Genomic DNA, 230,686 nt, shown 5'->3' on the forward strand with positions numbered 1-230,686 from the left:
TGTGTTGATCACTGCCACCCAAGCAAATGACGCCTAGTCCTAGGACAGCAATACCCATCCCCACCCACTGATACAGTGCGAGGCGGATATTAAAGACAAAGCGACCGATGAGACCTGTAATAATTGGTGCAAGTCCAAACATCAATGCAATAATGCCTGAGCTTAAATAATAAGTAGACCAATAAATAAAAATCTGTGACCCAATAAAGCTGCTTGCACCTGCAACATAACTTTTTAAAGAGAGTTTATCCCGTGGAAATTGAACTTTAAAAAACCATAGCAAACTCAACGCAAACGGCAGTGCCAAAATAAAGCGCAGTGAAAGCGCCCACATGGGATGTAGATCTTCCACACTCCACACGATCGCAAGTGGTGTTGTCGACCAAATTAAGACCAATAACGCATAGGTCAGGACAATATTTTTTTGTGTAAGCATCAACCTTACAACCCAGCCGTTTTGCGTTTTTGCTTTTGAATCGTTTGATCTAGACTACTCGAAAATTCGCGCTTATCACGTTCAGAAATTGGTGGTGGCCCGCCTGTTTGTACCCCTGCGCCACGCAGCGTATCCATAAAATCACGTAAATGCAGACGCGCTTTGACATTGGCTTCAGTAAATATTTCACCACGTGGATGAATCGCGATACCGCCCTTTTCAATCACTTGTGCTGCAAGTGGAATATCCTGTGTCATGATAATGTCATGTGGTTTCATGCGATGAATAATTTCTTGATCGGCTGCATCTGCCCCACTCATCACTTGAATCGAGTTAATCCGTACCGATGGGGTAATCCCCACAGACTGATTGGCAACAAAAGTAACTTCAAGTTGATAACGATCTGATGCTCGAATAATCACATCACGTAAAATACGTGGTAATGCATCAGCATCTACCCATAATTTAAAAGGCAGCACTTGCTTTCCCATGGTCGAATAATATGGGCTTATTTTAGCAAAATTAGTTCTGCCTGACTTTTTTATAATTGTGAGTGATCTAAACCTAGACCAAAACCGTTGAGCCGAAATTTCACCCATCGATAAAATTTAAAAGATGCAGATTGACAGGCTTTGAAAAGCTGTTTAGCTTTTAATTCAGCTGATTGACTTGAAAAATCAGAATAACCCTCGATTAACTATAAATAAGTAACCTAAGATCGCTTGTGCATATGAAAAATCAAAATAGCCCAGAGATCATCACCATCGATGATCAAAACTTTGGTAGTCATGTTGAACATTGGAATTTGCTCACAGAAAATCCAAGTACAGACGTACCCAAGTGGTTGGGACTAGCACTGAATAGCCCTGTCATGCCAATGGGTTTATGTACACAAGAATGCGATATGGACGCATCGACATGGTTGATTCAAGGTCCCAAACAAGCCGCTGTACAACTGTCTCAAGTGATTGCTGTTGAAAACAATAAGCCCAAAGCGGTTAAAACTGCATTTCCAACCTTTGATAGTCCCTATAAAGTTAAAGCACAAATTGAACGTATTATTACCTGTAAAACCAATACTCAAGCCGTTTTACGTTTAAATTTAGGCTTAAATAATATTGTGTATGCATTTGACAGCTTATATAGCGTCAACGCGGCACACTATGACAAAGATCAAAAATATGATGTTAATTTAAATGCTTGGGCTTATGAACTCGAAGCGGTTGCCGAACACGAACATTTAGTTGTGGATGATCCTGCATCAATTAAACATCACCGTGCATTGAATGATATTCTGGCAGCCAATAATGGTGTTGCACCAGATAACTTACAAGAACAGATTGATGCATGGGAGCCGAAAACAGAAGATGACAAAGCTCCTGTGACCGTGGATTTCTCTAAGATGGTGGCTTATTTATATGGTGAAACCATTGGTCAAGAAGATGAAGCGTGGTTCCAAGGCAACATTGTCGGCAAAACCTCAATGCAATTTATGGATCAAGAATACTGTCTCTATGATGTCGCTCTAATTCACGATGAAGGTCGTGAAGCAACCTTAATTCGTATTGCAACCCGTGATGAAAAATACAAAGATTTTGCCATTGGTCAGTACATTCGCGGCAATATCTGGATTCAGGCGAATATCTACCGCACCGCCTCTTAAAAAGTCGTTCTTTTAAATTCAAAAAATAGCCGATATTAACCTTAGGTAATATTGGCTATTTTTTTTAAGTAAATCATTTTATTGGTGATTTATTTTTAATTGGTTATTTTATCCACAGTTTTATTTATTTTAAATTCAATTTCTGCCTATTTATCCACATATTTAAATTCAATCCTGCATATTATTTAAAATAACTTAAGTCATTATTGAGTCTTGTGAGCCATTGAAAACAGTGACTTAGCCACTTTTCAGGATAATATTCGCCATGATTAATCAATCTTTTAAATAAAATAAAAAGTTTGTGAAGTTTAATTAAGAATGTACTTTATTTAATCAATTTTTTATGCTAAAAATGCTTTTAACAAATAGGAACTAACGATAAATAGATCGGATAATAAATATCTATGAAAATCGTGCAAGAAGAAAACTTACCCCAAATCGAGCATCATTTAAGCTCGCGCTATCACATCGATACGATGTCATGCCTGTTTTTTGTTTTAGGGATGATTATGTGCGGCTTTATTTTGCATAACTTTGTTTTTTAAGCGAATTTAAATACAAAAAACCCAGCCGAAGCTGGGTTTTTTACGCTTAAGACTTAAGCATTGCGTTTAGCAAAGTCGTCCATAAAGTCAACCAATGCTTGTACGCCTTCTAGTGGTACGGCATTGTAGATACTTGCACGCATACCACCCACTGAACGGTGACCTGCAAGATTCAATAAATGGTGTTCTTCAGCTTCTTTCAAGAACTGTTTTTCAAGCTCTGGTTTTGCCAAAGTAAATGGTACGTTCATAATTGAGCGGTATTCTTTAGCAATTGGGTTCGCATAGAAATCGCTCGAATCGATGTAACCGTAAAGTAGTTCTGCTTTTTGTAGATTTACTTTATGAATCGCTTCGACACCACCTTGCTCAAGTAACCATTCAAATACTAAACCTGACAAGTACCATGCATAAGTTGATGGTGTATTCACCATAGAATCATTTTTTGCTTGAGCAGAATATTTCAAGATACTTGGGATTTCGTCTTTGGCTTGATCAAGCAAGTCTTCGCGAACGATCACAAGGGTTAAACCTGCAGGACCAATATTTTTTTGCGCACCCGCGTAAATCACGCCAAATTTAGATACATCAATCGGTGCAGACAAAATACTTGATGACAAATCCGCTACAAGTGGTTTATCTATAGTTGGGATATTTTTAAACTGAATACCACCGATGGTTTCGTTATCTGCATAATGCACATAAGCAGCATCATCAGATAAGTTCCATGTGCTTTCATCTGAAATTGCGAGTTTGCCGTCAGCATCTTTAATGCCCGCTTCAATGACGTTGATGTCACCGTAGCGTTTTGCTTCTTTGAGTGCTTTTTCAGACCAAATACCAGTATGGATATAATCGGCTTTATTGTTTTTTCCCAATAAGTTCAATGGAATTGCAGAGAACTGTAGCGATGCCCCACCTTGTAAGAACAACACTTTATAGTTGTCAGGAATATCCATGAGTTTGCGTAGATCAGCTTCTGCTTTTGCAGCAACCGCGACATAGTCTGCACTACGGTGGCTCATTTCCATGATCGAAACGCCCTTGCCTTGCCAATTTAACAATTCAGCTTGAGCTTTTTCGAGTACGGCAGTCGGTAATGCAGCAGGACCAGCACAGAAGTTGTACGCGCGCATGAGTTTTCCTTATCTATGTGAAACACAATAAAATGATGGCATTTAACCATATATGGCGCAGTCTTGCACAAAATTATTTCAATCTTGGACTAAAGATACAGTCAAAAAATCAATGTAGATGAGTGGGATAAATTGAACGTCATGGGGTTATTCTTAAAAACTGTGTAATTTCTTGAAGATATATCAGTTTAAAAACTACTCACCGTTTTGCAGCTTTAAATTAGATACTTTAATGTGTATAAGAAACAATACTACAACTTTCAATTTGGAGTTTATTTCAAGCGCTTGATTTATAATAAATGAAAATCTGTAGCTCTTTAGAAAGCACATCTTACTCTATGACAATTTATGATAAAAAACGGCGTTTTGGGTTTCAGCTCACTTTACTAAGCACCCTGCTCATGACAAATGCGTTGTGTCATGCGCAAAGTCTCAGTTTTCAAGAAGCAGAAACGCAACTTTTACAAAGTTCTTATAGCTCACAAGCCTTTAATAGTCTGCAACAAGCTGCTGCATTAGAAGCTGAAGCCGTAAAAGGCTTAGGGCTGCCCCGTGTCGATCTGAATGTTCGTGCTTATGCGTTCCATAGCGAAGTAGATGTCCCCCTCAAACAATTTAAAAATAATTTAGAGAGTACCCTTTCACAAGGGATTAACGGACAGATTAATCAATGGGAAAGTAATGCAGGTTTACCGAGTGGTATAACCGATCCCTTACAAACAGGTGTCAACAATACTATTCATAGCGGTATCGGTTTAATTCCGGATACATCAAATGTTATTTTGGAAGATCAAGTGATTCGCCCTACGGTGTCAGTCATGATGCCGCTCTATACCGGTGGACTCACCAACAGCGTCAAAGAAATTGCCAAGATTGAATCAGGTCGTAGCCAACTCAGCAACCAACAACAGCAAGACACTCAGCGTTTTGAATTAATTCAGTCTTATTTTAATGTGCAACTCCAAAAAGAGCTTCAAGCTGCGGCACAATTTAATTTAAATGCGATGCAGCAACATTACCGTAATGCCCTAAAACTTGAGCAACAAGGCTTTATCAGCAAAGGGCAACGGATGCAATTTGAAGTCGCACGCAATAATGCAGAGCGTGGTTATCAAAATACCCAAGCCAATCTGAATGCTGCCCTATTTCAACTCAATAATTTGCTGCAACAAAGTCAGATTACTGAGCTGACCACGCCTTTATTTGTGAATCGTGCTGAACCCAATAATGTCAATACATTGCTGAACACGTTTAAAGAAAGTTCGCCTCTTGTAAAAAAAATGCAGATGGATACCGAACTTGCAAAAGCCAATGTCAAAGCCCAACAAGCAACAAAAAAGCCCAATGTATTTGCCTTTGGTGAATATAGCTTAGATGAAAAAGAAAATTGGATTGTCGGTGTGGCTGCACGTTATAACTTATTTTCAGGTTTGGATAAAAATAAAAACATTCAAGCCGCAGAGCTAAAACGTTATGCCTCTGAGCTCATGACAGCGCGCACCCAACAAGAAATAGAAAGTCTGATTTATAAAGCCTATAGCGAAGCGATCAGCGCGCAACAGAGTGATGTATTGCTGCAACAAAACCTAAAAGCTGCTCAGGAAAATCTGCGCATTCAAGAAATTTCTTTTAAGGAAGATGTCGGGACTGCCAGCCAAGTCATCGATGCGCAAAATATTTTAAGTGGTCTTAAAGCCGAAACGGCTTTAAATGCCTACAAATATGTCATGTCATTGGCGACACTGTTACAAAGTCATGGCACGATTCGTGACTTCCCGCGTTATATCCACCAAATCAATACCCGCTATATTGGAGCCGCTCATGACTGATGATCACACACCTGAACCATCTGTAAATGAATCGGTGACAGAAGCGCAAGCTGAAAAACCTGAGACCAACACTCAGCACACCGCATCGCAAAAAAAGAAATATCTTTTGCTTGCGCTGATTCCCATTATTTTAGCGCTCATTGCATTTGGTTTATGGAAAAACTATCAGCCTCAAGAAATCGAATTACAAGGACGCGTTGAAGCCGAGACTGTACAAGTGGCAACCAAAGTGCCAAGTCGTATTGAAGCCATTTATGTCCATGAGGGTGATGTAGTACGTCAAGGTCAGGCGCTCGTTAAACTGCATAGCCCTGAAATTGAAGCCAAGAAGCAGCAAGCACTTGCGGCTTTAGCATCTGCCAAAGCGCTACAGTCGACTGCGGAACGTGGCTCACAAGATGAAAATATCGCAAGCCTGTATGCCAATTGGCAAGCACTGAAAGCGCAGCAAAATCTCGCACAGGTGTCTTATCAACGTGCAGCCAATCTCTATAAAGAAGGTGTGATTTCACGGCAACGTCGTGATGAATTGGCGGCAGCGTCACAGTCTGCGGTGCAAATGACCGAGGCAGCGTATCAACAATACAAACGTGCAGAGCGTGGTAGTACCCCGCAACAAAAAACCTCTGCCGATGCACAAGTTCAAATTGCACAAGCCGCCTTAGATGAAGCCAATGCACTCGAAACAGAAACTGAGCTCCTTGCCCCTATCGATGGTGTGGTGTCTAAAACCTATGGCAATTTGTCTGAATTGGTGGCAACTGCTGTCCCTGTAGTGAGTTTATTGTCAAGTGAACGTTGGGTCAGTCTCAATATCCGTGAAGACCAATATAGCGCAATCAAAGAAGGTTCAACCCTGCAAGGCTTTATTCCTGCCCTGAATCAAACGGCAAACTTTAAAATTAAATCGATCAGTGCTGAGGGAGAATTTGCCACCATCAAAACTACACGTCAAACGGGTGGCTATGATGTACGTAGTTTTAAAGTTCAGCTCGTACCGCCACCTGAAATCTCGGAACTTAAAGTCGGTATGAGCGTGTTATTTAAACTCAAAGAGCCCAAATAATGTCGCAGTTTTGGTCAGGAATTCAACGCGAGCTGAATTATCTCATACGTGAAAAATGGGATTTAGCTTTAGTGTTATTGGCACCTTTATGCATTTTAGTACTGTTAGGCAGTATGTTTGCCCAAGGTAAGCCTGAGCATTTACCTATTGCGATTATTGATCAAGATCAGAGTCGGTTAAGCCATGCGGTGTATGAAAAAATGGCGTTAAACCATACTCTGCATATTAAAACGGTGTCCGATCAAAGTACGGAAGTCGAACACTTACTCAATCAAAATAAGATTTGGGGTTATATTCATATTCCTTATGGTGCTGAGCAGCGTTTTGTTGCTGCGCAAGATGCCGAGATCAGCATTGCCTATAACCAAAGTTATTTTAGTATTGGCAATACCATTTCATCCGCGATGTTAGTCAGTACTTTAGGTGGATTGGCTGAATTTAGTGGAAAACAATATTTGGGTACGGCACTTCCCTCTGTTGATGCTCCCACGCCCAATATCAAGATTTCACCTTTATATAATCCACAGCTGAATTATGAGTTCTATTTAGAACCTTATATGGTGCCTGCAATTTTGCATCTTTTGCTCTGCTGCTGTGTTGCTTTTGCCGTCGGGCAAGAAATTAAACGGCAGACTTTAATCACTTGGTTAGATAAACAAAGCTTATGGACTGCTTTACTGTCTAAAAATTTAGTTTACATCGCAATATTCTGCTGTTGGACGTGGGCTTGGATGTTTTGGCTTGTTGAAATTCGAGGATGGTTTGTTGCAGGCTCACTATGGATCATTGTGCTAGGACAGATTTTCTTTTATAGCGCCTATGCCTTTTTAAGTTCAGCGGTGGTTCTAGCTACGCAAGACTTAACTAAGTCCTTTGGCTTTTTGGCCGTGTACGGTGGCTCATCCTTAAGTTTTGCAGGGGTGACTTTACCTTTAAATAACGCCCCGCTCTTTACGCAATTTTGGGCCAATATTATCCCGTTTACGCCTTATGCAAAACTTCAGACTGAACAATGGGTGATGGGCAGCCCCATCTCAATTTCATTACAGCCACTTTTAGTCTTGGTCATCTATACAGTTATTTATGCACTTCTTGCTTATCTATTCCTTAAAAAAACGGCACATGGAGTCACCAAATGAAGACTGTTTGGCTCGCTTATGTAAAGACGTTTAAGGACATAGTTTCAAATACGAGTATTTTTACCACCTTAATTCTTTCCGTCATTTTTTATAGCTTTTTCTATCCCACCGCTTATGAAGCTCAGCAGGCAGAAGCCCTCCCGATTATTATTGTCGATGAAGAACAGAGCGCGCTAACAGCCACCATTATCCAGCATGTGAGCCAAAGTCCGAATGTTGATATTAAAACTGTGACGGGAAATTTTAGTGAAGCGAAAGCGCTGATCGAATCGCAGCAAGCCGATGGCATTTTATTATTACCATCCAATCTTTCTCAGTCGATTCGTCATGGGGAAAATGGGGGTATAGGCTTATATTTAAGTGCTGCAAACTTCTTGGTCACCAAACAAATTGGCTTAGGTCTAGTTGCCTCGATTGAAAATACCTTAAGCAATTATGCGGAACGTTTTAGTCAAATTTCGACGTTTTCACCTGCCATCTCAATTCATCAAATTCCCCTGTTTAATACGCTTTCGGGTTATGGCAGCTATGTTTTCCCTGCAGTTGCACCTTTAATTATTCATCAAACCATACTCCTCGGTTTAAGCATGTTGCTTGCGCTATATATGGAGCAGCAGCATAGAATCACTTTTCAACGTCTTGTTGGCATCTGTTTGGCTATTTTCACCATCGGTTGCTTAGGCTGTTTTTATTTATTTGGTTTTACTTTTTGGTGGTACGACTATCCACGAGGTGGAAATTTTATTGGTATGCTGATGGCTGTCCCAATTTCAATGTTTTGTATTATCGGACTGACGACCTTATTGGCTAGTTTCTTAGATCTACCTGAGCGTGCAGGTCATGTCATCGTGTTTACCTCTATTCCATTGTTTATGCTGTCAGGCGTTGCTTGGCCGCATGCTGCCATGCCGATTTGGATGCAATCTTTTGCCAATGTGCTTCCATCGACACAAATTATTCAGATGTTTATACAGCTCAATCAAATGGGCGTGCCGACTTCTATCGTGCTACCAAAATTAGTTTATCTTTTTAGCTTCGGTGCTCTATGCATGGCTATTGGATATTGGCGATTAACGAAAAAAAGCAAAGCTCAAGTGGTTCTATAAATTACGAACCACCAAAGACTTGGATATTAAAATTACGAATTTTAGTGCTGCCATTTGGCTTATCAAAGCTGACATCGTATTGAACCAAATTTTTTGGATAGGCAATTTCATAGCTCACACGATACTGAACTGGTGACGAGGTACTTTTGGTAATTTCCTTGACCATTAAAGCTTTAGACTTGTACGCACCTTTTGGAATTTGATGTGAAAACTTTTTCATGATTTTTTCATTATCTTGCAAATATGCCTGTAACTCAGGTTCAAGATGTTGCAAAAACTCAACAAATTTACCGTCGCGTAGATCGTTATACGCTACCTCAGCAGCTTTTTCTTGTGCTGAACTTGGGTTAGGAATATCTTTCATTGGATTACACGCTGCTAATGCCAATCCTGCCGCATAGATCCCGATTGTCTTATACATCATCATTCCTCAAAGCCTTATAAAAATATAAAAAAGGACGCCTAAGCGCCCTTCTTATCTGCTTTAAATATTACTCTTCAGTCGTATCATCCGCAGGTTGCGCATCAGTTTCAACTGCATCTTGTGGCAATGTTTCATTTGTTGTCACTTCAGTGTCAACTTCTTCAACAAAGTCATCTTCTTCTACTGCTTCAATCGAAACCACACCCACAAGTAGCTCATCATTGCCTAAACGGATTAGACGAACACCTTGTGCATTACGACCGGTTTGCGCTACTTCTGCTGCACGAGTACGAACCAAAGTACCGCCATCAGAAATCAACATCAATTCTTTAGTCGCATCAATCGCAACAGCACCAACTAACTGACCATTACGTTCAGAAGTCTTAATGGCAATAACACCTTTACCGCCACGTTTCTTGGTCGGGAAGTCATCCACAGGGGTACGTTTACCGTAACCATTTTCAGAAGCACACAGTACTTCACCAGTTTCAGGTACAACAACCAACGACACGATACGGCTCACGATTGCTGAATCTGAACCATCTTCATCATCAGAATCTACATCGGTATCATCTTGATCTTCAGCTTGTGATGCACCAATGGTTACACGCATACCGCGTACACCTTTGGCAGAACGACCCATTGAACGAACGTCAGTTTCTGCGAAACGAATCGCTTTACCTTCGTTCGAGAACAACATAATTTGCTGTTCGCCATCGGTAATCGCCACACCAATTAAGGTATCGCCTTCAACCAATTCAAGTGCACGTAAACCATTTGAACGAACATTCGAGAATTGTTCAAGTTCTACACGTTTGATCGTACCGTATTCGGTTGCCATAAACACATAGAAGTTTTTACGCACGGCTTCTGCTTGTTGCGCAAATTCATTGATGATGTCGTCATCTAAATCTGTTGCATTAAGCGCCAAGCCAAGTTCTTTTAACTGAGCACGTAAAGCATCAGAAATATCATCTGCACCATCTTCAAGTTCAGCAAGCGCAGCTTGTAACTTGTCGAAATGCGAGCGGATCACTTCATTATTTTGTAGCGCTTCAGCATTGGCTTTCACAAATGCTTTGAAATCTGCCAAACGTTCAGTGAATTTCTTCGGTGCATCAATCACCGGTAAGATTGCTGTAATCGTTTCATTGTCTTCTAATGGCAATAAGTTCACCATCGGACGACCTTTAGCACCACGAGATGCTTGTGGAACCTCATATACTTTCAGACGGTAAACCTTACCGACATTGGTAAAGCACAGCACGGTCGCATGATTCGATGTTACAACCATATGTTGGATGTAATCATCTTCTTTCATGCTTGTTGCGGATTTACCACGACCACCACGGCGCTGAGCGGCATAATCAGACAACGGTTGAGTTTTCGCATAACCTGTTTTCGAAACGGTCAAGACCATTTGCTCTTCAGGGATCAAGTCTTCACGAGAGAAGTCAATGCGTGACTCAACGATTTCTGTTTTACGGGCATCGCCATATTGCTGCAAGATTAAAGCAAGTTCTTCTTTAATCACGTTCATCAATAAATTAAAGTCATTTAAGATGGCAGTATATTCAGCAATTTGACCTAAAATTTCAGAATATTCAGCTTGTAGCTTATCTTGTTCTAAACCGGTTAATCGGTGCAAACGAAGCTCAAGAATCGCACCCACTTGTGTCGGTGATAAACGATAGATGTCACCATCAATACCGAATGGACGGCTTGGGTCTTCACCTTCAATCTCATCAGGGCGTACAGACACTGCACCCGCAGCTTCAAGCAATGCAGCCACACCACCTGCAGCCCATTCACCTGCCTGTAAACGCTCACGTGCTTCTGCAGGGTTTGCCGAAGTTTTGATAGTCTCGATAATACGGTCGATGTTGGCAAGCGCAACGGTTAAACCTTCTAAGATGTGACCACGTTCACGCGCTTTGCGTAATTCGAACATGGTACGGCGTGTCACGACTTCTTGGCGGTGACGGATAAATGCCGCAATGATGTCTTTCAAGTTCATCAATTTTGGTTGACCATTGTCTAGGCAAACCATGTTGATGCTGAATGAGTTTTCAAGCTGTGTATTTAAGAACAGGTTGTTCACAATGACTTCCGCGTTTTCACCACGCTTCAAGTCAATCGCAATACGCATCCCTTCTTTATCTGATTCATCACGAAGTTCAGAAATCCCTTCGAGTTTTTTCTCTTTAACCAATTCAGCAATACGCTCAATGGTTTTTGCTTTATTGACTTGATAAGGAATTTCGGTGAAGACAATCGTGCTGCGACCTGATTTTTGATCTTCTTCGATATGATATTTACCGCGTAAATGAATACGGCCTTTACCAGTACGGTACGCATCGACGATGCCTGATTTACCGTAAATAATACCGCCAGTCGGGAAATCTGGACCAGAGATATGTTCCATCAAGCCTTCAATACTGATATTCGGGTTGTTGGCATAGGCTAAACACGCATTAATGACCTCAGTCATATTATGTGGTGCCATATTGGTTGCCATACCTACTGCAATACCGGTCACACCGTTAATCAATAAGTTTGGAACACGAGTTGGCATGACTTGAGGGATACGCTCAGAGCCGTCGTAGTTGTCTTCCCATTCCACGGTGTCTTTTTCAAGATCGGCAAGTAGCTCATGAGTTAACTTACGCATACGAACTTCGGTATAACGCATTGCTGCTGCACTGTCGCCATCGACAGAACCGAAGTTACCTTGACCGTCAACTAATTGATAACGCAAACTGAAATCTTGCGCCATACGAACAATGGTTTCGTAAACAGCAGAGTCACCATGTGGGTGATATTTACCGATCACGTCACCGACTACACGAGCAGATTTTTTATATGCTTTGTTATAGTCATTGCCTAATTCGTGCATTGCGAAAAGCACACGACGATGAACTGGTTTTAAACCATCTCGCACATCGGGCAATGCACGTGACACGATCACGCTCATTGCATAATCAAGATATGAGCTTTTAAGTTCATCCTCAATGGCAATCGGTCTAATTTCCGATACGCTCATGCATACTCCTTATTCTACAAACCACATCTGTTTGCATTTATATGTCGTAAAATTTGCTAAAAAATTTAACTCAAACGATGAGCTAAAAACTTAAAAAATAGATGGCAAAATTATAGCACAAACAGCGTTTTAACGCAGTTTTTTTATTAAAAAAAGGTGCTTTTCATCCAAAAAAAAAGTTCATAAAATTCATAGAGTTATTTTGATTTTTAAACATCATTTATCATTGATTTCTATACTTTGAATTTTTCGCACAAAATATCCACTTTTTTGATGTGTTAACTTATTTTTGTATGAATAAAATATCACTTAGCATTTTATATTTAGATAGGTTCATCATTCTTAAGACATAAAAAAGCCTCTTTAAAAGAGGCTGTAAAAAATTTTATTCTTAATCCTGCTGAGATCGGTCTTGCTGCATAAAGTGATACGCCACCAAGAACAAACCCACAATCAATGGAAATTCATAGAGTTCTTCAAGTAAATCTTTGTAGTGGGTATCTAAAACAAAGAACATACTTAACATGCGCGTATGCTCAATGCTGTCCGAGATCACTAAACCAATTAGCGTTAATGCCATCGCCCATACAGGAACAGTCATGTGACGCGCTTTCTTCGCAATTTCCTGACGTAAAGCTTTAGAACCAAGCATAAACACCACAGGTGCTATCAAACAGACTGAAATGGCACGGAAATAAGGTTTAGGCACCTCAGGGAAATAATCACGTCCCCAACTAGTGCTGCGACCAAACAATAATACCCACCACAGTACCGCCCATAACCAAAACTGTTTTTGACCTGATACACGCTGTAATGGTTGCATATACAAGTACGTAAATATTGCAAAAGCCAATAACATCAGTGCTTGTATCGCTTCCACACCTTTCACTAAATAACCATCAAACAGTGGAATGGTCATATAATTAAAGACAGGGAATAAAAAACACAATATCAACAAAATCAAGGCTGCACTTGGCATCCGGAGATCAAATGACAATTTGGGAGCTCCACCCAGTTAAATTTGGGAATCAACAAAAGTGGAATATTAACATATTTTATACAATTTATTAAATTTGAAGATAAGTCTGCTTATCGATAATGCACAGGATTTTTCTTTCTCACACTATACATCATGAGTGCAATAATAAAGATTGCTGGCAGCAACATTTCGGTACTTTCTTCCAATGCACGGATGATCAACTGTGTTTGCATCGGCAAATGATAGTGAAATAGCTCAATCATCTGCGATGAAGCCCGATCCAAAATTTTGCTCAGTACCAGTAAAACAAAAGCAAGGTTTAAATAACGAAATGCACTATTTACTTCTTTAGTATGTACACGTAATGCTTTGAAATATTGAACTAACAAATAGATCGCCAGATAGGCAATAACCAACAGGATTAGACCACCTACCACTTTATAGCTAATGGCAATATTTGGATCGGTATAAAACCGGGTTTTAATAAAACTGACACCAAAGAGCTGCTTATGCATATCCCATTCACGTAATGCGAATAAAACAGCAGAGATAGCCATAACCAAACGTGTGGAGAGCTGAAAGTCGCAATGTATTAAGCTTAAAATAGCCAAAATCATCCATAATAACGGACTTAGAGATTCGTAAGGACCAGCCTCACTAAACATAAAATTTTGAATAGAATTCGGTGTAAATAACACTAAATGTAAAGCAAATCCATAAAACATCAGAAGCAATACTGTTGTTATCATAGCGCTTTTATTATTGTCTTTAATCCACATAAGCTCCCCCTAAGTGTTTAAATTTTAACACCAATCAAGTTATTTTTTATACAAATTCAGACCATTTTTTATTAGTAATAAAAAAAACGCCCTTGTACAAGCCATTAAGTTGAACTTAACAGCCTGCGCAAGAGCGCTTTTTTTAACTGAGTCTAGATATTAGATTTTAGATACTAATTCTGGAACAACAGTATTTAAGTCACCTACTAACCAGTAGTCAGCTACTGAGTTAATTGGTGCTTCTTCATCTTTGTTGATCGCAACGATCACTTTAGATTCTTTCATACCTGCCAAGTGCTGAATCGCACCAGAGATACCCACAGCGATGTATAGGTCAGGTGCAACGATTTTACCAGTTTGACCAACTTGCATATCGTTAGGAACGAAACCAGCATCAACTGCAGCACGTGATGCACCTTGTGCAGCACCCAATTTGTCAGCAAGTGGATCAAGTACAGTGTGGTAGTTTTCACCTGAACCAACACCACGACCACCAGATACAACGATACGAGCAGCTGTTAACTCAGGACGTTCAGATTTAACGATTTCTTCGTTAATGAACTTAGAAATACCAGCATCACCAGCAGAAGCAGCAGCTTCAACAGTTGCAGAACCACCCTCAGCAGCAACAGCATCAAATGCAGTACCACGAACAGTTGCAACAACAACAGATTCAGAAGATTCTACAGTTGCAATTGCGTTACCTGCATAGATTGGACGCTTGAATGTATTTGCAGAATCTACTGCAATCACGTCAGTAATCATGCTGACATCAAGAAGTGCAGCAGCACGAGGTAAAATGTTTTTACCAGTTGTTGTAGAAGCAGCAAGGATATGTGAATAGCCTTTGCCTAGTTCAGCAACGAGTTTTGCTACGTTCTCAGCCAATTGGTTTGCATAAGCTGCATCATCAGCAAGTAAAACTTTGCTTACGCCAGCAACTTTAGCAGCTTGATCAGCAACTGCTTGAGCGCCTGAACCTGCAACTAATACAGTGATATCACCACCGATTTTTTGCGCCGCAGCAACAACGTTTAAAGTAGCAGCGTTTAATGCTTTGTTGTCGTGCTCAGCGATAACTAAAATACTCATGATTTTTATCCTTCTGTATTAGATCACTTTCGCTTCGTTTTTCAATTTTTCAACAAGCTCGTCTACAGACTTCACTTGTACGCCAGCTTTACGTTCTGCAGGAGCTTCAACTTTAACTGTTTTAAGTTTAGTTGCAGGAGAAACGCCATAGTCAGCAGGTGACTTAGTTTCAAGCGGTTTTTTACGCGCTTTCATGATGTTTGGAAGTGCAGCATAACGCGGCTCATTCAAACGTAAGTCAGTTGTAATGATTGCTGGAAGTGCAAGTTCAACAGTTTGTAAACCACCGTCGATTTCACGAGTTACTTGTACTTTATCGCCTTCTACTTTCACTTCAGACGCGAAAGTACCTTGGCCTGCACCAAGAAGCGCACCTAACATTTGACCCACTTGGTTAGAGTCATCGTCAATTGCTTGTTTACCAAGAAGGATCAATTGAGGCTGTTCAGCTTCAACCACACCTTTTAGAATTTTAGCAACTTCTAATGCACCTAGTTGGCTGTCATCAGCTTCAACTAAGATACCGCGGTCAGCACCAAGCGCCATAGAAGAACGAATTTGTTCTTGAGCTTCTTTAGGGCCAATAGAAACAACAACGATTTCTGAAACAGTTCCTTTCTCTTTTAAACGAACCGCTTCTTCCACTGCGATTTCACAGAATGGGTTGATTGACATTTTAACGTTAGTTAAGTCAACACCACTATTGTCCGGCTTAACGCGAACCTTAACGTTGGCATCAACCACACGTTTTACAGCAACAAGAGCCTTCATGTAATCCTCGGCTGTTTTAGCAAAGTAAATATGATGAAAAGTGAGTGTAACTCTTCACTTAAATTTTTTTAGGTGCCCTATCTTGCAATGTGTACGGCATTTCGGTCAAGTCACAATTGCGCTTAGAGCTGTAAAAAAGCGTAATTTTCCTTGAACGACCAGTTCACAAAAGGTGTTTTGACATTTTTAAAGTTTTTTTACCTAAAAATTATTTAAAAATTAACCATTGATTTTTATTATATTTTTATCTTATTTAGCACATCAAAAGTTCTGATTGATCAAAATTAAATATATTTTTTGACACCTATTTTTGCTTACTATTAAGTCAATTTTTTTTGATCACTCATGTCAATTTAGGCGAATTCGGTCGCATTTTAAAGAATAAAAAACCGACGAAATTCAGCCTTAAATTTGTGTCAGTGATCTTTGGTTTAAATTGTATAAATCATGTACCAAAATAAAAGCGCATACCATCAAGATATACGCTTCAATTTCACATTTAATTAGCAAATAACCAAACTGCTGCAGCAGCAAGTAATCCGCCTGATGTACCATCAATCCACTTTTGTTTTTGCTCATCAATATGGGTCTTTTGACTAATTTTGGCAAAGACTAAACTTAATGTGCAATAAACCATAAATATGAGGCTAATGAAGATCGCCGATAAAATCAGACCCTGTGTCACAGTATTTTGGGTTTTATCAATAAATTGCGGCAATATTGCAAAATAAATCAACATGCCTTTCGGATTTAATAAGGCAGTCAAAAAACCTTTACGAATGGGATGTCGATCTGACTGACGCTCAACTTTAATTTGACTAGAATTAAATACCGAGCGCAGTAAATGAAACGCTAAGTAAAGCAGATAGGCTATACCCAAATAGCGAATCGCATCAAACAGGAGCGGAAATGAAACAATAATCGCAGCAATCCCGAGCGCAACTAAAATAGAATGCACCAAATAGCCCGAGCAAATCCCTACAGTTGCCATCATGCCTGCTTTTGCATCTTTACCCATCACTTGTGACAGGATAAATAACATATCTGGTCCAGGTGTAAAAATTAGGGGAAGAACGGTCAGTGCAAAGAGTACAAATACAGACATTTTCTTATCCTTGTCTTATTTGAAAAGGTAAAAATATTATCTGCGTTTTTTTAACAAATAGGCTTTCAATTTATTTTATAATATACCTAATATTTCGAATTTAATTCTAATATATGAAAGTATCTTCAAAGCCTATACGCATAAAACTTGACCGCATTGATAAAAATATCATTCGTCAATTACAAACCAATGGCCGTATCCAAAACAATGATCTCGCTCGTGAAATCGGCTTATCCCCTTCATCTTGTTTACGCCGCGTCAAACTATTAGAAGATGCTGGAATTATTCAAAGTTATACTACCGTTGTCGATCAACAAAAAATCGGCTTTCAACTCATTTTATTTTCACGTATTTGGTTAGTCGGTCAAGATGCTGAAACCATTGATACTTTTATTGAGGCAATGAAAGAGCTTCCTCAAGTGATGGAGTGCTATATTATTTTAGGCGAGTGTGATGCGATGCTTAAAGTGGTTGTGCCCGATTTAGAGAGCTATCGTCAATTCCAATCGACTCATTTAACCAAAAAGAATGGCATTACCAGTGTCAAAACAGATTTGCCGAGTCAAATTATTAAACAGAGCTTTGTATTACCGCTTGATGATCTCTAATAAAAACATAAAAAAGGACGATTGATTTCGTCCTTTTTACTTTTATCGTTGCTCTAATTGTTCTAAAAAGTCACGATGCACATGGCTTAAATCAATTAATTCATACTGACTGAGCTCAAAAATCTCCCACACCGCAATCGCATCATCTTTTAAGTCAACAGCATCTTGCACTTTTGCACTTTCTTGCCACTGTAAGTCTGAAATCCAAATATAGTATTGCTGCGTATTTGAGTTAAATGCCTGAACTTTTCCATCAGCATTAATCCCTTGTACCTGTGCTCCTGCCGGCAAAGCTGCTTCAATTTTTGGCAAACTAATTTCAACAAAATGTTTGATTTGACGTAAACCATAGCCCGCAAAGATTTCTTGCTGAGCACTCGTCAATTGCGCATATTTTTGTTCTATATCGGGAATAATTACGGTGTCCATATCACTTCCAATTTATGTTGCCGAAACCTTGCTTAGCAACGTCATATGTTTATTTCTATATCAGTATTCTATTGTTATAACTTAATTTTCTCTAAAAACGTAGTGATACTTTAGTATTTCAGATCACTTAAAATTAAGTTTCGCCACTATCATAAACATAAATAAATGAAACTTTTATGCCATAAAAAACTTTATTTGTATTTTATATGTCAATCTAGGATTTACTTTGCGCTCGCGGATGCGCCTGATCATATATTTCAGCTAAGTGATCAAAGTCAACATGGGTATAAATTTGCGTTGTCGTTAAATTACTATGACCCAGCATTTCTTGTACGGCACGTAAATCACGACTGTTGGATAACATATGGCTAGCAAAACAATGTCTAAGTAAATGCGGATGCAAATCGACATTTACCCCTGCGCGTTGGGCTTGTAATTTCACTCGATTTTCGATTTGTCGCGCACCTAAAGGATTACCCTTTTGCGTAATAAATACATTCGCTTCAGGTACAAAATCCCCATGCCAAAGTGGATACACCTGTAACCATGCCATCACACTCTCTTTGGCTATTGAACCAAAAGGTACAATTCGGGTTTTATTGCCCTTACCAGTAATTCGGAGTAACTGACGATTAAAGTCGAGATCTTTAATTCTCAGACTTTGTACTTCCGCCAAACGTAAACCACTCGAGTACAGCAATTCTAAAATAGCTTTATCACGCAACCACATTTGCTGCTGCACTTCACCCTCAGGTGCAGGCTGATCAAGGATTTGATTGACTGTTTCAATGTCAATCATGCCTGGCAAAGGACGTGACTGTCTTTTGAGTTGAAAATCATCCGCTGGATTGAATGCCATCACATTTGACTGCTCAGCCCATTTCATAAACTGACGCACTGCAGATAACATACGTTGTAGACTACTTGGACTAAGCCCCTGTTGTTCTACTTTTTCAGTCATAAACTGACGCAAGTCTGTTGCTTCAACATCATTGAGTTGCATTTGCTGGCGATCACAGAAACTTAAAAAATCTGATACATCACGTTCATATGCTTGTAAGGTATGCGGTGATTGATTTTGAATTTCACGTTCTTTCAACCAAGTTTTTAAAAGTTCGTGTGTACTCATTAAGCTTCCGTTTTGCCTATCGTGATACTGATTATGAAATGAGGTCTAGTCTCATACTAACAAAAAAAGCCCTGATCAATCAGGGCTTTTTCAACAAAGTCTTAAACTTGGAAATATCGTAGATCCAATCGACCTTCGTAAACGGTTGCAGTTGGACCTGTCATCCAAACCACTTCACCTTCTTTCCATTCGATTTGTAATTTACCACCTGCCAATTCAATTTCGACATTATTGGATAATAAACCACGACGCATGCCTGAAACTGCAGCAGCACACGCACCTGTACCACATGCCAGTGTTTCACCTACACCACGTTCAAATACGCGTAAACGTGCATGCTTTTCATCAATGATTTGCATAAAACCAGCATTAACGCGTTGCGGGAAACGCTCATGTGATTCAACTTGCGGACCTAAACGAGCCACATCTGCAGTAATGACATTCGGTACAATCGTGACCGCATGGGGATTGCCCATATTCACTACATCAATAGTGAGCTTTTCATCATCGGCAAGGTCAATATCGTATAAGTTTTCAGGTTCATCTGCCAAGAATGGGATTTCTTGTGGCAAGAACTTTGGATAACCCATATTGACACGAACCCAACCATTCGCACCAAGTTCAGGCTCAACAATGCCTGCTTTGGTTTGTACTTTTATTTTAGTTTTCGTGGTCAATTGACGTTCATGTACAAAGCGAGCGAAACAGCGCACCCCATTGCCACACTGCTCAACCTCAGAACCGTCTGCATTAAAAATACGATATTTAAAATCTGCATTTGGTACATCAGGTGGTTCAACAATCAAAAGCTGATCAAAACCAATACCGAAATTACGGTTTGCCAAACGCTGAATGGTCATGGTATCGAGATAAGCACGCTGGCTGATCATATCAACCACCATAAAGTCATTGCCTAGACCATGCATTTTGGTAAATTCTAATAACATCTTCATTTACTCCTTAAGGCAATAGACGCTCACGTTCCCATAAAGATTCGATTGTTTCACGCTCACGAATAAGATGCGCCTGATCACCAGCAACCATCACTTCAGCAGCACGCCCACGACTGTTGTAATTTGAGCTCATCACAAATCCATAAGCACCTGCACCAAGCACAGCAAGGACATCATTTTCCTGAATCGCAAGCTCACGTTGCTTACCAAGGAAATCACCTGTTTCACAAATTGCACCAACGACATCCCATGCTTTTGTTTCAGCAGTTGGATTTGGTGTTACTTCCTGAATGTCCATCCAAGCTTCATATAAAGCCGGACGAATCAAATCATTCATTGCTGCGTCAATAATGGCAAAGTTACGGTGATTGGTTGGTTTAAGTAAATCCACTTTAGTCAGTAACACGCCTGCATTGGCTGAAATACTACGACCTGGTTCCATATACACTTTTAGACCGAGCTTTTCTAAAGCTGGACGCATGGCATTAGCATATTCTTCAACTGAAGGTGGTGTTTCATCTTTATAAGTTACGCCTAAACCACCACCGATATCGATGTGTTTAAGCTGGATTCCCATTTCTTTAAGTTTCTCGATCATGACAATGACACGATCTAAAGCATCAACAAATGGTTGAGTTTCAGTGAGCTGTGAACCGATATGACAATCAATTCCCACCACATCTAAATTAGCTAACGATGCAGCATAGGCATAAGTTTCAAATACGGTATCTGAAGGAATACCAAATTTGTTTTCTTTTAAGCCTGTCGAAATATAAGGATGGGTTTTTGCATCTACATCTGGATTTACACGCAAAGAAATTGGTGCTTGAACACCGAGTTCAGCAGCGACTTTTTGAATACGATCCAATTCGGCATAAGATTCGACATTAAAACATGCAATGCCAACTTCCAATGCCTTTTTGATATCTGCTTCAGATTTGCCTAAACCTGAAAACACAATTTTAGAAGGTTCACCACCCGCTTTGAGTACACGTGCAAGTTCTCCACCTGTGACGATATCAAAACCTGCACCTTGTTTCGCCAATACATTCAATACCGCAAGATTTGAGTTTGACTTGACCGCAAAACAGATTTGATGATCGATAAAACTAAATGCGCGATCCATATCTGAATAATGCTTTTCAAAAGTAGCTTTTGAATAAACATAAAGCGGTGTGCCAAATTGCTGTGCAAGCTGTTGTAATGAACATTGCTCTGCATGCAAAACCCCATCAATACGGGTGAAACTCATGAATGTATCCTTCGTTTAAAGCGTAACGTGTGAATTAATTAGTATTGGTCGGTGTTACAAACTGTTGTTTCACCGGTGCATCCTGTGCTTCATCGACATTCGGCTTAGCTTGCTCAGTATTTTTATAGAGCAAATATTTCGCACGCTTGTCGTAATTCGGATCATTTGGCATGTGTAATGCGCCAGATTGACCACAACCGATCAACGTCATACCTGTAGCGAAGAGACTGATGTAGCAAATGGCTTTTAGCATCTGATCACCTATGGACTATTTTCGATGAAGTATAGCGCGATCAACAACATGACCAAAGCACTAAACGCTAGAGAGTATCTTTAGCAAAAAAAAAACGCCAGCAGATTGCTGACGTTTTTTTTGATATGGGTTATTTATGTTTCTGTTTATAAAAACCAAAATACCCAGCAATCAGAATTAAGAACCAAATTGGACTGACCATTAACGCGCGGCGTGTATCTTCTTCTAGCGCTAAAACGCCAATCATTGCGACAAAGAAAATAATCACGATCCAGCACGTAATAAGTCCACCTGGAAGTTTAAATACTGACTTAGCATGTAACTCAGGACGAGTTTTGTAGTAAATGATATAGCTCCAAATAATCATGAGCCATACACAGATAAACAAAATCGTAGACAGCGTTGTTGCCAAAGTAAATGCTTCAACGGCATTCGGTACAAAGTATTGCAAGGCTGCACCTAAAATCAGGCAAACCGCAGAGAAATACAATGCATTCGCAGGAACAGCACGTGCATTTAAGCGACCAAAGGCTTGTGGTGCTTGTTCTTCACGAGATAGACCAAAAAGCATACGCGATGTCGAGAATACACCGCTGTTCATTGATGACATCACCGATGAAAGCACAACTAAGTTCATAATAATCGCTGCTGCTGCAATACCTGCTTGACTAAACAAGTTTACGAATGGCGAAACATGCGGATCAATCTGATCCCAAGGTGTCACTGACATTACAATTAAGAGTGCCAATACATAAAAAATAATAATACGCACTGGAATTGAGTTGACTGCTTTCGGTAGATTCTTTTCAGGATCTTTAGTTTCAGCCGCGGTGGTACCGACAAGCTCGACGCCGACAAAAGCAAAGATCGCAATTTGGAAGCCAGCTAAGAAGCCCATTGCACCTGTCGGGAAGATCCCACCATGATCCCAAATATGACTAAAGGATGCGACCGTACCTGCATCTGATGTAAAACCAGTAAATACCATCCATAAACCGACTGAAATCAGTACAACAATGGCAATAATTTTGACCAGTGCAAACCAAAATTCCATTTCACCAAACAGTTTGACCGTCACAAGGTTCAAACCAATGATGAAAATAATGGCGGCGACACTGATCATCACCCCTTCTTCAGGTGTAAATGGAAGACCATTATTAAAGAACTGTAAGTAGTAGATAATTGCGGATAAATCGGCAATCCCTATAGTGATCCAACACAACCAATAGGTCCAACCAACAAAATAACCCGCCCATGGGCCAATCAGGTCCGTGGCAAAGTCAATAAATGATTTATAACGTAAATTCGAAAGTAAAAGTTCTCCCAAAGCACGCATGACCAAAAAGACCATAAAACCAATGATCATATAAATCACTAAAATTGAAGGTCCAGCCAAACTAATGGTTTTACCTGACCCCATAAACAGCCCTGTACCAATCGCACCACCAATGGCAATTAATTGCAGATGACGATTGGATAAACTGCGCTGTAAATCACCACTTTCTTGTGATGAATTTAAATGCTGCTCTGACATTATAAAAATCAACTTCGATGTCTAATCGCGACAAATTAACGTAAAAATCAGTGAATACAAAAAGAAAACTGTCATTATTTGTATTTCCTCACTTATCGGCAATGTTAATTTATTTTTCTTATATAAAAAATCAGTTCTGTTTTAGGACATTTTAAAAGTGCAAGTTTTAAACAAATGCATTGTAAAAAACTAAAATATATGTAAAAAATGAAGCGGTATAGAACACCTCAATTATTGAACAATTGATAAAATGGCACATGAATTGCTTAAGGATGAATAAGCAATCGAAATTTTAGACTTAGGACGAACAAGAAGAACGACTCATGCAGAATTTACAAAGTATTATGGAAACACTCAGTGGCTGGGTATGGGGACCTTATATGTTGGTCCTCATCGTCGGCACAGGTATTTTCCTCACCTTCCGCTTACTGTTTTGGCAATTTAGAATGTTGCCTTTGGCCTTTAAACAGGTTTTCGGCAAACACCCCAATCATGCAGACTCAGGCGATATTTCTCAATTTGCCTCATTAATGACGGCACTTTCTGCCACCATTGGTACTGGTAACATTGCAGGCGTAGCAACCGCATGTGTACTCGGCGGTCCAGGTGCCGTGTTCTGGATGTGGATGACTGCATTATTTGGTATGGCGACGAAATACGGCGAAGGTGTATTAGCAGTCAAATATCGTGTTAAAAATGCCAAAGGTGAAATGTCGGGCGGTCCGATGTATTACATCGAACGTGGTCTTAAGCTCAAATGGCTTGCACTGATCTTCGCATTATTAGGTACCTTGGCTTCTTTCGGGATCGGCAGCTCTGTTCAATCCAACACAGTTGCACTTGCAGTAGAAAATAGCTTAGGTCTGAGCACATGGATCACAGCGATTATTATTACTGCTTTTTCTGCACTGGTCATTTTAGGTGGGATTAAGTCTATCTCTAAAGCATCATCTGTGATTGTACCGATTATGGCGATCTGCTATATCGCAGGCGGTTTAGTAATTATTTTAAATAACCTGAATCTAGTACTGCCTGCACTTAAGATGATCATTAGCTATGCATTTACAGGTGAGGCTGCGGTCGGTGGTGCAATCGGTGCTGCGATCCGTTACGGTGTGGCGCGTGGTGTATTCTCAAACGAAGCCGGTATGGGTTCTGCCCCAATTGCTGCTGCTGCTGCAAAAACAGATCATCCTGCACGTCAAGGTTTGGTTTCTATGACAGGTACGTTTATTGACACTATTATTGTGTGTTCAATTACAGGTATCGTATTGGTCATGGGCTATATTATGGCGGGTAACAATTTCGGCGACCAAACAGGTGCGGTATTAACCATCAGCGTGTTTGATAAGTTATTACCAGGTGTTGGTGGTTGGGTCGTGACTTTCGGTATTATTTTCTTCGCCTACTCTACTATTCTAGGTTGGAGTTATTATGGCGAGAAATGCGCAACTTACCTACTCGGTGAAAAGTTCATCTTGCCTTACCGCATTATTTATATCGCAACCGTATTTATTGGCTGTGTGGCAACGCTAGATATGGTGTGGCTGTTCGCGGACACATTCAATGGCTTAATGGCTGTACCAAACTTAATCGCGCTGTTGTTATTATCGGGTGTGATTGCGAAGGAATCGAAAGATTTTATTACTCGTCGTAAGTCAGGTGAACTGTATTAAGTAGCCAATTTATTTAATAAAAAAGCCACATTAATGTGGCTTTTTTATTTTAGGACACTAATGTCATCATATTATGACGGAACGCCATTCCATTGATCATCATCAGTATTATTTAAGTCGTCACGATCATCACTATCGTCATATTCTTCATCATCGCCAAAACCATGTTCAAATTCAGCCTGACGATCTGCTTCAAGCTCAAGTGCCAACTCATGTGACAAGGTAAAGAAAAGAACGCCTGGGATTTTCATTTCCCCATCTTCATCTTCCAAATGTTCACTGAGTTTTACAAATAATGGATTTGCGATATCGAACGGAACATCGATATATAAATCGCCCATATAGCTTTCTATCACGCTTTCTTCTTCAAGCCCCATACATTCTTTGTATGGAATACCATGCTGATCAAGCCAATTGATTAAGTCTTTTCGATTTGAACATTCAGCACCCTGTTCATAATCTTCAAAATGAACAAATAACACATCACGTTCTTTTTCACGTGCAATCGCATCGATATGTTGAATGACTTGTGGCATGGTGAAATGTTCCATTTTGAAATAATCAGAAGTGCATTATAGAGCCTAAATCTACAAAGTCTAAAAACCCGCTTCATAAAGCGACATAGATTGACATCGAAAATCATTTTTTGGCTTGCATGTCATAGATTTGAACACAAATCATAGTTATGCTGTTGAACGATTTTGAGCAAGATTCAAGTGACTATGGCAAAGGCAAAAAGTGTTTATCGTTGCGAACAATGTGGTGCAGATCATCCCAAATGGTCAGGTCAATGTGCTGAATGTGGGGAATGGAACAGCTTATTAGAAGTCACTGTTGCCCCTGCTGTGACGCATCGTGCACAGCCTAAAGTTGGCGGTTATGCGGGTCAAGCCTCAGCAATCACTACATTGAATCAGGTTTCGATTTCACAAGAATCACGCTTACCAACGGGTATCAGTGAATTTGACCGTGTGCTGGGCGGTGGCTTAGTCACAGGTTCAGTGGTACTTATTGGCGGTGACCCGGGTATTGGTAAATCGACAATCCTGCTACAGACTGCCACCTATATGGCCTCACAGCACAGTCCAGCGCTGTACATTACAGGTGAAGAATCACTTTCTCAAGTGGCTTTACGTGCGCAGCGTTTAGAGTTACCCACTGACCAACTAAAAGTCATGGCAGAAACCTGCGTTGAACGAATTTGTGAAGTGCTGGCACAACAGCGTCCTGCCGTTGCGATTCTTGATTCCATTCAAACGCTTTATACTGAAACACTGCAATCTGCACCAGGTGGTGTGTCTCAAATTCGTGAGTCTGCTGCACTCTTAACACGCTTTGCTAAAAATAGCGGTACATCACTGTTCATCGTGGGTCATGTCACCAAAGAAGGTGCTTTGGCAGGTCCACGTGTTTTAGAACATATGGTCGATTGTGTCCTGTATTTTGAAGGTCAGTCAGATTCACGTTACCGCATGATTCGGGCGGTGAAAAACCGTTTTGGCGCAGTAAATGAGTTGGGTGTCTTTGGCATGACCGATAAAGGTTTACGCGAAGTTGCTAACCCATCTGCAATTTTCCTTAGTCGTTATGATGAAGCGATTCCGGGTTCAATTGTCATGATCAGCCGTGAAGGCACACGTCCGTTGTTGGTTGAAGTCCAAGCGCTGGTCGATGATGCTCATGGACAGCCGCGCCGAGTGGCATTAGGTCTTGAACAAAACCGTCTTAATATGCTGCTTGCTGTCATGCACCGTCATGGTGGCGTACAAACATCTGGACAAGATGTATATGTCAATATTGTTGGTGGTTTAAAAATTACCGAAACGGGTTCAGATTTAGCCGTACTACTTGCCTGTGCTTCAAGTATCCGTGGTAAAGCACTGCCACAACAATTGGCTGTTTTTGGTGAAGTAGGCCTTTCGGGTGAAATTCGCCCTGTGCCGAACGGTCAAGAGCGTCTTAAAGAAGCCATTAAACATGGATTTAAATACATCATCGTGCCGCGCGGCAATGCGCCTCAAAAGAAAATACCCGGTGTAGAAATTATTGCGGTCGCTCGCCTACATGAAGCATTAACAGAAGCCATGAATCTCGATGATTAATCAGTCAATACCATTTAATTATGGCTAAACTATTGATGAACTATGAAGAAAAAAATACAGATTTTTAATTGAAATTCTGTGTAAAGGCTATATAACTATAAGGTCTAAATAGATTTTATTTACATAGGAAAATTGAATGGAAGTTCGACAGCGTGGTCTGATTGCAGGTTTTCTAACAGCAGCACTTTTGGTTGCACCGTTAGCTGCTGAAGCAAAACGTGCAGGTGGCGGTAAAAGCCATGGTATGCAACGTTCTGCTGCACCAACCCAATCTTATCAACAACCTCGTCAAACAGCGCCTGTTCAGCAAGCTCCAGCTGCTGGTGCACCTGCTAAATCAGGTCCAGGTGTTGGCGGTATGGTTGCTGCGGGTGTTGCTGGTGCCGCAATTGGTGCTGTTGCAGCAAATGCGCTTGCAGATGATAACAACGCAGCTGCTTCTCAAGCTCAAGCTGAACAAGCTCAGCAGCAAGAAGAGAAAGGCGGTATTCCGGGCTGGATCTGGATTTTGCTTGCAGCAGCTGTTGCCTTCTTCATTTTCCGTAAGATGGGCGCAAAAAAAAAAGTAGCACCTAATCCATACGCACCAAATAGCGGTGCTGCTTCATCAGCACCGTTTGGTCAAACTCCTGCACCTAGCCGTGGTGGTGATAACACCAATATCTTTGGTCAAAATGTAGGTGGTCAATCTGCAGCGTCGAATGCGCCTTTCGGTGCAGCATATACGCAAAGTGGCAATCAACTTCCTGATGGTACTGAACCTGCTGCTTTCTTACGTGTTGCACGTCAGCGTTTTAACCATATTCAATCGATGAATACGGCGAGCAATATTTCTGAGATTCAACGTTACTTAACGCCTGACCTTTACCAATCGATGTATAACGACATCATGGCAAATCAGGATCAAGACGTTGCTGAATTCTCTAACTTAAATGCTATGGTCGTTGATTCAACCAATGAAAATGGTCAATACGTTGTCAGTGTACGTTTCACAGGTACTGTTAGCGAAGACTTAAACAGCTTGCCACAGCCTTTTGCAGAAGTTTGGCATTTCGTTAAACCTGCAGGTTCAAGCCAAGATTGGGTAGTTGCTGGCATTCAACAGGAACAGTAAACCTTTCTTTTAAAAAATAGCGGCTCTATGCCGCTGTTTTTTTGTCTTCACTTTTTTATCTTGCAATGATTTTCCCCATTCATTCGCTTTTCTGCTTGAAAGCTTTAAACTATATCTATTGATTTTTGAGATCTTGATATGACCAAGCGTATTTCTCCCCCTGCTGCTCTTTCGAATCGTGCACTTGCTGGCAATGCAGAAGCACAATTTGAACTTGCTGAACTGTATATGCAAAGCGAGCATGATGATGACATCATTTTGGCAGAAGAATGGGCTCTAAAAGCTGCCAACGGCGGTTTGGTTGATGCCATGTATTGGTTGGGTGAAGGCTACACCGTTTATGCCAAAGAACTGGCTGAAGAAGATCCTGAAGAATCTAAAGCTCACTTTGAGTTAGCCTATTACTGGTTAAGCAAAGCCAATATCGAAAAGCATCCTGCTGCAACTTTAGAATTGGCTGGTTTCTACCGCCGTGGTGACGTAATTGAAAAAGATGTCGAAAAATCTATTTCCCTCGTCAAACAAGCTGCTGAATGGGGTGAATATCAAGCGATGCGTGATCTTGCCTTTATTTATGAAAATGGTTTAGGTATAGACGCTAATGAAGAAAAAGCTGCATATTGGACTGAAAAAGCCGATGCACTAGAACAAGAAAATAGTTAAAAAAGAAAAGCCCATCCTTTGATGGGCTTTTACTTAAAGCACTATCTATATATTTGCGCTAACCAAATTTAGTTTGATCATCCTGTTTATCAATACGTTCTGCATTATCACTCAGCCCCCATACAGTATATTTTTTATCAGATTTAATACGTTGCAATATAGGTTTTAGTTTCCATGTAATTACGATCAACACAAAAAGACCAAAAGCATTTGAAAACATTTCAGATGTAAAGCCGCCCCCGCCACTTTGTAAAATACTAAAACTATCAATAGCCAAATAAAGACCTAAAATCATAAAGGGTATGCTCAATCCAAAGCAAATCAGCATGATTAAACTACGTCCGTGAATATCAAACTCCGCACAGACCATGCTTGGACGTAGAGGATTAAAAATCATGGTGCAAAATGAACCAATTTGCTGTCTATTAATATGCAGATCATATTCTGCTTCGTGCTGCCACGTTTGCCCCTGAAACATATATTCAATTACAGGTCTATGAACAGTCGAATTTTTATAACGACGTTTGCGTATTTCTACTACTCTACCCTGAACTTTAATAACATCATTTGTAAAATACTGACTTTGCTTAAGAAGTGCATAAGCCAAAAAGAATGCACCTAACCCTGTGAAAAAAAATACCAAGCCAAACATGATGTCTTCCTTGTTTTTATAATTTCATTTTTAATCTTTTCTACACTAATGTATCTGTTTAAAAATCCCTAAAATTCGATTCTATTTTAAAAACTACAGATCATATTAATACAGAATATTTCTATTGCTACATATATGAGAAAAATCACTTATTTTTAGAATGAATTAAAAAAAATTCTGATTCAGATGTAGATTTTCTAATTAATCATCAGTTTTATTTATAAAAAATATAATTTATTCAGTGCGTCATACAGGTAAGTTCACTCAAAACTTAAACAATTTCGGATTGGAACAAAGGTTAAATCCAAGTAGAATGATTCGCTAGTCGAGGGATGCTGCGACTTTTTCACAAACTCATGTATGTGAAACAAGCCAGGCTCGACGATCGGTTGTACTTATTCAAGTCTAACCAACAACGGCATCCGCGAACTGAATGATCAATTTTTGTTTTTTATAAGGAGATCGTGATGAGCGCGGTTAATGCATCATTTACGGATTACAAAGTAGCAGATATCACTTTAGCGGACTTCGGTCGCAAAGAAATCAAACTTGCTGAAGCTGAAATGCCAGCCCTTATCGGTCTGCGTAAACGCTATGCTGCTGCGAAACCACTTGCTGGCGCAAAAATTTTGGGTTGTATCCACATGACAATCCAGACAGCTGTTCTTATCGAAACTTTGGTAGAGCTTGGCGCAGAAGTTCGCTGGACATCTTGCAACATCTTCTCAACTCAAGACCATGCTGCTGCTGCCATTGCTGCTCGCGGTATTCCTGTATTTGCTTGGAAAGGCGAAACTGAAGAAGAATATAACTGGTGTTTAGAACAACAAATTAATGTCAATGGCACACCTTGGGATGCCAACATGATTCTGGATGATGGCGGTGACTTAACTGCACTTGTTCACCAAAAATATCCAGAAGTACTTGCAAAAATCCACGGTATTACTGAAGAAACTACGACTGGTGTCGCACGTCTTCTTGAAATGTGGAAAGACGGCTCATTAAAAGTGCCTGCGATCAACGTTAACGATTCAGTGACTAAGTCCAAAAACGACAACAAATACGGTTGCCGTCACTCTCTAAACGATGCTATCAAACGTGCAACAGATATGTTGTTATCTGGTCGTCGTGCACTTGTGATTGGTTACGGTGACGTAGGTAAAGGTTCTGCACAATCACTTCGTCAAGAAGGCATGATCGTACGTGTTTCTGAAATCGACCCAATCTGTGCAATGCAAGCCTGCATGGATGGTTACGAAGTCGTATCTCCATACAAAAATGGCGTACAAACTGGTAAAAAAGAAGACGTAAATGCTGACCTTCTTTTAAACACTGACTTAATCGTTACTACAACAGGTAACTACCATGTATGTGACGCTGCAATGCTTGATACCTTAAAAGCAGGTGCTGTAGTTTGTAACATCGGTCACTTCGATACAGAAATCGATACCAACTACTTACGTGGTTACAAGTGGGTTGAAGTGAAACCTCAAGTACACCAAGTGTATCGTTCAGAAAACGAAAACGATTACCTGATTCTTCTTTCTGAAGGTCGCCTTGTAAACCTTGGTAACGCAACAGGTCACCCATCACGCGTGATGGATGGTTCATTCGCCAACCAAGTTTTAGGTCAAATGCATTTATTCGCTGAGAAATTTGCGGATCTTCCTGAAGACCAAAAACAAGCCGCAATTCGCGTTGAACTTCTTCCTAAAAAATTAGATGAAGAAGTCGCAGCAGCAATGGTTGCTGGTTTTGGTGGTGTTCTGACTCAATTGACTCAAGAACAAGCCGACTACCTTGGCGTAGCTGTTGAAGGTCCATTTAAATCGGATGCTTATAAATACTAAGTTTTAGTTTTATCCTCATCCCAACCTTCTCCCTGAGCCATATATGGCGCAAGAGAAGGGGCTTCGCACTTAAATAATTTTAGGAGGAAGTTCCCTCTCCTGAGCAAACTTTAAGCACTGCTTTAAAGTGAAGCGCAAGAGAGGGTTGGGGGAGAGGTCAAATCATACAAGTATTTATAACTAGGATTTAAAATGTCAAAACAGATTCCCATTTCATTCGAGTTTTTCCCCACCAAAACAGATGTTGGTGCAGAAAAACTGATTACCGTTCATCAAGAACTACAGAAACTTAATCCTGAGTTTTTCTCCGTGACTTATGGCGCAGGTGGTTCAACACGCGAACGTACGCTGAAAACCTTAGATGACTTTAATGGTAAAGGCACACCAGTTGCCCCTCACCTATCGTGTATCGGTGACAGCAAAGCGCGTATTGCTGAATTGCTTGATTTGTACAAATCACAAGGCATCAACCGTATTGTTGCACTGCGCGGAGATTTACCATCAGGTCAGGTGGGTCTTGGTGAACTGCCTTATGCAACCGATTTAGTACGTTTCATTCGTGAGCATTCAGGCGATCATTTCCATATTGAAGTCGCAGCTTATCCTGAAATGCATCCACAAGCTGAAAGCTTTGATAAAGACATTCAACGTTTTTGCGACAAAGCCAATGCTGGTGCCAATGCTGCACTGACACAATTCTTCTTTAATCCAGATGCCTACTTTTATTTTGTAGAACGCATTCAAAAAGAAGGTGTGAATATTCCTGTTGCCCCAGGCATTATGCCGATTACCAATGCAAGTAACTTAATTCGCTTTGCTGATGGTACAGGTGCGGAAATTCCACGTTGGATTCGCAAGCAATTGGCAGATTATGGTGATGACACCGCTTCAATCAAAGCTTTTGGTCATGAAGTAGTCGTTAAGCTATGTGAACGTCTGATTGCGGGTGGTGCACCTAGCTTGCATTTCTATACAATGAACACCACAGATCCTACCCGTCAACTTGTGCTTGATTTGGGTTTAGCATAAGTTCGATTTGCCTATTTGAGAGTAAGCCCTATGCCACGTTTTTATATGGAAACTGATTTAGCAGTAAATCAGACTGTTGAATTGACGGAAACCGTATTTCATCATTGGGTTAAGGTCTTACGCGCTCAAGTAGGTGAAACAGCCACATTGTTTAATGGACAAGGTGGTGAATATCAAGCTGAACTTGTAGAAGTCAATAAAAAATCAGCTTCTGTTCGAATTGATCATTTTAACCCGAGCAATCGAACGCCAAAATTTAAAGCCTTACTCGGTCAAGTGATGAGTAAAGGCGATCGTATGGATTATGCGATTCAAAAGGCTGTAGAGCTTGGTGTATCCGAGATTCAGCTTTTGACCTCAGAACGCTGTGAAATGCGCTTAAAGTACGATCGAGATCAAAAGAAACTCGACCATTGGCAAGGTGTCGCGATTGCTGCATGTGAGCAATGTGGTTTAAATATTGTCCCTAAAATTCTCAATCCCCTTCCCCTTGAAAAATGGTTAGATACATCTTTACCTGCAACAAAACTTGTATTGGCACCAAATAAAGATGAAACCGATGTTTTAAATCAGGCCAATTCAGAACTAGCGCTACTCATTGGCCCTGAAGGTGGTTTAAGCGAAGAAGAAATTAACCTCGCAAATACCAAAGGTTTTGCCAATTGGTGTATCGGTGAACGCGTTTTAAGAACTGAAACTGCACCTGTGGTTGCGCTTTCAATTTTGAACTATAAATTTATGTAATCCGATTATTGGTAAAATTTGTAACATTTTTGATTGATTTTTACACTTAAGCAATTTAGTCTTAACCTAATAAAAATTAATGATTATTTTCTAAATAACGCTTGTGTAAGGACAACCAAAATAACAATGCAATATAAGACTATAATCCATTTAGGACGCAGATAAGGCATTCAGGCATGGTTCATCATCAGGATGATTTTATTCAGCACCATCTTAATAGTGCTCAAATAGCGAATACGCTTCGTCATAGTCGCTATTTCTTGATTAGTATTTTAATCATTTGCCTCTATATTTTTTGCCTGTATTTGTTGCAATACGGATCTTCAGATCTTTATTTTAATTTATGGTTTCTCCTGACTGAAATTATTGTCAGTAGCTGTTTACTCATTAATTCAATTTACTTCAAACCTAATCACTACCAACCGCAAAATGCGGATCGTTGGCTCAATATTCAGTGTTTGATTGTTGGTATCTGTATTTCTATTGGTATTTATACCATCTATACCTATTTACCTCAGGTCAATGCGAACTTTTCAAATATTGAAGCACTGACTTTATCTGCATTACTTCTCATTGTGACCCAAGCCTTTGGATTGACCTTTTTAACGCAAAAATTAGCTTATTTTTGTTTGGTCTTTATTCCGGCTTTAGTGCCCTTTTTTCTATCGCAATTAATTAATCAAAACCACAACAACGCATTTTTAGGATTATCACTAAATTTTGCGATTATTGTGATTTTACTCTGCGCATCAAGTACCTACAGAATTCATAAACGAACTTCTCGTTTATACGCACAAAATAGCCTTTTAGTATCTGAAGCAAAGCAACAAATTGCATGGACAGATGAACTCTGCCAACAGCTGAAAAATGAAGTCGATAAATCCAAAGATATTGAATTACAACTACAACTGAATAATCAGCTTTTAGAACAAAAAGTCCGTGAACGTACTTATGACATCAACCAAATTAATAACGATCTACAAAAGCAGCATCAAAACTTAGAACTTGCTCATGAGATTGCCGGCATTCGACCGTGGGATTGGAATATTAAAGATCGTGTCATCACGCTTACCACCAATAATCATGAAAAAGTGGTTCGTCATTCCAAAGAACATCATGCACAGCTGCAACATATCATCCACCCCGATGATGTCGATTATTTTAAAACCAATATGAAACAGCACTTGCGTGGACAAGCTGAGCGCTACGAAGCGACCTATCGTATTCAGCAATCCAAAGGTGTATGGAGTTGGGTGCATGATATTGGGCGTGTCATTAGCCGTGATCCAAAAACCAATAAACCACTGCGCATGGTAGGTATTCGGCGTGATATACAAAATGAACGTATGTCAGAAGAACGGCTAAAACTGGCTGCCAGCGTTCTGGAGCAAGCGGCTGAAGGCATCTTTATCCTTAATGAAGATTTACGTTATATCGATGCCAATCCGTTCTTTGAGCAGTTGTCTGGTTTCGCACGCGGAGAGATCATTGGGAAACACCTATTTGATATCACTGCCAACTATCGTTCTCAACAGCGTAGCGCTCATTCGAAAATCATTAAGCATGTGATGAAGAATGGCTCTTATGATGGCGAACTAAATGAAAAGTTCCTTTCCGGCAAAGAATTAGCACTTTGGCTGCACATTAATGCCATTACCGATGATGAAGGTCGTGTCACTCACTATATTGGTATAGTTTCGGACTTAACCGAACGCAAACACAATGAACAACGCCTCAATTATTTGGAAAATTACGATACACTGACCGATCTGCCAAACCGTTTTTATTACAACTATCAATTACACCAGTACTTAGTCACACAAAAAGATTCTATTAAACAAATGGCCGTGATTCGACTCAATATCGACCGTTTCCGTCCATTAAATGAATATTTAAGTAATAACGGCGGTGATGAACTACTTCGTCAAGTCGCACAGCGTTTACGTATTACCAATGCTGAAGCACTTTTTGTTGCGCATTTAAATGGTGATGATTTCGCTATTTTGTACGAGATTTCACATATCCGCCCTTCTGTTCAGGAACAATGTGATCGTATTTCGAAAGCATTTGCACAGCCATTTAATATTGTTGGTCAAGACTATGTGATCACTATTTCGATGGGTGTCGCGTTCTATCCTGACCATGGGCGTCAATTGGATTACCTGAATAACTGTGCTGAACAAGCCCTATCTGAAGCTAAAGCCTTGGGCGGAAACACGACACGTTTCTATTCAAATGAAAATACGGCATTGCTTGAACAAGGGATTTTCATTGAACGTGACTTACGTAAAGCCATTCAAAATGGTGAATTGGTAGTGTATTACCAACCTAAAATCAACTTTGTTGATCAAAGTATTTACGGTTTTGAAGCCTTAATTCGTTGGGATCACCCTGAAAAAGGCATTATTCCACCCGGTATGTTTATTCCACTTGCTGAACAAACCAGTTTGATTTCTGAAATTGGTCGCTTAGTCATTCAACAAACTGCGAAACAAATACGTCAATGGAATGATCGCGGTTTTAACGATATCTGTGTGTCGGTGAATATCGTGGCGCAGCAACTCCGTCGTGGACAATTACTCAATGATCTTGACGAAGCAATCGAAATTAACCGAATTTCTGGTTCAAGTTTAGAACTCGAAATTACCGAATCTTCATTGGTTGAAAACTCAGATTCAGTCAAAAATTTGTTAAATCAAATTAAAGAACGCGATATCTGTATTTCATTAGATGACTTCGGTACAGGATATTCTTCGCTGTCTTATCTTGCTGACTTCCCGATTGATATTTTAAAAATTGACCGCAGTTTCGTGTCTAAAATTGGTGAAGAAAAACAAGATGCCATTGTCAGTGCAATGGTGGCAATGGGTAAAGCCATGGGCATGATCGTGGTTGCAGAAGGGATTGAGAATAAATTACAGCTCGATTATTTACGTGATTTGAAATGTGATATTGCTCAAGGCTACATTTTCTCCAAACCGTTACCCGTTCAGGAAGCCACACAATATCTAGAACAAAACCGAGAAAATGTCTCATATAGCTATCAAGTCTAAGTTAATTATTCTTATCGATAAGATTGTTTGAAAATCGAGCTTCTTTGTCTGTGATATCACGACAACAAGTGTTATATTCGGGTATACAAATTAAACTGTTACCCATGTAAAGGGTAATCTCTGCAACGATCGAGATACAGATGGACGAACAATCTTTAAAGCAACAAGCACTTTATTATCATGAATTTCCAACTCCCGGCAAAATCAGCGTTACTCCTAGTAAACAACTCGTAAACCAACGTGATTTAGCACTGGCATACTCACCTGGTGTTGCTGCACCATGTTTAGAAATCGAACGTGACCCATCGACTGCTGCACTTTATACAGCACGTGGCAACTTGGTTGCGGTGGTCAGTAACGGTACTGCTGTATTGGGTTTAGGGAATATCGGTCCATTGGCATCTAAGCCAGTTATGGAAGGTAAAGGTGTTCTGTTCAAAAAGTTTGCTGGCGTTGACGTATTCGATATCGAAATCGCAGAAAATGATCCAGATAAAATCGTTGATATCGTTGCTGCATTAGAACCAACTTTTGGTGGTATTAACCTTGAAGATATCAAGGCACCAGAATGTTTCTATATTGAGCAGAAACTTCGAGAACGCATGAACATTCCTGTGTTCCATGATGACCAACACGGTACTTCAATTATTGTGGGTTCAGCATTACTCAATGCACTTAAACTAAACGGCAAAAAAATCGAAGAGATTAAAATTGTCGCTTCAGGTGCGGGTGCTGCTGCCCTTTCTTGCCTCAATCTGCTTTGTGCATTGGGTGCGAAAAAAGAAAATATCATCGTTGCTGACTCACGCGGTCTACTCACAACCAAACGTGAAGGTTTGGACGAATCTAAGAAAGCATATGTACAAGACATCGAAGGCACACAGCTTGCTGACGTGATGGACGGTGCAGATATGTTCCTTGGTCTATCTGCTGCAGGTATTCTGACTCAGGATATGGTGAAACAGATGGCCAAAGATCCGATCATCTTTGCTTTAGCAAACCCGGATCCTGAAATTCTGCCTGAACTTGCACATACGGCACGTCCTGACGTGATTATGGCGACTGGTCGTTCTGACTATCCAAACCAAGTGAATAACGCTCTTTGCTTCCCTTATATCTTCCGTGGTGCACTTGATGTTGGCGCAACAACGATTAATGAAGAGATGAAGATTGCCTGTGTGCATGCGATTGCGCGTATGGCTCACGTTGAAGCAGATGCAGCATCATATGGTGAAAAATCTGCATCATTTGGTCGTGACTACTTAATTCCACGTCCACTTGATCAACGTTTAATTCTTGAAATTGCGCCTGCAATTGCACAAGCAGCGATGGATTCAGGTGTTGCGACTCGTCCAATTAAAGACTTCTCGCATTACCGTCAACGTTTGTCTGAGTTTGTGTATAACTCAGCATTCATCATGAAGCCAATTTTCGCTCAAGCGAAAACGGATCCTAAGCGTATTGCATATGCTGAAGGTGAAGATTTACGCGTACTTCGTGCGGTTCAGATTGCAGTAGATGAAGGTTTAGCTAAACCTATTCTTGTAGGTCGCCCTGCGGTGATTGAAGCAAACATTAAAAAACTCGGTCTTCGTCTTCAAGACGGCGTGAATATCACTATCGTTGACCAAGAGAAGAACCCGAACTACGAAATGTTTGCTGATGATTACTACAGCATCATGCAACGTAAAGGCGTGACACCTGAATATGCACAACGTGAAACACGTCGTCGTTCTACCCTGATTGCTTCTATGTTGGTAAAACATGGTTTGGCTGACGGTATGCTTTGTGGTACTTACTCAAGCTATGACATCCACTTAGACTTCGTAAGTAATATCATTGGTAAGCAAGAAGGTCACAATACATTCTTCACGCTCAATGCATTGATGCTTGAAGATCGTAATATTTTCATTGCAGATACTTACATCAACCGTAACCCTACTGCTGAACAGCTTGCGGAAATGACCATTTTGGCTGCTGAAGAAGTACGTCGTTTCGGCATGACACCACGTGTTGCATTATTGTCGCATTCTAGCTTCGGTTCAGATCAAACAGATCCATCAGCACAAAAAATGCGTAAAGTGTTTGATATCTTGACTGAAATTGCACCCGAACTTGAAGTTGAAGGTGAAATGCATGCCGATGCTGCACTTGATGAAAATATCCGTGGTTTCGCATTCCCGAACTCACGCTTCAAAGGTTCTGCAAATCTCTTGATTATGCCTAACCTTGATGCAGCGAATATTTCATTCAACTTGTTGAAATCAACTTCTGGTAATAATGTGACTATTGGCCCTATCCTTTTAGGTGCGGCTAAACCGGTTCACATCTTGACACCTACTGCAACTACACGTCGTCTTGTCAACATGACTGCGTTAACGGTTGCTGAAATTCAAGAAGCTGAGAAAAACGCGCTCTAATAGGCATGTAAGGTCACATTTTGTGACTTGAGAAAACCTCTATTCTGTAGCATGATGCTTGTAAGAATAGAGGTTTTTTCATGCAAGTTTATTTAGTAGGCGGTGCAGTTCGGGATCACTTACTCGGACACCCCTATCACGAAAGAGATTATGTCGTGGTCGGTGCTACACCCGACCAATTACTTTCCGCTGGCTATCAACCTGTTGGAAAAGATTTCCCCGTATTTCTACACCCTGAAACAAAAGAAGAATATGCATTAGCACGTACCGAACGTAAGTCTGGTACGGGTTATCATGGGTTTGCGTTCTATACCGATGTCAGTGTGACCTTGGAAGAAGATCTGATTCGTCGCGATCTCACCATCAATGCCATGGCAATGGATGATGACGGCAACATTTATGACCCTTACGGCGGGCAACGAGATTTACAAGATCGTATGTTGCGCCATGTATCTGAAGCCTTCATTGAAGATCCTTTACGTGTTTTGCGTATCGCACGCTTTGCAGCGCGCTATCATCAGTTAGGTTTTAAAGTTGCTCCTGAAACTTTGCAGCTGATGCAACAACTCACTGAATCAGGTGAACTCCACGCCCTCACCCCTGAACGGGTTTGGAAAGAAACCTCACGTGCACTGATGGAACGTGATGCGGATGTGTATTTTGAAGTCCTTCGTTCATGCGGTGCACTAAAAGTATTATTCCCTGAAATTGATGCACTGTTTGGTATTCCGCAACGTCCTGAATATCATCCTGAAATTGACTGCGGTATTCATACACTCATGTCCTTACAGCAAGCATGTCGCCAAAATTACAGTTTGGATGTTCGTTTTGCAGTGTTATTGCATGACTTAGGTAAAGCACTGACACCTAAAGAAGAATTGCCACGTCATATTATGCATGAGGAACGTGGTGTTCAGCCTGTGACTGAAGTGTGTGACCGTTTAAAAGTACCGACCAATACCAAACAATTGGCCATTGCGGTATGTAAAGAACATTTAAAATGTCATCAGGCGTTTAACCTCAAGCCTGGTACATTGTGGCGTCTATTACAACGTTTAGATGTATTACGTCGTCCTGAGCGCGTGGAAGCCTTTGTTCAGGCTTGTGAATGTGATTCCCGTGGTCGTTTAGGACTTGAGGATCGAGAATATCCGCAATCACAATATGTTCTCGATGCGATGCAAGTTGTACGTGGCATTAAAGCACAAGATTTACCACCTGATGTTAAAGGCGCGGACATTGGTGAAATGTTGATTGAACGGCGTATTCTTGCCCTCGGTGCACTGAAAGAACAGCATCAGCGTGAAATTGCTTAAAAATAGCGATTATAGAAAGCACCTTCGGGTGCTTTTTTTATCAGTATCTATTGGCTATATCTCAGCTATCGCTATCGATTGCAGAAAGACATCGAAGTAATGATTCCAAAACAATATTTGTCATCAAGATATTTGATTAAAATTCTTAAAAATTAATCGTTTTGAATCCTCTATGTCTTTTATTATTCGCCCATTAAATTTAGACACCGATTTACTTGAGATCCATCAACTGACAACGCAACTCGGTTATCCAACTTCTATTGCAAATATAAAAAACCGTTTACAACGCATCCATCAACATGATCATTATCAAACCTTAGTGATTGAAGCACAGCATAAAGTAGTTGGTTATGCGGGGTATATTGAGCAATATACATGGGAATTTGATGAGGGCTATTTTCGTATTCAAGCCTTGGTCATTAATGATCAATATCGGGGTCAAGGTTTAGGAAAAGCACTCATTCAAGCCATTCAAAACTTAGCCCAACAACGTGGCTTAAAAAGATTGTTAGTCAACAGTGGAAATCGACCTGAGCGTTACCCTGCACATGCCTTTTATAAAAATCTAGGATTTGAAGAATACAGTCTGGGCTTCACTAAATATCTGAATGATCAGCCTGAATAGCACCAAGCTGATCATTTCTATTTTTCGTGTAATTAAGAAATATCTGCAGGGAACGTAATCACTTTCTCAAGCTTCATTTGGTTAGTTGCAACCATTAATAAACGATCAATCCCTAGTGCAATGCCTGAACATTCACTCATATGGGGTAATGCTGCTAGTAAATATTCATCAATCGGCATGATGTGTAGACCTTGCTCGGCACGTTCAGCATTATCCGCTTCAAAACGTGAACGCAGCACGTCTGCATCAATTAATTCATCATATGCATTGGCAAGCTCTAAACCTTCAATATACAGTTCAAAACGCGCTGCGACGAGTTCACCATCTTCATCCAATTTAGTTTTAGCAAGCGATGCCATTTCTGGTGGAAAATCGGTTAAGAATACTGGCGTATCAAAACCTAGGCTTGGTTCAACCATATGTGAGAACAATAAATCGATATAAGCTAAACGGTCATCGCCCAAATCGAGACTTAAACCGACACGGCGACAGCAATCTTTTAAATCTTTTAAGCTAGCCTGTAGAGGATTGAGCTCCAAACGATCCATAAACGCATGTTTATAGCTGAGTATGGTCGGACGAATTTCACCAAAACGTGCTTTTAACGTCACATTGAGTAAATCTGTCACTTCAAACATCAAATTTTTTAAACTGAAATCTGGACGATACCATTCCAACATAGTGAATTCACTGTTGTGTTTGCGTCCATGTTCATCATCACGAAAGACTTTACAAATTTGATAGATTGGACCACTGCCGCTCGCAAGTAAGCGCTTCATGGCAAATTCAGGCGAGGTTTGCAAATAATGGGTTTGCTTTTGTCCGAGTACATGACGCTGTGCCTGTATCGATGCTAAATGAACATCGGTTACACCAGCTTGTGACAAAATTGGCGTTTCAACTTCTAAAACCTCACGTTCAGCAAAAAAAGTGCGTAATTGAGCATATAAACGTGCCCGTGCTTGTATAGCGGCAAGATCACAGGTCGGTTGGTAATGGATACTCACGCTTTAGGCCCTCCGTGTGCTGCCCATTCACGGCGTAATGGATAGGTTTTACGTAAATAATCAAAAGCCTTTTGATCCACGATGCCCTCTTTTACACAGGCACGTAGATTCGCATCATCACGCTCAATATCGTAAATCGAATGTAAATGCTTTTTTAATGCAGTTTTTAAATCTTGCTCTGCAAAATATTGTTTACACGCTGGCAATTGAGTTTCAAACTGTTTATTCGCGCTAAAGCCAAAATGCTGGCAAAACGCGTTGTAGATCATTTGCGTGCCACGAGCCTTACCTTCCAAGCTATAGCCTGCAATATGTGGTGTCACCAATGCCATTAAATTAAGAACTTCTTCTTTGATCACCGGTTCATGTTCAAACACATCAAGTACTACTTGGCGCTTCGTTTTTTGAATATCTTCAACTAAGGCCTGTTCTTCAACCACTGGACCACGAGCCGAGTTAATTAATATTGCTTTTGGTTTCATCTCAGCCAAGGCATCGGCATTGAGTAAATGATAGGTCGGATGTTCACCCGTTTTGGTTAATGGTACATGGATACTGATGGCATCCGCATTTTGTAATAGTGCTGCAAATTCGACTTGCTCAATCTGTTCACGTTGTACAAAAGGATCACAGCCAATCACGTTCCAACCGAGCAATTTTGCCATATACGCTAAACGAGAACCGACATTCCCCAATCCCACAATACCTAAGGTAAATGTCTCATTGGCATCAAGCAGCTCAGGACGTAGCTTTAATAATGCAGTAATTACATATTCTGCTACCGCTTGCGCATTACAACCTGCAGCATTACTCCATGTGATGTTGAGTTTTTCAAGTGCTGGGATATCGAGGTGATCGGTTCCAATCGTTGCACTTCCAACAAATTCAACTTGGCTATCCTGAATTAAGGCCTCATTAACCTTTGTAACTGAACGAACCAAAAGTGCTTGAGCATCTTGAACATCTTCAGCTTTCAGCGTTCGACCCGCACGTGAATCAATCTCGCCAAATTCAGCAAAAAAATAATCGGTAAAAGCCAGATTTTCATCTGCGATAATTTTCATTTCATGGTCCATTCAATACGAAACAGTATTTTAACCTGTTGTAGCCATCGACTCTATTGTTGTCATCAGCATTTGCTTTACAGAGTGCAAAGACAGAAAATAAAAAACCCCAATCATTGATTGGGGTTTTTTGAATTTGGCGGAAGCGGTGAGATTCGAACTCACGGAGGGGTATAAGCCCTCGTCGGTTTTCAAGACCGGTGCATTAAACCGCTCTGCCACGCTTCCATGGGCGTCATCATATAAATATTTATTCAACTTGGCAATCAAAAAAATTAAAACACTGCAAAAAAACAGTTCAATCAGTCAAAAAATATTCTAAGTATTTCAATATTGATGACTTTTTCAACGACCTTAAGTTTTTAAACTTTTCAAGATTTCGATGCCAAAATAAAAACCAACTTTAAAACATAAAAAAAGCCCCAATCTCATGATCAGGGCTTTTTGAATTTGGCGGAAGCGGTGAGATTCGAACTCACGGAGGGGTATAAGCCCTCGTCGGTTTTCAAGACCGGTGCATTAAACCGCTCTGCCACGCTTCCATGGGCGCCATCATATAAATATTTATGCGACTTGGCAAATCATTTTGTAAATTTACCGCATCAATTGAACAAAATAGAATCAATTGGTTGAATCTAATGAATTTCCATGAGTTTCATAGCGAATTGCATTGATATACCAAGTTTTCTTTCCTGATGGCGTAAAAACTTCGGCTTCATCATCTACTTGTTTACCAAGTAATGCTTTGGCCATGGGTGAGTCAATCGAAATATGCTGCGGATGATGGTCGTAAATTTCATCGACGCCAACGATACGTATAGTTTTTTGTTCACCATCATCATTTTCAATATCCACCCATGCGCCAAAGTAAACTTTTCCGGCTTGTTCTGGTGAATAGTCGATAATACGAAGTTCTTCGAGTCGTTTACCGAGGTAGCGAACCCGTCGATCAATCTTACGTAATAGTTGCTTGTTGTATTGATAATCTGCATTTTCCGAGCGATCACCGAGACTCGCAGCCCAGTTTACTTTTTTGGTAATTTCAGGTCGTTCATCATGCCAAAGGTGCTTGAGTTCAGCCACCAATTTGTCATGTCCACCCCGTGTAATTAAGTTTGATTTCATGGTTACAGCTTAGCGAATACACTAAATTTTCCTTATAGATTTCGGTATTTTATGCTGAAAAAGTACACTTAGATAGTATTTCAAAATATTTCATTAAATATTTTAAATACTTACGTTACATTTCAGAAATATTTTATGTACAAAATTTGACAATCTTTTTTTTGATCTTTAATATGCGCTCATCTTTTAGTCTTGTTTATTTTTTAACCTATGTAGATTTTCTACATTTTTTCTTTTAATCCCATGTCATTTTGAATGACGTCATGACTGCCCAACCCTTATTGAATTTATCAAACTTTTTGAAAGTTTAAGGTCGAATTTTGCCATAACTTTCTGGGGCATAAATTACTTGTAGCGGAGACAACATGCACAGTAGTTCAACGTCTGGGTCGAGGCTTTGCCTTCACTCTTTTTTCTCTTCTCTCACCATCAAAGCCCTTGCACTAAGCACCGTATTTATTCCCTTCCATAGTATTAATGCGAGTAAGGCAATTCACCAATTTGACCGCGTTGTAAACAGTAATAAATTGGTTGTGGTATCGGTAAAAAATCCGAGCACAGTATTTCAGGAAGGAACACATCAACACGGGTTTGGTTATGACTTGGTACGTAACTATGCCAACAGTTTAAATGTACAACTCGAATTTAAAACCGTGAAAGACAATGCAACTGCACTGAAGTGGGTTGCTGATGGTAAAGCCAGTTTTGCAATGACGACTGCCGACCTAAAAATGGTCGAAGCCAAACATTTGACCACCTTTTCAGCAAGCTGTGGTGCAGATCATATCTTACAAAGCAATGGATTAAATCCTAATTTGAATTGGGTATTTAAATCTGCAGATGATCCATTAAGTCAAACCGCGAGCAATTTTATCTGTGGTGGCAAGCAAAGTGGCTCGCTTAAGCAATTGGCCTCTTTTTATAATCGTAATGTGGTCAAGCAGGAATCTTGGGATAGCATTCAGCGTGATTTAAGCACTCGCCTTCCAATTTACCAAGCGAGTTTTAAACGAACTGCAAAGCAGTACGATTTGGATTGGCATCTATTGGCAGCCATTGGTTATCAGGAATCCTATTTAAAACCCAATTCGGTTTCACCAACGGGTGTGCGTGGTTTAATGATGTTGACCAATTCAACTGCGAAAGCAATGGGTGTTAATAATCGCACTGATCCTAATCAAAGCATTCAAGGCGGTGCGAAGTATTATGACCAGATGCTGAATCGTTATGCCCATATTCCACTCCCCGACCGCAATTGGTATGCCTTGGTGGCTTATAACATGGGACCCAATGCGGTAGAGCAAGTGCAGAAGCGTATTCGTGCGCAAGGGAAAAACCCAAACAACTGGGTGAATCTATATAGCTATTTAGAGCGTAATAAAGCCTCTAATTCACGCTATGGTCAAGCGGTAAAATATGTCACTCGTATTCGTTCTTATTTAGAACATATTAAATCTTCACCGGATTTAGTGAATATTTAATCTGAAAGCAAATTTCAGGTATAAAAAAGGCTAACCAAAGGTTAGCCTTTTTTAATTCAAAAAATTTAAGCAGTTTGCTCAAGTACTTTTTTGAATAAATCTTTTTGTTCTTGGCTTGGTTTCGCAGTTTGCAATGCCATCAACTGAGACATATCCCCTTGAACTTTGATTTTGCCTGTCATGAAAGCTTGCATTGCAGCAGCCATATCAAACTCTAGGAATACTTTACGTAGAGTTTCCGCATCCATATTCAAAGTTGTTTTAGCATTCGAAGACAAGCCTTTTTTGATTGCTCCGCCATCTAAAGACAACTCAGTATTACCTGCAGCATCAGCAACAACCAAGTTAATCGCAAGATTTGCCAAAGCAGGTGGCAAGTTCAAATCACCAGCTTGCGCTGTTAAAGTTTCTACAGTTGAAAACCAATCATCAGTTAAAAAAGCAGGCATGATCTTTCCTCAATTATTTGTTCATTCGTGTCGTCAATCCTGACCACATCATGGTGAAGCTATTTTGCTTGAAGGTTGTTATAGCATGTTCATTTAGCCATTGGCTAACGAATTTTGTACGCGGCGTTCAATTTTTGACAGACTAAAGATATTGTACCGACATAAAAAAACAGGCAAGACGCTCCGCCCTGCCTGTTTTATCAAACTTAATTGATCGGCTTAGTCTGCAGCAAAACCAAGGTTGACCATGTTAATGCGCTTACTTTCACCTTCTACAGCTTCTTCTGTTGAGCAGCTTTGACCTTTAAAATCAAAAATACGTTCACTGTCTAAAGCTTCAAAATCGAATAATTCACGGTCAGCCAATTGTGACGGCGATACATTTTGAATCGCACCGAAAATACTGTGTAAACGTTTTGGATGTGCTTTATCCCAATCACGTAACATGTCATTAATAATGGCACGTTGTAAGTTTTCCTGAGAACCACACAGGTTACATGGAATAATTGGGAATTTACGCATTTCAGCATATTTGATGATGTCTTTTTCTTCCACGTAAGCGAGTGGACGAATCAACATATTCTTTTTGTCAGATGACAACAGTTTTGGTGGCATCGCTTTTAAGCTACCGCCATGGAACAAGTTCAGGAAGAACGTTGCCAAAATATCATCACGATGGTGACCTAAAGCCACTTTTGTCGCGCCAATTTCTTGCGCAAAGCCATAGAGCGAACCACGACGTAAACGCGAACACACAGCACAGTAAGTTTTACCTTCAGGCGTTAAACGTTTGGTAATGCTGTAGGTATCTTTTTCAAGGATGTAATACGGGATGTTATTTTCTTCCAAATAACGCGGTAACACATCTTCAGGGAAACCTGGTTGTTTTTGGTCCAAGTTCACTGCCACAACATCGAAGTTGATAGGGGCAATGCGTTTGAACTGCAACATGATATCAAGCAAGGTATAACTGTCTTTACCACCAGAAATACAGACCATGACTTTATCGCCCTCTTCAAGCATTTTAAAGTCACGAATTGCGTGCCCGACTTGACGGCGAAGCTTTTTCAACAAACGATAATAAGCAGAGCTTGTTGGTAATTCTGGTTTGAAATTAAATCCTTGCTCGGATTCAACTGGTGAGTACATAGACGAGAATAACCCATAAATAAAAATACCGCGCAATTTTAGCCGATTCGCAGTTTTCTCGCATCAAAAGATTTTACTTTCCTGTAATCGATTCAATCGTTCTGAATATTCATGACTTATACCTAAAAAAATGAACGTTAAAGTTCACTTTTTAGCCAACATGCTTATCTTTTGGACTTTTCCACAGTTTTCCACAAAACCTGTGGATAACTTTGTGGATTTAAAAGCACTTGACAAGCCTATTGCCCCAAACTTTAAGGCTTTAGTTTAAATTGATCATTTTTTGATCAATTTATTTATTATTTAAAATCAATACCTTATATGTGTCAAGCAATGCGAAATAAAAAAAAATAAATATTTTTTTTGGTTAGTTCATCAGCATTTAGGGCTTGCATTTACAAACTTGTTTATAAATCCAACGACCAATGCTTTTCATTCAGTTATTTTTTGTTAAACTCGTACTCACAAGCGAATAGCTCTACTTTTTTTAAATTATAAACAATGAAAATAATGTCACATTTTCTGGGGTCTCATTTCATCAGTGCTGTCCTATTTTTCAGCTGCTGTAACCCCACTTATGCTGGACAAACCATTTATCAACTCCGTGATAGCAATGGCAGTACCCTACTGACCAACAAACAAAGTCGTTATAGCCATTTAAAGGTCGAAAAGAAAACTTATTATCCTGACAGTAATATTCACAGCTATAGCAACTGGGGTTCGAATGAATCTGCAGTTTTGCCAAGTTACAGTAAGAACAAAAATGCATTTGACAGTATCATCCGACAAGCATCTCAGCAACATGGTGTTCCCGAAGGTTTAATCAAAGCAGTGATGCATACCGAATCTGGTTTTAATGTGCATGCCCGATCACCTGTTGGTGCACAAGGTCTCATGCAGCTAATGCCTGCAACGGCACGTCGCTTTAATGTGTTAAATGCTTATGATCCATATCAAAACATCATGGCAGGGGCTAAATATTTGGCATGGTTGATGAATCGTTTCAATGGAAATTTAAGATTTGCTTTGGCTGGATATAATGCTGGCGAAGGAAATGTTGCAAAATATGGAGATGTGCCCCCTTTTCGTGAAACAAAAGACTATGTTGAACGTGTATTGAATCGCTACAAAAATCTTTATGCCAATGGTTTAGGACATACAGCCTCAACAAGTAATCTTGTGACGCATCAAGCTTCGTCAAACTCAAACGCACGAATTATTGCGAGTTCGGAGTCTTATCCTGCCGATAGCACCCCAACACTAACTGCAAGTCAACCAAAACCACAGCGCAAAATTATTATGACTGCAGATGGTCACTTTACCGATGCCCCGATGGGTTCTTACGCTACAGCCAATGCATCCGCTTCGGCAAAAATTTATTTCAACGAATAAAACTTTATGGGCTAAATGTGAATTTGGCTTTACATTTTTATTTATAAATATTCCGGTTGAAATCGCAATTCATGCTTGAATTTTTAGGATTTTCACCGCATATTGATTTCAATGATTCTAATTTTCAAATCAGATTAATTTTATATTTTAAGAGGATTTCTCAATGATGCGGATTGGTTTGTTCTTGCTAACCAACCTCGCGGTACTGGTGGTTGCAGGTATTATCCTGTCGATCTTCGGTGTCGGTAGTTACCATGGTGCAGGCGGCCTAAATATTGGCAACCTTCTCGTGATCTGTTTTGTGTTTGGTATGGTAGGTTCGTTGATCTCTCTATTCATGTCAAAATGGATGGCGAAAAAAACCACGGGTACTGAACTGATTGACCCAAATGCACCGCGTAATCAAGCTGAAGCATGGTTACTTCAAGAGGTTGCTCAATTAGCGCAACGCTCTGGTATCAAAATGCCTGAAGTTGGTATTTTCCCATCATACCAATCAAATGCTTTCGCGACTGGCTGGAACAAAAACGATGCTTTAGTGGCTGTTTCTACAGGTTTGCTTGAGCGTATGAATAAAGATGAACTCCGCGCTGTACTTGCTCATGAAATTGGTCACGTGGCCAATGGCGATATGGTGACATTAGCGCTGGTACAAGGTGTCGTCAACGCCTTTGTAATGTTCTTTGCGCGTATTGTCGGTGATTTTATCGATCGTAACGTATTTGGTCGTGAAGAAGGTGAAGCCCCAGGTATAGGTTACTTCTTGATCACCATCGTGCTTGATATTGTGTTCGGTATTTTAGCTTCTGCTATCGTAATGTGGTTCTCTCGCTACCGTGAATACCGCGCGGATGAAGCAGGCGCACGTCTTGCAGGCAAACAAGCCATGATTTCTGCGCTGCTACGTTTGCAACAAGAATCTCAAATGCCAGATGCAATGCCTAAAGAAATGAAAGCATTCGCCATTTCAGCGGGTCAAGAGCAAGGTTTTAGCTTAGCTGCTTTGTTCCAAACGCATCCGACCATTGAACAACGTGTTGCTGCATTACAACAGCTTGATTGCCCATAATTGAGTCCAGTACTCAATCAAAAAAGCCTCCAATAGGAGTAATGCCAGTCAGTTAAGCAAAAAAAGTTAAAATACTGTAAAAAGAGCGTATGTAAATACGCTCTTTTTTTATGAATTTATCTCAGAATTTAGATTTAACATTAAAACAAACCCTACCTTCACTTTCACAATTCAGTGAATTGATTGATTTAAACTGGATTGAAGATTGCTTAAACCAAACAGGTAAAGCATCAATTCGAAAAAGAAAACTGCCTGCTGAACATGTTGTTTGGCTGGTAATCGGACTTGCTCTATTTCGAAATCAACCGATTTGGTATGTGGTTCAACAATTGCAACTTGTTTTCGGTACGGCAGAATACTGTGTACCGAGTGCATCCGTACAAGCAAGACAGCGCTTAGGCTTAGAGCCCATGAGTGCTTTATTTTCGACATTAAGTCAGGCATGGTTTAAAGACTCACAACAACAATATAGCAACTTTCACGGTCTATGCGTTTGTGCTGTAGATGGTGTGGTTTGGTCTATGCCTCATACAGAAGAAAACTTTAAGCACTTTGGTTCATCCAAAGGCAAAACAGCAGCTGCCCCTTACCCACAAGTCAGAGCGACTTGCCTGGTGAATACCAATACACATGAAATGATTGATGCCCAAATTGGCAGTATGGATCAAGGTGAATTAACCTTAGCCAGTCAATTAAAAGCACCAGTTCGCAGTATTACCCTATTTGATCGTGCTTACTTCTCTGCTGATTTTTTAGTGAGTTGGCAATCTCAGGCAGAAGAGAGTCATTGGTTGATGCGAGCAAAGGACAACCTGCGTTATGAAGTGATTCATCATAATGCGGCCCATGACTTTCAGATCAAAATGCCTGTTTCAGCAAGAGCAAAAAAGATAAATCCGTCATTGGGTGACTATTGGGAAGCACGTTTAATTGAAGTTGAATATGCAGGAAAAATAAGACGTTACATTACATCATTAACAGATTCTGAAGTTTATCCATTCAAAGACCTTGCAATGCTTTATATCCAGCGTTGGGAAATAGAAATGTGTTATCGGGAAATTAAAAGTGATTTACAGGATGCAAGAATTTTAAGAAGCAAACAACCTGATTTGGTCTATCAAGAATTGTGGGGGGTATTTATTGCTTATAATATCTTAAGAAGACAGATGAGGTTTATCGCTGAACATGCAAAGGTGAGTCCTTTAAGGATCAGTTTCCATATTGCATCTATGAGTATTATCAATATCTTAAGGCACACACCTTTAGAATCAGCAGGAAATCTACCCAAACATTTAGCACAATTATTTGAACAATCTAAAATATTTGTATTACCTGAAAAAAGGCAAAGGCAATGTCCGCGAGTAGTGAAAATTAAAGCACAAAAATATCCAAGAAAATGCCAGTCAATTTCTTAACTGACTGGCATTACTCCAATAGGAGGCTTTTTATTTATGACTTAAATGTCGTTTGTTCGGTCTCTATAAGTATGCTTACAAATTTGTGTAAGATCACGATGAAGTGCATAGCTTGAAGTGATCTCATCGAATTCATCGTAATTACTAAAGAAACCTTTAGTAAATTCTTCATTACGATAGAACTCATTTTTTAAATTATTATTTTTAGTAAAATCCTTCTGACATTTTAAATAATAATGCTCATATTCAACTGTTCCCTTTTTAATTACAGATCTTGCTAATTGTATATTTTTAAGATATTTCGTCATGTACATTACGCCAAGATTACCATTTGGCTCAACACTATCAATAACATAAGCACCTATTATGTCATTATTTTTTCTGACTACCCGATATTTATCTGCAGACCATACATGATCATGATAGTTATAGGATTTTCCATTAATATATTCAATTGTATTTAATTGTATTATTTTTTCGTTATTACGGCTTTGTTGCACAAACCTATCTGTAAAGGCTTTTTCAGCGATATAATTTTCAAATGAATAAGCCTACACAGAAAATCTACCGCACAACCAATTGGCCCGCATATAACCGAGCACTCATGAGTCGCGGAAATATTGCCATTTGGTTTGATCCTGCTACGCAATGGTATGCGCCATCAAAAGGCAAACAAGGGCGAAATCAAACCTACTCCGACGCAGCCATCCAATGCTGCTTAATGATTAAATCCTTATTCCGTCTATCTTTACGTATGGTCACTGGCTTTGTGCAAAGTCTGATTAAACTTTGCGGATTAAATTGGACCGCACCAGATTACAGTACGCTTTGTAGAAGACAAAAGCATATTGATATTGCAATCAGCTACCAAAAAAGTAGCGATGGGCTGCATCTACTCGTAGACTCTACAGGCATGAAGTTTCTAGGTGAGGGCGAATGGAAACGCAAGAAACATGGAGCTGAATATCGTCGCCAATGGCGTAAACTACATATTGGTATAGATGCCAAAACCCTACAAATACGCGCTATTCAGCTCACAACCAATAATGTCAGTGATTCACAGGTGCTTGGTGATTTACTTAATCAGATTCCACAAGATGAGCAGATTGACTCTGTTTATACCGATGGAGCTTATGACACCAAGCAATGCCGTCAGGTTATTGCAGATCGGCAAGCACATGCGGTGATTCCACCTAGAAAAAATGCGAAACCATGGAAAGATACAAAAAGTAGCTCGCTAGAGCGAAATGAATTACTTCGAACAGTTAAACGTTTAGGCAGGACATTATGGAAAAAATGGTCAGGCTATCATCGCCGCAGTTTGGTGGAAACCAAGATGCATTGCATCAAATTATTAGGCGATAAATTAATGGCAAGAAGCTTTCCTAGTCAGGTGAATGAAATTCATGCACGTGTAGCAGTCCTCAACAGATTTACGGAATTAGGTCGACCACTTACCCAAGTTACGCCTTAAATTTGGCTCAATTAGGGGCGCTTTGCATTTCAAATCTTTGTGCAACAAAGCCCGTTATTACCAATAATACTATTTTTCTGATTTGCAGCTTTAGCGCCTGTTCCCGCAACAAGAAATAAAAACATACTTAAAAAAATAGTTTTTTTCATTTTAATAAATTAACCCTATAAGATAAAAAAATAAATTATCAATTATTTTATATATTTACAATTAATACCTAAGTCTTATTTAAAGTTAAATACGTTGATAAATTTCTATAAATCCCCAACATATCGCAAGTACAAAAAGTACTAAGAAAATTGTCCCTAAAATATCTGGTATATGTAGCCAAATCCATGCGACGACTGGATTACGCCAAAAAGCGGATTGTTGCTGCTTACGTTCTAACTGTTCATGCAAAAATGGATGGACAACATGATCATCCGTCCGAATCTGATATTCCTCTCGAATATGCTGATGAACGACATCCAATGCTTTACGACTTGGGCGCATAAATACATCAAAAACCGTTCCCACTACAGGCACAAAACCAACGACGGCATCCATAGCAGCCAGTTTTAAAACAGGTTTGAGTTTTTCTGTTGGCACACCAATCTGGCGTGCTTTATAAATTGCAAAACACGTTAGGACAAAACCTGCGACATCACCGGCAACTGGCACTGTGCTCAGTGCTGCATCTGCGCCTACCCCTTGCTTGGTAAAAGGAATTCGTACCACCGAATCCATCATATTGGCAAATTTGGCAAGATCTCTTTCCAAACGTACCACTTCGTCTTGGCTAAGTTTTTGTTTTTGCTCAAGCATATGTGAACGATTTCATTTAAAAATAATATGCAGCATAACTGATTCTTAGATTAAAAATCTGTCGTCATTTGATTAACTTAGCATTCTCAAAAATTAAAATATTAACTGTGATGCCACAAACAAATAGACCACTACTCCTGTCGCATCACAAATTGAAGTGACTAAAGGTGATGAAGCACTGGCAGGATCCAGCTTAAGCTGATTTAAGATGAACGGTAGACTCATCCCAATCAGACACCCCAACAGTACAATACTAGTCATACTGATCGCGAGCACTAAAGCCACCATTTCATCGCCACGGATATAACCTAGAATAGATACGGCAACCGCCATGGTGATCCCTAAACAGAGCGCAACCAACGTTTCACGACCAATTAAGCGAAACCAGTCTTTTAGCTCAACATCCCCAGTTGCTAAAGCACGTACCATTAAAGTTGCCGATTGTGAACCCGCATTACCACCACTGCCCACCAAGAGTGGTAAAAAGAATACCAAGACAATATTCTGCTCGATAATATCTTCATACTTGGCAATGCCAAAACTTGATAAAAGACTGCCAAAGACCAAGATCACTAGCCAAAAAACGCGGTTACGATAGAGAGAGAAAATCGGTACGGTTTTAATACTTTGTTTTTCAAAAGGTGCAATTGCCCCAGCTTTTAAAAAGTCCTCAGTCCCTTCTTGTTCGAAAATATCCATCGCATCATCATAGGTAACTATCCCTAAAAGGCGTTTATGCTGGTCGGTAATCGGTAATGCAATAAAATCATAATGTGCCAGCAATCGTGCGACATCTTCCTGATCATCCTCTACACATGCGTGAATCACATCAGTAGTCATCACATCTCGAATACGTGCATTTGGTTCTGCTTGTATGATTTGGCGCAGGGAAATCACACCCATTAACTGCTCTGCTGCATCTACGATATAAATCAAATACAAAGTATCTTGGTGATGTGCCAGTTGTCTTAACGCTTCAATCGCTTCATTCATATTCAGCTCAGGTGACAAAGTCACATAATCTGAACTCATCAAGCTCCCTGCTGTACTTTCAGGATAAATAGACAGTAGTTCTAATTTTTTCCTTGAAGCCAGTGACAATTGTGCTAACAGCGCCTGCTGTAAAGTCATGCTAAATGTATTAAATAAATCAATCAGATCATCTGAATGCATGGCGTCCAAAATCTGAGCAATTTCGTACTCGTGTAATCGCGTAATTAAGTCGTGTTGCTGATCTAAAGGCATAAATTCCAAAACATCAGCAGGATGAATAAGCAAACGAAATAAGGTGAGTTGCTCATCCGGATGAAATTGCTGAATCAGACTGGCCTGATCGGCCATATTCATTTGCCCAAGTAAAACTGCAATGTCTTCGAGTTCATTGCATTTGAGATGTTTTTGAATATATTGAATCTGTTGATTTAAATTAAGCATGCTTCATCTCTAGCAAGCAAGTCAGCACCAATTGTGGCACTGACTCATATTTCATTGTTCTTAGTGATCAGCTTTCGGATTTTACTGATTTATTAAAGATTCCTCGTATCATTACATACATAAATGGGATAAAGATCAGTACGAGAACTGTACCAAAGATCACGCCACCCAAAACGCTGACACCAATTTCCTGTCGACTAACCGCCCCGGCACCAAATGCGAAGACTAAGGGCAACACACCTGCACCAAACGCTAATGATGTCATTAAAATAGGACGTAAACGTAGAGCAGCGCCTTCTAATGCAGCAGCTAAAACCGCTTTACCTTTTTGCTCTGCCATTGCCGCAAATTCAACAATCAAAATCGCATTTTTACATGACAAACCAATGGTGGTTAATAATGCAATTTGGAAATAGATATCGTTTGGGAACCCTGCAATATAACTAAATAAAATATTGCCTCCGATACCCAACGGAATCGCGGTCATCACAGCGGTTGGAATGCTCCAACTTTCATACAAAGCAGCTAAACACAGGAAAATAAAACCAATTGAGACCAAATATAATAGTAAAGTCTGACTTGAGTTCTTTTGTTCTTCATAAGCCAATCCGCTCCACGCAACATCTACACCTGAGGTTTGATCGACTAAATTAGTCAAATCTTGCATGGCTTGACCAGAACTCACTGACTCACTTTTGTCTGCATCTAATTGAATCGCACTGTAACCATTAAAGCGATTGACCATTTCAGGCCCGCCTGACCATTTCACTTGAGAGAAAGTACTAAATGGCACCATTTCATTATTGCGATTACGTACCGACCAATATTGTAAGTCTTCAGGTTTTGCGCGGTATTCAGCATCACCTTGCATCATGACGCGTTTAATTTTTCCACGATCTATAAAGTCATTGATATATTTACCGCCAAGTGCCGCAGAGAGCGTTGAATTAATATCAGTTAATGCCAAGTTTGAGGCTAAAGCCGCTTGTTGATTAATCTCCACTTCAATATTAGCCTTAGACGGCGCTGTACGTTTTTCTAAAGACTCAAAAGAATTGTATTGATCAGCATTGGCTTTAATTTCATCAAAGCGCTGCGATAAAACATCACGGCCCATGCCATCAATATCACGTAGCCATAAGCTGATGCCATTGGTATCCCCAAGTCCATTGACCACAGGTGGCATAGACAACATGATTTTGGCATTTTTATCTTTGCTAAAATAACGTGTTGCACGTTCCTTAATGGCATCGGCGGTATTTTCCTTGCCTGAGCGCTCATCCCAATGTTTGAGTTTGACAAAACCTTGTGCCACATGTTGCCCACTACCGGTACGGTTTTGTCCATAACGCAACATGACTAAATCGACATTATCCGCTTCATGCTTAAGGAAATATTCACGAATCGACTCACCTACTTTTATGGTTTGAGTCATCGGTGCATTATCTTGCAGCGTCACTTGCACGCTGAGCGTTCCCTGATCTTCATTTGGCAAATAACTGGTCGGCAATGCTCGATAATATAAACCAAAGACAATGAGTAAGGCTGCTGCAATAATTAAAGTCACAGACTTATTTTGAATGGTTGCTTGTGACAGCTTTAAATATCGCTGTTTGATATTTTCAATAAAATGATTAAATCGGTTTGCCCAACCGTAACGCTTTTGCTGCGGTTTTAAAATAATGGCACAAAGTGCGGGGGTTAGAATTAACGCCACCAATAATGAAATTGCCATAGCAGTGACCAATGTCAGCGAAAACTGGCGATAAATCACACCTGTTGATCCACCAAAGAAAGCCATTGGAATAAATACTGCGGTCAGAACTAGCGTAATCCCGACCAATGCTCCACTGATTTCCTGCATCGATTCAATAGAGGCTTGCTTGGCTGACATCTGCTGTTCATGCATCAGACGTTCAACGTTTTCCACCACAACAATTGCATCATCCACCAATAGGCCAATCGCCAAGACTAGGGCAAACAGGGTCAATGTGTTGATACTTAATCCCAAGACATACAGCACCGCCATCGTACCCAAAATAACGACAGGGACTGTAATGGTTGGAATTAAGGTCGCTCGCCAATTTTGCAAGAAGATAAACATTACGATAATCACAAGAATGATCGCTTCAAATAATGTTTTCACCACTTCTTGAATCGAGGCCTGTACAAATGGCGTGTTATCTCGTGGATAAACCAGTTTATAGCCTTCAGGTAAACGCTTACTTAAATGCGTGACCATTTCATCAATATTGGCTGATGTGGAAATGGCATTCGCACCAGACGCCAATGAAATCGCCATACCTGAAGATGGATAACCATTAATGGTGTTGTAAGCTTGATAATTTTCAGCACCGAGTTCTACGCGCGCAACATCTTTTAAGTAGATGTAACTGCCATCCGGTGCAGATTTGACAATAATATTTTGGAATTGCTCAACGGTACGTAATTTACTGCCTGAAGTGACTTTGGCATTTAAATATTGCTCTTGTGCAACCGGTAACTCACCCACGGCACCTGCAGCAACTTGTGTATTTTGTGACTCAACCGCCTGCTGAATATCACTTGGCATCAATTTATATTGTTTGAGCTTATTCGGATCAAGCCAAATACGCATGGCAAATTTTGAACCAAAGACATCAACTTCACCCACGCCATCCACACGGGCAATTTCACTTTCTAAATGGGTAAGTAAGTAATCCGCCAATTCAATATTGCTGCTTTTCCCCGATTCATCATACAGTCCAATGACCATATGCGTATCACCCAACGACTTATTAACATTCACACCTTGGCGTTGAACATCTTGAGGTAAACGGCTAATCACGCCGTTAATGGCATTTTGTACTTGGACTTGTGCGGTATCAGGATCTGTACCATTTTCAAAACTAATATTAATACGGCTACGACCTGAGGAATCACTGCTGGAACTAAAATACAGTAAGCGATCAATGCCTTTAATTTGCTGTTCTAAAATTTGCGTTACGCTTTCTTCAACCGTTTCTGCTGATGCGCCTGAATAACTGGTCGACACACTAATTCTCGGTGGTGCAATGTCAGGATAGCGTTCTACGGGTAAGTTCAATATTGCGAACATCCCGACCACCATCACGACAATTGCCAATACACCTGCAAATATAGGTCGCTCAATGAAAAATTTAGACAGCATAAGCTCTGTTCACTTTGTATTTAATAATGATGAGTTCAGGTTATAACGATATTTCAGTTGCTAAAAATAATCGATGACTGACGCTGAGAATGCAAGTCATTATCACATAAAGCAAAGCTAAAGTGCTCATTATGAAGGAAATATGAAGGACTTACTGTCGTTCAGCTTGACAGGATTTCTGCACTATTTATGCATATTTTTCATATGAAACGTGTTGTCATTTTTTGATAGCGTCTAGTACTTTTAATAAGCCATAAAAAAACCCTGCTTACGCAGGGTTTTTTCGAATCAGTTCGGGACTTAGTGAGCCGCGAATTGGTTCATTGTGTTTTTCGCATCGTCACCCGCTTTAAGCGCGTTGTCACCAGCGAAGATTTCTTTGTGGTCATCACCGATGTCAGAACCCGCCATTGCTTGGTGTTTCACGCAAGCGATACCGCCACGGATTTCTTTACGTTGTACGCCAGCAACATAAGCCAACATACCTTCTTCACCGAAGTAACCTTGAGCAAGTTCGTGAGTAGAAAGTGCTGCAGTGTGGTAAGTCGGAAGTGTGATCAAGTGGTGGAATACACCTGCTTCACGAGAAGCATCTGCTTGGAATGTACGGATCTTCGCATCAGCATCAGCTGCAAGCTCAGTGTTGTCGTACTCAGCGCTCATTAATTTAGCGCGGTCGTATGCAGATACGTCTTTACCTTCAGCAACCCAACGGTCGTATGCTTGTTGACGGAAGTTTAATGTCCAGTTGAATGATGGAGAGTTGTTGTAAACAAGTTTCGCATTTGGCACAACTTCACGTACACGGTTGACCATGTGAGCGATTTCTTCAACGTTTGGCGTTGCAGTTTCGATCCAAAGAAGGTCAGCACCGTTTTGAAGGCTAGTAATACAGTCAAGTACAACACGGTCAATTTGAGTACCTTCACGGAATTGGTACAAGCCAGAAGCAAGACGTTTTGGACGGTGAAGTTTACCATCACGTTTGATTAGGATTTCGTCTTCAGTTGCTTCAGAGATGTCAATTTCTTGAGTGTCTAAGTAGCTGATGTATTGAGAAGCAATGTCGCCTGGCTCTTTAACCACTGGGATTTTTTGAGTCAAGTCAGCGCCTTCAGAGTCAGTACGTGCAACGATGATACCGTCGTCAAGACCCATTTCTAAGAATGCATAGCGAAGTGCGTGGATTTTCGCGATGAAGTCTTCATGCGGAACAGTTACTTTACCTGCTTGGTGACCACATTGTTTCGCATCAGATACTTGGTTTTCGATTTGAAGTGCACAAGCACCCGCTTCGATCATTTTCTTAGCTAGTAAGTAAGTTGCTTCTTCGTTACCGAAACCAGCGTCGATGTCCGCAATAATTGGCACAACGTGAGTTTGGAAGTTGTCGATTTGTGAAGTGATTTCAGTAACTTTCGCAGAATCACCCGCTTCTTGTGCTTTTTTAAGTGCGCGGAAAAGATCGTTTAATTCTTTTGCGTCAGCTTGACGTAAGAATGTGTAGATTTCTTCAATCAATGCAGGAACAGATGTTTTTTCGTGCATAGATTGGTCAGGAAGTGGACCGAACTCAGAACGAAGTGCTGCAACCATCCAGCCAGAAAGGTAGATGTAGCGACGTTCAGTTGTACCGAAGTACTTTTTGTTCGCAATCATTTTTTGTTGTGCGATGAAACCGTGCCAGCAACCCAAAGATTGAGTGTATTTGCTAGAGTCAGCATCATAAGCAGCCATATCACGACGCATAATAGCAGCTGTGTATTTCGCGATGTCTAAACCAGTTTTGAAACGGTTTTGCAGTTGCATACGCGCAGCATCTTCAGGAGAGATGTCTGCCCATGTGTTGCCGAATTTTGCTTTTAATTCGCGGATTGCATCAATCGCTGTTTGGTATGTAGTCATGATATTTTCCTGTAATAATAATAGGATTTTATTCAACGAAATCTTAAAATCTTACCCTCGGAGTTTTGCTTAGATTTTAGACGCTTCGTTGCGATGAATAGAGATTAGATGCAATAAAAAAATTAATCCAATATTATGAGAGAATCTTCATTATTTATTTAAAAAATATGTAGATTAAAGTCTTATGATATAGAAATTAATATTAACCATATTATTGATTTTATTAAATAAAATAAATTTTAAAAATTAAAAATATGCATAATTTTTAAACAAATTTTTTAAAAATTCGATCTTATACTTAAGTCTTTTAGACTTTGGTCTTTGACTAAAATGCCCTATTTTTTGAACAAAAATGCCAATCCAAAAATAATTAAAAATTTCAAAAAATAGATTATTCACGTGTTTAGTCTTGTATTTTTCTCGCTTAGAACTTACCCCTTATATTTTACGTTTTAATTCTACATTTGGGGTTGAAATTAACCAAATTAAAAAACTAGCAAATGCTTTAAAAATCTAGGATGTTCTCGATCTTTAATCCGAGTAATTGTAGGCATAACCCGGTTGCATTTATACTAAAAATTAGCGAGTTTTTTTTCATCATTTTCTTACCCATCCCCACATGGATATGGCATAATCACTATAATTTCATGGTTTTATTTTCGGTATTTTCTTTATGAATTTGGAGCGGGTCGATCTCAATCTATTAATTTATCTAGATGTACTCCTTCGCGAAAAAAACGTCACACGTGCTGCTGAACAACTCGGTGTCACCCAACCCGCGATGAGTAACATTTTACGTCGTCTACGTAATTTATTTAATGATCCCCTCCTGATTCGTTCTTCTGAAGGCATGACACCGACTGAGCGTGCTTTAGAATTGCAGCCACGTATTCGTGATGCCCTTTCTGATCTTTCCATGATTTTGGAACCACGTACTGAGTTTCGACCATATACCTCAAATCGTGTTTTCCGCATTATGACTTCAGACTATGCAGAAGCGACTTTAGTGCCACGTTTAGTCAAAGCGTTACGCTCTGAAGCACCCAATGTGGTTCTCGACTTTTTAACGCCAAGTGATGTGTCATACCGAGACATGGAACAAGGTAAAGTCGACCTTGCGATTAACCGCTTTAATGAAATTCCACAAAGTTTTCACCAAGTCTTGGTTTGGCGTGACAGTTTCTCTTGTCTACTGAATCAAAAACACCCTGCATCAACCAACTTAAACCTAAAAAGCTACCTCGATGCACAGCATATTTGGGTGTCTAAAACAGGTATGGGTGTAGGCTTTGGTGTGAATCCTGAAAAACAAGCTGGACTCGGCTGGATTGATCAGGCTCTAGAGCGTATTGGTCAAAAACGTAAGATTTCAGTATTTACTCGTCATTATCAAATGCCAGGTTTATTGGCATCTAATGTTGACTTGATTGCGACATTGCCTACACGTATTGCACGTTTACAGGCTAAAAATCAAAATCTACTGATTAAAGATCCACCGTTTTATATTCCTGAGTTCGAACTTAAAATGGCTTGGTGTCCTTTATTGCATCATCATCCAGCACATCGCTGGTTACGTCAGTTGATTTTGTATGTTGCACGTCAAATGATTGAAGAAGAGAACCGTGAATTTTTAAACAATAATTCACAGTTTTCACATTATTAATTTGTAATTTTTGCTAAATTCTTATTTTCTAAGCTTATAATCTAAGGACTTAAGATGCATTTTTTGCACTCAAGTCCTTTTTTTATGTTAAAAATATCAATAGATCATCTTTATCCACAGGTGGATTCGTGAGCCTCTTTCAAAATATCGTGATTATTTTAATACTCATCGCGGGGGCTGGTTTTTTATCCTTAACAGAAATCGCGCTTGCCGGTGCTCGTAAAGTCAAACTGAAAATTTTGGCAGAATCTGGCGATGCACGCGCGCAGAAAGTATTAGATCTACAAGCCAATTCTGCTGACTTCTTTGCAGCATCTCAAATTGGCTTAAATGCTGTCGCTATTCTAGGCGGTATCTTGGGTGAAGGTGCTTTTCGCCCGTATTTCATTAACTTTGTAAATCAGTTCTATCATGGGCCTTGGGCAGAAACCATTGGTTTTACCCTATCCTTTACCATGGTCACCTCCCTGTTTATTTTATTTGCCGATCTTATGCCTAAACGCTTGGCCATGATCGCGCCAGAAAAAATTGCAGTTTCTGTGATTGATCCTATTCAGGTTTTTATCACTGTTTGTAAACCATTGGCCTGGTTTATTAATGCCATTGCGAACTTGCTGTTCCGTCTATTTAAAGTGAATACCACACGTGATGACAATATCACCTTTGATGATATTTCAGCGGTGATGGATGCAGGTGCACAAGCAGGCGTACTACAAAAGCAAGAACACCACTTTATTGAAAACGTGTTCGAGCTTGAAGAACGTAACGTACCTTCAAGTATGACCACGCGTGAAAACGTCGTATATTTCACACTAAAAGAATCAGAAGAAAGTATTCGTCAGAAATTGGCTGAATTCCCCTACTCTAAATTTTTGGTGTGTAGCGAAAATATTGATGACGTGATTGGTTATGTCGACTCTAAAGATATTTTGGTGCGTATTCTGAATAATCAGTCTTTATTGCAACTCAATGAAAATACCATTCGTAATGTACTGACCATCCCAGATACATTAACTTTGTCTGAATTGCTCGATCGCTTCCGCTCAACTAAAGAAAAGTTTGCTGTCGTAATTAACGAGTATGCGTTGGTGGTTGGGGTTATTACCCTCTCTGACATTATGATTACCGTGATGGGCGATTGGGTGACACCGATTGAAGCCGATCAGCAAATCATTAAACGTGACTCTAATTCATGGCTGATTGATGGGAGTACACCGATTGAAGATCTTAAACATGCGCTTGAAATCGATGCAATGCCCGATGAAGAAAACTATGAAACCTTGGCAGGTTTTATGATGTTCAAGCTGCGTAAAATTCCTCGCCCTGCCGATACGGTTTTACACGCGGGATATAAATTTGAAGTCGTCGATGTCGATCATTTTAAAATTGACCAATTATTGGTAACGCGCATCGATTTACCGCCTGAAAACAAAATCTTGGAAGAATCCTAAAAATAGATGATTTAAGGCAGAATAAAGATGTCAGTCTCAGCGCTTCTTGCATGTACGAGTTTTTATTCTGCACTTTATCTTGTTTATTATTTCTTTATTAAAGTCCAAAACCCACTGTTTTTATTTTTAGCAGTGGGTTTGTTAATTTTTGCCTGCATCATTACCCCTTATGGTTATGAGCGACAACGTTCAAGTTACGACCGCACCATGAGTTTTGGTCAATATCTTGCTGTTCCATTGATCTTGTGGGGAAGACTGTTCATCCTTCCCATTAGCCTGATTCTAAGTTGGCTATATTCCAATTAAAAAAAGCACCCAAAGGTGCTTTTTTCATGCTCGAAATTTAGTGTACTTTAGTCAGTAAAGTATCTAATACAGCCTGATAGTGAATGCGAATATCATCTTCTAAGATTTTATAGGCATTATCAAACTGAACCATTGGCCAGCCTTCTTTCCAGAATGGGAAGATATTGTGTAAGTCGTGGGTCACGATAGCATCTTCACGTACAATTGCTTGTGCAATTTGCGCAAGAACCTGCGCTGTTTCAGCACCATCAATGGCTAAGTAATCAATACCGCGTGCTTTTAGAATACGGATACGGTCTTTTTTATAACGAATTTTTTTAATTTGCGCTTCATTTAAACCTAAAGCCAAAGACACCGCTTCAACAAATTTACTTTCAAATGACTGATTCAACTCAACAAGCGCTTGTTTATAGCCTTCCTGACGACCTGCTTTACCCGCACTACGAATCGCAAGCTCAGCTTCAGTGTTCAGCACATCGTTTTTCATACTTTGAAGAATGTCGATAATTTCGATGTCGCTTAATGTCGTAGGAGATTGATCAGTCATGAACTGTCCTTAAAAAATATTCAATGTGCTATTTTCGCATAATTTACTCTGAAATACCCATAATCTTCATCAACAACTGTGCGTCTATTCTGATAGAGAGCAGCCTTTTATTGCTAAATCCTCTATAGTAAAGATGATATTTTTTGCTGCTGTCACATCTTACATGGAAAAAATCAACGTCCCATTACTGCTACAAGCATTAGAAAAGCAATATCCAGCAGCATTTAAACAAAATTATTTGTTTTACGGACAAATTAAAACCAAAGGTATTTGGGACGATCGTCGTGAGTTTATTCCGTGGGTTTTAGGCTTGATGATTTTTGTTCCGAGCGCACTTGCGTTACGTGACTTGCTCTTGCATACGCTGTTATCGAATACATTTCTCGCGCAAGCCTATGCAATTTTGGCAGTCATGTTATTTTTAATGTTGGTCAATCCCCTGATTATTAAACAGATTCGACATTCATCTCATTCACTTTATCAATTACTGCAGCATAGCCCTGTCAAACTCACCATCATTATTGTGCTGGAAGCAATCAATCTGATATTTCTACAAAATACTTTCGTCATGTGGGTCGGCTTATTACTAGCCATTAATTTTGGTTTTGTGCGCTTCTATAAAGAAAATTTATTTCGTGAACAGGCCCAAGATCAGGATTACTATCAATTACAACAGTTAAGATGCGCCTGTTTTTGGACATATAAACAAACTCTTAAACTCCGTATGCAACTTATTTTTATGTCCAAGGAAAGTTTGAAATACCGTAATGCGAAACAACAGTTAAACCGCTTTGCGGATCTATACCGTCAACTGTTCGCAACTGAACATCAATATTGTAAAAAGATTAAGCATATCAATATCGACACCTATTTGGATGAAATGCTCTAAGACAAAGATAGTTTGCATTTTTTAAACATAAACGACTGAATTGATTGAAAAGAAAGCAATTAGTACGAAATAAACTTGCCAAGATAAATTTCCTACTCTATTATTGCGCACATGCCCGAGTGGTGAAATCGGTAGACACAGGGGATTTAAAATCCCCCGCCCACAAAGCGTGCCAGTTCGAGTCTGGCCTCGGGCACCATTTTCAATTTAGAAGATGGTGCAATAAAAGAACCCAGCGATAAGCTGGTTTTTTTATGCCTATAATTTATAAAATGCGAACCTCACTCATGTCCGCTGAACCCGAATTTAATCTGCAACAATTACAACGCCAGTACCCTGAAGCTTTTTTCTGTCGTCTTGGTTATAGCCGTTATAAATTGCCTGTCTTTTACAAAAGTTTTGCTTTTATCACACCACTCATCAGTTTTATTTTAATTACGTATTTATGTTCGGTACTCATCGCCCTTCCTTTGCATCAATTTTATTTTGCATCTATTTCTGATGCACTCGATGTCAGCACAATTATTTTAATGGGTATGGGTTACCCCTATCTTATTTACATACATTATCAAGCCAAATATAGCTCTTATCATTTTGCTCAGCGTATACAGCATGCACTCTATGCGTTGACGATTTTATGTCTTGTTTTACTCATCAACTTTTTATTTATTCATATCGAATTGATCAGTCTAATGGGTTTAATTACCTTTGCCAGTTTAAGCCTAGGCACGGTATTCATTGAAGTTAATTTTAAGCCTCATTGCCGTGCGCTTGACCACATCAAATTACAAAAAATCAGGCAATTGGCGTATTGGACATTTCGCCAAAGTCAACGTCATAAAAATCGTCAGCAGGAATATCTTGACGTACATCATTTATGTCTAAAACAAGAACATAAACTGTTATTAGAAATTAAATATATCAACTTAAAAGATAGTTTTGCTGAGCATTAAAAAAGCCCTGACAGACAGTAATGCCAGTCAGTTAAGCAAAAAAAGTTAAAATACTGTAAAAAGAGCGTATGTAAATACGCTCTTTTTTTATGAATTTATCTCAGAATTTAGATTTAACATTAAAACAAACCCTACCTTCACTTTCACAATTCAGTGAATTGATTGATTTAAACTGGATTGAAGATTGCTTAAACCAAACAGGTAAAGCATCAATTCGAAAAAGAAAACTGCCTGCTGAACATGTTGTTTGGCTGGTAATCGGACTTGCTCTATTTCGAAATCAACCGATTTGGTATGTGGTTCAACAATTGCAACTTGTTTTCGGTACGGCAGAATACTGTGTACCGAGTGCATCCGTACAAGCAAGACAGCGCTTAGGCTTAGAGCCCATGAGTGCTTTATTTTCGACATTAAGTCAGGCATGGTTTAAAGACTCACAACAACAATATAGCAACTTTCACGGTCTATGCGTTTGTGCTGTAGATGGTGTGGTTTGGTCTATGCCTCATACAGAAGAAAACTTTAAGCACTTTGGTTCATCCAAAGGCAAAACAGCAGCTACCCCTTACCCACAAGTCAGAGCGACTTGCCTGGTGAATACCAATACACATGAAATGATTGATGCCCAAATTGGCAGTATGGATCAAGGTGAATTAACCTTAGCCAGTCAATTAAAAGCACCAGTTCGCAGTATTACCCTATTTGATCGTGCTTACTTCTCTGCTGATTTTTTAGTGAGTTGGCAATCTCAGGCAGAAGAGAGTCATTGGTTGATGCGAGCAAAGGACAACCTGCGTTATGAAGTGATTCATCATAATGCGGCCCATGACTTTCAGATCAAAATGCCTGTTTCAGCAAGAGCAAAAAAGATAAATCCGTCATTGGGTGACTATTGGGAAGCACGTTTAATTGAAGTTGAATATGCAGGAAAAATAAGACGTTACATTACATCATTAACAGATTCTGAAGTTTATCCATTCAAAGACCTTGCAATGCTTTATATCCAGCGTTGGGAAATAGAAATGTGTTATCGGGAAATTAAAAGTGATTTACAGGATGCAAGAATTTTAAGAAGCAAACAACCTGATTTGGTCTATCAAGAATTGTGGGGGGTATTTATTGCTTATAATATCTTAAGAAGACAGATGAGGTTTATCGCTGAACATGCAAAGGTGAGTCCTTTAAGGATCAGTTTCCATATTGCATCTATGAGTATTATCAATATCTTAAGGCACACACCTTTAGAATCAGCAGGAAATCTACCCAAACATTTAGCACAATTATTTGAACAATCTAAAATATTTGTATTACCTGAAAAAAGGCAAAGGCAATGTCCGCGAGTAGTGAAAATTAAAGCACAAAAATATCCAAGAAAATGCCAGTCAATTTCTTAACTGACTGGCATTACTGACAGACAGGGCTTTTTGTTTACCACTCACGTGTGGTAATTAATTCTTCCATTTCGATATCGAAGTAACCGTGTTCTTGCACCACCATCATCATGGCTTCAGCAATATAGTCGGCTGCAGTATCATCCAAAGAAGAATCTAAGTCTTCAAACTGTGGCTTCATTTCATTAATGTCAGCAACAGTGAGTTGAGCAAACTGATAAATATCCTGTTCAGATAAACCTGCTTTTTCAACTTTTTTAGCAAAGCGTTCGATATGCTGCTTTACTTCAGCAACTAGAATATCTGGATAATATTCATCATCGAACATCGGGAGAAGTAAATCTGCAAACATACAGGTACTCTATAAATCACAAAACAATTTAAGCGTGCCTATATAACATATTGCTGATTAAAAGCCAAACAATGCGGTATCGAAGCTGAAAAATTAAGCCTGAGACATCGCTTTCCAAACTTTGATTGCATCCGCTGTCGCTTTAACATCATGTGCACGTACCATACACGCGCCTTGCTGAATACTGATTAAATGCGCAGCCACCGAACCCACTGCACGTTCTAAGGCATCTGCACCGCCTAATGCTTCACCAATAAAACGTTTACGTGACAATGCCGATAAAATCGGATAACCCAGTTCATTGAGCTTATAAAACTCATTCAACAATTTTAGATTTTGCTGAGCGTTTTTCGCGAATCCAAAGCCTGGATCAATCATGATATGTTCTGGTTTTACTCCAGTATTCAAAGCATCTTGAACACGTTGAGATAACTCAGTCATGACATCTAGGGTGACATCATCATATTGATCCAAATGATTCATTGTGGTTGGCTCACCACGCATATGCATAATAATTACAGGAATATCAAGTACTGCTGCAGTTTCTAGCGCATTGGGACGTGTTAAAGCACGAACGTCATTCCAAATGTGTGCTCCTGCTTTGACTGCTGCACGAATGACTTCAGGTTGTGATGTATCAATAGAAATAATCACATCATGCTTGGCAAGTTCTTCAACAACTGGGATTACACGTCGTATTTCTTCTTCAACGTCTACCGCTGACGCACTAGGACGAGTCGACTCGCCACCGACATCAATAACTGTAGCACCTTCAGCCATCATTTCGAGCGCACGTGCAATTGCAGCATCTTTACCATTATGACGACCACCATCACTAAATGAATCTGGTGTCACATTTAAGATTCCCATCACATGCGGCTGCGATAAATCCAAAGATAATCGACCAAAGCGCCAGATTTTTTGTGGCAATGGCATTAACTGCATGTGTACTCACTCCTTTATGATCATGGTTGCATTGTCCATGATCTCGCAGCTAAAGCAAGTCAGATGACTAATCAAACAAAGGTTGTAACCTATGTTAAATAACCCGAATCCTGCTTAAGCCGATGATTCCTTAATTTGAATTGTTGGCTTATTTCGATGGGTTAATTGATATGCACATAGTGAGGCGTAAATTCCACTCAGAAATCCATGAAGACTACGTGCTTTACTCGTCACTAAATTGTATTGCCCCTTCAATAAGCTGAATAATGTTTCTATTTTATTGCGTTGTCTTAGGTGATATTCATCTGATGCACAGAGTTAAATAGCCTGCATATTCTTCCGATGATAAGTAATTAAATCAATACCTTGATCTTTCAATCTAATTTTTAATTCTTGGCTGATGTAGCCCCGATCCCCGTAAAGTTTTGCTTCTATACCAGCAACCAATTGCTCAACCATTTTTATGTCAGCAACATGTCCATTCGATAAAGCAGAACAGGCAATTTCACCAAATTGATTCATTGCAATATGTAATTTACAGCCATAAAACCAGCCCATTGAGCTTCTACCACGTGATGCAATTTGGATTAATGATTTATGACGCTGAATACGTTGATTTTTACAAACTGGCAGAGTTGTTGAATCAATCCATAAATATTGTGTACCTTGGCCTTTCATCAGTGCCACATGTAAAGCGTGTAGGGCTAATTCATGCATATTGATCAGATGAATCATCCTTTGATAGCAAGGCAAGTACTTAAATAAATGGCTTTTATCTTCTTTTAACCAGCTGAAAAAGGCTTTGAAATTATTGAAATGAGAGCATTTGTACCAAATGGCAATAAAGCAGATTTCTGAAATTGTAAGTTGAGCAGTTCTGATTCTTAAGGAACCACGGTTTTGTTTGAGAAACTCCCAATAAGTTGATTCAAATTTAAGAAAAAAATCATCAATTAAGCAAAATAATTCGGTACTATTAAACATCGGGACTAGAGTTTTAAGTTTTGTGTGGTAACTCAACTGATGGCTCTAGTCCTCTTATTTTTCAAGTCAATTTCTTATCCGCGATTCGGGTTAAATATTTTATGTCATCCCTTAATCTATATTTAACTGTCTTTCAGCAAACAAAGCTCTACTGATATTCAGAATTTAAAATAAGCTCAAGTTTGCTTATCTATTAGTTGTAGATTGACCTTGATAACGCCCCGGACGATGGTTGAGTGCCAAGAACACACCCATGATCACAGCCGCCAAGATTGACCATAAGACTTGTTGATAAGGCATGATACTAAACGCCAATGCGACTACAACGCAGTCAATCAACATCTGCACTTTACCTGCGCTCATCCCCACCTTTTCTTGTAGATATAGCGAGATGATCGTAGCACCGCCCAAACTTGATTGATGTCTGGCCAAAAACAGTACTCCTGTGCCCAACATCAAACCACCCGCAATGGCTGCAAACATCGGATGTAAATAACTTATCTTTAAATAATGCGGCACCACATAGGTTAGCAAAGACAATAAGGCGACTGAAATAAAGGTTTTGATGGTAAAAGCTCGACCGAGTTGAGTCCAAGCAAACCAATAGAAAGGTAAGTTAATGACAAAATAAACCAGACTAAATGACCAACCTGTTGCATAGTGAATGACGAATGCAATCCCCGCTGTACTGCCCGTCAGTAAACCTGCTTGTTCATACAAAATCAGGGTAATTCCGACAAATAAAGTGCCAGAAAATAAGGCAAGACTGTCATCCATATAACTATGTCGAAGTGGATGTACCCGATCTACATGCTGTGCTTTGACCATCATTTGAAATAGATTCTTCATGTATTGAATCCTATATTCACCCTTTTACTTGTGGTATGTGGTGAAATTGCAATTCGACGCTTTTGACGTCATGTATGATTTGTTAATAGCATTTAATATGCCAAATGCTGGATTTTTCCACAATCTTTTATAATTTTATTAAGTGTCTTTAGTGGACTAAATACAGATTTAAATAGCAACATTTGATAGAAGCATAAAAAAACCGCCCGAAGGCGGTCTTTTTTAAATACGCTTTAGTTTGCTGGCAATGGCGGCGGAGTCATTGGACCATCAGTTGGTGTTACATCAACCACAGGGTTTTCAGCAACATAAACTTTTGGTGGTTGTGGTTCACGACCTTCCATAATGTCACGGATTTGATCACGATCAATGGTTTCCCATTCAAGTAACGCTTTCACCATGGCATGCGCAATATCTTTGTTATTTTCCAAGATATCACGCGCAACTTTGTATTGTTCGTCCAAAATACGGCGTACTTCACGGTCTACTTCAAGCTGAGTCGTTTCAGAAATTGTACGACTACCTAGGCTACCCATGAATGATTGCTGTGAATCATCTTCATAGACCATCACGCCCATTTTGTCGGACATACCGTATTTGGTTACCATTGCACGTGCCATTTTAGTTGCACGTTCAAAGTCGTTTGAAGCACCAGTCGACATTTGGTTAATGAAGACTTCTTCTGCGATACGACCACCGAACAAAATTGAAAGTTCATTCAACATTTTGTCTTTGTAATGGCTGGTTTGGTCGTGTTCAGGTAACTGCCATGTCACACCCAATGCCCAACCACGTGGCATGATGGTAACTTTATGCACAGGGTCAGTACCTGGGAGCATTTCAGCGACAATCGCATGGCCTGCTTCATGGTAAGCCGTTGCACGACGCTCTTCTTCACGAATCACCATCGATTTACGTTCAGGACCCATGTAAAGCTTATCTTTTGCATCTTCAAAGTCGTGCATGTCGACCGTATTTTTATTACGACGTGCAGCGAACAATGCAGCTTCGTTTACAAGATTCGCAAGCTGTGCACCTGAGAAACCTGGTGTACCACGTGCAAGGACTTTCACGTCCACACCTGTTACAGAAGGCAATTTCTTCAAGTGAACATTCAAGATTTGCTCACGACCTTTAATATCAGGCAAGCTTACAACCACTTGGCGGTCGAAACGGCCTGGACGAAGTAATGCTTTATCAAGAACATCAGCACGGTTAGTTGCAGCAATAACGATAATGCCTTCATTACCTTCAAAGCCATCCATCTCAACCAACATTTGGTTCAATGTTTGCTCGCGCTCGTCATTACCACCGCCTGTACCTGAACCACGGTGACGACCCACTGCATCAATCTCATCGATAAAGATAATACATGGGGCATGACGTTTCGCTTGTTCAAACATGTCACGCACACGAGATGCACCGACACCAACAAACATTTCAACGAAGTCAGAACCTGAAATACTGAAGAATGGAACTTTTGCTTCACCTGCGATCGCTTTGGCAAGGAGTGTTTTACCTGTACCTGGAGGACCAACCATTAACACGCCTTTTGGAATGGTTGCACCAAGACGTTTGAATTTAGATGGGTCTTTTAAGAAATCGACTATCTCAACCACTTCTTGTTTTGCTTCATCACAGCCAGCAACATCAGTAAATGTTACTTTGATTTGGTCTTCAGACAGCATTTTCGCTTTTGATTTACCAAAACTCATTGGGCCATTTTTACCGCCTGCACCACCACCCATGTTACGCATGAAGAACATGAACAACAGAATAATTAAAAGTACAGGGAAGCTCGCAATCAATAATTGCATCAATAGACCTTGACGCTGTGGTGCCTCACCTTCAACAACAACATTGTTTTTGATTAGGTTAGGCATCAGTTCAGGGTCTTGAACTGCAGGACGGATACTTTCAAACTCTGAACCGTTTGATTTTTCACCACGAATTCGCTCACCGTCAATTGTTACTTGCTTGATTTGTCCTGCATTGACTGCAGCCACAAATTCAGAGTAGTTCATTGATGTCGGCTGATTGCGGTCGCTGACGTTACTGAATATCAGGACCAGTACGCCTAATATCACGAGCCACAATACGGCATTCTTAAAAAGATCGCTCAAAGCTTTATTCCCATTCCAATCTAATTTGATCAACCCTATGCAGGGCGACCTTCATCACTAAGCTGTAATAACTTGCAATTATATGAAAACGTACAAAATGCACAATTTTTAACGACTTGGCAAGTAGACTTATTTAAAAGCCTTCTTACGACCCTGCCCAATCAAGAATACTTCTTTCGAGCGAGCACGTGATGCCAACGGTTTAGATGTTTTAAGAACATCAAAACTATCAACAACTTGCTTACGAAATTCATCAAAACCAGTACCTTGGAAAACTTTTACCACAAATTGACCTTTAGGGCCTAAAACCTTGTTGGCAAAATCCAAAGCCAGTTCGCATAAGTAAATCTGACGCGGTTGATCTACAGCCTTGTTACCTGATGTATTGGGGGCCATATCTGAAATTACAACGTCTACAGTGCGTCCATTTAAAATTTCTAACAATTTTTCGAACACTTCCTCTTCACGGAAGTCACCTTGCAAGAAGGTTACATCGGGTAAAGCATCCATCGGCAAAATATCAGACGCAATCAATAGACCTTTATCACCGACCAATTTACCGGCGATTTGTGACCAACTTCCTGGTGCAGCGCCCAAATCAACCACGGTCATACCTGGTTTAATAATTTTGTACTTTTCTTGCATTTCTAGGAGCTTGTAAGCAGCACGCGCACGATAGCCTTCTTTCTGTGCTTTTTTCACATAAGGATCGTCAAGATGTTCTCTCATCCAATCACGACTACTTTTTGATAACTTTTGGTTGGTAATGCGCGTCGCCATAACTCTCTAAATAAAAAAACTTCCAATGTTTCATTGTACGTTAAAAAGCATGGTTTTGCAGTATACATCTGTATCTAAATCACACGGTTTAAAGCGCAACATGTTCACTTGAAAATGATTATTTCCTGAGAATTTACAGCGTTTGTTTTTTGCTTTTGCTATACTAAGCCGTTTTAAAAATTAGGTTATCTCTCATGGCGTCTTTATCTATTCAAGAACGTAAACGTTTACGTCAAATCGGACATGCATTAAACCCAGTTGTAATGCTTGGTGACAAAGGCCTGACTGAAGCTGTTGTCGAAGAATTGAATCGTGCTTTAAATGATCACGAACTGATTAAAGTTAAAATCATTGCTGAAGATCGTGAAGAACGCGCACAATTGATAGAACAACTTTCTGAGCAAACTGGCGCAGAAGTGGTACAAAAGATTGGTAAAATTGCGTTGATCTATAAAAAAGCACCGAAACAAAACCAAAAACTTTCGAACCTTGTTCGTCACGCTCATTTATCTAACTAAGTTCAGACACTATGGCAAGTTACGAGCTCAGTGCTTTTGATCGTCGTTTTCAATCTATTTCACTGGTTGGTGCAATCGAACAACATAGTTTGGCAACGCTAAACGTTGGTTTTTGGATTCGTGATCCAAACCTGTTGGTCAGCTGGCCTGAAATGGTGACCGATCATCCGCGAACTGATTTTCTTTGGGAACAGACCTGCTTTGAGATTTTTCTTGGGGTGCATGGTGAAGATTTTTATCGTGAGATCAATCTCTCACCTTCTCAAGCATGGCAAGCATATGCCTTTGAAGAATATCGCTATCCTGAAGATATGCCACCACCCGAAGCGGATGACATTGAACTAAATTCACTTAAACGTACACACTACGGCTTAAACGTGAGTTTAGATTTGGCTGAGTTTATGGCAAAACATAAACTGAAATGGGCTGATATGTATTTGGGGCTTTCTGCAGTTCTGAAAACTTCTCAAGGTGATCAGTTCTATGCAATGCAACACAGCAGTCTACAAGCCGATTTCCACAACAAACGCGATTGGCTACATATTTTCTAAGTCAGTACGGTTTGTTTGGATCAATAACGAGTGAGGCAATGACCTCACTTTTTATTTGCCTATGGTTTTTTCTTGACGATTTTTAAGCACTCTGCTGATCAAATTATTTAACAACAAAAAAGGAGAGCCATGCCCTCCTTTTATGTGCTTTGAATAAGATCAACTCTTTAAATTGCTCTCTTTCTCCGCAGATTCAGCTTTCACCACTGGATTCACCTTTTTCAACACTTCAATAGTGCTGTCTTTTGAGCGTTTTAAAGTATCAGTTAAATGCTCTTTATGTTTGCTCGAAATTTGGGATACATCTTCTTTAAGTTCTTTTCTGAGTTTTGATAAATCATCAATCACAGCTGTAAATTCAGTTTTAATAAAGCTTTTAAGTTCAACCAAGTCTTTTTGCGAACCCAATAATTGCTCTTTTAAACTCTCAATACGTTGCAACACATCTTGCTTAAACTGACGCAATTGATCTTGTACAGTGTCGTTAAGTTGCTTCGCTTCAGCTTCTAGCTTTTCTTTGCTTTCCTCAATATTTTCGACTGCCTGAACTTTCGCCTCGACAGCTGCTTTTTCAAGCTTTTCAGCAGTTTCATTAACAACAGCATTGAGTGATTTTTTAGCGGGAGTAGATTTGGCTTCGGTAGTCATGTCTTTATTCCTATAGTTATATTACGACATAGCCATATTAGCGAATCTGATAAAAATTAACTTTTGATTTGTCTGACAATTATTAAATGGTTACATTTTTTAACATTGGTCACGAAACAGACTTTTGACCAAAAAGCAAGGCATTTATCTTACAGTTTTACTTTAAAGCTGTTGGACTTCATAGGGCTTACTGCGTATAATGCCGTGTTAAGTTCAAGCGAGCAGACATAGGAGGGTAGGTTTAATTATTAGCCTTCCTTTTTTTTCGTCTTCTCGCTTTTTTACAGCCTAAATTTCAGGAGCTTTGGTTTGAGCACCCCAGCAATTTTAGCCCTTGCCGACGGAACTATCTTTAAAGGTACTTCGATTGGCGCATCGGGTAGTACGACTGGCGAAGTCGTCTTCAACACTGCCATGACTGGCTATCAAGAAATTTTGACTGATCCAAGTTATGCACAACAACTTGTAACTTTAACTTACCCACATATCGGTAACACAGGTTGTAACGAAGAAGACGCTGAATCAGGTCGTATTCATAAAGTATGGGCCAACGGTTTAATTATCCGTGACCTTCCTTTACTACACAGCAACTTCCGTGCTAGTCAATCACTTGGTGAGTATCTAGAACAGCACAATGTTGTTGCTATTGCTGACATTGACACGCGACGATTAACTCGAATTTTGCGTGACAAAGGTGCACAAAACGGTTGTATCCTTGCAGGTGAAAATATCACTGAAGAAGAAGCACTAGAAAAAGCACGTGCATTCGGTGGTTTAAATGGTTTAGACCTTGCAAAAGAATGCTGCGACCCAGAAGGCTTCGAATGGACTGAAGGTTCATGGAAACTTGGTCAAGGCTTTACTCAACCAGAACTTAAATTCCACGTTGTTGCATACGATTACGGTGTCAAAACCAACATCCTACGTATGCTCGCAGACCGCGGTTGTAAATTGACTGTCGTGCCTGCGCAAACTCCTGCTGCTGACGTACTTGCATTGAATCCAGATGGCGTTTTCTTATCAAACGGCCCCGGCGATCCAGCTGCATGTGACTACGCAATTGAAGCTGTAAAAACAATTGTAGAAGACGCTCGCAATATTCCTGTATTCGGTATTTGCTTGGGTCACCAAATTCTTGCACTTGCAAGCGGTGCTAAGACTGTGAAAATGCCTCACGGTCACCACGGTGCCAACCATCCTGTACAAAACATTGAAAATGGTACAGTGATGATTACTTCACAAAACCACGGCTTCGCAGTAGACGCTGAAACGCTTCCTGCAAACTTGAAAGCAACGCATAAGTCTTTGTTCGACCAAACCCTTCAAGGGATTCATCGTACAGACAAACCTGCGTTCAGTTTCCAAGGTCACCCAGAAGCAAGCCCTGGTCCACATGACTGCGCACCATTGTTCGATCATTTCATCGAACTTATCGAAGCATCTAAGAAGTAATTAAGGAAGCATCATGGCTAAACGTACAGACATTAAAAGCATCTTAATTATTGGTGCTGGTCCGATTGTGATTGGTCAGGCGTGTGAGTTTGACTATTCAGGCGCGCAAGCGTGTAAAGCGCTTCGTGAAGAAGGTTACCGAGTTATTCTTGTAAACTCTAACCCTGCAACGATTATGACTGACCCTGCAATGGCAGATGCAACGTATATCGAACCGATTACGTGGCAAACTGTTGCAGCAATCATTGAGAAAGAACGCCCAGATGCAGTTCTTCCAACCATGGGTGGTCAAACTGCATTGAACTGTGCCCTTGCCCTTGATGAGCATGGCATTTTAGAAAAATACAATGTTGAATTGATCGGTGCGACCAAAGAAGCAATTGAAAAAGCCGAAGACCGTAAACTCTTCGACCAAGCAATGCGTAAAATTGGTCTTGAATGTCCAAAAGCGGACATCGCTGAATCAATGGAAGAAGCGTTAGAAATTCAAGCACGCTTCGGTTTCCCTGTGATTATCCGTCCATCATTCACCATGGGTGGTTCAGGCGGTGGTATCGCATACAACAAAGAAGAATTTATCGAGATCTGTGAACGCGGTTTCGACCTTTCTCCTACTCACCAATTGCTGATCGATGAATCATTGATTGGTTGGAAAGAGTACGAAATGGAAGTTGTTCGTGACAAAAACGACAACTGTATCATTGTATGTACCATTGAAAACTTTGACCCAATGGGCGTTCACACTGGTGACTCAATCACGGTTGCTCCTGCACAAACATTGACAGACAAAGAATTCCAACTTTTACGTAATGCGTCTTTAGCAGTACTTCGTGAAATTGGTGTAGAAACTGGTGGTTCGAACGTTCAGTTCGGTATTAACCCGAAAGATGGCCGTATGGTTGTGATCGAGATGAACCCACGTGTTTCTCGTTCATCTGCTTTGGCATCTAAAGCAACTGGTTTCCCAATTGCAAAAATCGCAGCGAAATTGGCAGTCGGTTACACCCTTGATGAATTGAAAAATGACATCACTGGCGGTACAACTCCTGCATCATTCGAACCTGCGATTGACTACGTTGTTACTAAGATTCCTCGTTTCAACTTCGAGAAATTCCCACAAGCTGACGCAACTTTGACGACTCAGATGAAGTCTGTGGGTGAAGTCATGGCGATTGGCCGTAACTTCCAAGAATCTGTACAAAAAGCACTTCGTGGTCTTGAAGTGGGTGCTGCTGGCTTTGATGAAAAAATCGAAGTGGGGACTGAAGGCGCGAAAGAAAAAATCCTTCAAGAACTTAAAGTACCTGGTCCTGAGCGTATTTGGTACGTGGGCGATGCATTCCGTCATGGCTTCACGTTAGACGAAGTCTTTGCTGCGACGAACATCGACCGTTGGTTCTTGATCCAAATCGAAGACATCATCAAAACTGAAGAGAAAATCAAATCTTTAGGTTTTGGTGACTTAAACGCTGACAACATCCGTTCGTTCAAACGCAAAGGTTTATCTGACCTTCGTATTGCGAAATTGATGGGTATTTCACAAAAACAATTCCGTAAACACCGTTGGAACTTGGGCGTGACCCCTGTTTACAAACGTGTAGATACATGTGCGGCTGAATTCGAATCTGATACAGCTTACATGTACTCAACTTACGATGAAGAATGTGAAGCGAATCCATCTACTCGCGACAAGATCATGGTTATCGGTGGCGGTCCTAACCGTATTGGTCAAGGTATCGAATTCGATTACTGCTGTGTACACGCTGCCCTTGCAATGCGTGAAGACGGCTATGAAACTATCATGGTGAACTGCAACCCTGAAACAGTTTCTACTGACTACGACACATCAGATCGTTTGTACTTCGAACCGATTACGTTGGAAGATGTGCTTGAAATCGTACGTATCGAGAAGCCTAAAGGCATTATCGTTCAGTACGGCGGTCAAACTCCGCTTAAATTGGCTCGTGCTTTAGAAGAAGCTGGTGCGCCAATTATCGGTACATCACCTGATGCGATTGACCGTGCAGAAGACCGTGAACGTTTCCAACAAATGATTCAACGTCTACAACTTCGTCAACCAAACAACAGCATCGTAAAATCTGCTGAAGAAGGTATGGCAGAAGCTGCGAAAGTTGGCTACCCACTTGTGGTACGTCCTTCTTACGTTCTTGGTGGTCGTGCGATGGAAATCGTATATAACGACGAAGAACTCAAACGCTACTTACGTGATGCAGTTCAAGCGTCAAACGAAGCGCCTGTTCTTCTTGACCACTTCTTAGATGATGCCATCGAAGTTGACGTAGACTGCGTATCTGACGGTAAAGACGTTGTGATTGGCGGTATCATGCAGCACATCGAACAAGCCGGTATTCACTCAGGTGACTCTGCATGTTCTATTCCTCCTTACTCTTTATCTAAAGAGATTCAGGACGAAATGCGTCGTCAAACCATCGCAATGGCGAAAGAACTTGGCGTTGTTGGTTTGATGAACGTACAGTTTGCTGTTAAAGGTAATGACATTTACATCCTAGAAGTGAACCCACGTGCATCTCGTACTGTGCCGTTCGTTTCTAAGTGTATTGGTGAATCTTTAGCGAAAGTCGCTGCACGTTGTATGGCGGGTCAATCTCTAGAATCTCAAGGATTCACTTCAGAGATTATCCCTGAACACTTCTCTGTAAAAGAAGCTGTGTTCCCATTCAACAAATTCCCTGGTGTTGACCCAATCCTTGGCCCTGAAATGAAATCTACAGGCGAAGTGATGGGTGTTGGTAAAACATTTGGTGAAGCGTTCTATAAAGCTGTTTTAGGCTCGAACGATCGTTTACCCGGTCTACCAACTGAAGGTGAAGTAAAACGTGCATTCATCTCTGTTCGTCACTCTGACAAGCCTCGTGCAGTTGGTATTGCGAAACAGTTGACTGAGCTTGGCTTCAAAGTCATCGCGACTGGCGGTACTTATGATGTGATCAAAGCTGCAGGTATTGAATGTGAACGTGTGAACAAAGTCACAGAAGGTCGTCCTAATATTGTCGATCGCTTGAAAAATGGCGAAGTTCAGCTCATTATCAATACAACTGAAGGCAAACAAGCTCAAGAAGATTCATTCTCGATCCGCCGCTCTGCACTTCAAGGCAAAGTGTATTACACAACTACCTTGAATGGTGCTGATGCAGTATGCCAAGCTTTAGCGATTAAATTGCCAATGGATGTATACCGTCTACAAGACCTTTCTAAAGGTTAATTAGCTTCCAAGAAGTCCCGTCACCTTCTTGGTGGCGGGCTTTTTTTTATTTAAAGACTTATACATTTTTACTTACTTTTTTGAGGGACAACTATGCAACGTTATCCTATGACTCCTGAAGGCAAAGTAGCCTTAGAGAAAGAATTACATCAACTGAAAACTGTTGAACGTCCACGTATTACTGCAGCGATTGCTGAAGCACGTGAACATGGTGATTTAAAAGAAAACGCGGAATATCATGCTGCTCGTGAGCAACAAGGTTTTTGTGAAGGTCGTATTCAAGACATCGAAGGCAAACTCGGCGCTTGCCAAGTGATCGATGTTAAAGAGCTTGAACAAAACGGTCGTGTTGTTTTCGGTGTAACTGTAACGATTGAAAACTTAGACACTGAAGAGCAAAAAACTTACCGTATTGTGGGTGATGACGAAGCAGATTTTAAAATTAATAAAATCTCGGTGAACTCACCAATCGCACGTGGCTTATTGGGTAAAAACGAAGGCGACGATGTGAAAATCAATACACCAAACGGTGAAGTTGAATACGAAATCGTGAAAGTTGAATACATTTCTTAATTGAATGTTTTCATTGCAAAGCCCCTCTTTTGAGGGGTTTTTTGTTTTTGGAATCCCTCACACTAACCCTCTCCCCGAGGGAGAGGGAGTATCACCTCATTCATTTGATATACATGATCCCCTCTCATTTTAGGAGAGAGCTAGGGAGAGGTTAAAAATATCAGCTATAATCCCTTCACCCCATCAACATCTTTTTCCCATGTCTGAAAAGCTGATCAACTCGCCTGTCAACCATTGGTGTGAATTCGAATTTATCTCTAAAACGGTAAAGAACCCGAATATTCATATTAAAGGTAATTACAGTTATTACTCAGCCTATTGGGATCAAGGTTTTGAGCGTTGTGTGGTGCGTTATTTACATGACAAGCCCTCTACCCCAGAGCGTCCGATTGATCAGCTCTATATCGGCAATTTCGTCTGTTTTGGCGCAGAATGCGTGATTATGATGGGTGGCAACCAATTGCACCGCACCGATTGGATTTCAGCATTTCCGTTCGATACACGCAGTTTTGTGCCTGCTGGCGATACTGTGATTGGTGATGGTTGCTGGATTGGTTCTCGCGCCATGATTATGCAAGGGGTAAGACTTGGTGAAGGTGCGGTCGTGGCAACAGGTGCGGTCGTGACTAAAGATGTACCGCCTTATGCTGTGGTGGGTGGCGTACCTGCGAAAATCATTAAATACCGCTTTCCTGAAAAAGATATAAAAAAACTGCTTTCTCTTAAGCTCTATGACTTAGATGAAAAGCAGTTTTTAAAAATGCGTGAGCAATTGCAAACGGATGATGTTAATTCATTAGTAAATTATATTAAAAGCTAAACCACCACGAATATATGTAAGCCACTCTTTGTTAAAGTCACACATCTCATCAATTCTATTTGAAGGTAAATAATTTATACCCAATGCCATATCACCTGATTGATCAGAATCATAGTATTTCAATCTATTAGCTAATAAATTAATCACACTTATTTTTTGAAAAGATGCATAATACAACACAATATCACTATCTGTGTGTGCTATTACATTTTCTTCAACCCCATTAATAACCCTATTAGATTCTCTAAATTTTTGAATAAAATAATCTACTATATACCGAAAAACATCTGATGTTTTTTTCATAACTTTGATTTGTTTTAAAAGCACCAAATATATTAAGAGAATTTGATTTTTTTCATTGCTATCAAAACTTAAAAAGCTAAATTGATTTGCAATTTTTTTCGCCCTTCGCGTAGTTATATTTTCAGAATTAATCAAGAAGGCAAATAGATTATCTAAACCATAATATTCAGATGACAAACAGTCTATTCCAATACTTTCCAATAAAAAGCTACTAGACTTTACACCATCATTATAAGGATACTGCAGCGGATTTAACGCGATTTCGAAATCTATGAATTTATCTAGATATTCCTCCCCTAAAGCCTCGTCATACCCATAGTTATGACATACGACTTTTGAAAATTGAACCTTATCCATTACTAAAATAAAAACAATTTTTGGAATATCAAAAAAATGTTTAATTCTCTCAATTAATCGGATTGCAAAATCAGGACGACAACGATCAAGTTCATCAATAATAAAAACTAAAGGTTTTTCTAAACTTGCAGCCAAATCAGATAAGGCAACTTTGAAAGCCTGTAACGAACTCTTTTCGTCTTCATAACTATCAATTTTATCTTGGATCGCTTCGGTGACTTTCTCTCCAATATTCTCCGTCACCTTATCAATCGCATCATCAATTTTATCTTTGATGTTTTCATTGTTGATTTTAATCAGAGGAATTATTCCCCCTGTTAATGCACAACTAATCATTGAAGCAATAAGAGTTGGAGTAAGTGTCAGGAATCCTTGCTGCATCACTGCAGCAGCTTTCTTGAACTTATGAACTAAAGGCTTATTTTGAGCAGTTTGATCTAACTTCGCAGCGATTTCAGAAGCTATAATTAGAAATGGATCATCTAAATAATCGTTCACAAAAGCATCTAAATAAATGACATCATGCTTGTGTGGTTGTGTCGTTTCTAAATGCCTTTTCCAATGCCTTACAAACCATGTTTTGCCTTCACCCCAACGCGCATCTAAAGCTAAAACAGCACCACATTCCAAACGATCAACATAATTAGTCAGCTGTTCACCTAAACGACGGCGATCCCATAAATCGCCCTCCCAAGCAGTTTGAATATTTTCTAAATTATCTTTTTGCCAATTTAGTTGATCTGTTGTCATTGTTAGTTATTAAAATTCAGCCGCTTATTTAATAGTCATAATATCATTATCATTCTTAAAGACATAAAAAAACCCACTCAATCGGAGTGGGTTTTTCAGAATATGGTGGCTATGACGAGACTTGAACTTGTGACCCCCGCATTATGAGTGCGGTGCTCTAACCAACTGAGCTACATAGCCTTAAACTGTGCGCGCATTATGGGATTTTCTGTTTTAAACGTCAAGCCCATAATGTGCTGTTTGATCAAAATTTGTTGAAGTGAGCCGATAAGCCGGGTTCTGTCGTGAACGATCATTCCTCTAGGCGCACAATCACTCATGCGCTCAAGCGACCTACCCGAATCCAGCATGGGCCATGCCTAATGGATTCCTATTTGGTCTTGCTTCCGGTGGGGTTTACCTCGCCATGAACTGTTACCAGCCATGCGGTGCGCTCTTACCGCACCCTTTCACCCTTACCTCACGAATGAGGCGGTCTACTCTCTGCTGCACTTGCCGTCGGTTTACACCGCCCAGGCGTTACCTGGCACCTTGCCCTATGAAGCCCGGACTTTCCTCCCCTGCTTCAATCACGGAGATTTCCACAGCAGCGATCGTCTGGCTCACTTCGAGAGGCATCTTAACAAAATTAGCGATTAATTGCTTGATGTTTTTTGAGCAGTTAGCTTTTCGTACTTGGCTTGAAGCTCTTCACGCGTTTCAGCATGATTCGGATCAAGCGGGATACAGTCCACAGGACAGAAGAGCTGACACTGCGGTTTATCGTGATGTCCGACGCATTCGGTACACAAATTCGGGTTAATTTCATAGATGACGTCACCCATGAAAATCGCCTCATTTGGACATACAGGCTCACAGACATCACAGTTAATACATTCATCGGTGATAATTAAAGACACGCTACCAACCTTGTTGTTGTTTACGTTTAAAGGCCTCGACCACAGATTGATGCACAAACTGAGTCACATCACCATTTAAACGTGCAATTTCACGTACCAATGTAGATGAAATAAATGAATTTTGTTCGGATGGTGTTAGAAATACCGCTTCAAATTGTGAGTCAAGACGGCGGTTCATGTTCGCCAATTGAAACTCATACTCAAAGTCAGACACAGCGCGTAAACCACGCAGTACTGCCGTTGCTTTTTGCTCTTTAAAGAAGTTCACTAACAAGCCATCAAAGCCTACAAACTCAACATTCGACAAATGACTTAAAGATGCCTTAGCCAATGCCACTCGTTCTTCTAAACTGAAGACCGGATTCTTATGATGTCCAACTGCAATTGCCACCACAACTTCATCAAACATACGTGAAGCGCGCGTAACCAAATCAATATGACCATTGGTAATTGGATCGAACGTCCCCGGATAAATAACACGAGTTTTAGACATCCATTTGTACTCTGTTTGTTATGTAGAAGCCTATTTTAACAAAAACTTGTTTTTTTGGTGAATAATCCGCATAAATTTAAAAAACTTCATCTTAGGTCGAGTTGCGGTACAATAGCGGTAGGATTGGAAGTATCAGATTATGGCGAAAGCAAGTATTGTAGTTAAAAAAAATAATAGCGGAACGATTGCACTCAACAAGCGTGCACGTCACGATTATTTTATTGAAGAAAAATTTGAAGCAGGACTTTCTCTACAAGGTTGGGAAGTCAAATCAATGCGTGCTGGTCGCATGACCATTGTCGAAAGTTATATTACTTTTAAAAATGGTGAAGCATTCCTGTTTGGCGCGCAAGTACAGCCTTTACTCAGCGCATCGACTCACGTTGTGCCTGAAGCAACGCGTACACGTAAGCTTTTGCTTAATCGTCGTGAGATTGAAAAGCTACAAGGGGCAATTAACCAAAAAGGTTATTCGTGTGTGCCGCTTGCCTGCTATTGGAAAGGTCCACACGCCAAGCTTGAAATTGCGTTGGTGAAAGGTAAGCAATTACACGACAAACGTGCCTCTGAAAAAGACCGCGATTGGCAACGTGATAAAGCGCGTATCTTCCACAGATAATGACATGCATAAATTAAAAAACCTCCCCATCGGGAGGTTTTTTTATAAAAATCTTTTAGTTTAATCGCTGAACGGTATGTGCAATATGCTGACCAAATTGTACTGCGGTACGTAAATCGCCTTCAGGTGGTGTGACATCCACAGGTGCATTATCTGACTGCGTCATCAGTCCCAAAAAGCTCGACATACGGTTTAAATCAGCATTACTCCGCCCTGTCGGCATGAGTGGTAAACCTGTCCATAACATGCCGTGCTGCATGGCAAATAAATTGATTTGCTGTAACACTGCAAGTTTATCACCGCTTAATCCACCACCATTGGTAAAGGCTGCAGCAAGTTTACCTTGCCAAGAGCGCGCCAACCAACGTTTCGAAGACTGTTCCATAAACAGTTTCATGGCTGCACTGATGCTGCCCATATAAGTCGGGCAACCCATTACAATTGCTTCTGCCTGATCCAATACATCCCAATCAATATGTTCAACATCCATCAGTTGCACATTGAGCTCGGATTGCTTTGCACCCTCGGCAATATAATGTGCCACTTTTGCAGTGTGACCATAGGGACTGTGATACACCACCACAATCAGTTTGGAAGATAAAGACATAACAATTAACAGCCAATCATTTGATAAAAGTGTAGCATTCTCAAGCCATAAACACGAATGTTGCCATACGCCCAGTTTTGGCTTCACAGCGGTAAGAGAAATATTCATCCTGTTGTTGGTATGAACATTGGTCACCACCCAGCACATGCGTTACACCATGTTGCTGCAAGATATAACGGGCAATCGCATACAAATCGGCATAATGTTTCCCTGCTTTTTCACCTGCTTTAAAAGCCGTGTCCAATTCAGGATATTTTGAACAAAATGCGTCTTTGACTTCCTGTCCAATTTCAAAACAGTCTTGGCTAATGGCAGCACCTAACCATGCATACACAGGCTCAGACTGCATTTCTGCAATAGTATTTTCAATAATACCATTAGCAAGTCCACGCCAGCCTGCGTGTAAGTTTGCAACTTCTGTACCTTCAGCATTAACCAAGACCACTGGCAAGCAGTCTGCAGTCATCATCATCAAGGCATGATGTTTACGCTGCGTAACCAAACCATCTCCCACCAAAGCATTAAAGGTGATTTGTTCATTCACCGTGTGGCAGATGGTGCTATGTGTTTGGGTCATCCAAGTGATTTTATCGACCGCATAAGGCTTAAAGTCATTGAGCAATGCAATACGGTGGGTCTGTACACGCGCGGCTGAATCATTGACATGCAATGCCAAATTAAACCCCTGTAATTCAGGTTGTTTGGATGGCTGAGTCTGTTCGTGATGAACACGAGTTTGCCCTACATATACACCTTGAGGGAAACCCTGTACAAATTGCATGTCTATTCCTTTATATGATCGATTAAATACTTAGTAGGCTTTGTTTTCGCTGCGTAGCACTTCAACAAGATTGTTAAAGTCTTCAGGCCATGGCGCATGGAACGTCATTTCTTCTTTGGTACGCGGATGTTTTAAGCCCAAAGTTGCTGCATGCAGTGCCTGACGTTTAAAGCTGCGTAGCGTGTCATCAAGTAATTGTGAAGCACCTGCTGGCATACGCACACGTGGCATATACACTTGGTCACCGACCAAACCGAAACCTAAGTAGCTAAAATGCACACGAATCTGATGGGTACGACCTGTTTCAAGACGCGCTTGAACACGGGTAAAGTGTTGGAAACGTTCTTTCACGTTATAGTGAGTAACTGCATCTTTACCGCCCGGTAATACTGCCATTTTTACGCGATCGACAGGATGGCGTTTGATCGGTTCATCAATTGTGCCACCTGCGATGATGTTGCCATACACCACTAAATCATAGACACGATACACCGATTTTTTCTCAAGCTGACGGCTTAAAGAGAACTGTGCTTCAAGGTTTTTAGCCACAACTAAAAGACCTGATGTGTCTTTATCAATACGGTGTACCAAACCTGCACGTGCGAGTTCCACTGACTTTGGATAGTGATGCAATAAGGCATTCACCAATGTTCCAGTCATGTTCCCTGCACCCGGATGAACCACCATACCGACCGGCTTATTGATCACGATAATATCGTCATCTTCATACACAATGTCTAATGGAATATCTTCAGGAAGGCTGCGTGTTTGGGCTTCAAGCTCTACTTCAAGAGTTAGAGTTTCAAAGCCATCGCATTTATATTTAGGTTTAACGGGCTGGCCATTGACCAGCAAATTACCGTCTTTGATCCACTGTTTCAGCTTTTCGCGGGAAAAATCGCTCCACACCAATGCTGCAACTTGGTCAATACGTTGCCCGAGGTAAGTTTCATCCACTTGAAATTGCAACGATAAACGGGTTGCAGTTGCGTCTGAAGTATGGTTATCTGCATCCTCAGAATCTTCAAGTAAATTGAAATCAGTTTCAGGGATATTAGAATTGGAAGATTGTGCTTGACTCATTTGCTCATTCAGACAAAAGTGGTTTAATAGTGCAATTGTAGCTCATTGCCCGTATTAACAGAGGAATTTTTATGTCGCTACCACATTATAAGATGACAATGCTTGCGCTAACAATCGGTGTAGCATCGGCAATGGTAGGCTGTAGCAGTAATCCAAAAAAAGAAGTCGTGGATAAAGGTCCACAAGCTAGTGAACAAGTTTATATTCAAAAAGCACAAAAAGCGCTTGATAAAAAACAATATTCAGATGCTGCGCAACAGTTACAAGCGTTGGAAACATATTTCCCAACCAGTCAATATGCACAGCAAGCACAACTTGAATTGCTCTATGTAAAATTCCAACAAAAAGATTATGAAGGTGCTGTAGCACTCGCAGATCGTTTTATTCGCTTGAATCCACAGCATCCAAATGTGGACTATGCTTACTACGTGCGTGGCGTAGCGAATATGGAACAAAACTACAACGGTTTACTACGTTATACATCGCTTAAACAAGCACACCGTGATGTGAGCTATATCAAAGTTGCTTACCAAAACTTTGTCGACTTTATCCGTCGCTTCCCTTCAAGTGAATATGCGGTTGATGCTGCACAGCGTATGAAGTTTATCGGTCAGGAACTAGCTGAACATGAAATGAATGCAGCACGTTTTAATATTAAACGTAAAGCATGGCTAGCTGCTGTTGAACGCTCACAATGGGTCATTGAACACTACCCACAAACACCACAAACACCAGAAGCATTGGCAACCATTGCTTATGGTTATGACAAACTCGGTGATAAAGCAACAGCACAACAATATGTCGACATTTTAAAACTGAACTACCCGAATCTAGTTAAAGCAGATGGCAGTGTCGACTTCCGTGCAGCACGCAGTGAAGCAAGCTTCTTTAACCGTGCGACATTGGGTATTTTAGGTTCAGGTGCAAAAACCACTGCTGAAGATGATGTGAAATCTGAAACAAACCAAGCAGAGAAGCGTAGTTTGACCAATCGCATGACTTTTGGTTTGTTAGATCGACCAAAATCTGCTGAGTAAGCCGCGGACAATTGCTGCAACTGATCACTGTTTCAGGTGCAATTTTACAAAGGGCAAGGTATGATACTTGCCCTTTTGTTTTATCCAAGCTGTGCTTGAACAATTCGTGCAAAAGGTATACAAAGGAATGCATAAAGAATCGACACATTCGGTCGTATTCCTCATTATTCAATAGTTTATAGCTTAAAGAAGCAGCACGAGAAGCTCACAATATTATGGCCATTCCTCAACATACGATTGATCAGATTCTCGATCGCACCGATATTGTCGATGTGATTGGTCAATTCGTGAAATTAAAAAAGACGGGGCGTACCTATTCGGGCTGTTGTCCATTTCACCAAGAAAAATCACCGTCTTTCCACGTCTATCGTGACAAACAATATTTTCACTGTTTTGGTTGTCAGGCCAACGGGAATGCCATCCGTTTTTTAATGGATATTGGCAGCCGTAATTTCATCGATGTGATGAAAGATTTATCGAGTCAAACAGGCATCGAACTACCAAAAGATAATTTTGATTCGAATAAACTCAAATATAAGCGTGAAGCAGCAAAACCTAAAGCGCCTGCACCTACCCCAACTACTCCAAAAACCGAACTAAAATCAGCGGTTGAATCTGATGCTGCATCTGCAAATTTTGACCCATTTGCAGAATTTAATGACGCACAACCCTTTTACGATGATCCTTTCGCAGTATTTGAACATATGCCTGCGGCAGAGGTTGAGCAAGATGGCAACCTATACGATTTACTGGAAAATATTGCACAGTTCTATGAACGTCAATTACCGCGCAGCCCAAGCGCGCAGCAATATTTTAAACAGCGTGGTCTAAGCCCTGAAACAATTGCCTATTGGCGCTTAGGCTATGCACCTGAAGATTGGCAACATCTTGAAAAAGCCTTCCCTCAAGATATAGAAGGCTTAAAACTTCTTGGATTGATTCGTACCAGTGACAATGGTCGCGAATTCGATTTACTGCGTGATCGTGTGATTTTCCCAATTCGGGACAATAAAGGCCGCGTTGTAGGTTTTGGTGGTCGTGCGCTAAATGACGAGATCAAGCCTAAATATATCAACTCGCCTGATTCTGAAGTCTTTCATAAGAACCAACTACTCTATGGTTTATACGAAGGACGTAAGCAAAAAGCGCAAGATTGGCTAATGGTTGAAGGTTATATGGATGTTATTGCTTTACAGCAATATGGCATTCATGGCGCAGTCGCAACCTTAGGTACAGCAAGTAATACAGAACACTTAAATATTCTATTTAAGCAAAATAACCGTATTACCATTGCCTTCGATGGCGACGCTGCGGGACAAAAAGCTGCACGACGTACTTTAGAAATAGCCCTTCCCTTACTCAATGACGGACGTGAGCTTAAATTTTTCGTTCTTCCTAATGATCATGACCCTGACTCATTGATCCGTCGTGAAGGGATTGAAAATTTTAGGCGTTTGCTTGATCAAGCACCGCTCATGTCAGATTTCGTCTTTGCTTTACTGACCCAAAACCAAGACATCACTACACCTGAAGGCAAAAGTCAGGTCATGGGTGAACTTAAACAACTGACTGAACTGTTACCTAAAACCGGTTCTTTCCGTTATTTGTTACAGCAGTTCTTCCGTGAGAAGTTAGGCTTTAATCGTAAATGGCAACCTAAAGTCAACAATGATGCATCTTTAAGTTTTAGTACCAAGATTGATGCTGAAGAATATGTGATTGCGATTTTGATGAATCATCCATATTTATACATTCATTTTGAGCCGCTTCGCGCATTAGTTGCAGAAGATCAATTGCTGTATAAAATTTTAAATATCTTAAATGTGATTTTTGATGATTTGCCTGATGATCCTGAACTTTCCAGCTATTATGTTTTAGGAGCATGTGCATCTTATCATCATGAATTGCAGCATATTTTACAACATGCCAATGTCAGCGATTACACGTCTTCACCTGAACAGGCAGATAAACTGGCTGCAGATTTCTCGACGAAGCTACAATATCAATGCTTAAAAAATAAAATTAAATCGAAGAAGTTTAGAAGTATTGAGGAAATGAAAAACCTCAAATTGCAGATTTATGAGATTGATAAAAAGCGCTCGATGACGCTTTTAGAAGATTAATTCCTGCTAAATTAAATTACTTTTATTTTTTTGACTTTCGACGCGTGTGCATCACATGCTGCAAGTGTTCCTGCATCTTTTCAAATAGACTCGGATCATCGTCTTTGGCAGCTTCACGTAGCACGATTGAAGTAGGATGTAATAACTTTTGTGTCAGACGGTGAGAAAACTCTGCCATCACGTGTTCAGCGTTTTCACCCTGCTTAATTCTTTCTAGTGCCAGCGTTAATTCTTCCTGACGTAATTGCTCACCATGTTCACGATAGGCATGAATAGTTTCCCCTGCCTGCGAAACTTTTTGCTGCGTCATCAGCTCAGTAGCGAGTTGATTCACCATCACTTCAGCTTCAACGGCTGCTTGACGACGCTGAGCTAAGTTTTCATCGATGACACTTTGTAAGTCATCTACCCCATAGAGATAAACCCCATCAAGGTTTTCAACTTTTGGCTCAATATCACGTGGCACAGCCAAATCTACAAGCAACATTTGCTGATAACGGCGTTTTTTCAGCGCCGCTTTGACATCGGCATAATGAATCACTTGATGCAAACTGCCCGTACAACTTGAAATCACATCGGCACGATGCAAATTCGCTGCCAAATCTGTAAATTCAACAATTTCAACTTCAACACGATGGGCAATTTCCTGTGCCAAGGCTTCCGCACGTGCACGGGTACGGTTACAAATCATAATCTTCGCCACACCCATTTCAGCAAGGTGTTTTGCCACAAGGCTGTTCATTTCCCCTGCTGCAACCACCATTACGGTGAGTTTTTCAGGTTTTGAAAAGACTTGTAATGCAAGCTGCGCCACGGCATAGCCCATGGAAACTGCATGACTACCGACTGCTGTTTCAGAACGCACGCGTTTTGCTGCATAAAATGCATATTCAAAAATATGATTGAGATTTTGGGAAACCGTATTCGATGCTTTTGCAAGGGACAATGCTGTCTTCACTTGCCCTAAAATTTGTGGTTCACCCAGCATGAGTGAATCTAAACCACTTGCCACACGCATTAAATGGGTAATGGCCTGAGCATTTTCATAACGATAAACGTGATTTTGTAGTTGTTTGATATCAATATTGTTTTTTTGAGCGAGCCAATTTAGCACCATGTCGACATTTTCCGACATAGCGTACACTTCAGTTCGGTTACATGTAGAAACCACCACCATGTCATTCAATTCAGGGTGTTGGCTTTGCTCAAGCAATAAAGCACTTAATTTTTCAGGATTAAATGCAACTTGCTCACGCAATTCTACAGAGGCAGTTTGATGGTTGACACCCAATGCAAAGAAAGACATATCAGGTCATCAATTCGCTAAATTTATGCTATTGTGCAACATTGGTGTCATAAAAAGCATTACTTGGATCAAGAAAAAATTGCGTCAAACAATGAGCCGAATGAACGGCAGTACAATTAAGCAATATTCTACCACATTCTTACTGGTCGGTAGCATGGCTTCGACTGTTCAAATTCGGGCAGCAGAAGCAGTTTACCATGCAAACTCAAATTATGAAGCGATAAAACAAAGTATGCTGGCTGAGTTTGCCCTTACAGCGCGCGATATTCCAACAGCTTTACATAATTACACCGTACTCGCGATTAAAAGTAATTCAACTGCCGTCAAACAACGTGCTTTAAATGTGGCGCTTGAACATGAGGACTTACGTGCTGCTTTAGATATTTCAACGCACTGGGTTGTACAAGAACCGCAAGATGTACCTGCTCTGTTTTACCTTTCACACATTGCATTGAAAGCCCATGAATATGAACTGGCAGCAGAAACGCTCGATAAAATTTTAAAAATTGATGAAACCGCGGACTTAGAAGAAATTTTAGCGGGAATTGCACCTGATAATACTGAAGATCGTGATTATCTGATCCAAGCTTTGAGTACCAGTAAAACCAAAGACAATCCTTCTATTTTGGTGCTTATTGCGGGCTTAGAAGCTCAAAATGGACAACTCGAGCAAGCGCTTGAAACGATCAATCGTGCACTTAAGAAACGCCCAAAAACAACGGGCTATATCTTAATGAAAGCCAATCTGCTTAATAGCTTAGGCAATGAACAAGAAACCTTAGCATGGTATGAAAAAGCCAGTCGCAAGAATAAAAACAATTTAGAGATTCGACTCGCTGAAGCTAAATATCTCATTAAGTTAAATTATTCCAAGCAAGCCCTTGCTAAGTTGGAAGAAACCATCAAAAAGTGGCCTAAATCCGAAGAGGCTTTATTCATTGCAGGTTTAACCAGTATTGATTTAGAAGAGTATGAAAAAGCAGAAAAATATTTGGTTGAACTGCGTTATTCGCTCAAATATCAAAACGAGGCCTACTATTACCTCGCAGTGAATGCTGAGCGTAAACAGCATTATGAAACGGCAAAAGCCTATTATCGTCTAGTAGATGGCAGCCTTTACACCGTATCGCGTCGCAATATGATTGCTATTTTTAGCGAGCAAGATAAATTGCATGATGCATTGCGTTTTTTAACGCAAGAACGGGTAAATTATCCGCAACATGCCAGCTTTTTGTATTTAGCTCAGGCTGATATTTTAAAACGCATGAACAACAAACATGCAGCCCTTCGTTTGCTTGAAGAAGCGAGCCAAAACTTACCCGAAGATCCTGAACTGATTTACGCACAAGTACTGTTACTCGATCCTTTTGAAGATCGTGAAATTTTAGATGAACGATTAAAAACCTTGCTGCATATTGAACCCAATAGTCCAACGTATTTAAATGCCTATGCATATACCCTAGCGATGCAAAATCACCGTTTAGATGATGCACGTAAATATGTTGAAAAGGCTCTCGAGCTTGCACCTGAGCAAGCATCCATTCTCGATACTTACGGCTATATTTGTTATTTGCAAAATGATTATGCCACCTCAGTATCCGTTTTAGAAAAAGCCTATCTGTTGAACCCAACCGTGAAGATTGGCGTACGCTATGCCCGTTCGCTGTATATGAACGGTGACATGTCACGTTTCAATCAAATGTTAAATCAACTACAACAAAACTACCCAAATGATCCTGAATTAAAACAACTTCATTCATTATTGTTAATTCCATCCTTTCAAACGAGTTAATTCAACCTATGCCAAAATTAAATTCAATGACTTGTGCAGTCTTTGCATCAAGCATTCTATTTTTAACAGGGTGTCAGCAGATCGCAAAACCACAGGCTCAAGCCAATACACCTGTGCTTGAACATCCATCTGAAGAAACTGCGCAAGATGTCAAAGCAACTAACCAATTTCAACTTCAAGGTAAAATTGGGGTGAAAACTACGGCACAAAGCGGCAGTGCATTTTTTACATGGGTACAAGATGATCAAGATTTTGACATTGAGCTCACAGGTATCTTAGGCATTGGAAAAACTCAAATTTCAGGACAACCGGGTAACGTCAGTCTAAACAGTGCGAAAACTGGACTGATTCAGGCTGCAACCCCTGAAGAACTGCTTCAACGTGCAACAGGTTGGCAAGCCCCTATCACCCATTTAGTCGATTGGGTACAAGCTCAACCTGCAACTACGTCTGCACAAACACAGCAAGATCAACAAAATCGTTTAGTGCAAATTATTGAAGATGGCTGGACGGTAGATTTGAGTTATAACGAACAAGCTCAACTGCCAAACCGTTTGATTTTGAAGCAAGCGCTTGAGTCGGGTAAAGAAAATCGTATTACAATGGTCATTCAAAACCGCTAAACCATAGATTGATATTTTTATGATTCGTGCACCCTCTCCTTCAAAATTAAATTTGTTTTTGCACATTACAGGTCGCCGTGAAAATGGCTATCACGAGCTACAGAGCATTTTTCAGTTAATTGACTTATGCGATTGGCTCGAATTTGAGCAAACAGATGATGGGCAAATTAAAATTGAAGGATTGGATACGGTCAATTTAGAAAATAATCTGATTTATCGTGCAGCGATGATGCTAAAACCGCATGCAAGCGCATATACAGGTCTAAATATTCGCATTGAAAAAAATATTCCGATGGGTGCAGGACTTGGCGGTGGTTCATCTAATGCTGCAACAACCCTGATTATTTTGAATCAACTTTGGCAATGTGGCTTGAATACTGAACAACTGGCTGAACTGGGGGTGAAGTTAGGTGCAGATGTCCCTATTTTTGTACATGGTAAAAATGCATGGGCTGAAGGTATTGGTGAACACTTAACATTCATAGACTTAGATCAAAAACAATACATTGTGCTCAAACCTGACTGTTTTATCAGCACTCAATTGCTTTTTTCACAAAAAACGTTGACAAGAGACACGAAGAGCACTAAATTTTGCGCCTATCAGGAAACGCCATCTGATTTTGGAAATAACTTTGAGCCACTGGCAAGACGTTTATATCCCGAAGTCGATGAAGCAATGCAATATCTCGACCAGTTCGGTGTTGCAAAACTTACAGGTACAGGTGCTTGTGTGTTTGTTGAAGTAACTGATAAATTGAATATCGAAGATGTTCTGGCAAACTCACCATGTAAATCTTACTTGGTCAACAGTTTAAAAGAATCACCTTTAGTTCAGTTTAAAGTTCGTTAGGGGCGTCGCCAAGTGGTAAGGCACCGGGTTTTGATCTCGGCATCCGTTGGTTCGAATCCAGCCGCCCCTGCCAATTTCATCTGTAGATGTTTGTATTAGGGGTATCGCCAAGTGGTAAGGCACCGGGTTTTGATCTCGGCATCCGTTGGTTCGAATCCAGCTACCCCTGCCATCTTACATTCATCAATTTAGGGGCGTCGCCAAGTGGTAAGGCACCGGGTTTTGATCTCGGCATCCGTTGGTTCGAATCCAGCCGCCCCTGCCAATTTCTCGAAAAAGACAGAGCATAGTTTTACAGTAACACTGTTAATTTACCTTGACACTTTACCGTAAAAATATTAAAGTTCTGCCGCATTAGGGGCGTCGCCAAGTGGTAAGGCACCGGGTTTTGATCTCGGCATCCGTTGGTTCGAATCCAGCCGCCCCTGCCATCTATTCCCATATATTCTAACCGCCAAGGGTGCTTCATGCCCAATCTTGTCGTTTTTAGTGGAACCGCACATCCACAATTCGCTCAAAAAGTCGTAAGCCACTTACATATTCCTCTAGGCGCTGCCTCTGTAGGTCAGTTCTCTGATGGTGAAATCGCTGTAGAGATTACTGAAAACGTTCGTGGTAAAGACGTATTTATCGTGCAACCTACTTGCGCCCCAACTAACGATAACCTGATGGAAATCTTAGTCATGGCTGACGCATTACGTCGCGCGAGTGCTGGTCGTATCACTGCTGTGATTCCTTACTTTGGTTATGCTCGTCAAGACCGTCGTCCGCGTTCAAGCCGTGTGCCAATTACTGCTAAAGTTGTTGCAGATATGCTAACAACTGTAGGTATTGACCGCGTTGTGATGATTGACCTTCACGCCGACCAAATCCAAGGTTTCTTCGATATTCCTGTAGACAACATCTACGGTACTCCTGCGCTTTTAGCTGATCTTCGTCAACAGTCTCATCACAACCTAATGGTGGTTTCACCTGACGTTGGTGGTGTTGTACGTGCACGTGCAGTGGCTAAGCAAATGGGTGATATCGATCTTGCAATTATCGATAAACGTCGTCAAAAAGCGAATGAATCACAAGTGATGCATTTAATTGGTGATGTTAAAGACCGTGACTGTGTCATCGTTGATGACATGGTAGATACTGCTGGTACACTTTGCAAAGCAGCTGATGCATTGAAAAACTTCGGTGCACGTAAAGTTATTGCTTATGCAACTCACCCAGTATTGTCTGGTAAAGCACTCGAAAATCTTAAAAATTCTGTAATTGATGAATTGGTTGTAACAGATACCATTCCTCTTTCAGAAGAAGCTTTAGCACTTGGTAAGATTCGCCAAGTTTCAGTAGCAAGTATGGTTGCTGAAACAATTCGTCGTATTAACAACGAAGAATCTATTAGCGCAATGTTCGATTCTTATCTATAATAGTGCGCTGAATTTCCAAAGCCCTGCCATTTGGCGGGGCTTTTACTCACTAGACTGGTCGCAAGTCTAGTTACTTAAACTTAAAATAGGATGTCTATCATGGCAAACTTCGTATTAAATGCAGTAGCACGTGATGAAGCAGTTCAAGGGAAAGGTGCGAGCCGCCGCCTTCGTCTTCAAAACAAAGTACCTGCTATCATTTATGGTGGTGAAGCTGCTCCTGTAGCTGTATCTCTTGAGCTTCGTCAACTTGTTAAATTCCTAGAAAGCAACGCTTTCTTCGAAGAAGTAATCGAAATTGATGTTGATGGTAAAGTTGAAAGCGTTAAAATCCAAGCTTTACAACGTCACCCAGCTAAAAACACTCCAATGCACGCTGACTTCAAACGCGCATAAGTGTTAATGGTGTAAATTAGTGTCAAATCTTTCACTGATTGTTGGTTTGGGCAACCCAGGTTCTGAGTATGCCCAAACCCGCCATAATGCAGGCTTCTGGTTTGTTGAACGCCTTGCAGAACAATATGGCATCTCACTTAAAAATGACCCAAAGTTCTTCGGAATCAGCGGTCGAGGCAAAATTGAAGGTCAAGACGTTCGTCTACTTCTTCCAACGACCTTTATGAATCTTTCTGGTAAAAGTGTTGTTCCTTTCGCCAAATTCTACAATATTCAGCCTGAAGCAATTTTAATTGCACATGATGAACTCGATATGAACCCTGGGGTAATCCGCCTAAAAACAGGTGGTGGTCACGGTGGTCACAATGGCTTACGTGATATCGTTCCTCATATTGGTCCAAATTTCCATCGTTTACGTATTGGTATTGGTCATCCTGGTTCCAAAGATCGTGTTTCAGGTCATGTTCTTGGTAAAGCACCAAGCAGTGAACAGAATTTAATGGACGATGCAATTCACCATGCCCTTGCCCGCACTAAATTGCTGGTAAATGGTGAAATACAACAAGCCATGAATCAAATCAACGCCTATAAACCGAACTAATCATTCAAAAATCGTTGGACAATTACGCTTGCCTTCAAGATTGTTTAAGCGCAAAATGCGCAGGCCTACCCACTCAAAAAGTGTAGTAGTAATTGATTCAACCATAAGATCAATATCTTAGGTCAACTAAGGAGACGCTAGCCATGCTATCTCGATTATTAAAAGCAAAAATCCACCGTTGTGTCGTAACACAAGCAGAATTACATTATGAAGGTTCTTGTGCCATTGACGGTATTCTTTTGGATTTAGCAGGCATTCGCGAATATGAAGAAATTCATATGTGGAACGTGACCAATGGTAAACGTTTTACCACTTATGCAATTCGTGGCGAAGAAGGTTCAGGCATCATTTCTGTAAATGGTGGTGCTGCCCTTCAAGCAGATGTAGGCGATATTATGATTATTGCGACTTTCGGTGATTTCACTGAAGCTGAAGCTGATGCACATAAACCACGTCTTGTTTATGCAAACCCAGATAATACAGTTAACCACACAGCAAACTGCATTCCAGTTCAAGTGGCTTAAGTCTGACTGAATCATGGTTGAAGAGCTCGCATTATGCGGGCTTTTTTATTGCCATGATTTTCTTTTAAATATTCAAATCGCGACTAAATATATGAATGATTTAGATATAAAAACTGTCATTTTCAAGTAAAAACAGGCATATAATAGTTTTAATCGCTTCAGGGCGGGGTGTAATTCCCCACCGGTGGTAAATGCAACGTATATAGGTATACGATTGAATCAGCCCACGAGCCTATCATGTTGTATATATGATTCGCAGATTTGGTGAAATCCCAAAGCCGACGGTATAGTCCGGATGAAAGAAGACGAAAGCAGTACATGTTGTTTCATATTTTTCTATGAAACCATTTTGCGATAAGCCTATTTTCAATATGTCCTGAAATGTTCAATCGTACTTTAACTTTACGTGAGCGTTTCAATGTCTAGTTTGATTCAACCCGAAATTTTCTTTTCCGCTCTAGCCCCTGCTGAGCAACGTATCCAACAAGCTTTAGAAGATATCCGCCAAGGCAAACCTGTGTTGGTGATGGATGACTTCGACCGTGAAAACGAAGCAGACTTAATTGTTGCAGCCGAAACACTTACAGTCGAAACCATGGCACGTATGATTCGTGATGGTTCAGGCATTGTATGTTTATGCTTAACCAATGAACTTGCAGATCATCTTAAACTTCCACCGATGGTCGAGTCTAATTCAAGTCACTTCAAAACAGCATTTACTGTCACTATTGAAGCTGCAGAAGGTGTGACTACAGGTGTATCTGCAAAAGACCGTACAACGACGATTAAAGCCGCAATTAAAGACGGTGCAGTCGCGAGTGATTTGAATCGCCCAGGACATGTATTCCCACTTCGTGCCCGTGAAGGCGGTGTACTGACTCGTCGTGGTCATACAGAAGGCACGATTGACCTTGCCCGCTTGGCAGGTCTTAAACCTGCTGGGGTATTGTGTGAATTGACCAATCCAGACGGTACGATGGCCTCTGGTATTCAAGTCTTATCTTATGCGCAAACGCATCACTTAACTGTTTTGACTATTGATGAACTTGTACATTATCGTCAAAGTCATAACATCTAAGCTTAAGTTTTAAGCTTAAAATTAAAATCCCAGTCTTATTTTGATTGGGATTTTTTTATGCTCAAATAAGGTTGTATGCTTAGGAAAAAACGGAATAGATACCATATAGAGCAACCATGATTAAGATCGTTCCGCATAAACCCAATAAATGCGGATAAACCCGAGAACGTGAGAGTCGTTTAAAGCCCAAATATACCAAGGATAAAGTCAAAAAATCTAATACTATCCAAGACAGCGTTAAAACCATTAAACTCAGATTGATCTGCGGTGTAACCCCAATAAATTGCGGAAAAAATGCAGCAAAGAAGATAATATCTTTCGGATTGGAAATTCCGACTAAAAAGCCTTTCTGAAAGCCGCCTTGGATGGGTTGAATGATTGCATTTTGCTTTTGTGTACTACATCGGACTTCTTTTAAAATACTCAAACCGAGATAACCGATATATAAACAACCCAAGACTTGAATCACATTTAAGGCTTGCGCATTGATTTGCAGAATCCCTTTCAGACTCAGTACCGAACACAGAATTAGAATCAGCGAGGCAAAGTTAGTACCAAAAATGGTCTTGAGTGCTGCTGAATAGCCACCTTTTAATCCAACACTCGCCACTAGCAGCATGACAGGCCCCGGTGTTGCGATCATCACCACGACAGCAAAGCAATACAGCAACCATTCTGACACATTCACTCAAATCACCTCATAAAAAAAGAGGACTTAATCGTCCTCATCTTCTTCTAAGTTTAATAAATGCTGACTGATACCATCGGCACGCAAAAAAGCAAAATCATAGCTGGCTTTTGCCAAGGCTAAAACTCGGCGTTCAAACTCATCCCAAATTGGACGGACTTGTTTGTAACTAATACCAAGCCCACTATCATCAGTAAAATGTCGGTTCTTTTCACACAGCTTTAACGCATAGTAAAGTTTACGACCTTGAGTTGCATCGTCACGAACCCGAATCCGTTTTGAAGCAATAAACTGTTCGACCTGTACCATATTGGCATTTGGCAGCATCGGCACCAAAATCTGATTCAACTGTGCATCTAAACGTTGCCAAACCGCAGCATGCTGTTCTGGTGTATAAGTATTCCACTGAATCACTTCATGATTAAAACGACGACAACCTCGACAAACGGCATCACCAAACACTGTTGAGCAACGTCCCGCGCATGGGGTTAATGAAGAAGTACGGTGCTCTGAACTCAAAATTTACTCCATAAAACAAGTGGGTCACATCCGTGATGCGGGTTTCGCATCGGCATGACTATACACGCTCAGCGTCATGATTTGAAGCGTATTAAAACTCCCCTGTTCTACTCGCTTATTCACGCAAAAACCGTTAAAATATGCGCCTTTCAAATTATCATGCTACGTTGGAGTATTCCATGAACGCTACTGTAGAACAGCTTGCACCTGTAGAACAGCAAGCGACCACTGACTGGGTTGTTGCCGCACTTTACCAATTTAAAGAAGTTCAAGATCCTGCCGATCTTCAACAACGTCTTTTAGACTTGGTAAACTCCATCAACTTATGCGGTACTCTCATCGTGGCAGGTGAAGGCATTAACGGTACAGTTGCCGGTGACCGTCAATCTATTGACCAAGTACATCAATTCCTTCTGAATGAAGGCTTTAACGAAATGGAATATAAAGAGTCTCATAGCTCGGATAAACCATTCCGTAAAATGAAAGTTAAACTCAAAAAAGAGATTGTGACTTTAGGTGTACCAGTTAAACCACGCGATTTAGTTGGTCATTATCTTGATCCTAAAGAGTGGAATGAACTCTTGGCACAAGATGACGTGATTGTCGTCGATACGCGTAATGATTATGAATACAAAGCGGGTACGTTCAAGGGTGCGATCGACCCTAAAACTGAAACTTTCCGCGAATTCCCTGAATACGTGAAGAAAAACCTTGAACAGCATAAAGATAAAAAAATTGCGATGTTCTGTACCGGTGGTATTCGTTGTGAAAAATCGACATCTTTATTGCTCCAAGAAGGCTTTAAAGAGGTCTATCACCTCAAAGGCGGTATTCTAAAATACTTAGAAGAAACTCCTGCTGAAGAAAGTCTTTGGGAAGGTGAATGCTTCGTATTCGATGGTCGTACAGCTGTCACTCACGGTGTTGAAGAAGGTCAAAATATAAAATGTCACGCATGTGGCTGGCCTCTTACACCTGAAGAAGTTGCACTTCCTAGCTATGAACATGGTGTATCTTGCGTTTACTGCATTGATAAAACCACTGAGAAACAAAAAGAAGGTTTCCGTATGCGCCAATCACAAATTTTGGCTGCTAAACGTAAACGTCTCTAATGCTTGTTTTGTAAATTGCTATACAAAAGCCCTCTACTGAGGGCTTTTTTTTTACATTGTGGTGACATGCTTAATAAAAAATAAACTGGGTTTTACCAAGACTATCATTTTTTTTAGACAAGCATTGTTAAGCTTCTTAAAAGGCACTAAGTCTTTCATTCTTATTTGAAAAATTTAAGTGAAAAGGAGCGTAATAATGAGCAGACCACTGGCCAAATTTGAAGATAACATCGTTCCATTTCAGCCTCGTGTCAATTTAAAGCTACAGCGCTTAAATCAACTCAGTGCCGAAGTTGAGCAAGAATCACATTTATTTATTGTGATATTAGGAACGGTGATTGGTGCAATACTCGCGCTCTTTATTGGTTATCATTTGAATAACAGCGCCATTCACTTTTTGCTCCTGATTACAATTCCTGTCGTTCTCGCCTATACCCTACGTCGCGTTTATATTTATACCTTATTACAAAATTATCATTAATAAAATTCAACTATTACATACGTTACACATTCGATATGCTGCATTCAGTGAAGTAAGTTGAGAACAATGAAATGACAGAATGGATCATTTCCATTATGCAGCAATTGAGCTATTGGGGCATTGCATTCTTAATGTTCCTTGATAATGTCTTTCCGCCTATTCCCTCTGAAATTATTATGCCGAGTGCGGGTTATACCGCTTCTCAAGGACAATTAATTTTAATCGGTGTGATTATTGCAGGGTCATTCGGTTCTTTATTGGCAGCAGCCTTGTTATATTGGATTGGTTCCAAATTCAGCCATGATGCCATTTTTCGTTTTGTTGACCGTTATGGCAAATACTTATTTATTAAAACTGAAGACGTTAAAACATCGCTCACTTGGTTTGAACAATACGGACATCGAATTGTGTTCTTTGGACGCATGATTCCTGCAGTACGCTCACTGATTAGCATCCCTGCAGGCATGAGTCATATGCCCTTTTGGAAATTCATGTTATTTAGTGGATTAGGCACGATTATATGGACAACTTTTTTAGCCTGTGTGGGTTTTTATTTAGGTGAAAATCAAGCCTTAATGAAACAGGTCTTAAGCCAAGTGGGCTATGTCATGCTTTTCATTGCCCTTTTATTTGTTGCTTGGCTGTTCTACCGAAAATATAGAAAGAAAAGCTCAAACTAAATTGCACTCAATAAAAAAGCACCCGAAGGTGCTTTTTATCAATGAACGTATTATTCAGGAGAATGATACATTAAATACAATTCATTTAAATTTTCTGGAATTTCTTCCGCAAGTTCATCCATAAGCTGACCATTGCGACGGAACGTTTCCATTTGTGGATCTTCTTCATCGATGCCACTGAAGACCATAATTGGAAGTGTTAAATCTACCAATTGCTCTTCATATTCTTCAGCAAACCAAGCATCTTCGTTAAGGAACATGGCATCTACGAAACCCACACTCCAGTCACCAAGACTTGATTCTGTATCTGCTTCTTCAATTTCGAATGGGAATGTAATCCCTTCTTCATTGGCAAGACTTTGACGAATTGACTCTAACCATGCCTGAATTTGAGCAATGATTTCAGCAGGTGCTTTTTTTTGATTCCCTTCGAAAAGTTCATCTAACCATTTGTCAAACTTAGGTCCAACTGCAATCGCACATAAGAAACCATGAGTTGCCGCAAAATCTAGACCATACTCATTTTGGTCACCATCTAGATATTCACTCAACTGGTCTAAATCAAAAGCACTCATTTAATATCCAAACTTCGAAATACCGAAAGCATAAGCATAGCATTTATTCAGCCGATGCTAAATCTGTATTGATTAATCTTCGTCGTCGAAGTCGTCATCATCGTCGAAGTCGTAATCAAAATCTTTAAGTTCACGCTCCAAGCGACGTTGTGTGAGTAGGTCGTCAATTAGACGGCGTTTTTCCAACGATTCTTTAGCACTCAGCTTGCTTGAAGCTTCGTCGAAATTAACATCATCCTCACCGAAGTTATCATCTAGTTCAAAATCTGTCGAAGACACTAAAACTTCCTCATAGTGAAAAAATGTAAATGGTTTTAAGCGCTATTTATCGTGCCTAAAAAAACAAGTCAAGTTTTATTTTGTTTTTTAACCATTTTATTTTTTAAACAGGGCTTTTTTTCTGCCTTACAGGTGTGGCATGATATAATCCACCCTGCGTCCTTCTGTTTTGAAGACTTAATTTTGAGTTTTCAAACATCGATACGCATGGGCTGAACTTGAAAACAACAAATTCATCCCCATCTTAAATTACTGAATTTCCTTTTTTTATATTTTATCAGGCGGCGCTTTACGTTGTATAAACTGATGAAATGACTAAGCTATTCATAAAATTTAATGAGATGAATCGTGCAACTTATGTACGGTTTTTACTGCAACAGATTCAACGAAGAGTAAGCAAAGATGAGCGATATGACTTCCCCTACTTCTCAAGTAGCGGCTCTGATTAGCCGAGGCAAAGAACAAGGTTACTTAACCTTCGCTGAGGTTAACGATCATCTCCCGGACTCAATCACAGAAAGCGAGCAGATTGAAGACATCATTCAAATGTTGAATGACGTTGGTATTCCTGTACATGATCGCGCACCAGAATCTGATGATACGATGTTCGAGGACACTGCAGAAGCTGCCGATGAAGTTGCAGAAGAAGAAGCTGCAGCAGTACTTGCATCGGTAGAGAATGAGCCAGGTCGTACCACTGACCCAGTACGCATGTATATGCGTGAAATGGGTACGGTTGAACTTTTGACTCGTGAAGGCGAAATCAGTATTGCAAAACGTATCGAAGAAGGTATTCGTGACGTTTTAAACTCTATTGCTTACTGGCCAAACGCAGTTGAAGTTGTTCTCCAAGAATATAAAGATTACGAAGCAGGTGAACGCCGCCTAGCTGATATTTTATCAGGTTATCTTGACCCTGAATCTGACGAAGAAATTCCTGAAGTTCCTGAAGAAGAAGCAGAGCTTGCAGATGATGATGCGTCTACAACTAAATCTACCAAAGACGTTAAATTGGATGATGATGAAGACGAAGAAGAATCTGATTCTGATGATGACTCAGAAGCGGATTCTGGTCCTGATCCTGAAATTGCCAAAGCACGTTTCACTGAACTTGCTGAAGCATGGACGAATACTAAAACTGTTTTAGAAAAACACGGTCGTAATAGTGCTGAAGGCGAAGAAGCGCTTCAAGCGCTTGCTGCTGTGTTCATGATGTTTAAATTTACACCGCGTTTATTTGACATTATTTCTGAAATGATTCGCGGTACACACGATCAAATTCGTACCTCTGAACGTGAAATTATGCGTTATGCAGTACGTCGTGGTCGTATGGACCGTACGCAATTCCGTACTTCATTCCCAGGTCAAGAATCAAATCCAGCTTGGTTAGAAGAACAAATTGCTAAAGCAACACCAGATCAAAAAGGCTATTTAGAAAAAGTTCGTCCAGATATTTTGGCATTCCAACAAAAGATTGCTGATATTGAAAAAGAACTTGGTCTAAAAGTTCGCGATATTAAAGATATTGCAAAACGTATGGCTGTCGGTGAAGCGAAAGCACGTCGTGCGAAAAAAGAAATGGTTGAAGCAAACTTACGCTTGGTAATTTCGATTGCGAAAAAATATACCAACCGTGGTCTGCAATTCCTTGACTTGATTCAAGAAGGTAACATCGGTTTGATGAAAGCCGTGGATAAGTTCGAATACCGTCGTGGTTATAAATTCTCGACTTATGCAACATGGTGGATTCGTCAGGCAATCACGCGTTCGATTGCCGATCAAGCACGTACGATTCGTATTCCGGTACACATGATCGAAACTATTAACAAGATCAACCGTGTATCGCGTCAATTACTTCAAGAAATGGGTCGTGAACCAACTCCTGAAGAATTGGGTGAACGTCTAGAAATGGACGAAGTTAAAGTTCGTAAAGTACTTAAAATCGCGAAAGAACCAATTTCGATGGAAACTCCAATTGGTGATGATGAAGATTCGCATCTTGGTGACTTCATTGAAGATGGCAACATCACATCTCCAATTGATGCTGCAACATCTGAAGGCTTAAAAGAAGCAACTCGTGAAGTACTTGAAAACTTGACTGAACGTGAAGCAAAAGTCTTGAAAATGCGTTTCGGTATCGACATGCCAACTGACCATACTTTGGAAGAAGTCGGTAAACAATTTGATGTAACACGTGAACGTATTCGTCAGATTGAAGCAAAAGCGTTACGTAAACTACGTCATCCTTCTCGTTCAGAACACTTACGTTCTTTCCTTGAGAATGACTAACCTATCCATAGGATAATACTGGCTTGAATATGGGGGGAACTCCCCCATAATATGAGCATGTAGCAAATAAAACAAAATACCTGCACATAGCAGGTATTTTTAATGAAGAGGTGTCCTATGACTGACATGACTAATCGCATGCCATCACGCGAACTACAAGAACATCTTTGGGTGTTCCCGATGGACTATCCAATTAAATTGATTGGTCTTGCTGGTGAAGAACTTCGTCAAGCTGTGAATGATATTTTTCTTAAACATTTCCCTGACTTTGATGGCAGCAAAATGACTGTGACTCCATCACGTACAGGTAAATACCATTCAGTAACTGCGCAGCTTCGCTTCCTTGAACTTGAACAGGTTCATGCCGTATATGCTGATCTCGCTGCTTGCCCATTAATTAAAACTGCACTTTAATTTTCGGCTTGCCATAAAAAACACGCTTTCGAGCGTGTTTTTTATTTTATATCAGCTCAAGATAAATCCGATCTTTCCTGCCCGATCGTGAACGTACGTTATATAATGCCAAACAGCATTAATTTTGTTAGGACGTACACTGTGACTGATGTGGTTCAAAAACCATCTTTGATTATTCGTCAATATAACGCGCTTACTCCCTACGAAGACCGTTTCCTGGAAATGAAACAGTTTACGGAAAACCGTGATGAGCAAACCCCTGACGAACTATGGATTTTGCAACATCATGATGTTTTAACACAGGGACAGGCAGGTAAACCTGAACACATTCTAATTCCAACAAGCATTCCAGTTGTGCAAACCGATCGTGGTGGTCAAGTCACTTGGCATGGTCCGGGTCAACTCGTGGCTTACTTTATGTTTGACTTAAATCGCTTGGGTTGGAACGTGCGCACACTGGTGTCCTATGCTGAAAACTTAATGATTGATTTACTCAAACAATACGGTATTGAAGCCTACGCTAAACCAGATGCACCTGGCGTCTACGTTGATGAACGTAAAATTGGTTCTCTCGGTTTTAAAATCCGTAAAGGTCGTAGCTATCATGGTTTGTCGCTCAACATTAATTGTGATTTGACAGGCTTCCATACCATTAATCCATGCGGCTATGCCGGTCTTGAAATGGTTCGTATCCACGACCTGATTCAACCTGCGCCAAATTTTGCTGATTTATGTTCACGGATTATTGAAACTTTAAGCAACAGCGGTTACTTTAAGGACGTGACTGTAGAGCAAAAATAAAGACTTTGCTTTTTAATAATAAATAAATTAGAGTATTTACTCTAAAATCATAATACTTAATAGATAGGGATTATCACGTGATTGCCACTAAATCCGTAAAACCCGCATTGCAACTCACCTATGTCAAACTCATGATGGATGTCATAGGTCGAGGCTTAGCAATGGCCAGTCAAGTTGATGACGAAATTCAACGTGAAGTTGCAGCCTTCCCTGTCGGCTTCACGCTTTCTATGAATGTTTTCCCGAATGGTCCTGCTTTTGTCGCACGTGTGACGACTGACAAGCAACTAGCGCTTGTAAAGCAGCTTGATCAGAAACCCGACCTTACGATTACCTTTAAACATTTGCATCATGCCTTTTTGGTGTTTTCATTTCAGGAAAGTACCTCTCAAGCCTTTGCAAATGACCGCATGATTGCCAATGGCGATATTTCTTATGCGATTCGTTTAGTACGTTGCTTAAATAAGATGGAAGCACTGATTTTACCCAAAGTGGTCGCAGAGCTTGCTGTAAAGGAATATCCAAGCAATTTAAGCTTAAAAGAAAAATTATTTGGTGCGAGCAACATTTATTTAAAAGTCGCACAATCCTATTTAAAACGGAGCGTTTAACATGGCTAAGCCTTATTATGAATTTTTTTGCCCAGTTAAAGTCATTGCTGGTCATGCAGCGCTTGAACATATTCCATTCGAACTTTCAACATTAGGTGCAAAACGCCCGCTCATCATTACAGATAAAGGCGTTCGAGCAAATAACTTACTTGCACCTATTGAAGCTGCATTTGAAAGTACAGATGTAGAAGTCGGTTTTATTTTTGATGATGTTCCACCTGACTCAAGTTTAGAAACGGTGCGTAAAGCGGCTCAAGTATATCGTGACAATAACTGCGACGCGATTTTGGCAGTCGGCGGTGGTTCTGTCATCGACACTTCTAAAGCGACTAATATTTTAGTGACTGAAGGTGGAGATGACTTACTCAAATATTCAGGTGCGCATAATCTACCAAAACCACTGAAACCATTTTTTGTGATTCCGACTACTTCTGGGACAGGTTCTGAAGTAACCATGGTTGCTGTGGTATCAGATACTGAAAAGAACCTAAAAATGCCATTTGCATCGTATTACTTGATGCCACATGCCGCGATTTTAGATCCACGTATGACGCAGACTTTGCCACCTCACTTGACTGCAATGACTGCAATGGATGCCATGACACATGCTGTAGAAGCCTATACCTGTATGGCAGCCAATCCGATTTCAGATGCTTATGCAACAGCAGCAGTAAAAAAAGTTAGTGACAATCTCTTTACCGTGCTAGATAACCCAACCGATGCGCAAGGACGCTTAGAACTTGCTCAAGCGTCTACTATGGCGGGTATTGCATTCTCAAATTCAATGGTCGGTTTAGTCCATTCATTAGGTCATGCTTTAGGTGCGGTTGCACATCTGCCGCATGGCTTATGTATGAATCTATTCCTGCCATATGTGCTGGAATACAACAAAGAAGTGAATGGCAATAAAATTGCTGACTTACTGCTTCCTTTGGCCGGTCCTGATATTTATGCGCAAACCCCTGCTCATTTGCGTGCAGAGAAAGCCATTTCGACAATTTTAGCCATGCGTGATCGCATTTATACATTGACCAAATTGCCACGCACATTAAGTGAAACTGGTAAGATCACAGAAGCTCAATTGGATGAAGTTGCTGAAAAAGCGCTCAATGATGGTTCCATCATTTACAACCCAAAAGAAGCAACTTTAGATGATTTAAAATCTATCTTAAAAAAAGCTTGGTAATTATTGAAAAATAAGCCAATATAGCGAAAATTTCAGCCTGATGTTTTTTTAAACATCGGGCTTTTATCTTGCATAAAATAAAAAACCAAGGTTGGCATATTTTATGCAGGTGCAAAATCAAAAATCTTGCTGGTAAAAGTTGTGTTTTTCGAGTAAATTGGCGCGCTTTTACTTAAAACTCTAGGGGGGATCGTTCGTCTCAAACGATCCTTATTTGATATGACTGATCCTTGATCAACGATTAAGAGGATAACGCCGTTGACTAATATTACTGGGACTCAATCGGCAGCTAAACTGCAAAAAACGCTAGGACTCTGGCACATTATCATTATTGGTTTAGCTTACATTCAACCAATGACTTTGTTTGATACTTTTGGTTTGGTATCAGAAGAAAGCCATTTTCATGTTCCGACTTCGTACATTATTGCCCTGATTGCAATTTTGTTCACTTCTATTAGTTATGGTCATATGATCCGTCGCTATCCTTCATCGGGATCGGCGTATACGTATGCACAAAAATCCATCCACCCTAATGTTGGCTTTATGGTGGGATGGTCATCTTGGTTGGATTATTTACTGTCTCCGATGGTAAATATTATTCTCGCGGTTATTTACCTAGAAGCGTTATTCCCTTCTGTAAACCATTGGGTTTGGGTCATTGTACTGACCGCCTTTATGACAGGTATTAACTTACGCGGCGCGCGCTTTGTTGCAAACTTCAACAGTCTGATTGTACTTGTACAGTTGATCGTGATCGGTGTATTCACGTGGTTGGTATATAGCAAACTTCAAGCGGGCTATAATGCAGACGGCCCAATTAGCCCAAAAGCTGCTTCTCAGCTTTGGAGCCTAGAGCCTTTCTGGAACAGCTTAACTGAGCTTGGACCTTTAATTACTGGTGCAACTTTACTGTGCTTCTCGTTTACAGGTTTTGACTCACTCAGTTCTCTTGCAGAAGAAACTAAAGACACTGAAAAAACACTACCTAAAGCAATTTTCTTAACAGCATTAATTGCCGGTGTAATTTTCATTATCAGTACTTACTTCATGCAGTTGTACTTCCCTTCTGCACCAGGCAACTACTTCGAAAATATTGCTGAAACACAACCTGAAATTCTACTTTTAGTGGGTGGTTCATTATTCCAAGCCTATGTTCTTGGTTTCGCAATCGTGACGGTAATGGCATCTGGTATTTCTGCACACGCTGGCGTATCACGCTTGATGTATGTGATGGGTCGTGATGGCGTGATTAACAAGAAGATCTTTGGTCATATTAGCCCTAAAAACTTCACACCGTCATACAACATTATGATTGTTGGTGCTGTTGCTTTAACTGCTGGTTTCATGGACCTTGATATTGTTATTTCAATGATCAGTTTCGGTGCATTAACTGCCTTCACTTTCGTAAACTTATCTGTGATTTCACGTTATGCATTACGTGATGGTCGTACTAAGACAGCGAAAGATATCTTTAACTATATCGTGATTCCATTATTGGGCTTTATCAGTATTTTCGCGATGTGGGTTGAGATTGAAGACACTGCATTGAAATACGGTTTATGGTGGGCAATGTTCGGTATTATGTACCTCGGTTATAAAACCAAAGGTTTCAAACTACCTGCTCCACAACATAACGAATTTGACGATAAATAATCTTCAAATTAAAAAAGGCGCTGAATGCGCCTTTTTTTTATATCTATACGTTTATTTCAAACGACAATCAAAGCCCATTTTGGTATCAACAATATTATTTTCATATCCCAATGCTTCAATAAATGCACTGCGACTTTGTAAGACTTGCTGATTTTCAGCACTTAAACGTGCTTTATTCTTTTGCGCCATCGCCCATGTTTCATTCACAATACCTTGGAAGATACCGCAAACTTCCTGACGCTTCGGCTGTTTTAACTGTCGCCCACGCCATGTCCATTCAAAATCATCGCGTTTAAGTTCTGCACCCCATGCCTCAATACGACTATTCAATCGTTGTTGCATTTCCTGCATCCCTTGCTGGATTTCTGCCTTTGTAAATGGCTGCTGCATTTGTGTATTCACTTGATCCGCATCGATCGGTGTATTGGCTGATTCTGCATAAGCACCCAAACTTGCCAAAACCAGTGAACCCATCAGCATTATTTTTCTCATATGTCGATCCTATATCTCCTCTATTTTATTTATACCGAATAAGTGCTTAGAAGAAAATTAATCCAGCTTAATCGTTACATAAATAAAAAAACCACCCGAAGGTGGCTTTTCATTCAATGCAGCTTATTTCAATTCTTGGAAGTCTTGTTGACGCCAAGCTTCATATAAGATCACAGCCGTAGCATTCGATAAATTCAAGCTGCGTGAATTTGCCGCCATCGGGAGTCGAATCCAATGTTCTTTCGGGAACATCATCCGCACATCTTCAGGTAAACCACGAGTTTCAGGCCCCATCAGCAATGCCACAGGACGGTTTAGATTCGACGTATGCGGTGTTTCAAAACCTTTGGTAGTCAATGGATAAATTGCATCATTGCTAATGCCTTGCTCTTCTAAATGAGCCACACATTCTGCAAAGTTTTCCCAAACTTTCATATGTGCCCATTCATGATAATCTAAACCTGCTCGACGCAATTTTTTATCATCCAGTTCAAAACCTAAAGGTTTTACAAGATGTAATTGCGCTCCTGTATTTGCACACAGACGAATGATATTCCCTGTATTTGCAGGAATTTCAGGCTCGTATAAGACAACATGGATCACAGGATTTCTCAACTTTTAACTTAGCAGCGTTATCGCCACTGTAATTGTTCACGTAATTGTACCACCTCACCAATAATGGTTAAGGTTGGTGCATGAATTTGATGTTCACTGACTTTCGATGCAATATCTGCCAGTGTACCCACCACAACTTTTTGTTCAGGTGTTGTTCCTTTAGAGATCAAGGCCACAGGCATGGTTTCGCGTTGACCATGCGCAATCAGCTTTTGACAAATCTTTTCGAGCCCCACCAAGCCCATATACAGCACAAGGGTCTGATTTTCATAAACCAGTTCATGCCACGGCAACTCTGGTGAACCTTCTTTTAAATGTCCTGTTAGGAAACGTACACTTTGCGCATAATCACGATGGGTCAATGGAATGCCCGCATAAGCGGCGCAACCTGATGCAGCGGTAATCCCTGGCACTACTTGGAAAGATACACCTGCTGCAAATAATTCTTGAATCTCTTCACCGCCACGCCCAAAGATAAATGGATCACCACCTTTTAAGCGGCAGACGCGCTTACCTTCTTGCGCATATTTCACCAGTAATGCATTAATCCCTTCTTGTGGTACCGCATGATTAGATCGCGCTTTACCGACATAGATCTTTTCTGCATCACGGCGGCATAAATCCATAATCAGTTCAGACACCAAACGATCATAAATCACCACATCTGCTTGTTGCATTAAACGCAGCGCTTTAAGCGTGAGCAATTCAGGATCGCCAGGACCTGCCCCAACCAAATAAACTTCACCTTGAGGTTTCTGCCACTCAATTAAGGCTTGTTCAATAAGACGGTCAGCTTCAGCCACATTATCATTGAAAACCTGTTCTTTTAGCGGACTCTCATACAAGTCTTCCCAAAAAATACGGCGCTGATCAGGATTCTCAATCTTCGCTTTGACTTCTTGACGCCATTTACCCGAAAATGCAGCAAGTTTCCCCATACCTTGCGGAATAGTCGCTTCAAGCTGAGTGCGGATTTGGCGCGCCAATACGGGTGAAGCCCCATTTGTTGCAATCGATACCACCAACGGTGAACGATCTACAATTGCAGGCACCATGAATCGACAATGTGGCGGATCATCGACACTATTGACCAAGACATTTTCAGCTTCACAAACTTCAAAGACTTTGCGATTGGTTTCGGCATCATCTGTTGCTGCAATCACTAAGCGATATTGGCGTACATTGAGTTCAGCATGAAAAGCCGCAGCAATATACTTCCCTTCTGTTGCTTCAACAATAGCAAGTAGTTCAGGATTTATTTCTGGTGATATAACATCAATCACTGCGCCAGCTTTTTGCAAAAGCACTGCTTTTCGATAGGCAATATGTCCGCCGCCCACAATCAAACATGCTTGCTGTTGCAACTTTAAAGAGATTGGAAAAATATCCACAAATAACCTCAAATCATCCGCTGACCATATAAATTTAAGGGCCTATTGCCGACTCAGTCATGGCTAATACATCGACTGAAAGCAATAGACCCTCGTATGTGCTTAACTTAACTGCTTAATCGATGTAAGTTGCACCGCCCATATATGGACGTAATACTTCTGGAATTTCAATTGAACCGTCAGCACGTTGATAGTTTTCCATCACCGCAAGCAAAGTACGACCAACTGCCAAACCTGAACCATTTAATGTATGCACAAATTCAGTTTTCTTTTGATCCGCACGGTAGCGTGCTTTCATACGACGTGCTTGGAAGTCCCACATATTTGAACATGAAGAGATTTCACGGTAAGTATTTTGACTAGGTACCCACACTTCTAAGTCATAAGTTTTGCATGCACCAAAGCCCATATCACCGCCACAAAGTACGATTTTACGGTATGGAAGACCTAAAGCTTGCAAAATACCTTCAGCATGACCTGTTAACTCTTCTAATGCTTGCATTGAGTTTTCAGGTTTTACAATTTGAACCATTTCAACTTTGTCGAATTGGTGCTGACGGATCAAACCACGGGTATCACGGCCATAAGAACCTGCTTCACTACGGAAACATGGGGTATGCGCTGCGTATTTTAGTGGTAAGCGATCTGCGTCAATGATTTCATCACGCACGAAGTTGGTTACAGGCACTTCTGCGGTTGGAATTAAGTAGAACTCTTTTTCGCCTTGCAGTTTGAATAAATCTTCTTCAAATTTAGGCAACTGACCTGTACCGCGTAAAGAGTCAGCATTGACTAAATAAGGCACATACGCTTCGGTATAGCCATTTTTAGTGGTATGCGTATCCAACATAAATTGCGTAATCGCACGTTGTAAACGTGCCAATGGACCTTTCAATACGCTGAAACGTGAACCTGTCAATTTAGTTGCAGTTTCAAATTCCAAACCACCCATCATCTCGCCTAAATCAGTATGGTCTTTGATTTCAAAATCAAAAGTACGTGGTGTACCCCATTTTAAAACTTCAACGTTGTCTGATTCGTCTTTACCGGCAGGTACAGATTCATGTGGCAAGTTTGGAATCGTTAATGACTTTTCTTCAAGTTCAGTTTGAAGCTCAGCCAATGCAGCTTCTGCCGCTTTGATTTCATCACCAATCGCAGACATACGCGCCATGATTTCTGATGCATCGCCGCCTGCTTTTTTGATTTGACCGACTTGTTTCGCACCCGCATTACGCTCAGCCTGTAAGGATTCAGTTTTCGATTGAATTTCTTTACGGCGAGCTTCAAGTGATGCCCATTCTTCTACATTAAGTTGAACACCACGTTTTGCTAAGGCTAAATTTACAGCCTCAATATTATTTCTGAGTAATTTAGGGTCGATCATAGCCAATCTTTGGTTAAGAAAAAAACTGGCTATAGTGTATGCTTTTCATGCCCAAAAATACAGTGTTGGCACACATAGCTGTGCCTTATTAGAACAATAAATACCGAATTCAATTTATGGCTTTGGCATTTCCTGTTGTGCCAAATTTGGTAGATATTCGGGTTTAAGCAATGCGGCTAATTGATCATGCGGAATTTTAAGCTCAGGCATCCCTGTTGTGTAATCTGCCATTTCATAAAGTGGGTACACAAGGACCAGACCTTGCGCATTAATGTAAAAGTTATCACTCAATTTAAGCTGCGCTTTTTCAATATCATGTGCTTGTAACCACAACATATTGGCATCATACAATTGATCAAGCAGTTTTGCATCAACACCTTTTTTTAAGATATCTTCCAACGCTAAGCGTTTCTTCTGAGTAAGATCAAAATTTACATATTCATGATGATACATGCCAAATTCGCTACCGGTTTTAAACTGATAACTCTTCATCACAAATGTGGCTAAATTGGCTTGTTGCCCTAAGTAACCTACCCGTATATTGCGTTGATCTAGGCTATTTACATCAACTTCACTTTCTTGTTTTGCTTGATTGACCTTAAAAGCGACGGGCTCTGCGCGCTTGATTCGATCATAAAAATATTGATCAATCCAATCCACATTGGTTTTTACACTTTGTAAATCATAACGGGTACAGCCTTCTTTCTCACAGCTTAAGCTTTGCACACCCGTAACCTTTTCGGTGTGCGCTTGAATGAGCGGCAGCACAGCCTCGTTTTGCACAGACTCAGTACTTGGTTCAGATTCTTGCTGACACCCCATCAGCGTCACGCTACCTAAACCCAAAGTACTCATCATGAGTATGATTTTTAATGCCTGTGCGTTCATCCCTCTATCCTGCTTTGATCTATGATTTACGAGAATATTCACACTATACAAATTCTCTTTAAGTTTAGATAGAACTAATCCAATTTGAAGACACGATATGACATAAAAAAGGCAGTGCTGTATTGCACTGCCTTCTTATTCAGCTGAACGAAATATTATTGATCAATAATATCTGTGCCTTTAGGTGGTGTGAAGTTAAATGTCGATGCAGGGATCGTTGGATTTACTTTCACATTGCTAAAGTTGATATATGTGGTCTGACCTAATGAGTCTTGTAGAATCATTAAGGTTGGTGCTTTGTTTGCGCCAAAGCTAATGGTTAAGCTTTCAAATACCCCATCCGATTTTTTCGGATACAGGGTGTAATAAGTTTTTGCCTTATTCGGCTGAGTCACACGATATGACTTCATAATTTGACTGGTATTGCCCGATAACAATAACGCAGGTGTATTTGCTACTTGCTCATCTAAACTTTGACGTACGGCTTGTTGCAGATCTGGATCATAAATCCAGACTGTTTTACCTGTAGTGGCAATCACTTGTTTAGAAGGACTTGTTATTTCCCAATAGAATTTACCAGGACGGGCAACTTTCATAGTCCCTTTGAACGTTTGGTTCATGTGCTGTGCACTTAGGCCCTTTTTCTGAACCTTTTTAGGATTAGTAATTTTTGTCGTTTGTTGGAAATTCGCTGTTAAGCTACGAACATGGCTAAGTTGATTAACCAAGTTGGCCGTTGCTTGTTGCTCCGACGCTGCAGTCGTCGCAGCAAATACAGTTGTACTCATGACTGGCGCTAGCGTTGCTGCACCCAATGCCATAGCACATACAGTTTTACGAAGCATATTCATAAGTTCACCTTTTATATTTGCATGATCGCAATGTCTTGATGTCCCCATCTTAAACCAAAACAATTTTTAAATATGAGAGAAAACAAGGAGTTTTGTATTGTTATTAATGCGAAATGAGCCATTTTATTCATCATGATGAAGAAATTTGTTTCGAATTTAAGCAATTATTCCAAACTTTTTCTTACACCACTTTCTTCGGACATAAAAAAACCCACAGCAACTGTGGGTCTTTTTTCTATATCAGCAAATTATGCGTCAACAGATACGTAGCGACGACCGAATTGGCCTTTCACTTCGAATTTTACTACGCCATCAGCAGTAGCAAATAATGTATGGTCACGACCCATACCTACGTTAGCACCAGCGTGGAATTCAGTACCACGTTGACGAACGATGATGTTACCTGCAGTTACAGTTTGACCACCGTAAACTTTAACACCTAACATCTTAGGATTCGAATCACGACCGTTCTTAGTCGAACCACCGGCTTTTTTAGTTGCCATGTCTCATTACTCCTAGTAATTAGCCTGAAATAGCTGTAATTTTCAACTCAGTGAACCATTGACGGTGACCTTGTTGTTTACGGTAGTGTTTACGACGACGCATTTTGATGATGCGGATTTTGTCGTGACGACCATGGCTAACTACTTCAGCAGTTACTTTAGCGCCAGCTACTACTGGAGCACCGATTTGAATGTTGTCGCCATTTACAAGCATCAACACGTCATCAAAAGTAACAGTTGAGCCAGTTTCAGCTTTTAACAATTCAACTTTAAGGGTTTCACCCTCAACTACACGGTGTTGTTTACCACCGCTTTGGATTACTGCGTACATAATGTACTCCAAACAAGCCCGTGTCGTCGTGCCGATAAAGAAAGATATCGATCTTAAAACGTACGCCACTGGGGGATATATCTAAGGGCGAGGATTTTAAGGGATAATCAAAAAAACAACAAGCCATTTTAGCTAAATATTGACTTTGTGTTTTGCATACACGATAAACAGTAAAATTTATCAAATAAAATCAAACATCCAGGCTTAAAAATGCTACAAAAAACAACAGTGCAATGTACGTGGTCTATTTTAAGATGCCGATGCCGAATCTAGAGCTTTATATGTAGCACTTTATTGTCTAATCTATTTGAGCCAAGAAAATGACACGATATATTTGATAAAAATCTAATTTTTCGTAGAGTTTGAGCATTTCTTATCTCTCATAGATGTTATAAATTGTTAAACTTAGTTCTGAGATTTACCGATATTAGAGGCTTCCTTTCACATGACCATCGATTTTAAGCAAGATATTCTCGCTCCTGTGGCACACGACTTTGCTGCGATGGACACATTTATTAATGAAGGAATTACCTCAAAAGTTGCCCTCGTGATGGCCGTGAGTAAACACGTAGTGGAAGCTGGCGGTAAACGTATGCGCCCGATCATGTGTTTACTTGCAGCAAAAGCATGTGGTGCAACAGATCTTGAGAAACACCGCAAACTTGCAGCGATTATTGAAATGTTGCACACAGCGACATTGGTTCATGATGATGTAGTTGATGAATCAGGCTTACGTCGTGGTCGTCCAACTGCAAACGCAACATGGAATAACCAAACAGCTGTTTTGGTCGGTGACTTCCTGATTTCTCGTGCTTTTGATTTATTGGTCGATTTAGACAGCAAAGTTTTACTCAAAGATTTCTCTACAGGCACCTGTGAGATTGCTGAAGGTGAAGTTTTACAACTTCAATCACAGCATCAGCCAGAAACCACTGAAGAAACCTATCTCAGTATTATTCATGGTAAAACGTCACGTTTGTTTGAACTTGCAACCGAAGGTGCCGCGATTTTGACAGGCACAGAACAATATCGTGAACCACTGCGTTTATTTGCGGGTCACTTCGGTAATGCCTTCCAAATTATTGACGATATTTTAGATTACACCTCAGATGCTGAGACCTTAGGTAAGAACATCGGTGATGACTTAATGGAAGGTAAACCAACCTTGCCATTGATCGCAGCACTGAAAAATACCTCAGGTGAAGATTTCGAGATTGTGCGTAAAAGTATTGCAACAGGTGGTACAGATCATTTGCAACAAGTGATCCGTATTGTGCATGAATCAGGGGCATTAGATTACTGTCGCCAACGTGCAACGGAAGAAACCCAAGCCGCCCTGCAAGCATTAGACCAGTTACCTGAGTCAGAATATCGTCAGGCATTAATCAACTTGGCAAACTTAGCACTTAACCGTATCCAATAAAGACACTCATTTGCCTATGCATATATATTTGCTCGATCTTCTCCAACAAATGCGCCAACAGCTCGAACAACCACGAGCTGTTTTAGATGAAAAGCTCCTCATCGAACTCATTAATCGAATTCGACCAGAAGACACCAAAGACGGCGCCGAAATCGAAGCAAAGTTTTATGCATTTATACAAAGCCTATTAAGAACGCCAGATGCAGTGTCAACACTGCAATCTTTTGTTCTGCGTTTAATCACACCGTATAAACATACCAGTCTTTTTTCAGATACCGGTATTTTGTCCTTAGATGGCTTTTGGAATCAGCTTAATCAACGCATTGGCGCACATATCTTGCCTTTGATTCCTGATAATCAAAACTTACAGGAACTCTTTCGCAAGGTGTTTCATCAACCAACAGATAAGTTTTGGTTAGATGCTCTAGAAGATGAAGACTGGTTTAACTTATTCAGTGTAATGAATCAAGGCCATTCCAATCAGGCTGAAAAAACCCGAATTAAGAATGAACTGATTAAAGCCATGACTATCCTGTCTTATCGGATCAGTGGAATTGGCTTGCATCCCGAATTTATTAATGCCCAACCTGAACTCATGGAATATGAATCACCTTTCTTGATTCAAAACCGTGAAATTAACGAGTTCATTCAGGAATATAGAAAACGCTATCAGGACAGTAATGTCATTGATGGCGTTATGCCACCCGACGCGGCTCAAGCTTTGGTAATGCTGGAACAATGTCATGATGTGGTGGCTAAGATTCGTCGTTCAACCAAGCGCATTGGGGTGAGTGTCAGTTTGACCTATATGTTGGCGCTACTCGAGCAATGTTTAGAACGTATTGAAATTCTCATTAATATGATGATGGACAACGATAAATTACGCTATCAATCTATTGGGCATTTTATTGTTGATATCAGTGAAGCCATTTATAGCGAACGCAGTGTACGTTCATTACTGGCTACCAACAGTGAATTACTTGCCCTACAAGTGACTGAGAATGCTAGTAAAACCGGTGAACATTATGTAAGTACCGATAAAGCTGGCTTCTTGGCAATGTATAAGTCTGCCGCAGGTGCAGGTGTGATTATTGCCTTTATGGCAACACTTAAAACCTTAATGGCACGCGTCAGTATGGCGCCGCTTATGCAAGCGTTCAGTTATAGCATGAATTATTCATTAGGCTTTATGCTGATTCATGTGCTGCACTTTACCGTTGCTACCAAACAACCTGCGATGACCGCAGCCGCACTTGCCGCGACTGTACAACAGCGTAAAGGTTCCAAGATGGCACAAATTGCCGAACTTGCAGCCCTGATTGTTAATATTATCCGAACCCAGTTTATTGCGATTTTGGGCAATATTTCGATTGCCATCCCAACCGCTGCATTCATTGCTTTTCTTTGGGACAGTGCATTGCATGAACCCTTGATGTCACATCTCAAGGCCAGTAAAACTCTGCACGATTTAAATCCTTTTACCTCTTTAGCCATTCCTCATGCTGCGATTGCAGGTGTCTGCCTATTCTTATCAGGTTTACTTGCAGGTTACTTTGACAATATGGCGGTGTATCGCAAAGTCGGTCCACGAATTAAAGCCCATGTTCAACTGAGTAAACTGATGGGACAGGAACGATTAAATCGTTTTGCTGACTATATTGAACGTAATTTGGGGGCATTGGGCGGTAACTTTATTTTTGGCGTCATGCTTGGCAGTATGGGGACAATTGGCTTTATCTTAGGCTTACCACTTGATATCCGTCATATTGCCTTTGCATCTGCTAATTTCATACAAGGCTTAATGTATATCAATGGGCCAGATATTGGCTTAGTGGTCGTTTCATTCTTAGGCGTGTTACTGATTGGCTTAACCAACTTATTCGTCAGTTTTACCCTCACAATTATTGTGGCACTTCGTGCACGTCGCGTTCGTTTTGAGCAATGGAAACCACTGGCAAAATTGGTAATGACACATTTCCTCACCCGTCCAAGTGATTTCTTTTGGCCACCTCAACCTGTCACGGATGTTGACGAAAATAATACATCGACCAAAACACAAAATTGAGATAATACGGTGTAATTTTAAGCATTATTCCTTAAAAAACATATGGATTTAGCATAAATTACAAGCGCTTGAAAAAAAGTGTACTGACAAGTACACTTCCAAACAGACAGCTAATCGACTCAAGATCGATTAACACGAGCAAGGAATTTTGTATGCCCTACTTGTTGCTTGGTGTTGGTTTTTTATTATTTATAATCAGTCTATTGATGCTTTTTTTCACGCCATTCCAGCACATTGATATGATGTCAGTGGAGTGGATGAGCCTGCATCGTACTTCTGTATTCAATCAATTCACTAAGACATTATCAGCATTAGGTGGCATGCCGTTTGTATTACTTTTCACCACACTATGGAGTATTTATTTAGTGTGGTATAAAAAGTATGCAAACATAATTTTTATATGTATCGGAATTTTTGGAGGAATATCCCTCAGTTGGCTGCTGAAATTTGTATTTTCAAGACCTCGACCTGCTGAACAATTTCATTTAGTTGAGAGTTTTGGGAGTTCTTTTCCCAGTGCACATAGTGCCTATGCTGCATGTTTTGCTGCGCTTATGTTTTTGATTTTTCAACAACATAAATGGCGAAACCTGATTTTTGTCTGCGCACTCATGTGGTTGTTGATCATGGGAATTTCACGTGTCTATTTAGGGGTACATTTTCCTTCGGATGTAATATCCGGCTGGAGTATTAGTTTTATTTGGATTTCTGCACTGTATTTGCTCATGGCAAAGCACAGACTGATGCACAAATAAAAAATTTAGATAAAAATCTAACTGAGGTGGAACAATGATGTCTGCAAAGCTTTGGGCACCTGCCCTGACTGCTTGCGCATTAGCAACAAGTATCGCACTTGTTGGTTGTAGCAAAGATCCTAAAGAGGGCCAGGAAGCTGGCGCTCAACAACAAATGCCACCGACTGAAGTCGGTATCATTGTTGCACAACCGCAAAGTGTCGAGCAGTCCGTAGAACTCTCTGGACGCACAACAGCATTTGAGATTTCAGAAGTACGCCCACAGACTAGTGGTGTTGTCTTGAAACGTTTATTTAGTGAAGGTAGCTATGTCCGTGAAGGTCAAGCACTTTATGAAATTGACTCAAGTACAAACCGCGCAACTGTAGACAACGCAAATGCCTCAATCGCACGTGCAGAAGCAAACCTTGGTGTGCTTCGTGTTAAAGAAGGTCGTTACCGTCAATTGGTTGGTACAAACGCGATCTCTAAACAAGAATACGATGACATCGTTGCACAAGTAAAACTGGCTGAAGCTGAACTGAATGCTAGCCGTGCAACCTTGAAAAATGCGCAAATTAACTTAGGTTACTCAACTGTTCGTGCACCAATTTCAGGTCAAACTAACCGCTCAACTGTAACCGCTGGCGCTTTAGTGACTGCAAACCAAGCTGAACCACTTGTAACGATTCAACGTTTAGATCCAATTTATGTGGATATCAACCAATCAAGTGCTGAATTGCTTCGTTTACGTCAACAATTAAATAAAGGTAGCTTGAACAGTTCAAACAACACACGTGTGAAGTTAAAACTTGAAGATGGCAGCATCTACCCTGTTGAAGGCCGTTTAGCATTCTCTGATGCAAGCGTAAATCCAGAAACAGGTACCGTAACTTTACGTGCCGTGTTCCCAAATAAAGACCATTTATTACTGCCTGGTATGTTTGCAACTGCGCAAATCGTACAAGGTGAAGTACCAAATGCTTACCTCATTCCACAAGTGGCTTTAACTCGTACCCCAACAGGTCAAGCGATGGCAATGCTTGTAAATGCGAAAGGTCTAGTTGAATCACGCCCTGTTGTGACTTCTGGTACACAAGGCAGCAACTGGATTGTGACTGAAGGTCTAAAACCAGGTGATAAAGTGATTGTGGATGGCATTGCGAAAGTAAAACCTGATCAACAAGTGGTTGCTAAGCCATATCAAGCTCAACCTGCTGCTCCGCAAGCAAATGCAAAACCTGCAAATGCAGCGGCTTCAGAAGCGCAATCTGAACAAAAAGCTACTTCAAAATCATAAGGGGTAGACTGAATGGCTCAATTCTTTATCCATCGCCCAATCTTTGCTTGGGTGATTGCATTGGTCATTATGCTGGCGGGTGTGATTACGCTAACAAAAATGCCAATTGCGCAGTACCCAACGATTGCACCACCGACTGTTACAGTGTCTGCAACTTATCCTGGTGCATCTGCAGCGACTGTTGAAAACACTGTTACTCAGATCATTGAACAACAGATGAATGGTCTAGATGGCTTGCGCTATATTTCTTCAACAAGTGCAGGTAACGGTCAAGCATCTATTGCTTTGAACTTCGAACAAGGCATCGACCCTGATATCGCGCAAGTTCAAGTGCAAAATAAACTTCAATCAGCAACTGCACTTTTACCTGAAGATGTACAACGTCAAGGTATTAAAGTCACAAAGTCTGGTGCGAGCTTCTTACAAGTATTGGCTTTCTATTCAACAGATGACAGCCTGACTGCAGAAGACATTAAAGACTATGTAAACTCGAATATTTCTGAACCACTGAGCCGTGTTGCAGGTGTGGGTGAAGTTCAAGTCTTTGGTGGTTCATATGCAATGCGTATTTGGATGGATCCTGCCAAAATGGCAAGCCTCCAAGTCACTCCAAGTGATATTGCCAATGCGTTACGTACGCAGAACGCTCAGGTTGCGGTTGGTCAGTTAGGTGGTGCGCCTTCTGTAGAAGGTCAAATGCTAAATGCCACTGTAAATGCACAAAGTTTGCTGACGACACCTGAAGAATTTAAGAATATCTTCTTAAAGAATGCGGCAAATGGTGCACAAGTTCGTTTAGGCGATGTGGCACGTGTGGAACTTGGTGCTGATAACTACCAATTTGACTCTAAGTTCAATGGTAAGCCTGCTGGCGGTGTTGCAATTAAACTGGCAACTGGTGCGAACGCATTGGATACAGCAAAAGCTGTTGAAGCACGTTTGAAAGAACTTCGTCCGAACTACCCTGCGGGTATGAAAGACCAACTTGCTTTCGATACAACACCGTTTATTAAGCTTTCAATTGAAAGTGTTGTACACACCTTAATCGAAGCAGTCATTCTTGTATTCTTCGTCATGTTCTTGTTCTTACAGAACTGGCGTGCAACATTAATTCCAACGATGGCTGTACCTGTTGTTGTATTGGGTACATTTGCCATCATCAACGTGTTTGGCTTCTCAATTAACACCTTAACCATGTTCGCCATGGTACTCGCGATTGGTCTGTTGGTGGATGACGCGATTGTTGTGGTCGAAAACGTCGAACGTGTCATGGCCGAGGAACATTTAGATCCTGTCACGGCCACTGAAAAATCAATGCGTCAGATTTCAGGTGCTTTGGTGGGTATTACTTCGGTATTAACCGCAGTATTCGTGCCAATGGCATTTATGAGTGGTACGACTGGGGTTATTTACCGTCAGTTCTCGATCACACTGGTTACTGCAATGATCCTTTCATTGATCGTGGCATTGACCTTTACCCCTGCTCTGTGTGCGACTATCTTGAAACAACATGATCCAGATAAAGCACCAAGCAATAATATTTTTGCACGTTTCTTCCGTTGGTTTAACAGCAGTTTCGATAAGCTTTCGGGTAAATATCAAAACGGCGTTAGCCGTATGACGCACCATAAATTGTTCTCTGGACTTCTTTATGGCGCAGTGATTGTTGTTCTTGGTTTCTTGTTCACCAAACTACCATCTTCGTTCTTACCAAACGAAGACCAAGGCGTGGTGATGACTTTGGTTCAATTACCACCAAATGCGACCTTGGAACGTACGGACAAAACCATTGATGCGATGACAGGCTATTTCCTTGAAAAAGAGAAAGACTACGTCGACTCTGTGTTCAGTGTTGCTGGCTTCTCATTCACAGGTGTTGGTCAAAACGCTGGTCTTGCCTTCATTAAATTGAAAGATTGGGAAGAACGTACATCACCCGAATCGCAAATTGGTGCAATTATTGGTCGTGGTATGGCATTGAATATGATCGTGAAAGATGCGTCATATATCATGCCATTACAGCTTCCTGCAATGCCTGAATTGGGTGTGAGTGCGGGCTTTAACTTGCAGCTTAAAGATGCAGGTGGTTTAGGTCACGAACAACTCTTAAATGCACGTAATGCCATTTTAGGTATGGCTGCACAAGACAAACGTCTTGTAGGTGTTCGTCCAAATGGTCAAGAAGATACACCACAGTACAAGATCATTGTCGACCAAGCACAAGCTGGTGCTGCAGGTGTGAGTATCTCTGAGATCAATACAACCATGGGCATGGCTTGGGGTGGTTCGTACATCAATGACTTCGTTGACCGTGGACGTGTGAAAAAAGTTTACGTTCAAGGCGAAGCTGATGCGCGTATGATGCCTGAAGACTTGAACAAGTGGTATGTTCGTAATAACCAAGGTGCGATGGTTCCATTCTCTTCATTCGCAACTGGCGAATGGACCTATGGTTCACCACGTCTAGAGCGTTATAACGGTATTTCATCACTTAATATTCAAGGTACGCCAGCACCGGGTGTAAGTTCTGGTGAAGCAATGGCAGCGATGGAAGAAATCGTTGCGAAACTTCCATCCATGGGCTTACAAGGCTTTGACTACGAATGGACAGGTTTATCTCTAGAAGAGCGTGAGTCTGGTGCACAAGCGCCATTCCTATACGGTCTTTCATTGTTAATCGTATTCTTATGTCTTGCTGCGCTTTATGAAAGCTGGTCAATCCCATTCTCTGTACTTTTGGTTGTACCATTGGGTATCGTAGGTGCTGTTACCTTAACCTTCCTTGGTATGCTTGTATTTAAAGACCCGAACCTTTCAAATAACATCTACTTCCAAGTGGCGATGGTTGCCGTAATCGGTCTGGCAGCTAAAAATGCCATCTTGATTGTAGAGTTTGCGAAAGAACTCCAAGAACAGGGTGAAGAATTGATGGACGCAACTATGCATGCTGCAAAAATGCGTTTACGTCCAATCGTTATGACGACCCTTGCCTTCGGTTTTGGTGTACTTCCGCTTGCCCTTGCCTCTGGTGCAGGTGCCGGTAGTCAGCACTCAGTCGGTTATGGTGTTCTTGGTGGTGTAATCAGTTCTACATTACTCGGGATCTTCTTTATTCCTGTATTCTACGTATGGGTACGAAGTATCTTTAAATACAAACCAAAACAACAAAATAAACAGGAGCAAACCTCGTGATGCAAAAAGTATGGTCTGTTTCAGGTCGTAGCATTGCGGTATCTGCAATTGCGCTTGCTTTGACTGCATGTCAAAGCATGCGTGGTCCAGAACCCACTGTCCAAGCCAATATCCCGCAAGGTTATTTAGCGGGTCCTGCGGGGACTTCAGTTGCTGAACAAGGTTATAAAGATTTTTTCGCAGATCAACGCTTAATCCAAGTCATTGATTTAGCCTTAAACAATAACCGTGATTTACGCACAGCTGCGTTAAATATTGAACGTGCGCAACAAGCCTATCAAATTACCCAAAACAACCAGCTTCCAAGTATTGGTGTAACAGGTAGTGTTTTGCGTCAAGATACTGCCAACACCCGTGGTGCAACCAGTTCTTATAATGTCGGACTTGGTATAACTGCTTATGAGCTTGATTTTTGGGGCCGTGTACGTAGCTTGAAAGACAATGCCTTAGATACTTATTTGGCAACTGCAAGCGCACGTGATGCAACGCAAATTGCTTTGATTGGTCAAGTGGCTCAAGCTTGGGTGGCATATTCGTATGCCAATGCAAACTTAAAACTTGCAGATCAAACGCTTAAAACTCAGCTTGAATCTTATAATCTAAACAAAAAACGTTTTGATGTTGGTATCGACAGTGAAGTTCCTGTACGTCAAGCACAAATCTCTGTTGAAACTGCACGTAGTGACGTTGCTGAATATAAGACTCAACTTGCACAAGCAAAGAACTTACTGAATCTTTTGGTGGGTGAACAAGTTCCTGCAAGCTTATTGCCATCTCAACGTGTAACAAAAGTGACTTCAAATTCTGCGTTCGCTGCTGGTTTGCCAAGTGACTTATTGAACAATCGTCCGGATATCCGTGCTGCTGAATATCGTCTTTCTGCGGCTGGTGCAAACATCGGTGCTGCCAAAGCGGCATTGTTCCCTAGCATTCGCTTAACAGGTAGTGCAGGTTACGGTTCAACTGAACTTTCTGATTTATTCAAATCAGGTTCATTTGCATGGTCAATTGGCCCAAGTCTAGATTTACCAATTTGGGATTGGGGCACACGTAAAGCAAATATCAAAATTTCAGAAACAGACCAAAAAATTGCATTGTCTGAATATGAAAAAGCGATTCAATCTGCTTTCCGTGAAGCAAATGATGCTTTAGCTGTACGTCAGAATATTGCTGATCGTGTTGCTGCACAGCGTCGTCTTGTCGATGCAACCAATACCACTTATAAATTATCGAATGCACGCTTCCGTGCGGGTATTGATAGTTACTTAACTGTATTGGATGCTCAGCGTACATCATATGCTGCAGAGCAAGGTTTATTGTTACTTGAACAAGCAAATTTAAATAACCAAATTGAAGTGTATAAAACTTTAGGTGGTGGTTTAAAAGCAACAACAAGTCAACAAGTGGTTAACCCTGCATCTAGTGCAGAACGCGCAAATGCACAATAAGCATTTCTTTTAAAAATAAAAAAGCTCACTTCGGTGGGCTTTTTTATTGCTTTTCTAAACATAGTTTTCTATCTTGATGGAAATTTAAACTAGAATAGAAAAGCATGCTATTAAGTAATTTAGAAACTGTTCCGGGTCATACCATCACTCAGCAGATCGATGTTGTCTACGGCAGCACCGTACGTAGTAAACACGTAGGTCGTGATCTTTTGGCAAGTCTGAAAAATATTGTCGGCGGTGAACTGACTGCCTACACTGAACTTTTAGAAGAATCGCGTCAAGAAGCCATGAATCGTATGATTCAGAAAGCCAAAAACTTGGGCGCAAATGCCATTGTGGGTATTCGTTTCTCAACTTCAAATATTGCTCAAGGTGCTTCAGAACTCTTTGTTTATGGCACAGCTGTTATTGTTACTCCAACTTCACTCAAGCTTCCTGATCCTTTCCCATCAGAGGGTTAAGCCATGGATGCGGTGTTCTTTAAAATTGGTTTGTTCGTCGTTTTGTTCCTGATCGGTTTTGCATTTGGACGTTATAACGAGCAGAAACATTTAAAACAACTTGATGAAGCAGAAGCGCGCTTGGCTTATATTCAAATCGACACCAATCGTTTTGCAAGTTCGACCTATGATGGTCAAATGATTAGCAGCAATGTGGTTATTTCTCATGACTACTTTAAATATGTCATTGCCAATATTCAGAATTTTTTCGGTGGACGTTTGACCAGCTATGAAAGTATTGTTGAACGTGCACGGCGTGAAGCTGTGGTTCGCTTGAAACAGCAAGCTGAAAAAGTTGGTGCAACACACATCATGGGGCTTCGACTCAGTACCACAGAGTTAGGTATGCAAGGCGGTATGGTCGAAGTCTTTGCTCTAGGTACTGCTATTTTTAAAAGCTAAAGTCGCTCTACAAATAAAATTCCATCTAAATGGTCAATTTCATGTTGTACGATTCGTGCAGGAAAGCCTGAAAATTCTTGCACGATCTCATGCCCTTGCAAATTCAAATACCGTACTTTGATCTGTTCAGCCCGAGCAACATCACCACGTTGTTCAGGCACGCTGAGACACCCTTCCTGCCCGATCACTTTTGCTTGTGACGCTTCAATAATTTTGGGATTCAGCATAATGATCGGCTGCATGTTTGGTGCATCGGGATAACGTGGATTGGCACGCGATGCCACAATGATGATCCTTTTTGAAACATAGACTTGTGGTGCAGCAATCCCTACACCTTGTCGTGCGAGCATGGTTGCCATCATGGCTTCTGTCAAATGGTTGAGCCATTCACTTTTCAGTTCTACTTCCATTACCGGTGCAGCGATCAAATTTAAAATCGGCTCACCTTGCTGTGCCACAGCCAAAATATTATTCATTGAGCTTCATCTGCCCTAAACATTCAAATACTCTCTATGATCTTAAACTAATCAACGTCATCCACTTTATCATTTATTTTCATAAAAGCTTTATCACTCCCAAATAGTTCAATTGATTTCTACAGTCATCCTTTTATTTTTTGAAACGATATTATTTAAGTTATAAATCAAGTTGACTACGAAGCTATTATTAATAACTTAAAAGCATAACTTATTTATGTTTAATAACTTTTTATTTTAACCAATAAAAGAAAGATTGATTATTCAATAAAACAAGCTTCTTTTAGAATCATGCACATCTTGACCATTCAAAAGGAATTGAAACATGGCTGCACCTCCACGTCTGAGTACAGCAGATAAACGTACACTTGGTCTATCATCACTCGGTGGTGCATTAGAATTTTATGATTTTGTCATTTATGTCTTTTATGCCAAGCTGATTTCAGAGTTATTTTTCCCAAGTACACTGAGTCCATTTTGGGCGATGCTAAACACCTATGGTATTTTTGCTGCAGGTTATTTTTTCCGTCCATTGGGCGGTGTGGTGATGGCTCATTTTGGTGACTTGATTGGACGTAAACGTCTATTCAGTTTATCCATTTTACTCATGGCTTTACCTACGCTCATTATTGGTATTTTGCCAACCTTCGAACAAATTGGTTATGCAGCACCACTTCTGTTGCTCCTCATGCGTATGGTTCAAGGCATTGCAATTGGTGGTGAAATTCCAGCCGCGTGGACTTTTGTATCAGAGCATGTCCCTGAAAAACGTATCGGGATTGCCAATGGTGTTCTCACCGCAGGCTTATCTCTAGGGATTCTGCTTGGCGCTTTAATGTCATTGTTCATCTCACTACAGTTTAGCGAAGCTGAAATTAAAGACTGGGCATGGCGTATTCCATTTATACTCGGTGGTGTCTTTGGTTTTGTTGCGCTGTATTTGCGTAGCTATTTAAAAGAAACACCTGTATTTAAAGCCATGCAGGCGAAAAAGGAATTGGCGCAAGGCTTGCCTGTGAAATATGTTTTGGCTGAACATAAAACCGCAACTGTCATCGGCATGCTGTTTACATGGTTCTTAACTGGCTGTGTCGTGGTATTAATTTTAGCGATGCCAAATCTACTTGTAGGCGCTTTCGGTTTTGAACGTGCTGACGCATTTAAAATGCAAAGTGCTGCAATTTTGATGCAAATGCTTGGCTGTGTGCTTGCTGGTGTGTTTGCTGACCGTTTTGGTGCAGGCAAAGTCATGCTGTTTGGCTCAATTTTGGTTGCCGCAATGGCCGGTATTTTCTACAACAGCCTAGGACATGTCGCACCATCTACTGTGTTTATTCTATACATGCTGTTAGGCTTAAGCTCAGGCACTGTCGGCATGGTTTCATACAGTATGGTGAAAATGTTCCCAGCCAAAATTCGTTTTACTGGTATTTCTTTCTCGTACAATGTCGCGTATGCCATCGCAGGTGGTATCACTTTACCACTCGTACAATGGTTAAGTTTATACAGCAATATCGGTGCTTTATATTATATTTGGACTGTTTGTTTAGTAACACTCTTTACAGCAGTGCTCTACAAAGCCAAATTCGAAAAGTAACCTAAAAAAAGAGCTTCCATATGGAAGCTCTTTTTGACTTAAGCCACTAAAGCTTTACGCAATTCGTCTTCAATAATTTCGATTTCAATTTGGCTAAATTTACGGATTTCGCCTTCTGCATGTTTTTCTAGCATCCCCCCAATCAATGGCACTTTAACTTTTACCATCCATTCCAAATGAAATGCCACATGCTCATCATTGCCTGTCACGTGACGTTGGCAATTGGCCTGAATAGGTAAGTTGGCACCTAGCTCTACCGTTGAAGTCAGCTTTTCTAAATTACTAATATCGGTACGTTTCAATCGAAACGCATCTTTCAACATTTTTTTCGCAATGTCTGGAATGTTCACATCCAAATTATAGGCACGCTTCATGGTAAAAATGTCTCCATCAACTTCTGAGACTAAAATTTCCATGTTTTGTGCAGGTAAATGATGACAAACCACTTCATGCATTTTGGTGTCTTTGGCAATACGTTTAAAATCGCTTAATGAAATTCCATCGATTTGTGCTTGAACGGTAAATTGATGCGCCATGGCAACTTCCTATTTTATTTTTATCAGCGTTTTTTCATTAGACCATGAGGTCCATTAGATCAATATATTTAAAAGGTTTTAAATCCGTAATACATTCATTGTGATAAGAATTTTATCGGTCATTTGAGTCAATCTATGGCAATTAGACTTACTGAACAAGTTTCTCCGCAATCTATATTTAAACGGTAATGTGTATACTGAATGCTGATATAGAACACTTCTGCTCCATCATCTAACCCTGAAACATGCCAGATGGTGCCCTGAGGGAAATCCTCAAGCCAAGATGCCTTATAAAAATCTGATACATGGTCAAAATTGAGATAAAGCTCAGGCTGATTTTGAATTTTTTTGGCAATGGCGAGAAATTTTGCTAACTGGGCTTGTTTAAAATCAATAATCATATCGATGTGGTCATTTCAAATAAAAGTGCAAAAGGTCTAGCTTACAGGATCAATCTCTATTTTGATTTTTTGTTCATTCCCATTTCGATCGATATGGGTACAAAAAATTCCATAACGACTCACATAATATTCAAATGACTGCTGATAAAAAGCCCAATAAATCGACCACTCACCAAGATCTAGACGACGAATCTCACTTTCAGTGTGCATTGGCATTTTATTTAACCATTCAAGTTGTAAATCACGTGCCTGTTGGATATCCGTCAGCTTTATCTTTTGTTCCAAAAATTGATTGATCACATCGTCAAAATATTGTGGTTCAAAAGCATCAATCGTACGTTCGTGTTGAATCGTTTTTTGGCTTTCCGATGGTTTAGTCTCAGTTTGAGATGCAGAAACTTTACTGTGCCCTCGTTGATTCAAATGTCGTCGTTTATATTTTTGCGTGATCCATACCTTTTTTATGCACATACTCAAGCTATAGATCAGAATAAAAAAGATCAGAAATATAAGGACTTTGAGCATCATGTATTCTCATCTATCAATGGTATTGCACTCTGACAACAGCTTTGCCGTATAGTGTTATTTTTAGCCTGTGCCTAACACTTTACAACGAAATTAACTTCGCTCCCAAGTACTCATCACAATTTCAAAAATTGGTTATTTTCCAATTCAAGTGAAATATTAAAAAATAAACTACCCATTTTCACATCCTCACGATCTCGATACATTTGTAACAAAAGCCCAATCGAAATAGTGAATAACCGCACAGTTATAGGTAAAAAAACACAATTCATGCCTATAATTTTTGCGCCAACTAGCCTCAAATGTAAATGAGATAAAGTTAGTGATATATGTTAAATAGCCATGATCCGTGAAGGAAAAGTTCAAGATATTCCCCAAATAATCGACGTTATTCAGGATAGTATTCGCTCCTGTGTCGAGGATCACCATCGTCATGAAAATATTATTCAGCCTTGGCTGGAGCGCTACACCGATGCACAGCTTATTAGTGAAATGCTCTATAACGATTGTTGGGTGTATCTAATTCATGACAAAGTCGTTGGTTTCATTATGGTCACAGACCAAGGTGAAATTAAGATGCATTTCGTTGCCACACATGCTCAAAAAATGGGAATCGGTAGCGCGCTTTATGATTATATGCTGCAGCAAATGAGCAATAAGAACGTGCATAAAATTGAAGTTAAAAGTACCCTATCTTCCTTAGATTATTATCTGCATTTGGGCTTTCAAAATTATGGACCTTCAGGTCTTGAAGAAAGTCAGAAATTATATAAATATTTATTTTAAAAAGTTATTTTTGAATCTAAGAATGAATAGGCAAGGTTTGCCTATTCATTCTTTTACTATATAAAAATCGCAATTAATCGCGAGTTTTTACATCATATAATTCAATTTCAAAGATTAAGTTTGAATTGGCAGGGATAATATTCCCCATTTTACGCTCACCGTAGGCTAAATGAGATGGCACGATTAATTTACGTTTACCACCAACTTTCATCCCAATAATACCTTGATCCCAACCTTTGATCACACGACCAGTACCAATCACGGTTTCAAAGTAGTTACCACGGTCTAATGATGAGTCAAATTTAGTCCCATCTTCTAACCAGCCTGTGTAATGTGTGGTAATTAACGCACCTTTAACCGCTTCTTTACCTTCACCTACCACTAGATCGATGATTTCTAATTCTTTGGTCATGACGTATTTCCTGATATAAACAAACCCCAGCATTATAAACAGGAATTATGCGGTCTGCTGTTGTCATGCTGAAAATTCAAGCATTCATAAAAAAAGATGCCCTAGGGCATCTTTAAATATCAGCGAAGTTCACACTTACTGTAGTTGTTCCCATTCAATAACTGCTTGAGCTTGATCACCAATTAATGTCCACTCACCATCCATAACATTAAGTTGTAGTTGCATTGTACGCTCACAAAGTTGCTGAACAGCTTCAGTACTTGCTGTTGAGATTTTCCACACTTGGACATTAGATAAAGTCTTTAACTTAGAATTGCGTTTGTACCAATCATCAACTGAAGATCCATAAGTCACGACTGCGACATTTTTACAACGTGCGCTGGCTTTTTTGACTTTATCTTCATCAGGGCTGCCTACTTCAATCCACTGAAGCAATTGACCCGTCAAATCTTTTTGCCACAAAGCAGGTTCATCTGTTTCAAACAAGTCTTTGGTAAATTCAAGCCCTTCTGCAGCAAAACGCGCATAAGCCAAAATACGTACCATTAAACGTTCAATGGTTTCAGAAGGATGTAAAGCCATCGTCAGTTGATAATCTTCATAACGGTGGACATCCATATCCGCAATATTTAGATCTGCCTTATAGATTGTTGCTTTAAGCGCCATATGTGATTCCTCAAATTTGCGCATAGCATATAAGATTTATCTGTCTTTTGCAGAGCTGATTGTATCTGATGATTCTAAACGACATGCCATGAGCTGTTCTTCAAATACCGCCCAATCACGTGCTTGCTGATAAATCACCTCAATCCGATTATCAATGCTTTCTTCACTGGATTGGTAGTTAAACTGCTCAGGGTTAAAGTTAAAGCTTTTCCAGCCTTGATCAGTATGGAAAATTCCTTTAATACGCAGCCAATCTTGTTGTTCACAAAGCAGATCCAGCAGATCCAGAAAATTAAATGTCCAGCGTTTTGGAAACTTCCACCCTGCGACAGAATAACCTTGAGCAGATTCCACATAATGATACGGTAATTGCTGAATGACCGTTTGTGTCTGATCTACTGACATCCGCTTCTGCAATTTAAGTAAAGGCTGTATTTTGCGTGCTGTCCCGACATAGTTTTGTTTAAGCAGGTCTAAACTGATTTTTCCCTGCTCAGCTTCAAGCCAAGTTTGTTGATACGCAGCATATTCTTTTTTAAGTGCATTCAATGCATCTATGTCATGCGCGGTCATGACATCAGCATGAGAAACAATCACAATTTGTGCGGCTTTGAGTTGATCTTGATATAGATTTTGCTGTGTCCAATCTTGATCGTGTAATTGTGATCCATTCACGACTGTGACCAAAGCCTGCATAGACAAGAGACTCTGCCAATGTGGCTCAGTCAGTTGTTCAAGTAACTGGCTTGGGTGACCGAGTCCTGTGGGTTCTATAAACAAACGATCAGGTTTTGACTCACTAAGTAACCGTGAAAGTGCGATTTGCATCGGTAGTTGGCTACTGCAACACAGGCAACCACCTAAAAGCTCTTTGACCGCATAGCCCTGTTCTTGTGGTAGTAATTGTTGATCGACCCCAATTTGCCCAAACTCATTCATGAGCACTGCCCATGTTTCATCTTCAGGCTTTTGGGCAAGTAAATGCTGTAAAAGTGTTGTTTTACCCGCACCTAAAAATCCAGAAATAATATGAACAGGTATGGCTGGTGTCGGGCTAAGGACGTTCAAATTAGACTCACTTTTCGATCAGGTGTTGATTCATCACAGTATATCCAATCTTAACGAATTTAGAGCTTAATACATGGTACTGAACTTTCGAATCAGTAAAAAATGAAGGGGATTTACGGAACTACTTAAGGTTTTGGAGGCACTTTTGACATGTTTTGAAATATTTTAAGCAAAGTGAATGGTGTATATGTAACACAATTGAAACAACTTTCCTGCGTTTGTATAAGGACAGTTTAAGCTTTAGTTTCTGTTCTGTTACATCCGTTGCCCATCTTATTTTCAGCACCTAGGATTAACCTCAGCCAAAATGATGTGATGGTCATTGCGGTTGAAATTTAAAAACATATGAAGGATGCTTTAAGATGAAATTATCTCAATTATTGTGTGCAACAACACTTTCTATTGCTGCTGTAAGTGCATTTGCTGCTAAACCAACTACCCCACCTGTCACAGTTTCTGACCAAGAAGAAGCTGTTGTGAACACTCAAGAATCACCAAATACTCAACCTGCTGCTCAGCCATCTGATGAACAACCTGCTTCAGAACCACGTGTCGAAGCAGCACCCGCAGAATAATTTTTTCCTAGATGTTCTCAGAACATAATGTGATAGATATCTTGTTCAACATCTCCAGTGGGCTATGCTCAAGTTGACTCGATATCTTTTCGAGCTGGATCAATTCATGATTGATTCAGCTTTTTTATATTTAATATGTATGAATCGCTTTTAACCATAGCCATATCTAATCATGAGATTAAATCAAATTATGACTATTCTTTATTTAATTAATATATTTCAATAACTTAATAAATTTTAATTTTCCCATACATCTATTATTAATCCATTTCACCTACTATCGCATAGCTTGCGACACAGTCATTTTAAGCCCTTAATAGTCCTCAATGTGAATTGATTGTATGGACATTCGCGATGAGTAACAAAGCAAATTACACAACGGACGTAGCGATTTTAGGTGCTGGCCCTGTCGGTCTCACGATTGCCAATTATCTTAGCAAGCAAGGTGTCAGTGTCACTGTTGTTGAACAACTTGATTCTTTAATTGACTATCCTCGTGCCATTGGTATTGATGATGAATCATTGCGTACCATTCAATCATTGGGTTTAGTCGATCAAGTACTCCCACATACCACACCAAATCATGCAATGCGCTTTTTAACACCAAAAGGTCACTGCTTTGCCGATATTCAGCCTTTAACACGTGAATTTGGTTTTTCACGTCGTAACGCATTTATTCAGCCACAAGTGGATAATGTGTTATTGCAAGGTTTGAAAGCTTATAAAGACACGCAAGTGCTCTTTTCACGTCAATTGACCAGCTTTAATCAAGATGCCAATGGCGTAACACTGAATATTCAAAACAAAGATCAAACTGAAGAAACAGTGCAAGCAAAATACTTGATTGCTTGCGATGGTGGTAACTCTATTGTTCGTCGCACTTTAAATATTGGTTTTGATGGTAAAACTGCACCGAACCAATGGATCGTGATTGATATCGAAAATGATCCTCTAGCGACACCACATATTTACTTATGCTGTGACCCTGTACGTCCTTATGTTTCAGCAGCTTTACCACACGGTATTCGTCGTTTCGAATTCATGGTGATGCCAGGTGAAACGCAAGAAGAACTCAGCAAACCTGAAAATATTGCCAAACTTTTATCAAAAGTATTACCTACGACTGATGGTATCGAAGTGATTCGTCAGCGTGTCTATACCCATAATGCCCGTATTGCCGATAAATTCCGTGTAGATCGTATTTTACTTGCAGGTGATGCAGCTCACATCATGCCAGTATGGCAAGGTCAAGGCTATAACAGCGGTATGCGTGATGCCTTCAACCTTGCATGGAAAGTGGCATTGGTAGTGCAAGGCAAAGCTAGCCCTGAGCTCTTAGATTCTTATCAAATTGAACGTAAAGACCATGCCAAAGCAATGATTGATCTTTCCGTAATGGCAGGTCATGTGCTTGCGCCACCGAAAAAATGGCATGGTGTAGTACGTGATGGTATTGCCTATGCATTGAACTACATCAAGCCAATTAAGCAATATTTACTTGAAATGCGCTTTAAACCAATGCCGAAATATCATGAAGGTGCATTGGTGAAAGACAATAATAAAGAATCACCTGTCGGCAAAATGTTTATTCAGCCACAAGTTCAGCTTGAATCAGGCGCAACAGTTTTATTAGACGAAGTGATTGGTAATGACTTTGCAGTGATTGCTTGGGGTGTTGATCCACAATGGGGTCTCTCTGAAGCAAGCATGAAACAATGGCAAAAATTAGGCGTGAAGTTTATTCAAGTGATTCCAGCCGTTCAGCTCAGCAATGAAAAACGTGTCAAATATGACAACGTGATCACGATTGGTGATATCGGCACTGAAATCCGTACTTGGTTCGGTAAAACAACATCTTCTGTTGTTCTGCTCCGCCCTGACCGTTTCGTGGCTGCACTTGCAATTCCTCAAACACTTGATAGTACAAGCCAACAGTTCTTTGCAAAACTGCATGCAAAATAATTGAACCTTATAAAAAAACCACGCTACGGCGTGGTTTTTTTATGGGACTTTAAATCAGAATAAATCGATACTGAATTTATCTTTTAAAACTTTAAAAATCAGCTCAATCACATGATGATGAGACTGCTTACGGCAGCTGGCGTACAAACCAATCATCGGTAAAGGCTCAACGGTTTTTTTCATCACCACATTTTCACCAAGCAATGGAATCACATAAGCTGGTACTAAGCTCCAGCCTACCCCCATGCCCACCAAATTCACATTGAGTAGAATATTAGTTGAATGCTGAACCACATTAACATTCAGCTTTGATTTTTCAAAAAAAGCATTCACAATTTTGTGAAGTTCAGGCGAAGCCTTTTCATCACTCATAATAAAATCTTGGTGATGTAGTTCATTTAGACTGACCGTTGGTGAATCCGCGATTGGTGATTTTTTGGGAACAATCAATGTAAGCGGTTCATCAAATACACGTATGGCATCAAAAACGTCACTGTCCATAGAATAACGCGTAAACGCGATATCAATCTCACCATTTTTTAAAGCTTCAAATTGTTCGACGTCTGTCATGCTATAGAACTGAATTTTGAGTTCCGGAAACTGAGCACGAATACTTGGCATGATATATGGAAATACTTTCATTTCCGCGACAGGAACAAAACCAATATTCAGGTGTTCTTTTTGTAATTGCGCAATATGTCGTGCCGACTGAATCGCCCGCTCTGCGTGTTCTAGACTTAATAAAGCTTCTTTTAAAAATGCATGTCCTGCCTCTGTCAAAGCTACTCGTCGATTGGTCCGTTCAATCAACTGTACGCCAACTTCACGTTCCAAATCCTTCATTTGTTGGCTTAATGAAGGTTGCACTGTGTTCAGCTTTTCTGCAGCACGAGTGAAATTCAATTCGTTTGCAATCGTGGTGAAGTAGCGTAAATGTCTTAATTCCATAGTTAAACTTTTTACTGGGAAATTTTAATCCCTTATCTTCGCTGCATGATTCAGTCCGATATGGCTTACTTAAGTCTCAAACTGAAAAATAGAGCCTTGCTCAAATGTAATAAACAGACTAAACATTGCTACGAGTCAAGTAGCTTGTTCAGACCATGGTCTAAAAAAAAGATCCTCGAAAGGATCTTTTTCAGTTTTCCGCTTATGCGTGGCGAGATTTTTTATAAATGCTGCAAGATGGATGATGATTTTCTTGTAAACGAGCAATTTTACGATGTTCTGCTGCTTCAAAACGGCAACGTTTCCAATCATTATCTAAATTGAGCGGTGGAATTTGCTTAGGTTTACCTTGGTCATCTACTGCAACCATAGTGAAGTAACAACTGTTCGTATGGCGAACTGTACGTTTTTGAATATTTTGAGCTTCTACACGAATCCCAATTTCCATCGAAGTACGACCAACATGGTTCACAGACGCAAGGAATGTCACCAATTCACCCACATGAATAGGTTCTTTGAAGTTCACTTTATCAACCGATAAAGTCACTACATAACTGCCTGAATAGCGGCTTGCACATGCATAAGCAACCTGATCCAGCAATTTCAAAATGGTACCACCATGCACATTTCCCGAAAAGTTAGCCATGTCGGGAGTCATGAGAACAGTCATTGTTAATTCGGACTGTTCGTCAGTCGCTGGTGCAATTTGATCTAAAGGAGCCATCGCTTTCTCTGAACTCTTTGAATGCTAATGATATGTGTGATTATTATATCGTTTTTATGACGATTAAAATGTTCATTTTGGCAATTTACCCATCACAATTATTTATAAAAAAATATATTTCATACAAATATTCGCATATAGGTCACATCTAAATGTATGAGTCATAAATAGATTTAAGACCGAGATTGAAGGATTAAGACCATATTTGCAGGTCACTCATCTTACAAAATATCAACATGTTAATTTACATTGAAGACACGATCATAAACCTCGAAAGTCCATTTACTCAATGAGTTGTAGCATCTCTTGAGCAACATTTTGGTAGGTGAGAATTTGTTCTTCACTGAGCTTTGTTTGTACGGTAAACGATCCGTCATTATGTTGCGCAGTGACTGTAAAAATATAGTCCGTGAACTGAGCCAGTCTGACTTGGCAACCGATGTAAATGTTTTGCATAATGGGTCAAGCCATAATAAATATACATTTCATTCTGTCAGCTTTTTCTCTTTTTTCAACCACTTGATAAACTTAAGTCTATGAAAAAACTTATTTTATATATTTAAATGAACAATAATGTATTTAATATTTATTAATATAATATATTTTTCAAAGATTTAGCATGAGCAAGATTTTACTTTAAGGTGAGAAAACTTCCTATAAAGAGCTTTCTATACTTAATTAATCGTTTTAAACGCTAAAGACCTATCCATTCATTTTGAATGATAAGCCAATAAATCTCAGCAAATTTATTGCTTCAACAATTTAGAAATCTGTAAGCCTTGAGCATAATCATGCATCTCAAAGACCTGTTCAATATTTTTTAATTTTGCCAATGCAGCATCTGCACCCGCTTGCATGGTCATTTCCCGACCTTTGACATCAAATATATGTCCTTTTTCACGTAAATCTGGCTGAATCACTACATCGGCGTGCTGCAGTTCCTGTGCAGCCAAACGATTTTGCATGATATTAATATTTTGATTAAACAAGCCCCATACATTCGTGGTTTCCGTATGTTCAGGCTGCGCGAGAATATCCACTGCAATCACAATATCCGCCCCTAATTCACGTGCAATATCCACAGGTACGGGACTCACTAAGCCACCATCTACATATTCTTTATCTTCAATTTTTGTAGGAATAAACATACTCGGAATTGAAACAGAAGCACGTACGGCCTGTCCTGTATCTCCATAGTTAAAGACGACTTTTTTGCCTTCTTTTAGCTCTGTCGCGACCACAAACATCGGGATTTTCATATCTTGTAATGGTGTATGATCGACTTGAGTATTTACATAATCTTCGACTTTCTTCCCATCAAAAAAGCCTTTCATATCGAGTTTAATTTCACGCACATCATTTGCTTTCATACTAAATGCAATGTTGCGTAATTCAATCGCAGGTTTACCACTGGCATAGATTGAACCAACAATACTGCCTGCACTCGTACCAACAATAAAATCAGGATGTATGCCTGCTTGTTCCAATATTTCGATCACACCAATATGTGCGTAACCACGTGCACCACCACTACCAAGCACTAAAGCCACCACTGGACGATTTTCAGTTTCTTTAATCTTTTGGAACTGGATTTGATTCGGACGTGCTTGAGCTTCCACTCGACTAGAAATTTGCGAGGTCAAGGTTTGCTGCGGCTGTGTCACACCTGTCGGTACAGTTTGACATCCTACAATGAGGCTTGTTGACAATACCATTGAGCTGAACAGCAATTTCTGCATAAACCTTTGATCCCTATGATTTAAATGAATTAATAAATAGCGGCATATTTAGATGCAAGGCTATTATAACCTTGGATTGTTTATAAATAATGGAGAAAACACCTACATTGTTACAACCAATTTTTTACTGTGGCTTACCAAATATCCGAATCGACTTTATCTTTAAACTTCGGATGATTATCCAGTTTAAACACAGGCTCTTTAATGCCTTGTTTAAGCTGCTGCGTATAATCTTTGGTGAGCATCATAATAAACGGGAACAATAAAAGAATCGCCACAAGGTTGATACTTGCCATCACACCCATGAACAAATCTGCCATGTTCCAAATCAGAGGTACACTCGCAACCGAACCGAAGTACACCATGATTAACACCAATATACGGAAGATCGTCATCATACGTGGATTATTATTAATGAACTGGACGTTCCCTTCAGCATAGGCATAGTTACCAATAATTGATGAATAGGCAAACAAGAATAGAATGATCGCCAAGAAGTCATCACCCCATGAACCAATCTGCGATTCAAGCGCCATTTGAGTCAAGGTTACGCCCTCAAAGCCAGCATTTTCATAAATACCTGAGACCAAAATAATAATGGCAGTACATGAACACACTACAAAGGTATCCACAAATACACCCAGCATTTGTACCAAACCTTGGTTTACAGGATGTTTTACATCGGAAGCTGCTGCTGCATTCGGTGCTGACCCCATACCCGCTTCGTTAGAGAACAAACCGCGTTTAATCCCCATCATCATCGCCATAGAGATCATACTACCAAAGAAGCCACCAGCTGCAGCATCAAAAGTAAATGCTTTAGTGACAATGAGCTGGAAGATTGACGGGAGGACATCAATATTGACGACCGCAATGTACAGTGCAACGGCAAGGTAAAGCACGGCCATAAACGGTACAAAACGTTCTGCAACTTTTGCAATACGCTTAATGCCACCAAAGATAATTAAACCTGTAATAATGACAAGGAATAGACCAATCCAAGAGATTTCAAGATTGAGACCTCCTAAGCCAAGTATCACATTCGCTTGATCCCAACCCCATGCATGTGAAGTGGCATCTGAAATTGCATTGGCTTGAACGGCATTAAACACAAAACCGTAAGTTAAAACCAAAGCCACAGCAAATAATGCCGCGAGCCATTTTTGTTTTAATCCTTGGGTAATATAATACGCAGGACCACCACGGAACTGTTTATTTTGTACATCACGTACTTTAAATAACTGCGCCAGTGATGATTCTACAAATGCCGAGCTCATCCCTAAGAATGCAGTAAACCACATCCAAAACACAGCACCGGGTCCACCAACGGCTATCGCAAGCGCAACACCGGCAACGTTACCGACACCTACACGACTTGCTAAACCTGTAACAAATGCTTGGAACGGTGTAATGCCGTGATGATCTTGAACTTGGGTGCGACTGCCCTTCATCACTTTAATACTGTGAAAGAACAAACGAACTTGAACTGCCCCAGTCATTACCGTGTAAAACACACCGACCGCAACTAAAAACACAACCAAAAAGTCCCATAAGGGACCATTGGCAGCATTGACCCAAGATAGGAGCGTTTCACTGATTTGGTCGTTCATCTCATTTTGCTCCTGAGTCAAATTTCCGACTTGTATTAAGCTGCATTAATTATGCAAAAAACTTAAGAATCATTTGAATAACTGTGGCATTAATTAAATCCACAAAGAATGCACCACAAAGCGGTACAATCAAAAATGCTTTATGCGAAGGCCCGTACATGTTGGTAATCGCCTGCATGTTCGCAACCGCTGTTGGCGTTGCGCCCATACCAAAACCACAGTGACCTGCTGCCAATACTGCCGCATCATAGTTTTTGCCCATAACACGGAATGTCACAAATGCTGCATATAAACCCATAGTGATGGTTTGTGCACCGAGAATCACCATTAACGGACCTGCAAGATCTGCCAATTGCCATAATTTGAGCGATAACAATGCCATCGCAAGGTATAACGATAATGAAGCATTACCAAAGACATCAATCGCACGATCAAAAATTTGGATTTTGAAAATACCTTCGAGGATATTTCGAATAATCACACCACCAGCGAGTGCCCAAACGAATGTTGGTAATTCAAACATGGTGCCTTTGCTAAAGCCTGTCATAAATTCAGCAAATGCCAAACAAGCTGCAAATAGACCTAATGTTGTAATCGCATTGTCTGCAGTGATTAAACGAACACGATGTGGATATTCAAATGGCACATATTCAGTTGAATTGATATCTACAGGTGCATTATCACGTGTTTCAATCTGTTTACCTGAACGTGGCGTTGCAAGCTGATGACGATTAATCAACATTTTTGCAAGTGGACCACCAATAATGCCGCCAATGATCAAGCCAAAGGTCGCACTCGCCATACCCAAAGCTAAAGCACCTTGAATACCGTGTTCAACTTCAAAGATTTCACCCCAGGCACCAGCAGTACCATGACCACCGGTCAATGTAATTGAACCTGCGATTAGACCAATCAAAGGATCAATCCCTAAAAGCGATGCGAGTGTCATACCAACACCGTTTTGCACCACAATAAATACTGAAATCGCGATTAGGAAGATCACAAGACCAATACCGCCTTCACGCAACTTGGCAAAGTTTGCACTTAAACCAATGGATGCAAAGAAGATCAACATAAAGCTGGTTTGTAGTTCACTACTGGTCGTAATGCTATAACCCCAAATGTTATGCACAACGAGGGAGAGAATTGCTGCAACCAAGCCCCCTGCAACAGGTTCTGGAATGTTGTAACGTTTTAAAAAATCAATCTTGTTTACCAAGAATCGACCTAGCAGTAAAACGATGACTGCAGCAATCAAGGTATAAAATGCGTTAAAAGTAAAATCCATAATTATTTGCCCAAGATGATTTTGGACTTTCGCTATTCTAAAAATATGTGATTAGCACATGACTGGATCGAACACGATCTTTAGAAAAACAAAACAATCCAACATCTAATTCAAATTCGTCAAAATCATGCAAATGATGATATTCAACCCAACGATGATCTGTTTCTAATTCATTTATACACGATTTAGAAAACAGATATCGACTCAGCAACAGGCTCTGCACGGCGAAACTGGACAAAGCATATTCATAAGACACCTTTATCTAGATCCACGGACGTAAATGTTAGTATTCTTATGAAAAGTCGAACATTATGCTGTCTTTAAATGAATTTATTCATTGTTTTTTCTTAACAATAAAATATTAATTCATAATATAAAGTTATAAATAAGCTATTATTTTGGTTATATATCCCTCAAAGCTTCCCTTATATGCATCATAAATAACGCATTTTTCAACCGAATTCCTTTCAGATTCAGTCAAATTATTTAGGAAATTTGTATTTCGATTAGCTTAAGTGATCTTTATTCTTGAATTAATTATTCATAAATTTATGATTTCATTATATTTTTATATAAAAATGATTATTTCACCATTTTTATTCATCACCGTGTACACTTCATTTTAAAACGCTTCCAATGACTTCATATCTAAAGTACATGACTTAAAATTTTGTTTTCACAAGATTTATTGATCCGGATGTCGCTATGCTTTCAAATGTTTAAAAAGCACTCAATACTTTCAACTTTCTCATTAAATTCTTTAATTCAACTTAAATTTGCGTGGCTTTAAGCCGATAAATGGTGGTTGAAGCAACCCCAACAAATAAGCACATCACGATTGCCATATTGGATAGCGCATTCCATAGCATAAAGTTCAATAACAACCCGCCCAATAAACCACAGCCGAATTGAACACTCCCCATGACAGCACTAGCTGTTCCTGCACGTGCCCCCTGTTTAGCCATAGCCAATGCCATTGCATTAGGTCCTGTAAAGCCAATCGCTGCAACTACAACAAACATCGCGATCAAAACAGGAATAACGGATTTAATATCCATAACGCCCAAAATAAATAAACTAATCACGCCAATGAGTTGCAGTGTTGTCCCAATTTTTAAACGTTGGAAAACATTCAAACGTGTGGCTAAACGTTTATTCAAAGTGGAAAGCAGCATAATCCCTAAGGCATTAAATCCAAAGGTATAAGCAAATTGTTGCTGATTTAAATGATAATGATCCATCAAGATGGCTGAAGAGGCACTAATATAACAAAACAGGACTGCACTAGAAAAGCTGCCCGCCATCATCGGTTTACGGAAACTTTTATCTTGTAAAATTGCACTATATAAACTAAATACTTGCTTAAAGCTGAGTTGAAGACGGCGCTCGGGAATCAAAGTTTCTTTAAAGAAAAAATGCACGCAAATCAGATTAATCAGCCCACACAGCATCAGCACTACAAAAATCACATGCCAATTAAAAAACATCAGCACCCACGCCCCTAAACTCGGTGCAATAATCGGCGCTAATGTTGTCACGATCATCATACTCGCAAAGGCTTGTGCAGACGCTTGCATATCAAGTCGATCACGGATTGCAGCACGTGCCACAACCACACCGACACATCCACCTAATGCTTGCAGTACGCGTGCGGCAATTAATTGCCATTCATTGTCAGCAAAGGCACAAAGTAACCCTGCGACCACATACAAGATCAGACCAAAATATAATGGCGGTTTACGTCCAATTCGATCACTTATAGGACCATAAATAAGTTGCCCTACGGCCAGCCCTAAGAAGTAAGCTGGCAGACTATTTGCAACCATTTGTGTGCTGACCCCGAAATCATTGGCGATTGCAGGCAAAGCGGACAAATACATATCGATTGATAAAGGACCTAATGCGGTCAAGGATGCCAATAAAATAATCCATGACATGGCATAAGGCTTTTCAACTCGAGTATTTGGCATATTTAATCATGTTTTTTTAGCGGTATTGTGAAGACAATTTTACACAGTGCGTAGTATGATTTGTAACTTAAATAACCCTTTAATTTGCTGAATTTTACCTAGGTTATTTAAATTTTTTCTAAAGCCCCTGAACGTAAGGACATATTTTGAAATCTTGGCTTTCCCATCTAAGACAAACCACCTACAACACCAGTTTGATGTACAACTTACGTATGGTGATTGCCTTCGCTGGTACTGCATTTATTCCCTATTTGCTTGATCAACAATTGATGACCATTCCATTAACTTTAGGGGTGGTTGCAGCCGGATTAAGCGATATTGATGACCGTTTCTCAGTACGCATTCTCAATCTGTTTTATACCTACATTGGCTTTTTTGTCACTGCCGTCACCGTCTTTGTTCTATTCCCCTACCCGATCTTATTTGCCATTACTTTAATTGCATCGTGTATTGCCCTGATTTTATTAGGTTCACTCGGTCGCCGTTATGCCACCATTTCCTATGGTTGTTTGGTTATTTCGGTTTATTCTATGCTGGGCGTACCACTATTTGATGAATGGTATACGCAAGCGGGCTTATTGGTGATTGGGGCAATGTGGTATGGCGTACTGTCGACCATCAGTTTCTTATTATTCCCTGCACGTAAAGCACAAGATAATCTTTCAAAATGCTATGCCTCTTTAGGCGATTTTCTCTATGCCAAATCAAATCTTTTTGATGTCGATATGACACCTAAAAGCTATCAACAAAGCATGATTGATTTGTCTTTGGAAAATGGCAAACTCATTGCCATCTTTAATGAGATGCGGACCATTTTATTGACGCGCTTAAAAGGTGACCGTGGACAAAAAGATACTCGTCGTAGTCTGCAATATTATTTTGTGGCACAAGATATTCACGAGCGTGCCGATTCAGCGCATATTGACTATCAAGTTTTAGCAAAGGTCTTTCAGCACAGTGATATTTTGTTCCGCTTTCAACGGGTTTTATCGATTCAAGCCAAAGCCTGTAAAGACTTGAGTGACAGTATTCAGCAACGTAAAACCTATCATCATAATAAACGCTTTAAGCATGCTTTCGAGAACCTAAGAAAGTCTTTAAACACCCTACGTGATGAACAAAAATATGACATGGTCTGGGTCAATGCATTATTTGCCCTGTACCAAAACTTAAAATCAATTGATGCTCAATTACGCAACGTGGAAACCGAGCGTCATATTAAGTTTGACCGAAGTAAAGATAAAGAAAACCAACTCAAAGATGATGATCTAAAAGGTTGGTCAGATATCGTTGTACGTTTTAAACAGCACCTGACTCCTGAATCTGTGTTATTCCGCCATGCTGTACGACTTTCTGTGGTTCAGCTTATTGGCTATATATTTGTACAATTAACCAATATCGAATACGGTTACTGGATTCTATTAACCGCTCTATTTGTCAGCCAACCGAACTTTAACGCGACAAAACGTCGTTTAAGATTACGTATTGTGGGGACACTAATCGGGATTATTCTTGGATTCTCCATCCTCTACTTTATTCCATCGGTCGAAGGGCAATTATTACTCTTGATCCTCAGCGGCGTATTGTTCTTTGAATTACGTAGTAAGCAATATGCGCAGGCTACCGCATTTATTACCATCTTGGCATTAATTAACTTTAACTTAGATGGTATGGGCTTTGAAGCTGCCCTCCCTCGTATGATTGACACTGTGATTGGCTGTGCGATTGCTTGGTTCGGTGTAAGCTTCATTTTCCCTGACTGGAAGTTCCGCCGCTTACCTCGCAGTATTAAACGTTCAATGCAAGCGCAATGCGATTACTTGGCTGAGGTGATTGAACAGTATAAATACGGCCGTAATAATGGTTTAAATTACCGAATTGTCCGTCGCGCTGCACATAATACTGATGCTGAAGTAGCTTCTCTCATCTCGACTTTAGCCACAGAACCCGATTTCGATCCAAATCAAAAATCATTGGCATTCGAGTTTTTGTGTTTGAATCATACCCTGCTCAGTTATATTGCCGCTCTAGGCGCACATCGTAATACGATTCAAAATCAACAGGTTCTCGATTTACTAGATCAATCCTTTGTCGCGATTCAAAGTGCACTCTTAGATGATCAAATGGTCGATTTAAGTGCTCAAACCACGATTCAGGATATTCGTCAAAATTTATCGCCAACCAATGATGAAGATCAAAAAGCTTTAATTGTGTTACAGCAACTGTCATTGATGTTTAACATCCTGAAACAGCTCAGCCAATTGAAGCAAAGTTTAAGTCATGAACGTGATGAACACGCTACTGAATTGGCCTCTTTATAATTTGGATGATTTTGAAACAATATCTTCACTGAATGGGCACAATTAATGCTAAACTTTTTACAGTTTTAAATCTGCTAACTGACTATGACCGCGAAAAATTTATACGCTTATACCCTACAGCCTGTGAACTACGAAATTTCTGAAGAAGAGCAACGTCACGCTCAACTGATGATTTGGCGTAGCACCAACAAAATTGGTATGAAAGCTTGGTTGATTATGGGTGCAGTAACTGTACTCTCAATCCTAGGCATTATTTTATTAAAGCACTATTCAACAATTTTCTGTTGGGTGGCTTTAGTGTGTGTGGTTTTATATTACCTGATCCGTACTTTCGGTCTTGAGTGGTATGTAAAACGTAAAATGAATGAATTCCCTGTTCAAGAAATTAAGGGTGTTCGTTTAGGGGTTCAACCACACGGTATCGTAATGCGCCAAAAAATGGGCATCCAAGAAGGTGTTGGTGCAATTGGCTGGAAAGATATTTACGAATGGTACAACAGCCCTGACTTTATGCTTTTAAACTTCAAAGTAAAAGGTCAACAAGGTGCATATATTCTGCCTAAACGCCTAGACAGCAAAAACTTCTCATTTGAAACAATTCGCAAGCATTTAAATGAAGAAGTGGGTGCACCAAAACAACTGTAATTCGTTTTCGTTTAAAAAACCTCCAGTTTCGACTTGGAGGTTTTTTTTTGGCTTAAATGCAAATGAGAATGAAAATTATTTGTAAAATTCATTACAGCTCATAAATGTTCCGTTATACTTCGCACATCTCTTGATATTTATTCGTTACATTCACGATTATGTTCAAAAAAACCTTCTTTCAAATCCACTGGTTCCTCGGTATCACTGCAGGTTTAATTCTGTCACTGATGGGTGTCACCGGTGCCATCTATTCTTACGAACAACAAATTCTAAAATGGATGAATCCAGACAGTTATGTCGTTGAAGTGCAAAATCAAAACAAGTTAAGCCCTGCCGAGCTTTATCAACACTTCACAAAACAAGATCCAGAAATCAAAATTAATAGTGTCACCATTGCAGCACTGCCTGAACAAGCCAGCACGGTAAATATTGCCAAAGAAGGTGAACGTCGTGGCTATAACATGCTGGTTAACCCCTACACTGCTGAAGTATTGCCTGAAATTAAAGGAAAAAAATTCTTCAAATTTGTCGAGCAACTGCATCGTAATTTAACAGTTGGTCCTGTCGGCAAGCAGATTACGGGTGCTTGTACCTTAATGCTGCTGTTCTTTGTGTTGTCAGGTTTGTATTTACGCTGGCCGAAACGTCACACCATTAAACAGTGGTTGATGCTTAAACCACAGTTAAAAGGTCGTAATTTCATTTGGGACCTGCATGCGGTTGTCGGCACTTGGGTGGCCATTTTCTATTTGATTATCGCAACGACAGGTTTAACTTGGTCGTATAGCTGGTGGAAAAATGGTTTATACGCTGTACTTGGTGTAGAGCCTCCGAAAGCCCAAATGCAGGGAGAAAAAGGCGGTAAAGGTGAAAAATCAGGTCCTGGCGATAAGTCTGGTCATTCTGAAAAATCGCATGATAAAGAACATGCGGGTGCTAAATCACATGATGGACAAAAAGGTCATGGTGAGGAAAAAGGACTGCCTGCCCAACAAATTGATTATGCTTTGAATCAATCATGGACTGCATTTAATCAAAAGTTTGCAACTCACTATTCGTCAGTCACTTTCAATATCCCTAAGAAACCTGACCATCAAATTGAACTCAGCTTTGTTGATGCCAAAATTCAACACGAACGCGCACGTAATAATGCAAAATTTGATTATCAAACTGCAGAATTCAAAGACGTAAAACTATACGAGGATAAAAAGCTCAATGAAAAAATCATGAGCAGCTTATTACCTGTGCATCGCGGTAGCTTCTTTGGTCCTGTTTACCAATTCTTTGCCATGCTTGCAGCACTTGCAATGCCACTGTTCTTTGTGACAGGTTGGTTATTGTATTTAAAACGTCGTAAGCAAAAGAAATTAACAGCTGCTGCACGTCAAAATAATGTGGCTGTGACCGTCGATCCAAATGCGAAACCTTGGCTAATTACATATGCTTCACAAACTGGTGTTTCTGAACAACTTGCTTGGCGCACAGCAACATCTCTTCAAGAAGCAAGACAACCCGTTACAGTAAAATCCGTACAGCATTTAACTGTTGATGATTTAAAGAAATTTGAACAAGTTCTATTTATTGCAAGTACCTATGGGACAGGTGAAGCACCTGATCTAGCATCAAGTTTTGCTAAAAAAGTATTAACAACTCAAGTCGATTTAAGCCATTTAAGCTATGCCGTACTTGCTTTGGGTTCTAAAGAATATCCAGACACGTTCTGTAGCTTCGGTCATCGTATTGATCAATGGTTAGCTCAAAATTCAGCTCAAGCGATGTTCAATACCATTGAAGTGGACAATGCGAATCCTGAACAGATTCAAGCTTGGAATACTGCTCTGACACAAGCAACACAGTTAGAGCTTAGCACCATGCATATTGATAAAACTTTTGATCAATGGACACTTACTAAACGCGAATTACTAAATGCCAATAGCTTAGGTGCGCCAGCATTTAATATTGAGTTTAAACTGCCTGAAGGTGCACATTGGCAAGCTGGTGATATTGCTGAAATTCAACCTGCAAATAGCCGTGAGCGAATCGAAGCATTCTTAGCGAAATATGAGCTGAATCCAGATACACAGGTTTTAGGTCAAAGCATTGAAAACTATGTATGGAATCGAGATCTTACGGTTGATGTGCCTAAAACTGCAATTTTAGATCAATGGCTTGAACAGTTCCCTGTTCTACCGACACGTGAATATTCAATTGCCAGCGTTCCTGCACAACAAGTTTTACGTTTAGTGGTACGCCAACAATCGGATGCTCAAGGTCAATTGGGACTCGGTTCAGGCTGGTTAACTGCGCATGCTGAGATTAATGCCGAAGTTGCTTTACGTATTCGCACCAATGAATCGTTCCATTTAATTGCAGATAATCGTCCAATTATTTGTATCGGTAATGGTACGGGCATAGCAGGCTTAATGAGTCTATTAAATGCACGTCATCGTTTAGAATATACTGACAATTGGCTGATCTTTGGTGAGCGCCAGCGTGAACATGATTTCTTCTATGAAGAAACATTACAAACGTGGCTGCAAATGGGCACCTTAAAACGTCTAGATCTTGCCTTCTCACGTGATCAGGCTGAAAAAGTCTATGTGCATCATAAACTGCAAGAAAATGCCGAAGAGTTAAAAACATGGATCAATCAAGGTGCTGTGATCTATGTTTGCGGTAGTATCAATGGTATGGCGAGTGATGTTGACCATGCTCTACGTCAAATTCTTGGCGAAGCACAGCTTGATCAGCTTCGTTTAGATGGACGTTATCGCCGTGATGTCTATTAATCCATAAAAATCAAAACCTAAAAACCGAGCCATCGTGCTCGGTTTTTTTATTTATAATGATTCTAGAAAAAGGTTCAAGGTTAAAAAATGCTTTATCATCTTAAAAGAATATTCAGTTTAGTAATTGGCTTTGTCTTAGTGACATACAGCCTATGGCTGATGAGTCTTGAAAAAATGCATTTCGGCATTTTCGTGACATTATTCTTCGGTGTTCTTCTGAGCCTTTATTCTATCTTTTTTAAGAAAATTCAGCTTTGGCACAATTCTTCTATTTTAAGAAAAAGAATATGGCAGATCCTTTGGACAGGTATTTGGCTATGGCTGTTTACAGTGGCTGTATTTTTTAGCTACATTCAGTTCAATGCCAAATTTCAAACTGATCAACAACCACCGCATGCAATTATTGTCTTAGGTGGCGGTGTTGAACGTGCTGAGCCCACTCCAAGCCTAAGAAAACGTTTAGATGCTGCTGCATATTATGCAAAAAATTATCCATCAACCCTTATGATTGTATCGGGTGGCTTAGTTTCAGGAGAAAGTTATAGTGAAGCATCTGTCATGCATCGATATTTATTACAGCAACATTCAAATCTAAAAAATAACATTGAGCAAGAAGATCGCAGTACCAGTACTGCATTAAATTTAAGTTATTCAAAAGACATTTTGAATGCAAATAGTATTTCGCTCGCGCAACCTATTGCCATTGTAACCAGCGACTTCCACTTATTACGTGCTCAAGCTATTGCAAAACATCAAGGTTACCAACAAATTAGCTCTGTCAGTGCAGATACCCCACTATATATTCGCTATCATTCATGGTTACGTGAATATTTTGCTTATATGAGTGGTTGGCTACTGAATGAATATTAATGGTTAAAGCGCATTAAGAATTCAGACGAATCTGGCGTGGCAGTGGTATGGCAGCATTTTTAAATAGCTCAGGTTTTTGAACATAAATCTGATAAAGATAATTTTTGATATCTAAGAGAAATTTTTCTGGTGCAACCAAGATATTCTGCCCTTCAGGCGTCAAGTCTAAAGACAATGTGGTGTTCTCTTGACGTAAAAAGGGAATCACTTTTTCCACAAAATCTTTTAAGGTAATTTCCTGAACTTCGTATTTTTCCCAGTTATCTTTTATCAGTAACTTTGCAAGCCCCTTACTTTGCCACGTTGCAAATGCTTTTTGGCCAGTAGGTGTTGCACAAAGTGCCCATCCATCTTGATATAAGGCATAAATACTGGCTTGAGCCACGATAGTTTCAATAAACGATTTGTAGACTTGGAGTGGATCGTAAGCGGAATTTTGAGTTTTAGACGCAGCCTTGCGTTGATATGGATTTCTCATGACCATGAAATCTTAAAATTATTATAGTGATTGGATTCTATGGAATATTGAGATTTTAAGCAAGAAGAGAATATGGTGGGCGCTGACGGGATCGAACCGCCGACATTCTGCTTGTAAGGCAGACGCTCTACCAACTGAGCTAAGCGCCCTGAGTAATAAAAACAACGCTGTTGTTTTTATGACGCAAGAAAGAAATCTTGCTTGAAACACATTTTTCATATCAGGGAATGAAAAATGGCGCAGCGGACGGGACTCGAACCCGCGACCCCCGGCGTGACAGGCCGGTATTCTAACCAACTGAACTACCGCTGCATCGCTGATATATCTATAAAAGATATGGTGGGCGCTGACGGGATCGAACCGCCGACATTCTGCTTGTAAGGCAGACGCTCTACCAACTGAGCTAAGCGCCCTTAAAGGGTCAAACTGTTTTGATTCTTAGGATGGCGCAGCGGACGGGACTCGAACCCGCGACCCCCGGCGTGACAGGCCGGTATTCTAACCAACTGAACTACCGCTGCATCACAAAAAATCTGGTGGGCGCTGACGGGATCGAACCGCCGACATTCTGCTTGTAAGGCAGACGCTCTACCAACTGAGCTAAGCGCCCTCAAAAGGTCTACTATGTAAATGGCGCAGCGGACGGGACTCGAACCCGCGACCCCCGGCGTGACAGGCCGGTATTCTAACCAACTGAACTACCGCTGCATCTACACAATGTCGCTATTGTGGCAAACGATTTATTAAGAACTTAAAGTGGCGCAGCGGACGGGACTCGAACCCGCGACCCCCGGCGTGACAGGCCGGTATTCTAACCAACTGAACTACCGCTGCACTATAAGTGTCTCAACTTTGAAAGAAGCTTGGTGGGCGCTGACGGGATCGAACCGCCGACATTCTGCTTGTAAGGCAGACGCTCTACCAACTGAGCTAAGCGCCCTTTCAAATCGACTTCATCGCTTGATGAGGTGCATTATAGAGAATCCTGACCGAGTGTCAAACGCTTTTCTAACTGTTTTCCACATTTTAAGTTCGAGTGATTAAAAAATAAGTCGATTGTTAAAAAAAACAACACTTTTTGTATATTTTTTAAGTTTATACCTTAAAATAAATGAAAATATTCTATATTTATTTTCATAAAAAACTTGCATGATCCATTAAACAAATCATTAGCATATTGATTTTGCTTAAATAATATACATATTTAATTTTCCACAGAGATTTTGATGCTATAGATCTTCCATCTGTGCGCTTTTAAATAACATCCATCACTTACAACGCTGCGTTTTAACTTTAATAGCAAATCACAAAAGTTGAAAAAGATCAGAAAGGCGATCTGTCTTCCCTTTATTCGAAGTTTTTAATACTCAATTGCATGTTCTGAAATATAAACCAAGGCTTTTTCAGGAATCATGTCGAATAGCTCAACAATGTCTGTATTACGCATGCGGATACAGCCATGCGACATCGGCTCGCCCATGGGTTCAGAATCTGGTGTGCCATGTATATAGATATAACGGTTATAACTGTCACATCCTTCACCTTGATTAAAACCTGGTTCTAAACCGCCAAGGCGTAAGATCCGGGTCAAAATCCAATCGCGATCAGGAAATTCAGATGCTAAATCTTGATCATAAATTTCACCTGTTGCTTGTCTGGCAATAAAAACGCTATTGATTGGCGCATTTTCGCCAAACTTTTCAGCAATTTCATGAAAACCACGTGGTGTTTTGCCACTATTCTCTATTTCACCAATGCCGTTTTTACCTGTAGAAATGGCATAGACTTTTTTAAGTTTGGGTAAGATCAATTGTTGTTGGGCTAAATCAATCCAAATCTCGGCTTGATGAATATCGTATTGGCTCATGATTCTATTCTTTGTTTTCCTGTGCGGATTCAGGCTGAATAACAGGTATTTGAGGTTCAGGTCGGCGCCATAACCATATAGCTACGATCAGCATGGTGAGATCAGTAAAGATTTTTACAGCAAGCGGTGCATTGGTAAACAGCATGATAATGCCACTGATGAACATCATGCTTGAGGCAATGACCTTTGCTTTACGCGGTACTGTGCCGTTTTCACGCCATGCACGTAAAGTTGGTCCGTATTTAGGGTGATTGAGTAACCACGCATCCATCTGTGGCCATCCTTTTGATGCCGCCCATGCAGCAAGAATAAGAAATACCGTTGTTGGCATACCTGGCAGCAAGGCACCGATAAAGCCAAGTAATACAAAAAGTACTACTAAACTTCGCCAAAACAACGTTTTCATACAAACACCCCAAATTTCGAATGAATGTAGTATAAAGTGTTTTGCAATCTTGCGTTGTATATAAACCAATTCTATACAGGATGCCTTATGCCCTTTTCACCGTTAAATACCAACCTATATGAAAAGTGGCAAAACTATCAGCATCCTTTGGTTCGACAACTTGCTTTTGCTGTCGGCAGTCCGAATATCCTGTCTCAGCTCCCTGACGAGCTTGAAATTATTCATCCTTTCCAACTTCATGATGATCAAACATGGCAAAAGCATTTAGAAAATTATCACCCTCGCCTGATTGAATTAGACCAAAACCCAACCGAATTGATTGAATTCGTCAGTCGGCTTAAAAGTACCCGCTTAGGACTTCGTTTTGAAATGCTGGTGTGGTTTTGGTTATTAGATGCTAAATATCACCCCTATCAGCTACTTGGTCACAGTATTCAAAAAATTGATGGACCAAAAACTTTGGGCGAACTCGATTTTGTTTTATTAAATGCCGAAACTCATCAGATTGAACATTGGGAAGTGGCGCTTAAATATTATTTAGCTGAAGCGGATTTGAGCTTAGCCAATTGGTATGGCTTAAATCGTAGCGATACACTCAATCGAAAATTAAAACACTTTACCCAAAAGCAATTCCAATTTCAGGAAGCTTTAGGTCATCATATTCAACAACGTTATTGCATGATTAAAGGACAGTTATACCTTCCCCAGCATCAAGTTTTAGATAACATTCCGAATTGGATCAACCCAAATAGACGAATTGGATGCTGGGGTAAGCAAATCTTTAAGCCTGAGCAAGGCTATTATCGCTTACAGCGCCATGAATGGATTTATCCTGAAGCACAGCCAAGTAGTCAGCCTGCCACTTGGTGGACAGATGGTTTGTACAAACACCAAGATCACAATGACTTTTATATGTTCCGTCAACCGCATTTAATTCATATTTAAGCAACAACGATTAGATGAATATTACATTTATTAACCGAAGCACAATGAAAACCACATATTTTTTATGACGTATATTTTTTAATCTAAGTCCACATCATAATAATTTTATTATTGATAACACGGAGATGATGATGACAAAAATTCTAGCTGCTTCTTTAGCATTGGCTTTCGTATTAACTGGATGTAACACTGTAAAAGGTGTTGGTAAAGACGTTTCTAAAGCAGGTGAAGCTGTCACAGGTACTGCTGAAAAAACTTCTGAAGAAATTCGCCGCAATTAATTTGATTGTTGCAAATTAAAAGAGCCCTATTTTAAATAGGGTTTTTTTACGTTTAATGCTCACATCTTGCTGAAGATTCGCCTATTATAGTGCCGATAATATTATCGATTTACGAATGAATCTCTATGACATCTTCCGCAACTCTCGATTTAAGCCTACAACTCCTACGCCAACCTTCAGTGACTCCTGTCGACCATGACTGCCAGCACATCATGGCTGAACGTTTAAAGAAAGTTGGATTTAACGTTGAATCTATGCGATTTGAGGATGTCGATAATATTTGGGCGCGCAAAGGCACAGAAGGTCCTGTGTTCTGTTTTGCAGGCCATACCGATGTTGTTCCTACAGGTAATTTAGACGCTTGGAATTCAGATCCGTTCAAACCTGAAATTCGCGATGGCAAGCTCTACGGTCGTGGTAGTGCAGACATGAAAACGGCGTTGGCTGCTATGGTTGTAGCTACTGAACGTTTTGTAGAAAAACATCCTGACCATAAAGGCTCAATTGCCTACCTGATTACTTCAGATGAAGAAGGTCCTTCAATCAATGGTACGGTTAAAGTGATTGAAGCCCTTGAAGCACGTCAGGAAAAAATTACTTGGTGTTTAGTGGGTGAACCATCAAGTACCAACAAATTGGGTGATATTGTAAAAAATGGTCGACGTGGTTCTTTAAATGCCAATCTCACTGTAAAAGGCAAACAAGGTCATGTGGCTTACCCACATTTAGCGATTAACCCGATCCATACCGCTTCAAAAGCCATTGCTGAACTTTGCGAAACTGTTTGGGATCAAGGCAATGAGTATTTTCCTGCGACTTCATTCCAAATTTCGAATATTAATGCAGGTACAGGTGCAACCAATGTTGTACCTGGCACCATGAATATTTTGATGAACTGGCGTTATTCGACTGAAGTGACGGCAGAACAACTGCAAGCGCGTACACTCGAAATTTTAGACCGTCATGGTGTCGATTATGATATTTCTTGGACATTATCCGGTTTACCTTTCCTCACCCCTGTTGGTGAACTCGTCAATGCTGCGACACATGCCATTCGTAAAGTCACAGGCATTGAGACAGAACTTTCAACATCAGGTGGTACTTCAGATGGTCGCTTCATTGCACCAACAGGTGCCCAAGTCCTTGAGTTAGGCGTGTTAAATGCCACAATTCATCAAATTAATGAACACGTTAATATTGATGATTTGGAGCCACTTGCTGAAATTTACGAACAAATCCTTGTTGATCTATTGGCTTAGTCACAGTACAAAAGAAAAAAGGAACGCAATGTGTTCCTTTTTTACGTCAATTATCGCTGTTTAGGCGCGTAGTGTAGATTCAATATAATCCATATTTGGAATATGGTAGACCTGATCTGCCATACGTACATATTGGAACACAGCAGAATCCTTAATTTCTAAATCAGCATCTACTACTTCAGAAATACGGATACGAATTGTTTTCGGCATTTCATTACACATCAAAGCGAAACGCTGTGAACTTTCATCCCCTTCAATCACCAACGCTACACCATTTTTCTGATCAGGTGCACTGACAGAATACACAGGCAGCATCGCTTCATGCCATTCCACTGTTTTTACCTGCGTTTCACTATCGAGTGCAGACAAGACAATATTTTGGGGCAGCAACATGGGTTCTTTGTCATGGCATTCAATAATATAAGCATCAATGAATCCAGTAGAAACCGTAATTAGATGCTGTAGTTCTTGCTGACTAATTTTGTCTTTAGCGGCTGTAGATACGATATTTTGACTCATACATTACCCCTGTTTTTCAGCAATCAAATCTTGGATATTGGCAAGCAATTCTGCTTCCTGGAATGGTTTACCCATGTAGTGAGTCACACCTAAACTGAATGCACGTTCACGATGTTTCTCGCCTGTACGTGAGGTAATCATAATAATTGGTAAGTCACGATGAATATCATGGCGACGTACCAAGTTCGTCACCTCAAAACCATCCATACGTGGCATTTCAATATCTAGCAACATTAAGTCAGGGCGTACGTTTTCAAGTTGCTCCATCGCATCAACACCATCTTTCGCAGTCACGATGTCATAGCCCTGACGTTCAAGTAAACGCGATGTCACTTTACGTACGGTCACAGAATCATCGACAATCATGACTAAGCGGCGTGTGCTACTTGTTCGGATATCGCGATGTTCAGTCGTATGTTTAATACGTTGTGTTGCCTGAATTTGACGTGCAACATTTTGACCATCAAGAATCAGACACACTTGACCATCCCCGAGAATCGTTGCCCCTGCGACAACACCGACATTGGCAAACTGTTGACCAATCGGTTTCACCACGATCTGTGAACGTGAACCGACTAATTGATCGACAAGAAGCGCAATGGTCTGTCCACTGTTCCCTTTAATTAACAACACAGGTAACGAGTGACCAACATTGTTAAGGCGTGGAATTGGTTGATTAGCAACAAACTCAGAGAGATAACGTAGCTTGTAGTCCGTGCCATCAATCTTGAAGTAGTCTTCTTTACTGTTGAAATAAGTCTCAAGTGTTGCAGGTGCAATACGTACAATTCGATCAATTTGCGCCAAGGCAATTGCGAATTGTTGATCGCCAACTTTCACCATCAATGCATCACTTACCGCTACCGTTGTCGGTACGCGAATGGTAAAGGTTGTACCCTTACCGAGTGTAGATTGAATTGAGACATGACCACCAAGCGCTTTAATTTCACTTTGTACGACATCCAGTCCGACACCACGACCAGAAATCTGTGTGACTGCTTTTGCAGTACTGAAACCTGGGTGGAAAATAAACTGTAATAGTTCTTCTTGCTCAATGATCTGATCAGGTTTTACCAAACCTAAACTGATGGCTTTCTCACGGATACGCTCCGCATCGATCCCTTTACCATCATCACTAAATGAAACGAGAACATCGGTACCCTGACGGCTGATATCCAGCACGATTGAACCCACTTCAGGTTTATTTAGTGCAATACGTTGATCGGTATCTTCTAAACCATGGTCAATCGCATTACGTAGCATGTGCTCGAAAGGTGTCACCAAACGTTCAAGAATGGTACGGTCTAATTCACCTTCTGAGTTTTGCACAATGAGTTCAGCAGGTCGGTTTAATGTCGTCGATGTTTGACGCACAATACGTTGCAAACGCGGCAACATACGGTCAAAAGGCACCAAGCGAGTACGCATCAAACTTTCTTGAATTTCTGCTTGAATGCGCGATTGTTGTAGTAATAAACCTTCAGTATCACGAATTTTGTCAGAAAGCGTGGTTTTGAAATCGACTAAATCCGATGCTGACTCTGTCAATGATTTAGACAGTTGATTTAAAGATGAATATTGGTCCATTTCTAATGGGTCAAAATCGGCATAGCGTGAGTTTTCAGATCCATGTTTGGCAATAATTTGAGATTCCAGCTCTCCTTCCATTCGACGTAACTGATCCGCCAAACGTTTAATCGCAAGCTCCATCTCGTTCAAGGTATTGCCAAGCTGACCTAAGTCCATCTCAATTCGTGAACGGTTAATCGAGTTCTCACCCGATAAGTCAATCATCTTCTCAACAAGATCTGCCGAGATACGAATCATCTCGTTACTTGTATCGTGAGTCATCGATTCTTGCCATTCACCCAACATACTTGGTGGCTCTGTACCGTCACCTTGAATAAATTCAAAGCCTGTAGCCGTAGACAACGTTTCCGTTTTGGTTAGTCGTTCAGGTAATTGAGCCGTAACATCAACATATTCAATCGCTTCTAAAGCAGTTCGAATTTGCTCGAAGTTATTGTATTCACGTTTAAAGATTGCTGTGCGTAGCCAATCGAGCGTTTTTAACAGCAATGCATCATACGCATTCGAGTTAAAGTGATGTACCGCAAATTGCTCGAATGTGGTTTCTAACTCATAGGCAATGCTTGCAATGGTCTCATTGGCAATCATACGTGCACCACCTTTGATACTGTGGGCAGCACGTTGCAATTGGAGTAATAAACTTCGGTCACTACGCTGATCAAACCATTGATTTAACAGTTTCTCAGTATTATTGAGAATTTCCTCAGATTCTTCTAAGAAAGTTTCTTCAACAATTGATTTTAGCTCATCTTCTTCGCTGAGAGGTGTCGAAGCTTCAATATTAGTAAGTTCAGGTTCTGCTTCACTTTGCGATGTAGTATCAAACGATGAGGTTTCAGCAGATGAAAGTGTTACTTCATCACTTTCTGCTGTAATAGTTTCCTGCTCTTCTACAGATGGATCAATAAAGTCCATTGCAAAGCTGGTTTCTGTTTCTAATACAGGCGCATTTTCAATAGCTAGCTCTGCAACAAAATTGACAACTTCAGCTTCAAGTGTTGCATCAGATTCAGGGGTCACTACAACTTGTGCAGCATCACCTGAAAGCAAGCTTTGGATATTTTGTAAAATTGAAATTGCAGCAGTCGCAGGATAATCAACCGATTGGTCTCGAATCGTTTGAATACGATCAGACACATTATCCTGTACTAGACGAATAATCTGAATCAAGTTTGTAGATACATGAATTTGATGGCGAATTACTCGCTCATAAATACTTTCAAGCTCATGGGCAATTGAGCCGATATTTGATGCAGCAATCATATTTGCGCTACCTTTTAAGGTATGCAAATAACGCATCAAATTCTTTAAGGAATGGGTATCATCATGATTTTTAGACCATGTATTCAGGTCTTCATCAATACCGACAAGTAATTCATCTGCTTCTTCAAGGAAAATATCAACCAAATCAGGATCAAAGTCTGAATTTGATTCAGAAGAATCAATCAGCTGACGGTCAGAAGCAATTTGTTGACTTAACGTTGCAAAATCAATATGACCTGCATTGGTCGTTGCCGCAGTCGTAGTAAGCTCAACGACAGCAGCACCTTCCACCACTTCTTCCGCAACTTCAGCAACTTCGTCAATGTCTTGCTGTACATAAGCAGACAAATCTGCCAAGCGTTTGGTTGTATCTTCACTCAAGATGACACGCTGCCCCGCAGCCAAAGTATCAAACAAATGAATGAACTCTTGGTGTACGTGGGCAAACAATTCAAATGCATAATCATTTTGTAGCAATGCTGGCTTATCAATTAATGCATCGTAGGCATTTTTCAGTTCTGAGGTAAAATCATAAATACCCTGTGCAGCACGATTTTCCGTATGCATTAACAATTCAGTCGCTTGTTTGCTCAGCGACTCTACATAGTCTGGATATTCATCCTTCACTCGAGTATCGAACTCAAATTCAGCATCCAAAAGTAGATCAATATCAAGCTCAACCAATTGAGAGACAATCCCTTTGGTTTCTATGACATTGTCATCTGCAGAGAAGCCATAATCGTCCCATGCACGATCAAAAGTTTGGTGTATTTTGCTTAATTGATCTGTATTGCCTGTCGGCAAGATGTGCAAGTAATCACTGACAAATTCCGCATATTGCTGTAACAGCCCAATTGCTTTTGAACTTGTGCTGATTTCATCTTGCACGAGGGTTTTAAATAGATTTTCAACTTTAGAGCTGGCATCAAAAATTTCATCAATATGTGCCATTGATGAACTACCACGCAGGGTATGAAGTGCGCGAATTAAGCCATTATAATCTTGATTTTTTTCATCACTATTGGTTAAGAAACGAGTAATTGTTTCTAAGTGTTCCTCTGCTTCTTCGAGGAAAATACCCAGTGTCACTTCAATATCAGTCGGTTCTGAAGAATCTACTAGCTCTAATACCACAGTTGACTCAGGAGTCGCTTCCACATGAGCTAGATCTGCGACAGCCATGGATCCATCAGCCATGACACTTTCAATTACATCAAAGTCATTCGATATAATTTCAAGGCCTGTCGATTGACCTTCTGCGGTTAATTGATCTGCCAAGACCAATAACTCTTCTAATGCAGGTTCAGGGCTTTGCTGTTGTTGTAATTGTTGCCCTAATAACACCAATGGACGTAGATCAACATCCAAAGCTTCTACATTTTTAAATTTTGGATACAAGGTATATTGATAAACATTAAAAGCAGCTTTTGCAAATTGTTGAATTACAGGCGTTAATGGAATTGAACCTGATTTAACACGGTTCAGTGTATCTTCTACAGCCCATGCCAATTCACCCGCTGCTTTTGCTCCCACCATCCGGCCAGAGCCTTTTAATGTATGAAAATGGCGACGTACAGTTGCAAGAATTTCTTGGTCATTCGGTTGAGATAACCAATCTGGAAATAAAGCATTTAGCTCAACGAAAATTTCCTCTATCTCTTCTACAAAAATCTCTAAGATTTCTGCATCTTGATCTAGATATTCATCTTCAGGAAGCGTTGTTGTTTCAACTAAATTTTTTAATATTTCTTTCATAGCTAAGGCTTCTTACGTCTTGCAACTTAGGCAGTTGCTCAAACTCAATCACGACCAGCAAGCGAAACCCAACAAAATTGTTAAGTAGATTTGCACGACGTTTTATCTGGATTTCAATGTGCCTTGACCGCAGTCAAGACACGTTGTTCACGGTTGATCACTTACTCTGGAAGTTTAAAGTCAGATACAGATTCACGTAATGCATCAGCCATGTTTGCCAATTCAGATACTGAACGTGCAGTATCGAATGTTGCAGTCGTTGTTTGCGCTGTAATTTCTTGTACGACATTCATCGTTGTTGCAATATGACCTGCAGATGCCGATTGTAGTTTTGCAGCATCAGAAATGTTCGCAATCAATTTCGCAAGGTTATTTGATACCGTTTGAATCTCATCCAGTGCAACACCCGCATCCTTAGATAAGTTCGCACCGCGGACAACCTCAGCTGTGGTTTGTTCCATCGAAATTACCGCTTCGTTGGTATCGGTCTGAATCGTTTTTACCAAGCCTTCAATCTGTTTAGTTGCAGATGCAGAACGCTCCGCAAGACGTTGGACTTCGTCGGCTACGACTGCGAAACCACGACCCGCTTCACCCGCCATCGATGCCTGAATTGCAGCGTTCAATGCCAAGATGTTGGTTTGATCTGCAATATCGTTAATTAAGGCAACGATGTTACCAATTTCTTGAGACGACTCACCCAAACGCTTAATACGCTTAGAGGTTTCCTGAATCTGTTCACGAATCGTGTCCATACCCTCAATCGAGCGGTTTACAACGTCCGCACCGTTGGCAGCAATTTGTACTGAACGCTCCGCAACCACAGCAGACTCTTCCGCATTGGCAGATACTTGGTCAATCGACATCGCCATTTCATTAATCGCTGCAGATGCACCCGCAATTTCTTGCGCCTGATGTTCTGATGCTTCTGCAAGCTGGTTGGTAATGCTTTGCGTAGTCGCAGTATATTGCGCGACTTCTTGTGAAGTTTCAGTAATACGCGATACCAAGTCACGAAGTTGGTCGATTGCGAAGTTAATCGAATCGGCAATCGCACCGGTAAAGTCTTCAGATACCGTCGCATGGGAACGCAAGTCACCATCTGCAAGATCGGCAATCTCGTCAAGTAAACGTAAAATCGCGTTTTGGTTACGGTCATATTCTTCTTGTAGACGACCTACACGTTGTTTATCTGACAAACCACGAAGTGATAACAGTTTAAATACGCAGTATAAGAAACCAATCAAGAATAGAATCAACAGGATTGCAGGAATAATTGTTTTAAGACCTGTACTACTTGATAGCTTGTTTAAGTTTTGAAGCAATTCATCTGATTGCGCAAAAATAGATGCTGATGCTTGGTGTACTTTTACAATCTGCGCTGAGTTTTTCAGAATCGTTGCTGAAGCTGATTTTAATACGTCATCGTATTCAGATTTAATGCCTTCTAGAGATTCACGCAAAGTTGGATCATTAATACGTTCTACACCAAGCTGTGCTGAACCTGTTAATTGTGCATTTAAATATGAACCGAAAGTTTCAGTATCTGAACTGAAGTCATCTGCTGATTCACGAGAACCATCTGTGCCCGTCAATACCAAAGAGATCGAACGTAAAATACGTTCTGCAATAAATACTTGGTTCTTCGCAATAACCACCTGACTTGATGGCATATCTTGACGTGCCATTTGGTCGACCATCAAGTTATATTCTGCCTGAATACCCGGAATTGCTTCACCAATCGCGATGTTGGTATCGTAAAGCTGATTAATGATTTTTTGTTGTGAAGAAATCAAATCAATATTCGAAGACACTTGTGCCCATTGTTTATCTACTGTTTGTAAAGCTTCATTATTTGAGTGAATGCTTTTTACTGTTTCTAAATTTTCAGCGAACTGTTTTTGTGAATCTGTCAGTTTTTTCATCGCCTCTGGCGTTCCTGAAGCTGTCGCTTCAGTCGCTTGACGAGAAATCGTCTGTGATAAAAGACGTAAATCACCCAGACTACGTGTTAATTCATTGGCACGCGGAACGATATAGAAAAGAGACAATAGAATAATTGTCGCTGCCAATAGACACCCAACGGCACCATAGATCAGCGGCTTAGATTTTTCACTATCCCCAAATACACGTGACAACTGATCCGCTTGTGACTGGATCTTCGTCAAAAAAGCATTGCCGCCTTTGCGACCTCCGCTTTCCCCTGCATTTTTCTTTTTAAGCTTAAAGCCCATACAGCCTCTCCCCGATTACGCCCTTTTTTTCTTTCGCGCGACAATTAATTTATAAATTTTATAGATGCATTCATGTATTTTGGATTTTGCAACAAACGGCTGAATAAGAATACATGCCATTGCTGGTTATGCTGATGAAAGAACCCCTGACAATATTCTTTTAGGTTCTCATCCAATTCAGCATTTTTAGAAAAGAAACTTTTCTTATTAAAGTGTTGAATCCCCAAAACTTGATCGACGACCAATCCCACATATTGATCATTATGGTTAATGCATAAAACTTTTTGAGTTGGTGTAAATTGGCTTTTATGACCTGATATATATTGTGCTAAGTCTGAAACAGATAAAAGCCTACCCCGAATATTGGCCAGTCCCACAACCCAAGGCTGTGTATTTGGAACTGGCGTATATTTTGGCGGATAGATCACTTCTGATACTTCCCCAAGTGGGGCAACGAAATACTGCCCCATCATCTCAAAAGCAATGCCTGACCATCGGTTTGCTTCATTTTCATTGGAAACGTAGTTTTTATTACCCCGTTTAGCAATGCGAAGCAGTTCGATAAATCCATTTGCTGCCATAGAGCTTATCCTGCATTGAGGTGTTGTTTTATCACATCAATTAATTGTTGTTCATCAACAGGTTTAGTCAGATAATCCGCTGCACCTTGACGTTTACCCCATACACGGTCAGTCGCCTGATCTTTGGTACTGACGATGACAATCGGAATATGTTTTGTTGTCGCGCCACGTGCAATTTGTCGTGTTGCTTGAAATCCATTTACGCCTGGCATTACCACATCCATGAGAACAAGATCTGGTAATTCAGCTTGTGCCACGGTGACACCATCCGCGCCATTTGCCGCTTCTAAAACTTCAAACCCATGTTTGGTTAAAATTTCACGAAAACGGAAAGTTTCTGTCGGTGAGTCATCTACTACAAGGATACGTGACATGCTTATTCCCCCAAAAAATCTAATTTAAGCACGGATATGGTTACGGATTGCATTAAGCAATTCATCTTTACTGAACGGTTTAGTCAAATATTCATCCGAACCAACAACACGACCTTTCGCCTGATCGAATAGACCGTCTTTACTTGACAGCATAATCACAGGGATATTTTGGTAATTTTGAGAGTTTTTGATTAATGCACAAGTTTGGTAACCGTCTAAACGTGGCATCATAATATCGACAAAAACGATGTCTGGTGTTGTTTCTGCAATTTTTGACAGTGCTTCAAAACCATCAACTGCAGTCACCACTTCACATCCTTCTCGTTGTAGAAGAGTTTCTGCTGTACGACGAATGGTTTTTGAGTCATCAATCACCATAACTTTTAAATTTTGAAATGTATCGTCCATTTTTGCCCCTTCTATTCTAGAAACGATTTTGCAATTGCGCTTATAGCATTATTTTAGTGCGATTGATCAATATTTTTAACATACCTGTTATAAGATTATCAACGAACATTTTCCACCCAAGTAGACATAAAATATTTTTTTTAACAACAACTTCACACTTTATAATATTCATTGTTTTATTTTTGACTTACACTAGTTTTTAATTGGTTCTTTTACGTCTAAGATAGCACTATTATTACTTTTTTTTAATTGGTTCTTTTACGTCTAAGATAGCACTATTATTACTTTAAAATAAGTAATTTAGTCAACTTTAATTTGGGGTGACAATGATGAGTCAGTTTGCAGAAAAACTTGCTTGCATTGATAAAAATAAGTTTATAAAAAATACTGTGATTCTGCTGACACTGAGTTTAACCTCAGCGTGGATCTATGCCAACACGCAAAAGCCGAAATGGTATCGTTACTATGACAGTAAAGGTGTTGCCAATATCAGTACCAATGTTACGCCAAATCATATCCGTTATGGCTATGAAGCACTGGATCAAAATATGCAAGTGATTCAGCGTGCGCGTCCATATAATGTGGAAGCCGATATTAAGCAGGCACCGCAACGTGCGATTCAGCAACAATGTAAAGCTGAAGATGCCAAGCTCAAGCGTGCATATACCAATAGTCATATTGCCACTCAGAAAAAGAAAGAAGCATTGACTCAACTGAAAAAGCAAATTGCGTTTCAACAAGAACAGCTTAAACAGTTGCAAACTGATCGTATTACTTTTGTACGTCAGGAACGTGAAATTGCCCGTAAAGGCAAAAACATTCCTGAACATTTAAAACTGACACTCGATACAAATCAAAAAAACATCATCAATCAAAAAGAAAATATTCAATCTTTACAAAGTCGCTATCGAAACATGGAAGCTGAATACGACAGAATTATCAGTCGCTTGAAAGCCCTTGAGTAATCGATTCAGGTAGGCTGTTAAAGATAGCGCTATAAAGGACGCTTATGCTATTTACATCTGATGCTTATACAACTCGCATACCATTTCAGCGTAGCCTAATTGTGGCTGGAATGTTTGGCCTAGCCATTACTTTATCTGCATGTGATCGAAACGAGAAAACAGAAACTCCCCCTACCCCTCAAGCAATTGAGCTCATCCAAGATGATCTAGTTGCTGTCAAAAGCGGAGAATCTGTACAAACGACTGCATTTACGGGAACCATCCGTGCCATTAATCAAAGTAGTTTGCAAGCTCAGGTGTCAGCAACAGCCACAACTGTCACTGCACAAGTGGGTGATCGTGTTCAAAAAGGTCAAATACTCGTCCGCTTAAATAATCAGGATAATGCCGCACGTTTAGCCCAAGCCCAAGCCAATAAAGCATCTGCTCAAGCACAAGCCAATCAGGCGAAATTGATGATGGAACGTAAGCAGCGCTTACTCAATCAAGGTTTTATTTCCAAAGTAGAATATGAGCAAAGTCGTGTTGATTATCAGGCACAACTCGAAAATGTTCGTGCGCAACAAGCCAATGTCGATATTTCCTTAAAGGCCGATCAAGATGGCATTATTAAAAGTCCCATTGATGGTGTCATCACCAAACGTGAAGTCGAGCCGGGTCAAACCGTTGCTATTGGGCAAACCCTGTTTGAAATTGTCGATCCACAAAAATTAGAAATTCAAGCCAAACTACCAAGCGATCTACAAAGTAGTCTACGTGTCGGCAATGCCATTGAATACCAAATCCAAGGCAATCCAAATCGTTTAACTGCACACATCAGTCGTATTTCTCCAATTGCGGATCAAGCCAGCCGTCAAATTGAATTCTTTGCCACACCCAAAGAAACCATTAGCTCTTTGAGTATTGGCTCCTTTGTTGAAGGCAAAATTCTGAGTTCACAAAAACTGAGTGGTCAGATCATTCCTTTAGACGTGGTGCGTAATGCCGAGTCCAAACCTTATTTGTGGGTAGTACGTCAAAATAAACTGATCAAAGTTCAAGTTGAGTTACTCGAACAACGCTATCAAGACAATACGGCGGTCATTAAAGGGTTGATCGCAGGAGATCAAGTCAGCCGAATTGAATTTACGGATGCTGATATTCAAAAGACCGTATCCATTGATGCAAAACAAAAATAAATAGGACTGAACTATGTGGTTAACTCGAATCAGTGTGAAATACCCTGTGTTCACCATCATGATGATGTTCTGTTTGATGGTGATCGGTCTTGCATCTTGGCAACGAATGGGCGTGGAAGAATTTCCTGATGTAGACTTTCCTTTTGTCGTAGTTTACACCAACTATCCTGGTGCATCACCAGAAACGGTTGAATCAGAAATTACTAAAAAACTTGAAGATCAGATTAATACCATCTCAGGGTTAAAGCAGGTCATTTCTCAGTCCAGTGAAGGACTGTCAATGATCACGGCTGAATTCAACTTAGATGTTTCTTCAACTACAGCAGCACAAGATGTTCGGGACAAAATAGCCTCGGTCACGGCTGAGTTTCGAGACGAAATTCAAGATCCCATTGTGGAGCGTTATGACCCTACAGCAAATGCGATTATGTCGATTGTATTTGAATCGACCAACATGGATCTTAAATCGCTCAGTTCTTATTTAGATCAACGTATTGTTCCTCAGCTTAGAACAGTTGCAGGTGTGGGTACCGTTAACCTATTGGGTGATGCACAGCGTCAGATTCGCATTGAAGTTGAACCACAAAAATTACAAGCCTATGGCATTGGTATTGATAGTGTCATCAATACATTAAAAGCTGAAAATATTGAGGTGCCGGGCGGTACACTGAAATCTGAAAACTCTGAACTCGTTATTGAGATCAACTCTAAGGTCAAACATCCGCTTGGTTTTGGTGATTTAATTGTTGCTAATAAAAACGGCGCGCCAATATTTTTAAAACAAGTTGCAAATGTAAAAGACACTCAAGCTGATCTCGAGTCTTCAGCCTTTTTAAATGGTAAAGCTGCTGTTGCGATTGATATTTTACGTAGCTCTGATTCTAACGTCATTGAAGTCGTGGATCAAACGTATAAAACTTTAGATCTCATTGAACAACAATTACCCAAAGGCACCACACTCAAAGTCGTTGTTGACTCATCGAAAAGTATTCGTGGCAGTATCTCTAGCGTGGCAAGAACCATTATCGAAGGTGCAGTTCTTGCAGTCTTGATTGTATTACTGTTTTTAGGTTCCTATCGTTCAACCATTATTACAGGGCTTACCCTGCCGATTTCTTTACTTGGTACCTTAACTTTTATTTGGATATTTGGTTTTACCATCAATATGATGACCTTACTGGCACTGTCACTCAGTATTGGCCTACTCATTGATGATGCCATCGTGGTACGCGAAAACATTGTGCGGCATGCCGACATGGGTAAAGATCATGTCACGGCAGCACTTGATGGAACGAAAGAAATTGGTTTAGCCGTCCTCGCAACGACTTTGACCATTGTGGCTGTATTCCTCCCTGTTGCCTTTATGGGCGGTATTATTGGCCGTTTCTTCTATCAGTTTGGGGTAACGGTCAGTGCCGCTGTACTGATTTCGATGTTTGTGAGTTTCACGCTCGATCCAATGCTGTCAGCACACTGGGCAGAACGCAAAGCTGATCCAAATAAAAAACCTGGCGTAGTTAAACGTTTCTTTAATTTCATCTCCTCACGTTTAGATAATCTAAGTCATGTTTATGAAAAACTACTGAAACTTGCTTTACGATTTAGATTAATCACGCTGATAGTCGCTGTCGCTTCACTGTTTGGTGCACTCGGGTTATCAAAAATGATTGGGACTGAGTTTGTCCCTGTACCTGACAAGGGTGAGATTCGAATTAAATTTGAAACGCCTGTTGATTCCAGTCTTGAATATTCACAAGCTAAGTTACAACAAGTTGAGCGTGTAATTAAGCAACATCCTGATACTTTAAGTACATATGGTGTCATCAATGGCTTAACAGACCGTGGTAAAAACCATGTCAGTATTCGCGTGACGGTCACACCGCGTACCGAACGTAGTAAAAGCCTGAGTGAACTGAACAATGAGTTCCGTGAACGACTTAAAACTGTTGGTGGCATAAGCGTTACATCGGTTGCCTCTGCAGATGAAACAGTCTCTGGTGGTCAAAAGCCAATTATGATTTCTATCAAAGGTCCAGATTTAAATGAACTGCAAAAAATCTCGGATCGTTTTATGGTAGAAATGGCAAAAATTGATGGCGTAGTGGATTTAGAAACGTCTTTGAAAGAGCCTAAACCAACTCTAGATATGCAAATCAATCGTATTCTAGCCAGTGATTTAGGCTTGTCGGTGAATCAAATTGCCAATGCCGTTCGGCCTTTAATTGCAGGTGATGATGTCACCACATGGCAAGATCCGAAAGGTGAAACTTATGATGTGCATCTTCGTTTAGCTGAAAAAGATCGTGCATTACCAAGTGATCTCCAAAATCTGTATGTCACTTCAAGTAAAACAGATGCAAATGGCCAACCAATTTTGACACCTCTTTCTAGTGTAGCGACTTTTGAAGAGAAGTTAGGCGCTTCGCAAATTAACCGTCGTGATTTAGCTCGTGAAGTGTTGGTTGAAGCCAATACGTCAGGTCGACCTGCAGGTGATATCGGCAATGATATCAGCGCTATGCAAGAGAAGTTTGATATGCCAGTGGGCTATAGCTTTGACACTCAAGGTTCCAATGCTGATATGGCAGAGTCTGCAGGTTATGCCTTAACCGCAATTACCCTTTCCATTGTATTTATTTACATTGTGCTGGGTTCACAGTTCAACAGCTTTATTCACCCTGCTGCGATTATGGCGTCCTTACCGCTGTCCTTAATTGGGGTGTTCTTGGCTTTGTTCCTGTTTAATTCTACTATGAACTTATTCTCGATTATTGGGATCATTATGCTCATGGGTCTGGTGACCAAAAATGCAATTCTACTTATCGACTTTATTAAAAAAGCCATGGATCGTGGTGAGGAGCGATATGATGCCATTATTGCTGCAGGCAAAACTCGATTACGGCCAATTCTCATGACGACAAGTGCCATGGTCATGGGTATGGTGCCATTGTCACTTGGACTTGGTGAAGGCGGCGAACAAAGTGCCCCAATGGCGCATGCGGTCATTGGCGGTGTGATCACCTCCACCCTCCTTACATTAGTGGTGGTGCCGGTGATCTTTACCTATTTGGATGACTTTAAGAATTTTATGTCACGCCAAGCACGAAAAATCATGTCATAATTTCAGTTACTCGAGATGAGGTGACATTGAAAAATGTGCACCTCATTTTTTATTGTATAATCTTCGCTTTCAAGGCTTAATTTTTTAGGACAGCTTCCATGCGCGCGAGTCGCTTTTTATTTGCAACATTAAGAGAAACCCCAAACGATGCTGAAGTGATTTCACATCAGCTAATGCTTCGTGCCGGTATGATTCGTAAATTGGCTTCAGGTTTATATACTTGGTTGCCAATGGGTGTTCGCGTATTAAATAAAGTAGAAGCAATTATCCGTGAAGAAATGGACCGTGCAGGTTCACTTCAAGTCCTCATGCCTGTTACGCAACCTGCTTCTTTATGGGAAGAATCAGGTCGTTATGTGCAGTATGGTCCTGAACTTTTACGCTTTAAAGACCGTCATACCAATGACTTTGTGCTTGGTCCTACACACGAAGAAGTGATTACAGATCTTGCTCGCAATGAACTGAAAAGCTACAAACAGTTGCCAGCAAACTTCTACCAAGTGCAAACAAAATTCCGTGATGAAATTCGTCCACGTTTTGGTGTAATGCGTTCACGTGAATTTGTGATGAAGGATGCTTATTCATTCCATATTGACCAAGCATCTTTACAAGAAACCTATGACAAAATGTACGCTGCGTACTGCAAAATCTTTACTCGTCTGGGTTTAAACTTCCGCCCTGTACAAGCGGATACGGGTTCAATTGGTGGTTCAGGATCACACGAGTTCCACGTATTGGCATCTAGTGGTGAAGACGATATTGCATTCTCAACAGAATCTGACTATGCAGCCAACGTCGAAATGGCTGAAGCCGTGCTTGTCGGTGAACGTGCTGCACCGACTCAAGAATTAAAAATTGTTGATACACCAAATCAAAAAACCATTGCGGATGTATCAGCCTTCTTAGGTACAGATGCAGCGCAATCGGTGAAAGCACTCCTTGTTCAAGGTGTTGCAGAAGAAGGTAAAGCTGCACCTGTGGTGGCTTTATTCCTTCGTGGTGACCATGAACTGAATGAAATTAAAGCGGAAAAACACCCATTAATTTCAGCACCACTTACTTTTGCAACTGAAGAACAATTGACTGCACTTGGCTTAACTGCTGGTTTTGTTGGCCCTCAAGGCTTGGTTGAAAAAGGTCTTACTGTCATTGTAGACCGTGCAGCATCAGTATTGTCTGACTTTGTAGCAGGTGCAAATGAAGCAGATAAACATGCGACTGGTGTGAACTGGGAACGTGATGCCAAGTTTACGGAAGTGTACGACCTACGCAATGTGGTTGAAGGCGATCCATCTCCAGATGGTAAAGGCACACTACAAATTAAACGTGGTATTGAAGTGGGTCATATCTTCCAATTGGGCAAAAAATACTCTGAAGCTTTAGGCTGTAAAGTATTAGGTAAAGACGGTAAACCAACTGTCGTGACGATGGGTTGTTATGGTATTGGTGTGACACGTGTTGTTGCTTCTGCCATTGAACAAAACTTTGATGAAAAAGGCATTATCTGGCCAAGCGCGATTGCTCCATTTGAAGTTGCGATTGTGCCGATGAATGCACATAAATCACCACGTACCATGGAAGCAGCTGAAGTACTGTATGCAGAACTTCAAGCCGCAGGTTTTGACGTGTTATTGGATGACCGTGATGAACGTCCAGGGGTGAAATTCTCTGACCTTGAAATTACCGGTATTCCACACCGTATTGTGATTGGTGAAAAAGGTTTGGATGCAGGTACATTTGAATATAAAGGTCGCCGAGACGCTGAATCTGCAAACGTTTCTAAAGAAGAATTATTGGCGAAAATTGCGAAATAATTGGTCTTTGCAATAAAAAAAAATCCCGCTGATATAGCGGGATTTTTTATGGCTGTGGTTAGCAGAATTTATAACCACCAAAGCAGTTTGGAGCAAAATTTTGGCCTGCTAAATTTAAATTATTTAAAGGAAATTCAATTAATGTTGGGTTCTTAATTTCCCCAACATCAAGTGCAGCCGTTGCAATACAACCTAATAGTAAATCTCCACACTCTCGTGGTTTTGAAGTTAAATCGCTATTAATACCAGCTATTGTTTGCTTTAGCACTTCAGGAGTAATAATAACTTTATCGGTTGGTGAAATACTTCCTAAATCAACCTCATCTTCCATTGATAACCACCACCCTTGGTTAGCAGCAACGGCTGCTCCAGGCCACAAAACATTTATAGATTGTAAAGATAAGGATGCTGGATTATTCAAATATAAAGCATGAATTAAACCTAGATTTTGAGTAACAGTAATATCTGTTTTTAACCCAGTTAAATAACCTGTAATATCTTTTTTTAATGTTAAGAATCCATCTAGCAATTGTGCTTCTAAGGGTCCACTAAAATTAATTGTATCAACTGTGCCAGTACCTTTTAGTTCTACTTCTTTCATACGTGTACCTGAAACTATCGTAGATGGAATAGTAAAAGGTGCATTTGTTTCTTGTAATTTAAAATTATACACATCAGCTGTGTAATGTAAGTCCAAAGGTAAAGTTATACCAAATAATTTGCCTTTTACTGCTCCTTCAATATTTTGTCCAGTAGAGGAAAAATTCATCTCCCCCTCAGCTGTTCGTGCAACTCCTGAAGAAGCTTTAGTTTTCATATATCCACTAAAACTATTAATGCCATTTGGTGTATTACTATTTTCAAGCCCTAAAGTTAATAGTCCACTAATTTTTTCTGCACTAAGACGAAACCCAACTACTTCTCTTATTGATGCTTGATCTGGATTTTTAATAGCCAACTGAATAAATGGATTTACAATTAATGCAGAACTACCTGCACGTGCATTAGCACCTGATAAAGAATCAGTATCATAACCAATACCCGGATATCCACTTAAAGCTATATGATCAATATCAATGTCACAGCCATTAGCCCCATTTGTCCCCCCACACCCTAACTGCAATTTTTTTATATTAGTATTAATTTCCATCTCAGCTTCGAGACCAAGTTTGTAAAAAGAAAGATTAGACTGATTATAAGTATTTCCAATCGCATCATTTTGATTAAAACCTTTTTGCACTTCCATCGATAACAAAGCTTGACCATCGATAAAAGATAATTCTTTGTCATTTAAAGGCATCATTGCAAAATTATATGTTCCAGAACAACATAGTGCTATTAACATACATTTTTTGATTATTATATTCATCATAAAATCCTTTTTTATCTTGGTTTTATCCCTAAAGTACTACGCAGTGTCCCACCTGTAATCGCTAAATTTGCCATATTATGAATATTACTATCTGTTTGCATAGCTAGGTTGGCACGAAAAACATTACTTAAATCATTGGTATAATTGAATTTAATTTGATTATCTAATACAACAGTATCTTTTTTTACCTGAATTTTTGATGCCAAACCTAAATGCCCTTGTATTTCTTTGATCATAACTGAAGAAACTTCTTCATTAATACCATCACTATCGATATTGCTTAAACTAAAATAGCTTCCTAAATTTTTTTCATCCGTAGGGGTATCATTTAATGGTCTAAAAATAAAATCTGCCTCAAAAGATAAGAAGTTTTTTTCTTTTGATGTATCGTTCGAGTCTTCTAGCCCAGGTATAATTAATAAATTACCACTACCATCCAGTTTAAAAGCGATATTTGTTAATACATCTTCTCGATCCGTAAAATCAAAATTAGAATCAGGATTTTCAGTACTTGGCAATTTTCCTATTGCAAGTTCGGCATCTGCTGCGAAAAGTAATTTATTCGCAATAATTTTAATACCACGCTCTTCATAACTTATAGTTCCATTGGACTCAAAAAATGCATCAATATTACGAAGTCCAGCATAATAATTATTATCACCATCAATAATTAATATAGAGGTTGTACTTGGTGAGTTAGTTACTTTATCTATCCCGTAACCATCAGTAGAAGCAATAACATTGTATGCAAGTGCTTGCTGATTATTTACAGTAGTTCCTGATAACGCTATATTTGCATTTAAATTATAAATTGGGATGCCAATTCCCCAATTACCTGAACTTGTCGAATCCCCATTATCATTTGAAATAAAGTTTGCACTTCCCGCAATGGCTTGAAAGTCCATCGCACGAATTGCAATTAAAGCTACATTATTAGCAGAAGCATTATGATGACCAACTAAGGTTTGAGTTACTGTATATTCATCACTATAACCTAATACCTCACGAATCTTATTATTAATCTTAAATTCTAAATTATTGGCTTTAATGGTATTAATATAAATATCGCCAAAATCAATATATGCCGATTTTTGGCCAGTTAGTGTTCTTAAGTCTCTAAATTGAATAGCGTAACTATCTTTACCAGTATGACCTAATTCTAATGTAGTTGCGGTTAAATCTTGGTTTTTACTTGCTTCAGTTTCATTTACAAATGCAGCTGATAAATTTAGATGTAATCCGCCACTTTCTTGACCATAGCCATTATTAACTGTTTCTAACTGACTCAACGCATTCTTATCTTTGCCATTTGTAATATCAAAGGCATTTAATGCAGTTTGCCGTAACGGAAGTCCATCTCCACCTTGAGTCGCACCTAAAGATAGACGCGCATCTTTAACACTACCAGAAATACCATATCTCATTATATTTTTTACGGTAGTTTTTTCATCAGCATCTTTGTGATGATATCTCAAATCAAAATTTACACCTGCAGCATGTGCTTGTGTTGCCTCACCATTGGCATCTAAAACTGGTGTAGGTGTAAGATTAATATAGCGTGTATTTTCAGTAGATCCATTATTACTTGTCAGTACTATTCCTTCGACTGGATCTATATAAATATAACCTGTGCCAGAAAAATTAAAATTAAAATTATCAAGTGCTAACCCATAGTCACCCATGGTGTGCTTAATAGACGCATTACTTAAATTAAAATTAATATAACCTGGTGCATTTTTGTTAAACAAGCCTGATGTAGTTTGTAACACTAATTGAAATGGTACAGCTGTACTAATTTCGAGCCCACCCATTGAATATTCTTTATAATCACCATCTAACCTTATATTATTGGTATGTTGTTTACAGATAGCACCTCCCGTACATTCTACCTCAACCAAATTAAGTTTCGAGTTTAGTTTAAAAGGTGAAACTGTGAAGGACATACCTATGCCAGTTCCATATGCAGTTGTACCAACATCAAGCTCTAATTTACTATTTATTGCTTGGCCATCTAATCCATAAATATTTACATTATGTAGACCCATACCATTTTTAGTTATTTGACTGCCATTTGGATCATACCAATTTAATTTATCTATAGTTGCAGCAGGGCTTTCGCTTGTAATTTTTCCATGATCGTCTTTAACAATAGCACCTTGAATTTGATGGTTAATAGTTATGCCATCTTGTCCAGTAATATGACTCAACTCTTTTTCTTGTAATAGTTGTAAAGCATAACTTTGTTGTGCAAGTAGCAGACATGCTGTCAATAAATTTAATTTTATAGTTGTTTTCATCTGTTTATTCCTAAGAATTATGTTTAACAGCGTCCAGTGCCATCACAGTTATAACTAAAAATTTTAATATTACCGTTTATATGTAAATTTCCATGTACATTAATCCCCATAAATCCTTTTTCAGCACCTGAATCAAACCAATTTTTGGGTATACTATCAGTTTGTACATCATAGTCAGTTATCTCTTCATTTGTTTTATAAATATCAGTGTTTAAATAACCTTCCGTATAAGTTTTACCTGTTGTAGATACTTCTGAGTCTCCAGGAAGTATTTCCTTTGCATTTTCTACTGCTAAAGTTTCAAATCCTAAATTTCTAATTTTAAATGGATATTTATCCTCAAAACTAATTTTCAGTGCTGTTTGTTGACGCGTATTATTGTTATTTATCATTCTTGTAATAGTAGTTCCATCTAATGAAAATTTATCAATCTGTACTGTGCCTTGAACTCCTTTAAATACTAACCATTTTTTATTTCCATTTTCATCAAGATGATTATTTGGTGCAATTGCAAGGCGGCACAAAACTTTTTTTAATCCACAGGCAGTTTCATCTAATTTATAATAGACTTCAAAATCATTTCCTATCCCTGTAGAAATCTCATTTATCTCCATATTGGTAGCATATTCATGATTTAATGAAAGTGTCCAATTTAAATCAGCACCACCCTGCCCAATGGCTTGTGTCAATTGGTCATTTGACAAATTAACTAAAGCTGCTTGCGAACCTAATGAAAGACCAAACAAGCTACTTAGAAATAATCTTTTTAACATTATTTACTCCATCTGTTGTCAAGTTATAGTCCTGTGGTCTTAATTTTTAAATGCTGAATTAAAACACCATCAATTACAGCTGAACCGAAATTTTTTGTAGTACCATTGGTATCTTTAAATACAATACCTGTTGCATCAACCCCGGTTTTCGCTTTAAGTAAGTTATTACCAATTACCTCTGATGTACCAATTGCTATACTACTATGTGTCGCATCTCGGCCTTGATATTTTGGAGCTGTATCTATGCTCGAAGCTTGTATAGGCGTTCCACATGATGAAACATTACAAGTTCTGCCTTCAAAATGCGACCGATCCTTTGTATCAACAATGTCCGTATAATTCTGATAAATTTTCTTATAAATATTTTGTTCATTAGGAATCCGCGTAACTTCTAAAATAATATTGTTACCATCTGACCCAACAATAAAAGGTTGATACATATTACCAAGTACTAAATTAATATTTGGGCTATAAATATATAAACCTTCTGTTGCATCAAAAATAGGGGCTTTTAGGCCTACTTTCATCGCTGGTGTTGAATATTCATCATCAAGATCATCCTCTGTTGCTGTACTTATTCGAATACCTTTAGCATTCAATAACCTATTTTTTACTGCAAAATCGTTTGGATTATTTTTATATTTATTGGCTAATTCCTCAGTTTCAATTGATATTAACTCTAAATCCAACTGATTTTGATTCAGGAAATTGTTTAATAACGCTAGCTTAGTGTTATATTCATCCAGTTGCTGTTTAGATGGATTCGATGGCAGCTGTGGAACATTATTGTTTAAAATTCTCGCCTGTGTAATTACAGAACTATCAGTACTATTAAATTTTTCTAACCGAGAATATAGACGTGTATCTATAAACTTTGCATTTTCTGGAGAATTATCTGTATTTATACGTAATAATCCTGCTATGCCTAATGTTTGAAAATAATCTCTATTAATAATATCTTTATTACTCTCTAATGTAGGATCTGGCCCTAGCGTTTGAAAAATTCTGACTTGAGACCCATTAAAACTCAGTCCATTAGCTACGACTTGTGCACGCAATCTATAATCAGAATCTAATCCATATATAGGAGCACCCGTTTGTGGATTGACTTGTGAATTAGAGCTTAATTCGCGGGAAAAAATATCTGTCCAAAAGCCAAATTTAATATTATTATCCATGTCTGAGCCATCTATTAACGCTAATGGCGCCTCTAGTGCCAAGAAACCTATTTTTTGTAATGTACCGTCATCTATAAATTGCATTACATTTTCTGAACCAGCACGGAATAACCAAGGGTTATCACTACTTCCCCAATTAAATGCTTGATTGCTATATCTTGTGCTTAGTGATCCATCATTCTTAGATAAAGCTAACCCATAGATAAATACATCAGCTTTAGTCCTTAATGAACCAACTGTACTTTGTGATGCAGTTTGTCTTGCTATTGTTTCGGCTAGTTCAAGTATATTTAATTCCGCAGCACCTTGAGCAGCCAATGCTTCTTTAATAGCATATTCATCTGCCCGTTGCGCTAAGATTAAATTATATAATTCATTTATTTTTTCTGTAACCTCTGGTGTAATTACATCATCAGTGCTTCTAGCCCCATAGCGAATCTCGATCATTTCAAGCGTGTTATACATTGCCGCTTGCTTTGAGTTAGTATCACTCCAAATAGTATTCGCTGCTCTCTGAAACTTGGTTGTACCATCGTTGGTCAAACTTCCACTAAGTCTGTAATACTGATCATAGCGAGTATTGTAATAATCTATAAACTCTTGCGTTTCGACGTATTTTTGCAATTCTTGATTACGATATAGTTGACCATAGTTTGATTCAACTTCATCCAATATATTTCCCTGATTTTCATCTATATATTCAGCATTTTTTGCATTATATGTCGCCTGATATACTCCAGCATATAAATCTTGGTCATTTTTTGCTGTGTTATAAGCATTGTGATAAGTATCTTTATATATTTTATCATATGCGCGTTGACCTAATATTCTGTAATTCTCTCCCGTCGGAATAATGCGAATAAAACCAGTATCGTATTGAGTAGGATTAATAATTTTTATGTCTTGACGATTATAACTTGAGCCAGTCGACTTATCATTAGCTCCTTGAAAAACCATCTTAAAATCTTCCAAAACCAGCGCAACACCTTCACCCGTCGACTCAGATAAAGAATGATCTGAAAGCTCCTGCATCGCATATGCAGATGGAAGCATGCTAAAAGCTACAGCAAATGCCAAGTAACGTTTACGAAAACGATGAATACCATTTGATTGAGTCATCTCAAACTTCCTTCTTATATGATGCTCCGCATCTTTATTTTTCAGCTTCCAAGCCGCTGATCTTCAATTTCTTTGACGAGTGCTACGTCTAATTTTTTATAGATATACTTTTGTATTATGCTTAATTTTTAGCTAATTTCCAAAGACTCATGATCAAAATACATAAGTTTCCGATGAATGAATCAGACAAAAAATAAGCGGAGTAAAATACTCCGCTTATTCAATATTTTAGTCAGTGCTTACGCTTTCGGTAAGGTTACGCCAGTTTGACCTTGATATTTACCACCACGGTCTTTGTACGATGTTTCGCAAACTTCATCAGATTCAAAGAACAACATTTGTGCTACACCCTCACCCGCATAAATACGTGCTGGTAAGTTTGTAGTGTTGGAAAACTCAAGTGTCACGTGACCTTCCCACTCAGGCTCAAGTGGCGTTACATTTACAATAATACCGCAGCGTGCATAAGTCGATTTACCCAAGCACACGGTCAACACATTACGTGGAATACGGAAATATTCAACCGTACGTGCTAATGCAAATGAGTTTGGCGGAATGATACAAACGTCTGATTCAATGTCAATAAAGCTTTTGTCATCGAAGTTTTTCGGATCGACAATTGCAGAATGCACATTGGTAAATACTTTAAATTCACGGGCGCAACGCACATCATAACCATAGCTTGATACGCCATAAGAAATGAGTTTTTCACCATTTTCATCTAAACGAACTTGGTTTTCTGCATACGGTTCGATCATGCCGTGTTTTTCGCTCATTTCGCGAATCCAGCGATCAGACTTAATTGCCATTGATATAAATCCAAAAATCATAAATTCAATAATTGAGACGTACTTTAACTGAATTTGACTCTAATGAAAATAATTGAACCGATATGTTGTTCCTCAACACTTCAAAACCGTTCAAATTCAAATTTTACGGACAAAAAAACCTGCACGGATGCAGGTTTTTGAATCGTGATATTTTAGAAAATACGCGACTGATCTTTTTCTACTTTTGGCAATTTTGCTGCAATTTTTGCTGCAATCTCTACATAACTTTCTGCGGCTGCATCTCCTGCCATCACAGACGGCGTACCTGCATCGGTATTTTCACGAATTGAGGCATTTAAAGGCAGACGTCCTAATAATGGAATATCGTACTGCTGAGCAAGTTGATCACCACCACCAGTACCGAAAATTTGTTCTTCATGGCCACAGTTCGAACAAATATGAGTCGACATATTTTCCACGACACCCATGACCGGAATCTGTACACGGTTAAACAGCTCAATCCCTTTAGTGGCATCAAGCAATGCCACGTTTTGTGGTGTTGTGACAATCACAGCACCAGTGACTGGAATACGCTGCGCAAGCGTCAATTGAATATCGCCTGTACCCGGTGGCATATCAATCATCAAGACATCTAAGTCTGGCCATAAGGTTTGGTTAAACAGCTGCATCAACGCACCTGTTGCTTTTGGTCCACGCCAAGCCACCGGCGTATTATTGTCCCCGGTTAAGTGCCCAATAGACAGTACCGCCATACCATAGGCTTCAAGCGGAACAAACTGCTCTGCTTCGATCATAGGTGTTTTGCCTGCATTGCCAAGCATGGTCGGAATACTCGGACCATAAATATCAGCATCCAAAACACCGACTTTTAAGCCTTGTTTTTGTAGCGCCAAAGCAAGGTTGACCGTGGTTGTAGACTTACCTACACCACCCTTACCTGAAGAGACTAAAATGACATTCTGAATACGAGGATGCTTAGGTACGTCACGTTGCTGCGGTGCGGCTTTTTGGATTGGGGCTTCTGCTTGCTGTGGTTGATAATTGGCATTGGCTTGCTTCACTGCATCTTGGCTTGATGAGGCATCAACCACAGGTGGAAGATTAGCTTTCGGTGCTTTAGCATTTTGACTTGAACAGCTTTCACCTTCTGCATGATGATGTCCACAGCCGCCTTTTTCACCATGTTCACCGGTTTTATGTTGGATCACATGCATATTCAGTTCTTGAATACCGCATTTTTCCAATGCATCTGCCAATTCATCATGAATTTGTTGTAATTGGTCTTTTTCACTTGGTACGGTATTGATGGTGATTTGCAGCACTGCGCCTTGTACATTGACTTGCGTAATACGGTCTTTCAGGGCGTTATTGGAATTTGGCAAGATATAGGTTTGTAGTACCTGTTGCACCGCTTCTTCGTTAACCCCCTGTGAAGGTTTAAAAACCGATTTAAGCGAAGAAAGCCACGACATAGGTTACTCCAAAACTGTGAATAGTCATCTGAATGGCCTAGTTTAACGAGGTTTTCAAGCAAGGTTAAGTATTGCTTTGAACATAATCATCAAACACCCTTAAAAAACCAAGCAAATTGCTTGGTTTTTTAAATCTGATCGATTAAGCCTGATCATCTTTTTTAAATTTATTTAAGGTTTCTGTGGCTTTCTGTTTGAGGTCATGCAATTTTTCAGTGGCTTGTACTTTTAAATCACCTAACTTTTCAACGGCATCTTTTTTCAGAGTCTCGGCTTTTTCTTTCGCTGCTTCTAAAGTCTGCCCTGCGGTTTCTTTCAGATGATCGAGATTGGAGCTAGTTTCCGATTTTACCGTTGATGTATCGTTTTTTAAGGCATCTACAGTTTCTTTGGCATTTTCCTTAATCGTTTCGGCTTTTTCTTCCACGGCATGTTGGGCTTCTAGGGCTTATTCACTGACCTGATGTTTCACTTTTTGTGTGTTTTCTTTTAGTTCATTGACATGCTTATTGCTACTCATGTATTGATACTCCTATGCAATTTCACGTGATTTGCATATAGATATACCGCGACAACAGCCAAAATTCGGTGAAAGCTGCATTTTGCAACAGAGTTTCAACACAATGTTGCATGTCATACAGCTGTGCTTTACATCCCAAGATTAGCTACTCAGTCAGCTAAATTTAAACCCGCACGGTAGACATAAAGCTAACTGCTGAGAATAGCCAAATAAATAAAATAAAGCTGCGCGCTTGATTAAAATGATCGATGTCTGTGCCATGCAGCATGTTGTGACGGGTCATGGTCACAGTTGAGCTTGAGTCCATCTTATAAGCTGCGAGTTCTGCAAAGTACGGATTCATTTCAGTGGCAATTTTAGATTTATGCCACAGGCTCTTAATTTCATTGCCTTTTAAACCCGGAACAATTTTATAGACATCGACAAACTTGGTGCCGTTTTGTTTTAAGAACCCTGTTTTGAGCAAGACATCAGTCAGGATACCTTCAAGCTGTGCGTAGATATTCGGGATACAGCCGCTATACACACCTAACTTATACATCTTAAAGCTTTCAAGCAGAATCGGACGGCGCTTGGCTTTGAGGTCTTGATTTAAGTCTAAGGCATCAAATGCATTCAGCATTTCTGTTTGGAAAAATTCAGTATTGATTAAATCGAGCAAATTGAATTGTTCAATATTTTCAAACTGATGAATCTGCGGCCAGAAATGCATGAGATTTAATGCATCATTGGCGACTTTAGCGCCTACGGGTTGATCGAGCTGATCGGCAAGTACATTAAAATATTCATCTTGTTGAGCAAGTTCATGCAAATGATTGATCAAAAAGGTATGTTCACCTTGCGAGATCTGATCAAGATAATCCTGTGCTTGATTGAGAATTTGCTTTCCTAAAGTGGGCAAGCCCTGCACATTCGATTTGATACGTTTAACGGGTTGATCATCTTCATAATCATCAAAATCGTCGTACATGTAAAAACCCTCAAAAATTCAGCTGAATCCTAAATTATCCCTGATATCGATCTGACAATATAGTGATAAAACTTCTGCAATCTTTGCTATTGAAAAAGATTTCACCAAAAGCCTTATGCAACAATCGCGTATCTCATGTAAAATTATCGCCCATTGCAAATAAATACGAATGAGAGAGTGAATCCGTGCGTAATATTTTAGTTACTAACGCCCTTCCATACGCGAATGGCCCAATTCATATGGGTCATTTACTCGGTTATATCCAAGCTGATATTTGGGTACGTGCGATGCGTGCAATGGGTCATAACGTGACTTATGTATGTGCGGACGATGCTCACGGCACAGCGATTATGCTACGTGCTGAAGCCAACGGTATTTCACCTGAACAGCAAATTGCCAACGTTCAACAAGAGCATGAGCGTGATTTCAAAGGCTTTAAAGTCGACTTTGATCATTACGACTCAACCAACAGTGCAGAAAACCAAGCACGTGCCTCTGAGATTTATCTTAAAAACCGTGAAGCCGGCAATATTGCTGTTCGTCCTGTTACACAGTTGTTCGACCCTGAAAAAGGCATGTTCTTGTCAGACCGTTTCATTAAAGGCACATGCCCGAAATGTAAAGCGGAAGATCAGTACGGCGACTCATGTGAAGTGTGCGGTACAACTTACAATGCCACTGAACTGTTAAATCCAAAATCTACTTTAAGCGGTGCAACTCCTGTTGAGAAATCTTCAGATCACTACTTCTTTAAATTACCGAACTTTGGTGAATACCTGCAAAAATGGACACGTGACCAAGGTCGCCTACCTGTATCGATTGCCAACAAGTTAGATGAATGGTTTGAAGCAGGTTTGTCGGATTGGGATATTTCTCGTGACGCGCCATATTTTGGTTTTGAAATTCCGGATGCACCAAACAAATATTTCTACGTTTGGGTCGATGCACCAATCGGCTATATGTCAAGCTTTGAAAATTACATCAAAACCAAACGTCCTGACCTAAGCTTTGACGATTACTGGAAAAAAGATTCTAAAAATGAAGTGTATCACTTCATTGGTAAAGACATTGTTTACTTCCACGCATTGTTCTGGCCTGCAATGCTTGAAGGTGCCAACTACCGTACACCAACAAGCTTATTCGTCAATGGTTTCTTGACTGTAAATGGTCAGAAGATGTCAAAATCTCGTGGTACGTTCATTAAAGCAGAAACGTATTTAGAGCATTTAAACCCTGAATATTTACGTTATTACTTCGCATCTAAACTTTCTGACAAAGTTGAAGATTCGGATTTGAACCTTGATGATTTCGTTCAAAAAGTGAATTCTGACTTGGTTGGTAAAGTGGTCAACATCGCAAGTCGTTGTGCAAAATTCATTAACACCAAGTTTGACAACAAACTTTCTGCAACGTGTGCAGAGCCTGAATTGGTGCAAAGCTTTATTGATGCGGGCGATTCAATCGCGCAAGCGTATGAATCACGTGAGTTCTCAACCGCGATTCGTGAAATCATGGCGCTTGCTGATAAAGCCAACCAATACATCGATGAGAAAAAGCCTTGGGCTTTAGCGAAGATTGAAGGCGAAGAACAACAAGTTCATGACGTGTGTTCTGTGGGTATTAACCTGTTCCGTCAATTGGCGGTTTACCTTGCACCTGTATTGCCTACACTCGCTGAACAAGTTCAAGCGTTCTTACAGTTAGACAGCTTTAACTTCGAATCTCGTAAGCATATCTTGGTTGCACATGACATCGCTCAATTCCAACCATTGATGCAACGTGTTGATCCGAAAGCGGTTGCTGCGATGGTCGATGCATCTAAAGATTCTTTAGCTGCCCCTGCTGAAGCGCCAAAAGCTGAGAAGAAAAAAGAGAAAGCCAAAGAGAAGAAAGCTGAGCCTAAAGTCGGTGAAGCTGAAATCATTAATATTGATGATTTTATGAAAGTTGACCTACGAGTGGCTGAAGTTCTTGAAGCGGCTCACGTTGAAGGTTCAGATAAACTCCTTCAATTGACTTTAAATGTCGGTGAAGCTGAGCCACGTAATGTGTTCAGTGGTATTCGTGAGTTCTATAAGCCTGAAGACCTTAAAGGTAAATTGGTGGTGATGGTGGCAAACCTTGCTCCACGTAAAATGCGTTTTGGTATTTCTAACGGTATGGTGTTAGCTGCGGGTAATGGCGACGGTGTTTGGGTGATTTCACCTGAATCTGGTGCTAAACCGGGTGATAAAGTGTCTTAATTATTAGATTAAGATGAGAGAAAGCCTCTACGGATGTAGGGGCTTTTTTTATAAATCAATTTTTTATATGTTTAGAAATATATATTTGTGGTTTTAAGCCAAAGAATTCTACTCTTTTTTTCCATGAATCGACGGCTAACAAGAACTGTATAGAATTTATTTCAAGTAAAGATGAAACAGGTTTTTCTAATACAAGCCAAAGGGCAGCTGACTCAAGTTTATCTTCAAATTGAATTATTCCTTGTTTAATTAGTTCTACAGCCCCTTTCGACTGCTCTATGTTATAGATTAAATCTTGAGGTTTTTCCGAAATTTTAACTGATATAATTTCATTATTTTTAAATAAATCAGCCACTTCCACTTTATAATTTTTCCCTTTAGCATCTAAAGATTGTATGGCTTTCAACTGTCGATCAAGCAATGTGTAACCGTGATTAATACTAAGATTCTCATTAAAATAATATTCACGGTAGGTTAATTTATTAGCGACATCTTCATCATTATCAATTTGACTTTCTTTACTTATTTTCCAAGCTGAATAGTCTTCTTCAATTAAATCCTGCCCAGTTATTAGCGGTATTTGTTCTAATGATTTTTTTAAATATGCTGTGAATGTTTCATTAAATTTAAACCATTTTCCACATTTAAGAAAATATTGGGCTTCTTCAAATGAAGTACAAAAATCTAGAATTTCTTTTAATGGTTGTGTGAAACGACCACTTTCTTCTATCTTAAATTTCACATGCAAATCATCAATATTTCGAACATCATGTTCTTTGATAAAACTAGAAATTATAGAAGTATCGAATGAATTTCCTAGTTCAAGTTTTGCAAGTTGCTTACGCTCTTTTCTGTAAATTAGTTCATAGTTATATTCATTAAATCTAAAAGAAATATTAATTCCAGATACATGTATTTCTTCAATACCTACAGATACATCCTCTTGCAAATAGTCCATAATTTGAGAATCTAACTCTGTTATTAACTTCGGATCAGTAACTGGCTCTAATTTTGGTAGTTTTATTACTTCTTCAGTAACCAAAGTATCAGAAATTTCATTTAGAATTTGTGCTAACTCACTTGGTGATTTATTTACGTTCAATTGCACTGAATCAGCGAAAATAATATTTTTGTCGCCCCATATGTCACAGTTTGAAGCTTTAATTTTTAGATGTTCAACTGATTCGCCTGATTCATAGCTATTTATATTAAAGTTCTCATACGAAGAAACCTCGTGCCTTTTAGTACCTGTAAAGTATCTACTTTTCTTAAGAATTGTAGTTTTCTCATCCCCCATCCTTACAGCTAGATTTATCCCAAAATTTGGTTCAATAAATTTTGCAAGATAGAAGTGAGATTTACCTAAACTCACAGCATATATTTCTTCAGGATCATCTTCATTTTTACAAATCAACAAACCAAAATGGAAAATGTTTTTTGGAGAGTTATTTTGAGACGTCAAAAAATCTTTATACGTCTCATGCCACCAAACATCATTACCTTCGACCTTTTCTGAAAAATAAAAAGTCATTTCATAATTGTCATAAATTTGAGTTTTTTGCTCTATAAGACCAACTGACTCTAGTTTTTCAAGCAATTGCTTCATTTCAGAAAATTTTAATTTATATATATTGTATGTATTGATCATTTTTTCATCTAATTTTATTAATTACTGATCCTATAAATTTGTACAAAAAATGTAAAGTGGTTTATCACGTTCGTCTTTAGAAAAGATAATCTAATTTAACTCTTTCAAAATTTCACAAAAAAATATGATAAAAAAGAAGTAACCCTTCAAAACTTATAAAAAACCTATGAAAACTTTAAAACCTCTATTGATCTCATTCGCCCTCAGCACCACAGCCCTCACCACTTACGCGACTGAACCGACTATTGCCCAACAAAAACAAGTCGCTGGCTACTACCATCACCAAATCGGCAATACCCAAATCACCGCCCTACTCGATGGTACAAACTACTTAAACCCTTCCATGTTTAAACGCTTAAGCGATAGTGAAAAAACTGACATCTTAAAAAAATACGCTGCGGTGAACGACAAAGGCATCCAAACCTCAGTCAACGCCTTTCTCATCAATACAGGCAACCAACTATTGATGGTCGATAGCGGTGCGGCTAGCTGCTTTGGCACACACTTAGGTTCAATCTATAACAACCTCAAAGCATCGGGCTATGAGCCTACGCAAGTGAATGGTATTTTCCTGACCCACTTACACCCTGACCATGTTTGCGGGATCTCAAACAACGGCGTAGCAAATTATCCAAATGCCACGCTGCATATTTCAAAAACCGAATATGACTATTGGCTGAGTCCAAACACAGTGAAACAACTACCGAAAGATAAACAAGCTGGCTTTGTAGCCACAGTTGAAAAAATTGAAGCGGCACTAGCACCGTATGAAAAAGCCAAACAGATTAAAGTCTTTTCAGATAAATCTTTACGTTTTGGCGATGTCGAATTTAAACCCTCCTTTGGACATACACCGGGACATTACAGTTTTAAACTGAAAGCTGATGGTCAGGAGGTGGTGTTTATTGGTGACATCGTACATTCACATACCTTGCAGTTTGATCAACCTGAAACAGCGATTGAGTTTGATCTAGACCCACAAACGGCAGTGCAAACACGTTTAAAGCATTTTGCTGAATATGCCAAAGATGGACAACTGATTGCAGCACCCCATTTACCGTTCCCGGGGCTTGGACATATTTACTCCAAAGATGGACAAAGTTATCAGTGGATTCCGGTTCACTTTAAAGATTAAACAAAAAAAGCACGGAGAAATCCGTGCTTTTTAAATAAGATAGCCAATACAACAATAATTTAAGCTGTCCTCATAATGAATAAATATCTTGCTGATGGAATTTTTTTAATCATTGCAACTATTACCGTGATTTATGTTGCATTTACACCTTCAATTCGACTGTCATTGATTATCTTGGCGTGTATCAGTATTTATTTTAACTATCACTGGTTTGAAAAGTTAGCATCCAGACCAAGATCTAAAGCTAAAATTTCCTAAGAATAAAAACTTACTTCATACCAAAAATAAGTTTTAAACCTAAAACCGTCATGACCGCACCCGCAGCACGGTCAAAACCCGCCTTAAATTTTAAATACACTGCACGCGGCTTTTCAGCTGAAAGTGCAACAGCGATTAACGAACACCAACCTGCATCAATAAAAAAACAAAGCAATGGCAAGACAAAGTAGTAATACAAAGGAATATCTTTCGGTAAAAGTGCGGTAAAAATACTCGCTAAAATAATCGCAATTTTAGGATTAGATAACTGGGTAATTAAACCTGTGGTGTAGGCACGTCTAAAAGACATTTGTGCTGTATGGGTTGTGTCTGAATTAATTGGCTCTTTGGCATGTTTAATAATTTTAAATGCCATCCAAAGAAGATATAAACCACCACAAATTTTAAGGGCTAAATACGCCGATGGCACAGCTAGTAAAAAGGCTTGTAAACCCAGTACAGCCAATAAACCAAAAATGGCAGCCCCAGTTCCAGTACCCAGCGCGGTAAATAAACCATGCTGACGTGAAATGGCAATTGAATTTTTAGCAACGTAAATCGACGTTGGTCCTGGACTCATCGCCCCCAACATCAATGCAAACGCAATCGAACATAAAATCCAAAATGATTCCACAACACCACCTACCTCAATATTTGGCAGGCATTTTACAAGTTTCAGCTTTGAGGAATTTCCTATTTTTCGTGAACTTTAAGCCACAAAATAAAATTATTCTCTAAAATTTATAGTTTTTATAAAATTATTCACTACATATTTGAATAAGTATAAATTTTAATCTTTAACTTATTATAGGCATACGGGAGATGAGAATATCCGACCTCCCTTTTTATATGATTGACCGTATATGAGTTATTTTAGTAACGCGTTGTTTGTTTAGGCTCAGTGCTGACATTATCAGCAAGTAACTGATAATCATGGTCATGGACAGGCACACCGCCAATAATCATGGTACGGGTTTGTGTCTTTGGTTGATTTAAACTATCTTTTTGATCACAAGCTGCCATGAAGTAGCTAAGACAAACAATAAAGAGTATGCATTGTATTTTCATGGTCGTCATCCTGAGCGAACCTTTGTTTTAGCATAACAAAAATTTCTGTATTTGCCATGATTTGAATTGTCGCAAAGTAATTCAAAAAGGCCGAATATGATGGCTATGGTATTGGACTATAATGACATTCAGTTTTGTTTATTTTCTTATACGATGTTCGACTCTATAGCGCAGCATATCCCCGATCAGCAGATTGTTTTACATGATCACCTAGTGACGATTCGGCGCTTAGACTTAGTACATCCACGTATTTCAGGAAATAAATTTTTTAAACTTAAATATAATTTTCAACATGCCAAAAAATTAGGCTTTAACAAGGTCTTAACTTTTGGCGGTGCATATTCCAATCATATTGCAGCAACAGCATTTGCAGCACATCACTTTGGTTTTAAAAGTATAGGCATTATTCGTGGTGAAGAGCTGCAACATAAAACGTTGAATTCAACCCTAAAAACGGCGCAAGACTTTAACATGCAACTTGAGTTTGTCAGCCGTGAAATGTATCGACAAAAACAAAATCCAGCATATCTAGACACTTTAAAACATTCTTATCCTGATTATTATGTGATTCCAGAAGGTGGAACTAATGAATTTGCGATTCAAGGTTGTCGTGAGATTTTGAAAGATGACGATGCTCAGTTTGATCTGATTTGTTGTGCTGTCGGCACAGGTGGAACTATGACAGGATTGATTGAAGCCAGTCAGCCACGTCAACAGGTACTCGGTTTTTCTGCATTAAAGGGTACATTTTTAAATGAGGATGTTGCCCAACTGACATCCAAAAGAAATTGGAAAATTCTTGATGATTATTGCTGTGGCGGTTATGCCAAAACCACAGATGAACTCATGCGGTTTATTCATACTTTTGAAACTCAGCATCATATTCCTTTAGAGCAAATCTATACGGGGAAAATGATGCTGGGATTATCTGATTTAATTCAGAAAAAACAGTTGAATGACGATACAAAAATTCTGGTGATTCACACAGGCGGACTACAAGGACGATCTTTTTAATCTGCCCGTGTATTCGAGTTTAAGCAATCGCTTTGTTGTCGTTAAGTGCCATTAAGCCTTTGACAACACGGTAAATATGCCAAATCAAAACTACAAGTAAAATCGGAAAACCAATTAAGGCGAACATAAGCACGAAGCCAACAATATAGCCGACCAAACTAATCCAAAAGGTTTTAATCTGCCAATCAATATGACTTTCAAGCCATGTACCACGACATTGTTCGCGTTTTAAATAATTCATAATAATGGCGATAATATTGGTCAAACCACCAAATACAAAACCTAAGATATATAAAATATAAGTAATTAAATTATGTTGTTTCAGCGCTGCAGTATCTTGCATATTTCTTTTCCTTTTTTGCTGTTGTTCTAAAGTTCTTTGGCTAATATGCCTGAGTGAAATCTATCTCACAATGAATTCTATCTGAATTTATAGGCTTTTTTACGCTGATAGAATTTTGCATCCTTCATTTTAAAAAATTGTCTATAATGCCCTCTTTTACTCTCCTTTGAGCGTTTCATGTCTTCCAAGCAATACGATGTTTTAGTGATTGGTGCTGGTGCATCAGGTTTAATGACTGCCTATATGGCGGCTCAGCGTGGTCGTCGTGTTGTAGTCGTGGAAAAAGCCAATAAGGTAGGTAAGAAAATTCTGATGTCGGGTGGTGGTAAATGTAACTTTACCAATCTGTATGTGGAACCAGAAAACTACATCTCTCATAATCCACATTTTGTGATCTCTGCATTAAGCCGCTACACCAATTGGGACTTCATTGGTTTGGTCTGTGAATATGGCATCGAATACGAAGAGCGCAAACATGGACAGCTCTTTACCCTAAATGGTGCAAAAGAGATTCTGGCGATGCTATTGGCAGAATGTGACAAAACAGGTTTGGTCGAGATTAAAACCAATTGCGATGTTAAAGCGGTCAATGCACTCGATGATCAAGGTTTCCAAGTCGCAACGTCTTTGGGCTATTTTGAAGTAGAGTCTGTCGTGGTGGCTTCAGGTGGTCTATCAATTCCGACTTTGGGCGGCTCTGGTATTGGTTATGACATTGCCAAGCAATTTGGGCATCATGTTTATCCAACCCGTGCAGGTTTAGTGCCTTTCACTTTCTCAGACGGTTTTAAAGAAGTTACTACGCGTTTGAGTGGTAATGCCGTTGAAGCCACACTTTCAAATGATTTAAATAGCTTTACCGAAGCGCTATTGTTTACCCATCGTGGCTTGAGTGGTCCTAGCTCGCTACAGCTTTCAAATTATTGGAATGTCGGTCAAAGTTTTAATATCGACTTTTTACCAAGTCTCGATTTAATTGAACTCTTCAAAGCGAAAAAACAAAGCCAGCCGAAAGTTTTATTACGCACATTACTGACTGAACATTTTCCAAAAAGCGTGGTGCTTGAATTACAGGGTCTGATTTGGGCTGACATGTCTGAGACTGCGATTGGTAACTTGAGTGATGAAAAACTTGAGAATATCGCAAAACGTATTCATCAGTTTGAAGTCAAACCATCAGGTACAGAAGGCTATCGTACTGCTGAGGTGACTTTAGGTGGCGTGGATACCACTGAAATTTCTTCAAAAACAATGGAAAGTAAAAAGCAAAAAGGCTTGTTCTTTATTGGGGAAATTTTAGATGTGACAGGTCACTTGGGCGGATTTAACTTCCAATGGGCATGGTCATCTGCACATGCCGCATCAGAATATGTCTAAGATTTATTCTAAATAATCTGTTCTTAATAGATGCAGATTACCCTTTTTTTCCATGCGTGCAATGGTGATATCCATTTTTGCAACCGCAGCTTGGATATGTTGAGGAACGGTGTGTTCCTCAGCACCGAATTGGCTTTTTATTAACTTTTTTAACAATTTAGAAAATTCCATTTTCTACCCTCCTATTTAATATTTTCTTTATAAGTTTCTAACTTTCAAAAACTTACAATGCATTATTGTGATATTTACAATTTTATTTCTATGACCAAATATACCAATCCTCGGTATAAAAAGTCAGTTTAATTTTGCTGATCTTCTACAGGTTTATCAACGGCATGTTCAGTTTGATCTTTTTTGGTGCGCTTTGAATCCACAAATATAAACTTATAAGCTGCACCTAAAAAGCCAATCGTAATACCTGCAATTACCAATGGTGCTAAAACTTTATTGGGCTTTTTCGAAGACATGATATGGCTCCTCTATGATTTGTTTAGAATATAAAAACAAAATCGACCACATCATTGTGGTCGATTTTTTGTTCATTGCCTACTTATTTCGGATCATCTAACGATGGTGGATCATTCGGATTGATGTCCACTTTCGGTTCAGTCTCACCTGTTGAACCAAATGGGTTATTCGCTTTAGACTCATTTGGGTCGACATTAACCGCATTTTGGGTTGCATCACGTTCTTTTGCAGGAACATCTGCTGTATTGGAAAGTGGTTTTGCAACCGTTGAGGTTGAAGCAGGTGTGGTATCTGAAGTACGTTTTGGATTTGGCTGATTGCCTTCTTTTTTGGCTTTTTCAATCAAATCTGTCAACACACGTTCAGCAGGTTGACGACCACCTAAACCAAATGCCAATGCGAATGCAACAGCGACAGAGCCAAGCGTTAAACCAAAAGCAAGGTTAACAATTGAATCCGCAATACCCATGGCACGTAGACCCATGGCAACCACTAAGCCCATAATCAGTACACGAACCAAATTCGCTAACCAACGTGAACTATTGTATTCACCACGCTGTACGATATTCGCCACAATGTTGGCAAGCCAGAAACCAATCACTAAGATCACTGCGCCTAACAGAATATTGGCACCAAATTGGATAAACATCGCAATCAGGTCACTGACTTGTTCAAGACCAAGACGACTTGCCGCTTCAGAAACTGCAAATAGCATGGTAAATAGAATAATCAGACAACCGACAACTTTAGAAAGTTTGGTTTCACCAAAGAAACGTTGAATATCTAGTTTTGCAGGAACATCATCAACGCCGGTACCTGCAACAACTTCAGTCACCAAATTCGCAACCAGTTTTGATACCACAAATGCAATGATCAGAATCAATGCTGCTGCAATGATCTGTGGAATTGCGTTCATGATTTGATATAGCATCGCGGTCGCAGGCTGAGAAATCGCCTCAATACCCAATGCTTCAAAGGCAATAATCAGCGATGTAATCAGAATGACTGCGAAGATGAATGAACCAATCAAATGCGGCAGATTGGTATTTTTAAAGATACCAACTTTCTCTGCTTGCTGTTGGACATTCAAGCTGCCTAAAAGTCCTTCAATAATGCCGCGGACGATTTTTGCCAAAATATAACCGACAAAAATGATAACGCCAGCAATGAAGATATTAGGTAAGTAGCCAACGACTTCATTCACCATATTTTGAATTGGGTAAAGCAGCCCTGTCAGACCAAGAATTGAAAGTACAATTGGCAAGAACAGCAATAAAATTAACCAGTAAACAATTTCACTGATATTTTCACTAAGTGGACTCACGCCTACATCGGCGCTAAGTTTTTCATCCAACTGCGTACGATTTAACAGTTTTTGTAAACCTACTTTTACTAGATTTGCGACAATCCAACCCACAAATGCGACAGCCACAGCAGCAAGCAATTGCGGAATGAATAACAGGAATTGCTGAATCATATTACTGAATGGACCACTTACACTGGTCAGATTCAGCACATTCAATGCACCAATCACTGCCATTACAAGAATGATCCAGAACACGACTCGCGCCACAATATTTTCAATATTTGAGCGGTGACCTGTCGCATTACTTAAGCGTTGATTCGTTCCCAATTTTTGCAGGACTTTTTTGACTCCTGCAGCGACCAAGAGTGCAATCACCCAACCAATAAGTAAAATCGCGATTGCACTGATAATCGGATGGAATTGGTCCCAGTAATACATGGCATCAAATCCGCCACGTGGACCTCTCATATATTCATTCATGTATTGTCGCCCTCTTTTTTGTCATGACTATTTATTGGAATTGTGTGACTCATTCCTGAGAATTGAGTTCCATGCTGCGTTATAGGCTGTGCACTCTTGTTTTTTCATTTCAATACATGTTGCACAATCCATAAAATTCGTTATCCAAAAGCAAAAAAGCCCTAGCAACGATGCAGAGCTTTATGTCGATTGATTTATTGTTTATCTCGGGGTTCATCACCCGCAGTACCTGTGGTGGTGCTGTTCATTGTTGCGGGTTCAGCGCCTGGATTTGGGTGCCCAGGGGGTGCTTCACTCGCGCTTGGTTTCATTCCAGCGAACATGTAAAGTAAAATTGCTAACAAGAAAATACCAACCAGAACCAAGATATATACAGGAATACGTTTACGTCCTGCCGATCCTGAACTTTCATTGTTTGAAGGTGGTACTTTATTAAAATCATCAACCATGACCTTCCTCACTATTTGTTATTCATTTCTCGATATTCATCATAACAATGGATAAAAATCGCTTCTGTGACAAAACATGGTGAGATGGTGAAGACATGTAAGTTATTTATTACATTAAGTTCAATATTTATTTCTATAAGAAGAATCTTAGGTTTAGCTATCACAAAATTTATAGATGTTTATTGCGTTCGTGGTGAATGCGCTCGTTCTTAATGGCTCTCCTTTATAGCGCCGAAATGCGTTATAATTATGCACCTCGTTTTTATGCATTTGAGCTTTATGGCGTATAGTCAAAAAAGTGTATCGCTTGATTTAGACACAGACGTCACACATCAATGTGCCCTGCACTACACTCGTGATCAGCATCTGATTGGAATTATTGAATTTAGCAAACCAAGCTATGTACTTCGTTGGCAAGATCTTGAATTTTTCCGTCGTCGCACTGAAGAATTATCCGTGATGCCGTTCCCTGAATGTATTAATGCGATGGTTATTGATATCCGTAATGTGACCGCCTATTTGGACAATGAAGTTCCTATTATTCCTTGGCGCTTATTAGAGGAAGAATGTCCTGTACGTTTAGTGGTTCCATCTGAACGTATGGATCATTATGCGGGTTTCTTTGAACCAACTTGGCTGACAAGTGATGTAGAAACAGCGATTCAGGAAATTCGTGAACATATGGATATGTTTGTACACTAAAGAATACCTCATAAAAAACCTCCTGAATGGAGGTTTTTTTGTGCCTATAAGGCCCCTTCTCTGCTAAAGAAGAGGTTGGGGAGGATTCAAGAATTTATAAATCATCTAATGACTCTAATCACTCCAAACTTCTCTTTGGAAAAGGGAGGAATCAAATCCATTACCAATAATTCTCTACTGCAATATTTCCTTCACCACGGCGGTTCATCGTTAAACCACGTGCTTTTAATGCTTCTTTGGTATCTTCAACCATTTGTGGATTCCCACAGAGCATCACATGTGTGGTTTCTGGATTAAATTGCATACCTGCTGCTTTTTCAAGTTCACCATTTTCAATTAAAACAGGTAAACGCTCATGTAAAGCTGCATTTGGATCACGAGTAATAATTGGGATGAACTTAAAGCCTGTATGCCCCTCTCCAAATGTTCCAGCAATTTCCTGAATACGATCAACATAGGCCAATTCAGCTTGGGTTCTCACGCTATAGACCAAGTGAATGTTTTGATAATTTTTCCATGTTTCAAAATCTTGCAACATGCATAGAAATGGAGCGAGTCCCGTTCCAGTTCCCAGCAACCATAAATCTTTAGGCAATGGGAGTTGATAACGTGCAAGAGTTAAGTATCCATAAGGAATCTTTTCTAAATAAAGCTCATCACCCACTTTAAGATGTTGCAAGTTCGAGGTGAATGCACCATCTGGTACAACAATTGAGAAAAATTCTAGCGTTTCATCGAAAGGTGAAGATACCACTGAATAGGCGCGAACCACCAATTCATCACCAACTTTCAACCCAATACGTGCAAACTGACCAGCGGTAAACTTAAAATGAGCAGGCCGTGTCATCGTGAAACTAAACAAATTATTGGTCCAACGATGTACAGATAAAACTTTTTCTAGACTAAATTTCTCAATTGACATGATTTCAACGTGGCATCAAAGACTATGCTCATGGTAGCATGATGGAATATTTTATTAATATTTTTTAAATGTTAAGGCTATATTCATGCGCATGACTTTACGCCAGTTGGCTGTTTTTGTAGCAGTCGCTCAAGAGGGTACCGTAACGAAGGCAAGCGATGCAGTAAAACTTACTCAAAGTGCTGCGAGTATGGCTTTGGCGGACCTCGAAGATGGTTTAGGGGCTCCCCTATTTGACCGTCTTGGAAAGCGTCTACAACTCAATGACTTAGGTCGTTTTTTACTCCCACAAGCACTCGAAATTTTAGGTCGCTGTGAATCTTTTGAGCAAGCTGCTAAAGGTGAGCTTCAAAGTATCGATTTACGCCTTGGTGCGACACTGACGATTTCCGATTACTTGATGCCTGATTTAATGGCAGATTTTCTTAAGATTCAGCCACAAGCTCACTTACAGCTTCAGGTCGGCAATACCCGTCAAATGATTGAAGCCGTCAATCAGTTCCAACTCGATTTGGCACTCATTGAGGGTTCTTGTCATTTACCACAGCTTCAATGTATTCATTGGCGCGATGATGAACTCGCAGTGTGCTGTGCACCTGACCACCCACTTGCACAATTAGACCGTCCATTGACTGCTGAAGATTTTAAATCGGTTGAATGGATTTTACGTGAAGAAGGTTCTGGTACACGTGAAGTCTTTGACAATGCGATTTTAAAAGATGTTCCTGATGCTAACATTCGTTTGACGCTTGGTCATAACGAAGCGATTTTAAAAATTGTCGCTGGCGGTATTGGTATGTCATGTATTTCAAAACTGGCAATTGATCCTTTACTTGAAAAAGAACAATTGGTTGTACTTGATACTCCATTCTGGTCTTTGACACGTCCTTTGTTTATGCTGGTGCACCGTCAGAAATATCAAGGTCCGGGTTTAAAGGCCTTTATGAAATTCTGCGAAGAATAAAATCCTTTAAAAAAAGCGCCAAAAGGCGCTTTTTTAATAGTTAATTAATTTCTAAATGCTTAACCACGCAAATTATTGAGCAATGCAGATGTAATCGATTGGTTATGCTTTGCAACTTTAGATTTTTTAGCTTTTTTCGAGTTATCTTCTACACGCTGAATTTTAATGGCTTTATATTTTTCGCCATTTTGAACCACGTTAAATTTAACGCGCTCATTGCGTTTCGGTTCACCCTCTTCCGCAGGAAAATCTGAAATATGGAAGAATACATCACCTTCAGCAGAGCCAATAAAACCAAAGCCTTTGGCAGCATCATATTGCTTTACTTTACCTTGATATAATTCATCTTTCATATGTCTGACCTATTTTGAACATGTGCATGTATACAGTATATAAAAAAGAGGCTATGACAGCCTCTTTTTTTGATTCAATCAATATGATTAGTCTTTTTGAACTGAACCGAAAATTTTGTCACCCGCATCGCCAAGACCAGGAACGATATAACCATTTTCGTTCAAGCCATTGTCAATTGATGCTGTGAAGATTGTCACATCAGGATGTGCTTCTTCAATACGTTTAATCCCTTGAGGTGCAGCCACAAGAACCATTACGCGAATATCTTTACAACCACTTGCTTTTAATACATCAATTGCCGCAACTAGAGATGAACCAGTCGCAAGCATTGGGTCAATAATCATCGCAATACGGTTTTGTACATCAGGTACTAATTTTTTATAGTAAGTACGTGCTTCTAATGTTTCTTCATCACGTTCAAGACCAAGTACCGATACTTTTGCACTTGGAATGAGGTTTAAGAAACCATCCAACATACCAATACCAGCACGTAGAATTGGCACAACAGTGATTTTTTTACCCGCAATGCGCTGAGTAACGACTTTACCATTCCAACCGTCAATTTCATGTTCAACAACAGGTAAATCTTTTGTTGCTTCATAAGTAAGAAGCATAGTTACTTCTTGAGCAAGCTCGCGGAAGTTTTTAGTGCTGATATCTGCACGTCGAAGTAAACCGAGTTTATGTCGAATAAGCGGATGACGAATTTCATGGATAGCCACGGGAGAACACCTAAAAGGTTAAATTAAACTTCAACTATTATAATGGCATTTTGCCTTTTGGATAAATAAAAAAGCCCCCAATCATGGAGGCTTTTTTGTAATAACGCTTTAATCTTTCGATTAATTAGTTAATACCGCTTTGAACCAAAGTGTAAATGAACTGTTGTAGTTCAGGTGAGATCGCAAAGAACGCAAACTTAGAGAATGCAATAATTGGATCTGGGTAAACACCGATGACAAGAACTGCAAGCGCAGCAAGTAATACCATGATACCACCCACTTTTTGACCCCAATGGTTCACTGCATCAATACGTGGGTTTTCAGGTGGTGTCATGTATAACACAACCATCACACGTAAGTAGTAGTACAAACCGATACCAGAACCTAGAATCACCATCGCAGCAAGGAACCAAGATTCACCTGCAACTGCAGTTTTGATCACTAGGAACTTACCGATGAAGCCCGCTGTAAGTGGAATACCTGCAAGAGATAACATCATCACTGTTAATACGGCAGTTAAGACTGGACGGCGCCAGAACAAACCACGGTACTCAGCCAAGCTACCCGCTTCATCTGTGTTGTTATACGGACTAGACATGAGTGTAACCACACCGAATGCACCAACAGTTGTTAATACATAAGTGATCACGTACACGTTTACAGATTCGAAAGTCGCAAAACCTTGAACTTGTAAAAAGTCAGTATTACGCGCAGATACGATCGCAACCAATAAGTAACCAAAGTGAGCGATTGAAGAGTATGCAAGGATACGTTTCAAGTTCACTTGTTTTACTGCAAGTAAGTTACCTGCAAGGATTGAAAGTACTGCAATCACAGTCAATAGTGTGATGAAGCTTTCTGAAATGATTAAGCCAGAAGACAATACATAACGTACAAACAGACCAATCATTGCCACTTTTGCAACAGTTGCAAGGAAAGTCGCGATTGGCGCTGGTGCACCTGCGTATACGTCTGGTGTCCATTTGTGGAATGGTGCAAGCGATAATTTAAATGCCACAGCAAATACAATTAATGCAAGACCAATCACCACAGCTGGTTGGCTAAATGCAGAGAACAATTTACCTGGTTCAGCAGCGAAGCTTAAAGAACCTGTGTAAGCGTAAACATATGCCATACCCATCAACAACATTGCCGAAGCAGTTGCTGAAAGAACAAGGTATTTGATACCCGCTTCAAGCGATTGAGAACGTTGATGTGTATAAGCCAATAAGCCATATACAGGGATCGACATCAACTCAAGGCTAATGAAGAATGATGCATAGTGTGTACTTGCCACCATCAGTAAAGCACCTGTTACCGATGCCAACATCAAGATATAAAGTTCTTCGCGGTTATCTTTATAGGTTTCGATATACGCGTGAGACAAAGTACCACAAGCCAATGCAGCCACTAAAATCACGAACTGATACAACATCGTAAATGGATCTACGATGAATAAGTTCATCACATTTGCCGGAGCAAATTTACCTGCAAGCAATACAAAGATAATGTAAAGCGCTGCAAGGTTTAAGCCCACAACCGTTGTCGTAGCGACAAGGTTGTGGTTACGTTTAATTGCCGTAAGAAGCATTGCAACGACTGCTGTCAAAGCAACGATCATTACAGGGGCAATCGGCATAATCTCAGAAAAAGACATTGTGAAGTTCATGGCTTATTGGATCTCCACATTTTCAAGTTGAGTGGTTACTTGATCAGCAACTTCAACTACTTCTTGAACTGGAATGTAGCTATTCGCTAACCACGCCATGCTTGAGTTAGATACATCAAGGAAGCTTTGTGGATATAGACCAAGCCAAAGTAGACCAAGCGCACAGATCAACAGCAATACGATTTCACGTGCACCAAGATCTTTTAGGGGATTTGCATAGTGTGCTTTTTGCTCTTCATTCGGTGTACCGAACAATGCTTTGTGGATCAGGATTAAACCGTATAGACCCGCAAAGACTAAGCTGATTGCAGCAATAATCGTAAACGCTGGGAATTTACCGAATGAACCCATAAGAATCAGGAATTCACCAATAAAGTTACCTAGACCTGGAATACCAACAAGGGCTGCAATAAAGAACATTAAGAAGAATGCTAAGTACGGGAATTGACCGCGAATACCACCCATCAAACGCATATCACGCGTATGAACACGTTCATACACTTGACCACACATAATGAACAATGCAGCAGATGAAAGGCCGTGAGCCAACATCATGATCATCAAACCTTGGAAAGTTAAGATGTTACCTGCGTAGATCGCAAGTAATACAAAGCCCATGTGTGAAATTGACGTATACGCCAATAAACGTTTCATATCGGTTTGCTGGAAAGCACACCAAGCACCGTAGAAGATACCGATTAAACCGAGAATGATCGCGATGTCAGCAAATTGTGCTGATGCCGCTGGGAAGAATGGAATAACGAAACGAAGCAAACCGTACGCAGCAGTCTTAATCAAGATACCTGCAAGGTCGACAGAACCCGCTGTAGGCGCTTGAGCATGCGCATCTGGTAACCAACCGTGCAATGGGAAAACTGGAAGTTTTACCGCAAAACCGATGAATAAGCAGACCATGAATGCATAAGCAATCGCTGGTGCTTGAGCATCTAAAGTATTTGCAACTTGCATCAAGTATTTATAGTTGAAACTGATTTGACCCGTCATTGCATAACCTACAGTCACAAGACCGAGGATACCAATCAGCATGATTAAACCAGCAACTTGAGTATAGATGAAGAATTTAGTTGCAGCGTATACACGTGACTTACCTTCTGCGCCTTTATGACCCCAAAGGGCAATCAGGAAGTAGATAGGAACCAGCATCATCTCCCAGAAGAAGAAGAACAGGAACAAGTCAATCGCAAGGAATACACCGATCACACCACCTAAAGACCATAAAAGGTTTAAGTGGAAGAAACCAACATTCTTTTGAATTTCACCCCAAGAACAGCCGACTGCTAACACACCAAGAAGTGCGGTTAAGCCAACCATAAGAAGTGAAAGACCATCCACCGCTAAGTGAATGTTAATACCGAGAGTTTGAATCCACGGTAAATTAAACTCAGCAGCCCACGAAGGAGTTGCACTGCCAAGTTCATAGTTATATGTACCGTTTTGCCAAAGGACAATGGTGAGCACCAAAGTCACCAGCATACCGACTAATGCGATATAGCGTGGCAGATGTTGGTCGAGTTTATCGACCAACCAGCATACAAAACCTGCAATGAACGGAATGAGGATCAGAGCCGGCAAAATAATATTGTTTGGAGCTTCCATTTTATTTCCCCACTACCTGAATCACGAGCAAGATCATCAGTAGAACCACAACGCCGAATGCCATGCTTGAAGCATATTCGCGTAGTGAACCTGTTTGACGTGAACTTGTGAAGCTATGACCGCCTTTCACAAGTGCAGGAAGCACTAACCACAAGCCATCAACTGGGTCACGACCAAAGAGTTTCGCGAAGAATAAGTAAGGTTTCACGAAGATTAAGTCGTACAACGCATCAAAACCAAGTGCATTACGGCAGATGTTGGCAAGACCAGTACCAAATGAAGTTGCTGCAAATGATTTCACTGCATTATAAGCAAAAGCAAATAACACAACGCCAATCGCAAGACCAACAAGTGCAATACCCACTGCAGTGTATTCAGCAGAGTGCATACCATGTTCAAGTGCTTCAGGCACATTAAACGCAGGAATACGCGCTGCATTCAAAATGCTTTCTACAGGCGCTTTAAGTGCTGCACCAACGAAAGTTGAAAGCACTGCAAGGATACCGAGTGGCAACCAGTAAGTCGCACCTTTAATTGCATGGTAAGGTGTGTTTTCTTTACCAAAGAATACAACCCAAATTAAACGGAATGTATAAATTGAAGTTAAGAACGCACCAGCAACACCTGTCCAGTATAAGCAGTCATAAACTGCAACTGATTGACCTGCAACCCATACTGCACCAAGAATTGCATCTTTAGAGAAGAAGCCTACAGTTAAGAATGGAATTGCCGCCAAGGCACCGCCACCAATCGCGAAACATGCAAATAAGAATTTGTTATGTTTGAACAAGCCACCCATTTTGAAGATGTTTTGTTCGTGATGGTAAGCAAGGATCACCGCACCTGAAGACAAGAATAACAATGCCTTGAAGAATGCGTGAGAAAGCATGTGGAATAGACCTGCTTGGTATGCTTCAGCACCTACAGCCATGAACATATAACCGAGCTGACTCATTGTAGAGTAAGCCAAAATACGTTTGATGTCTGTTTGAACCAATGCTGCAAAACCAGCCACGATCAATGTCACCGCGCCTGTAATTGAGATAAACACCATCACTTCAGGCGCTTGTTCAAATACAGTGAACATACGGCAGCATAGGTAAACACCAGCGGTTACCATTGTTGCAGCGTGGATCAATGCAGATACAGGTGTCGGACCTGCCATTGCATCTGCCAACCATGTTTGTAATGGAATTTGTGCAGATTTACCTGCCGCACCCAAGAACAACATTAAAGCAGTCCAGATTGCAATTGAAGAGCTCTGAGCCAAAACTGTTGGCGCAGCAGCAACGACTTCTGCAATGTTTAGCGTACCGAATTGTTGGTAGATCAGGAACAATGCGATGAGTAAGAATACGTCACCTACACGCGTTACTGTGAATGCTTTGATTGCTGCTAAACCATTTTTCGGGTTTTCATAGTAGTAACCAATTAACAGGTAAGAACACAGACCAACACCTTCCCAACCTAAGAATAACAACGCAAGGTTATCACCCAAAACAAGCAATAACATGCTTGCAACGAACAGGTTGAAGTAAGAGAAGAAACGTGCGAAATCGTGTTCACCACGCATATACCATGTCGCGAAGATGTGAATCAGGAAACCCACACCTGTGATCATGCCTGTCATTAATAATGACAAACCATCAAGGTGTAAGCTAATGCCAGGTGCAAAACCACCCACATTAAACCAAGTCCACAAATGCTGAACATTTGCTACAGAACCATTGTTAGTAAAATCAAGACCTGCAATCAATGCAAAAAGTGCTGATAAACCCACTGAGCCTGCACCAATAATGGCAGCCACAGATTCAGGAAGCTTGTTACGCCCTGCCGCTAAAAGGACAAAACCAATGAGCGGGAATAAAATTGTTAGATATAAATAACTCATCCGCGCATCTCACTAGCAGCATCCACATCCAAGTGATGGAAGCGATGATAGAACTGAAGGACGATCGCAAGACCAATACATGCTTCAGCAGCAGCAAGCGTCAAGATCAAGATAAACATGATTTGACCATCTGGCTGTGCCCATGCACTACCTGCCAAAACAAACGCCAATGCAGCAGCGTTCATCATGATTTCAAGGCTCATTAAAATAAATAGTAGGTTGCGTCGCACCATCACACCGTAAAAACCCAGTGCAAAAAGAATAGATGCAACGATCAGACCATGCTCTAAAGGGATGTTGCCCATTATTCCTTGTCCTCTTCTGCACTTGGTTCACGTTTGCCAAGATGGTATGCCGCCACAATCGCGCCTAGCAATAACATCGCAGCAACTTCAACCAATAGTAAGTACTGAGTAAAGAGTGATGTACCCACAGCTTTAGGACCAACCACTTCTACACCCATCACTTGAGCAGCTTGTGTGTAGTCAGAGTTGAGTGTCCATACAAGTACAAGACCCATCAAGAAGCTCATGAGTGCCGGATATGCCCAAGCAGATGAATTTAACCATTTGCTTTCTTGTTCAACAGTTTGATGACCTAGGTTGAGCATCATGACCACGAACACGAACAACACCATGATCGCGCCCGCGTAAACGATGATCTCAAGGGCAGCCGCGAACGGTGCACCTACAACTAAGAACATCCCTGCTGCAGCAAGAAGTGACACAATTAAGCTCAGCAAAGCATGTACTGGATTGGTGTTGGTCACAACACGAATCGTAGAGACGATGGCCACAAGTGCCATCAAATAAAACGGCCACATCATGGTAATAGACTCCGTACATCAACAGGCTTACTTTCACGTTGCGCTTGACCTTTGTCCTTACCTGCAACTGCCATACCGGTTACACGGTAGAAGTTATAGTCAGGATATTTACCAGGACCTGAAATCAATAAGTGTTCTTTTTCATAGACTAAGTCTTGACGAACATATTCACCGAGTTCGAAGTCAGGGGTCATTTGAATCGCAGTAGTTGGACATGCTTCTTCACACATACCGCAGAAAATACAACGTGAGAAGTTGATACGGAAGAATTCCGGATACCAACGACCATCTTCTTTTTCTGCTTTTTGTAAAGAAATACAGCCGACAGGACATGCAACCGCACATAGGTTACATGCCACACAGCGTTCCTCGCCATCTGGGTCACGCGTCAACACGATACGACCACGGAAACGTGGTGGTACGATGTCTTCGGCTTTCACCTCTGGATATAAAATGGTGTCACGTTTACGCGTTGCGTGAGTGAAGACCATCCACAACGTACGAACGATTGACCCGAATCCAGCTAGAAATTTAAACATTTTGTTCTCCCTGCTGTCTTAGGCCGTATGATTCATCAGAATCACAGCACCAGTCACCAAAAGGTTAACCAACGCCAATGGCAAGCAAATTTTCCAACCAAAGTTCATCACTTGGTCATAACGTGGACGCATTAAAGAACCACGCGCCAATACAAACATCATCACAAAGAATGCTGTTTTGATAATGAACCAGAATGCTGGAGGTAGGAAATCAAGTCCGAATGGTGCTAACCAACCACCGAAGAATAAGGTTACGATCAATGCAGAGATCAGAACCACGTTGACGTATTCCGCAACGAAGAACATCCCCCATTTCATACCGCCGTATTCGACATGGTAACCTTCCGCCAATTCTTGCTCTGCTTCGGGTTGGTCAAATGGATGACGGTGAGTAACCGCAACACCCGCAACCACGAAGATTAAGAAACCTAAGAATTGAGGAACGACAAACCAAACACCTTGTTGTGCTTCTACGATTTCACGCATGTTGAATGAGCCTGCAATTGCAACCACACCCATCAAGGAAATACCTAAGAACACTTCATACGAAATGGTTTGAGCCGCAGAACGTAGACCACCGAGTAATGCGTATTTGTTATTTGATGACCAACCACCAAATAGAACCGCATACACTGCAAGACCAGCCATTGCCATAAAGAACAATAGACCGATGCTCATGTCCGCCACACCTAAATAAGGTGAAACCGGAATAACCATGAACGACAGTACCGCAGTTGCCATCGCAACTGCTGGTGCCATACGGAAGGTTAATTTGTCAGCAAATTTTGGTGTCCAGTCTTCTTTGAACATGATTTTCAGCATGTCGGCAACGATTTGGAAAATACCACCCGGACCAACACGGTTTGGACCGTAACGGTCTTGCCACAAACCTAAAAGACGACGTTCAATAAAAGACATCAACGCAGCGATCAAAACTACAACAAGTAAGATCACAATTGCTTGCAGAACTGAATAGGCGATTGGCCAGTTTTCAGCCCAAAGCGGCGTTTGACGGATTAATTCTTGTTCCATGAATTACACTCCTACCGCGACTGAAACAGGCTCTGCAAGAGATACCGTTGGTGCTAGACCAATTGGGTAACCAATATAACCTGTTGGTAAATATTCAATCACTTGTACAGGAAGAACGATTGAAGTCTCACCTGCTTTCACAGTGATCTTCTGCCCATCTTTCACATTCAAGCGAGTTGCATCTTGTTCGCCCACTGCAAATACCGCTTCAGGAATACGCGATTCCATTGCCGGCGTTTTCACAGTGAATTCACCAGACGCAAAGATGTGATGCATTGGCACGAGACGGAAGCTATCCGTGTTCACAAGCACAGGTGCCGGCGCTACATAAGTACGTGCTGGACGTTTTGCCAAACGGTCGAATAAACGAACGCCCGAATCACCACCTTGTAAATGACCACCCACTTTGTCTTGGAATTTGTTCCAAGCTTGTGGCGAGTTCCAACCTGCAGACCATGCAAATGGTACAAGTGCAGATGGGGTTTGATTACCGACATAACCTTCCATTGAGAATGTTAATGCAGAATCTTTATCAGTCGGCTGTTTCGGCTCATGTACAGAAATTGGCGCACGCATTGCAGTACGACCTGAGTAACGACGTGGTTCACGTGCGACTTTTAAGCCATGTACGCGGAAGCCGGCATCAGGTGCAACGTCTTGAATCGCTTCCAAAGCAGGAACGTTTTTCGCAACAGACTCGATGACATCATCAAGTACTGTCCAAGAAATCGCTTTACCTTTTACGCCTGTTTCAATGGCATGTAACCAGCGCCAAGATTCTTTGATCGCAAGTTCAGGTTTGTAGTAGCTTGGGTCATACACTTGATAGAAACGTTGTGCACGGCCTTCTTGAGATACCACAGTACCATCACCTTCAGCGAAGCTTGCAGCAGAAAGTACAATATTGGCTTTCTTCACAGTTTCAGTTTCTGAATGATCAAGTACGATCACTTCTTTGCCTGAAAGTGCAGCATCCACTTGTGCAGCAGGTAAACGACGATAAAGGTCATTTTCCACAATCACCACTGTGTCATAGTCTTGTGCAAATGCTTGCTCAAGGCTGTTGCCACCGAAGATTGCTAAGCCCATTGAGTTCACTTCAGGAACAGTCAATGTTAAGCCCGCATTACCCAAGTTTTGCGCTACTTGTGCAGCAGCTTCCATGATCGCAGCGTCTTGTAAGCTTGTACCTGAAATCACAAGTGGTTTCTTCGCAGCTTTTAAGGTGTCGGCAATGGTTTGTGCAAATGCTTTCGCATCGTCATCAAGACCCGTAATCGCTTCACCTTTTACGCCTGCAGCAATCGCAAAGCCTAAACGCGCGATGTCGTTTGGAGAAGCAACCACTTCACCTTCCGCAACGTCTGACAAACGTGTTTGTGTTGCTGCCAAAATGTAAATCGGAGATTTAGCATCTTGACCAATACGTTGAACAGGTTCAGCCAACCATTCTTGGGTACGACGTTCTGCTGCCATTTCTTTGGCTTTGTTTTTCGCTGCTTGGCGAACAGACAAGGCCATACGTGGTGCAGTTTGAGTGAGGTCTTCGCCTAGAATTAACACCGCATCGTAGCTTTCGATTTCACGCATACCTGGGTTATAAACACCCTCGGTTTGCATAATAGATGCAGCTAATTCAACCAAGTTTTGCTCTTTTTGAGCCATACCGGTTGAGTAGTTGTCTTGACCAACAAGCTCACGAAGCGCGAAGTTTGATTCAAGCGATGCACGTGGCGAACCAATACCCAAGACTTTTTTGCCTTGGATTTTTGCAATTACGGTATCAAGTGCAGTATCGACAGATACTGTTTCTACGTTTGCACCTGTACGGAATTGTGGTTGACGTGGACGATCTGCACGGTTCACATAACCGGTACCGAAACGACCTTTATCACATAGGAAGTATTGGTTCACTTCACCGTTGAAACGGTTTTCGACACGACGAAGTTCGCCATAACGTTCACCCGGTGAAATGTTACAACCTGAAGAACAGCCTTGGCATACGCTTGGCGCATACTGCATGTCCCATTTACGGTTATAACGTTCTGAGTGAGTTTTGTCAGTGAATACACCTGTTGGACATACTTCAGTCAAGTTACCTGAGAATTCAGACTCTAATGTGCCTGATTCTGGACGACCAAAGTACACACGTGATGCGTTGGCATATACGCCAAAGTCTGTACCGCCTGCGTAGTCTTTGTAGTAACGAACACAACGGTAACATGCGATACAACGGTTCATCTCGTGCGCAATAAACGAACCTAATTCTTGGTTGTAATGCGTACGTTTAGTGAAACGGTAACGACGACGGTCGTGTTGGGTCATTACAGTCATATCTTGTAAATGACAGTGACCACCTTCTTCACAAACCGGACAGTCATGTGGGTGGTTGGTCATCAAGAATTCAACAACAGAAGCACGGAAATCTTTCGCTTCTTTGTCTTCAATCGAGATGTAGGTATTGTCAGCAGCAGGTGTCATACATGACATCACCAAGCGACCGCGAGTATCTTCAGGGTTCGCGTATTGAGTGACAGCACATTGACGGCAAGAACCGACAGAACCTAAGGATGGATGCCAACAAAAGTATGGGATATCAATGCCAAGACTCAAACATGCTTGTAGCAAGTTTTCCGAGCCGTTGACTTCATACGATTTGCCATCGACATGAATTGTAGCCATAGTCGAATTCCTTAAGCTTGTTCTACGTTGCTAGTTTGAGCAGCTGCGTTTACAACTTTTGCTTCAAACTCGCCACGGAAATGTTTGAGTGCGCCCATAAGTGGTTCCATAGCACCTGGAGCGTGAGCACAGAAAGTTTTACCAATCCAAAGCTTACGAGTCAGTTCTTGTAAGTGATCGATATCTTCTTTTTTACCTGTACCATCTTCCAATGCTTTAAGCGCTTTAACCGCCCAAGGTAAACCATCACGGCATGGTGTACACCAACCGCAAGACTCACGCGCAAAGAATTCTTCTAAGTTACGGGTTGCTGAAACCATACATTGAGTCTCATCGACCACCATAAGCAAACACGTACCTAAACGTGAACCTGCTTTCATGATGTGTTCCGCATCCATAGGAAGATCAATATGCTCTGCTGCCAAGAAGTCAGTTGAAGCACCACCTGGTAACCATGCTTTCAGTTTTAAACCGTCACGCATACCACCGGCATGTTCTTCAATCACTTCACGTGCAGTGGTACCAAATGGAAGCTCCCAAAGACCTGGGAATTTCACCTTACCTGATGCACCGTAGATTTTTGTACCTGGATCTTTCGATTTACCTTCAGATAAACCGACATACCATTCAGGACCACGCAGCATAATCGCTGGCAAGTTGTTGTAAGTCTCTACGTTGTTGACAATCGTAGGACGACCCCATGCACCTGCAACTTGTGGGAATGGCGGCTTGGTACGTGGATTGGCACGGCGACCTTCAAGCGAGTTAATCAATGCAGTTTCTTCACCACAGATATAACGACCCGCACCGGTATGCACGTGTAACTCGAAGTTCCAACCTGAACCAAGGATGTTTTCACCCAAGTAGCCTTTAGCACGAATTTGCTCTAAAGCTTCGTTCAAGTATTTCGCAGCTTCAATGTATTCGCCACGAATGAAGATATAACCTTGAGTTGCTTCAAGCGTATAGCCTGCAATCAACATCCCTTCGATCAACTGATGAGGAAGTTTTTCCATCAACAGACGGTCTTTAAAGGTACCAGGTTCCATCTCATCGGCATTACAAATCAGGTAACGTGGACCTGAATTGTCATTTGGCGCCATGAGTGACCATTTGATCCCTGCTGGGAAGCCTGCACCACCACGACCTTTTACAGTCGCTGCTTTGATCACTTCGAGCACTTCTTTGGGTTGCATTGAAATGGCTTTTTTAAAGCCTGCATAACCTTCTAGAGCTTCATAGTCATCTGCACTGCGTACAGCATCTTGCTTACTCAAACGCCAAGTCAGCGGGTGAGTTTCTGGGTTACCGTCGCCATAAATTGGTTTTGGTTCAGTATTCATACATACTTCTCCAAGAGCTGTTTAATTGAAGTCACTTCAACCAAACCGTGCGTATCTTCGTCAATCATTAAGGTCGGACCTTTGTCACAGTTACCTAAGCAGCAGATTGGCAATAAAGTGAAACGACCATCTGCAGTCGTTTGACCAAATGAAATACCCAATTCACGTTGGAATGCTTCTGCTAAAGTTTCCGCGCCCATCAAGAAACATGCGATCGAATCACATAATAAAATTACGTGACGACCGACAGGTTGACGGTAAATACGGTTATAGAACGTCGCAACACCTTCCAAGTCCGCAAGGCTCATTGAAAGCATTTGCGCGATGGCATTCATTTGCGCGTCGTCTACCCAACCATTACGGCGTTGTACACATTTGAGCGCATCAAGACACGCTGCACGTGGGTACGGATAGTGACCTATGTGATGTTCAATTTCGTGGATTTCGTCAGCTGTCAAAATCCCTTCAACATTCACACGTGGTTTTTTATCAGTCAAAATCATCATAATGCGATTACCCCTTAGCGATCCACGTCAGCCATTACGACGTCAATTGTCGCTAAATAAATGATTAAGTCAGACATTAAGCTGCCATTAATCACAGAAGGCATTTGCTGTAAATGCGTGAAGGTTGGTGTACGAATACGGGTACGGTAACTCATGGTTGACTTGTCTGAAGTCAAGTAGTAGTTCGACGCACCTTTCACCACTTCCGCCATGACAGAGCTTTCGCCCGCTGGCATTACAGGACCCCATGAAACGCTTAAGAAGTGCGTAATCAAAGTTTCAATATCTTGTAATGTTTTGTCTTTTGGTGGTGGAACAGCCAATGGATGATCCGCTTTGTGTGGACCTGCAGGCATGTTATCAAGACATTGCTTGATAATTTTCAGTGATTCTTCAATTTCACGGAAGTGAACAAGAACACGTGCGTACGCATCACCTTCATACTCAAGTGGCACATCGAAATCGTAGTTTTCGTAGCCACTGTATGGACGATATTTACGAACGTCGAAATCAATACCTGTCGCACGAAGACCTGTACCTGTTACACCCCAAGCCAATGCTGATTTTGCATCGTATTGTGCAACGTTACGTGTACGACCGATAAACACTGAGTTTTTAAGCGCTGCGGTGTAGTACTCTTTCAGACGGCCTGGCATCCAATCCAAGATTTCACGGATCAGTTTATCCCAACCATTTGGAAGATCATGCGCTGTACCACCGATACGGAACCATGCTGGGTGCATACGGTAACCAGTGATCGCTTCGATCGCGTCATAGATTTTTTGACGGTCAGCGAACATATAGAATACAGGGGTCATACCGCCGGCATCCTGAATCGCAGTACCAATAAACAATAAGTGGTTATTGATACGGAACAATTCAGACATCATGACACGGATACATTGTGCACGGTCAGGAACAGTGATGCCTGCCATTTGCTCCACACCCAATACATAAGGCATGTTTTGCGCACAACCACCTAAGTAGTCAACACGGTCTGTATATGGAATGAATGAATGCCAAGTTTGACGTTCAGCCATCTTTTCCACACCACGGTGGTGATAACCGATATCAGGCACACAGTCTTTCACTTCTTCACCGTCCAACTGCAAGATTACACGGAAGGCACCGTGTGCAGATGGATGGTTAGGACCCAAGTTCAAGAACATGAAATCTTCGTCAGCATTTCCGCGTTTCATACCCCAATCTTCAGGTACGAAGCGAAGATGTTCTTGCTCGTAATCTTGTTTCGCTTGGTTCTGCATGTACGGTGTGTATTCAGTCGCACGAGCAGAATATTCTTTGCGAAGTGGATGACCTTCCCAGTAAGTCGGCAACAAAATACGACGGAGCATTGGATGCCCTTCGAAATTGATACCAAACATGTCGTAGGCTTCACGTTCGTACCAGTTGGCATTTGGCCAAATGTTTGTTGCAGTTGGGATGTTGAGATCACTCTCAGCAAGCGCAACTTTAATACGGATGTCCGTATTACGCTCTAGCGACAACAAATGATAGAACACAGTGAAGTCTGACGCAGGTAAACCGTCGCGGTGCGTACGTAAACGCTCATCTACCGCTGACAAGTCGAACAGCATCACGTATGGACGTGACACGGTACGCAAGAACATCAAAACTTCTTGTACACGTGCGCGCTCAACCCAAACTGTCGGGAAATCCTCGAAAGTCGTTTGCACATAGAAGTTCTCACCAAATTTGGTTTTGAGCTCTTCTACAATTGCAAATGCAGGGCGGGAATCAACTGGAGTTGATTCTGGCATAGCAATGTCAGTTTCAGCCATTGGCTTGGCTTCCTATTTAATACAAATTCAGTCAACTTAAACGACAACAACACCCAAAGCGGGTGCAGCAAAATTTGTCATCTAAATTATTTAATTTCATCCATCGAGCGAAGATTTTTCACAGCAACACGCTGTTCTTTCTTACGGTCACGTTCTGGCATCATCTTTGGCTTATACACGGGCTTAAGATCATCACCAATTACCGCTGAAAGTGGACGGCGCTCGAGTTGAATTTGGTCTTGCAACAACATTAATGCCTGAATTAATGCTTCAGGACGAGGTGGGCAACCTGGGATATAGACATCGACTGGGATGATTTTATCCACACCTTGTACAACAGAGTAAATGTCGTACATACCACCTGAGTTTGCGCATGCACCCATAGAAATAACCCATTTCGGTTCAAGCATTTGTTCATACAAACGTTGAATAACCGGAGCCATTTTCATGAAGCAAGTACCTGCAACAATCATCAAATCCGCCTGACGAGGCGAAGCACGAATAACCTCAGCACCGAAACGTGACAAGTCATGTACGCCTGTTAAAGTCGTCGCATACTCTACGTAGCAGCAAGATGTACCAAAGTTAAACGGCCAAACTGAGTTCTTACGACCCCAGTTTACTGCTGTGTGCATCACGTCCTCTAAACGAGTCATGAACACATTTTTATTCACTTCTTCTTGTAAAAGCGGATCTTCTACCGGGATACGCTCTTGAAGTGGATATTGATCAGCATCCGGATTCGCACGGGTTAAAGTGTATTTCATCCCGAGTTACTCCTTATCAGATGATTTAGCCGGTGAAGATTTCACACGACCAGATGATTGAGCTGGGATTTGACCAGTAGGGTCTGTTACCAATTCTTCAATTGAGTTAAAGCGAGTAATTTCTGCAAGATCCATATTTGGTGAGCCAATTTTGAATGACTTACCAGCTGCCTTACGTTTGTCAGTTGGTGCCCAATTCAACGCACCTACCTTCACTGCATAGACCAATGCAATCAATAGATCGATTACAAAGATTGCTACAGTTGTGAAACCAAACCACCCTGCTTCACGCACTGATGTAGACCATGCATAAAGGTAAAGTGCTTCGATATCAAACACGACAAAGAAAATTGCAACTAAATAGAATTTCGCAGACAAGCGGATACGAGCTCCACCTGCACCGACTACGCCTGACTCAAACTGCTCCTGCTTAGCACGGCCCCATGACTTACCCCCTAGGAGTAATGGAACTGTAAGCATAAAGACGCATAAAAATGTAACGCCGATCACGAAGGCAATAATTGCCCAATCGTATGGAGTAATGGCACTCATGCGGGGATAACTCCTGGCAGGCCTATTTATTAACAAAGAATGTATGTATTGGCCTTCAAATACACCAAACACAAAATTAATCCGATCAATTGTACCTGATTTTGGAATTCACTTGCTAGCTTATAAGGCTTAGTCTTTTGGATGATTTTTTACGCAAAACCATTATTTTCAGGGATTGTATCCCCGAGACTGTCAGACAATCGCTTTATTAAATTAATATTGTAATTTTTATTAATTTTTCACAGTTTGTCAGATTATTTGCTGCACAGTAAGACTTAAACAGACTTTTCGATGAATCATTGTGTAATTTTTGCAACATAACTCTTTCTAAACTTCATGCTTTTTTTAGAGTGTGATATTCCTATGTGCATCATTACAATGAAGAATAAGGACACATGACAATGAGTTTAGACTTTTTACATAAACCAAATTATTTTATGTTTGCCCAACTCTTTATTCATCATTTAGAGCGTTATATTGATAAAAATCCAGACAGTAGCAGCGCAACATTTGAACTCGATCAAATCCATGCGCTCTTTCAAGAAGACAAAGCCTCAGCGAGCACCAATTTAGATGGAATTTTAAACATTGCAGACGAGTACAAAGTAGACAGCCTCGAAGGCGACCAAAAGCTCATTCAGCAGTACCGCATTGATGCAAAACACAATACCTTATGGGTCGAATTTAACTCGCATGCATTGGCTGGGTTAAAAGCAGGAAATCGCCTCATTCCACCCAATGCCGAAATTCAGGAATAATTAAATTTCAGCCATAAAAAAACGATGCAGATGCATCGTTTTTTATTGTCATTTATTCTTTATGACCAATCATCTTGTGTTTATTTTTCTTGTGATAACGCTCCGCAGGCCATGTCATGGTGAAACGAGCCCCGCCCAATTCTGGACTTTGATCGACATGAATTTTGCCACCAAACCAGAACGCAATACGACTCACAATCGATAAACCTAGGCCATACCCACCCGATGCACGGGTACGACTGTCATCTAAACGAGCAAAGGCTTCAAAAATACGCTGGCGATCTTCTTCTGGAATACCAGGACCATCATCTTCTACCGACACATAAGCCTGTCCGTTTTCATCTAGCCCCCCGCTAATCAAAATACGCTCATCACAATAACGAACTGCATTCCCTACCAAGTTCTGAACCACACGATGTAAATAGCGACGTTCCGCTTCCACCGTTAATTCATCAGGCATTGGCAACAGTTCAATCTGTTTTTGAGTTTTTAGCGCTTCTGTTTCAATCACGACTTGATCAAGCACTTCAAACAATCTGATTTTTTCAAAATCGAGTGATGGTGTGCCCTGCTCCAGCTTCGCATAGGTCATGATTTCATCAATCAAAGTATTCAGTGCTTCAATATCTTTATCGATTTGCTCCATTTGCTGTAGACGATATTCATAGTCATCTTCATCGGCGAGCATTTCCATGGCAAAACGAATCCGAGCAACAGGTGTGCGCAGCTCATGCGAGACCGCACGCATCAACTCACGCTGTGACTCTATCAAACGCTGGATGTGATCCGACATATTGTTATAGCTTGATGCCAGCAATGCCATTTCATCTTTACCATCAATCTCAAGACGCATCGACATATTACCCGACTTCATCTTGTTTAAAGCATAGCTCACTTCGCGCAGCTTGCGCTGTAAAGGAAGCAATAGACCATAGACACCCAAACTTAAAACAAACAGACTGAGTAAGGTAATCCCTGCTGCCAACTGGAATGGCATCCAGTTAAAGAGTGGCACAGGCCCCATGACCAAGACTTCAGAGGTTGAGCCTGGCATTGGAGAAACAATAGAAATAGTTGTACCGCGAATAGACGCACTGTCACGATACAAAATAATGCTGTGATCTAAACGTAAACGTCCGATTTGTTCAGAATCCAGCGGTAAGTTCTGAACATTTTGAATTCCAATCGGATATGAGAAATATTCTTGAATCTTTTTAAGATATTCTTTTTCTTGACCCGGATAATAAACCAAATAATCCAAAATAAAGACCGGCAAAGCCTTCATCTGGCGTTCAGTGATATTATCGGCTTTTATATAAAGGTAATGACTGTCATCATCTTTTAGACCAATGACCACATAAGCCACACTAGTCTGTGCATCCCAACGCACCACCGCACGACGTTCTTCAATACGACGTTTTTCGGTACGTGTTAGCTCTACTTTGGCAGCCTCCACATAATAAATGGGAAGTTCGAGCAAATCGGAAGCATCAGAAATCCAATCTACTTTTTGCTGAGCATTTGGCTGCCGTGCCACACCCTCACTAATAATATAAGCGATACCATCGGTCAAAGATTCGCGATACTCTTGCGCACGTTGGTAGTTAATAATTTGTACCAACAGATAGCCGAACAAAGCGACCAGCATAACAAGAATGACGAGTCCCGCATAAATGCGCAAAAATATACTGTGTTTAAACACCTAAAGTTTTACCCGCTTTATATTTGCAAGAACGCAACTGAAAAGACGGTATGATTCTACATACCGTTAGTTTCTTTCACAAATAAATAACCTTTACTGCGTACTGTTTTAATACGTTTCGGGTTTTCAGGATCATCACCAATTTTTGGACGAATACGTGAGATACGCACGTCAATCGAACGGTCTTGACCATCATATTCAATACCACGCAGACGTTCGAAAATATCTTCACGAGATAAAATACGACCTGCATTTGAAGCCAATAACCATAAAAGGTCATATTCAGCGCTGGTAAAGTCGACCAATTCATTGTTCAGTGTCACTGAGCGACCACCGTTATCAATCACAAGGTCATCAAACTCAATGCGTTGAGCAACTTCATCTTCAGCCACTTTATCTGTACGACGTAACAAAGCACGGATACGCGCTAACAGCACACGTGGCTGTACAGGTTTAGCGACATAGTCATCTGCACCCATTTCAAGACCAAGTACCTGATCCATGTCTTCAGTACGTGCAGTCAACATTAAAATAGGTTGATGATAATGTGGACGAACTTCACGACAAATTGTTAAACCATCTGCCCCTGGTAACATTACATCTAGAACGACCAAATCTGGTTGTTCTGCAATAATCCGACGAATGGCACGGTTACCATCCGGCTCAACCCCGACTTCAAGTCCATTACGAATTAAATATTCTTGGGTTAAACGAGCAAGACGCTCATCATCTTCAACAATTAAAATCTTGGGTAACTTTTCTTCTTGACTCATGTATATAGCCCCTTTATTAATCGGACGTATCCTTTAGAAATCCAATAGATACGTTTCATATAATGTGCAATATACACACGTTTACATTGTAAACAAGATAGCGTTCACCAAACTGATACATCAATATCGTATTTTGTAATATTTTCTTGCAGATTTTAAATTAGGTGTTGTTTCTTTCAACAATACTTCTTTACAGCCATGTTAATGCTGTATACCTCCTGCATAAATTCTGTCTATTTAAATTGTGACATTGTTAACTGTTTATAGTTATCCACAATGTTATCTATAAGCACTTTTCTCCAGCTTTGTTATGCTAGACCTTGCCGAATAAGGCTTGTAAGAAAATGACAAAAATACGGATTTTTTTGAGATGGATTCTCAAGTGCTTTCACTGAAATATTTATTAAAATGTCAATATTGATCTACCCTAAATTTTCCCGTATCTTGTGTCCAATTAATTTATAAACCACTAGGTCTTGTGTTTATTCCTCAAACACTGTGGCACACTTTTTGCCCAGTTCAAATGGTCCATAAACATAAAAATAGATGACAATGGAGCTATGCTAACATGAGCGTAATCACTTCAACTCCGGGTCAACTCCAGGTGATCAAACGCACCGGTGATGTTGCCGCTTTTGATGCAGAAAAAATTTCTGTCGCAATTGGTAAGGCTTTTTTGGCTGTTGAAGGTCAACAAAGTGCAGATTCAAGTCGTATTCACGATCGTATCGAGCAATTGACAGAAATGGTCATGAATACTTTTAAACGTCGCTTACCATCTGGCGGTACGATTCACATTGAAGAAATTCAAGACCAAGTTGAACTTGCACTTATGCGTACTGGCGAGCAAAAAGTTGCGCGTGCCTATGTCATCTATCGCGAACAACGCTCTGAAGCTCGTAAACAGTTAGGTGCGAACCACCACCCTACACTGCAAATTACAGATGCTGAAGGCAAACTTAAGCCTTTAGATCTAAGCGCGCTTACAGCTCATGTTGCAAAAGCTGCTGAAGGCCTTGAAGGTATTGACGTTCAAGCCATTGTTGATGAAACAGTGAAGAACCTTTACAACGGCGTAAAAGAGGCTGACATCTCAACTACAATGATGATGGCAACGCGTACTCGTATTGAACAAGAGCCAAACTACACTTATGTGACTGCACGTCTTTTACGTGACAACTTAGTGGCAACAGGTCTTGAGTTCTTAGGTTTACCTGCAGATACAAACGAAGGTGATGCTTTAGAAACTTTCCTTAAGAAAGGTATCGAGCTTGATCTTCTATCTCCAGAACTTCTTAATTTTGACCTTGCAAAATTGGCTGCTGCGATTCAACCAGAACGCTCTAACCAATTTACTTACCTAGGTCTACAAACATTATTCGACCGTTACTTCATCCACTCAGATGGCGTACGTTTCGAACTTCCACAACTATTCTTCATGCGTGTTTCAATGGGTCTTTCATTGAACGAAGAAAATCGTGAAGAACGTGCAATCGAATTCTACAACTTGTTGTCTAGCTTCGATTACATGGCGTCTACACCAACCCTGTTTAACTCTGGTACTTTACGTCCACAGTTATCAAGCTGCTACTTAACGACTATTGATGATGACTTGTATGACATTTATGGCGCAATGCGTGATAACGCAATGTTGTCTAAATGGGCAGGTGGTTTAGGTAACGACTGGACTCCAGTTCGTGCGCTTAACTCGTACATCAAAGGCACTAACGGTAAATCTCAAGGTGTTGTTCCGTTCCTTAAAGTAGCGAACGATACTGCAGTTGCAGTGAACCAAGGTGGTAAGCGTAAAGGTGCAGTATGTGCATATCTTGAAACTTGGCACTTGGACATCGAAGAATTCCTAGAGCTTCGTAAGAACACAGGTGATGACCGTCGTCGTACACATGACATGAACACAGCGAACTGGGTTCCTGATTTATTCATGCAACGTGTATTTGAAGATGCTGAATGGACACTGTTCACGCCTTCTGAAACACCGGATCTTCACGACTTAACAGGTGCTGAATTCGCTGAGCGTTATGCTTACTACGAAAGCATCGCCAAAGAAACAGACATGCTTCATAAGAAAGTTCGTGCGAAAGACTTATGGCGCAAAATGTTATCTATGCTGTTTGAAACAGGTCACCCTTGGATCACATTCAAAGACGTTTGTAACTTACGTTCACCGCAACAACACGTTGGTGTAGTTCACTCATCTAACTTGTGTACAGAAATTACGTTGAACACAAGCAAAGACGAAATCGCGGTATGTAACTTAGGTTCAATCAACCTTGTACAACACGTAAAAGGTGGCGTTCTTGATCGTGAAAAACTAGCCCGTACAGTAAAAACTGCTGTTCGTATGCTCGACAACGTGATTGACATCAACTACTACGCTGTTCCACAAGCGCGTAACTCAAACTTGAAACACCGCCCTGTGGGTATGGGTATCATGGGCTTCCAAGATGCATTGTATGAAATGAATCTTGCCTATGGTTCTGATGCTGCGGTTGAGTTTGCTGATGAATCAATGGAAGTGATTTCTTACTACGCCATTCAAACTTCAAGTGATCTTGCGGTTGAACGTGGTACGTATGAAACTTTCAAAGGTTCACTATGGGATCAAGGCATCTTGCCAATCGATTCTTTAGACATCGTAGCGAAATCTCGTCCAGAACGTATGTTTGAAGTGGATCGTACTCAACGTTTGGATTGGGACACTTTACGTGCCAAAGTTCAAAAAGACGGTATGCGTAACTCAAACGTCATGGCGATTGCACCAACTGCAACGATTTCAAACATTTGTGGCGTGTCTCAATCAATTGAGCCTACATTCCAGAACTTGTACGTAAAATCGAACTTGTCTGGTGAATTCACAGTGATTAACCCGTACTTAGTACGTGCACTTAAAGATCGCGGTCTTTGGGATGCAGTGATGGTGAATGACTTGAAACACTTCGAAGGTTCAGTACAAAAAATTGCACGTATTCCTGAAGAGCTTAAAGCGATCTTCGCAACTGCGTTTGAAGTTGAAACTCGCTGGATCGTGGATGCTGCGTCACGTCGTCAAAAATGGATTGATCAAGCACAGTCGCTTAACCTTTACATCTCTGGTGCAAATGGTAAGAAACTTGACATCACTTATAAGATGGCTTGGTTACGTGGTCTTAAGACAACGTATTACCTTCGTGCATTGGGTGCAACGTCTGCTGAGAAGTCAACAATCAATACTGGTGCATTAAACGCAGTTAAACCAACAACTGTTGCCGCTCCAGTTGCTGCTGTAGCACCTGTGGTTGAAGAGAAAAAACCTGAAGCACCTGCAGAGGAAGAAGGTTTCACTCAAGCAGCACCAGTGCCAATGGCATGTTCAATTGACAACCCTGATTGTGAAGCTTGCCAGTAATTGGTGAGTTTTAAATCCTCCCCAGCCCTCCTTTAATAAAGGAGGGAGTTCACAGCCCCAAAATCTGAGATGTGAGAGTCCCTCTTTTTTAAAGAGGGATTTAGGGAGATTAAAAAATAAATAAAGGAAACCACATGGAACCCATGACCCCAAACTATATGTTAGGACTTGCAGCCCTTGTGATTTCCTTTGCTGTTTTGTTTTATGTCCCTGCTGTGTATTTTTGGCTAAAAGCGAGAAATAAACATAAACACAATCAAAAAAAGTAGTTTTTAAAACACGAATTACTTCTTTTGATTATGTGAAAGCATGATCAAACATAAATAAAAATCAGGAGAGCTGGTTTACCAACTTTCCAATTGACTAAATTTTGTTAAACATTTTAAAGGAATAGGAACCCCCACGCATTTCATTCACCGGATGAAATGGTTTTGAAACGACGACAGGTTTATAATACTTGTCTCCTTTTCAAATGGGGTTCACCTTTTATACTTAAGGAGAATCCCATGTCTATCCTAAGTTGGGACGATTTCGAAGATGATTCGCAAAAATCGGCTGCACCTGAACACCAGTCTGCGCCCGTCGAACCGCAAAAAGCGGCTAATCCACAAGTGGTATCTCATGCACGCGACGAATCGCCGCGTGTGGCAGCTGCACAACCCGCTCGAACCGCTAAAACATACGCAACAGATTCAACCGATCCGTTGGCAAGAGCATCTAACGCCTTAGAAAACTTAGACGTTGCACCTGGTCTTGAAGAACTTGAGATGGGTGCACAGCGTGTTCAAGTTGACGACAAAGCAATGATTAACTGTCGTGCTGACTTGAACCAGCTTGTTCCATTCAAATATGAATGGGCTTGGCAAAAATATCTAGACGGTTGTGCTAACCACTGGATGCCTCAAGAAGTCAACATGAACCACGATATCGCATTGTGGAAATCTGAAGACGGCTTAACTGAAGATGAACGTACGATCGTGATGCGTTCTCTTGGTTTCTTCTCTACTGCCGATTCATTGGTTGCAAACAACTTGGTATTAGCAATTTACCGTCACATTACTAACCCAGAATGCCGTCAGTACATCTTACGTCAGTCTTTTGAAGAAGCGATTCACACGCACGCTTACCAATACTGTATCGAATCTTTAGGTATGGATGAAGGCGAAGTCTTCAACATGTACCGTGAAATTCCATCAGTTGCACGTAAAGCAGCATGGGGCTTGAAATATACTCAATCTCTCAGTGATCCTAACTTCAAAACGGGTACACCTGAAAACGACCAAATCTTGCTTCGCAACTTGATCGCATTCTACTGTGTACTTGAAGGGATCTTCTTCTACTGTGGTTTCTCACAAATCTTGTCAATGGGTCGTCGTAACAAGATGAATGGTGTTGCCGAGCAATTCCAATACATCTTACGTGATGAATCAATGCACTTGAACTTTGGCATCGACATGATTAACCAAATCAAGATCGAGAACCCACACTTGTGGACTGCTGAATTCCAAGAAGAAATCGTACAAATGATTCTTGAAGGTACGATGCTTGAAATCGAATACGCGCGTGACACAATGCCACGTGGTGTACTCGGTATGAATGCTGGCATGATGGAAGAATACTTGAAGTTCATCTGTAACCGTCGTTTAAGCCAATTGGGCCTACCTGAACAATTCGTTGGTGTGAATAACCCATTCCAATGGATGTCTGAAATGATGGACTTACGTAAAGAGAAGAACTTCTTCGAAACTCGCGTAACTGACTACCAAACTGGTGGTGCGTTAAGCTGGTAATAGAAAGATTCAAAAAAATCCCGTCTTAATGGCGGGATTTTTTATTTGATAAGAAATATTTAAATTCAAATAAATATAGCTATAATCAAATTAAAATCAAAAACTTAAATATTAGAATGACAAATAATACGCTTCAGCAAAAGCTACAAGAATTTCCAAAGGCCGTATGGGTGCAGATGTATCGTGATCGTATACAACTGTTAAATCACCAAGGACAGGTAGAACATACAATTTTACCCATTCAGAAATATGATCATCCCCGAACAATTATTGCGAATTTCGAAGCCGCTGAAATGACATTGAAGCAGTTAATCAAAATGAAAAAATTACCATGGTATGACCCAAGCTATATCCTGTTTTTACAAGTAAAAGAAGAATTTGAAGATGGAATTACCTTTGTAGAGAATCGAGCGTTACGTGAGCTTGGCTACAATGCAGGTGCTAGAAATGTTCTTATTTTTGATCATCAAGGGCAATGGTTAAATACCGAAAAACAGCCGAAACGGTCCGCTTTTATTAACCCTGTTTATAGTAATGTGATTTTAATCATTGTGATTGGCCTGATTCTGTTGGCAGCAATATTTCTGAATTAAGCCCAATTTATTCAATAATAAACCACCTAATAAAAAGTATATTATGCCTAATACAGCTCCTTTATTTAGCGGTCGCTATCTTCCACTTTCTTGGATGATAGGGATGGGATTTATTGCCATCGTGATGACGCTTTTGCAATTTAAACAAGCGGAATTTACAGATCTTTTTAGCCTGAAAGATTGGTTCTATGTCCTTTCCACACAACCCATTCATGGCTGGCTGATGACAGCTTTTGTTTTTCTGGTCATCGTATTTGTTGCATGTACCAAAATTATTGTGCGTCATGACAGTATCACAATTGAAGCATTTTCAATCTTGTTTTCGACGTTGGCAGAACGACAAAAAATAGAAAAGCTGCAACTATATAGTCATGCAAAATCTCAAAGCTGGGCATTTAAATCACTATTTCCTAATAAAGCAATAACATTAGAAGAAGAATGGAAGAAGAGCGTCTTAGGGTTCGTGCTAAAACCGGCTTACCGTTCAACACATCAATTAAACCATCTTGAGCTTAGGCAACTATCAACAGCAGATCGTCTACAACTCATACAAGTATTACAGCAATATTGGGACTTAAACCCAAGGTTAATTTTGGGTATAGATAAATTATCGCAACTGAAGCGAAAGTATAAACTCAGATAATTTTTATAATTAAAAGCAAAAGAATAAAAAAAGATGTCCTACTTACTATGAAACAACGCATACAAATTGGCATTAAATAAATTTTTGACTGAAACAGCATCACCCTTACTCAAAGTGCTGTTATAGATCATACCCATCCAAATAGGTGAAAGAATCAATAAACAAAATTCAAATGCAGTTGATCTTAACTGTATTTCATTTCGTTCACTTGCAATCAACACTACTTTTTCAAGTTCAGTGATATAGGGTGAAAACATCACATTAAAATAAATCCGTTTGAGTTCAGGATGATGCTGACTTTCTTTTAAAATAATTTGCGCGATCCCTTCCCGTCCTGATGGCGCAAATGAATCAATGACTTTATCAAAGTGCTTTAATAAAAAATCATAAGCAGTGAGTTCTGGAGGGAGCATATCGGAATGGAAAACCATATGGTTTTCACCGACCATCATGCGTGCAATCGCTTCAAAAATATCTTCTTTATTCGAATAATAACGATAAAGCGAACCTACACTGAGTTCAGCAGCACTAGAAATATCCCGAATGGTTGTCTTAGAAAAGCCCTTTTTAATAAACAATTCCAAAGCCGCATTGAGAATGGTTTGCTTGGTGTGGTCTGTCTTCTCACAACTTAAGCTTCGTGTACGTCTAGTGGTATCCATATCGACCTAAAATTTATTCAAAAAAACAGCCTCATGATGAGGCTGTTTCATTATGAATTAGATCATTAGTTTTTGCTATCAGCAGCTGGTGCAGCTTCACTTGCTGGAGCTTCATTTGCAGTTGTTGCGTCAACTGCTTCACTTGCTGGAGCTTCGTTAGCCAATACGTTAAGTGACGCTACAAGTGCTAGACCTGCAAAAGTAAGTTTAACTAATTTCATATGAATCATACCTCTAAAAATAAATAATCATTATGTTTGTGTTATTACATACATAAATCTATACGCCAATCTCAACTTTTTAAGTCATTGAAATAAAAAGGACATAACCTCATTTTAAATCCGTCTATGAAAATAAAATTACAGTTATGTCCACTGAAGAATTTATCATCATTGTCTATTTAATCATAGAGGAAATTTACCCAACTATAGTCTCTGAACCATTAAGAAAACGTGGTTTTCCACCGGCTTTAACCGATATTGAAATTATCACAATGCAAATTGTTGGTGAGTGTCTCAAAATGGATACGGATAAAAGCATATGGATGTTTTTTAAAAACAATTACTTAAGTTGGTTCCCTCATTTAGGTTCATATCCTAACTTTTGTAAGCATTGTGCAAACTTATGGCAAGTTCATCAAAAAATCACAGCCCAATTAACTGCACATTATGGTCAGGATCATATTCATTTTATTGATGGATTTCCTATACCTGTTTGTCGTTATAGTCGAGCAAAAAGACACAAGAATTTTAAAGAATATGCAGGTTTTAGTTATTGTGCTGCACAACAAGAGAAATACTATGGTTTTAAAGGGCATCTTGTAATTAATTTGGAGGGTATGATTACTGGCTATACTTTCGCTCCAGCAAATGTAGATGAGCGTGATGTTGCACCAGAAATCACAGAAAATATTCATGGGTTACTAGGTGCAGATAAAGGTTACTTAAGACCCAGCTTGAAAGAATACTATAAATTTCAGTATGTTGATCTACAAACTCCTTTAAGAAAGAATATGCCGGACTCTAGATCTCAAGAATCAATGAGGTTGCTTATGAGAGCACGAAGGAAAATTGAAACGGTCATTGGTCAATTAACTGATCGCTTTAATATTCAAAAAGTAAGGGCAAGAGATTTATGGCACTTATCGCATCGTTTTATCAGAAAGATTTTGTCACATACGGTCTGCGTCGTTATGAATAAAAAATGTGGTTATTCGCCGATTCAATTTGAAAAGCTTATTTAAAGTTGAGATTGGCGTATCTATATAAAAATGAACAATGTTCATTTTTATATTATTTAACTTTGAAATACTTTTCTACAATAAATAACGTATCGTTACATGAAAAAAATAATGCCAAAATGATGTTATAGATATAAAAAAAGCGCGGATCACCGCGCTTTTTTTTATTTAGAATGCATTAAAAGCTTTTTGTTACGCTTAAACCAGCGCTCCAATTACGTCCTTCTGCAGGTTCAAAGAAACGTTTATTACTTTCATTAACAATCACAGAACCTGAATAATCTTTATCAAATAAATTATCTACACGAGCAAACGTATTGAATGCCCAATCATCAATTGCCCAGCGATATCCCATATTTGCAGCTGTAACAACATAGCTTGGAGCAGTATCTGAATTTGCATCATTCACATAAATTTTATCGCTATAACGAACATCTACGCCCGCATTGAAACCTTGTTTAGGCTTCCATCCTAAGCTTAAAAATGCCTGATTTTTCGCAATACCTGGAATATAATTTCCATTCGGAATTTCAGCTACAGCAACTTTTCCATCTTTATCTAAAATTTCGGGAATATCCGCATCAAACTTAGCATCAATATAGCTATAACTTGCTTGCGCGGTTAAATCACCCCATACATTTTTATTCCAAGACAACTCAACACCCTGTCTTAAGGTTTGATCAGCATTGCGGAAAGTTGATCGACCAGAATCACTCGCTGCTGAAACAATATCATCTTGAGTTTTTGTATAGAAAGCTGCTGCAGTAAAATCTCCAAGCATATTTGAAGATTTTAAGCCTAGCTCATAAGTCTCACTTTCAGCAGCTTTAAGATCAAATGGACGACTATTATCAATATCAGCGGGATATGCCATCTCTGTAAAGGTTGGTGTTTCGAAACCTTGTGCATAGCTTGCATACGCCATAAGCTCAGGTATAACTTTCCAACTAATCGCTAAAGATGGTAATAATTTTTGATAATCAGTTTTGCCTGAGTTATCACCATTTTCAGCAGTAATGTAATGATCTTCAGATTTAAAATGCACATTACTATAACGCAAGCCTGCATCGACATTGATAGCATCATTTACAGCATATGATGCTTGAAGATAAGGATCTATATTCCATAGAGTATTGTCTTCATCACGGCGTAATTCACCCTTAACGCCAAATTGCGAATCACCGATAAAGTTTTGAAATCCTTTACGCTCCTCGGTCATACCATCAATCGCAACACCTGCAATCAATTTTAAGTTGGGTAAGACTTCTTTGCCTGTCCAACGGATATCTGTGCCGTAAAAATTACGATCAAAATCAATTACCCCACCTGCATGCTTTTTACCAAGCTGACTAGTAAAAGGTTTGCAAACATCTGTACCCGTTTCATAAGCACATTTAGGCGTTGATTGGTATTGGGTAACTGAACGTTGGCCCGCATAGACCATTGCATAAATTTCATTTAAATCATTAATGGGTTTATTCCAGGTTAAACCTGTTTGAACCTGTTCAATGTCTTTGCGTGCATTGTATTTAATAACATTCGGGACAACTTGTTTTGGATTAGCTTTCCAATCTTTTCTTTCCAAGCCCCCTGGATCAGCAGCATCAATTTTTACGTAGTTATTAATCCAATTGATCTTTGAACCATCCTCCAAATTCCAAGTCAGTTTTGCATTGGTTAGTACTTTATTGGCATCACTGTGATCTCGGAAACCATCGGTATCAAAATAAGATGAACTTAAGATATAACTTGGCTCATTAGCATTTTTTGCGCCACCTTGTAATACAAGATTGGCTTGCCCTTTTTGATTACTCCCCGCTGCATAGCCTAGCGTAATCGAATCATCCCCTTGTCCTTCTTTGGTTTTGGTTAAAATGGTACCGCCAGAAGAGTTACCATAAAGTGACGATAATCCACCACCCAAAACCTCAATATGATCCAGACTATTCAAATCAATATTTGAAGTCTGACCTTGACCATCCGGCATAGTTGCAGGAATACCATCGACATATAAACGAATACCACGAACACCAAAAGTTGAACGGGCACCAAAACCACGCATCGAGATTTGTAAGTCTTGCGCGTAGTTTTCACGATTATTCAGTTGTAATCCTGGCACCCCTTTTAAAGTTTCCGACAAATTTACATTCATGCCTTTTTGTTGTTCTTGCTGAATGTAATACGCTGATGCAGGCGTTGCCATCACATCACGGTCAGTACGTGTTGACTCAATGACAATCGTTTCAAGTTGTTGTACGGGCTGAGCGACTTCTTCAGCATAAACGTGGTGACTAATGAGGGTAACCAGTGCTGCCAAGGTCGAACGTGTATAGGGTAATCTCGAAGGAAAATACATAAATGACAAACCTTTTCTTTAGGCCATTCTATTCAGGTTATGCACGGTATGCACATCCCATTGATAATCTTAAAATCTATGATGACTATTTTAATGTGAAACAGCTTGATTTGATCTTGAAGTAACAAATCAACACTATGTTTCTATTCGCGATAATCAATATATATCGCAATAAAAAAGCCTGACGAATCAGGCTTTTTTATATTGAGTGATTAACTCAAATTATTTTTTGTCTGGAAGTGCATAAGCAACGATAGAGTCACCCATTTTGGTACCAAACGAACCATGACCGCCCGCCATGATAACAACGTATTGTTTACCATTTGCTTCGTAAGTCATAGGAGTCGCTTGACCACCTGCAGGAAGACGACCTTTCCATAGCTCATCACCGTTATTTACGTTGATCGCACGGATATAGTTATCTTGAGTTGCACCTAAGAACATCAAGTCACCCGCAGTTGAGATAGAACCACCCAACATTGGAACACCCATTTTAAACGGAGGTAATGGAACGCCAGGCATACTGTCACGAACAGTACCGATACGACGTTTCCAAGCCACTTGATGTGTATTTAAATCAACACCAGCAACGAAGCCCCAACCAGGTTGTTTACAAGGTAAACCAAATGGAGATAGGAATGGGTTCATTTCTACACCGTATGGCACGCCATACATTGGTTGAACACCTGCTTCTGTACCCGCACCTTTCGCAGTCTTAGGACGGTTTGGATCTTGTGGAATCAATTTAGATACAAATGGCAAGCCAATTGGGTTCATAACAGCAATTTGACGGTCTGGGTTAACAGACATACCGCCCCATTCGAACACACCCAAGTTACCAGGGAAGACTAAAGTACCATTTTCTGAAGGTGGAGTATAAATACCTTCATAGTTCAATTTCTTGAATGACACACGGCATACTAATTGGTCAAACATAGTGGCACCCCACATTTGTTTGTCAGTTAGTTTTTCTTTTGGTGCCATATCGAAGTCAGAGAACGGTTGAGTTTTAGAGTACCATTCACCTTTAGTTTGAGGACCACGTTTCACAGATTGTGGAACTGGTTTCTCTGTAATTGGCACAATTGCTTTACCGTTACGACGGTCAAGAACGAAGGCATTACCTGTTTTAGTCAATACATAGATTGCTGGAACAGTTTTACCATCTTTATCTTTGATATCAGCTAATGTAGGTTGAGACGGTACGTCCATATCCCACAAATCGTGATGTGTTGTTTGGAAGTTCCAAACCAACTTACCAGTGGTTGCATTCAATGCAAGCATTGAGTTTGCATAACGTTCGTCAAGCTCTGTACGGTGACCACCGAAGATATCCGGAGTACCTACACCTGTTGGAACATATACGATGTCCAATTTAGCATCATATGCTAAAGGTGCCCAAGCGTTTGGTGAGTTGTTTACGAATTTTTGACCTGGAGCAGGGATCGCATTTGGATCTTCAGCACCTGTATCAAATACCCAAAGAAGTTCACCAGTATTTACGTCATAACCACGGATCACACCAGATGGTTCTTCAGTAGAATAGTTATCGGTTGTAGAACCCGCGATAACAATCGTCGTACCCGTAATCACTGGAGGAGAAGTTGGGATATAACCACCTGGATAAGGGAATGGCATATCTTTTTGAAGATCTACTTCACCATTTTTACCGAAGTCTGAACATGGTTTACCTGTTTGTGGATTAACCGCAACAAGACGACCATCGTTCACAGGAAGAATGACTTTCTGTGGACATTCAGCAGATGTTGTTTTCTTCGCAGCAAGACTTGCTTCAAAACCTACAGTATTGTTTGCATCATAGTAAGACACACCACGACATGTTAAATGTTGGTAAGTGTTGTCTGCTTTTAATACAGGATCGTAGGTCCATTTTGCTTTACCAGTTGCAGGATCAAGCGCTGTCAATTTTTGGTGAGTTGTACATAAGTACATGTTGTCACCAACTTTAATTGGCGTTACTTGGTTAGTTGTTTCACCTGAGTCGTTTTCAGTTTTAAATTCGCCAGTGTGATATTCCCATGCAACTTCTAAGTCTTTAACGTTGTCTGCATTGATTTGTTTCAATGGAGAATAACGTAAACCTGTTTGAGTACGACCATATGCAGGCCAGTCTTCATCTGCAACACCAGGAATTGGTTGATGTTGAGCAGGTTGTTTAGACGTTAACTCACCACGAATTTCTTGTGGGTCGTTAAAGATAGAGTAGATCATTACCAAAATAGTAATAACCAATGAACCGCCTAGTGCGATTTTTGCAGTTTTAGCATTATCAAAACCACGAGTTACCGCAGGAATCAATAACAATAAACCGAATAGACCTAAGATGTCTAAACGTGGAGCAAGCGCGAAGAAGTCAGAACCAACTTCCCAAAGGCCCCACACAACTGTACCCAATACGAGTGCAGCGTAAACAATCAGTGCAGAACTTTTTAGCTTTTGTAATAAAACTGCGGTCGCAATGAAGAGAATACCCGCGATGATGTAGTACCAAGACCCACCAAGAACCGCGAGATAAATCCCTCCGATCAGCAGCACTAAACCAAAAATAGCAGCAACAACTGCTAGGATGGTTTTAAGTACCGAACCTGATGATGAAGTATTCATATCGAACACCTATTTAAGATTCTTTTGAAAGCCCATGATTGGGAGACTCCATGGGCACCATATTATTTTTAGTCACAAATACAGCTAAACCATCAGCATGCATCAATCATCAATGCATCAAAGTGCCGAAACAATCAAGAGTGTATTTGCAACCAAAAACTGCGTTTTAGAATGCTGTGCTAAATTTAATACCGCCAACCCAAGCATTTTCACCGATATTTTTGCCACCTACGTTATGAACGTATTGAACATTAGGACGGATCGTAAGCCAGTTAGTTGCATGAATACCGTAGTAAATTTCTGCATCAAACTCTTCGCCACGGTTTTCAATATCATCATTATTCATGTTGATTCGACCAAAACCGATAGCGATTTCATCTTTAGGACGTGAGTCCATTGCACCTTTATAAACAAGGCCGATGTTTTGAGTATCTTGCTTCTCGTTAGTTTTAGCATCATGAACAGTTACATTCACAAAACCAGTTAAACCACGAGACGCATCACCGTTATGTGCAGTCAGTTGTTGTTTTGCAACAATCCAACCACCTTGATGATGATCAGTCTCATTTTGAAGCTCTAAAGGTGTTACACCGTCAAGAATTTTCGCATCTGCAGTACTGTAGTAGTAACCTGCACGGTATTCACCAGGAAGTTTTTGTGCACCTAGTTTTGGTGTCCACACAACTTCAGCTGGAAGAATTGCACCCTTAGAACCATCAGTACTTAAGTTAAAACCTTTACCGCGGTTTAGGTTTTCAGGGTTGTACTCGTAAGCACCCACTTGAGCATAAACTTCAGGTGTAACATTGTATTTCACACGTGCAGCCCATTGAGATACAGGCCAGTTATACCATTGATCACCAACAGCATTACCCACTTGTGAACCACACAGTGTTAAGTTTTGGAAGTCACAGTCGAAACTGTTGAAGTCTTCACCTTCACCGAAACGACCGACTTTTACATCTAATTTTTGATCTAAGAATTTTTTCTTAATCCAAAAATCAGTTAAACGCCAAGTTTGTCCACGACCCCAAACTTCTTGAACTGAACTTAAATGACCATTCAAAGCATCAGAAG

The 230,686-nt window shown here is 40.2% G+C and carries 205 protein-coding genes, 16 tRNA genes, 1 other RNA gene, 3 pseudogenes and 1 riboswitch (2 of these 226 cut by a window edge); of the genes and pseudogenes, 95 read left to right on the forward strand and 130 right to left on the reverse strand.

Annotated elements, in window-relative coordinates; all coding sequences use genetic code 11:
- Together A3K93_RS08265 and A3K93_RS08270 are read right to left on the reverse strand one after the other, a co-directional pair.
- A protein-coding gene (locus tag A3K93_RS08265; protein ID WP_067730639.1) for a DMT family transporter crosses the window boundary here: on the reverse strand, positions 1 to 436 show its 5' portion. It extends 458 nt beyond the left edge of the window; only the first 436 of its 894 coding nucleotides appear in the window; its start codon is at positions 434 to 436; its stop codon lies beyond the left edge, outside the window.
- A 5-nt stretch (positions 437 to 441) separates the two neighbouring features.
- On the reverse strand, positions 442 to 927 hold the full coding sequence (locus A3K93_RS08270; RefSeq protein WP_067730641.1) for a YaiI/YqxD family protein: 486 nt from the start codon (positions 925 to 927) through the stop codon (positions 442 to 444).
- Positions 928 to 1,166: 239 nt separating this feature from the next.
- Between A3K93_RS08270 and A3K93_RS08275 the strand changes: the two genes are divergently transcribed.
- Positions 1,167 to 2,099, forward strand: a complete 933-nt coding sequence (locus A3K93_RS08275) for a hypothetical protein (RefSeq protein ID WP_067730643.1) — start codon at positions 1,167 to 1,169, stop codon at positions 2,097 to 2,099.
- Between the two features lie 598 nt (positions 2,100 to 2,697).
- Here A3K93_RS08275 and serC read toward each other — a convergent pair.
- On the reverse strand, positions 2,698 to 3,780 hold the full coding sequence (gene serC / locus A3K93_RS08280; RefSeq protein WP_067730645.1) for a 3-phosphoserine/phosphohydroxythreonine transaminase: 1,083 nt from the start codon (positions 3,778 to 3,780) through the stop codon (positions 2,698 to 2,700).
- A gap of 401 nt (positions 3,781 to 4,181) precedes the next feature.
- On the opposite strand from serC, the gene A3K93_RS08285 reads away from it, so the two are divergent.
- The 4 genes from A3K93_RS08285 to A3K93_RS08300 are packed head-to-tail and all read left to right on the forward strand — an operon-like array spanning position 4,182 to position 8,920.
- A complete protein-coding gene (locus tag A3K93_RS08285; RefSeq protein ID WP_442855633.1) occupies positions 4,182 to 5,609 on the forward strand; it encodes a TolC family protein in 1,428 nt (475 codons plus the stop codon).
- Positions 5,602 to 6,675, forward strand: coding sequence for an HlyD family secretion protein (locus A3K93_RS08290; protein WP_067730649.1), 1,074 nt, complete (start codon positions 5,602 to 5,604; stop codon positions 6,673 to 6,675). Before A3K93_RS08285 ends, A3K93_RS08290 begins: the two co-directional genes overlap by 8 nt.
- Positions 6,675 to 7,814, forward strand: a complete 1,140-nt coding sequence (locus A3K93_RS08295) for an ABC transporter permease (protein ID WP_067730651.1) — start codon at positions 6,675 to 6,677, stop codon at positions 7,812 to 7,814. The genes A3K93_RS08290 and A3K93_RS08295 overlap by 1 nt, the downstream gene beginning before the upstream one ends.
- The gene (locus A3K93_RS08300; protein WP_067730653.1) at positions 7,811 to 8,920 is read left to right on the forward strand and encodes an ABC transporter permease; all 1,110 of its coding nucleotides are present in this window, start codon (positions 7,811 to 7,813) and stop codon (positions 8,918 to 8,920) included. The genes A3K93_RS08295 and A3K93_RS08300 overlap by 4 nt, the downstream gene beginning before the upstream one ends.
- A 1-nt stretch (position 8,921) precedes the next feature.
- On the opposite strand, the gene A3K93_RS08305 is transcribed toward A3K93_RS08300, so the two are convergent.
- The 7 genes from A3K93_RS08305 to A3K93_RS08335 form a co-directional block, all read right to left on the reverse strand.
- On the reverse strand, positions 8,922 to 9,341 hold the full coding sequence (locus tag A3K93_RS08305; protein ID WP_067730655.1) for a DUF3887 domain-containing protein: 420 nt from the start codon (positions 9,339 to 9,341) through the stop codon (positions 8,922 to 8,924).
- 70 nt (positions 9,342 to 9,411) lie between these two features.
- Entirely contained in the window at positions 9,412 to 12,387 is a 2,976-nt protein-coding gene (gyrA, locus tag A3K93_RS08310) for a DNA gyrase subunit A (RefSeq protein WP_067730657.1), read from the reverse strand.
- Between the two features lie 391 nt (positions 12,388 to 12,778).
- Positions 12,779 to 13,384 (reverse strand): hypothetical protein, encoded by a 606-nt coding sequence (locus A3K93_RS08315; RefSeq protein WP_101494823.1) that lies wholly within the window; start codon positions 13,382 to 13,384, stop codon positions 12,779 to 12,781.
- Positions 13,385 to 13,476: 92 nt separating this feature from the next.
- On the reverse strand, positions 13,477 to 13,923 hold the full coding sequence (locus A3K93_RS08320) for a hypothetical protein (RefSeq protein ID WP_157883269.1): 447 nt from the start codon (positions 13,921 to 13,923) through the stop codon (positions 13,477 to 13,479).
- A gap of 381 nt (positions 13,924 to 14,304) precedes the next feature.
- Complete coding sequence (locus A3K93_RS08325; protein WP_067730663.1) at positions 14,305 to 15,237, reverse strand: electron transfer flavoprotein subunit alpha/FixB family protein; 933 nt, start codon at positions 15,235 to 15,237, stop codon at positions 14,305 to 14,307.
- A gap of 18 nt (positions 15,238 to 15,255) precedes the next feature.
- Positions 15,256 to 16,008 (reverse strand): electron transfer flavoprotein subunit beta/FixA family protein, encoded by a 753-nt coding sequence (locus tag A3K93_RS08330; RefSeq protein ID WP_067730665.1) that lies wholly within the window; start codon positions 16,006 to 16,008, stop codon positions 15,256 to 15,258.
- A 499-nt stretch (positions 16,009 to 16,507) separates the two neighbouring features.
- Complete coding sequence (locus tag A3K93_RS08335; protein ID WP_067730667.1) at positions 16,508 to 17,113, reverse strand: LysE family translocator; 606 nt, start codon at positions 17,111 to 17,113, stop codon at positions 16,508 to 16,510.
- A 113-nt stretch (positions 17,114 to 17,226) separates the two neighbouring features.
- On the opposite strand from A3K93_RS08335, the gene A3K93_RS08340 reads away from it, so the two are divergent.
- Positions 17,227 to 17,721: an Lrp/AsnC family transcriptional regulator gene (locus tag A3K93_RS08340; protein WP_067730669.1), complete on the forward strand. Its 495-nt coding sequence runs from the start codon at positions 17,227 to 17,229 to the stop codon at positions 17,719 to 17,721.
- A gap of 42 nt (positions 17,722 to 17,763) precedes the next feature.
- On the opposite strand, the gene A3K93_RS08345 is transcribed toward A3K93_RS08340, so the two are convergent.
- From A3K93_RS08345 to A3K93_RS08370, 6 genes are all read right to left on the reverse strand, one after another.
- Positions 17,764 to 18,150 (reverse strand): hypothetical protein, encoded by a 387-nt coding sequence (locus tag A3K93_RS08345; protein ID WP_067730671.1) that lies wholly within the window; start codon positions 18,148 to 18,150, stop codon positions 17,764 to 17,766.
- Positions 18,151 to 18,364: 214 nt separating this feature from the next.
- On the reverse strand, positions 18,365 to 19,279 hold the full coding sequence (locus tag A3K93_RS08350; protein WP_067730673.1) for a tyrosine recombinase XerC: 915 nt from the start codon (positions 19,277 to 19,279) through the stop codon (positions 18,365 to 18,367).
- Positions 19,280 to 19,380: 101 nt separating this feature from the next.
- Positions 19,381 to 20,226: a diaminopimelate epimerase gene (gene dapF, locus A3K93_RS08355; RefSeq protein WP_067730675.1), complete on the reverse strand. Its 846-nt coding sequence runs from the start codon at positions 20,224 to 20,226 to the stop codon at positions 19,381 to 19,383.
- Between the two features lie 13 nt (positions 20,227 to 20,239).
- Complete coding sequence (gene lysA / locus A3K93_RS08360) at positions 20,240 to 21,484, reverse strand: diaminopimelate decarboxylase (protein WP_067730677.1); 1,245 nt, start codon at positions 21,482 to 21,484, stop codon at positions 20,240 to 20,242.
- 34 nt (positions 21,485 to 21,518) lie between these two features.
- On the reverse strand, positions 21,519 to 21,737 hold the full coding sequence (gene lptM / locus A3K93_RS08365; RefSeq protein ID WP_067730680.1) for an LPS translocon maturation chaperone LptM: 219 nt from the start codon (positions 21,735 to 21,737) through the stop codon (positions 21,519 to 21,521).
- Between the two features lie 130 nt (positions 21,738 to 21,867).
- Complete coding sequence (locus A3K93_RS08370) at positions 21,868 to 23,271, reverse strand: amino acid permease (RefSeq protein ID WP_067730682.1); 1,404 nt, start codon at positions 23,269 to 23,271, stop codon at positions 21,868 to 21,870.
- A gap of 323 nt (positions 23,272 to 23,594) precedes the next feature.
- Between A3K93_RS08370 and A3K93_RS08375 the strand changes: the two genes are divergently transcribed.
- A complete protein-coding gene (locus A3K93_RS08375; RefSeq protein WP_067730684.1) occupies positions 23,595 to 24,947 on the forward strand; it encodes an alanine/glycine:cation symporter family protein in 1,353 nt (450 codons plus the stop codon).
- 71 nt (positions 24,948 to 25,018) lie between these two features.
- Here A3K93_RS08375 and A3K93_RS08380 read toward each other — a convergent pair whose 3' ends face one another.
- Positions 25,019 to 25,483, reverse strand: coding sequence for a hypothetical protein (locus A3K93_RS08380; protein WP_067731710.1), 465 nt, complete (start codon positions 25,481 to 25,483; stop codon positions 25,019 to 25,021).
- Between the two features lie 186 nt (positions 25,484 to 25,669).
- On the opposite strand from A3K93_RS08380, the gene radA reads away from it, so the two are divergent.
- From radA to A3K93_RS08395, 3 genes are all read left to right on the forward strand, one after another.
- Positions 25,670 to 27,049 (forward strand): DNA repair protein RadA, encoded by a 1,380-nt coding sequence (gene radA, locus A3K93_RS08385; RefSeq protein WP_067730686.1) that lies wholly within the window; start codon positions 25,670 to 25,672, stop codon positions 27,047 to 27,049.
- A gap of 136 nt (positions 27,050 to 27,185) precedes the next feature.
- Positions 27,186 to 28,163 carry a Tim44 domain-containing protein gene (locus A3K93_RS08390; protein ID WP_067730688.1) on the forward strand — a complete coding sequence of 326 codons (978 nt, stop codon included), beginning with the start codon at positions 27,186 to 27,188 and terminating at the stop codon, positions 28,161 to 28,163.
- Positions 28,164 to 28,301: 138 nt separating this feature from the next.
- Positions 28,302 to 28,826 (forward strand): tetratricopeptide repeat protein, encoded by a 525-nt coding sequence (locus A3K93_RS08395; protein ID WP_067730690.1) that lies wholly within the window; start codon positions 28,302 to 28,304, stop codon positions 28,824 to 28,826.
- Between the two features lie 58 nt (positions 28,827 to 28,884).
- On the opposite strand, the gene A3K93_RS08400 is transcribed toward A3K93_RS08395, so the two are convergent.
- Entirely contained in the window at positions 28,885 to 29,478 is a 594-nt protein-coding gene (locus tag A3K93_RS08400; protein WP_067730691.1) for a DUF3592 domain-containing protein, read from the reverse strand.
- Positions 29,479 to 29,945: 467 nt separating this feature from the next.
- On the opposite strand from A3K93_RS08400, the gene ahcY reads away from it, so the two are divergent.
- The 7 genes from ahcY (at position 29,946) to A3K93_RS08435 (ending at position 40,515) form a co-directional block, all read left to right on the forward strand.
- Complete coding sequence (gene ahcY, locus A3K93_RS08405; protein ID WP_067730693.1) at positions 29,946 to 31,328, forward strand: adenosylhomocysteinase; 1,383 nt, start codon at positions 29,946 to 29,948, stop codon at positions 31,326 to 31,328.
- Between the two features lie 192 nt (positions 31,329 to 31,520).
- Positions 31,521 to 32,357, forward strand: coding sequence for a methylenetetrahydrofolate reductase [NAD(P)H] (gene metF, locus A3K93_RS08410; RefSeq protein ID WP_067730695.1), 837 nt, complete (start codon positions 31,521 to 31,523; stop codon positions 32,355 to 32,357).
- Positions 32,358 to 32,387: 30 nt separating this feature from the next.
- Positions 32,388 to 33,101: a 16S rRNA (uracil(1498)-N(3))-methyltransferase gene (locus A3K93_RS08415; protein ID WP_067730697.1), complete on the forward strand. Its 714-nt coding sequence runs from the start codon at positions 32,388 to 32,390 to the stop codon at positions 33,099 to 33,101.
- A 176-nt stretch (positions 33,102 to 33,277) separates the two neighbouring features.
- Positions 33,278 to 36,154, forward strand: a complete 2,877-nt coding sequence (locus tag A3K93_RS08420; protein ID WP_067730699.1) for an EAL domain-containing protein — start codon at positions 33,278 to 33,280, stop codon at positions 36,152 to 36,154.
- A 140-nt stretch (positions 36,155 to 36,294) separates the two neighbouring features.
- Positions 36,295 to 38,574 carry an NADP-dependent malic enzyme gene (locus tag A3K93_RS08425; protein ID WP_067730701.1) on the forward strand — a complete coding sequence of 760 codons (2,280 nt, stop codon included), beginning with the start codon at positions 36,295 to 36,297 and terminating at the stop codon, positions 38,572 to 38,574.
- Positions 38,575 to 38,654: 80 nt separating this feature from the next.
- Positions 38,655 to 39,890 carry a multifunctional CCA addition/repair protein gene (locus A3K93_RS08430; RefSeq protein ID WP_067730703.1) on the forward strand — a complete coding sequence of 412 codons (1,236 nt, stop codon included), beginning with the start codon at positions 38,655 to 38,657 and terminating at the stop codon, positions 39,888 to 39,890.
- A 172-nt stretch (positions 39,891 to 40,062) separates the two neighbouring features.
- A complete protein-coding gene (locus tag A3K93_RS08435; RefSeq protein WP_067730705.1) occupies positions 40,063 to 40,515 on the forward strand; it encodes a GNAT family N-acetyltransferase in 453 nt (150 codons plus the stop codon).
- Between the two features lie 32 nt (positions 40,516 to 40,547).
- On the opposite strand, the gene epmA is transcribed toward A3K93_RS08435, so the two are convergent.
- The 5 genes from epmA to greB all read right to left on the reverse strand — a co-directional run bounded on the left by epmA (position 40,548) and on the right by greB (position 43,711).
- Complete coding sequence (gene epmA, locus A3K93_RS08440) at positions 40,548 to 41,522, reverse strand: EF-P lysine aminoacylase EpmA (RefSeq protein ID WP_067730707.1); 975 nt, start codon at positions 41,520 to 41,522, stop codon at positions 40,548 to 40,550.
- Complete coding sequence (locus tag A3K93_RS08445) at positions 41,519 to 42,586, reverse strand: 4-phosphoerythronate dehydrogenase (protein WP_067730709.1); 1,068 nt, start codon at positions 42,584 to 42,586, stop codon at positions 41,519 to 41,521. The genes epmA and A3K93_RS08445 overlap by 4 nt, the downstream gene beginning before the upstream one ends.
- Positions 42,587 to 42,723: 137 nt before the next feature.
- Positions 42,724 to 42,814: transfer RNA gene (locus A3K93_RS08450), tRNA-Ser, on the reverse strand.
- A gap of 223 nt (positions 42,815 to 43,037) precedes the next feature.
- A tRNA-Ser gene (locus A3K93_RS08455) sits at positions 43,038 to 43,128 on the reverse strand.
- A gap of 79 nt (positions 43,129 to 43,207) precedes the next feature.
- Complete coding sequence (gene greB, locus A3K93_RS08460) at positions 43,208 to 43,711, reverse strand: transcription elongation factor GreB (RefSeq protein ID WP_067730711.1); 504 nt, start codon at positions 43,709 to 43,711, stop codon at positions 43,208 to 43,210.
- 365 nt (positions 43,712 to 44,076) lie between these two features.
- Between greB and A3K93_RS08465 the strand changes: the two genes are divergently transcribed.
- The gene (locus A3K93_RS08465; RefSeq protein ID WP_067730713.1) at positions 44,077 to 45,192 is read left to right on the forward strand and encodes a transglycosylase SLT domain-containing protein; all 1,116 of its coding nucleotides are present in this window, start codon (positions 44,077 to 44,079) and stop codon (positions 45,190 to 45,192) included.
- 65 nt (positions 45,193 to 45,257) lie between these two features.
- Here A3K93_RS08465 and A3K93_RS08470 read toward each other — a convergent pair whose 3' ends face one another.
- Entirely contained in the window at positions 45,258 to 45,641 is a 384-nt protein-coding gene (locus tag A3K93_RS08470; RefSeq protein ID WP_067730715.1) for an SCP2 sterol-binding domain-containing protein, read from the reverse strand.
- 219 nt (positions 45,642 to 45,860) lie between these two features.
- Entirely contained in the window at positions 45,861 to 46,790 is a 930-nt protein-coding gene (gene ttcA, locus A3K93_RS08475) for a tRNA 2-thiocytidine(32) synthetase TtcA (RefSeq protein ID WP_067730717.1), read from the reverse strand.
- Positions 46,791 to 47,291: 501 nt separating this feature from the next.
- On the opposite strand from ttcA, the gene A3K93_RS08480 reads away from it, so the two are divergent.
- The 3 genes from A3K93_RS08480 (at position 47,292) to A3K93_RS08490 (ending at position 50,666) form a co-directional block, all read left to right on the forward strand.
- On the forward strand, positions 47,292 to 48,182 hold the full coding sequence (locus tag A3K93_RS08480) for a lytic transglycosylase domain-containing protein (protein WP_067730719.1): 891 nt from the start codon (positions 47,292 to 47,294) through the stop codon (positions 48,180 to 48,182).
- Positions 48,183 to 48,345: 163 nt separating this feature from the next.
- Positions 48,346 to 49,251 (forward strand): protease HtpX, encoded by a 906-nt coding sequence (htpX, locus tag A3K93_RS08485; RefSeq protein ID WP_067730721.1) that lies wholly within the window; start codon positions 48,346 to 48,348, stop codon positions 49,249 to 49,251.
- Positions 49,252 to 49,361: 110 nt separating this feature from the next.
- Positions 49,362 to 50,666, forward strand: coding sequence for an IS4 family transposase (locus tag A3K93_RS08490; RefSeq protein WP_067728195.1), 1,305 nt, complete (start codon positions 49,362 to 49,364; stop codon positions 50,664 to 50,666).
- Between the two features lie 41 nt (positions 50,667 to 50,707).
- On the opposite strand, the gene A3K93_RS08495 is transcribed toward A3K93_RS08490, so the two are convergent.
- Positions 50,708 to 51,166, reverse strand: coding sequence for a hypothetical protein (locus A3K93_RS08495; protein WP_067730723.1), 459 nt, complete (start codon positions 51,164 to 51,166; stop codon positions 50,708 to 50,710).
- 41 nt (positions 51,167 to 51,207) lie between these two features.
- On the opposite strand from A3K93_RS08495, the gene A3K93_RS08500 reads away from it, so the two are divergent.
- The gene (locus tag A3K93_RS08500; RefSeq protein ID WP_081408502.1) at positions 51,208 to 52,140 is read left to right on the forward strand and encodes an IS5-like element IS17 family transposase; all 933 of its coding nucleotides are present in this window, start codon (positions 51,208 to 51,210) and stop codon (positions 52,138 to 52,140) included.
- A gap of 234 nt (positions 52,141 to 52,374) precedes the next feature.
- Here A3K93_RS08500 and A3K93_RS08505 read toward each other — a convergent pair whose 3' ends face one another.
- From A3K93_RS08505 to A3K93_RS08520, 4 genes are all read right to left on the reverse strand, one after another.
- Entirely contained in the window at positions 52,375 to 52,944 is a 570-nt protein-coding gene (locus tag A3K93_RS08505) for a DUF4112 domain-containing protein (protein WP_067730725.1), read from the reverse strand.
- A 93-nt stretch (positions 52,945 to 53,037) separates the two neighbouring features.
- Positions 53,038 to 54,378 carry a magnesium transporter gene (mgtE, locus tag A3K93_RS08510; protein WP_067730727.1) on the reverse strand — a complete coding sequence of 447 codons (1,341 nt, stop codon included), beginning with the start codon at positions 54,376 to 54,378 and terminating at the stop codon, positions 53,038 to 53,040.
- 67 nt (positions 54,379 to 54,445) lie between these two features.
- The gene (locus A3K93_RS08515; protein WP_067730729.1) at positions 54,446 to 57,547 is read right to left on the reverse strand and encodes a multidrug efflux RND transporter permease subunit; all 3,102 of its coding nucleotides are present in this window, start codon (positions 57,545 to 57,547) and stop codon (positions 54,446 to 54,448) included.
- Positions 57,548 to 57,847: 300 nt separating this feature from the next.
- Entirely contained in the window at positions 57,848 to 59,452 is a 1,605-nt protein-coding gene (locus A3K93_RS08520) for an isocitrate lyase (RefSeq protein WP_067730731.1), read from the reverse strand.
- 673 nt (positions 59,453 to 60,125) lie between these two features.
- Between A3K93_RS08520 and A3K93_RS08525 the strand changes: the two genes are divergently transcribed.
- From A3K93_RS08525 to A3K93_RS08535, 3 genes are all read left to right on the forward strand, one after another.
- Entirely contained in the window at positions 60,126 to 61,115 is a 990-nt protein-coding gene (locus tag A3K93_RS08525) for a LysR family transcriptional regulator (protein WP_067730733.1), read from the forward strand.
- 128 nt (positions 61,116 to 61,243) lie between these two features.
- On the forward strand, positions 61,244 to 62,566 hold the full coding sequence (locus A3K93_RS08530; RefSeq protein WP_067730735.1) for a hemolysin family protein: 1,323 nt from the start codon (positions 61,244 to 61,246) through the stop codon (positions 62,564 to 62,566).
- 27 nt (positions 62,567 to 62,593) lie between these two features.
- Positions 62,594 to 62,872: a hypothetical protein gene (locus A3K93_RS08535; protein ID WP_067730737.1), complete on the forward strand. Its 279-nt coding sequence runs from the start codon at positions 62,594 to 62,596 to the stop codon at positions 62,870 to 62,872.
- Between the two features lie 37 nt (positions 62,873 to 62,909).
- On the opposite strand, the gene A3K93_RS08540 is transcribed toward A3K93_RS08535, so the two are convergent.
- Entirely contained in the window at positions 62,910 to 63,419 is a 510-nt protein-coding gene (locus A3K93_RS08540) for a hypothetical protein (RefSeq protein ID WP_067730739.1), read from the reverse strand.
- Positions 63,420 to 63,582: 163 nt separating this feature from the next.
- On the opposite strand from A3K93_RS08540, the gene A3K93_RS08545 reads away from it, so the two are divergent.
- From A3K93_RS08545 to A3K93_RS08560, 4 genes are all read left to right on the forward strand, one after another.
- Entirely contained in the window at positions 63,583 to 64,308 is a 726-nt protein-coding gene (locus tag A3K93_RS08545; RefSeq protein WP_067731711.1) for a hypothetical protein, read from the forward strand.
- A 113-nt stretch (positions 64,309 to 64,421) separates the two neighbouring features.
- A tRNA-Leu gene (locus A3K93_RS08550) sits at positions 64,422 to 64,507 on the forward strand.
- 88 nt (positions 64,508 to 64,595) lie between these two features.
- Entirely contained in the window at positions 64,596 to 65,261 is a 666-nt protein-coding gene (locus A3K93_RS08555; protein WP_067730741.1) for a hypothetical protein, read from the forward strand.
- A gap of 89 nt (positions 65,262 to 65,350) precedes the next feature.
- Positions 65,351 to 66,655 carry an IS4 family transposase gene (locus A3K93_RS08560; RefSeq protein ID WP_067728078.1) on the forward strand — a complete coding sequence of 435 codons (1,305 nt, stop codon included), beginning with the start codon at positions 65,351 to 65,353 and terminating at the stop codon, positions 66,653 to 66,655.
- 34 nt (positions 66,656 to 66,689) lie between these two features.
- Here the strand turns inward: A3K93_RS08560 and A3K93_RS08565 are convergent, their stop codons facing one another.
- The 6 genes and pseudogenes from A3K93_RS08565 to rlmE form a co-directional block, all read right to left on the reverse strand.
- Complete coding sequence (locus A3K93_RS08565; protein WP_067730743.1) at positions 66,690 to 67,004, reverse strand: DUF5713 family protein; 315 nt, start codon at positions 67,002 to 67,004, stop codon at positions 66,690 to 66,692.
- 93 nt (positions 67,005 to 67,097) lie between these two features.
- Positions 67,098 to 67,949: a dihydropteroate synthase gene (folP, locus tag A3K93_RS08570; RefSeq protein WP_067730744.1), complete on the reverse strand. Its 852-nt coding sequence runs from the start codon at positions 67,947 to 67,949 to the stop codon at positions 67,098 to 67,100.
- A gap of 114 nt (positions 67,950 to 68,063) precedes the next feature.
- Positions 68,064 to 68,933, reverse strand: a pseudogene (locus A3K93_RS08575) (IS982 family transposase).
- A 186-nt stretch (positions 68,934 to 69,119) separates the two neighbouring features.
- A complete protein-coding gene (locus A3K93_RS08580; protein ID WP_067730746.1) occupies positions 69,120 to 69,782 on the reverse strand; it encodes a YitT family protein in 663 nt (220 codons plus the stop codon).
- 233 nt (positions 69,783 to 70,015) lie between these two features.
- Positions 70,016 to 71,905 carry an ATP-dependent zinc metalloprotease FtsH gene (ftsH, locus tag A3K93_RS08585; RefSeq protein WP_067731712.1) on the reverse strand — a complete coding sequence of 630 codons (1,890 nt, stop codon included), beginning with the start codon at positions 71,903 to 71,905 and terminating at the stop codon, positions 70,016 to 70,018.
- Between the two features lie 129 nt (positions 71,906 to 72,034).
- Positions 72,035 to 72,685 carry a 23S rRNA (uridine(2552)-2'-O)-methyltransferase RlmE gene (gene rlmE, locus A3K93_RS08590; RefSeq protein ID WP_067730748.1) on the reverse strand — a complete coding sequence of 217 codons (651 nt, stop codon included), beginning with the start codon at positions 72,683 to 72,685 and terminating at the stop codon, positions 72,035 to 72,037.
- A 194-nt stretch (positions 72,686 to 72,879) separates the two neighbouring features.
- On the opposite strand from rlmE, the gene yhbY reads away from it, so the two are divergent.
- Both yhbY and A3K93_RS08600 read left to right on the forward strand, forming a co-directional pair.
- Positions 72,880 to 73,203, forward strand: coding sequence for a ribosome assembly RNA-binding protein YhbY (gene yhbY, locus A3K93_RS08595; protein WP_067730750.1), 324 nt, complete (start codon positions 72,880 to 72,882; stop codon positions 73,201 to 73,203).
- Between the two features lie 11 nt (positions 73,204 to 73,214).
- Positions 73,215 to 73,754 carry a DOMON-like domain-containing protein gene (locus tag A3K93_RS08600; RefSeq protein WP_067730752.1) on the forward strand — a complete coding sequence of 180 codons (540 nt, stop codon included), beginning with the start codon at positions 73,215 to 73,217 and terminating at the stop codon, positions 73,752 to 73,754.
- A 159-nt stretch (positions 73,755 to 73,913) separates the two neighbouring features.
- Here the strand turns inward: A3K93_RS08600 and A3K93_RS08605 are convergent, their stop codons facing one another.
- Positions 73,914 to 74,402, reverse strand: a complete 489-nt coding sequence (locus A3K93_RS08605) for a hypothetical protein (protein WP_067730754.1) — start codon at positions 74,400 to 74,402, stop codon at positions 73,914 to 73,916.
- Between the two features lie 309 nt (positions 74,403 to 74,711).
- On the opposite strand from A3K93_RS08605, the gene carA reads away from it, so the two are divergent.
- The 4 genes from carA to A3K93_RS08625 all read left to right on the forward strand — a co-directional run bounded on the left by carA (position 74,712) and on the right by A3K93_RS08625 (position 80,491).
- Complete coding sequence (gene carA / locus A3K93_RS08610; protein ID WP_067730756.1) at positions 74,712 to 75,854, forward strand: glutamine-hydrolyzing carbamoyl-phosphate synthase small subunit; 1,143 nt, start codon at positions 74,712 to 74,714, stop codon at positions 75,852 to 75,854.
- A gap of 13 nt (positions 75,855 to 75,867) precedes the next feature.
- Positions 75,868 to 79,098, forward strand: coding sequence for a carbamoyl-phosphate synthase large subunit (gene carB / locus A3K93_RS08615; protein ID WP_067730758.1), 3,231 nt, complete (start codon positions 75,868 to 75,870; stop codon positions 79,096 to 79,098).
- Positions 79,099 to 79,191: 93 nt separating this feature from the next.
- A complete protein-coding gene (gene greA / locus A3K93_RS08620; protein WP_067730760.1) occupies positions 79,192 to 79,671 on the forward strand; it encodes a transcription elongation factor GreA in 480 nt (159 codons plus the stop codon).
- A gap of 199 nt (positions 79,672 to 79,870) precedes the next feature.
- A complete protein-coding gene (locus tag A3K93_RS08625; RefSeq protein ID WP_067730762.1) occupies positions 79,871 to 80,491 on the forward strand; it encodes a CatB-related O-acetyltransferase in 621 nt (206 codons plus the stop codon).
- On the opposite strand, the gene A3K93_RS08630 is transcribed toward A3K93_RS08625, so the two are convergent.
- The 5 genes from A3K93_RS08630 to coaD all read right to left on the reverse strand — a co-directional run bounded on the left by A3K93_RS08630 (position 80,468) and on the right by coaD (position 83,293).
- On the reverse strand, positions 80,468 to 81,901 hold the full coding sequence (locus tag A3K93_RS08630) for a KAP family P-loop NTPase fold protein (RefSeq protein ID WP_067730764.1): 1,434 nt from the start codon (positions 81,899 to 81,901) through the stop codon (positions 80,468 to 80,470). The genes A3K93_RS08625 and A3K93_RS08630 overlap by 24 nt on opposite strands.
- Before the next feature lie 103 nt (positions 81,902 to 82,004).
- Positions 82,005 to 82,081, reverse strand: a tRNA-Met gene (locus A3K93_RS08635).
- A gap of 72 nt (positions 82,082 to 82,153) precedes the next feature.
- An RNA gene (gene rnpB, locus A3K93_RS08640) (RNase P RNA component class A) lies at positions 82,154 to 82,510 on the reverse strand.
- 26 nt (positions 82,511 to 82,536) lie between these two features.
- A complete protein-coding gene (locus A3K93_RS08645; RefSeq protein WP_067730766.1) occupies positions 82,537 to 82,800 on the reverse strand; it encodes a YfhL family 4Fe-4S dicluster ferredoxin in 264 nt (87 codons plus the stop codon).
- 1 nt (position 82,801) lies between these two features.
- Positions 82,802 to 83,293 carry a pantetheine-phosphate adenylyltransferase gene (gene coaD, locus A3K93_RS08650; protein ID WP_067730768.1) on the reverse strand — a complete coding sequence of 164 codons (492 nt, stop codon included), beginning with the start codon at positions 83,291 to 83,293 and terminating at the stop codon, positions 82,802 to 82,804.
- A 139-nt stretch (positions 83,294 to 83,432) separates the two neighbouring features.
- Between coaD and smpB the strand changes: the two genes are divergently transcribed.
- Positions 83,433 to 83,912, forward strand: a complete 480-nt coding sequence (gene smpB, locus A3K93_RS08655) for an SsrA-binding protein SmpB (RefSeq protein ID WP_067730770.1) — start codon at positions 83,433 to 83,435, stop codon at positions 83,910 to 83,912.
- A gap of 55 nt (positions 83,913 to 83,967) precedes the next feature.
- Here the strand turns inward: smpB and A3K93_RS08660 are convergent, their stop codons facing one another.
- From A3K93_RS08660 to rluD, 3 genes are read right to left on the reverse strand one after another with little or no spacing between them, the layout of a single operon-like run.
- A complete protein-coding gene (locus A3K93_RS08660; protein ID WP_067730772.1) occupies positions 83,968 to 84,519 on the reverse strand; it encodes a flavodoxin family protein in 552 nt (183 codons plus the stop codon).
- Positions 84,520 to 84,559: 40 nt separating this feature from the next.
- Positions 84,560 to 85,300, reverse strand: a complete 741-nt coding sequence (gene pgeF, locus A3K93_RS08665) for a peptidoglycan editing factor PgeF (protein ID WP_067730774.1) — start codon at positions 85,298 to 85,300, stop codon at positions 84,560 to 84,562.
- Positions 85,301 to 85,330: 30 nt separating this feature from the next.
- Positions 85,331 to 86,383, reverse strand: coding sequence for a 23S rRNA pseudouridine(1911/1915/1917) synthase RluD (gene rluD / locus A3K93_RS08670; protein ID WP_067730776.1), 1,053 nt, complete (start codon positions 86,381 to 86,383; stop codon positions 85,331 to 85,333).
- Positions 86,384 to 86,454: 71 nt separating this feature from the next.
- On the opposite strand from rluD, the gene A3K93_RS08675 reads away from it, so the two are divergent.
- Both A3K93_RS08675 and A3K93_RS08680 read left to right on the forward strand, forming a co-directional pair.
- Positions 86,455 to 87,420, forward strand: coding sequence for an outer membrane protein assembly factor BamD (locus tag A3K93_RS08675; protein ID WP_067730778.1), 966 nt, complete (start codon positions 86,455 to 86,457; stop codon positions 87,418 to 87,420).
- A gap of 215 nt (positions 87,421 to 87,635) precedes the next feature.
- Positions 87,636 to 89,543, forward strand: coding sequence for a DNA primase (locus A3K93_RS08680; RefSeq protein WP_067730780.1), 1,908 nt, complete (start codon positions 87,636 to 87,638; stop codon positions 89,541 to 89,543).
- Between the two features lie 22 nt (positions 89,544 to 89,565).
- Here A3K93_RS08680 and hemA read toward each other — a convergent pair whose 3' ends face one another.
- Positions 89,566 to 90,849: a glutamyl-tRNA reductase gene (hemA, locus tag A3K93_RS08685; RefSeq protein WP_067730782.1), complete on the reverse strand. Its 1,284-nt coding sequence runs from the start codon at positions 90,847 to 90,849 to the stop codon at positions 89,566 to 89,568.
- A 79-nt stretch (positions 90,850 to 90,928) separates the two neighbouring features.
- Here hemA and A3K93_RS08690 point away from each other — a divergent pair, with 79 nt between their 5' ends.
- The 12 genes from A3K93_RS08690 (at position 90,929) to ribB (ending at position 98,134) form a co-directional block, all read left to right on the forward strand.
- Positions 90,929 to 92,641: a tetratricopeptide repeat protein gene (locus A3K93_RS08690; protein ID WP_067731713.1), complete on the forward strand. Its 1,713-nt coding sequence runs from the start codon at positions 90,929 to 90,931 to the stop codon at positions 92,639 to 92,641.
- 8 nt (positions 92,642 to 92,649) lie between these two features.
- Positions 92,650 to 93,264 (forward strand): lipoprotein insertase outer membrane protein LolB, encoded by a 615-nt coding sequence (gene lolB / locus A3K93_RS08695; RefSeq protein ID WP_067730784.1) that lies wholly within the window; start codon positions 92,650 to 92,652, stop codon positions 93,262 to 93,264.
- A 19-nt stretch (positions 93,265 to 93,283) separates the two neighbouring features.
- Positions 93,284 to 94,114, forward strand: a complete 831-nt coding sequence (gene ispE / locus A3K93_RS08700; protein ID WP_067730786.1) for a 4-(cytidine 5'-diphospho)-2-C-methyl-D-erythritol kinase — start codon at positions 93,284 to 93,286, stop codon at positions 94,112 to 94,114.
- Positions 94,113 to 94,187, forward strand: a tRNA-Gln gene (locus tag A3K93_RS08705). Before ispE ends, A3K93_RS08705 begins: the two co-directional genes overlap by 2 nt.
- A gap of 24 nt (positions 94,188 to 94,211) precedes the next feature.
- Positions 94,212 to 94,286, forward strand: a tRNA-Gln gene (locus tag A3K93_RS08710).
- Between the two features lie 18 nt (positions 94,287 to 94,304).
- Positions 94,305 to 94,379: transfer RNA gene (locus A3K93_RS08715), tRNA-Gln, on the forward strand.
- 91 nt (positions 94,380 to 94,470) lie between these two features.
- Positions 94,471 to 94,545, forward strand: a tRNA-Gln gene (locus A3K93_RS08720).
- A gap of 36 nt (positions 94,546 to 94,581) precedes the next feature.
- Entirely contained in the window at positions 94,582 to 95,535 is a 954-nt protein-coding gene (locus A3K93_RS08725; protein WP_067730788.1) for a ribose-phosphate pyrophosphokinase, read from the forward strand.
- 99 nt (positions 95,536 to 95,634) lie between these two features.
- The gene (gene rplY, locus A3K93_RS08730) at positions 95,635 to 95,931 is read left to right on the forward strand and encodes a 50S ribosomal protein L25 (protein ID WP_067730790.1); all 297 of its coding nucleotides are present in this window, start codon (positions 95,635 to 95,637) and stop codon (positions 95,929 to 95,931) included.
- Between the two features lie 19 nt (positions 95,932 to 95,950).
- Positions 95,951 to 96,532, forward strand: coding sequence for an aminoacyl-tRNA hydrolase (gene pth, locus A3K93_RS08735; RefSeq protein ID WP_067730792.1), 582 nt, complete (start codon positions 95,951 to 95,953; stop codon positions 96,530 to 96,532).
- A gap of 143 nt (positions 96,533 to 96,675) precedes the next feature.
- Positions 96,676 to 97,056: an aspartate 1-decarboxylase gene (panD, locus tag A3K93_RS08740; RefSeq protein ID WP_034585782.1), complete on the forward strand. Its 381-nt coding sequence runs from the start codon at positions 96,676 to 96,678 to the stop codon at positions 97,054 to 97,056.
- Between the two features lie 151 nt (positions 97,057 to 97,207).
- Positions 97,208 to 97,367: riboswitch (FMN riboswitch) on the forward strand.
- 107 nt (positions 97,368 to 97,474) lie between these two features.
- Positions 97,475 to 98,134: a 3,4-dihydroxy-2-butanone-4-phosphate synthase gene (gene ribB / locus A3K93_RS08745; protein WP_067730794.1), complete on the forward strand. Its 660-nt coding sequence runs from the start codon at positions 97,475 to 97,477 to the stop codon at positions 98,132 to 98,134.
- 79 nt (positions 98,135 to 98,213) lie between these two features.
- Here the strand turns inward: ribB and A3K93_RS08750 are convergent, their stop codons facing one another.
- Complete coding sequence (locus A3K93_RS08750; protein ID WP_067730795.1) at positions 98,214 to 98,822, reverse strand: LysE family translocator; 609 nt, start codon at positions 98,820 to 98,822, stop codon at positions 98,214 to 98,216.
- A gap of 27 nt (positions 98,823 to 98,849) precedes the next feature.
- On the reverse strand, positions 98,850 to 99,341 hold the full coding sequence (locus A3K93_RS08755) for a DUF1289 domain-containing protein (RefSeq protein WP_067730797.1): 492 nt from the start codon (positions 99,339 to 99,341) through the stop codon (positions 98,850 to 98,852).
- Between the two features lie 179 nt (positions 99,342 to 99,520).
- Between A3K93_RS08755 and trhO the strand changes: the two genes are divergently transcribed.
- From trhO to A3K93_RS08770, 3 genes are all read left to right on the forward strand, one after another.
- Complete coding sequence (gene trhO / locus A3K93_RS08760; protein ID WP_067730798.1) at positions 99,521 to 100,453, forward strand: oxygen-dependent tRNA uridine(34) hydroxylase TrhO; 933 nt, start codon at positions 99,521 to 99,523, stop codon at positions 100,451 to 100,453.
- A 196-nt stretch (positions 100,454 to 100,649) separates the two neighbouring features.
- A complete protein-coding gene (locus A3K93_RS08765; protein ID WP_067730800.1) occupies positions 100,650 to 100,934 on the forward strand; it encodes a hypothetical protein in 285 nt (94 codons plus the stop codon).
- 71 nt (positions 100,935 to 101,005) lie between these two features.
- Complete coding sequence (locus A3K93_RS08770) at positions 101,006 to 101,614, forward strand: DedA family protein (protein ID WP_067730801.1); 609 nt, start codon at positions 101,006 to 101,008, stop codon at positions 101,612 to 101,614.
- A gap of 50 nt (positions 101,615 to 101,664) precedes the next feature.
- Here A3K93_RS08770 and A3K93_RS08775 read toward each other — a convergent pair whose 3' ends face one another.
- Positions 101,665 to 102,189: a YecA/YgfB family protein gene (locus A3K93_RS08775; RefSeq protein ID WP_067730803.1), complete on the reverse strand. Its 525-nt coding sequence runs from the start codon at positions 102,187 to 102,189 to the stop codon at positions 101,665 to 101,667.
- Between the two features lie 72 nt (positions 102,190 to 102,261).
- Entirely contained in the window at positions 102,262 to 102,468 is a 207-nt protein-coding gene (locus A3K93_RS08780) for a PA3496 family putative envelope integrity protein (protein WP_004280622.1), read from the reverse strand.
- 402 nt (positions 102,469 to 102,870) lie between these two features.
- Between A3K93_RS08780 and rpoD the strand changes: the two genes are divergently transcribed.
- From rpoD to A3K93_RS08810, 6 genes are all read left to right on the forward strand, one after another.
- Positions 102,871 to 104,757, forward strand: a complete 1,887-nt coding sequence (gene rpoD / locus A3K93_RS08785) for an RNA polymerase sigma factor RpoD (RefSeq protein ID WP_067730805.1) — start codon at positions 102,871 to 102,873, stop codon at positions 104,755 to 104,757.
- Positions 104,758 to 104,883: 126 nt separating this feature from the next.
- Complete coding sequence (locus tag A3K93_RS08790) at positions 104,884 to 105,171, forward strand: YbeD family protein (protein ID WP_067731714.1); 288 nt, start codon at positions 104,884 to 104,886, stop codon at positions 105,169 to 105,171.
- A gap of 141 nt (positions 105,172 to 105,312) precedes the next feature.
- Positions 105,313 to 105,972, forward strand: coding sequence for a lipoyl(octanoyl) transferase LipB (gene lipB / locus A3K93_RS08795; RefSeq protein ID WP_067730807.1), 660 nt, complete (start codon positions 105,313 to 105,315; stop codon positions 105,970 to 105,972).
- Positions 105,973 to 106,049: 77 nt separating this feature from the next.
- Positions 106,050 to 106,583, forward strand: a complete 534-nt coding sequence (locus A3K93_RS08800) for a hypothetical protein (RefSeq protein WP_067730809.1) — start codon at positions 106,050 to 106,052, stop codon at positions 106,581 to 106,583.
- A gap of 1 nt (position 106,584) precedes the next feature.
- Positions 106,585 to 107,769, forward strand: coding sequence for an iron-containing alcohol dehydrogenase (locus A3K93_RS08805; RefSeq protein WP_067730811.1), 1,185 nt, complete (start codon positions 106,585 to 106,587; stop codon positions 107,767 to 107,769).
- 258 nt (positions 107,770 to 108,027) lie between these two features.
- Entirely contained in the window at positions 108,028 to 109,422 is a 1,395-nt protein-coding gene (locus tag A3K93_RS08810) for an APC family permease (protein ID WP_067730813.1), read from the forward strand.
- Between the two features lie 51 nt (positions 109,423 to 109,473).
- Here A3K93_RS08810 and A3K93_RS08815 read toward each other — a convergent pair whose 3' ends face one another.
- The 8 genes from A3K93_RS08815 to rplU all read right to left on the reverse strand — a co-directional run bounded on the left by A3K93_RS08815 (position 109,474) and on the right by rplU (position 115,880).
- On the reverse strand, positions 109,474 to 109,812 hold the full coding sequence (locus A3K93_RS08815) for a hypothetical protein (RefSeq protein WP_081408551.1): 339 nt from the start codon (positions 109,810 to 109,812) through the stop codon (positions 109,474 to 109,476).
- A 225-nt stretch (positions 109,813 to 110,037) separates the two neighbouring features.
- Positions 110,038 to 110,517, reverse strand: coding sequence for a tRNA (cytidine(34)-2'-O)-methyltransferase (locus A3K93_RS08820; protein WP_067730817.1), 480 nt, complete (start codon positions 110,515 to 110,517; stop codon positions 110,038 to 110,040).
- 29 nt (positions 110,518 to 110,546) lie between these two features.
- A complete protein-coding gene (gene cysG, locus A3K93_RS08825; RefSeq protein WP_067730819.1) occupies positions 110,547 to 111,920 on the reverse strand; it encodes a siroheme synthase CysG in 1,374 nt (457 codons plus the stop codon).
- 115 nt (positions 111,921 to 112,035) lie between these two features.
- A complete protein-coding gene (gene serS, locus A3K93_RS08830) occupies positions 112,036 to 113,307 on the reverse strand; it encodes a serine--tRNA ligase (protein ID WP_067730821.1) in 1,272 nt (423 codons plus the stop codon).
- A 114-nt stretch (positions 113,308 to 113,421) separates the two neighbouring features.
- Positions 113,422 to 114,195: an RsiV family protein gene (locus A3K93_RS08835; protein ID WP_067730823.1), complete on the reverse strand. Its 774-nt coding sequence runs from the start codon at positions 114,193 to 114,195 to the stop codon at positions 113,422 to 113,424.
- 155 nt (positions 114,196 to 114,350) lie between these two features.
- Positions 114,351 to 115,046 (reverse strand): outer membrane lipoprotein chaperone LolA, encoded by a 696-nt coding sequence (lolA, locus tag A3K93_RS08840; protein ID WP_067730825.1) that lies wholly within the window; start codon positions 115,044 to 115,046, stop codon positions 114,351 to 114,353.
- A 248-nt stretch (positions 115,047 to 115,294) separates the two neighbouring features.
- Positions 115,295 to 115,549 (reverse strand): 50S ribosomal protein L27, encoded by a 255-nt coding sequence (gene rpmA / locus A3K93_RS08845; protein ID WP_067730827.1) that lies wholly within the window; start codon positions 115,547 to 115,549, stop codon positions 115,295 to 115,297.
- Between the two features lie 19 nt (positions 115,550 to 115,568).
- On the reverse strand, positions 115,569 to 115,880 hold the full coding sequence (gene rplU, locus A3K93_RS08850) for a 50S ribosomal protein L21 (protein WP_067730829.1): 312 nt from the start codon (positions 115,878 to 115,880) through the stop codon (positions 115,569 to 115,571).
- A gap of 445 nt (positions 115,881 to 116,325) precedes the next feature.
- On the opposite strand from rplU, the gene sdsA reads away from it, so the two are divergent.
- From sdsA to A3K93_RS08890, 8 genes are all read left to right on the forward strand, one after another.
- Positions 116,326 to 117,303: an All-trans-nonaprenyl-diphosphate synthase gene (gene sdsA, locus A3K93_RS08855; RefSeq protein ID WP_067730831.1), complete on the forward strand. Its 978-nt coding sequence runs from the start codon at positions 116,326 to 116,328 to the stop codon at positions 117,301 to 117,303.
- A 16-nt stretch (positions 117,304 to 117,319) separates the two neighbouring features.
- Complete coding sequence (locus A3K93_RS08860; protein WP_067730833.1) at positions 117,320 to 119,368, forward strand: site-specific recombinase; 2,049 nt, start codon at positions 117,320 to 117,322, stop codon at positions 119,366 to 119,368.
- Positions 119,369 to 119,520: 152 nt separating this feature from the next.
- Positions 119,521 to 120,123 carry a phosphatase PAP2 family protein gene (locus tag A3K93_RS08865; RefSeq protein ID WP_067730835.1) on the forward strand — a complete coding sequence of 201 codons (603 nt, stop codon included), beginning with the start codon at positions 119,521 to 119,523 and terminating at the stop codon, positions 120,121 to 120,123.
- 34 nt (positions 120,124 to 120,157) lie between these two features.
- The gene (locus A3K93_RS08870; RefSeq protein WP_067730837.1) at positions 120,158 to 121,402 is read left to right on the forward strand and encodes an efflux RND transporter periplasmic adaptor subunit; all 1,245 of its coding nucleotides are present in this window, start codon (positions 120,158 to 120,160) and stop codon (positions 121,400 to 121,402) included.
- Positions 121,403 to 121,414: 12 nt separating this feature from the next.
- Complete coding sequence (locus tag A3K93_RS08875) at positions 121,415 to 124,594, forward strand: efflux RND transporter permease subunit (RefSeq protein WP_067730839.1); 3,180 nt, start codon at positions 121,415 to 121,417, stop codon at positions 124,592 to 124,594.
- Positions 124,594 to 126,042 carry a multidrug efflux RND transporter AdeIJK outer membrane channel subunit AdeK gene (gene adeK / locus A3K93_RS08880; RefSeq protein WP_067730841.1) on the forward strand — a complete coding sequence of 483 codons (1,449 nt, stop codon included), beginning with the start codon at positions 124,594 to 124,596 and terminating at the stop codon, positions 126,040 to 126,042. Before A3K93_RS08875 ends, adeK begins: the two co-directional genes overlap by 1 nt.
- A 104-nt stretch (positions 126,043 to 126,146) precedes the next feature.
- Positions 126,147 to 126,503, forward strand: a complete 357-nt coding sequence (locus tag A3K93_RS08885) for a YbjQ family protein (protein WP_067730843.1) — start codon at positions 126,147 to 126,149, stop codon at positions 126,501 to 126,503.
- Positions 126,504 to 126,506: 3 nt separating this feature from the next.
- Positions 126,507 to 126,944 (forward strand): YbjQ family protein, encoded by a 438-nt coding sequence (locus tag A3K93_RS08890; RefSeq protein ID WP_067730845.1) that lies wholly within the window; start codon positions 126,507 to 126,509, stop codon positions 126,942 to 126,944.
- On the opposite strand, the gene def is transcribed toward A3K93_RS08890, so the two are convergent.
- The gene (gene def / locus A3K93_RS08895) at positions 126,941 to 127,420 is read right to left on the reverse strand and encodes a peptide deformylase (protein WP_067730847.1); all 480 of its coding nucleotides are present in this window, start codon (positions 127,418 to 127,420) and stop codon (positions 126,941 to 126,943) included. The two genes, A3K93_RS08890 and def, sit on opposite strands and share 4 nt — an antisense overlap.
- A gap of 325 nt (positions 127,421 to 127,745) precedes the next feature.
- Here def and A3K93_RS08900 point away from each other — a divergent pair, with 325 nt between their 5' ends.
- Complete coding sequence (locus A3K93_RS08900) at positions 127,746 to 129,017, forward strand: MFS transporter (RefSeq protein WP_067730849.1); 1,272 nt, start codon at positions 127,746 to 127,748, stop codon at positions 129,015 to 129,017.
- Between the two features lie 38 nt (positions 129,018 to 129,055).
- Here A3K93_RS08900 and A3K93_RS08905 read toward each other — a convergent pair whose 3' ends face one another.
- The 3 genes from A3K93_RS08905 to A3K93_RS08915 all read right to left on the reverse strand — a co-directional run bounded on the left by A3K93_RS08905 (position 129,056) and on the right by A3K93_RS08915 (position 130,377).
- The gene (locus A3K93_RS08905) at positions 129,056 to 129,553 is read right to left on the reverse strand and encodes a DUF2505 family protein (protein WP_067730851.1); all 498 of its coding nucleotides are present in this window, start codon (positions 129,551 to 129,553) and stop codon (positions 129,056 to 129,058) included.
- A 128-nt stretch (positions 129,554 to 129,681) separates the two neighbouring features.
- Positions 129,682 to 129,954 (reverse strand): hypothetical protein, encoded by a 273-nt coding sequence (locus A3K93_RS08910; protein ID WP_067730853.1) that lies wholly within the window; start codon positions 129,952 to 129,954, stop codon positions 129,682 to 129,684.
- A gap of 36 nt (positions 129,955 to 129,990) precedes the next feature.
- Positions 129,991 to 130,377 (reverse strand): hypothetical protein, encoded by a 387-nt coding sequence (locus tag A3K93_RS08915; protein ID WP_157883271.1) that lies wholly within the window; start codon positions 130,375 to 130,377, stop codon positions 129,991 to 129,993.
- 444 nt (positions 130,378 to 130,821) lie between these two features.
- Here A3K93_RS08915 and A3K93_RS08920 point away from each other — a divergent pair, with 444 nt between their 5' ends.
- Complete coding sequence (locus A3K93_RS08920; RefSeq protein ID WP_067730857.1) at positions 130,822 to 131,265, forward strand: GNAT family N-acetyltransferase; 444 nt, start codon at positions 130,822 to 130,824, stop codon at positions 131,263 to 131,265.
- A gap of 73 nt (positions 131,266 to 131,338) precedes the next feature.
- Here the strand turns inward: A3K93_RS08920 and A3K93_RS08925 are convergent, their stop codons facing one another.
- The 3 genes from A3K93_RS08925 to A3K93_RS08935 form a co-directional block, all read right to left on the reverse strand.
- Positions 131,339 to 131,677, reverse strand: a complete 339-nt coding sequence (locus A3K93_RS08925; protein ID WP_067730859.1) for an FKBP-type peptidyl-prolyl cis-trans isomerase — start codon at positions 131,675 to 131,677, stop codon at positions 131,339 to 131,341.
- Positions 131,678 to 131,812: 135 nt separating this feature from the next.
- A complete protein-coding gene (locus A3K93_RS08930; protein WP_067730861.1) occupies positions 131,813 to 132,343 on the reverse strand; it encodes a YaeQ family protein in 531 nt (176 codons plus the stop codon).
- Positions 132,344 to 132,379: 36 nt separating this feature from the next.
- Positions 132,380 to 133,411: a CobW family GTP-binding protein gene (locus A3K93_RS08935; protein WP_067730863.1), complete on the reverse strand. Its 1,032-nt coding sequence runs from the start codon at positions 133,409 to 133,411 to the stop codon at positions 132,380 to 132,382.
- 362 nt (positions 133,412 to 133,773) lie between these two features.
- Between A3K93_RS08935 and A3K93_RS08940 the strand changes: the two genes are divergently transcribed.
- Together A3K93_RS08940 and A3K93_RS08945 are read left to right on the forward strand one after the other, a co-directional pair.
- Positions 133,774 to 133,986: a hypothetical protein gene (locus tag A3K93_RS08940; protein WP_067730865.1), complete on the forward strand. Its 213-nt coding sequence runs from the start codon at positions 133,774 to 133,776 to the stop codon at positions 133,984 to 133,986.
- 354 nt (positions 133,987 to 134,340) lie between these two features.
- Positions 134,341 to 135,948: a bifunctional 3-(3-hydroxy-phenyl)propionate/3-hydroxycinnamic acid hydroxylase gene (locus tag A3K93_RS08945; RefSeq protein WP_067730867.1), complete on the forward strand. Its 1,608-nt coding sequence runs from the start codon at positions 134,341 to 134,343 to the stop codon at positions 135,946 to 135,948.
- Between the two features lie 54 nt (positions 135,949 to 136,002).
- On the opposite strand, the gene A3K93_RS08950 is transcribed toward A3K93_RS08945, so the two are convergent.
- From A3K93_RS08950 to A3K93_RS08975, 7 genes are all read right to left on the reverse strand, one after another.
- Positions 136,003 to 136,896, reverse strand: coding sequence for a LysR substrate-binding domain-containing protein (locus A3K93_RS08950; protein ID WP_067730868.1), 894 nt, complete (start codon positions 136,894 to 136,896; stop codon positions 136,003 to 136,005).
- A gap of 202 nt (positions 136,897 to 137,098) precedes the next feature.
- The gene (locus A3K93_RS08955; protein ID WP_067730870.1) at positions 137,099 to 137,620 is read right to left on the reverse strand and encodes an acyl-CoA thioesterase; all 522 of its coding nucleotides are present in this window, start codon (positions 137,618 to 137,620) and stop codon (positions 137,099 to 137,101) included.
- Positions 137,621 to 137,902: 282 nt separating this feature from the next.
- Positions 137,903 to 138,076, reverse strand: a complete 174-nt coding sequence (locus A3K93_RS14970) for a hypothetical protein (protein WP_171255064.1) — start codon at positions 138,074 to 138,076, stop codon at positions 137,903 to 137,905.
- Positions 138,077 to 138,366: 290 nt separating this feature from the next.
- Entirely contained in the window at positions 138,367 to 139,359 is a 993-nt protein-coding gene (locus A3K93_RS08960) for a patatin-like phospholipase family protein (protein WP_067730872.1), read from the reverse strand.
- Between the two features lie 134 nt (positions 139,360 to 139,493).
- On the reverse strand, positions 139,494 to 140,969 hold the full coding sequence (locus A3K93_RS08965) for an alanine/glycine:cation symporter family protein (RefSeq protein ID WP_067730874.1): 1,476 nt from the start codon (positions 140,967 to 140,969) through the stop codon (positions 139,494 to 139,496).
- 49 nt (positions 140,970 to 141,018) lie between these two features.
- Complete coding sequence (gene gltS / locus A3K93_RS08970; protein WP_067730876.1) at positions 141,019 to 142,257, reverse strand: sodium/glutamate symporter; 1,239 nt, start codon at positions 142,255 to 142,257, stop codon at positions 141,019 to 141,021.
- Between the two features lie 770 nt (positions 142,258 to 143,027).
- Positions 143,028 to 144,227, reverse strand: coding sequence for a multidrug effflux MFS transporter (locus A3K93_RS08975; protein WP_067730878.1), 1,200 nt, complete (start codon positions 144,225 to 144,227; stop codon positions 143,028 to 143,030).
- 146 nt (positions 144,228 to 144,373) lie between these two features.
- On the opposite strand from A3K93_RS08975, the gene yccS reads away from it, so the two are divergent.
- The 4 genes from yccS (at position 144,374) to A3K93_RS08995 (ending at position 150,852) form a co-directional block, all read left to right on the forward strand.
- Positions 144,374 to 146,548 carry a YccS family putative transporter gene (gene yccS / locus A3K93_RS08980; RefSeq protein ID WP_067730880.1) on the forward strand — a complete coding sequence of 725 codons (2,175 nt, stop codon included), beginning with the start codon at positions 144,374 to 144,376 and terminating at the stop codon, positions 146,546 to 146,548.
- A gap of 84 nt (positions 146,549 to 146,632) precedes the next feature.
- Positions 146,633 to 147,193, forward strand: a complete 561-nt coding sequence (locus tag A3K93_RS08985) for a YcxB family protein (protein ID WP_067730882.1) — start codon at positions 146,633 to 146,635, stop codon at positions 147,191 to 147,193.
- A gap of 158 nt (positions 147,194 to 147,351) precedes the next feature.
- Positions 147,352 to 149,982 carry a PepSY domain-containing protein gene (locus A3K93_RS08990; protein WP_067730884.1) on the forward strand — a complete coding sequence of 877 codons (2,631 nt, stop codon included), beginning with the start codon at positions 147,352 to 147,354 and terminating at the stop codon, positions 149,980 to 149,982.
- An 87-nt stretch (positions 149,983 to 150,069) separates the two neighbouring features.
- On the forward strand, positions 150,070 to 150,852 hold the full coding sequence (locus A3K93_RS08995; RefSeq protein ID WP_067730885.1) for a YdcF family protein: 783 nt from the start codon (positions 150,070 to 150,072) through the stop codon (positions 150,850 to 150,852).
- Positions 150,853 to 150,865: 13 nt separating this feature from the next.
- On the opposite strand, the gene A3K93_RS09000 is transcribed toward A3K93_RS08995, so the two are convergent.
- The 11 genes from A3K93_RS09000 to A3K93_RS09050 all read right to left on the reverse strand — a co-directional run bounded on the left by A3K93_RS09000 (position 150,866) and on the right by A3K93_RS09050 (position 153,603).
- The gene (locus A3K93_RS09000; RefSeq protein WP_067730887.1) at positions 150,866 to 151,330 is read right to left on the reverse strand and encodes a DUF2750 domain-containing protein; all 465 of its coding nucleotides are present in this window, start codon (positions 151,328 to 151,330) and stop codon (positions 150,866 to 150,868) included.
- Positions 151,331 to 151,403: 73 nt separating this feature from the next.
- Positions 151,404 to 151,479, reverse strand: a tRNA-Val gene (locus tag A3K93_RS09005).
- A gap of 86 nt (positions 151,480 to 151,565) precedes the next feature.
- A tRNA-Asp gene (locus A3K93_RS09010) sits at positions 151,566 to 151,642 on the reverse strand.
- 25 nt (positions 151,643 to 151,667) lie between these two features.
- A tRNA-Val gene (locus A3K93_RS09015) sits at positions 151,668 to 151,743 on the reverse strand.
- A gap of 31 nt (positions 151,744 to 151,774) precedes the next feature.
- A tRNA-Asp gene (locus tag A3K93_RS09020) sits at positions 151,775 to 151,851 on the reverse strand.
- Positions 151,852 to 151,864: 13 nt separating this feature from the next.
- Positions 151,865 to 151,940, reverse strand: a tRNA-Val gene (locus A3K93_RS09025).
- A 21-nt stretch (positions 151,941 to 151,961) separates the two neighbouring features.
- Positions 151,962 to 152,038 (reverse strand) — tRNA-Asp (locus A3K93_RS09030).
- A gap of 49 nt (positions 152,039 to 152,087) precedes the next feature.
- A tRNA-Asp gene (locus A3K93_RS09035) sits at positions 152,088 to 152,164 on the reverse strand.
- A gap of 30 nt (positions 152,165 to 152,194) precedes the next feature.
- Positions 152,195 to 152,270: transfer RNA gene (locus tag A3K93_RS09040), tRNA-Val, on the reverse strand.
- Positions 152,271 to 152,690: 420 nt separating this feature from the next.
- The gene (gene elsL / locus A3K93_RS09045; RefSeq protein ID WP_067730889.1) at positions 152,691 to 153,197 is read right to left on the reverse strand and encodes a cell wall-recycling L,D-carboxypeptidase ElsL; all 507 of its coding nucleotides are present in this window, start codon (positions 153,195 to 153,197) and stop codon (positions 152,691 to 152,693) included.
- 4 nt (positions 153,198 to 153,201) lie between these two features.
- Positions 153,202 to 153,603 (reverse strand): YbaN family protein, encoded by a 402-nt coding sequence (locus tag A3K93_RS09050; RefSeq protein WP_067730891.1) that lies wholly within the window; start codon positions 153,601 to 153,603, stop codon positions 153,202 to 153,204.
- Between the two features lie 87 nt (positions 153,604 to 153,690).
- On the opposite strand from A3K93_RS09050, the gene A3K93_RS09055 reads away from it, so the two are divergent.
- The 3 genes from A3K93_RS09055 to dapE all read left to right on the forward strand — a co-directional run bounded on the left by A3K93_RS09055 (position 153,691) and on the right by dapE (position 156,088).
- Positions 153,691 to 154,548: a DUF1853 family protein gene (locus tag A3K93_RS09055; RefSeq protein WP_067730893.1), complete on the forward strand. Its 858-nt coding sequence runs from the start codon at positions 153,691 to 153,693 to the stop codon at positions 154,546 to 154,548.
- 131 nt (positions 154,549 to 154,679) lie between these two features.
- A complete protein-coding gene (locus A3K93_RS09060; RefSeq protein WP_067731715.1) occupies positions 154,680 to 154,829 on the forward strand; it encodes an entericidin A/B family lipoprotein in 150 nt (49 codons plus the stop codon).
- 125 nt (positions 154,830 to 154,954) lie between these two features.
- Positions 154,955 to 156,088: a succinyl-diaminopimelate desuccinylase gene (gene dapE / locus A3K93_RS09065; protein ID WP_067730895.1), complete on the forward strand. Its 1,134-nt coding sequence runs from the start codon at positions 154,955 to 154,957 to the stop codon at positions 156,086 to 156,088.
- Between the two features lie 60 nt (positions 156,089 to 156,148).
- Here dapE and A3K93_RS09070 read toward each other — a convergent pair whose 3' ends face one another.
- The 7 genes and pseudogenes from A3K93_RS09070 to pilG all read right to left on the reverse strand — a co-directional run bounded on the left by A3K93_RS09070 (position 156,149) and on the right by pilG (position 164,812).
- Positions 156,149 to 156,607 (reverse strand): hypothetical protein, encoded by a 459-nt coding sequence (locus tag A3K93_RS09070; RefSeq protein WP_067730897.1) that lies wholly within the window; start codon positions 156,605 to 156,607, stop codon positions 156,149 to 156,151.
- 3 nt (positions 156,608 to 156,610) lie between these two features.
- A pseudogene (locus A3K93_RS09075) lies at positions 156,611 to 160,558 on the reverse strand (Hpt domain-containing protein); the annotation flags it as partial.
- Between the two features lie 128 nt (positions 160,559 to 160,686).
- Positions 160,687 to 161,215: pseudogene (locus tag A3K93_RS15150) on the reverse strand (Hpt domain-containing protein); the annotation flags it as partial.
- 161 nt (positions 161,216 to 161,376) lie between these two features.
- Positions 161,377 to 163,449 (reverse strand): methyl-accepting chemotaxis protein, encoded by a 2,073-nt coding sequence (locus tag A3K93_RS09080; protein WP_067730901.1) that lies wholly within the window; start codon positions 163,447 to 163,449, stop codon positions 161,377 to 161,379.
- Positions 163,450 to 163,493: 44 nt separating this feature from the next.
- A complete protein-coding gene (locus tag A3K93_RS09085) occupies positions 163,494 to 164,030 on the reverse strand; it encodes a chemotaxis protein CheW (RefSeq protein WP_067730903.1) in 537 nt (178 codons plus the stop codon).
- Positions 164,031 to 164,035: 5 nt separating this feature from the next.
- A complete protein-coding gene (locus A3K93_RS09090) occupies positions 164,036 to 164,404 on the reverse strand; it encodes a response regulator (RefSeq protein ID WP_067730905.1) in 369 nt (122 codons plus the stop codon).
- A gap of 24 nt (positions 164,405 to 164,428) precedes the next feature.
- Positions 164,429 to 164,812 carry a twitching motility response regulator PilG gene (gene pilG, locus A3K93_RS09095; protein WP_067730907.1) on the reverse strand — a complete coding sequence of 128 codons (384 nt, stop codon included), beginning with the start codon at positions 164,810 to 164,812 and terminating at the stop codon, positions 164,429 to 164,431.
- A gap of 329 nt (positions 164,813 to 165,141) precedes the next feature.
- Between pilG and A3K93_RS09100 the strand changes: the two genes are divergently transcribed.
- The 4 genes from A3K93_RS09100 (at position 165,142) to A3K93_RS09115 (ending at position 171,890) form a co-directional block, all read left to right on the forward strand.
- Positions 165,142 to 165,777 carry a hypothetical protein gene (locus A3K93_RS09100; RefSeq protein WP_067731716.1) on the forward strand — a complete coding sequence of 212 codons (636 nt, stop codon included), beginning with the start codon at positions 165,142 to 165,144 and terminating at the stop codon, positions 165,775 to 165,777.
- Between the two features lie 110 nt (positions 165,778 to 165,887).
- Positions 165,888 to 166,955, forward strand: coding sequence for an efflux RND transporter periplasmic adaptor subunit (locus A3K93_RS09105; protein WP_227509897.1), 1,068 nt, complete (start codon positions 165,888 to 165,890; stop codon positions 166,953 to 166,955).
- A gap of 13 nt (positions 166,956 to 166,968) precedes the next feature.
- Positions 166,969 to 170,076 carry an efflux RND transporter permease subunit gene (locus A3K93_RS09110; protein ID WP_067730911.1) on the forward strand — a complete coding sequence of 1,036 codons (3,108 nt, stop codon included), beginning with the start codon at positions 166,969 to 166,971 and terminating at the stop codon, positions 170,074 to 170,076.
- A gap of 98 nt (positions 170,077 to 170,174) precedes the next feature.
- Entirely contained in the window at positions 170,175 to 171,890 is a 1,716-nt protein-coding gene (locus A3K93_RS09115; RefSeq protein WP_067730913.1) for a proline--tRNA ligase, read from the forward strand.
- Between the two features lie 58 nt (positions 171,891 to 171,948).
- Here A3K93_RS09115 and A3K93_RS09120 read toward each other — a convergent pair whose 3' ends face one another.
- From A3K93_RS09120 to A3K93_RS09155, 8 genes are all read right to left on the reverse strand, one after another.
- A complete protein-coding gene (locus A3K93_RS09120) occupies positions 171,949 to 173,262 on the reverse strand; it encodes a hypothetical protein (protein WP_067730915.1) in 1,314 nt (437 codons plus the stop codon).
- A gap of 11 nt (positions 173,263 to 173,273) precedes the next feature.
- Positions 173,274 to 175,559, reverse strand: coding sequence for a DUF6160 family protein (locus A3K93_RS09125; protein ID WP_067730917.1), 2,286 nt, complete (start codon positions 175,557 to 175,559; stop codon positions 173,274 to 173,276).
- Between the two features lie 23 nt (positions 175,560 to 175,582).
- Positions 175,583 to 176,332 (reverse strand): hypothetical protein, encoded by a 750-nt coding sequence (locus tag A3K93_RS09130; RefSeq protein WP_067730919.1) that lies wholly within the window; start codon positions 176,330 to 176,332, stop codon positions 175,583 to 175,585.
- A 23-nt stretch (positions 176,333 to 176,355) separates the two neighbouring features.
- Positions 176,356 to 178,629 (reverse strand): hypothetical protein, encoded by a 2,274-nt coding sequence (locus tag A3K93_RS09135; protein ID WP_067730921.1) that lies wholly within the window; start codon positions 178,627 to 178,629, stop codon positions 176,356 to 176,358.
- A gap of 239 nt (positions 178,630 to 178,868) precedes the next feature.
- A complete protein-coding gene (gene dcd / locus A3K93_RS09140; RefSeq protein ID WP_067730924.1) occupies positions 178,869 to 179,438 on the reverse strand; it encodes a dCTP deaminase in 570 nt (189 codons plus the stop codon).
- 173 nt (positions 179,439 to 179,611) lie between these two features.
- Positions 179,612 to 180,892 (reverse strand): iron-sulfur cluster carrier protein ApbC, encoded by a 1,281-nt coding sequence (apbC, locus tag A3K93_RS09145; RefSeq protein WP_067730926.1) that lies wholly within the window; start codon positions 180,890 to 180,892, stop codon positions 179,612 to 179,614.
- 142 nt (positions 180,893 to 181,034) lie between these two features.
- Entirely contained in the window at positions 181,035 to 181,319 is a 285-nt protein-coding gene (locus A3K93_RS09150) for a hypothetical protein (protein ID WP_067730928.1), read from the reverse strand.
- A 256-nt stretch (positions 181,320 to 181,575) separates the two neighbouring features.
- Complete coding sequence (locus A3K93_RS09155; protein ID WP_067730930.1) at positions 181,576 to 182,382, reverse strand: hypothetical protein; 807 nt, start codon at positions 182,380 to 182,382, stop codon at positions 181,576 to 181,578.
- A 185-nt stretch (positions 182,383 to 182,567) separates the two neighbouring features.
- Between A3K93_RS09155 and metG the strand changes: the two genes are divergently transcribed.
- Entirely contained in the window at positions 182,568 to 184,625 is a 2,058-nt protein-coding gene (gene metG / locus A3K93_RS09160) for a methionine--tRNA ligase (protein ID WP_067730933.1), read from the forward strand.
- 55 nt (positions 184,626 to 184,680) lie between these two features.
- Here the strand turns inward: metG and A3K93_RS09165 are convergent, their stop codons facing one another.
- Entirely contained in the window at positions 184,681 to 186,273 is a 1,593-nt protein-coding gene (locus A3K93_RS09165) for a DUF6119 family protein (RefSeq protein ID WP_067730935.1), read from the reverse strand.
- Positions 186,274 to 186,439: 166 nt separating this feature from the next.
- On the opposite strand from A3K93_RS09165, the gene A3K93_RS09170 reads away from it, so the two are divergent.
- Positions 186,440 to 187,408, forward strand: a complete 969-nt coding sequence (locus A3K93_RS09170; RefSeq protein WP_067730937.1) for an MBL fold metallo-hydrolase — start codon at positions 186,440 to 186,442, stop codon at positions 187,406 to 187,408.
- Between the two features lie 75 nt (positions 187,409 to 187,483).
- Positions 187,484 to 187,666, forward strand: a complete 183-nt coding sequence (locus A3K93_RS09175; RefSeq protein WP_067730939.1) for a hypothetical protein — start codon at positions 187,484 to 187,486, stop codon at positions 187,664 to 187,666.
- Positions 187,667 to 187,676: 10 nt separating this feature from the next.
- Here the strand turns inward: A3K93_RS09175 and A3K93_RS09180 are convergent, their stop codons facing one another.
- Entirely contained in the window at positions 187,677 to 188,300 is a 624-nt protein-coding gene (locus A3K93_RS09180) for a LysE family translocator (RefSeq protein WP_067730941.1), read from the reverse strand.
- Positions 188,301 to 188,539: 239 nt separating this feature from the next.
- Positions 188,540 to 188,689, reverse strand: coding sequence for an NF038215 family lipoprotein (locus A3K93_RS09185; RefSeq protein WP_442855636.1), 150 nt, complete (start codon positions 188,687 to 188,689; stop codon positions 188,540 to 188,542).
- Positions 188,690 to 188,887: 198 nt separating this feature from the next.
- Here A3K93_RS09185 and A3K93_RS09190 point away from each other — a divergent pair, with 198 nt between their 5' ends.
- Entirely contained in the window at positions 188,888 to 189,748 is an 861-nt protein-coding gene (locus A3K93_RS09190) for a 1-aminocyclopropane-1-carboxylate deaminase/D-cysteine desulfhydrase (protein ID WP_067731717.1), read from the forward strand.
- Between the two features lie 19 nt (positions 189,749 to 189,767).
- Here A3K93_RS09190 and A3K93_RS09195 read toward each other — a convergent pair whose 3' ends face one another.
- Positions 189,768 to 190,091, reverse strand: coding sequence for a DUF4870 family protein (locus A3K93_RS09195; protein ID WP_067730945.1), 324 nt, complete (start codon positions 190,089 to 190,091; stop codon positions 189,768 to 189,770).
- Positions 190,092 to 190,268: 177 nt separating this feature from the next.
- Here A3K93_RS09195 and A3K93_RS09200 point away from each other — a divergent pair, with 177 nt between their 5' ends.
- A complete protein-coding gene (locus tag A3K93_RS09200) occupies positions 190,269 to 191,468 on the forward strand; it encodes an NAD(P)/FAD-dependent oxidoreductase (protein ID WP_067730947.1) in 1,200 nt (399 codons plus the stop codon).
- A 3-nt stretch (positions 191,469 to 191,471) separates the two neighbouring features.
- Here the strand turns inward: A3K93_RS09200 and A3K93_RS14910 are convergent, their stop codons facing one another.
- From A3K93_RS14910 to A3K93_RS09210, 4 genes are all read right to left on the reverse strand, one after another.
- A complete protein-coding gene (locus A3K93_RS14910; RefSeq protein ID WP_157883272.1) occupies positions 191,472 to 191,639 on the reverse strand; it encodes a hypothetical protein in 168 nt (55 codons plus the stop codon).
- A 128-nt stretch (positions 191,640 to 191,767) separates the two neighbouring features.
- The gene (locus tag A3K93_RS14975; protein ID WP_171255065.1) at positions 191,768 to 191,935 is read right to left on the reverse strand and encodes a hypothetical protein; all 168 of its coding nucleotides are present in this window, start codon (positions 191,933 to 191,935) and stop codon (positions 191,768 to 191,770) included.
- Between the two features lie 83 nt (positions 191,936 to 192,018).
- Entirely contained in the window at positions 192,019 to 193,722 is a 1,704-nt protein-coding gene (locus A3K93_RS09205) for a mechanosensitive ion channel (RefSeq protein WP_067730949.1), read from the reverse strand.
- A gap of 194 nt (positions 193,723 to 193,916) precedes the next feature.
- Positions 193,917 to 194,171 carry a hypothetical protein gene (locus A3K93_RS09210; RefSeq protein WP_067730951.1) on the reverse strand — a complete coding sequence of 85 codons (255 nt, stop codon included), beginning with the start codon at positions 194,169 to 194,171 and terminating at the stop codon, positions 193,917 to 193,919.
- Between the two features lie 279 nt (positions 194,172 to 194,450).
- On the opposite strand from A3K93_RS09210, the gene A3K93_RS09215 reads away from it, so the two are divergent.
- Positions 194,451 to 194,873: a hypothetical protein gene (locus tag A3K93_RS09215; protein ID WP_067731718.1), complete on the forward strand. Its 423-nt coding sequence runs from the start codon at positions 194,451 to 194,453 to the stop codon at positions 194,871 to 194,873.
- 160 nt (positions 194,874 to 195,033) lie between these two features.
- Here A3K93_RS09215 and A3K93_RS09220 read toward each other — a convergent pair whose 3' ends face one another.
- Positions 195,034 to 195,795, reverse strand: a complete 762-nt coding sequence (locus A3K93_RS09220; protein ID WP_067730953.1) for a ferredoxin--NADP reductase — start codon at positions 195,793 to 195,795, stop codon at positions 195,034 to 195,036.
- Positions 195,796 to 195,880: 85 nt separating this feature from the next.
- Here A3K93_RS09220 and gigC point away from each other — a divergent pair, with 85 nt between their 5' ends.
- Positions 195,881 to 196,759 carry a LysR family transcriptional regulator GigC gene (gigC, locus tag A3K93_RS09225; RefSeq protein ID WP_067730955.1) on the forward strand — a complete coding sequence of 293 codons (879 nt, stop codon included), beginning with the start codon at positions 195,881 to 195,883 and terminating at the stop codon, positions 196,757 to 196,759.
- A gap of 59 nt (positions 196,760 to 196,818) precedes the next feature.
- On the opposite strand, the gene A3K93_RS09230 is transcribed toward gigC, so the two are convergent.
- From A3K93_RS09230 to ndhC, 15 genes are all read right to left on the reverse strand, one after another.
- Positions 196,819 to 197,112 carry a cold shock domain-containing protein gene (locus A3K93_RS09230; RefSeq protein ID WP_067730957.1) on the reverse strand — a complete coding sequence of 98 codons (294 nt, stop codon included), beginning with the start codon at positions 197,110 to 197,112 and terminating at the stop codon, positions 196,819 to 196,821.
- Between the two features lie 87 nt (positions 197,113 to 197,199).
- Positions 197,200 to 197,835, reverse strand: a complete 636-nt coding sequence (gene upp, locus A3K93_RS09235) for a uracil phosphoribosyltransferase (RefSeq protein ID WP_067730959.1) — start codon at positions 197,833 to 197,835, stop codon at positions 197,200 to 197,202.
- Between the two features lie 124 nt (positions 197,836 to 197,959).
- The gene (nuoN, locus tag A3K93_RS09240; protein ID WP_067730961.1) at positions 197,960 to 199,504 is read right to left on the reverse strand and encodes an NADH-quinone oxidoreductase subunit NuoN; all 1,545 of its coding nucleotides are present in this window, start codon (positions 199,502 to 199,504) and stop codon (positions 197,960 to 197,962) included.
- Positions 199,505 to 199,507: 3 nt separating this feature from the next.
- Positions 199,508 to 201,121 carry an NADH-quinone oxidoreductase subunit M gene (nuoM, locus tag A3K93_RS09245; RefSeq protein WP_067730963.1) on the reverse strand — a complete coding sequence of 538 codons (1,614 nt, stop codon included), beginning with the start codon at positions 201,119 to 201,121 and terminating at the stop codon, positions 199,508 to 199,510.
- Between the two features lies 1 nt (position 201,122).
- The gene (gene nuoL / locus A3K93_RS09250) at positions 201,123 to 203,012 is read right to left on the reverse strand and encodes an NADH-quinone oxidoreductase subunit L (RefSeq protein ID WP_067730965.1); all 1,890 of its coding nucleotides are present in this window, start codon (positions 203,010 to 203,012) and stop codon (positions 201,123 to 201,125) included.
- The gene (gene nuoK, locus A3K93_RS09255) at positions 203,009 to 203,317 is read right to left on the reverse strand and encodes an NADH-quinone oxidoreductase subunit NuoK (RefSeq protein ID WP_004280769.1); all 309 of its coding nucleotides are present in this window, start codon (positions 203,315 to 203,317) and stop codon (positions 203,009 to 203,011) included. The genes nuoL and nuoK overlap by 4 nt, the downstream gene beginning before the upstream one ends.
- On the reverse strand, positions 203,317 to 203,835 hold the full coding sequence (gene nuoJ / locus A3K93_RS09260) for an NADH-quinone oxidoreductase subunit J (RefSeq protein ID WP_171255101.1): 519 nt from the start codon (positions 203,833 to 203,835) through the stop codon (positions 203,317 to 203,319). The genes nuoK and nuoJ overlap by 1 nt, the downstream gene beginning before the upstream one ends.
- Positions 203,835 to 204,377: an NADH-quinone oxidoreductase subunit NuoI gene (gene nuoI, locus A3K93_RS14830; RefSeq protein WP_067730969.1), complete on the reverse strand. Its 543-nt coding sequence runs from the start codon at positions 204,375 to 204,377 to the stop codon at positions 203,835 to 203,837. Before nuoI ends, nuoJ begins: the two co-directional genes overlap by 1 nt.
- 18 nt (positions 204,378 to 204,395) lie before the next feature.
- Positions 204,396 to 205,409 carry an NADH-quinone oxidoreductase subunit NuoH gene (nuoH, locus tag A3K93_RS14835; RefSeq protein ID WP_067730971.1) on the reverse strand — a complete coding sequence of 338 codons (1,014 nt, stop codon included), beginning with the start codon at positions 205,407 to 205,409 and terminating at the stop codon, positions 204,396 to 204,398.
- A 3-nt stretch (positions 205,410 to 205,412) separates the two neighbouring features.
- The gene (nuoG, locus tag A3K93_RS09275) at positions 205,413 to 208,091 is read right to left on the reverse strand and encodes an NADH-quinone oxidoreductase subunit NuoG (protein ID WP_067730973.1); all 2,679 of its coding nucleotides are present in this window, start codon (positions 208,089 to 208,091) and stop codon (positions 205,413 to 205,415) included.
- Between the two features lie 11 nt (positions 208,092 to 208,102).
- On the reverse strand, positions 208,103 to 209,434 hold the full coding sequence (gene nuoF / locus A3K93_RS09280) for an NADH-quinone oxidoreductase subunit NuoF (protein WP_067730975.1): 1,332 nt from the start codon (positions 209,432 to 209,434) through the stop codon (positions 208,103 to 208,105).
- A complete protein-coding gene (nuoE, locus tag A3K93_RS09285) occupies positions 209,431 to 209,940 on the reverse strand; it encodes an NADH-quinone oxidoreductase subunit NuoE (RefSeq protein ID WP_004814680.1) in 510 nt (169 codons plus the stop codon). The genes nuoF and nuoE overlap by 4 nt, the downstream gene beginning before the upstream one ends.
- A gap of 14 nt (positions 209,941 to 209,954) precedes the next feature.
- Entirely contained in the window at positions 209,955 to 211,742 is a 1,788-nt protein-coding gene (nuoC, locus tag A3K93_RS09290) for an NADH-quinone oxidoreductase subunit C/D (protein ID WP_067730977.1), read from the reverse strand.
- An 86-nt stretch (positions 211,743 to 211,828) separates the two neighbouring features.
- Positions 211,829 to 212,509 carry a NuoB/complex I 20 kDa subunit family protein gene (locus A3K93_RS09295; RefSeq protein ID WP_067730979.1) on the reverse strand — a complete coding sequence of 227 codons (681 nt, stop codon included), beginning with the start codon at positions 212,507 to 212,509 and terminating at the stop codon, positions 211,829 to 211,831.
- 6 nt (positions 212,510 to 212,515) lie between these two features.
- Entirely contained in the window at positions 212,516 to 213,061 is a 546-nt protein-coding gene (gene ndhC, locus A3K93_RS09300) for an NADH-quinone oxidoreductase subunit A (RefSeq protein ID WP_067730981.1), read from the reverse strand.
- Between the two features lie 401 nt (positions 213,062 to 213,462).
- Here ndhC and A3K93_RS09305 point away from each other — a divergent pair, with 401 nt between their 5' ends.
- Positions 213,463 to 213,819, forward strand: coding sequence for a hypothetical protein (locus A3K93_RS09305; RefSeq protein ID WP_067730983.1), 357 nt, complete (start codon positions 213,463 to 213,465; stop codon positions 213,817 to 213,819).
- Between the two features lie 52 nt (positions 213,820 to 213,871).
- On the opposite strand, the gene bfmS is transcribed toward A3K93_RS09305, so the two are convergent.
- Positions 213,872 to 215,521: a sensor histidine kinase BfmS gene (bfmS, locus tag A3K93_RS09310; RefSeq protein WP_067730985.1), complete on the reverse strand. Its 1,650-nt coding sequence runs from the start codon at positions 215,519 to 215,521 to the stop codon at positions 213,872 to 213,874.
- A gap of 56 nt (positions 215,522 to 215,577) precedes the next feature.
- Positions 215,578 to 216,294: a response regulator transcription factor BfmR gene (gene bfmR / locus A3K93_RS09315; protein WP_067730987.1), complete on the reverse strand. Its 717-nt coding sequence runs from the start codon at positions 216,292 to 216,294 to the stop codon at positions 215,578 to 215,580.
- Between the two features lie 568 nt (positions 216,295 to 216,862).
- Here bfmR and A3K93_RS09320 point away from each other — a divergent pair.
- The 4 genes from A3K93_RS09320 (at position 216,863) to A3K93_RS09335 (ending at position 222,726) form a co-directional block, all read left to right on the forward strand.
- Positions 216,863 to 219,700, forward strand: coding sequence for a ribonucleoside-diphosphate reductase subunit alpha (locus tag A3K93_RS09320; RefSeq protein ID WP_067730989.1), 2,838 nt, complete (start codon positions 216,863 to 216,865; stop codon positions 219,698 to 219,700).
- Between the two features lie 506 nt (positions 219,701 to 220,206).
- Positions 220,207 to 221,490: a ribonucleotide-diphosphate reductase subunit beta gene (locus A3K93_RS09325; protein WP_067730991.1), complete on the forward strand. Its 1,284-nt coding sequence runs from the start codon at positions 220,207 to 220,209 to the stop codon at positions 221,488 to 221,490.
- Between the two features lie 116 nt (positions 221,491 to 221,606).
- On the forward strand, positions 221,607 to 222,083 hold the full coding sequence (locus tag A3K93_RS09330; RefSeq protein WP_067730994.1) for a hypothetical protein: 477 nt from the start codon (positions 221,607 to 221,609) through the stop codon (positions 222,081 to 222,083).
- Positions 222,084 to 222,126: 43 nt separating this feature from the next.
- The gene (locus A3K93_RS09335; protein ID WP_157883273.1) at positions 222,127 to 222,726 is read left to right on the forward strand and encodes a hypothetical protein; all 600 of its coding nucleotides are present in this window, start codon (positions 222,127 to 222,129) and stop codon (positions 222,724 to 222,726) included.
- 38 nt (positions 222,727 to 222,764) lie between these two features.
- Here the strand turns inward: A3K93_RS09335 and A3K93_RS09340 are convergent, their stop codons facing one another.
- Positions 222,765 to 223,388 (reverse strand): TetR/AcrR family transcriptional regulator, encoded by a 624-nt coding sequence (locus A3K93_RS09340; protein ID WP_067730996.1) that lies wholly within the window; start codon positions 223,386 to 223,388, stop codon positions 222,765 to 222,767.
- 65 nt (positions 223,389 to 223,453) lie between these two features.
- The gene (locus A3K93_RS14915) at positions 223,454 to 223,609 is read right to left on the reverse strand and encodes a hypothetical protein (RefSeq protein WP_157883274.1); all 156 of its coding nucleotides are present in this window, start codon (positions 223,607 to 223,609) and stop codon (positions 223,454 to 223,456) included.
- 146 nt (positions 223,610 to 223,755) lie between these two features.
- Between A3K93_RS14915 and A3K93_RS09345 the strand changes: the two genes are divergently transcribed.
- Positions 223,756 to 224,631 (forward strand): IS982-like element ISAba825 family transposase, encoded by an 876-nt coding sequence (locus A3K93_RS09345; protein WP_067730997.1) that lies wholly within the window; start codon positions 223,756 to 223,758, stop codon positions 224,629 to 224,631.
- 175 nt (positions 224,632 to 224,806) lie between these two features.
- On the opposite strand, the gene A3K93_RS09350 is transcribed toward A3K93_RS09345, so the two are convergent.
- From A3K93_RS09350 to A3K93_RS09360, 3 genes are all read right to left on the reverse strand, one after another.
- Entirely contained in the window at positions 224,807 to 226,984 is a 2,178-nt protein-coding gene (locus A3K93_RS09350; protein ID WP_067730998.1) for a TonB-dependent receptor, read from the reverse strand.
- Between the two features lie 222 nt (positions 226,985 to 227,206).
- Complete coding sequence (locus A3K93_RS09355; RefSeq protein WP_067730999.1) at positions 227,207 to 229,609, reverse strand: glucose/quinate/shikimate family membrane-bound PQQ-dependent dehydrogenase; 2,403 nt, start codon at positions 229,607 to 229,609, stop codon at positions 227,207 to 227,209.
- 166 nt (positions 229,610 to 229,775) lie between these two features.
- A protein-coding gene (locus A3K93_RS09360; RefSeq protein WP_067731000.1) for a carbohydrate porin crosses the window boundary here: on the reverse strand, positions 229,776 to 230,686 show its 3' portion. It continues 349 nt past the right edge of the window; only the last 911 of its 1,260 coding nucleotides appear in the window; its start codon lies beyond the right edge, outside the window; the stop codon is at positions 229,776 to 229,778.

It is taken from the genome of Acinetobacter sp. NCu2D-2 (genome assembly GCF_001647675.1).
Classification (GTDB): domain Bacteria; phylum Pseudomonadota; class Gammaproteobacteria; order Pseudomonadales; family Moraxellaceae; genus Acinetobacter.

What these genes read in the sequence shown, in the direction of transcription:
- nuoK (WP_004280769.1), bottom strand. Translation starts at nt 203,317, where the DNA reads ATGGGCAACATCCCTTTAGAGCATGGTCTGATCGTTGCATCTATTCTT.
- A3K93_RS09325 (WP_067730991.1), top strand. Translation starts at nt 220,207, where the DNA reads ATGTCTATCCTAAGTTGGGACGATTTCGAAGATGATTCGCAAAAATCG.
- ndhC (WP_067730981.1), bottom strand. Translation starts at nt 213,061, where the DNA reads ATGAGTGCCATTACTCCATACGATTGGGCAATTATTGCCTTCGTGATC.
- A3K93_RS09060 (WP_067731715.1), top strand. Translation starts at nt 154,680, where the DNA reads ATGACAAAAATTCTAGCTGCTTCTTTAGCATTGGCTTTCGTATTAACT.
- A3K93_RS08945 (WP_067730867.1), top strand. Translation starts at nt 134,341, where the DNA reads ATGAGTAACAAAGCAAATTACACAACGGACGTAGCGATTTTAGGTGCT.
- A3K93_RS09000 (WP_067730887.1), bottom strand. Translation starts at nt 151,330, where the DNA reads ATGAGAAATCCATATCAACGCAAGGCTGCGTCTAAAACTCAAAATTCC.
- A3K93_RS14975 (WP_171255065.1), bottom strand. Translation starts at nt 191,935, where the DNA reads ATGTCTTCGAAAAAGCCCAATAAAGTTTTAGCACCATTGGTAATTGCA.
- A3K93_RS08860 (WP_067730833.1), top strand. Translation starts at nt 117,320, where the DNA reads ATGCATATATATTTGCTCGATCTTCTCCAACAAATGCGCCAACAGCTC.
- A3K93_RS09080 (WP_067730901.1), bottom strand. Translation starts at nt 163,449, where the DNA reads ATGGGCTTTAAGCTTAAAAAGAAAAATGCAGGGGAAAGCGGAGGTCGC.
- elsL (WP_067730889.1), bottom strand. Translation starts at nt 153,197, where the DNA reads ATGAGCCAATACGATATTCATCAAGCCGAGATTTGGATTGATTTAGCC.
- bfmR (WP_067730987.1), bottom strand. Translation starts at nt 216,294, where the DNA reads ATGAGTCAAGAAGAAAAGTTACCCAAGATTTTAATTGTTGAAGATGAT.
- A3K93_RS08630 (WP_067730764.1), bottom strand. Translation starts at nt 81,901, where the DNA reads ATGACAACAGATCAACTAAATTGGCAAAAAGATAATTTAGAAAATATT.
- A3K93_RS08285 (WP_442855633.1), top strand. Translation starts at nt 4,182, where the DNA reads ATGACAAATGCGTTGTGTCATGCGCAAAGTCTCAGTTTTCAAGAAGCA.
- A3K93_RS09350 (WP_067730998.1), bottom strand. Translation starts at nt 226,984, where the DNA reads ATGTATTTTCCTTCGAGATTACCCTATACACGTTCGACCTTGGCAGCA.
- A3K93_RS08295 (WP_067730651.1), top strand. Translation starts at nt 6,675, where the DNA reads ATGTCGCAGTTTTGGTCAGGAATTCAACGCGAGCTGAATTATCTCATA.
- A3K93_RS08920 (WP_067730857.1), top strand. Translation starts at nt 130,822, where the DNA reads ATGATCCGTGAAGGAAAAGTTCAAGATATTCCCCAAATAATCGACGTT.
- A3K93_RS08675 (WP_067730778.1), top strand. Translation starts at nt 86,455, where the DNA reads ATGTCGCTACCACATTATAAGATGACAATGCTTGCGCTAACAATCGGT.
- sdsA (WP_067730831.1), top strand. Translation starts at nt 116,326, where the DNA reads ATGACCATCGATTTTAAGCAAGATATTCTCGCTCCTGTGGCACACGAC.
- A3K93_RS09190 (WP_067731717.1), top strand. Translation starts at nt 188,888, where the DNA reads ATGTTCGACTCTATAGCGCAGCATATCCCCGATCAGCAGATTGTTTTA.
- A3K93_RS08305 (WP_067730655.1), bottom strand. Translation starts at nt 9,341, where the DNA reads ATGTATAAGACAATCGGGATCTATGCGGCAGGATTGGCATTAGCAGCG.
- A3K93_RS09305 (WP_067730983.1), top strand. Translation starts at nt 213,463, where the DNA reads ATGAGTTTAGACTTTTTACATAAACCAAATTATTTTATGTTTGCCCAA.
- A3K93_RS08275 (WP_067730643.1), top strand. Translation starts at nt 1,167, where the DNA reads ATGAAAAATCAAAATAGCCCAGAGATCATCACCATCGATGATCAAAAC.
- A3K93_RS08500 (WP_081408502.1), top strand. Translation starts at nt 51,208, where the DNA reads ATGAATAAGCCTACACAGAAAATCTACCGCACAACCAATTGGCCCGCA.
- A3K93_RS08490 (WP_067728195.1), top strand. Translation starts at nt 49,362, where the DNA reads ATGAATTTATCTCAGAATTTAGATTTAACATTAAAACAAACCCTACCT.
- A3K93_RS08520 (WP_067730731.1), bottom strand. Translation starts at nt 59,452, where the DNA reads ATGACTACATACCAAACAGCGATTGATGCAATCCGCGAATTAAAAGCA.
- A3K93_RS09170 (WP_067730937.1), top strand. Translation starts at nt 186,440, where the DNA reads ATGAAAACTTTAAAACCTCTATTGATCTCATTCGCCCTCAGCACCACA.
- A3K93_RS08660 (WP_067730772.1), bottom strand. Translation starts at nt 84,519, where the DNA reads ATGTCTTTATCTTCCAAACTGATTGTGGTGGTGTATCACAGTCCCTAT.
- nuoL (WP_067730965.1), bottom strand. Translation starts at nt 203,012, where the DNA reads ATGAGTTATTTATATCTAACAATTTTATTCCCGCTCATTGGTTTTGTC.
- A3K93_RS08395 (WP_067730690.1), top strand. Translation starts at nt 28,302, where the DNA reads ATGACCAAGCGTATTTCTCCCCCTGCTGCTCTTTCGAATCGTGCACTT.
- A3K93_RS09330 (WP_067730994.1), top strand. Translation starts at nt 221,607, where the DNA reads ATGACAAATAATACGCTTCAGCAAAAGCTACAAGAATTTCCAAAGGCC.
- def (WP_067730847.1), bottom strand. Translation starts at nt 127,420, where the DNA reads ATGAATAATATTTTGGCTGTGGCACAGCAAGGTGAGCCGATTTTAAAT.
- A3K93_RS08900 (WP_067730849.1), top strand. Translation starts at nt 127,746, where the DNA reads ATGGCTGCACCTCCACGTCTGAGTACAGCAGATAAACGTACACTTGGT.
- A3K93_RS08320 (WP_157883269.1), bottom strand. Translation starts at nt 13,923, where the DNA reads ATGGCTATCTCTGCTGTTTTATTCGCATTACGTGAATGGGATATGCAT.
- A3K93_RS09125 (WP_067730917.1), bottom strand. Translation starts at nt 175,559, where the DNA reads ATGAAAACAACTATAAAATTAAATTTATTGACAGCATGTCTGCTACTT.
- A3K93_RS14915 (WP_157883274.1), bottom strand. Translation starts at nt 223,609, where the DNA reads ATGAAATTAGTTAAACTTACTTTTGCAGGTCTAGCACTTGTAGCGTCA.
- A3K93_RS08770 (WP_067730801.1), top strand. Translation starts at nt 101,006, where the DNA reads ATGACAGAATGGATCATTTCCATTATGCAGCAATTGAGCTATTGGGGC.
- A3K93_RS08470 (WP_067730715.1), bottom strand. Translation starts at nt 45,641, where the DNA reads ATGCCTGCTTTTTTAACTGATGATTGGTTTTCAACTGTAGAAACTTTA.
- A3K93_RS08995 (WP_067730885.1), top strand. Translation starts at nt 150,070, where the DNA reads ATGCTTTATCATCTTAAAAGAATATTCAGTTTAGTAATTGGCTTTGTC.
- A3K93_RS08565 (WP_067730743.1), bottom strand. Translation starts at nt 67,004, where the DNA reads ATGTTTGCAGATTTACTTCTCCCGATGTTCGATGATGAATATTATCCA.
- A3K93_RS08545 (WP_067731711.1), top strand. Translation starts at nt 63,583, where the DNA reads ATGGAAAAAATCAACGTCCCATTACTGCTACAAGCATTAGAAAAGCAA.
- nuoI (WP_067730969.1), bottom strand. Translation starts at nt 204,377, where the DNA reads ATGTTTAAATTTCTAGCTGGATTCGGGTCAATCGTTCGTACGTTGTGG.
- dapF (WP_067730675.1), bottom strand. Translation starts at nt 20,226, where the DNA reads ATGTTATTAGAATTTACCAAAATGCATGGTCTAGGCAATGACTTTATG.
- A3K93_RS08870 (WP_067730837.1), top strand. Translation starts at nt 120,158, where the DNA reads ATGATGTCTGCAAAGCTTTGGGCACCTGCCCTGACTGCTTGCGCATTA.
- A3K93_RS08290 (WP_067730649.1), top strand. Translation starts at nt 5,602, where the DNA reads ATGACTGATGATCACACACCTGAACCATCTGTAAATGAATCGGTGACA.
- A3K93_RS09165 (WP_067730935.1), bottom strand. Translation starts at nt 186,273, where the DNA reads ATGATCAATACATACAATATATATAAATTAAAATTTTCTGAAATGAAG.
- rplU (WP_067730829.1), bottom strand. Translation starts at nt 115,880, where the DNA reads ATGTACGCAGTAATCCAAAGCGGTGGTAAACAACACCGTGTAGTTGAG.
- A3K93_RS08415 (WP_067730697.1), top strand. Translation starts at nt 32,388, where the DNA reads ATGCCACGTTTTTATATGGAAACTGATTTAGCAGTAAATCAGACTGTT.
- nuoF (WP_067730975.1), bottom strand. Translation starts at nt 209,434, where the DNA reads ATGAATACTGAACCAAAACCAATTTATGGCGACGGTAACCCAGAAACT.
- A3K93_RS09335 (WP_157883273.1), top strand. Translation starts at nt 222,127, where the DNA reads ATGCCTAATACAGCTCCTTTATTTAGCGGTCGCTATCTTCCACTTTCT.
- gyrA (WP_067730657.1), bottom strand. Translation starts at nt 12,387, where the DNA reads ATGAGCGTATCGGAAATTAGACCGATTGCCATTGAGGATGAACTTAAA.
- A3K93_RS09295 (WP_067730979.1), bottom strand. Translation starts at nt 212,509, where the DNA reads ATGAAATACACTTTAACCCGTGCGAATCCGGATGCTGATCAATATCCA.
- A3K93_RS09185 (WP_442855636.1), bottom strand. Translation starts at nt 188,689, where the DNA reads ATGGCAGCTTGTGATCAAAAAGATAGTTTAAATCAACCAAAGACACAA.
- A3K93_RS08535 (WP_067730737.1), top strand. Translation starts at nt 62,594, where the DNA reads ATGTCAGTCTCAGCGCTTCTTGCATGTACGAGTTTTTATTCTGCACTT.
- A3K93_RS09100 (WP_067731716.1), top strand. Translation starts at nt 165,142, where the DNA reads ATGAGTCAGTTTGCAGAAAAACTTGCTTGCATTGATAAAAATAAGTTT.
- A3K93_RS08505 (WP_067730725.1), bottom strand. Translation starts at nt 52,944, where the DNA reads ATGCTTGAGCAAAAACAAAAACTTAGCCAAGACGAAGTGGTACGTTTG.
- A3K93_RS08370 (WP_067730682.1), bottom strand. Translation starts at nt 23,271, where the DNA reads ATGTCAGAGCAGCATTTAAATTCATCACAAGAAAGTGGTGATTTACAG.
- gigC (WP_067730955.1), top strand. Translation starts at nt 195,881, where the DNA reads ATGCGCATGACTTTACGCCAGTTGGCTGTTTTTGTAGCAGTCGCTCAA.
- A3K93_RS08400 (WP_067730691.1), bottom strand. Translation starts at nt 29,478, where the DNA reads ATGTTTGGCTTGGTATTTTTTTTCACAGGGTTAGGTGCATTCTTTTTG.
- A3K93_RS08725 (WP_067730788.1), top strand. Translation starts at nt 94,582, where the DNA reads ATGCCCAATCTTGTCGTTTTTAGTGGAACCGCACATCCACAATTCGCT.
- A3K93_RS08940 (WP_067730865.1), top strand. Translation starts at nt 133,774, where the DNA reads ATGAAATTATCTCAATTATTGTGTGCAACAACACTTTCTATTGCTGCT.
- carB (WP_067730758.1), top strand. Translation starts at nt 75,868, where the DNA reads ATGGCTAAACGTACAGACATTAAAAGCATCTTAATTATTGGTGCTGGT.
- nuoG (WP_067730973.1), bottom strand. Translation starts at nt 208,091, where the DNA reads ATGGCTACAATTCATGTCGATGGCAAATCGTATGAAGTCAACGGCTCG.
- ispE (WP_067730786.1), top strand. Translation starts at nt 93,284, where the DNA reads ATGATTCGTGCACCCTCTCCTTCAAAATTAAATTTGTTTTTGCACATT.
- A3K93_RS08965 (WP_067730874.1), bottom strand. Translation starts at nt 140,969, where the DNA reads ATGAACGACCAAATCAGTGAAACGCTCCTATCTTGGGTCAATGCTGCC.
- metF (WP_067730695.1), top strand. Translation starts at nt 31,521, where the DNA reads ATGTCAAAACAGATTCCCATTTCATTCGAGTTTTTCCCCACCAAAACA.
- A3K93_RS09085 (WP_067730903.1), bottom strand. Translation starts at nt 164,030, where the DNA reads ATGGCAGCAAATGGATTTATCGAACTGCTTCGCATTGCTAAACGGGGT.
- A3K93_RS08330 (WP_067730665.1), bottom strand. Translation starts at nt 16,008, where the DNA reads ATGAAGGCTCTTGTTGCTGTAAAACGTGTGGTTGATGCCAACGTTAAG.
- A3K93_RS08425 (WP_067730701.1), top strand. Translation starts at nt 36,295, where the DNA reads ATGGACGAACAATCTTTAAAGCAACAAGCACTTTATTATCATGAATTT.
- A3K93_RS08555 (WP_067730741.1), top strand. Translation starts at nt 64,596, where the DNA reads ATGTCCGCTGAACCCGAATTTAATCTGCAACAATTACAACGCCAGTAC.
- A3K93_RS09320 (WP_067730989.1), top strand. Translation starts at nt 216,863, where the DNA reads ATGAGCGTAATCACTTCAACTCCGGGTCAACTCCAGGTGATCAAACGC.
- A3K93_RS08885 (WP_067730843.1), top strand. Translation starts at nt 126,147, where the DNA reads ATGCTATTAAGTAATTTAGAAACTGTTCCGGGTCATACCATCACTCAG.
- A3K93_RS08600 (WP_067730752.1), top strand. Translation starts at nt 73,215, where the DNA reads ATGGCAAGTTACGAGCTCAGTGCTTTTGATCGTCGTTTTCAATCTATT.
- A3K93_RS08835 (WP_067730823.1), bottom strand. Translation starts at nt 114,195, where the DNA reads ATGAACGCACAGGCATTAAAAATCATACTCATGATGAGTACTTTGGGT.
- smpB (WP_067730770.1), top strand. Translation starts at nt 83,433, where the DNA reads ATGGCGAAAGCAAGTATTGTAGTTAAAAAAAATAATAGCGGAACGATT.
- lolB (WP_067730784.1), top strand. Translation starts at nt 92,650, where the DNA reads ATGCCAAAATTAAATTCAATGACTTGTGCAGTCTTTGCATCAAGCATT.
- A3K93_RS08525 (WP_067730733.1), top strand. Translation starts at nt 60,126, where the DNA reads ATGAATTTGGAGCGGGTCGATCTCAATCTATTAATTTATCTAGATGTA.
- A3K93_RS08985 (WP_067730882.1), top strand. Translation starts at nt 146,633, where the DNA reads ATGACCGCGAAAAATTTATACGCTTATACCCTACAGCCTGTGAACTAC.
- A3K93_RS14970 (WP_171255064.1), bottom strand. Translation starts at nt 138,076, where the DNA reads ATGCAAAACATTTACATCGGTTGCCAAGTCAGACTGGCTCAGTTCACG.
- A3K93_RS08865 (WP_067730835.1), top strand. Translation starts at nt 119,521, where the DNA reads ATGCCCTACTTGTTGCTTGGTGTTGGTTTTTTATTATTTATAATCAGT.
- A3K93_RS08890 (WP_067730845.1), top strand. Translation starts at nt 126,507, where the DNA reads ATGGATGCGGTGTTCTTTAAAATTGGTTTGTTCGTCGTTTTGTTCCTG.
- rpoD (WP_067730805.1), top strand. Translation starts at nt 102,871, where the DNA reads ATGAGCGATATGACTTCCCCTACTTCTCAAGTAGCGGCTCTGATTAGC.
- greA (WP_067730760.1), top strand. Translation starts at nt 79,192, where the DNA reads ATGCAACGTTATCCTATGACTCCTGAAGGCAAAGTAGCCTTAGAGAAA.
- nuoE (WP_004814680.1), bottom strand. Translation starts at nt 209,940, where the DNA reads ATGATGATTTTGACTGATAAAAAACCACGTGTGAATGTTGAAGGGATT.
- A3K93_RS08930 (WP_067730861.1), bottom strand. Translation starts at nt 132,343, where the DNA reads ATGGCGCTTAAAGCAACAATCTATAAGGCAGATCTAAATATTGCGGAT.
- ahcY (WP_067730693.1), top strand. Translation starts at nt 29,946, where the DNA reads ATGAGCGCGGTTAATGCATCATTTACGGATTACAAAGTAGCAGATATC.
- A3K93_RS09155 (WP_067730930.1), bottom strand. Translation starts at nt 182,382, where the DNA reads ATGTACGACGATTTTGATGATTATGAAGATGATCAACCCGTTAAACGT.
- dcd (WP_067730924.1), bottom strand. Translation starts at nt 179,438, where the DNA reads ATGGCAATTAAGTCTGATCGCTGGATTCGCGAAATGAGCGAAAAACAC.
- A3K93_RS08805 (WP_067730811.1), top strand. Translation starts at nt 106,585, where the DNA reads ATGGCTAAGCCTTATTATGAATTTTTTTGCCCAGTTAAAGTCATTGCT.
- A3K93_RS08960 (WP_067730872.1), bottom strand. Translation starts at nt 139,359, where the DNA reads ATGCAGAAATTGCTGTTCAGCTCAATGGTATTGTCAACAAGCCTCATT.
- A3K93_RS09340 (WP_067730996.1), bottom strand. Translation starts at nt 223,388, where the DNA reads ATGGATACCACTAGACGTACACGAAGCTTAAGTTGTGAGAAGACAGAC.
- A3K93_RS08445 (WP_067730709.1), bottom strand. Translation starts at nt 42,586, where the DNA reads ATGAAAATTATCGCAGATGAAAATCTGGCTTTTACCGATTATTTTTTT.
- A3K93_RS08540 (WP_067730739.1), bottom strand. Translation starts at nt 63,419, where the DNA reads ATGACTGATCAATCTCCTACGACATTAAGCGACATCGAAATTATCGAC.
- A3K93_RS08380 (WP_067731710.1), bottom strand. Translation starts at nt 25,483, where the DNA reads ATGCCACAAGTCATTCAACATATCGATGCGATTGCACGTGAAAAAGAA.
- A3K93_RS09110 (WP_067730911.1), top strand. Translation starts at nt 166,969, where the DNA reads ATGTGGTTAACTCGAATCAGTGTGAAATACCCTGTGTTCACCATCATG.
- A3K93_RS09070 (WP_067730897.1), bottom strand. Translation starts at nt 156,607, where the DNA reads ATGAGTCAAAATATCGTATCTACAGCCGCTAAAGACAAAATTAGTCAG.
- A3K93_RS08420 (WP_067730699.1), top strand. Translation starts at nt 33,278, where the DNA reads ATGGTTCATCATCAGGATGATTTTATTCAGCACCATCTTAATAGTGCT.
- folP (WP_067730744.1), bottom strand. Translation starts at nt 67,949, where the DNA reads ATGCAGTTAATGCCATTGCCACAAAAAATCTGGCGCTTTGGTCGATTA.
- A3K93_RS08435 (WP_067730705.1), top strand. Translation starts at nt 40,063, where the DNA reads ATGTCTTTTATTATTCGCCCATTAAATTTAGACACCGATTTACTTGAG.
- radA (WP_067730686.1), top strand. Translation starts at nt 25,670, where the DNA reads ATGGCAAAGGCAAAAAGTGTTTATCGTTGCGAACAATGTGGTGCAGAT.
- A3K93_RS09055 (WP_067730893.1), top strand. Translation starts at nt 153,691, where the DNA reads ATGCCCTTTTCACCGTTAAATACCAACCTATATGAAAAGTGGCAAAAC.
- ttcA (WP_067730717.1), bottom strand. Translation starts at nt 46,790, where the DNA reads ATGTACTCACCAGTTGAATCCGAGCAAGGATTTAATTTCAAACCAGAA.
- nuoN (WP_067730961.1), bottom strand. Translation starts at nt 199,504, where the DNA reads ATGAACTTCACAATGTCTTTTTCTGAGATTATGCCGATTGCCCCTGTA.
- A3K93_RS09200 (WP_067730947.1), top strand. Translation starts at nt 190,269, where the DNA reads ATGTCTTCCAAGCAATACGATGTTTTAGTGATTGGTGCTGGTGCATCA.
- nuoJ (WP_171255101.1), bottom strand. Translation starts at nt 203,835, where the DNA reads ATGTGGCCGTTTTATTTGATGGCACTTGTGGCCATCGTCTCTACGATT.
- coaD (WP_067730768.1), bottom strand. Translation starts at nt 83,293, where the DNA reads ATGTCTAAAACTCGTGTTATTTATCCGGGGACGTTCGATCCAATTACC.
- hemA (WP_067730782.1), bottom strand. Translation starts at nt 90,849, where the DNA reads ATGTCTTTCTTTGCATTGGGTGTCAACCATCAAACTGCCTCTGTAGAA.
- pgeF (WP_067730774.1), bottom strand. Translation starts at nt 85,300, where the DNA reads ATGCAATTTGTACAGGGTTTCCCTCAAGGTGTATATGTAGGGCAAACT.
- A3K93_RS08910 (WP_067730853.1), bottom strand. Translation starts at nt 129,954, where the DNA reads ATGATTATTGATTTTAAACAAGCCCAGTTAGCAAAATTTCTCGCCATT.
- A3K93_RS09215 (WP_067731718.1), top strand. Translation starts at nt 194,451, where the DNA reads ATGGCGTATAGTCAAAAAAGTGTATCGCTTGATTTAGACACAGACGTC.
- pilG (WP_067730907.1), bottom strand. Translation starts at nt 164,812, where the DNA reads ATGGACGATACATTTCAAAATTTAAAAGTTATGGTGATTGATGACTCA.
- A3K93_RS09195 (WP_067730945.1), bottom strand. Translation starts at nt 190,091, where the DNA reads ATGCAAGATACTGCAGCGCTGAAACAACATAATTTAATTACTTATATT.
- A3K93_RS09175 (WP_067730939.1), top strand. Translation starts at nt 187,484, where the DNA reads ATGAATAAATATCTTGCTGATGGAATTTTTTTAATCATTGCAACTATT.
- A3K93_RS09220 (WP_067730953.1), bottom strand. Translation starts at nt 195,795, where the DNA reads ATGTCAATTGAGAAATTTAGTCTAGAAAAAGTTTTATCTGTACATCGT.
- A3K93_RS08680 (WP_067730780.1), top strand. Translation starts at nt 87,636, where the DNA reads ATGGCCATTCCTCAACATACGATTGATCAGATTCTCGATCGCACCGAT.
- A3K93_RS09105 (WP_227509897.1), top strand. Translation starts at nt 165,888, where the DNA reads ATGTTTGGCCTAGCCATTACTTTATCTGCATGTGATCGAAACGAGAAA.
- A3K93_RS08580 (WP_067730746.1), bottom strand. Translation starts at nt 69,782, where the DNA reads ATGAAGAATCTATTTCAAATGATGGTCAAAGCACAGCATGTAGATCGG.
- A3K93_RS09345 (WP_067730997.1), top strand. Translation starts at nt 223,756, where the DNA reads ATGTCCACTGAAGAATTTATCATCATTGTCTATTTAATCATAGAGGAA.
- A3K93_RS08950 (WP_067730868.1), bottom strand. Translation starts at nt 136,896, where the DNA reads ATGGAATTAAGACATTTACGCTACTTCACCACGATTGCAAACGAATTG.
- rlmE (WP_067730748.1), bottom strand. Translation starts at nt 72,685, where the DNA reads ATGGCGACGCGCATTACCAACCAAAAGTTATCAAAAAGTAGTCGTGAT.
- mgtE (WP_067730727.1), bottom strand. Translation starts at nt 54,378, where the DNA reads ATGCTTAATTTAAATCAACAGATTCAATATATTCAAAAACATCTCAAA.
- gltS (WP_067730876.1), bottom strand. Translation starts at nt 142,257, where the DNA reads ATGGATTTTACTTTTAACGCATTTTATACCTTGATTGCTGCAGTCATC.
- A3K93_RS09210 (WP_067730951.1), bottom strand. Translation starts at nt 194,171, where the DNA reads ATGGTTGATGATTTTAATAAAGTACCACCTTCAAACAATGAAAGTTCA.
- htpX (WP_067730721.1), top strand. Translation starts at nt 48,346, where the DNA reads ATGATGCGGATTGGTTTGTTCTTGCTAACCAACCTCGCGGTACTGGTG.
- A3K93_RS09230 (WP_067730957.1), bottom strand. Translation starts at nt 197,112, where the DNA reads ATGAAAGATGAATTATATCAAGGTAAAGTAAAGCAATATGATGCTGCC.
- A3K93_RS08465 (WP_067730713.1), top strand. Translation starts at nt 44,077, where the DNA reads ATGCACAGTAGTTCAACGTCTGGGTCGAGGCTTTGCCTTCACTCTTTT.
- A3K93_RS08775 (WP_067730803.1), bottom strand. Translation starts at nt 102,189, where the DNA reads ATGAGTGCTTTTGATTTAGACCAGTTGAGTGAATATCTAGATGGTGAC.
- A3K93_RS09090 (WP_067730905.1), bottom strand. Translation starts at nt 164,404, where the DNA reads ATGTCACGTATCCTTGTAGTAGATGACTCACCGACAGAAACTTTCCGT.
- A3K93_RS08560 (WP_067728078.1), top strand. Translation starts at nt 65,351, where the DNA reads ATGAATTTATCTCAGAATTTAGATTTAACATTAAAACAAACCCTACCT.
- A3K93_RS08335 (WP_067730667.1), bottom strand. Translation starts at nt 17,113, where the DNA reads ATGTCTGTATTTGTACTCTTTGCACTGACCGTTCTTCCCCTAATTTTT.
- A3K93_RS09120 (WP_067730915.1), bottom strand. Translation starts at nt 173,262, where the DNA reads ATGATGAATATAATAATCAAAAAATGTATGTTAATAGCACTATGTTGT.
- A3K93_RS08875 (WP_067730839.1), top strand. Translation starts at nt 121,415, where the DNA reads ATGGCTCAATTCTTTATCCATCGCCCAATCTTTGCTTGGGTGATTGCA.
- serS (WP_067730821.1), bottom strand. Translation starts at nt 113,307, where the DNA reads ATGATCGACCCTAAATTACTCAGAAATAATATTGAGGCTGTAAATTTA.
- A3K93_RS09205 (WP_067730949.1), bottom strand. Translation starts at nt 193,722, where the DNA reads ATGAATGAATATATGAGAGGTCCACGTGGCGGATTTGATGCCATGTAT.
- yhbY (WP_067730750.1), top strand. Translation starts at nt 72,880, where the DNA reads ATGGCGTCTTTATCTATTCAAGAACGTAAACGTTTACGTCAAATCGGA.
- nuoC (WP_067730977.1), bottom strand. Translation starts at nt 211,742, where the DNA reads ATGGCTGAAACTGACATTGCTATGCCAGAATCAACTCCAGTTGATTCC.
- A3K93_RS08480 (WP_067730719.1), top strand. Translation starts at nt 47,292, where the DNA reads ATGAAAATAATGTCACATTTTCTGGGGTCTCATTTCATCAGTGCTGTC.
- A3K93_RS14910 (WP_157883272.1), bottom strand. Translation starts at nt 191,639, where the DNA reads ATGGAATTTTCTAAATTGTTAAAAAAGTTAATAAAAAGCCAATTCGGT.
- nuoH (WP_067730971.1), bottom strand. Translation starts at nt 205,409, where the DNA reads ATGGAACAAGAATTAATCCGTCAAACGCCGCTTTGGGCTGAAAACTGG.
- panD (WP_034585782.1), top strand. Translation starts at nt 96,676, where the DNA reads ATGCTATCTCGATTATTAAAAGCAAAAATCCACCGTTGTGTCGTAACA.
- lptM (WP_067730680.1), bottom strand. Translation starts at nt 21,737, where the DNA reads ATGCTAAAAGCCATTTGCTACATCAGTCTCTTCGCTACAGGTATGACG.
- A3K93_RS08300 (WP_067730653.1), top strand. Translation starts at nt 7,811, where the DNA reads ATGAAGACTGTTTGGCTCGCTTATGTAAAGACGTTTAAGGACATAGTT.
- A3K93_RS08605 (WP_067730754.1), bottom strand. Translation starts at nt 74,402, where the DNA reads ATGACTACCGAAGCCAAATCTACTCCCGCTAAAAAATCACTCAATGCT.
- dapE (WP_067730895.1), top strand. Translation starts at nt 154,955, where the DNA reads ATGACATCTTCCGCAACTCTCGATTTAAGCCTACAACTCCTACGCCAA.
- A3K93_RS08345 (WP_067730671.1), bottom strand. Translation starts at nt 18,150, where the DNA reads ATGGACACCGTAATTATTCCCGATATAGAACAAAAATATGCGCAATTG.
- lysA (WP_067730677.1), bottom strand. Translation starts at nt 21,484, where the DNA reads ATGAGTTTCACCCGTATTGATGGGGTTTTGCATGCAGAGCAATGTTCA.
- A3K93_RS08390 (WP_067730688.1), top strand. Translation starts at nt 27,186, where the DNA reads ATGGAAGTTCGACAGCGTGGTCTGATTGCAGGTTTTCTAACAGCAGCA.
- A3K93_RS09050 (WP_067730891.1), bottom strand. Translation starts at nt 153,603, where the DNA reads ATGAAAACGTTGTTTTGGCGAAGTTTAGTAGTACTTTTTGTATTACTT.
- A3K93_RS08815 (WP_081408551.1), bottom strand. Translation starts at nt 109,812, where the DNA reads ATGCAGCAGCCATTTACAAAGGCAGAAATCCAGCAAGGGATGCAGGAA.
- A3K93_RS08925 (WP_067730859.1), bottom strand. Translation starts at nt 131,677, where the DNA reads ATGACCAAAGAATTAGAAATCATCGATCTAGTGGTAGGTGAAGGTAAA.
- A3K93_RS08625 (WP_067730762.1), top strand. Translation starts at nt 79,871, where the DNA reads ATGTCTGAAAAGCTGATCAACTCGCCTGTCAACCATTGGTGTGAATTC.
- A3K93_RS08350 (WP_067730673.1), bottom strand. Translation starts at nt 19,279, where the DNA reads ATGAGTACACACGAACTTTTAAAAACTTGGTTGAAAGAACGTGAAATT.
- A3K93_RS09130 (WP_067730919.1), bottom strand. Translation starts at nt 176,332, where the DNA reads ATGTTAAAAAGATTATTTCTAAGTAGCTTGTTTGGTCTTTCATTAGGT.
- A3K93_RS08765 (WP_067730800.1), top strand. Translation starts at nt 100,650, where the DNA reads ATGAGCAGACCACTGGCCAAATTTGAAGATAACATCGTTCCATTTCAG.
- A3K93_RS08955 (WP_067730870.1), bottom strand. Translation starts at nt 137,620, where the DNA reads ATGGCTCCTTTAGATCAAATTGCACCAGCGACTGACGAACAGTCCGAA.
- rluD (WP_067730776.1), bottom strand. Translation starts at nt 86,383, where the DNA reads ATGAGTCAAGCACAATCTTCCAATTCTAATATCCCTGAAACTGATTTC.
- nuoM (WP_067730963.1), bottom strand. Translation starts at nt 201,121, where the DNA reads ATGGAAGCTCCAAACAATATTATTTTGCCGGCTCTGATCCTCATTCCG.
- A3K93_RS08905 (WP_067730851.1), bottom strand. Translation starts at nt 129,553, where the DNA reads ATGGCGCATCAATTTACCGTTCAAGCACAAATCGATGGAATTTCATTA.
- apbC (WP_067730926.1), bottom strand. Translation starts at nt 180,892, where the DNA reads ATGTCGTGGCTTTCTTCGCTTAAATCGGTTTTTAAACCTTCACAGGGG.
- A3K93_RS08990 (WP_067730884.1), top strand. Translation starts at nt 147,352, where the DNA reads ATGTTCAAAAAAACCTTCTTTCAAATCCACTGGTTCCTCGGTATCACT.
- A3K93_RS08340 (WP_067730669.1), top strand. Translation starts at nt 17,227, where the DNA reads ATGAAAGTATCTTCAAAGCCTATACGCATAAAACTTGACCGCATTGAT.
- A3K93_RS09135 (WP_067730921.1), bottom strand. Translation starts at nt 178,629, where the DNA reads ATGACTCAATCAAATGGTATTCATCGTTTTCGTAAACGTTACTTGGCA.
- rplY (WP_067730790.1), top strand. Translation starts at nt 95,635, where the DNA reads ATGGCAAACTTCGTATTAAATGCAGTAGCACGTGATGAAGCAGTTCAA.
- trhO (WP_067730798.1), top strand. Translation starts at nt 99,521, where the DNA reads ATGAACGCTACTGTAGAACAGCTTGCACCTGTAGAACAGCAAGCGACC.
- A3K93_RS08790 (WP_067731714.1), top strand. Translation starts at nt 104,884, where the DNA reads ATGACTAATCGCATGCCATCACGCGAACTACAAGAACATCTTTGGGTG.
- A3K93_RS08270 (WP_067730641.1), bottom strand. Translation starts at nt 927, where the DNA reads ATGGGAAAGCAAGTGCTGCCTTTTAAATTATGGGTAGATGCTGATGCA.
- rpmA (WP_067730827.1), bottom strand. Translation starts at nt 115,549, where the DNA reads ATGGCAACTAAAAAAGCCGGTGGTTCGACTAAGAACGGTCGTGATTCG.
- serC (WP_067730645.1), bottom strand. Translation starts at nt 3,780, where the DNA reads ATGCGCGCGTACAACTTCTGTGCTGGTCCTGCTGCATTACCGACTGCC.
- A3K93_RS08515 (WP_067730729.1), bottom strand. Translation starts at nt 57,547, where the DNA reads ATGCTGTCTAAATTTTTCATTGAGCGACCTATATTTGCAGGTGTATTG.
- ribB (WP_067730794.1), top strand. Translation starts at nt 97,475, where the DNA reads ATGTCTAGTTTGATTCAACCCGAAATTTTCTTTTCCGCTCTAGCCCCT.
- adeK (WP_067730841.1), top strand. Translation starts at nt 124,594, where the DNA reads ATGCAAAAAGTATGGTCTGTTTCAGGTCGTAGCATTGCGGTATCTGCA.
- A3K93_RS08430 (WP_067730703.1), top strand. Translation starts at nt 38,655, where the DNA reads ATGCAAGTTTATTTAGTAGGCGGTGCAGTTCGGGATCACTTACTCGGA.
- A3K93_RS08325 (WP_067730663.1), bottom strand. Translation starts at nt 15,237, where the DNA reads ATGAGTATTTTAGTTATCGCTGAGCACGACAACAAAGCATTAAACGCT.
- A3K93_RS09115 (WP_067730913.1), top strand. Translation starts at nt 170,175, where the DNA reads ATGCGCGCGAGTCGCTTTTTATTTGCAACATTAAGAGAAACCCCAAAC.
- A3K93_RS09355 (WP_067730999.1), bottom strand. Translation starts at nt 229,609, where the DNA reads ATGAATACTTCATCATCAGGTTCGGTACTTAAAACCATCCTAGCAGTT.
- lolA (WP_067730825.1), bottom strand. Translation starts at nt 115,046, where the DNA reads ATGAATATGCTTCGTAAAACTGTATGTGCTATGGCATTGGGTGCAGCA.
- A3K93_RS08375 (WP_067730684.1), top strand. Translation starts at nt 23,595, where the DNA reads ATGCAGAATTTACAAAGTATTATGGAAACACTCAGTGGCTGGGTATGG.
- greB (WP_067730711.1), bottom strand. Translation starts at nt 43,711, where the DNA reads ATGAAATCAAACTTAATTACACGGGGTGGACATGACAAATTGGTGGCT.
- A3K93_RS08975 (WP_067730878.1), bottom strand. Translation starts at nt 144,227, where the DNA reads ATGCCAAATACTCGAGTTGAAAAGCCTTATGCCATGTCATGGATTATT.